This window comes from Olivibacter sp. SA151 (genome assembly GCF_054130995.1).
This window is the reverse complement of the sequence record NZ_CP096391.1, coordinates 3,862,923-4,093,608: the sequence shown is the minus strand read 5'-3', so window position 1 is coordinate 4,093,608 and position 230,686 is coordinate 3,862,923. Positions and strand designations below refer to the sequence as shown.

Genomic DNA, 230,686 nt, shown 5'->3' with positions numbered 1-230,686 from the left:
AATGGCATAACCACCGGCCCCGCCGATAGCAGCGCCAATTGCCGCGCCTCGTAGGCGTTTATCCTTATCTATTAGCGCTCCCATAACGGCTCCTGCTCCTGCGCCAATTGCAGTCCCTTTGGCGGCGTCACTCCACCCTTTCTTTTGGGTACTGGCTGCCACAGGAGCCGTATTTGATTCACTAGCTTCGTAATACTGGCTCCCCTGTTCCGGCTCGCTATAACTTGTATTCCTCGCTGCCTGGGTCTCCATCTCTTGTGCTTGCAATTTCTCTTGCTCTAGTTGTTCTTTTTCAGCGATTTCTGCTCTTCGAAAGCTGTCCAATGCCAAACTGTCTTTCACTTGTTTAAGAGCCGCCGCTTTCGCTAAGGCTTCTTCCTTCGCACTATTATTGTTACATGCTGTAAAGCCGATACTGGCCATTAAGCATAAAGCGATGATCTTATTCATAATACTTTATTTGTTCAGTGTTTCTTATAACATGAATAGCATAGAAAAAATTATGCCAAAACTTTATGTAAGCATAATAATTTACGCTAAATAACATTAAATCAATAGTATATCTTATTAGGATAATGAAGGTGTTTATACGGTTTGTATAGTTTAACAAGCAAATCTTGGGGTACTTGTTTTCCAATTTAATTTTATACCTTTACCCCTCACTAAACCCGAATTGTTTTGACACTGGAAGCTTTTAAAGATACATTGATTTTGGATTATCCACCAAAAGAGCTTTCTGTTCACCTTCAAGCATTATGGTACGATGCAAAAGGAGAATGGAACTTAGCTCATGGTTTAATTGACCATCTGAATGACGCCAACTCCGCCCACGTACATGCTTATCTCCATCGAAAAGAGGGAGACTTATGGAACGCTGCGTATTGGTACAATCGTGCGAAACAAGTAATGCCCCAAAAAAGCTTAGATGAGGAATGGGAAGATCTTTTTTATCGATTGAACTAACAGTTGACCCTACTTAATTGCACCATAGGCGGCAAAGCATAAGTTTTTGTGAAGAACCTCAACATGGCGAAATCCCACTTTTTTCAAGAGATCAAGTTGAAAATTGAGAGAACGGGGACTGTCTTCTTTTTCAATATAGTCGAGTACGTTATCCCTATAGTTTTCACCGCCCATATTAACCAAGTAATTACCAAAACGTTCATTGTATACAAGTTGTTGAATGGCGGTTGTTTCCTGAACAACAAGATCCGAAATCCACAAGCTACCACCTGGTTTCAATAGTTGATATAACTTTGTAAATACCTTTTCCCAATCTTTATCGTCACGTAAATGATGGAGTACAGCGGCAGCTATTATTGTACAATAATGGTTCTCTTCTAGTGCAACAGTGCGGACATCACCCTGAACGAGCGTTGTATTTCCTGTGTTAATTGCTGTAACACGCGCATATGCTCGGTCTAGCATCGGACGACTTAAATCCAACAAAGTGCAATCGAGAGGCGTCTTTTTAGATAAAAGCTTTAAGGTGTAGTTTCCGGCACCACAACCAATATCTAAAACTGTTTTTAAATTGGGAGAATGGGCGATTATGCTATCAACAATAAGCTCCATGCTAAAGGTAGCGTCAATGGTAGTGGCTTGACCAGTCTCTAAATTGGAAAAGCGTTCAACGTCTTGGTCGAAACGTGCTTTGATTTCTTGTACCGTGGATTTGCCTGAGAAGTTATTCATATAATGTTGTTTAGTAAGGCAAATCTATCAATCTGTTTTATGCTTTAAAAATACTATTTTTTATAATTATTGATACCTTTGAGGTATTATGGAGCTAAGGCATCTTGTATACTTTAAAACAGTCGCTGAACTTTTACATTTCAGTAAAGCAGCGGAACGTTTACACATTTCTCAACCACCGCTAACGAGGCAAATAAAAGAACTAGAGACAGAATTGGGTGTGCTACTGTTTCATCGAAATAATAAACGAGTTACTTTAACTGAAGCGGGACGTTACTTTTTAAATGAATGTGGAGAACTTATGCAGCGGCTTGAGCGAAGTAAGCAGCTGGTGAAACAAATACACGAATCGGTAAGCGGCGAGTTTCAGATCGGTTATATCAGTTCAACCCCATTAAGCGGCCTTGCTAAAATACTGCAACAATTACGAGTCGAATATCCATTGTTAAAAACGCGTCTATACGAACTTTCTACGGCAAAACAGATAAAGGCACTAGAAGAAGGGAAGCTGGACGTCGGAATTCTTCGTGCACCCATTGACTCCATTCATCTAGCGGTAAAATCATTGTGGCAAGATCCCTTTGTACTTGTATGTGCTGATGATCATTTTGGTACACAAACGGAAGATTTAGCAAAGATTGATTTCATCTCTTATAATAGTCGTTATGCTCCGCACTATCATCAACAGTTTGTAGCTTGTTGCCACCGGATGGGCTTCGAACCGCAAGTCGTTCATGAATGTAATAATATGCACTCCATGCTGAGACTGGTGGAGCATGGACTTGGTATCGCTTTAGTTCCTGCGTCCATTAGAGGTCAGTACCCTTTTCTTCATGTAAAGTTTATTGAGTTAAAAGGTATCGCTGTGTATACAGAAATTGTTATGGCTTATCATCGCCGAACGGAACACCCCGCGTTGGAGAGCTTTAAAGAGTGCAGTAAGTTTTTAGCGGTCACTTAGCTGTTCATGAAGTTGTTGGACGAGAAACGTGGTAACAGTAGCACTAACAAGTCATTGAATGACTCGGTGAATGTTAACGGTACGACTTTCCTGTCTTAACGAATCCCAGCGGCATGAGGGTTTGCTTTATAGCGGAATTTATAATATGTTTACGGCTGCTAAGCGATATAGAACAAAGGCAGAATCGGTTCGAAGCCGATTTACGGTTGAATAGAAGCGTAATATTCAGCAAATGTGTGGATCGAAATAATTTATAAATTCTATCATATACAATGGAAAGAAGAAGTTTTATCAAAAGTACCATGGCCCTTGGTGCTGGTTACTACTTAAGTAATAACCTTGCTTTTGCGCAGTCCGAGAATTTTCCGGAAGTAAGGGTGGCAGAAAATATGCGCAATTTTACCAGTGAAGCTGTTGAAAAGGTGATAAAAACTTTTCAGAATAAAGTGAAAAACAAGGAGCTTGCTTGGCTTTTCGGAAACTGTTTTCCTAACACCTTGGATACCACAGTGTTTTTTCAGTCGATCGACGGAATACCTGATACATACGTTATAACCGGGGATATCGACGCGATGTGGCTTAGGGATAGCAGTGCCCAAGTATGGCCATATTTAGCACTGGTGAAAGATGATAAGCCATTGGCTGATCTTATCGCCGGCGTGATCAACAGACAAAGTCACTACATTTTAAAAGATCCATACGCTAATGCGTTTTACGACGATCCCGAAAAAGTTGGCGAGTGGGCAAAGGATAAAACTGATATGAAGCCAGGGGTACATGAACGTAAGTGGGAAATCGATTCGCTTTGCTATCCCATTCGTTTAGCGTATCACTACTGGAAAGCTACAAAAGACACCAAACCGTTTAATGATACGTGGAAACAGGCTATACAGAATATTCTAAAAACCTTTAAAGAACAACAACGAAAAGATGGAACAAGTCCTTATCATTTTGAAAGGGTAACCGGCCGTGCTACAGACACCCTACCTATGGACGGCTATGGATATCCGGTAAATCCTGTTGGACTAATCTGTTCATCGTTTCGTCCGAGTGACGATGCAACTGTACTTTCCTTTTTAATCCCGTCTAATTTCTTCGCTGTGGTCTCTTTGCGTCAGGCGGCAGAGATGTTAAAGGCGATTCATAACGATAACATTTTAGCCAAAGAGCTGACAACGCTTGCACAGGAAGTAGAAGACGCTTTAGCTAAACATGCAACTACGAAGCATCCAAAATATGGCGAAATATTCGTGTTTGAAACAGATGGTTACGGAGGGCATTTATTAATGGATGATTCTAATATTCCGAGCCTTTTGTCCTTACCTTATTTGGGTGCGGTGAAAGCGGATGACCCACGTTATGTGAATACGCGTAAGTTTATTCTGTCTTCTGATAACCCTTTCTTTTATAAAGGAAGTGCAGGAGAAGGAGTGGGAGGACCACACATCGGTAAAGATATGATCTGGCCAATGAGTATTGTGATGCGTGCGTTGACGAGCTCTGATGACAAAGAGATTAAAGCCTGCATCCAAACACTACAAAAGTGCCATGGGGGAACTGGTTTCATGCACGAGTCATACCACAAAGATGACCCTAAAAAATTCACCCGCTCGTGGTTCGCTTGGACAAACACTTTGTTTGGCGAATTGTTATGGGAAACCTTTGAGCGTAAAAAAAGCTTGTTGAGCTAAGGTTCAACTCTCTTTTTTTGTTGTAACTAAAATGTTTTAGTTGTTTCTGTAACAACTAAAACATTTTTAGTATACAATTAAATTACTTATTTTGGCATATCCCATTGTTAACTGTAATGTTCGATTTTAATAAAAAAAATGATTGGAAGGACGTAGGAGACGGAATCTTCCGGAAAATTCTGTCCTATAATAGCAAAATGATGATGGTTCGCGTACGTTTTGCAAAAGGAGCTATTGGTACCGTTCACCAGCATATCCACACACAATCTACTTTTGTTATCAGCGGGAAATTTGAGTTTAATATCGGAAATGAAAAGAAAGTCATCGAAGCAGGTGATACTTGTCTAATGCCATCAAATGTTTTACACGGCTGCAAATGTTTGGAAGAAGGTGAGTTACTGGATGTCTTTACGCCATTGAGGGAAGATTTTCTTTAAAAAGTTTCGTTATCCCCCTTTAATTTTTTGCTCATGATTTTGTCTTCCATTAAATATCCGGAACCGATGTCTATGTCTTCCGTCCCAATTAGTTCAAAACCTAATCGTGCATAAAATTTTTCCGCTTCATTGTGTTTGTTGACATTAAGTAATAATCTTTTATCGCCCTTGTTTAACGCTATTTCTTCTACAGCCCTCATTAGTTTTTTTCCAGCACCTTTGCCTTGTGCTTCCGGTAAGATGTAGATCTTATGGATTTTGGTTTGTAGCGCATTTTTGTAAGCTGATTCATAAGAAATAAAACCTAGACACTCGTTTTCTTCAGCTGCTAATAAAAAATGATGATTCAGTTCAGTCATTTGCCGTAATAACGATGTTGTACTATACATCATTTCGAGCATGTAACTTATTTGCTCAAAAGAAAGAATGCTACCGAAGGTTATCGGCCAAGTTTTATGAGCGATCTCTTGAATTATATGGATATCGTCGATTTTTGCTTTCGTAATATGTAACATGTGAGTCTTTTTCGCCCCGCAAAAATAAGTAAAATGCGGTTAATAGTCATATCTTAAAGAAACACCTGGTCGAAAGTAATCCGAATGTTAAATGCACGTTATCATTTCATTATGTTTTGTACTTTAACCGTTTTTCTTAATACTTTTTAATCCATAATTCTTTCTTTTATAAGATAATAAGATGTGGAAAGTTACAAAGTTTGCCATAGCAGGTGGTGTTGGGTTCACTATAGACTTTTTGTTTACTTGGTTCTTTAGAGAACAGATCGGATTGAATCAGTATGCGGCCAACGGTATTGGTTTTTCGATGGCTGTGCTGAATAATTTTTACCTTAATAAATTTTGGACATTTAATAATAAAAGCAGTGTGAGCTTGCAATTCGGCTATTTTATTTTTTTCAGCTTGGTGGGATTAGCTTTAAACACGTTTCTTCTATTCTGTTTTGTTCATTACTGCAAGCTCAACTTCTATCTCAGCAAGTGCCTAGCTATCGGGTTGGTATTTATATGGAATTTTTTGGTAAATAATTTCATAACATTCAAAGATCAATAGACTTTTAAATAGTGTCAATGATGCATATATATCAGCGTGGATCGACTAATCTGGAAGAAAAAGCCTACTATATTGTAATATGGATTATCGCATTTATAAGCATTTTTAGTTTATTTGGAGGTGTGATGGAGCCGGATGGAGCGCTTTATGCATCCATTGCCAAAAATATGCTTCTTTATAATGATTGGCTGAATTTATATGTTAGGGGACAGGATTGGCTCGATAAACCACATCTTACTTTTTGGCTAGCTGCCAGCTCTTTTAAACTGCTGGGAATAAGTGGATTTGCTTATAAGCTTCCTTCTTTGCTCTTCGGGTGGCTTGGTTCTTATTACCTATATTTACTGGGGTCAAAACTTTATAAGAGAAGGATTGCCCTAATTGCAGTCGTTATGTTCATGACCGCCTTTCACGTTGTCATATCAAATTTTGATGTAAGAGCAGAGATTTACTTAACTACGTTTACCTTAGCGGCAGTTTTTCATTATTACATAGCTTATCGCTCGTTATCTTATCATGTCATTCCCGGTTCGTTCTTTTTGGCTTGCGGTATTATGGTAAAGGGCATTTTTGTAATCATTCCTGTTTTATCAGGTTTTATATGTTATTGGATAATTACCAAACAATATCGAGAATTCATCAAACTAAAATGGTGGCTCGCGCTTCTTTTAGTTGGCATTTTCATCCTACCCGAACTATACGCGCTGTACATTCAATTCGACATGCATCCTGAGAAAGTGATCTTTAATCAACAAAATGTTTCAGGTATCCGCTTTTTCTTTTGGGATAGTCAGTTTGGACGGTTTTTTAATACAGGGCCTATAAAAGGGAAGGGGGATGTCAGTTTTTTTCTCCATACTACTTTATGGGCCTTTTTACCTTGGAGCGTGATCTTTTATATAGCGGTGTTTAATAAGCTGAAGAAGCGGTCAATTATAGGAAAAAAGAAAGCGACTACTTTAATAATTAACAGCAATGCGCTCGTAGCTTTTCTTCTTTTTTCTTTTTCTGAGTTTCAATTGCCGCATTATATCATTATTGTTTTTCCTCATTTCGCACTCTTTACTGCTTCTTATTTATCTTCCTTGAAGCACAAGAAACTGAAAGCAATTTCTATCGTACAACAGGTCATTTTTGTCTTAGTATTAGTGCTTTTAATCATGATTGCATTCGTGTTCGACGTGCCATTTAAGTTCTTATTTGTTGTTTTAGCTCTGCTTACCGGAACGATTGCCTATATCCTGTTTTTTCGGGTTAGTGTACGGAACTTAGTTTGTCTAAGTGCCGTGTCAGCGGTCATCTTTATGCTATTTGCTTATGCTTTTTTTTATCCAACTTTATTGCGTTATCAGGCGGGTATGGTCGCTGGTAGATGGTTGCAAAATCATCATCCAAATGGGCCAGTGAAAAGTTACCTTGGACATCGCTTTTCCTTCGATTTTTATGCACCTACTAAAGTGGAATATGTAGACGATATTTCCCAGCTTAAATCGAAAAGCGACAATAAGCAAATCGTTTTTCTTCCTACTACTAATGTACCCGATTTGACATCAAAATACCAGGTTAAGATACTCAAGAATTTCAGCGATTATCATATCACGAAATTGAAATGGGGTTTTCTCAATCACAAAACAAGGGAAAAGACGTTAACGAGCTTTTCCTTGGTGGAACTTCGCAAGATTCAGTAAGTTTGCTTTATGGATACCAATATGTTTGTAGAATTGACTGTTGTAAATGGCAATTATCCTTGGGACCTGCTAATGCTGGCAGATCCAAGTAAGTCAGCAATTGAAAAGTATCTATACGACAGCGATTGTTATATTGCCCGGTGTAATGAAGTTGTCATAGGTGTAGCGGTCATAAAATCACAAGATTTGGAAGTTTATGAACTTATGAATATAGCAGTTTTTCCTGCGTACCAAAATAGGGGATATGGGAGCCAAATTTTAAACTCGCTTATAGAAATTTTAAAAAATAAGCAGGCCAATGTATTGGAAGTAGGGACAGGGTCTTTTGGATATCAACTGAAATTCTATCAAAAATTTGGTTTTAGGGTAGACCAAATTAAAACAAACTTTTTCTTAGATAACTATAGTGAACCAATTTTTGAAGATGGGCTACAACATAAGGATATGTTAATACTGCGTTTAACGCTATAAAGGATGCCTACAATAGCGTAGGCATCCTTTATCTAAACAACCTTATCAATTGCTGCGGCCAATTTTCGATCTTTTTCAGTTATAACATTTCCTTGATCATGTGTTGAAAGCCAAATTTCAACTTTATTCCATTCGTTGGTCCATTTCGGATGATGGTTGGACGATTCTGCAAGCAAAGCTACCTTTGTCATAAAAGCAAAGGCATCCGAAAAGTCTTTAAACTCGAATCGTTTATATAAACTATTGTTTTCTTCTTTCCACATAATCAACGTTTTAGCAGATAAACAATCCGAATTGATGTTTTGTTTGGCTAATTACCATCCACCACCTAAAGATCGATATAGCTCTACCATCGCAACTAATTGAGCCTTTTTTATTTGTGCTAGTTCAAGTTCGCTTTGTAGCACATTACTTTGAGCGGTAATAACCTCAAGATAGTTTGCCATGCCTGTATTGAATAATAAGTCTGCATTGTGAATGGCGCTTTGTAGTTTATTAGTACGATTCAAGGCAATGGATTGCTTTTCTTGCAGCTTGTTGAGTGCAATCAGTGCATCGGAAACTTCTCCTACTGCGGTAATCACTGATTGTCTAAACTGGATAACGCTTTTCTCATGATTAATAGCGGCCAACTCGTAATTTGTTTTTAGCTGTCGCCGTTGTAAGATTGGTTGCGCAATTCCACCGGCAACTGTTCCAAAAACAGATGCTGGAATATTAAACCAATTACTCGCTTTAAAGGAGTTAACACCCGCTTGTGCACTAATCGTTAACGAGGGATACATACTTGCTCTTGCATACCGTTGGTTGGCACGTGCGGCCATAACGGCCAATTCTGCTTGCTTCACATCCGGCCGTCTACTTAGCAATAGGGAAGGGACGCCGGTATTGATTTTTTCCGGAATTCGGATATCGTCCAAGGTACTTTGCGTAGCTATACCTTCCGGTAGTTTACCACTTAAAATGCTCAGCGCGTTTTCCTGTATATTAATCTGTTGTTCAAAATCGGGAATCAATGACGCTGCCGCTAAGCGCTGTGCTTCTGCCTGTTCTAAGCCTAAAAGCGTAATCTCGCCTACATCGTATTGCTGTTTGATAATATTTAAGGTACTATCGTTCAAGGCAAGATTTTGCTGTGCAATTTTTAATTGTTCCTGCAACATAAGCAAGTTATAATAGCCCTGTGCTACATAAGAAACAATTTGTGTTTGAACCGCTTTTTTCGCCTCCTCTGTTTGCAGATAAGATGCAAGGGCTTCCGCTTTTTGGTTCTTTATTTTGCCCCATATATCAGCTTCCCATGAGAGTGCTAGCGTCGCATTATAATCCTCTATATGGTTAGTTTTCAGAAACTGATTCAAGCTGACGCCATTTAAGCTGTTGTTAGATGGATTGGTACTGTTGGCACCCACCTGTAGATTAACATTCGGTATATATCCAGCTTTTGCTTGCTTCAACGTAGCCTGCGCGGCATCGATATTTTTTATGGCCAACTGCAAGTCCATATTGTGGGCGATAGCCGTATCAATTAACGTCTGCAAAGTCACATCATTAAAAAAATCACGCCATGGAATGAAAGCTATACTGGTTGAATCATCCGATAGCACTTCGGCATTTCGGAAGTTGGCAGGGACGGGGGCTTCGGTTTGAATGGCCTTGTCCGTTGTTTTGCAGGCGAAGAAGAATGCCTGCAAAACAAGAATTATAAGGAGATTTGATTTACTGTTCATTGTTTAGAATATTGTTATCCTTTATGATTATTAACTTAAAGGAATGGTATCGGCTACTGCTTCCTTATTCTGCTGATCATTCGAGTCACGTGGTATGACGCTTGGCTTGCCCGATACTCGCTCTTGCAAAGCTTGGAAGACAATGAAGAGGACGGGAATAATAAAGAGTCCCAAGATAACGCCTGACAACATCCCGCCGGCCGCGCCAATACTGATTGAGTGATTTCCCTGAGCTGAAGGCCCATTCGCACTCATCATCGGTATCATACCGACTACGAAGGCTAGCGAGGTCATGATAATAGGCCTCAACCTTAATTGAGCAGCTTCTAAAGCTGCCTGGCCGATTGGTTTACCTGTTTTACGGCCTTGTACGGCGAACTCCACAATCAATATGGCGTTTTTGGCCAATAAACCGATAAGCATTACCAAAGCTACCTGTACATAAATATTGTTAGCGATACCAGTCATACCAATCGCTGCAAATACACCAAAAATACCTGTAGGAATCGATAAAATAACAGCTAGAGGAAGGATATAACTTTCATATTGGGCGGCAAGTAAGAAATATACAAACACCAAACATAAAAGGAAAATAATGGTAGACTGTCCTCCGGATGTTATTTCCTCTTTGGTCATCCCTGAAAACTCATAGGAAAAACCGGAAGGAAGATACTGTTTAGCCACTTCTTCTACTGCTCTAATAGCATCACCGGAACTGAAGCCGGGATTCGGCATAGCATTAATACCGATGGAATTAAATAAGTTGTAACGAGAAGCAGTTTCCGGTCCGTATACCCTGTTCAATTTAACCAAGGTATTAATCGGCACCATTTCACCCATTCTGTTCTTTACAAAAATTCCGTCCATAGATGAAGGTTCTGCTCTTTCAGTTTTATCGGCCTGAACCATAACACGGTAATATTTTCCAAATCGATTGAAGTCGGATGCCTGTGAGCTTCCGAAATAGGCCTGCATGGTTTGCAAGATATCTCGCGTGCTCACGCTTAACTGTTCGGCCTTTACATCGTCCACTTGCAGTTCATATTGTGGGTAATCGGCGCGGAAAGTAGTAAAGGCAACCATGATTTCCGGACGTTTCATCAACTCTCCGATAAAGGTTTGTCCTACTTGACCGAATTTGTCTAATTTGCCTCCTGTCCGGTCTTGTAGTACCATGTCCAAACCGTCAACATTACTGAAACCGGGAACGGTAGGAAAAGTAAATACGAAGAAGTTAGCACCTTTTATAGCAGCTAATTTTTGACTAACTACGCCCATAATGTCATTGATATCCTTTACTTCTCCGCGCTCTTCATGGGGCTTTAACAAAATAAAAGCAACTCCTGAAGACGGACTTGTTGCTTGGGTTAAGATATTAAATCCTGAAATGATATTAAGCGTCTTTGTAAAGGGTGTATTTTGCAAGTGCTGCTCAGCTTCTTTCAAAGCATTTGTAGTACGTTCTAAAGAAGCACCTACAGGCATAGAAAGGGAGATGGCTATAAATCCTTGATCTTCTGAAGGTATAAATCCTGTAGGTGTTCTTCTAATCATGAAAATGGTTACTACCAAAAGCGCTGCTAAACCCGCCATACTGAACCATTTATAACGCACCAAAAAACGTAAACTACCAACGTAATTTTTCGTTAGCCTGTCAAAGCTAGTATTGAAGCCTACAAAGAATTTATCTTTGAAGCTTAGTTGTTGTTTCTTCTCTCCGTGATGAGGTGTATCCTTCAAGAAAAGCGCACATAAAGCAGGGCTAAGTGTCAAGGCATTAATTGCGGATAGCACGATAGCAATCGCTAATGTGAAGGCAAATTGCCTATAGAATACGCCGGTTGACCCCTCCATAAAACCAATAGGTAAAAATACCGCAGACATTACTAATGTAATCGATATGATGGCTCCCGTAATCTCACTCATCGCGGAGGTGGTGGCTATTTTGGGTGGTAAATGCTGGTGCTCCATTTTCGCATGGACAGCTTCTACCACTACAATCGCATCATCCACCACAATCCCGATTGCAAGCACCAGCGCAAAGAGTGTCAGTAGATTAATGGAGAAGCCGAATAACTGCATGAAGAAGAACGTTCCGATAATAGCTACCGGTACTGCAATAGCAGGAATAAGCGTCGATCTAAAATCCTGTAAGAAGATAAAAACCACTAAGAACACCAAAACAAACGCTTCGATCAGTGTATGTTTCACCTGATCGATGGATTGATCCAATGAATCCTTTGTGTTGTACAGTACCAAATACTTCACGCCTTTAGGAAAATCTTTTGCCGCTTTCTCCATAAATTCTTGAATGGCGATCTGTATTTCGTTGGCATTAGAGCCTGCCAATTGCATCACACCGATATTGAGGCCTGCTTTTCCGTTAATACGTGTATGGCTGGCATAAGTATATGCACCTAGTTCAATTCGTGCTACATCTTTAAGTCTGAGCACAGAACCATCTGCATTAGCGCGTATAATGATATTCTCATAATCGCTAGGTTGATTGAGCTTACCTTTATATTTTATAACGAATTCAAAGGCTTCGCTGCTACTTTCACCAAATTTTCCCGGTGCAGCTTCCACGTTCTTATCCTGTATAGCAGCCATCACTTCAGCGGGCGTCAGCTTGTAACTGGCCATTTGATTTGGATTCAGCCAAACACGCATCGAATAATCTTTACTACCACCGAATACTAAGGCCTGACCTACGCCAGGTATACGTTTTAATTCCGGGATAATATTGATCTGCGCATAGTTCGTCATAAACGTTTGGTCATAGGTCCCTTCATCCTCTGTATAAAGGTCTAACACCATGATTAAACTGTTCTGCTGCTTCGCCGTGGTAATACCTGCTTGAACAACTTCAGCCGGTAATTGACTGGTGGCCTGTGCAACCCTGTTTTGAACATTGACGGCTGCTTGATCCGGATCAGTACCTAGTTTAAAATATACGGTAATCATTAACGATCCGTCATTGCTGGCAGTTGAGCTCATGTAGCTCATATTTTCGACACCATTGATCGATTCTTCCAACGAAGGGGCCACTGCCCGAAGAACTGTTTCGGCATTGGCGCCGGGATAAAGGGCCGTTACCTGTACGGCAGGTGGAGCAATATCGGGAAACTGTTGCAAAGGGAGTTTCACAATCCCGATTATTCCAAGAATTACGAGTAGTATGGATATAACCGTAGCTAATACCGGTCTTTCAATAAATCTCTTTAACATGATTATTTGTTATATGCTGTTAACTTAAGACTGTCTGCACTCAATTTCTGAGGGGCGATCACTTGTCCCTCCTGTAATAAGTCCATGCCTTTGTATACAATGTTTTGGCCGTTTTTAAGGCCGCTTTTTACGAGATAGTTGGCACCGCTCTTACCTACCACCTGAATGGCCTGTTTGTTCACTTTGTTACTATCGTTCACGGTGTAGACGAAAATTTTATCCTGCATTTCCAAGGTCGCCATTTGTGGCACCAGCAATACTTTGGAATGCTGTTTACCTAATCGAATTTTACCGGTATTTCCTGAACGAAGTAATCCTTCTTTATTTGGGAAGGTCGCCCTTAAGGTAATAGCTCCCGTGTTTTTATCGAACTGGCCGTCTACCATATCGATTTTTCCTGGCTGCCCATAGGCTGTCTGATCAGATAATACAAGGGTTACAGGAGGCAAGTTCTTTATCTTTTCTTCCAATGTAACACCTTCGAAATTGTTTTTAAAGTCTACAAAATCGTTCTCGCCTAAAGCGAAATATACATGAAGCTCGTGGATATCGGATAATTCAGTAAGCGCCTGTGCATCCGCCGGACTTACCAAGCTTCCTTGTTTTTTTAACAAACGTCCGATGTAACCTTCAACAGGAGCGGTAATAAGCGTATATCCCAAATTAATTTTTGCGCTTTCTACCCCGGCCTTTGCTTGCTGTAAATTGGCTTTAGCACCATTTCTGGCAGCAATGGCTGTTTTCAATTGAAAATCTGCTAATACTTTGTTGTTGACTAATCTGGTTTTTTTCTCAACCTCGAGTTCTGCATTTTCCAAAGCGGCTTCTGCGGCATGAAGATTAGCTATGGCCTGATTCAATTGTTCACGATAAGGGCGATCGTTGATCTTAAATAGCGGTTGCCCCTTTTTCACTTTTGCACCTTCATCTACATAAATCGCGTCAAGCGTTCCTTCTACTTGAGGCCGTACCTCTACGTTGACGGTTCCTTCAATAGAAGCAGGATATTCCTGAAAAACGGTCTCTTCACCAGAATTAATAGTAATTACAGGCAACGATGGAGGAGGCGGAGCCCCTTGTTGTTGCTGTCCGGAAGAACAACTATATAAAAAAATAGATGATGCTATGATGGCAAGTCTATTTACGTTATTAAATAACTTAACAACGTTAAATAACGGGTTAAAGGTTTCAAACGTCATGGTGGAAAATAGATGTTTCATTTTATTTATATATGTATAATATTTACAAATGTCCAGAGAGTGCTTTCCTTTTTAACAGTGTTAAATGATTTACGATTGTTATTTAATGAGTAAAAAAATTAATCGACTAACGATCGGGTTATGCCATATATGGCATCTTTAAGAACTTGTTGATTTGTTTCTTCTCCATTTCCTTTATTTACCATATTAATAGAAATCAAACCATGTATAATAGACCAATAGGTAAAATATTTTCTGCAAACCATGTCGTCATCAGGTTGTTTCGCTTTCATGATCTCTTTGATAACATCACTGATGAGAACCGCATGTGAGTCGAAACATCGAAACGTCTTTTCCATTTCGCAACATTGGGTTCCAACCCCGTACATAAGCTGATAAAGCTCTTTCTCCTCAAAAGCAAAATCCCAGTATGTTAGCCACATGGCTTCAATCTGTTTCTCTAAGTCAACTTCTTGATCCCTTGCTTCTCTTACCCTTTTTGCTAACATAAAATACCCTCTACCGGCAAGTTCTGTTAAGATAGCTTCTTTATTAGCAAAATATTCATATATCATTGGGGCTGTATACTCTATTATATCAGCGATTTTACGCATACTCAACGCTTGCCATCCTTCTTCTTTAACTATTTGGAGCGATGCGTCAAGAATTTTTACTCTATTTTCATCTTTCAACCGCTGAATACGCTCTTTACTTCCCATATCTTAACCCCCTAAAGTTATTTAACAGTGTTAGGCAAACTTCGATATTATTTGTGAATTTTAATGACATGAAATTGTCATTAATTATAACGTGTTGATTTGTAGAGTATTTTAGCATATTTTTATAATATTAAACGAACAATTTTACAAATCGTTTTTGATATCGATTATCAAGTAGTGTTTCCGTTACACAACGTATCTTGCCTGAAGAGGCATGAATAAAACGTAGAGGTTCCCCTTTATCGGATATGACAATACCTATGTGACCTATTGACTTTACCTTTGGATTAGTACCTCTAAATAAAATGACATCACCGGCTTGCGCTTCAGTGAGTGGTACTTGTCTTCCCTTGCTGTTAAAAGCAGCTGAGCTACGAGGAACAAGAAAGTGGAAATTACTAAAAACATAATTGACAAAACCTGAACAATCAAAACCATTTTGTGGGCTGCTACCGCCAAATCTATAAGGCACGCCCAAAAACTGTTTGGCAAAAGCTACGATAGCTGCGGGTGTTATTTCTTGGCGTGTGGTGTAAAAGGAGTAGACCGATTGTTTTTTATCACCTCGCCTTGCTTCAGAAGGAAGGCACAAAGAGAAACTTAGCAATATGGTTAGACAAAGAGGCTTGTTCATAATAACTAGCTAAATTGTAGCCTGTCATAAAAAACCTGTCTGTTATTTGTCAACACGTGCTGTATTTCTTCGCTAGTTCCCATAAAAGGTCCTGAACCTTGAATTTTGATTGTCGACATAGCCGCAGCAAATTTTCCGGATTCTTCCAACGTGCCTCCCTTAATTTTCTTGGATAAATAACCGGCCATATAGGTGTCTCCACATCCGGTAGCATCCGTTACTTGAGAAGGAACATATGCAGGAATGGTATAAAATGTATTTTCTTTGTAAAGAACCGATCCCAAACTGCCTAAGGTAATAACCACCTCTTTTACACCATGGTCGGCCAAAATTTTTGTGCCACTATAGATATCTGAGGTACCTGTAAGCGCTTCCATTTCAAATTCATTGGCTTTTAAAATATCTATGTATGGAAGAGCTTCTTTCTTATCACGCCAGTCGGAATAGTAAACTTGGTAATTTCTTACGATGCGCAGATAACCCTGAACGTCCAGGGAAACCATTCCCTTTTTTGAAAGAAATTTGATGACTTCTACAGGGATATCATTCGTTAGTAAGGGGCCTAGGTGGAAAATCTTAGCCTCTACATCTACTAAGTGCTCAACCGTGAATGGATCGGCCTCCTGTAAGACTCGTTGCGTACGATGATCCTGATTTTCATTGTATATATTTTCAAAGTAAACAGTCTTTTTCGTCGGAACGGTTTTTATCGACAAACCTTTGTCTTGCAGCGCATCGACGATATACTTCTCTGAATCAGCCACGGCAGTAACCAATGAAAAGGCAATATCCATGTTCCTAATGGCATTTGAAAAGTAAAAGGAAGTTCCTCCTGGCATATTTTTGGCAGCATTGCTCGTAACAACCTTGTCTAAAGTAATATGCCCTATACAACAAATATCAAACATGTTTACACTCAAATTATTCGTATGGAATAGCATTCGACAAATTCCAAATGCTGACAAAGGTAATTATTCGCTAAAATAATCAGCTATTTTTTTGGTAAATAAGTTGACACGTAAATACAGCGGATGGGTGTAGCCATAAAGGAACGACCGATTTCCGGTTTGTTTATTGGAAAAAAAACATTAGTTTCGTCCTAGATAAAGCCAAGGTTATAAACCATTTTGATGGTCTTCCTTAAATCCAAGCCTAACGAATCAAATTTGATGGAAGCAAAAAGTGACATGCAGCTGCTTGTTGGGATTCGAAATCGGAATTCAACGGCATTTGACGAATTGTTCCATAAGTATTACAAACTACTTTGTGGCTATGCTTATTTGTACCTGAAGGAAGAAGAGGAGTCGAAGGATATTGTACAGAATTTATTTATAGAACTATGGGAAAAGAAGCGTTTTGATAAGCTTAATGGCGATGTTAAAAGCTATCTCTATCGTGCAGTACATAATAGGTGTTTGAACTATTTACGGAATACAAAAACAAGAGCTCGAAAACAATCAGACTATGAGAAACTGAGTGAAGATAATTACCAGATGCAAGATAAGGAAATGTTCGAGCAGATTTATAAAAAATTGGAAGCTAATCTGAACGACTTACCAAGGCAAAGAAAAGAGGCCATCAGCTTGGTTTATTTGCACGATAAGAAATACCAAGATGTTGCCGAAACAATGGGAATAAGTATTAATTCGTTGAAAACTCATTTAAAAATCGGCTTAAAAAATTTGCGTGAAAAACTAAAAAAAACTACTAAATATTAACCTGAATTTGTTTTATCCGTGTATTAGTAAAAAATGGTAAGCGAAGAATATATACGAAGGCTCTATGTGGAGAAAACAATGGGAGTAATCAGTGATGATGACGACCGTTGGTTACAGGAGGAGCTATTGCAACATCCGGAGAGCCTGGAATTATGGAAAAAGCTAGAAAATGATTTGGATACGAATGGCCTGAGGCTATTTACGGATAAAATAGATATTTCGAAAGACTTAGCTACAGTAAGAAGTCATTTAAGTGAGCAATCAATCTCGATTTCAAAAAGAAGAAGGTTGTCGTATGCCGCGACTGCCATTTTACTGCTGGCTGGTGGTATTTTTTTCTCTTTATATCTAGTTAATAAGGACAAGATGGATGCCGCTTTGTTAGTAAATGGCGGACAACAGAAAGCGGACACGAATCAGGTACAGTTATTGGTGGGCGACCAAGAAGAAGTGGTAACGTTGGATGATGGTCACACCATCTTGAATGTAGCTGGGCAACAAGTGCGGAAAGAAGGCGAAATGTTGATTTACAATAAAGATATCGCAGGCAGTAAAACAAATACTTTAGTGGTACCACCAACAAAAGACTATAAACTTGTACTGGCTGATGGTACAAAAGTTTGGCTAAATTCTTCATCCGAGTTAAAGTTTCCAATGACGTTCTCCGGAAATTCCAGGGAAGTCTATTTAAAAGGTGAGGCTTACTTCGAAATCGCCGAAAAGGCCGATCAGCCGTTTATTGTGCATACAGATAAAGCAAAGGTGAATGTGTTGGGCACCAAATTCAATTTAAATGCCTATGCTGAAGATCATGTCATAACGGCTCTTCTCCAGGGTAAAGTGCAAATGGAAAGCCCAAATGGTACTAGTTTATTACTTTCTCCCGGACTGAGCGGACGCTATAGTAAGAAGAGCGGTTTTTCACAGGAAAAATTTGATCCCCTTACTGTACTGAGTTGGAAAGAAGGTGTTTATTGTTTTCATGGAACCACCTTGTTGGAAATCAGTGAAATGATCAATCGTTGGTTTGATTTGCCGGTAAATTTTGAGAATGGTGAACTGAAACATATTCGTATTAGTGGTTTACTTGATAAGAAAGATCTAAAGGGCTTTTTGCATGATTTGAATACGACAGCGGGTGTGCGTGCTATGGTAATAGATGGTACCTTACATTTTAGACTTTAAACAATAGGCTTTACGCGATAAGCAGTAGGATAGATTACTTTATTACATTCAACTACTTCGCTACTTAATGATCTCCGATGAGAAACGGGAGTTTGTTAATAGAGAATAGCTCTTATTTTCTGATCACTATTCCTACTGCCTATTCCCCATTAACACAAAAAATTAATTTTCTTTCACCCATTTTAAAATGCTTGGTGTGTTTATAGTGAATTAGCTAAAAACCATTATAGACATCAAACCATGTATCAAAAGAAAAATCAATTTAACCGATTTTGTCGATCTATAGCAAAAGGCTTGTTGATTGCAGGCCTGCTATTTCAGATGGAACTATTTGCGACTCCTTTATTGGCTCAATACAGGGTAAGCATTAAAAAGGAGAGCATCAGTCTAACCGATCTCTTTAACACGATCAGAAAACAGACGGGTTTAACCGTATTTTACAGTGAGGAAGTACTCAACGACAAAGAACGAGTATCGGTTAATTTTAACAATCTACCATTAGATGCGGTGTTAGAGAACCTTTTTAAAGACAGAGGAATTCAATATGAGATCAGAAGGAATAAGGTGATTGTATTGGAAAAGCAAAGTTCAGCAAATGGGCTTATGGCCACTTCCAAACAAGAACAGAATACCGTAAAAGGAAAAGTGCTTGATGAAAAAGGACAAGCTTTACCAGGTGTTTCTGTCCGAACAAAAGGTAGCCCGTCGACAGGTACTTCTACGGATAGTGATGGCAACTTTGTGATCAGCGCTGCTTCGAACGCGACCCTGATTTTTTCGTATACGGGTTACGCCACACAGGAAATCAACGTCGCCGGTAAATCAACTATACGGGTTACCATGACACCGCGAGAGGCAGCTTTGGATGAGGTAGTGGTAGTCGGATATGGCACTGTTCGTAAAGGCGATTTAACCGGATCCGTTTCATCGGTAAAGTCAGAAGACATTACCGCCTTACCGTCAACCAATGCCATGCAAAGCTTAACGGGAAGAAGTGCAGGTGTGCAAGTAGTGCAAAGTTCAGGAGCACCTGGTGCCAGTATGAATATACGCATCCGTGGAGGCAATTCCTTATTGGGTAGTAATGAACCGCTTTACGTGGTGGACGGTTTTGCACTTTCAGGTAGTCCTACTATTCTTGATCCATCGGATATTGAATCGATGGAAGTATTGAAAGATGCGTCTGCAACGGCCATTTATGGTTCTCGAGGAGCAAATGGGGTGGTTATTATTACAACTAAAAGTGGAAAGAGAGATGTTAATCAGGTTACACTCAACAGTTATGTCGGATTTCAAAATGTGGTAAAAAAAATAGACCTTTTAAATGCCCGACAGTTTGCCGAAATCGCTAACGAACGGGCCCGTAATGATAATGCTGCTCCATATTTTACACAAGAGCAAATCAATAGTTTTGGTGAAGGGACCGATTGGCAGGATGCCATCTTTCGTACGGCTCCAATTCAAAATCACAGTCTCAATATCGCGGGCGGAAATGATAGGACCCGCTATTCAGTATCGGGAAGTTATTTCGGTCAGGATGGTATTGTTATCAACTCAGGATATAAAAGAGGGTCGCTGCGTTCCAATTTAGAGCAGGAGGTGTCTGACAAATTTAAAGTAAACTTAAGTACCATATTGAGTCGTACCATTAACAATGCCATCACAAATGATAATCAATCAAGAGGGTCCGGAGTAGTTTCCGCTGCTTTGGTCGCGCCACCTACTGTGCCTGTTTATGACGAAAATGGCAATTATTCCAACGTGGTGCCTTATTCATTTAGCTCTAATGCGGCGGAGAATCCGGTAGCTTTAGCCAAAGAACGCGTAGACAGAACAACGGGAAGCGGCGTGTTAGCCAATCTCGGGCTACAATATACCTTTATAGAAGGGTTGACACTAAAAGTTTCTGCTGGTGTAGATTATGCCAATTCCAAAAGAGACTATTACTCTTCCCGCTTAATCAGGTCAACACCGGCAGGTAATGCTTCTACCAATTATTTCACAAGGACAAACTTCTTAAATGAGAATATTTTGAATTATGCAAAGACATTTAACGATCATTCCTTGGATTTAATGGCGGGTGTTACTTATCAATCAGAGGTGGCAAGTACGAACTCATCGGGAGCTAGTGGCTTTATTTCCGATATATTGCAAAATAATAACCTTGGATCAGGGACAGTCATTGCTACCCCAACATCCGGTATTGACGAATGGAAGTTGATTTCCGGTTTATTTCGGGCAAATTATGTTTATAAAAATAAGTATCTTTTAACTGCGAGTATAAGGGCAGACGGATCCTCTCGTTTTGGGGCCGGTAGTCAATGGGGTTATTTTCCTTCAGCGGCTTTTGGATGGCGATTGAAAGAAGAGGAATTTCTTAGCGATGTCAACAGTATTTCCAACTTAAAACTACGGGCCAGCTGGGGACAGTCGGGAAATACCGCAATCTCTCCCTATGGCTCGTTGAATGTGCTTTCCGGTTTTAATATTATTCTTGAAGATGCGTTGAACACAGGCTTTGCACCAGGAAATACCCGGCCGAATCCGGATTTAAAATGGGAAACTACCACACAAAGTAATATTGGCTTTGATTTGGGCTTATTTGACGAGCGTTTGCGCCTAACGGTTGATTACTATATAAAAAACACAAAAGACTTGTTAGCCAACGTCCCACAAGCAACCTCCACGGGTTATCAAAATCAAATGCAAAACATTGGTCGTATTCGAAACAAGGGTCTTGAATTCGAGTTGGGAGGCGATATATCCCGAGGAACCTTTAAATGGGACGCCTCTGTTAATTTTTCAGCTAATCGAAATAAGGTAATCGAACTAGCTAATCATGCGGATGTATTTGGATCCGGTTTATCTATTCCACTTAGTATTAGTCCCAATCTTATCCGGGAAGGTTATCCGGTGGGTGTTTTTTATGGGTTCTTGGAAGATGGCTTGAATGAACAGGGGCGTATACAATATAAGGACTTGGATGGCAATGGTGTAATTAACAATGAGGATAGAACAATCCTAGGCGATCCCAATCCCGATTTTATTTTTGGCTTCAATAACAACCTAAGCTATAAAAATTTTTCATTGAATATCTTTATTCAGGGAGTGCAAGGAGCCGATTTGTTCAACTTTAATCTGTCAAACCAGGCCAATTCTTTCAATTTCGGAGAAAACCAGATCGCGGATATATTAAATCGCTGGACACCTGAAAATCCAAATCCAAATGCACCATATCCAGCTATTAGCGTTGGTTCCAGCTTCCGGGAGTCAAACCGCTTTATAGAAGATGGTTCCTTTATTCGGTTTAAAAATATCCGGTTGGCTTATGATGTCCCGTTGAAAAGTAGCAAGATTAAATCTTTACAATTATATGTAAGCGGACAAAACTTAATTACCATCACCGACTATTCCTGGTATGATCCTGAAGTAAGTAGCCGAACAGCTAATTCGCCCACTACATTGGGGATAGACCAAACCAGTTACCCTGTGGCAAAAACCTATACCATGGGGGTGAAAGTAAGTTTTTAAATAACAAAATATTAAGGTTCCAACAAAAATTATGGAAAAAATGAAAAAGCTCTTATATATATTTTCGATCATTTTATTTGCTGCCTGCAGTAAAACTTTGGAAGAAGTTCCGATAGATCGACTTTCAGAAGAAAATTTTTATCAGACGGCCCAAGATGCTGAAACTGCCGTTAATGCAATTTATGCGCCATTTCGAGAATTGGGCTATTATGGAGGCTTTTATATGTTACTAACCGAAGCTTGCTCGGATTACGCGAACGGAAGAGGTTCTTTTGGACCTGTCAGTGAGTACAATGGTTTGGACGGTGCCAATATCGGTCGTGCAGAGACTATTTGGCGATTTGCTTATCAATCCATCTTAAGAGCAAATATTGTATTGGAAAGAGTGCCGGCTATTAATATGGATGAAAACAAGAAAAATCAGATACTGGCAGAAGCGCGATTCCTTCGGGCCTTGGCTTATTTTGATTTAGTTAGGAATTGGGGCGGTGTACCGTTAAGGCAATCTTCCAATGACCCAACAGATCTGCCTCGGAGTACCGAACAAGAAGTCTACGACTTCATTATAGCAGATTTAAATACAGGAATTGCGAATCTGCCTGCTGTAGCAACAATTCCTGGAAGACCGACCGTAGGGGCGGCAAAAACGCTGTTGGCCTATGTCTATTTAACGTTAGCGAATTGGGAACAGGCACGTAACCTTGCTAAGGAAGTAATGGATGAGGGAACATACCAATTGGTGCCGGTTTCTACAGTCAACGACTTTGAAAAAGTTTTCGGTGCTGATGTAGTAACGAGTGCTGAAGACATCTTTTCTTTCAAATACTCTTCTTCCGGAGGCCTGGGTTTCCAATACCTCGTGTATATACATGGTGAGAACACACTTTACGCGCCATTTGGTTTCCGCACCATCTATGCGCGCGAAACCTTTCCGCTGATTGCCAATTGGTCGGATCGTGATTTGCGAAAAGAATTTAATCTGTATGATTCGTATATTCACCGGTCAACAGGAGCATTAGTCCAGTTGCCTGGCAATGAGCCCTATCAGTTTAGAAAGTTTAAGGACTTAGCTTCGGTGGCCGTTGACGCTAGTGCAAACGATATGCCCGTGCTACGCTATGCCGATGTACTATTAATTTATGCCGAAGCCGCAAATCAATTGGAGGGAGGTCCCTCTGCTGAAGCTTATGAAGCGTTGAATAAAGTTAAAAGACGTGCGTATGGGGTAGACGTCAATACACCCAATCCGCAGGTTGATTGGGCAGGATTAAATCAACAATCTTTCCGCGATGCTGTTTTTCAGGAAAGGGCATATGAATTTATGGTAGAAGGCAAGCGATGGAACGACTTAAAACGCTTGGGTAGAGACCAGGTTCGTGCAGTAATCCAATCGGCAAAAGGAAAAGCGGTTAGCGACAGCCACTTTTTATGGCCAATTCCTAAAGTGGAAATGGATAATAATAATGCCCTAAATCCGAGTGACCAAAATCCCGGTTATTGATAGTAATAAATTATATGAAAATGATAAGAAATAGAAGTTCTTACTACCTCTCGGTATTGCTGATTGCTTGCATTCAATTGCAGGCGCAAGCTAAGGATTATGATATTTGCATTTACGGCGGCACTTCTGCCGGTGTCGTCGCAGCCTACACAGCAGCTAAAGCCGGGAAATCGGTGGTGCTCGTTGAACCGGGAACGCGACTGGGCGGAATGAGTTCCGGTGGTTTAGGTTATACCGATATCGGTAATAAATATGTTGTAAAAGGTTTAGCGCTCGATTTTTATCGCAAGATCGGACAACACTATGGGAAATTCGAGCAGTGGATTTTTGAACCCAAAGTAGCTGATAGTATTTTTAGGGATTACATGCGAAAGGCTTCAATTGACATTGTTTACGAGCACGTTTTATCAGCGGTCGAAAAGAAAGGAACCCATATCGCGCAAATTTTGGTAGCACCAATAAAAGGCACTGATGGTCAGGAGCGCGCTATAAGCGCCCATGTGTTTATTGATTGTTCCTACGAAGGTGATTTAATGGCAAAATCCGGAGTTTCTTATCATGTAGGTCGAGAAGATAACCAGGTTTATGGCGAAACGCTTAATGGAGTACAGCTGATGGACGGCCATCAGTTTCCCGATGGGATTGATCCTTATCAAATTCCCGGTGATAAAAGTAGTGGACTCCTGTGGGGAATCAATGACGAAGTATTAAAAGCGAATGGAACCGGTGATAGAAAAGTACAAGCCTATAATTTTCGAATTTGTTTAACTAACAATCCTGCCAATCGGATAACCATTGAAAAACCACGTAATTATGATCCCAAACGATATGAATTATTGAAAAGGTGGAAAGAGAAATATCCTTGGAAGTCTTTAAATGACGTATTTATTTGGAGTAGAATGCCTAATAACAAAACCGATATAAATAATCGGAACGGTTTTTCTACAGACATGATCGGGATGAATTGGGATTATCCGGAAGCCGATTACGCGAGACGGCAGGAAATCATTCAGGCCCATGAAGATTATACCAAAGGGCTTCTGTATTTTGTCGGGCATGACCCATCGGTTCCTGAATTCATTCGGAATGAAATGCTAGCTTGGGGCTATCCGAAAGACGAGTATACGGAGCACGGGAACTGGAGTCCGCAACTTTATATACGGGAAGCAAGAAGAATGATCGGTGAAGTAGTGATGACACAACATCACTGCCAGGGGAGGGAGGTGGTAAAGGATGATATCGGCTATGCGGCTTACACGATGGATTCTCATAACTGTGATCGACTGGTGGTTAATGGTATGGTTAAAAACGAGGGAAATGTAGAAGTAGGTGGTTTTCCCCCCTTCCCAATTTCCTATCGCTCAATTGTTCCGAAAAAGACAGAAGTATCTAACCTCCTGGTACCTGTTTGCCTTTCTGCTAGCCATATCGCCTACGGGTCCATCCGAATGGAACCTGTTTTTATGGTACTAAGTCAGTCAGCCGCTTTTGCCGCCTGCTTGGCAATCGACGGAAAAAAAGCTATACAGGACGTTTCTGCTCACGAAATAAAGGCCTTATGGAAGAATAATCCTAAGGGTGATGGCCGTAAACCGGACATCTGGATCAATAGCATGGAGCGGAAAGATGTGCAGCTAACCGGCAAATGGGAAGAGGAAAAGCGAGGTGGTTTTGGATCGAGCTATTTGATTTCGACAGATCATAGTCAACGAAGTACAGCTCGCTTTAAGTCTTCCGACCTTAGCCCCGGAAACTACGACATTTATACTTATTTTCCGAAAATCGAAAATTCCAGTGCACAGCTCTTGTATACCGTGTTTGATGGTAAGCAAAAAACAGCGAAAACACTGAATTTAGCGGATATCAAAATTGAAGGACAGACTTCCGGCGAGTGGGTTTGGCTGGGTAATTATTCAATAAAAAACAGCGAAGCCAGCTACGTGGAGATCAGCAATGAAAAAGCCAGTGGAAAAATAGCAGCCAATAGTGTCCTGTTTGTTCCAAAGGAATAAATTTAGTCTTTGGCGGGCAGTATGATATGCTTGATTGTATTTATTTAAGTTCTATCTTTATCTTGAGTAAATATGATTGTCTATTTCCCATATGAACAAAGCTAATCAATTAGCTATTAATGGTTTCCATGAGGCCTTTAAAGCTTGTTTTTTTATACTATTTATCTTCTTAGCGGTTACGGTAAGTGCGCAGAGCAGTTTGAGAACCGAGCGTTCCAGAAACGACTCGTCGTTGTTAGCAGATACTAATATGCTTTCTACCGGCGATTATTTGGAGGGCTTGGAACGTGTGTATGAAACCTTAAACAAGGTGCCTACCGTAACCGCTTCTTTTGGTCGTATTCCGGAAATAAAAAGTAAGCTGGCTGCGGATGACTCCACCATCAGTTTATTGAAACAACGTTTGTCTTTAAATGTTAGAACATTCAATCTGCAAAATTTGCAGATGTTCAGAACGCTATTGGATGAGATGACCGATAATGCAAACGGATACAATGACATTATCCTTTCGTATGATAAAGATTTAGATGGCATTAAAAAAGAAATAGCGGCGCTTAGAAAAGATACAGTCATTCGACAGATTTTTAGAACGAAGGCGCTTCGCGATTCTTTTAGCGTTCAAATAAAGGCGCTAAGATTAAAAAGGGTCGGAACTGATAGCATCATTCGAGCGGCCACAAACACGCTAAACGGCCTGCGCGCGCATGTAGCCACCAACGAACTGGCAATCCAAGAGCTCTTATACCAAACCAATGTGCAACTAAAGTCAATTGGTCCAAAGGCCTTTCTCAAAGAGAAACGTTATTTGTGGGAAAAGCGATCGAGTACAACGGATGCGAAGTATCCGGAGTTTAATCAAATGTTTGATAGTGAAAAGAAAATAAATACGTATTATTTCAAAAACACAAGAAGTAACCGGGTGCTCCTACTCTTTACGGGTTTATTATTCTTTGTATGGGTGTTTTATAACTTCAAAAGCGTTAAAAATCATGGGAAAATGGATATTTTGGAAGATCTTAATTTAAGGTTATTAACCCCAATTCCTATATTGTCTGCCTTTACCTTGATATTTGCCCTTGCACCTGTTTTTGATTTACAGGCACCGGCCTTGTATTTAGAATTTACCCAATTTTTATTACTGATTATACTTACAACAGTATTTTTAAAAAGATTACCTCGAGAGACTTTGCTATCATGGGGCATATTTGTCATCTTGTTCATTGCGCTGTCTTTAGTGAGGTTATTGGGTGTTTCTTCTCAGGCACAACGATGGATGATTTTATTGATCAACTTAATGTCTACTGCCTTTGGTGTGATAGCGTTGCGTAAATTAAAGCCTATTGCGGGGAATTATCGCATATTGGTTATAGCCGGAACATTGTATATGCTATTTAATGGCTTAGCTATTATAGCCAATATGTTCGGAAGAACCACCCTTATGCAGATTTTTTATACAACCGGTGTATATGCGCTATTACATACGGTTGCCCTCATTGTAGTCGTACGTCTAATTACCGAAGCCTTTCTTTTGCAAATTAAAGCAAGTAGGATGCGTAAACGTTACGCCGATCACTTCGAATGGGAGGGGATTGCCAAAGAGTTTTCAACCATTATATCTTACCTTGCGGTTTTCATTTGGTTTGTATTGCTGACAGCTCACTTAGATATTCTGGAATTCTTTAGCGAAGTTATTGGTTCGTTTTTAAGCACACCACGCAAAATAGGGAGCTTCTCTTTTACCTTTGGCGGTGTTTTACTATTTCTTGGAATTATTTGGACGGCTAACTTTTTGCAGAAATATGTTGCCTACTTTTTTGGCGAAACAGGGGATGATACCATCGAAAATGCCAACGCAGAACACTCCAGGTTGCTGATTACCAGATTGGTATTGCTTATTGCCGGTTTTTTATTAGCAGTTGCAGCATCGGGTTTGCCAGTCGATAAAATCACCGTAGTGTTAGGTGCTTTAGGTGTGGGTATCGGCTTAGGCTTACAGAGCATAGTAAGCAATTTTGTTTCCGGGATTATTTTGATTTTTGATCGTACGATCCGCATTGGCGACGTTGTTGAATTAGGAAATCGAAAAGGAAAGGTAAAAGAAATAGGTATTCGTTCAAGCACTTTGTTAAGCGATGATGGCGCCGAAATTATCATACCAAACGGTGATATACTTTCTAATAATATCATCAACTGGACCCTAAGTAATAATAATATTCGCGTTAGCCTAACGGTAACTATTGCCAAACCATTTAATAAAGAGGAAATTGTAGAGATGATCAAAACCATCATTCTGGATAATGAACACGTGTTTAAGCGGAAAGCACCGAGCGTTATTATTAATCCGTTGAATGGAAAATGGTCAACAGTCAAAATATTCTTTTGGTGTAATCTCAATAATACAGACGCTCCCAAGAGTACGATCAGTGAGGCTATCTATCAGCAACTGGCAGAGAAGGAGATTGAAACACTTTAAATAAAAGTTAGTATGGGATAGGTTGCTTTTAGACGATACAACGTAAGTGGCGCCGGCATTTCTTTATTAAATACAGCCAGATAATTTGTTTTAATTTTAATAAAAAGATACTTTCGTTGATACTATGAGCAAATCGTTAGAAAATAAAGAATTTGGTGTCAAGCAGATTGCACGTTTGGCTAATGTTTCAATCGCTACTGTTGATCGTGTTTTGCACAATCGCAAGGGTGTATCGGAAGCAACCAAGAAGCGGATAAACGATATCATTAAAGAGTTCGATTATAAGCCAAATATTATTGCAAGTCGATTAGCATCAAAGAAAGTTTCAAAATATGCCGTGTTAATTCCTAGTTCTACAGAAACGGATTTCTGGGAGGCCCCGCTATCCGGTATTGATAGAGCCGCCAAAGCATTGAAACAATACGGCATTGTGGTATTGAAATTTTTTTTTGACCTTAATGATAAACAATCGTTCCTAAAGCAGGTCGATTTAATTCTCGAGGAAGCTGTCGACGGGCTATTAGTGGCACCATCATTTGTCGAAGAAGCAATACAATTAACCACACGCTGCAATGAACGCAAAATTCCCTATGTTTTTATCAATTCGGATGTACCCGGGCAGAACAGTGTCTGTTATATCGGGCCGCATCTCTTTTGTAGTGGCTATCAGGCAGCGCAATTGATGGATTTTGCCGTCAAAACGGGCAAAGTATTATTGATAAACGTATCAAAGGAACTCGATCAATACCACCACCTCCTTCGGAAAGAGGAGGGATTCCGCGCTTATTTTGAAAAAAATAACAAAAAGCTTCAAATCTTAAAGCTGGATATTAAACAAACAGATTCTTCTTCCATAGAAGATGCTTTAGATAAAGTTTTTAGCGAGCAGAAGGGGATAGAAGGCGTTTTTGTAACAAACTCCAGAGTCTCTGCTGTTGCCCATTATTTCGAACGGAAGAGCATTGTTAAGGTGCTCATCGGATATGATTTCTTAAAAGAAAATATTAAATACCTCGAATTAGGTATCATTCAATTTTTAATCTGTCAGAAGCCTGAGGAACAAGGTTATAGAGGTATTATGACACTCCATCGCTATACAGATCTGCACGAACGGCGAATTGAAGATCAATTTATGCCCATTGATATTGTAACCAAAGAGAATTATCGCTTCTACCATAATTAATAACCTTGAAATTTTTAAAAACAATTTGCATTTGAAATATCTTTTCGTAAATTGCGGTAACGTAACCGTTATTATAAACTTTAGCTGAGTGTATTTACTGGGAATAGAATAGAAGTTATAAGACAGCTTATTTTATCATTAAAAGTATTCGTGTACGTACACGTTGTATAAAAATAAATTATGAATAGTATTCCAAGAAGAGACTTCATCAAAAAGGCAACTATTTCGAGCTTGTCAATCAGCCTGCTCAATCTTCCGCTGACTGGCAAAGCAAGTTTCAAAAATGTGAATGGAAAACGGGTAGGAATCATTGGTTTAGATACATCGCATAGTATTGCCTTTGCCAAAGCCTTAAATGCGGCTACACCAGATGCAGCATTAAAGGGCTATCGAATTATTGCTGCCTATCCTTATGGTAGTAGAGATATTGAAAGTAGCACCAAAAGAATAGCCGGTTATACGCAAGAGATCAGCACATTAGGAATAGAAATTGTAGATTCTATTGCTGATTTATTGACGAAGGTTGACCACGTATTATTGGAAACTAATGATGGTCGCCTGCATCTCGAGCAAGCTATTCCCGTCATCGATGCCGGAAAAACTCTTTTTATTGATAAACCCATGGCCGCTTCCTATCGTGATGCAAAGAAAATATTCGAATACGCGAGGAAAAAGCGAATTCCGGTATTTTCCGCTTCTTCTTTGCGTTATGCCGAGCATATTAAAGAAATAACGGAAGTGAAGTCGATTGGCGATGTCACGGGCGCAGATACCTATAGCCCTGCTACCTTGGAAGCCACACATCCTGACCTGTTTTGGTATGGCATACATGGCGTGGAAACGCTTTATGCCGTGATGGGAAGGGGATGTAAATCAGTTACCAGAACTTCTACACCGGACACTGACATCGTGGTAGGTACTTGGAGCGATGGACGTTTGGGAACTTTCAGAGGGATCCGAAAGGGAAAACGTGATTTTGGGGGGACTGCTTTTGGCACAACCGGAATCCAGTTAATTGGCCCATACAAAGGTTATCAACCCTTATTGGAAGAAATCGTGCAGTTCTTTGAAACAAAACGGCCCCCTGTTCAAGAAGAAGAGACACTGGAAATATTGGCCTTTATGGAAGCTGCTGATCTAAGTAAAAGCAGGGCAGGGGCCGCCGTCTTTCTGCATGAGATTATGCAATAAAATGAAGGCAATGGTAAAACGTGACTATAAGAGATGGATACTGGTGGGACTATATCTAGGCTTCGCATTTTCGTTAAATGCGCAGGAAACAACATTGTTTAATAGCCAAAAAGAAAAGATATGGAAAAAAATTGCTCCCTATTTTAGCCCACCACAAGAGTTTAAGGATAAACAAGATTCACTTCGACCACTCAACATCTTTTACAATGGCGATAGTGTATCCACCGTGCAAGACTTCTCAAAGCGCCAACTGGAAATAAAAAAGCGCTGGGATAGTCTGATGGGAAATTGGCCGGCCTTACTCAAGAAGCAACAACTGTCAATTATCGATACCAATGAAAAAGAAAGCTACTTTGAGTGTGAAGTGAAATTTTACTGGACGCCAACGGAGGAAACAACCGGCTATTTATTGGTGCCAAAAACCAAGGGAAAGAAGCCGGCAGTTATCACCGTATTTTATGAACCGGAAACGGCTATAGGTAAAGGAAAACCAAATCGTGATTTCGCTCTGCAGTTAACAAAAAGAGGCTTTATAACGTTATCTATTGGAACTTCAGCCACTTCAGAAAGAAAAGAATTTTCCCTGTTTTATCCGAATATAAAGCATGCGCAGGTACAACCTTTATCCATGTTGGCTTACGCAGCCGCTAATGCCTATTATGCATTGGCAAACTTTCCGGAGGTTTCATCCGATAAGATAGGTATTATGGGACATTCCTTTGGTGGTAAATGGGCCATGTTCGCTTCTTGCTTGTTCGATCGTTTTGCTTGCGCCGTATGGTCAGATCCGGGAATTTTATTTCAGCATGATCGTGAATCGATCAATTATTGGGAGCCGTGGTACCTGGGTTATCATCCAAAACCATGGCGAAAACGCGGCTTGATAAGTAAGGAAAATTCGGCTTTTGGATTATATCCCTGGCTTATTAAGAATGGATATAATCTGCATGAGTTGCATGCACTTATGGTACCGAGACCTTTCTTAGTACTAGGAGGTGCCGAGGATCCGCCGGACCGATGGCACACATTAAATCGGATCATAGCACTAAACCACAGGTTTGGCTATGATAATCGTGTCGCTATGCACAATAGGCCTACACATGAGCCGAATAACGAGGCAAATGAAATTGCTTACTTGTTCTTTGAATATTTCTTGAAATAAATAAAATCTTATATGTAAACCACAAACTCACAAACTTAACCTTAAAACTTATGAGAAGAAAAAATTACGCTCTCTTTCTTAGCGTGGTATGGATGTTACTTCTTGGAGAAGAAGTAATGGCACGTACTCAGCAAACCAACAGGTTGAATAGGCAAGATTTTATTGATGTAGTCGGTAACGTAACCGCTTCCGATGGATCTCCGCTACCCGGGGTCAGTGTCAAGGTTAAAGGTGGGGTGGCAGGTACTTCAACCGATTTAGACGGCAAATTCCAACTCAGGCGTTTGACAGGGAAGGAGACACTCCTATTTACTTTTGTAGGATATAAGCCACAAGAAGTTAGTTTGCTGGGACGGCGATCTTTACAAGTTCGTTTGGAAGAGGACTTTACCAGCTTAGAGGAGATCGTAGTGATTGGTTATGGTACGCAATCGCGGAAAGAACTTACCGGTTCCGTATCTTCTGTTAAGGCTACTGAATTGCAGAAAGTGGCATCTGCTTCTTTTACAGGCGCTATCCAAGGCAAAGTCCCCGGGGTTACGATTAGTCAAACAACGGGTGCCCCGGGTGGTGCAACTTCCGTCCGCATTCGTGGTGTTGGTACGACTGGTGGGAATGAACCTTTATACGTAATTGATGGATTCCCAGTTGGCGGTGGCGGTATGACCGTCGGTGGAAGTACCGATCGAGTTGATGGAATGTCAATCGTAAATCCAAACGATATCGAATCGATTGAGATTTTAAAAGACGCGGCGGCTGCTTCTATATATGGCGCTAGAGCGGCAAATGGAGTAATATTAATTACGACCAAAAGAGGAAAGGAAGGGGTAACGACAGCTGAACTAAATGCATATGGTGGTTTGCAGCAACTGTGGAAGAAGCCACGGTTTTTAAATGCGGAAGAATTTGCCACCTTGGCTAACGAATTATATAGTAACTCGAATATGACCCCTAATCCCGAATGGGCTAATCCTGCTTCGTTCGGTAAGGGAACCGATTGGATTGAAGAGGTGTTCCGCACTGCTCCTTTACAGAACTACGATGTGAATGTAAGTGGTGGATCTCAAAAAGTGCAGGCGGCTCTTTCTTTAGGCTATCGGGATCAACAAGGGACTTTAATCGAAACATGGAATGAGCGATATACGGGTAGAGCCAATGTGGATGTCAATGTGAGCAATAAACTAAAATTTGGAGGAACCTTGGCTTTTGCTTATACCCATAGTAAAGGGCAGCGCAATGAAGATTTTCGGCTGGGTATCTTTAACCTTGCACAACAATTTTACCCCACACTGGGTTTAAGAGACGTCGTTAACGGTTCTTCAGCCTATTATTCTACCCAAGGTGACAACCCCATTCTCCGCGCAGAGTCGATGGAAAACTTTCTGAAAAATATGCGGATGTATGGAAATGCCTATGGAGAATATGAAATCGTCAATGGCCTGAAATGGCGGACGAGCATTGGCATTGACGCCAATAATAATAGAAGCACCACTTGGGAACCTAAAGTTGAAAGAGGTCATTATCGCAACTTACAAGCTATTTTGGGAGAAACGTATACGCAGGGATTGAATTGGTTGATAGAAAATACCTTGTCATTTAATAAGGCCTTTAATGAGCATAATATTTCAGCGGTTATTGGTCAAACGGCACAAAAAAACACGAACGACTGGATCGGTGTAACGGCTAGAGATTTCCAGAACGAGAATCTTCAGATTATCAATGGTAGTGCCGAATTAGAACGCAGAGCCAATGGCACGGGATCCGTATATTCCTTGGCCTCTTACCTGGGCCGCATTAATTATACTTACCGAAATAAATATCTCTTCTCGGCAAGTATTCGCCGGGATGGCTCTTCTAATTTTGGTCCGAATCATAAATGGGGAAACTTTCCTTCTTTCTCGGCAGGATGGAATATTTCGGAAGAAACGTTCTTTAAGCAGATCAAAGCGATCAACTCATTGAAATTAAGGGCCAGTTGGGGACAGTTAGGAAACGACGCTATTGGCGCCTTTAGCTATGCGAGTACAATCGGATTGGGAAGAGTGGGCGATAATTATGTGCTAGGTCCGGATCAAGGCTTAGCGATTGGCGCAAGTATGATCCGCCCGGGAAATCAAAACCTAAAATGGGAAACGAGTGAGCAGATTAATATCGGACTTGATGCCTCCTTTTTAAATGATCACGCGTATCTGACCGCAGAGTATTATATTAAAGATACGAAGGATATGCTGGTAAGTTTACCGGTGTCGATGGAGGCAGGTTTTGAGAGCGCACCATCCGTAAATGGTGGAAAGGTTAGGAATAAGGGATTGGAATTACTACTGGGATATAATGGTAACAGCGGCGAATTTAAATACGATGTGAGCTTCAATTTGGCAACACTGAAAAATGAAGTATTATCATTGGGGACGGGTCGTCCTATCACTGGACCAACAGTCGGTTTTACGAGTATGAGCTCATCATACACCGAAGTTGGCGAGCCTATCGGATATTTTAGAGGATATATAGTAGATGGAATCTATCAACAGGATGAGGAAGTGAATAAAGCACTGCAGCCGAATGCACAGGCAGGCGATTTTAGATTTAGAGATGTAAATGGGGATGGTGTATTGTCTGATGCGGATCGTGTCAAGCTTGGAAGTCCTTGGCCGTCGTTAACATATGGTGCAAATATGGATTTTTCTTATAAAGGATTCGATTTGAATATTTTGTTACAGGGAGTTGCAGGGAATGAGATTTTTCATGTAAACAAATTTTCGACCTACCCGATTAAATACTTTGGAGGGAGTGGTGTCATTAATGCATCGGCGGAGGTTCTAAATCGATGGACACCCGAGAATGGCGGTAATACGGTTCCAAGATTGACTTATACCGATGCCAACGGAAATTATGCCAATGTTTCTTCTTTTTACATTGAAAAAGGAGATTTTCTTCGCCTACGCAATGTGACCTTGGGTTACAGCTTGCCTAGCGGTTTATTCGCCGATGAGGGTTTGATCAAACGGATTCGCGTTTATGTGAGCGCTCAAAACCTACTAACCTTTACACAATATTCCGGCTTCGACCCGGAAATCGGTAGTACGAGTCCATTGGCTTCGGGTGTTGACGACGGGGTATATCCTATACCAAGAACGTATATGTTAGGACTAAGAGTCGGACTTTAATGAATGACATGGAGTTACATACTAAAAATAAAAAAATGAAAACAACCTATATACTCGGTTTTTTAACCTTTTTCATTTTGATGTCTTGTGGCGATAAATTTCTATCCCTATCACCAAAAGATACATTAACAGAGGAAAACTTTTACCTTAACGAATCGGATGCACAGGCCGGTTTAAATGGCGCATATGGTATGTTACAGCGAGAGGAAACCTTTAGCAATGTAAGAGATGCAGCGGATGTTGAATGGGCAATTGCAGGTGATATGTACGAGATGGATGGAAGTGCTAACCGAATCGAACTACACACCTTGGCTTTTCCCGCAACCAATACAATTCTAAGAGATATGTATATGGGCGCTTACCTTGGTGTAAGTAGAGCAAATATAGTAATTAATAAGGTTAGCGCTATGGAAAATATCGCTGAAGAGTCCAAACAACTTATCTTGGGGCAAGCAAAGTTTTTACGAGCTTTATTTTATTATCGGCTGGTTACTTATTGGGGAGGTGTACCGCTAATTACTGAAATCCTAGATGCTTCTTCTAATTTGGAAGTATCTCGTGCAAGTGCCGAAGAGGTTTGGGCATTAATTGAATCGGATCTTTTGGCGGCAAAGACCGCTTTGCCGAAGACCTGGACAGGTAATAATGTTGGAAAAGCAACAACAGGATCGGCCCTGGCTTTGCTTATTAAAGCCGCTTTGTGGCAAGAAAAGTATGAAGATGCGGTTGGCTATGGGGAAGAGCTGATACAGTTAGGTGTTCACGGCTTGGTACCCAAGTTTAGAGATGTATTCAGCGAGGAAAACGAAAATAATGAAGAGATCCTATTTTCTACGCAGTTCAGACCTTCGCAAGATAGTGAAGGGAACAATTTAGTGAAGAGAACAGCACCCCGCGGTGCGCCTTCTGAATTTACCGGAGGAGCTGCCTGGAGCAATTTTGTACCACAGCAACACTGGGTAAATACATTTGAAAAGGATGATCAAGGCAAGATAAAAGATAAACGGTATTGGGACGTAATTATCGGTCCGGGAGAACCTCATCAAAATATGCCTGCTTTTGTGATGCCAAATGAAGTGCCGACAGGTTGGTCGAAAACGGGATATATTGTAACGAAGTATTGGGAAAAACCTACTATCAACAATTCGGGGATTAACGCACCGATCATGCGTTTTTCGGAAGCTTTATTGAATTATGCCGAGGCTCTCAACGAAATTGGAAGAACGTCGGATGCCATAGTACAAATTAATAAAGTCCGCGAACGAGCGGGGTTGGACCAACTTTCGGCTGGTCTAGGAAAGGAAGAAACCCTAGATGCAATCTTTAAAGAAAGACGGGTGGAATTTATATGGGAACCGACGGGTGGATTTTCAGATCTCAATCGAAGAGGTCGTTTCATCGACTTTATAAGGAAGGAAAGACCGAATATTAACGACTTAAATGTTGATCAGAAACCTTGGTTACATACCCGACCCATTGTATTCCCGATTCCCAGAGAAGCATGGGATCGCAATAAAGCATTAGAACAAAACCCAAATTATACATTTTGAGTTAATCAATAACGGAGAGCGAAATTATGATGAATCAATTCAACAAATCCCGCCGATCTTTCCTGAAGTCGGCCGCAATCGGAACCTCGGCTATTACCTTTGGCGGCATCTTGCCCGGCTTTTCTGCGAAGAGTTATGCGAATATCGTAGGTGCAAATGAGAAGGTCCATGTCGCGATGATGGGGGTAAATGCAAGAGGGCTGGCATTAGCAAACAATTTTTCTAGTCAACCAAATTGTGAAGTAGTTTACATCTGCGATGTTGATCGAAGGGCAGCGGCTAAGTGTATCAGTCAAGTAGCTAAAAACCAATCCCGAGAGCCGAAAAGCCAAGAAGATTTCCGAAAGGTTTTAGATCGGAAAGAGGTAGATGCGATGGTCATTGCAACACCCGATCATTGGCATGCGCCCGCTGCTATTTTAGCTTCTAAAGCAGGAAAACATGTGTATTTGGAAAAGCCATGTAGCCATAATCCGTACGAGGGTGAATTATTGGTGAAAGTAGCAGAAAAGTATAAAAATGTGGTTCAGATGGGAAATCAACGCCGATCGTGGCCAAATGTAGCTGCGGGAATTGCAGACTTACATAACGGCATTATCGGAAAACCTTATTTTGCAAAAACTTGGTATACCAATAATCGACCCTCGATTGGTATCGGTAAGAAAGTTGCCGTACCCGAATGGCTGAATTTTGATCTTTGGCAGGGCCCGGCACCTCGGAAAGAATATAAGGACAATATATTGCACTATAATTGGCATTGGTTTTGGCACTGGGGTACCGGAGAAGCACTAAATAATGGTACGCATATGGTTGATTTGGCGCGTTGGGGACTGAAAGTTGATTATCCAACCAAAGTGACTTCCGCTGGAGGAAGATATCGTTATCAAGACGATTGGGAAACGCCTGACACGCAAGTGATAGCCTTGGAGTTTGGCGAACAAGGTACCATTACATGGGAGGGAAGGAGCTGTAATGGACGCACCATAGAAGGAGCAAGCGTGGGTGTCATTTTTTATGGTGAAAATGGTGCTTTACAAATCAATGGTGATAATGGTTATGCCGTTTATGATCTTCAGAATAAGTTAGTAAAGGAAGTAAAAAACAGCAAGGAAATCGATACGAGAAATCTTACAAATCCTTCGCAGGCTCTCGATGCACTGCACATTCAGAATTTTTTTGATGCAATAAAGAAGGGAACGGATTTAAATGCAGATATAGTAAGTGGACACAAAAGTACCCTGCTGGTGCAACTGGGAAATATCGCGCAACGTGCTGGTGGCCTGTTAAAAACGGACCCTACCAATGGGCATATTTTAGCGAATGAAGAAGCGCTTCAATTCTGGAAACGAAGCTATGAAGCAGGCTGGGAGCCTACGCTGGATTAAATATTTAAGGACCGGCAGATATATTGCCTATTGCAGAAAGATTATAAAGACAAACAATGAAAACAGTAACTGTAAGTACGTTGACCAAGAAAGATACCACGATTTCCATTCTGATTATTGGTTTAATGTTTTTTATATTTGGTTTCGTTTCCTGGGTAAATGCGATCCTTATTCCTTATTTTAAGATTGCCTGCGAGCTTACGCATTTTCAATCATATTTAGTAGCCTTCGCGTTTTACATCGCCTATTTTGTCATGTCGGTACCCGCTTCCTATTTATTGAAAGCCCTGGGTTTCAAAAAAGGCATGATGGTCGGCTTTTTTGCGATGGCTTTGGGAGCGCTGATATTTGTGCCTGCAGCCCTCAGTAGAACCTATGGCATCTTCTTGTTAGGCCTATTTACGATCGGTATCGGCCTGGCCATTTTGCAAACGGCAGCGAATCCTTACATCACGATCTTGGGGCCAAAAGAACGGGCCGCTCAACGCATCAGTATCATGGGGATTTGTAACAAAGGCGCCGGAATATTAGCGCCGATTTTATTTGCTGCCGTTATTTTGAAACCAACAGATCAGGCCTTATTTGAACAGTTAACACATATGGGAGTTGCCGAACGAGCGCAAGAGCTGGATGAGCTGATACGAAGGGTTATTGCCCCGTACACGGTCCTTGGAATAACGCTTGTTTTAATAGGTTTGGGCGTGCGGTACTCGCCACTTCCTGAAATCAATACGGAAGAAGAGGATGAGCAGGTAGCAGCGGCGAATAGTGATAAACATAGCATTTTTCAATTTCCGCATCTAATTTTGGGCGCTGTGGCTATATTTATCCATGTCGGCACGCAGGTAATTGCAATAGATACGATCATTAATTATGCAGGCTCTATGGATATTCCCTTGTTGGAGGCGAAAGTTTTCCCATCTTATACCTTATTTGTCACCATCTGTGGTTATTGCTTAGGCATCATCTGTATTCCCCGGTGGATCAGCCAGGTGAATGCATTACGCATTTGCACCCTTCTTGGAGCTGCCTTAACACTCTTAATAATTTTTGCTCGAGGAAATGTGTCTATATTAGGCCATCATACCGACATATCGATATGGTTTGTCGTGCTATTAGGCTTCGGCAATTCCTTGATATGGGCCGGGATATGGCCATTGGCACTCGATGGATTAGGGCGATTCACTAAATTAGGCGGTTCTTTATTGATTATGGGCCTCTGTGGTAACGCTATTTTGCCCTTAGCTTACGGTTATTTTGCCGATGCTTTTAATCTTCGAATGGCTTATTGGGTCTTATTTCCTTGTTATTTATATCTTATTTATTACGCAGCATATGGCCATAAAATTAGAAAGTGGTTTTAACTTAAAGGCCGGTGTATCGGCATAATTTTATATGACAGAAAAAACAATAAAAATTTATAATGCAAAATTGATTAGCCCGCAACGAGTGATAGACCAAGCGATTGTGCTTATTAAAAATGGGAAAATTGCGGATATATTGGAGGAAGATATAGAAATACTGAATGCGATTCAAATAGATGCAAAAGGCAAATATCTTTCGCCAGGGTTTATCGACTTGCATATTCATGGTGGTGGTGGGGCAGATTTTATGGACGGTGAAGTAGAAGCCTTTCTCAAAGTAGCAGAAACGCACGTGAAATTTGGTACGACGGCGATGGTTGCGACAAGCTTGACAAGTGATAAGGCAAATCTCCTGAATACATTGAAGGTTTATGAAGAAGCACATCTCAAAAATAAACGTGGTGCGGCATTTTTAGGTTTACATATTGAAGGCCCTTATTTTTCGATGAATCAGCGAGGAGCCCAAGATCCGCGGTACATTCGAGATCCTGATCCCGATGAGTATCGCGAAATTGTGCAATCATCTAATGCGATCGTCCGCTGGAGTGCCGCACCTGAAAGAAAAGGAGCCATCGAATTCGGCCGTTATCTTCGGCAACATAATATTATTCCATCGGTAGCCCATACAGATGCGATTTATGAAGAGGTAGTGGAAGCCTTTGAAAATGGATACACCTTGGCGACCCATCTATACTCTGCAATGTCAAGTGTGACACGGAAGAATGCCTTTCGCTATGCAGGTGTAATAGAAGCTGCCTTTCTGATTGATGAAATGGATGTCGAGATCATCGCCGACGGTGTACATCTTCCCGCACCTTTGTTGAAATTAGTTTACAAGATTAAGGGTCCCGACAGGATTGCTTTGATCACGGATGCAATGCGTGGAGCTGCTATGCCTCCCGGCCCTAGTATTTTAGGTAGTAAAGAAAATGGTTTAGCGGTTATTGTTGAAGATGATGTGGCTAAGTTGCCGGATAGAAGTTCATTCGCAGGTAGCGTCGCAACTGCTGATCGCTTACTCCGAACCATGGTGAACGTAGCGGAGGTGCCTTTAGTGGAAGCGGTAAAAATGCTCAGCTATACACCTGCACGCATTATGAATGTGTTGGATCGAAAGGGATCGATCAGCGTAGGGAAAGATGCAGACCTGGTAATTTTTGATGCCGATTTTAATATTCATTGTACCCTTGTTAACGGCGTGGTTCTTTATGAAAGAACCTAATCTATCTTGTTTAGCAAAAAGGCGATCAAAGATTGCCTTTTTGCCATTCTTCAACAGCATAATTAGCGGCACGTGCGGTAAGCGCCATATAAGTCAATGATGGATTTTGATTGCCTGTGGAAGTCATACAGGCACCGTCCGTAACGAATACGTTTTTGCAATGATGTAATTGATTCCATTTATTTAACAAGGATGTGTCCGGGTCGCTCCCCATGCGTACACCTCCCATTTCATGCACTTCAAGTCCCGGATTGCGATTACCAACCTCTTTTTGGTCTGCTGTCTTTATATTTTTACAGCCAGCTTTTTCTAACATAGCAGCACCCTCTCGCAGAAAGTCGCGCATCAACTTTTCATCATTTTCTGTATAATCAATGGAAGTGATTAACAATGGTACACCCCACTGATCTTTCGTTGTTGTACTTAATCGAATATGATTGTCGTAAATCGGCACCGTTTCTCCCTGCATCATCATAGATATCGTCCATTGGCCAGCTTCGGTGAGGCTATCTTTTAAGTGCTGACCAATCCCATTTGCCGACTTATTCCAACTTGATCGACTGGCATTGAAGGCAATCATATAGCCTCTTAAAAAATCAGTTTCCTGTTGGTAAACGTTTCTAAAAGAGGGCATAAAAACCTGTGTTGGCCTTCTACCATAATAATAACGGTCTTCAAAGCCCTCCATCGTCGCCGTTATTCTTCCTCGGTAGTTATGGAAGGCGATATACCTACCCATGAGACTATTAAGATTTCCTAAACCTTTCGGGAATTTACTTGATTTGGAATTCAATAAAATAAGATTGCTGTTCAAGGTAGATCCATTCACAAATATTATATGGGCATTATAGATCGTTTCCTTCTTCGTAATCGTATCAACGGTTCTTACGCCGGTAGCTCTTCCCAGCTTTTCGTCGTAAATAATGGAATGGACAACGGTATTTGGCTGGATGGTCAAATTTCCCGTTTTCTCAGCCCAGGGAAGGGTAGAGGCATTGGAGCTGAAATAGGCACCGAATGGACACCCCCTTTGACAAAGTGATCGGGCCATACAGGTTGCTCTTCCCTGTCGTAGATGGATGTCTTCCGGTTTTGTAATATGGGCACATCGTCCTATAATTACGGGTCGATCCGGAAATTCTTGTTTAATTTTATCCTTAATATGCAGTTCCACTGCATTCATTTCGAAAGGCGGAAGGACCTCGCTGTCAGGCAAGTTCTCCAAGCCGTCTCTATTGCCCGAAACGCCAATAAATTTTTCGACATAACTGTACCAAGGCGCAAGGTCAGCGTACCGAATAGGCCAATCCGTTGCAAAACCATCCCGTTTGGGCGCCTCAAATTCGTAATCGCTCCAGCGCTGCGTTTGCCTTGCCCATAACAAAGATTTACCGCCCACCTGATAACCTCTAATCCAATCAAATGGCTTTTCTTGAATGTAAGGGTGGAGGTAGTCACGAATGTAAAAATGTTCGGTCGACTCATCAAAAGCATAATGTTTGCTGATAATCGGATTATCTTCAACCATTTGTCGCGTTTTGTTATTATGGTGCTTAAATTGCCACGGATCCAGCATAGCCGTTGGATAATCCTTTACGTGTTTAACCATCCGCCCCCTTTCTATTACCAATGTCTTTAGTCCTTTTTCACAAAGTTCCTTGGCTGCCCAGCCTCCGCTTATACCGGAGCCTATTACGATGGCATCGAATGTGTATTCTCCTGTATCCATACGTGTATCCATGTTAACGGTTCACTCTCTCCTTTTTAATATCATCTTTGCTTATTTGCCTTCCTTTAGACGCAAACTTCTTTCGTACATAACTTAATACAATCGCTAAATCCTTGTCATTAAGAAAGGAAAAGCTCGGCATTTCATTTTTTCCGTGTAATATCAAGCGAATGAATTCGGCTGTTTCTCCTTCAACTATTTTGTTATGCAGAAGCGAAGGGTAGGTCCCCGTAAGACCACGACCATTGGGTTTATGGCATGATGCGCAGTAATTCGTATAGAGTATTTCTCCCTCACTTCGCATCTCTTTAGTATTACTTGCGATTTTTGCTTTTAATACAAGGTTGGCAGTTGATATGCTTTTGTCTACTTTCTTGATTTGTAAAATGCGATCATCATTTTCTTCGGCAAATCCATTGGGATTCCAATCACGATTACTGGTGGCCATATACACTGTTCCGTCAGGGGACGCGTATACGGCGCGGATGCGACCGAAGGTGCGTTCAAAAAAATGATAAACCGTATCGGCCTTCGTCCCTTCTTTGTTTAACGGAAGCGCATATAGGCTATTACCCTTTAGGGTTGCCAATAGCAATGTATTTTTCCATTCGGGAATTTCAGCTGATGCGTAATAAGCTAAACCTGCGGGTGCGATGGTCGGTGTCCAAGCATGTAAGGGCGGTGCTAATATAGAATCCTGGGCAAATAATCGTTCTTCTTGGCTGTCGACGTATCCGGCTATTTTAGGCCAGCCATAGTTGCCACCCCTTTGGATGATATTGACCTCATCGTCTGTGGCATCACCATGGTCGGAATTATATAAGATCCCCTTGGGACTAAAAACAAGTCCCTGTGGGTTTCGTAAACCCCAAGCCCATACTGCGTTGTTTGGAAAGGGATTATCTGAAGGAATGCTTCCATCTATATTAAAGCGCAGTATCTTCCCATTTGGAGAGGCTAAATTTTGCGCATTCTCATTTTGTGCGCCGTCGCCCGTGGCTATGATCAATTTACCGTCCGGAGCTATAGCTACTCGGGCCCCAAAATGGCCTTTCCATGCCGGATATTCCAATATCGTTAAGGGGTGAACCAATGTATCTGCTTCATAGGTGTAGCGAACCACCCTTGAAACATGAACTTGATCACTTTTACGCGCAGAATAGGCAATAAAAACATAAGGAGTTTCGGACATATTTGGATGTGTTACCATTCCCAATAATCCAGCGGTCCGTTCACGGTAAAGGTTAGGTAGCGTAAGAAGTGTTTTGATATGACCTGATTTAGCATCTATCTTGTTCACTTTTCCTGATTGCTCTGTAAACCAAATTTCATCGTCGGGTCCGCTGGTAATTTCCCACGGTACATCTAAGTGACTCGCTACAATATTTACACGCACATAGGTTGAATCCAGCAGGAAAATAGGTGCTTCTTCCTCTTGTTTATCTGTATGCTTACAGGTAAAAAAAAGAAATATACCGTAAATAATGAGTAGCCACGCAATGCATTTTTTTTTCATCTTATCTGTTCATAATTTAAATTTCGATAGCTTTTTGCCAGGAATGCGCAATTAACCAGGCACCTGCTGCCGTCGGATGAACACCATCCCATGACCAATGATTATCAGGAGCAATCTTACGCGCCTCATTAAATATCGCTTGATAGGGTATAAAAGCAGCCTTAAATTGTTGTGCTAATTCTTTGACAATTGATTGGTAGCTGGCAAACTCAGGATGCAGTGCCTCATACGGACTTCCTTTGAAGCCAGGCTGATACCATGGCTCGCCGATAATTAACTTGACTTGCGGTAAGCGGGCTTTAGTTGCTTTCAAAAGTTGCTCATAGGATTGGCGGAAGTCGCGAGTGGTTCCTTGGTAGCCCTTGGTTTTTGTATGCCAGAAATCATTAACACCAACCAATATGCTTAATACGTTTGGTTTTAATTTTAGGCAGTCTTCTTCCCACCTTTCAGCTAACTGATACACCTTATTGCCACTTATACCGCGGTTGTAAAAGACCATTGGTTTATCAGGATGATCAAATTGAAGTTGAGAAGTAACCAAGAATGCATATCCCGAACCGAGTGCCAGGGGATTATTCATCGAATGATCATTTCTTTTTCTTCCGGCATCGGTAATCGAATCTCCCTGAAAAAGTATGATATCATCTCTTTGAAGCTGAATGCTGGAGGAATTATCGATTAATTGGTTAGCTTTGCATAAGGCATCGGCTATCGGCAGTGTCGTAAGTAAACTAAGTGATGCTTTCTTTAGGAATGAACGTCGGGAAGCTGTAATTTCTTTTTTCATGATCGCGATGGTTGATGAGTATAAACTTAAAGATGATAGGGTTTCCTATAAGCGTAGTGCAGGTGTTTATTCGCTTCTTCGTGATTCGTGAAGACTTCCTTTTGCGGATCCCAGGTTAATTGTTGCTTCTTTTCCAATGCGATATTAGCCAAATGTGCAAATACCGTAGAGTAGTGCCCTTCCTGTAGTGGACAACAAGGCTCCTTTCTTGTTTGTACACTATGTAGAAAATCGCTTACCATGTTTTCGGTAATATCTAATGAATACCCTTTCGGAAGATTTGCTTGTGTTAAGTCAAATGACTCATCTTCTAGGTAATGATCCCATTTCTGAAATTGTCCTTCGGTAGTATGGTAAATTCGATAACCCCGATCACTAACGTACATCGTTCCATTCGTACCTCTGAATTCCAGTTCGCCATAAGGAAAAGGTTTGCCACTTGATCCTTCGTAAATACCTAAGACAGCTAATGTGCCTTTTGATAACTCAAAGCAGATTTGCATGGTATCCGGAATGGTACGGTCGTCATCAACAACAAAATTACCTCCCATGGCTGAGACGGCGATGGGGGCGGTTTCCCCTAACATCCAACGCATCAAGTCTGCATAATGCACACCCCAATTGGCCATTTGACTCGAATAGTCGCTCCACCACCTAAATTTATAGGGTGCAATATTATATTGGTAAGGCCGATAGGCCCGGGGACCAAGCCATAAATCCCAGTCAAAATCGGATGGTGGGATTTCCGGTTTTTGCTTCCCGATGCCTCGGGGGAATAAATTATTAAAGGTGTAGGAACGTGTTAAGGTAATTTTTCCCAAGCGACCCGATTGCACAATCTCAGCCGCTTTTTGATGTACGATAGAGGCTCTCCGATGCAGACCAACACTGACAATACGATCGCTCTGTCTTTGGGCCTCCAGCATTTTCTGTCCTTCATAAACCGTCATACCTAAGGGCTTTTCAATATAAACATCTTTTCCTGCTTTGATCGCGTCGATGGTTTGCAGGGCATGCCAATGATCCGGTGTAGCAATACATACAGCATCCACATTTTTGTCTGCCAATAGATCCTTATAATTTTTATAGCGTTTCACCTGCGTAGGGAATTGTTCGCCCATTTGCGGTATTCTTGCCCCATTCTCTTCTTTAAATCGCTGATTAACTCGACTATCATCTCGGGTTAAGTAGGGTTCATAAATATCGCACAGGGCTACAACTTCACAATTTGCTTGCTTCATAAAGCTACGCAGTAATTGTGTCCCTCTATTTCCAACGCCAATAAAGCCCATTTTTACTTTTTTGGTATTAGCCAGCGAGGGGATTGATAGATTCATCAACCCGGCTACGGTTGCTAAGGTAGCTGTGTCTTTTAGGAAAGATCTTCTGGATGTTTGCTTTTCCATATGTCAAGTTGTTATTTGAACGTTTAGTGAGATGTATACATAAAGCGTGCGTTTAAAGCAGAGAACTATAATGTTCAGCGCTTTCAAAAATACCACCACTTGTTGCATAGAAATCTTCATTTAAATAAAACACGCCCTGCTTGATTTTCGTCCAGTTCGCGTTATTCTTAGGATGATAAGTGCACATCTTTTCCCAATTAATATAATTCACATCACCATTGGTCTCGATCAGCCCCATGCCGATATCAGGGAAAGGAAGCACCCTACACGCTAGATTTTTATGCCAGTCTACCAGAATAGGATTAACCGTTAAATCAGAACAAGCACAGGGGATTCCTTTTTCCCAAGCAGCTTTTGCAATTTTTATCGACATGCTAAGCGTTTTTGCAATTCCTTTTAGTATAATAGCCCGATATCCTTTCTGTATAGCAACAATTGCCCCCTGTTCATCATGAACGCTTTCGTCAGCACCAATCCGTATGGGCACATCGGAAATGTCTTCTTCATTTGATTCCATAAGCGGTTCTTCGTACAATAATATTTGCTTGGCAGCGCCAATAGATTCAGCATGTTGCAAATACTTTAAAAACGTTTCTTTTTTTTCATATCGTCCATTGGCATCCATGGTATAAAGTACTTTACCGTCCTTGGTATGGGGAGTTCGATAAGCTTGAAGTGCCTGATGAATTTGTGTTAACCGTTCTTGATCATGTTGTAACATCGTTTGTTGATCGCCTGGATAACCGGTTTTGATTTTGAAAACAAAATAACCCGATTGGGCGGCTTCTTTAATCTGTTCCAAGGGCATACCATAAGGAATTTGGAACATGACTGCCAGCCGATCACTTTTACTGGATAGTGCCGACTGATACGGTGCCGGAATAAGCGCATCGAAAGTTTCTAGACCATGTTCGGCAGCAAATAATAGCCAAGCTGCATGGTCAATGCCCACATAAGAGTTTAGTATAAAATTAATATGCAGATCGGCTTTGTTCGTGATGGATTTTCCACTTGAAATCAAATCAGGGAATATTTTCTCCTGTAAAGAAATGGGATGTGTAAAAGGCGTTTCCTTAATCAGATTTAAAGTGCTATTAGTCAATGCATACATCAAAGCATTACCTTTTGTTTCGCCATACTTAACAAATAAATCGGCGTCTCCATATAAAATACTTTGATTAGACAGGCCGATACTTTCTAAACTGGAAGAAGCTCTTAGTTTGGTGACAATTTGCCATAATTCGGTGAGGTAGGCCCCCTTAAAGCCAAAGGGACGAATCAGCTTCTCAATTTCAAAAGCACTATCGGTTTCAATAATTTGTATCGTTCTATCTTTTTCCATTTGACAAATCTTTAATTAAGAAATCTTGGAGAAATGTGTGATCCACTAAATCCGGATAGGCATTAAAAATGCGATCAATTTCTTCCATTTGTCCGGCTGAAAGGTCTTCTTCAGGATCCAAGCACCAACGACCGGGTAAAAGGCCCTGTCTTCGTAGTACTTCGTGTATTCCCGGGATACAACCTTTAAATTGATGGGCTGAATCGAATATTACCGCATTCATGTCTGTTACTTGCACACCTTTGGTAAGTAATGCCTGAACACCGGTAAAGTTGGTTCGTTTACACGTTTTTATTTCTTCCAGTAGAGCCACCGCTTTGCTTGTAAAAACGGCCCAGTGTCCCAGCAATCCGCCAACAAATTCTTTGGTAACTAGCTTGCCATTGATGGGAAAAGCGTAGGTGGTTAATAAATCGGCGACAATATTATCGTCGTTACCCGTGTATAACGCAATGTCATCTTTACGGCTTGAATGACATAGCGCGCGCACGACATCCAGGGTCTGATAACGATTGAATGGGGCAACCTTAATGGCCTCGAGGTGCTTTATTTCAGCAAATTTTGCCCAAAAATCATAGCTAAATATGCGGCCACCCACGCTTGGTTGCAAATAAAAGCCGATAATAGGAATTATTTCCGCCACCTCTTTTGCATGCAACAGGATTTGATCTTCACTCCATTCGTTTAGTCCGCCAAGACTCAATAAGCCTAAATCGTAACCATATTGATTGGCTAACTGCGCTTCTTTAATGGCCTGTTCGGTGCGGCCACAGATCCCGGCAATTTTTAAAAAAGGATAAGGGGGACGATTACGCTCAATTTCGTCCGCAGCAATAGCTAGCACTTTTTCATATAAATTGACATGGGGTGATCGTATTGCAAATTGCGTGCTATGGACGGCTATGGCTATTCCACCTGCGCCGGATGCTATATAATAGCGCGTCAATTGACGTTGATAGAATTCATTTAGAGTCCTATCGGCGTTCAGCGCTAGTGGATGCGCAGGAATAACGGTACCCGTTTGTAAAAGCGATTTCTTCTCAGCTGATAAATATTGAAAGCTCATGTGATAATGTTGTTTGGTCTTAAAATCGGCCTTGTCTTTCTTGAAAATGCGTCGGCTTTTCGATGGTTTTTCCGCCATGACTTAACCAATTAGCGGTGATCTCGATCATTTGCCTTAAGGTTACTTTCGGATAACCGAATAACTGATGGGCCGCTGATGCATTGCTAAGAAGGGCAGTCGGCTGAGTTTCGTTAATAAAACGGGGAGTTTTGTTTAATAAATTACCGAATTGGTTCGCTAACCATTGAATAGAAACAGTTTCCGGCCCCGTGACGTTTAAAATTTTAGCGGGTACGGTACAGTGGAGCAAAGATCTCAACGCAATCTCATTGGCATCTCCTTGCCAGATGACATTTACATTTCCCATACGAAGATCAATAGGTTTGTCTTCCATCACTGCTTTGGCAATTTCCAGTAGAACACCGTATCGTAAATCAATAGCATAATTGAGGCGATAAATCAAGGTGGGAATTTGATATTTCTCAGCAAAGAATTGGAAGATCCGCTCCCGTCCGAGGCACGATTGTCCATATTCCCCAATAGGTTCGGGACTTTGCTCTTCTGAGCATCCTCCTGCAGTTACCAACGATAAGGGGTAGACATTTCCGGTAGAGAATATAACCATTCGCGAATTTTTGAAGCGCTCGGCTATTCTACCTGGTAAATAGGTGTTCATGATCCAGGTAAACGGTTCTTTGCCTGTCGTTCCGAATTTCTGTCCTACGAGGTAAATAATATGCTCAACGTCCGGAAGTGACTGTAAGTGATCTTCGTTTAAGAGGTCCACCGTAATGGTTTCGACGCCGCTTGCTTGAAGCAAATCCCTGCTTTCCCCATCTGAAAATCGGGATACTGCAATCACTCGTCGGTCTTTACCGGCAAGTTTGGAGGCTACATGCGCCGCTTTTGCCATACTTGGTCCCATTTTTCCACCAGCACCCAAGATCATAATGTCACCATCTATTTGAGACATATCTGCGATTAAGGAAGCTGAAGGCTCGTATAGCTTTTGTTCTAATAATTCTAAATTCTGCATCATCATTTTATTTTAAGAATAATTCATTGGCATTGCTGATAGCTAGCATAATTAAGACAATCAAACCTATAGAGGCGAAAAAATTGGTAGGTTTTGTATTGACAAGCGTCCCCATAATGTGGGTATCATTCGATATAACAAACATAGCGATGCCAATGAAGGGCACGAGGAATATGGTTACACTTTGAGCAAATACAATAAGCTCCAAAGGAAGCTTCCCAAAAACAATGGCAATGGCACTTCCAAAAAGCATAACCAAGGCGATAAAAAAACGTACTGCTTTGGCATCCAACTGATAATCAAAGCCAAATGCGTCTGCTATCAGAGTGCCACCAAGCGTCGCGTTTCCAATTAAGGAGGAGAAGGAAGCGCCAAAAAGTCCCATCAAAAATAAGCTGGATGCGTATCTTCCAAATAACGGCTCAAGTGCCCGCGCCATGTCCGAAGCATTATTCACGGGTAATTTTTCCGCATGCAAAACGGCCGCTGCACAGATCATGACCATAGCGCTCATTAGTCCTAGCATAATAATGCCTGTCATACTTCCATTTCGATGGCCGTCCGTAGCCAATGTGTTTTTTTTACGTTCCTGCACTAAATAAGATTGGTAAAATGCACCAACAATAGAGAAGCACGAAGCAAAAAATGCGATAACGAGACCGATTGATCCCGCGGGGAGGGAAGGAACGAATCCCGTAATAATGTCCTCAACAGAAGGCTTAACAAAGAACAAAGTGACGATAAACGAAAAGAGCATTAACGCAATCAATAGAATCATCAACCTTTCCAATATTTTATAAAAACCGCGAAAAAATAACAGCACGATTCCAATGATGTTAAAAAGTATAATCCACATAGGAATAGAACTATTATTGATTTCAGCAATGGAAATCCCTACGCCTATGGCATTTCCGGCTTGGAAGGACGTCGCTACTAAAAATAGCCCTAAACCGATAATTATAGCGGAAATTTTACCCCATTTTTTACGGATCACACCCAATAGCGATTCCTGTGCAGCGATGCCGATCCGCGCACCCATATGAGTGAAGATCGCCATAAAAAAAATGGCTAAAACCACAATCCATAATAAAGAGAAACCATAGTCTGCACCTAGTTTAGAGGTAATTGTCATTTTGCTCGGACCGAATACAAGCGCTGCTGTAATAACTCCGGGACCTAAAGAGGCAAACCAATGCTTGAAATATTGGGTACGTGGCTTGTGGTAAGATGTAGAATTGGAGATTATTTCTTGATTTGGCATTTTATTATGTTTATAATTAATATCCTTCGTTTTGTGCCAAAATACCTGCTGCCGATTGATCAATCTGACGTTGAGGAATGGGAAAACGCTTCATATAGGCTTGTGGCTTAAGTGTAACTTTTACGGGTGTTTGGTTTGCGTGATTAAATAATCGCTCTTCTTGTTTCATAACTTCTTCAAATTTTCCAGATCGAACCAGGTCAAACCATCGCTCATTTTCGTACGCAAATTCGAGCTGCCGTTCCAGAAATAACACATGGAAAAAGTCTTGCTCATTTGTAATTGATGCAGTTGTGTAGTTGTGATCGCTATTTCCAAAGGCCCGTTCTCGTATTTTATTAAGTGCATTCAATGCTTCTTGTTGTTGCCCGAGATGATATAGCACTTCGGCCTGCAGGAGTAGAATATCGGCATAACGCAAAATCGGTAAATCGAGTCCTGATTGCCCTTGGGTATGTGGCACGGCGTATTTATTGACATAAGGATACCAAATAGGAGGTACATTAGGTGTGTTTGGCGGAATCCACCATTCCGTAATGGTTGGGCTTTTGCGCCTATCGCCCTCCACATAATTCTTGTGTAGGCTCCAGGAAGGCAATGCAATTTCATTTCCGCGCGAGGCAATACCAATAACGCCTGAATTCGGCAGAAATGCCGTGGATAAATTATGGCCATTCGAGCCGTCAATGTAGTTCAATGAAAATAGTACTTCCGTATTGTTTTCTGATGCAATTTTCCATAAGGAGCTAAAATCACTTACCAAGCTAAAAGAAGAGCCTGCTTCGTTAAAGAAACGATCCAATTGCGCTTTAGCAAGATCCCAATTTTGTTGGTAAACATGAACCTTTATCAGTAAAGCGATGGCCGCCGCTTTATTTGCTCTTCCATTCTCAATAGCGTTTTTCAGGGGAAGTATTTCAATCGCTCGTTCAAGGTCTTCTATAATCAAGGCGAAAATTTCGTCTTCGGCACTTCTACCGATACTAGCTGCTTCTTCAACAGACAGTATGCCGGTAACTTTGGGCACGTCGCCAAATAGCCTCACCAGATCAAAATAAAATAGCGCACGCATAAATTTGGCTTCTCCTTCAAATTGTTCTTTTTCACCTGAAGCATAGTCCGTCGGTTTATCCAAGTTAGTTAGTACTGCATTTGTACGGAAAATACCGTTATAGGTTGTTTCCCAAAAAGCAGCGATTAAAGGATTCGTAGCATTCACAGATAACATATCCATTTCGGGAGTCCCTTCGATTAAGGTATTCGCCGATAGGTATAAGTTATCAGTTGGTACTTCTAAAATTTGATAATCGGTTGGTTTTCTTGTTTGTAATCTATTATAGATACCTAATACAGCTAGATCAATATCATTGGCGGTATTGTAATAGTTTTTTTCAGTTAACACCGATTCAGGAACAGGGTTTAGTAGACTGTCGTGGCATCCGCTTAGCAAAAATGCAAGAGAACATAGCGTATAGAAAATCTTCTTCATGTGACTAGAAATTAACATTTAGGCCTAATGTGAAAATTCGATTAACAGGTTCTGAACCACTATTATAACCAGGAGTACTATTGATTCCGTCGATTTCCCCAGCTGTATAACCTTCCGGGTTATAGCCGTGAAAATTTTTATCGGTAACCATAAAAAGGTTGTTGATGGAAGTGTAGAGCCGAAATTTTTTCATTTTTAGTTTGTTCGCAAGGTGTTCGGGAAAAGTATAACCGAAGTTTACGTTGCGAACGGCAAGAAAAGAGGCATTTTCGATATAGATACTGGAATTCGCCTGAAATTCCAATTGACTTAACGCCGCTGCAGGCATCTTTCCGTCGCCAGGCTCCTGTTCCGACCACCACTGCCCTTCTACTAAGGAGCGGCGCATTGCACCTAAGACATTGCCTTGGTAATATTGGTTCTCGAAGTTATAGATCTTAGCACCCAATGAAGCTTGAATGGCAATGCTGAGATCAAAATTTTTCCACGAGAAATCGTTCACCAAACCCAAAATAGTTTTCGGCATATAACTGCCTAATATCACCCGGTCTTCGGGGTTAATGCGCCCGTCACCATTGACATCTTGATATTTCGGATTTCCGGGTTTGGATCCTGAAAGAACAGGGGTATTAGCTACTTCTTCCTGATTTTGTAAAACACCTATGGCTTGATAACCATAATAAGAAAACATGGGTTCTCCCAGTCGCAGCAGCCAGCTCATACCAAAACGATCCGTATATAAGCGCTCGGAAAGCCCACCCAGATCAATAACCTTGTTCTTATTATGAGCAAGATTGAAGGAGGTCGACCACGAAAAAGATCCTCCTTGAAAATTTCGAGAAGTCAATTCCAGTTCGATCCCTTGATTGCGGATTTTTCCAATATTCGTAAGCCAGCTTGTAAAGCCGGTAATCGCAGGAATGGATACATTGTACAACAAATTAGAGGTGGTTTTTTGGTAATAATCCACGGTAAGATTAAGTCGGTTTGCCCATAAGCCCAAATCAATACCGAAATCATATTCCTGCGTTTTTTCCCAGCTGAGTGACGGATTACCCAGGGTAGTTTGTACCTGTGCATTGGAAAGCTCATTGTTTGGCGAATAATAAGTGTTCCCGATTTGGCCCAGATAGTCAAAATTGCCAATATTAAAATTTCCGGTCGAACCGTAACTTGCACGTAGCTTTAAATCACTTATGGCAGAGAGACTTTTCATAAATTCCTCTTGCGAAACTCGCCAAGCAAGGGATGCCGAAGGAAACCATCCCCATTTATTATTTGGTCCAAAACGCGATGAAGCGTCCGTTCGCATGGAAGCGGATAATAGGTATTTGTCTTTATAAGCATAATGAACCCGAGAGAAATAGGAAACGAGTCCCCATTCTGTTTTAGACGTCCTGGTTTGGGCGGGATCGATAATCGCATTGTTTAAGGTATGGATAATGTCATTATTGAATGACCCGGGTACGGCCCCCATAGCCGATGATCTGGAGGTTGCTCTTTGATAAGATGCTCCCAGAATCGCATCGAAGTGATGATTATTAAAATCCTTATTATAACTTAATACGTTTTCATTCAGTAAGTTAATGGTTCTGGAGTCACTAGCTGTACCAATGGATATGCCATTGGTTGAACCCCAAGTGCTTCGGAACCGATCGGAAGAAGAATAACTTATGGTGGTTCCTATGGAAGATTTTATTTTGAGCCCTTTGGCAAGATCGATACTGGCATACATTTCGCCTATGGTGGTCATGGCATCGTCAAAGTAGAAAGAACCTTCCATAAATGCCATGGGATTCGTTTGGCCGGATACGACGAGCCCCCAATAATCACGCGCTTTTGGATAGGAGCCATCCGGGTTTTGAACCGGCACAAATGGCGGATATTTGACCAAGTCGATCATCGCATGGGGGGATAAGCGATTACGTGTATAATTGGGATTAAGCATCAGCCCCATATTCACGCGATCGTTTACCTTTACATCCACATTTGCTCGCGCACCGTAACTTTTAAACCAGGTGTTTTTCAATGTTCCTTGCACATCTTTTATAATGGCTGATGCATAGTATTTTACGTTTTCGGTACCGCCACTTACTGATAGATCGTAATTCTGGAAAGGGGCAGGGGATAAGAGGGCATCTTGCCAATTGGTATTGGCGTTGTTTCTGAGCGCATCGCTAACCTGATATTGAGGAGGGCGTCGATTGTCTCCCCAAACGGGAATACTGGTATCTCCACCAACATAATTAAATTCCCGGTTTTGGTATCTAACAGCGTAAGCGTAATATTCATCTTTATCCAGCCAATCATCGTGTCCCATGGCTGTCGAAACACCGCCATTTGCATTGATGTTAAGCACCGGCTTTCCCGTTTTTCCACGTTTCGTAGTAATAATAATTACTCCTCCCGCACCTCTCGATCCATAAATGGCAGCAGAAGAGGCATCTTTAAGTACTTCGATCGACTCCACATCATTCATATTGACATTGGCAAAAGAGCCTCCGGGGAAACCGTCGACTACCACTAAAGGACTATTGCCTGCATCAATGGACCCTGAACCACCACGAATACGTATCAGCGGCGCCGAACCGGGAGCACTGCGCGTTTGCGATACGTTAACGCCCGCTAGCCTACCCTGGAGAGCGGCTTCGGGTCTAGCTAAGGGAATCTGGTCGAGATTTTTATTTTCCAGTTTTGACACGGCCGCTGTGACCGAGGATTTTTTCATCGTTCCGTAACCGATAACCACCACTTCGTCCAATGCGGAAATGTCTTCTTTTAACGTAATGGTTAAGTGTTGCCTTCCATTCACTTTATGGTTTTGACTGAGGTAACCTATCAACGAGAAGGTTAACGTAGATCCACTATTCGTCATGATACTGAAATGGCCGTCAAGGTCGGTAGTAACGCCCGTACGGTTAACGGTATCCCGAACGGATACACCGGCCAAGGGTGCATTTTTTTCATCGACTACTTTTCCCTGCATACGAATGGTCTGGGCAGCCAGTTCGCCGATGGTGGAACAGGCCATTAACAAAAAAGCCAAGATTTTTGATGTTAGGTGATTTGTCTTTTTCTCCATAATTTAAGTTTTAATAAGCACCACTTTCGACCTATACCTACAGGTTTAAATCTGTAATGTGTACGTACACGTTAATATCGTAAGCAATTATTCATAAGTAATAGTCTAATGAGCAATATAGTCCCGCAGAAAGAGTTTATAATTTCGGTTACGTACCCGAAGATAGAAATTTAAAATTTACTTATCAAAATATTTTGTAAATTTTTAAAGTAACAAAGCTCATGAGGATAACGGATACTTTACGGAGTCGGTCTACAATAATCTATTTAGAATAGAATTCTTTGAAACTTTCCATTTTTCTACTTGTTTTTTTATTGACTTGCATAAGGTTAACGAGTATACTATAAAAAAGGAGGTTGTGATGTCACTTATTAGAAGAAGTAGAAGTGGTTTTCCTTCCCTGTTTGACGACTTTTTTAACAGGGATTTAATGAATTGGGACAGCGGCAATTTTTCACCGAACGCTACCGTCCCTTCGGTAAATATCAAAGAAACGGCGGACAATTATGAGGTGGAAATGGCAGCGCCGGGAATGAATAAGGATGATTTTAAAATTGAGCTCGATGGTAATCTGTTAACCATCTCTTCTACCAAGGAATATGAAGATGAAAAAAGGGATGACGGATATGCTCGTAAAGAGTTTAGTTATCGATCGTTCCAACGGAGCTTCAATTTTCCTAAAGATGTGGTGGATGAGGATAAAATTGAAGCAAAATACGAAAATGGCCTATTGAAATTAACGATTCCCAAAAAAGAGGAGGCTAAACGAAAGGGACCCAGATTAATTAATATTTCTTGATTTCTATAGCCACCGACAGGTGGCTTTTTTATACCTTGTGGTATTTAACCAATTTTTACCCATAATCGATCATAAATTCCTCTTTTTTTTCTTTTTTTAAGTGTTTATTTGCTTCAATTGTAAACTTTTAATCCCCTATTAAACATCTTTAAAGGCTTTTGATTCCATTTTAATAGCGAATATATCAGTTTGATAAACTCCGCTTTGGCAGACCGGTTGAACAAAATATTGAAGCGGTATAATTGGAAGAGGTGTCCTTTATTTTTAAAGTAAATAAACATGATAAATAGGATTGTTGCGGCTCACATTTGGTTTGTTTTGTTCGTTCATACGGATTTAGTTAAAGCGCAGTCCCCCTCCAAAATAGCGAATGAGCCGTTAATACAAATGGATTATGAACGTTTGGTGACGAGGGCAGACCTACACTATACGCAGCCAGTGGAAAAAAGTGAAGAAGGCCAACCGATTGGAAACGGCCGTATGGGTAGCTTAGTATGGACAACACCTTCTCAAGTGAAGTTGCAAATCAACAGAGCAGATGTATTTGGTAACAACTCCGCTTCCAATAATTTTTTTGAACGAAATACGGAATATATTGGAGCTACGGCCAAAGTCGATATAGATTTTGGAGAACAGGTTTTTGTTGCGCCTACATACCGTCAACATCTTTCATGCTATACGGGAATTTCAACGGTGAAGGGAAAAGGAATAGATGCTCAAGTGATGGCATTGGCTGAAGAGGATGTTATTATCCTGCATGTAAAAGATGAGCGTACACTTCCACGTCCTATTATGACGAACTTGGGTATGCTACGTAAACCTGTTACAAAACGGGGAAACCATACTGCAATATCCAAATTGGAACAGGAAGGCGATTATATGATACTAACGCAAGAGTTTCGTGAAGATGAGTATTACTGCGCATCTGCAGTAGTTATCAGTTTATCAGATCATCCGGGTTCAATTGAACTTACCAATGAGTCCACTATGCGCATATCAAACGCGCAAGATGCGTCCGAATTTACAGTTTTTATAGCGAGTGCTGCGACATTTGATCCAACAGAAAATGTAAAGGCAACTGCTGTAGCTAGCATGAAATCGGTAAGAAAACAGCATTACTTGAAACTGCTCAAAGCTCATCAGGCGTGGTGGGCTGATTTTTGGCAAAAATCTTTCATCCATCTTTCCAGCGCCGATAGGGAAGCTGATTATGTTGAGCAAAACTATACCTATTATTTATATGTCATGGCTTCGAGTTCAAGAGGTAAATACCCCACCAAATTCAACGGAATGTTATGGTCTACCGGCGGCGATCTGAGACAGTGGGGAAATGCGTTTTGGGGCGCCAATCAAAGCTGCTTATATAATGCGTTATTTCCAACAAACCATATGGAACTAATGGATCCCCTGTTCAATTTGTATTATAACAATTACAAAACGTTTGAAGTCGCTGCTCAGCAACAGTGGCGATCGAAGGGCATATATATACCGGAGACGATGGGATTCGATGGGGTGCCTTCTATGCCGGATGATATTGCTCGAGAGATGCAAGCATTATATCTATTGGAAAAACCTTGGACGCAACGTTCAGGTCGATTTATGGCTTACGCCGAAACAAAGATCCCCTTTTTGAGTCGATGGAATTGGAAACATGCAGGTGAATGGAGGGAAGGAAAATGGACCTATCAAGAGCGGGGTGATGGCCCATATGGCCCTGTAAACCATTTATTTTCGAGAGGAGCAAAAATAGCTTACCAATTCTGGCAAAAATACGAATATACAAAAGATGAAAAGTGGTTAAGAGAGAAAGCTTATCCCATGCTGAAAGGAGTGGGAGAATTTTATCGGAATTTCCCAAATGTAAAGAAAGAGCCGGATGGCAAATATCATATTTACCATGTAAATGACAATGAATCGATTTGGGGAGGGCATAATACAGTAGAAGAAATCGCTTCGATGAGGGGTGTTTTTCCTGTACTGATAAAAGCTTCTGAGGTATTACAGGTCGATGCGGAAATGCGACCGATATGGCAAGAGTTTCTCAAACATTTAGCACCCTTAACCACCAATTTTGACTATGCAGAAAGTTTCCATGAAAAGGAAGTATGGGTGGGTTCGCTTCCTCCTACAAGTGCGGTTCGCGGAAACGGGAAAAGACTGCCGGATGGGAATACGATGCCCGTATGGTTTTTTGACCTATGTAACCCCGGAGGTAATAAGAAGTATTGGGAAATAGCAAATAATACCCTTGACGCTTATTTTAAAACGGAAGACAAAAAGAATAGTTCCCTCCATGTATTATCCAAGCTACCCGTCTCGGGAGCGATTTTAGGTAGGGAAGATGCGATACGTTATTTGTTGCTAAATCAATTACGAAGGAATTCGAAACACGAGGTGATGGCCAATAGAATGGATCTGAGTGAAGGTTTCTATACCACTAATATCCAACGCTTAGGACGCTGCGCCGAAGCGCTTCATGCTGCTTTGTGCTTTAACGGCCCCCCTCTTCCCGGTGAAGAGCCTATAATACGCGTTTTCCATGCCTGGCCGAAGGAATGGAATGGTGCTTTTAAGCTGCTGGCAAGAAATAATTTTCTGGTAAGTGCATCAATGAATAAGGGTATTATTCGCTTCGTGGAAATCAAGGCGCAAGATAAACAGACCTGTCGTATCCAGAACCCTTGGCCGGGAGAGGCGATTGTTATCTATCGAAATGGTAAAAAGGAAAAAATTAAACGGGGCGATTTATTGATTTTTGCTGCTGAAAAAGATGACTGGATTGTTATGGTCAAAGATGGTACGAATCCCACATTATTTAACGCGAAGAAGTGGCCAACTGAATAGCCGGTTGCTTTATTTATTTACATTTATTTACGAAAAATTCGTATTTTAATGAGAAATTATAAATTATAAGTTAATAAATTCATTTAAAAATGAAAAATTGGACTACACTATATAGTCGCAAATATCAACGGTGTATAGTAATTTGTGTATTCCTGTTCGGAATGACCGCACATGCACAAACCATGGATGAAATATGGGAAAGCCGTTCGAGCGGTAAAGAGCACGCCAACATCCAGTGGTTTAAAGATGCTAAATTCGGTTTATTTATCCATTGGGGGCTTTACTCGCATTTAGGAGGAGAGTGGAAAGGGAAACGATATTATGGGAGTGGCGAGTGGATTATGAATCAAGCAAAGATTCCTGTGAGGGAGTATGAAGCCACTGCTGCAACTTTTAATCCCTCCCGATTTAATGCGGATGAGTGGGCACAACTAGCTAAAGATGCAGGAATCAAATATGTGGTTATTACGGCAAAACACCATGAAGGCTTTGCCATGTATGATTCTAAGGTCAGTACCTTTGATATTGTAGATGCAACGCCTTTTAAACAAGATCCAATGAAATTATTGGCTGATGCGGTTCGTAAACGGGGCATGCATTTTGGCTTTTACTACTCGCAATTTCAGGATTGGCATAATCCAAATGGGGGTAAAAATACCTGGGATTTTGATGAATCTAAAAAGGACTACCAAAAGTATTATCGGCAAAAGGCGATTCCGCAGCTAAAAGAGCTGATGTCTAATTATGGGGATTTAAGTATCGTTTGGTTTGACACGCCGGGTGGTTTGAGTAAAGAGCAAACGCAGCAGTTTATCGATAGTTTACGGTTGCTGCAACCGAAAAGTTTATTCAGTAGCCGAGTCGGACATGGTTTGGGTGATTATCGGGATTATGGCGACTCTGAAATGCCTGCCATGCCCATTAATGGTGCTTGGGAATCAATTTATACCCATAACGACTCCTGGGGTTACATGAAGCATGATATGAATTTTAAGACACCCGAAACGATTATTCGATTATTGGCCGAAGCTGCATCTAAAGGGGGGAATCTCATGCTGAACGTGGGTCCTGATGGTTCAGGTCGTATTCCAGCTTATTCAGCTCAGTTTTTACGGGAAACAGGGCGATGGTTACAGGTTAATGGCGAAAGTATTTATGGCACTACACAGGGCTTGATTCCTCAACAACCCTGGGGTGTAACGACATCAAAACCGGGAAAGCAATACTTACATGTTTGGACCCGACCCCGTAGCGGGAAGCTGCTGATTCCAAATGCCAATATGCAGGTGCAAAAGGTATACGCTTTGGCTGATGGGCAGCCTGTAAAATGGCATAAAAGGGGAGACGCTATTTGGATCGACTTACCCATAACTTTATCTGATGCGAAAAATACCGTATTTGTATTGGAATATGCGGGAGAAGCGCCTACCTATAATAAGAACGCGCCCATCACCATTTCCAACCAGTTTGACGAAAATGAGATAAAAGCAGCCTTTGCAAAAACGACGGGCAATGCCCGTATCGAAAGCTTAACCTACAGTCATTACTATGGTGATTGGAAACATACCAACTGTGTGGTTGGAATGGCTGATAGGGAAAAAGATATAATCGAATTTGACACGCAATTAATGGAATCCGGCAACTACCGGATTACGCTCGAATATGCCTGTGAGCCCGAAAGCGCTAATCAGGAGGGAACATTATCAATCAATGGACAAAACTTTTACTTTAGAACTTTACACACGGGGAGTTTTGATAAAAAAGCACCATTGCTCTTCGTTCGGCATGACGTGGCGACGATTTCAATAAATAAACCGGGACGGTATACTTTGGATATAAGGCCCTTAAGCGGTAAAAGCGAATTATTTAAACTAAAGGCTGTGATAATAAAACCGATAGATTAAAGAAGATGACAAAAACCATTTTGTACCCCTAAATAGAACGAAAATTACCCTTAGAGATTGGAGCGAATTGAGACTTTTGTGCACAAACCTAATGATGGCTAACCGCATAAACTAAAAAAGATGAAGGGTAAATTTACAAGAGGACTATTTATAGTACTATTATTATTTCAAACTTGTGCTTTGAGCTTCTGTGCGCTGGCACAGGGAAATAGCACGGTATCTGGTAAAGTGACAACGCCTGATGGACAAACTGCTCCGGGAGTAAGTGTCAGGGTTAAAGGAAAAAATAAAGGTACAACAACAGATGCTAACGGGCTTTACCAATTACAGGTGGAGTCTCAAGATGTGCTGATTTTTAGTCAGGTTGGTATGGCAACGAAGGAGGCGACCGTCAACGGACAAAAGCAAGTTAATATTATATTACAGGAGCTCAGCAATCAAATGGACGAGGTAGTCGTTGTGGGTTATGGAACGCAAAAGAAGGTAAACTTAACGGGTGCCATTGCTTCTGTAGATGGCGATGTGGTGAATAAGCGAATTGCTACTAATCCGACACAGTTGCTTCAAGGCCGAATGCCCGGTTTGCGCGTTACGCAAGCCTCCGGCGAAGCTGGAAATGAGAACGTGAATCTGCAAGTGAGAGGCTTGGGTTCCTATGGGGCCTCCGCTTCGCCACTGATTATTGTAGATGGTATTCCGGGAAGCCTAACAAATCTGAACCCGCAGGCCATCGAAAATGTTACGGTACTAAAAGATGCGGCTTCAGCTGCTATTTACGGAGCTAGGGCCGCAAATGGGGTGATACTGGTTACTACTAAGCAGGGGAAGGCAGGTAAAGCCAAGCTGACCTACGATTACAATATCGGCATTACCAAGGCGTCGTCGCTGCCGGATTTTGTATATAATTCAGTCGATTACATGAAGTTATATAATCAGGCTGCTATAAACTCGGGCATCACGAATTCCAATGCGATGTTCAGTCAGGAAATGATTGACGCTTATGCAAATGCCACGGATAAAAATTTATATCCTGATTTTAACTGGTTAGATGCGGTGTTTAAAACAGTACCGGTACAAACGCATAACCTATCACTTAGTGGGGGAGGAAGTGGAACAACTTATAACGTTATTCTTGGCTACGTTGATCAACCGGATATTATGGTTGGGACTTCTTTCAAAAAGTACAATTTACAGATAAACCTGAACGCGAAGATCAATGAACGAATTAATTTCGGATCCAGCATCACCTTGAACTATGGAGACCGAAAATATCCGAGGAATGGAAGCGAAGATCAATTTCTATCCACCATTAGTCAGTCACCACTCTATGGCCCTTACCTGCCGGATGGCAGTGGTCGTTATACCTCCCGAGCCTATCCTTTCCAGTCACCTAACAAAAATCCGGTAGCTGTGGCGGAAAATGCCTTAACCAAGTTAAACAACTATTATATGCAGGGCAATCTTTTTCTGAATGTTAAATTGCTGGAAGGATTAGAGTGGAGAACAAGTGGTGGCTTGAATTATAGCTTTTCTAAAAACTATACTTTTAAGCCGGTCATTGAACAATATCTCTGGTTTGCGGGGCCGAATGATGCACCAAGTAGACTTCTCGATGTTGGCGGACAAGGTCTGACGGTTACGGACGATAATAATGTATATCCCGTAGGTTATACCCAACTTACTTATGATAAATCTTTTGGTAATCATCATTTAAAAGTGCTAGCCGGCACGCAAGTAGAATATAATAAAACCCAGATGCTTTTAGGTAGTCGTTTGCAATTCCCCGGCAATGAAGTACCTGAGCTAAATGCCGGTGGTGCAGGACAGCAAACAAATGAAGGTGTCACAGAAGAATGGTCGCTCAGATCTTATTATGGAAGAATAAATTACGATTACAAAGGGAAGTATTTATTAGAAGGAAATGCGCGTTACGATGCTTCTTCCCGCTTCCCTAAAGATTTGAAGTGGGCGTTTTTTCCTTCTGTATCAGGAGGTTGGCGTATAGCTGAAGAGGCTTTTTACGGAGATGGATTAAAAGCTGTTATGAGTGACCTCAAGTTGCGGGCATCTATTGGTACCTTGGGGAATCAGAACATCGGTAATTATCCTTATCAAACGGTGTTGAATTCGTCTTACGCTTATCCATTTGAAGAATCGTTACAGCAGGCTGCTCGTCAGGAAGCCATGGCAAATAATCGCATTAAGTGGGAAAGCACCACTGTTGTCGATTTCGGTGTTGACCTTGGTTTCTTTAACAATAAATTAATTGCCAATTTTGATTGGTACAATAAGGTTACTTCTGATATCTTATCTTCTTCAACCGCTTTCCCCGCTTATATTGGCTTGGCGGCGCCAACGGTTAATTACGGAGAATTGAGGAACCGAGGCGTAGAGCTTGGTTTACAATATAGGGAGACCTTTGGAGAAGTTGCGTTGAGCATGAGTGGAAATATTCAAGCCAATCGTAATAAAGTGATTAAATATGGGGCCGAACGCATTCAGGGAAACACGATTATCCGTGAAGGGTTGCCCTATGGAAGCTTCTACTTGCTGCAAAACATCGGTATCTTTCGCTCGCAGGATGATATTACTAATGCTCCTGTTCAACAAATTCCTGCAAAACCAGGCTACTTGCAATTTGCTGATGTCAATGGTGATCATCAAGTGGATAATAATGATCGGGTATTGGTTCCAGGTGCGTTTCCAAATTTTGACTATTCTTTTAACGCCTCGGCTACCTGGAAAAATTTTGATTTGACCGTGTTTCTTTTTGGGTCACAAGGACAGAAGATATTCGTAAGTGAGTGGGGGATTGTTCCATTTCGGCAAGGCGGTGTATTCACCCGCGATTGGATGGAGGATTCCTGGACGCCTGAAAACCCGAATGCAAGCTTACCAATAGTGGGAGCCGAGGGCACGCCAGCCGCCAATAATGTTAGAACTGCTTCGACCTTTTTTCTTAAGGATGCATCTTTCTTACGATTGAAGAATGTCCAGCTCGGATACAACTTACCGGCAAGCATGCTAAGTAAAATCGGAATCAGTGGTCTACGAATCTATTTTGCAGGAGATAATTTGTTGACTTTTTCAAAATTCCCTGGTTTGGATCCTGAGCGTGGTGTATCTTCCGGCGGGGGAGCTACTTCAGGAAGATATGTAACGCACCCGCAGAATAAAGTATTTGCATTCGGTACTAGTATAACCTTTTAAAACCTGATGTTATGAAGCTTACATTAAAAACAATATATATTACTTTGGCTACGCTTGCAGCACTTAGTCTAAATAGTTGTACAAAAGACTTGTTGGAGAAGGATCCAACCGATAAGATTTCGGAGCAGAATTTTTGGAAAACAAAAAGCGATGCGGATTTAGCGTTGGCAGGTTGTTATGAGTTCCTCAGTAGAGGATACAATGCAACATCCTCCACTGCAGCTCGTGGTGGTTGGGGTGGCGCTTCCATGCTCTGGGATGGGCTTTCTGACGATGCCTTCGTCCCCAGCAGTTCCAATAGCTTTAATGTGATTTCCCGGTCGGGAATAACGCCTACAACCGGCGGAATGCAAACGGAAGGGTATGAGATATCCTATCAAGCGATCGGTGCTTGTAACCGCTTACTTGCCAATATCGATAAGATCGCTACACTGAGTGAAGAGCAACGCAATATATATAAAGGCGAAGCAAGGTTTATCAGAGCGCACTACTATTTTTTACTTACTCGTTTGTATGGCGACGTTCCTTTAACGCTGCAACCATTAGGATTAGATGAAGCAAGTGCTATGTTGGCTCGAACGCCAAAAGCAGCGATCATTTCTGCCATTTTGGAAGACCTTGATTTTGCGATTGAACACCTACCTAACACTTCTTATAGTGGACATGCGGTGCGGGGATCTGCTTTAGGGTATAAGGTCAAAGTACTGCTCACCAATAAACAATGGGACGCTGCTGCCAACACGGCGCAAATAATTATCGACGAAAAAGTATTTTCTATTTATCAGGGAGGTTATCGGAATCTCTTTAGAAAACCCGGCCAAAATAATAATCCCGAGATTATGTTTTCAGCAAAATTTCTACCACCTAATATGTACAGTCCTGCTGACATGATGTATTCTTACTTGAAGGCCGTGCAACCTTTATACTATTTGGTAGACAGTTACACATGCACGGACGGTAAGCCTATTACGGAATCTCCTTTGTATGATCCGAATAATCCTTATGAAAATCGAGATCCGCGTTTGAAAGCATCCATTATTTATGAAGGCGTTTGGCGCGGGACAGATGCTTCCTCGGCCTTTGATCCCGTCTTTGAGAATGTGTTGAGCGGTTACCTGCCGCGTAAATATATTAACGAATCAAAATGGCCAACCAGCTATGCTACGCAAAGTGATCAAGATTGGGTATTTTTACGTTATGCCGATGTATTGCTTATGTACGCTGAGGCGAAAAATGAAAGCAGTGGACCCGATCAGACGATTATCGACGCACTGAATCAGGTCCGTTCTCGTTCCGATGTGAACATGCCCTTGTTTAACCTGAATGATAGTTATAGTCGGGAAGAACTTCGAGAAGTAATCAGGCAGGAACGGAGGGTTGAACTTGCTTTAGAGGGGCAACGTTATTTCGATTTAAAACGTTGGGGGGTTATCAAAGAAGTTATGGATACGATCCAAGATCCCGATGGTGCCGCAAGATTATTCCAAGCGCGTGACACGTTATGGCCGGTTCCGCAGTCTGAGGTCGATATCGCCCGAAGTTTAGGGAACGAGGGCTATAAGCAAACACCCGGTTTTTAACTGTTAACCTTATGTAAGATGAACAAGTTCGGACAATTGGCACGGATAATTTTACTCTCCATGAGCTTGGTACTTCCACTACAGCTTTTAAATGCACAAATACCGGTTGAGAAGGGTAAAGAGCGAATGAAATGGTGGACAGAAGCCCGATTTGGCATGTTTATCCATTGGGGCGTGTATGCCCAATTTGCTGGTGTTTATAAAGGCCACGAACAGGCAAGAGGTGGCGCTGAGTGGATTATGAACCGTTGTAAAATTCCGGTAGCCGAATACCAGGCTGCTGCTAAAAAGTTCAATCCGGTGCACTACAACCCGGATGAATGGGTAAGAATGGCGAAAGAAGCCGGTATGAAATATTTGATTATTACCGCTAAACACCATGATGGATTTGCCTTATTTAGAACTGCTGCCAGTAAATGGAATGTAGTGGATGCAAGCCCTTATGGCCGCGATCTGTTAAAGCCTTTGGCAGAGGCCTGTAGAAAATATGGGATTAAGTTAGGCTTTTATTATTCCCAGGCCCAAGATTGGAATAATCCCGGCGGATCGGCAGCCAGAAAATTAATGCGAGAAGGATGGCCAAACCCTGATTCGGCTCGGATAGATGCATATACCTTAACTCATAAAGGGCATTGGGATCCTGCTCAGGAAACGGTTTCGTTTGATGAGTATATCAATAAGGTTTCTGTGCCGCAGGTAAAAGAACTGCTTAGTAATTACGGCGATATTGCGATACTGTGGTGGGATACACCAACGAATATGACGGATGAAGCGGCGCTTAAATTACAGGAACAACTTAAACTGCAACCCCATATTATCACGAACGATCGGTTGAAAAGACCCAACTTTCCGGGAGATACGAAAACCCCCGAGCAAAAGATTCCGGACTTCAGTGAACTGGATGGAAAGTATTGGGAAACCTGTATGACCATGAATGGGACTTGGGGATATCGAACTTCTGACAATAACTGGAAATCAAGCGAAACCCTTATCCAAAACTTAATCGATATTGCCTCTAAGGGAGGAAACTACTTGCTGAATATCGGCCCTAAGCCCGACGGTACTTTCCCCAAAGAAAGCATCGATCGGTTGAAAGCAATCGGTGATTGGATGAAAGTAAATGGGGAAGCTATTTACGCAACTAAGGCTAGTCCACTTGCTCCATTGAATTGGGGTAGATGCACCATGAAAGAGACCGGAAATAATACCATTCTTTATTTATCTGTATTTGACTGGCCCTCGGACGGGAAATTGGTTGTCCCAAAATTGAGAAACAAGGTGCTATCTGCGATGCTTTTGGCCAACGGGCAAATCATAAAGGCGGGTAACAAAGGGGATACGGTCTCAATAGCTCTTCCTTTAGAAGCACCTGATAAGGTGGCGACTGTTGTTAAACTGGAGCTAAAAGGTCATGTGGAGGCTGTAAAACACGGATTACCTGCAAAAATGATGAAAAGTGGTGCATTGGATTAAGTGGTTGATCGTTGAGTAGTGAAATGGTCGAGTAGTTAAGTGGTTAAATGGTCGAGTAGTTAAGTGGTTAAATGGTTGAGTAGTTGAGTAGTTAAGTGGTGAAATGGTCGAGTAGTTAAGTGGTTAAATGGTTGAGTAGTTAATACATTATGTTTAGGTTAAAATATTGTTTATTATATACACTTTTTTTTATAGGTTTCTTTTTAACCGCTCGTAGTCAAGAAACCCGTCGTATCGATAAAAGCTGGGAGTTTCTAAAAAGTGATTTAGGCGGTATTTGGGAAGCCGTAAGACCCGTTGGGAAAGGCAATCCGGAAGCGGTGCCGATTTGGCAGCAGGTTGACTTACCGCACTGCTTCAATGCAACTGACGGGGTCGATCCGGATGTAAATTATTACCAAGGTCCTGGATGGTATCGGAAAAACATAAAGGTTGATAATCCTTATCAAAATGGGCGGACGCGTTTGCATTTTGAAGGCGTCGGACAAAAAACGGAGGTTTATGTTTATACAACAAAGGTAGCTGAACATATCGGTGGCTACGACGAATGGGTGGTGGATATTACGGATGCGGTAAAAACCTTTACCGCAAACCCCATCTGTGAAAAACAATTTCACGGACAGGTTCCTATCATTATTCGAGCAGATAATTCCCGTGACCTGGAAATGATTCCCTCCGATCTATCCGATTTTAATCTATATGGGGGTATCTATCGGCATCTTAACCTGCAATATATACCACAAGCTTCCATTGATAGGGTTTTTACTAAAGTGAGTGTGGATCCTCAAGGTAAGGAGGGTTCGTTGCACATCAGCGCACGGTTCTTGCGTGATGGCGGTAGCCGAAATTTAAAAGTAGATATCCGTCTTTTAGATCCACAAGGGGAACAGGTGGCACAATTTGAAAAAGAGGTATCGACACAAATAAAAGAAATTGATTTAGCTTGCCTGAACGTTAAGAAGCCGATTTTATGGAGTCCTGCCCAGCCGTCATTATACAAGTTAATCGTGACTGCAAAAACAGGAATGGATAGCTGTACGGTAGAAGAAAAAATAGGATTTCGACATTTCGAGTTTAAAAAGAAGGGGCCATTTTATCTGAATGGAGAGCGTTTGTTACTACGCGGTAGCCATCGGCATGAAGATCATGCCGGTGTTGGGGCAGCCATGACGGATTCCATGATCCTTAAAGAAATGCAACTCATGAAAGAGATGGGGGTTAACTTCATCCGATTGGGACATTATCAACAGTCGAGGGTTGTTCTGAATGCCTGCGATAGCCTCGGTATGCTGGTTTGGGAAGAAATTCCATGGTGCAGGGGTGGCCTGGGAGGAGAACAGTATCAAGCGCAGGCGCGACAAATGTTGACTAATATGATCGAGCAGCATTATAATCATCCGTCCATTATTATCTGGGGATTGGGAAATGAAAATGACTGGCCAGGCGATTTCTCAGTGTTTGATAAGGAGAAAATTAGAGCCTTTATGAAGGAGCTGAACGATCTGTCTCACCGCTTAGATCCATCAAGAAAAACAGCTATTCGGCGCTGCGACTTTTGTAAAGATATCGTAGATGTTTATTCGCCGTCTATCTGGGCTGGTTGGTACCGAGGTTTGTACACTGATTATAAACAGGCTTCGGAAGAGGAAATGAAAAAAGTCAACCATTTCCTTCATGTGGAATGGGGAGGTGATAGTCATGCACGCCGACATGCCGAAAATCCGGACAAAGCCTTAGCGAAGATTACAACAGGAGATGGGGTGGATGAAAGAGCGGGGGATGCGTCGCTGTATGGTGGGGCAGCGAGGGTTTCAAAAGATGGTGACTGGAGTGAAAGTTATATCTGCAATCTGATTGATTGGCACTTGAAAGAACAGGAAAATATGCCTTGGTTAACGGGAACAGCTTATTGGCCTTTTAAGGACTTTTCTACACCGGTGAGGCCGGATAATCCAGTACCGTATGTGAATCAAAAGGGTGTTGTAGAACGTAATTTAAATAAAAAGGAAGCCTATTATGTGTTCCAATCTTATTGGGTTAAAAAGCCAATGGTACATATTTACGGGCACACTTGGCCAACGCGCTGGGGTGAACCGAATGAAGAAAAAATGATCAAGGTCTATTCCAATGCAGAAGAGGTGGAGCTTTTTGTTAATGGAAAAAGTATGGGAATTAAAAAAAGAAATGTACAAGATTTTCCTGCCGCCGGTTTACGATGGATGGTGCGGCTTCGTGAAGGTGAAAACCATTTTAAAGCCGTAGCAAAAAATGGAAAAGAGATGGTGAGCGATGAACTTAGGCAAAACTATCTAACAGCAAAATGGGATAAACCCGTACGAATGAACCTACAGGAAGTCGACCGTGAGGGCGACATTGTCACCCTTCAGGCTGATTTGCTGGATGCGAAAGGTGTCCTGTGTTTGGATGCCCAAAATTGGTTACACTTTTCAGCTGTGGGTGATGGAAGTTTGATCGACAATCAGGGAACCTCCGATGGCTCGCGGAAGGTGCAAGCTTACAATGGTCGGGCGATGATTAAAGTGCGCCTAGCAAAGGGGAAATGCGTAGCTAGCGTGCAGTCGGAGGGGATGGAAACGACTTTTGTGAACGTGCAATAGTTAAATCGTAAAGGAGTAGGGTCGTTAAATGCTTGAGTAGTAAAGTAGTTAAATGGTTGAGTAGTTTAGTGGTTGAATAGTGGGTGTCTACATTTTAGCATGGAGCGATCGAACACTTAATAAATACAAAGGAATGTCGATGACGATTTGAATCCAAGTTTGAGCGTGGGATAATAACCAAATAGAAAATGAATAAACCTAAGATCTCTCTTTTTGTGTTCGCAAGCTGTGTCTTTGCCACATTAATGGGTAATACGCAAGAGCAAGAAAAGTTACTAAAATTATGGTATACGAAACCGGCATCGGTTTGGGAAGAGGCCTTGCCGTTGGGCAACGCCAAAACAGGGGCTATGGTATTTGGGGGTGTTCAAGTAGAACGCTATCAACTGAACGACAATACCCTTTGGTCGGGCTTTCCTAATCCAGGGAATAATCCAAATGGCTCCAAAATACTCCCACGGGTACGAAGGGCCATTTTTGACGGCGACTATGAAAAAGCGGCAAGTTTATGGAAGCAAATGCAGGGTCCCTACTCGGCTCGCTATTTACCGCTTGGCGACTTATTACTCGATTTTCATCGTCCCGATTCATTGACTACTTCGTATCAACGCGATTTGGATCTTGATAAGGCCCTGTCTACGATAAAATATACTTATCGTGGGGTAATGTATACACGTGAGACCTTCATCAGCCGACCTGATAAGACGATGGCTATACGAATAACAGCGAATAAACCGGGTGCAGTCGCCTTTGATGTCGCGTTAACAAGTAAATTGAAACATCAAACAAAGGCCGCTCGTCATGATTATCTGATACTTCAAGGGAAAGCGCCCAAATTTGTCGCAAACCGTGAATATGAGCCACAACAGATTGTTTATGACGACAGGGATGGCGAAGGTATGAACTTCGAAATACATGTGAAAGTGCAAGCAATAGGCGGTGAAGTAAAAACGGACGACAATAGATTGTGTGTTTCAGGAGCCGATTCGGTAATACTTTGGCTAACAGAAGCAACGAGCTTTAACGGTTTTGATAAATCGCCGGGTTTGAACGGGAAGGACCCCGCCGTAGAAGCGGCAGCTTGTATGGAACGAGCTTCAAAATCAAGCTATCAGGAAGTGAAGTCGCGGCATATAGCGGACCATGCGGCACTCTTTCGCCGAGTGTCTATCGACTTAGGGAAAGATCCGGAAGCTGTGCGATTACCCATTGATGAAAGGATGTTACGTTTAGCAGAAGGGAAATCGGATAATGCGCTACAGGCTTTATATTATCAGTATGGCCGCTATCTATTGATCGCTAGTTCTAGGCCGGGAGGGAGGCCGGCAAACTTACAGGGAATATGGAATGATATGGTTCAACCGCCTTGGGGGAGTAATTATACCACCAATATCAACACCGAAATGAATTATTGGTTAGCAGAAAATACCAATCTCTCCGAATGCCATCAACCCTTGTTTGATTTTATGAAAGAATTGGCAGTTAATGGAGCGGTGACAGCTAAAGTGAATTATAACATTGACGATGGATGGGTGACACATCATAACTCCGATTTATGGGCAAAAACATCGCCTCCCGGCGGTTACGACTGGGACCCCAAAGGCATGCCTCGGTGGTCGGCATGGCCTATGGCAGGTGCTTGGTTTTGTACGCATTTGTGGGAACATTATCTCTATACCGGCGATAAAAAGTTTCTCAAAGAGGAAGCTTATCCTTTGATGAAGGGAGCCGCTTCTTTTATGCTACATTGGCTTATTGAAGATCCCGGTAGCCATTATCTTATTACTAACCCGTCAACTTCACCTGAAAATACGGTTAAAATCGCCGGAAAGGAGTATCAGTTGTCAATGGCTTCTACCATGGATATGGCAATCATAAGGGAATTGTTTAATGCCTGTATTCGTTCTGCCGATATTTTGGGAAGTGATAAAGATTTTAAAGAAAAATTGATAATGGCTAAAGCAAAGCTTTATCCGTATCATATCGGCCAATACGGACAATTACAGGAGTGGTACCAAGATTGGGATGATCCAGCAGATAAACATCGGCATATCTCTCATCTATTTGGTCTTTATCCAGGTAATCAAATAACCGTACTCGGCTCTCCGGAATTGGCAGCAGCAACCAAACAGTCGTTGATTCACCGAGGCGATGTGAGTACTGGCTGGTCAATGGCTTGGAAAACCAACTGGTGGGCTCGCTTACAGGACGGAAATCATGCTTACAAGATTTTGAAGGATGCGTTGCGTTATATCGACCCGAATGAAGAAAAGGAACAGATGAGCGGAGGTGGTGCATATCCGAACCTCTTCGATGCACATCCACCGTTTCAAATTGACGGGAATTTTGGCGCAACCGCCGGCATGACCGAGATGTTATTGCAAAGCCATGCCGGAGAAGTTCAATTGCTGCCTGCCTTGCCAGACGCTTGGCCAGCAGGCAGTATTAAGGGCATAAAGGCACGCGGAAATTTTACAGTTGAAATCAATTGGGCAAACAGGAATTTAACACGTGCGCTTATTCGTTCGGAATTGGGGGGGAATTGTAGATTAAGAACACCTATTCCGGTTAAAGTGTTGGAAACTACCGGTCAATCTTTGAGAAATGCTTCCCAAAATGAATTATTAATGAAGCCTGAAAAACCACGCTTTGAGCAAAGTGGGCAGGCTTCTTTGCAATCCCTGAACTTAAAAGAAACCTATGTAATAGATTTTCCAACGGAAAAAGGGCGAATATATACGATTGTGCCCTTGTAAAACTCATTTGAATGAATAATATACGTTATTATAGACTTTTATTTTTTCTGCTCATAACATGCTTTAAAAGTTACGGACAGGAAATTAATTGGACGGAAGTATTGCCAGGTGTTTGGAAAGGTGTCGTAGGGAAGCCTGAATCTTATAACTTATTAACTGCCGCTGGTGTGACGCCCCGGTCGGAAGCAATTCGAAAGTTGAGTAATACTTCATTTCCGTTCGTAATGGCTGATGTTTATGGAGGTACGGTGGATGGAAAAACCTACCTGCGTTTTCCTTTGGATTCGTTGGAACAACTATTTGGTTTCGGTCTTCACTTTCAGTCCGTGCATCAGCGAGGGAAAATTTTGCGATTACATGTCGACCATTATGGAGGGGTAGATAATGGCCGAACGCATGCACCTACCCCTTTTTATGTTTCTTCAAATGGTTATGGCGTTTTTATCAATAGCGCACGTTACTTGGATGTATACGCTGGTTCTGCAGTGCGAAAGGATAGTAAACACCCCCCTCAAGCAAAGGATCGCAACGTTGATAAAACCTGGACAGCACGACCTTATAGCGATGCGGTTGAAATATTGGTCCCTGCTGCGGGTGTGGAGTTTTATGTCTTCGGTGGACCGACGCCCTTGGATGCCGTTCGTCGATTCAATTTATTTAATGGGGGTGGTGTATTGCCGCCTCGCTGGGGATTAGGTTTTACCCAGCGCGTCCAACGACTGTACAATGCTGAAGAGGTGGAAGAGGAGGTGAAAGCTTTTGAACAAAGGGGATATCCTCTGGATTTTGTAGGCTTGGAGCCCGGGTGGCAAAGCAAATCATACCCTTGTACTTTTGAATGGGATCCAAAGCGCTTTCCCAATCCAGAAGCTTTGGTGCAAAGATTGCTAAAAAAAGGTGTCCGAATTAATTTGTGGACGAACCCCTATGTTTCTCCCGCGTCGCCGATTTTTAAAGAAATTAAACCTTTTACCTCCTCCCATACGGTATGGGTAGGCTTGGTGCCCGACTTAATGATGGCGCAAGCTAGAAACACCCTCTTTTCTCAATGGCAACGAAGCCAAGTCGATATTGGCATTAGCGGTTATAAGATAGATGAAGTTGATGGAGGCGATCACTATTTGTGGCCTGATGTGGCATCCTTTCCTTCCGGTTATGCTGCCGAACAGATGCGGCAGACCTATGGCGTGCTTATGCAGCGATATAGTACGGGCTTATATAGAAAGGAGAATAAGCGCACTTATGGTTTAATACGAGGATCCAATGCGGGTGCGGTATCATTCCCCTATGTTATTTATAACGACTATTACAAGCATGAAGATTTTATTACCGCATTGGTAAATAGTGGTTTCGCCGGCGTGCTGTGGACACCGGAAGTTCGTGCTTCCAAGAGTGAAGAGGAATGGTTGCGGCGTTTCCAGTCGACTATTTTTTCTCCGATGGCCATGATTAATGCCTGGGCAAGCGGCACAAAACCCTGGTCTTTTCCCGATGTGGAGGCGCATGTAAAAGAAGCAGCACTTTTGAGAATGCGCATGATGCCTTATTGGTACAGCGAATTTGCTAAATATCATTTTGAAGGAACGCCGCCATTTCGCGCTATGAATTTAGAAGAGGGTTTTACGCTAGGGGAATCAAAAAAGGTAGTGACAAACGATCTGGAAAAGAATCCTTACGCAGAAGCATCTCATCGAGAAATTAAGGATCAATATATGGCGGGTGAATATCTTCTGGTGGCACCCATGTTTACGGGGCAGACGAGCAGAGAAGTGCTATTGCCGAAAGGCAACTGGTACGACTTTTACACGGGAGCATATGTAGGCAATGGCGAAACCATCACCGCCACGCCGGGCTTAGATAAAATACCGGTATATGTGAAAGATGGAGGAATAATACCATTCATGCCTCCTTTGCTACATGCACCTAAAGCTGGTGAACAAGTCGCTATTGAGGTTAGGCACTATGGTAAAAAAAACGGTGAATATGATTTATACGACGATGACGGCGAAAGTTATGATTATGAAAATGGAGAATATAGTTTTAGAAAGATAAAGGTTGAACGTGGGAAGGAGGGCAATTGGGAGGGTTGGATAGCACCGCCCGAAAAAGGGAAGCCAAATACGATCGAAAAGGTAACGTTTAAATTCATGACGCTATGAGGTATTTAGACTACATGATCTATGTATGCTTGCTGGTGGGTAGCTTGTGCGTATCGTGGGTAGACCTGGCGATTGATACGTCTTATGAAAAAGAGGCGGAACAAATTCTAGGCAAGCAGATTTTACGGCGAGCAGCATGGGCTATGCAACAGCAACCGGTAACGATTACAGCGGAGCAATCGTCAAGAAGCAGCGGGGGAAAGCACGATTTCTTTTCTGAAGGTGATTATTGGTGGCCTAATCCCGCGGATCCAAATGGTCCTTATATACAACGTGATGGTATGACAAATCCGGATAACTTTGTCGCTCACCGCAAGGCAATGATCCGCTTTAGTCAGATAGTAGGTGCCTTGGCTTCCGCTTATCGGCTAACTAATGACGAAAAATATGTTATGCATGCCTTGAAGCATCTGGAAGCATGGTTTGTGAATCCTGAAACGCGGATGAATCCTAATCTTTTGTACGCACAGGCAATTAAAGGACGCTTTACGGGGAGGGGCATTGGTATCATTGATACTATCCATCTCATGGAAGTTGCGCAGGGAATTTTAGTCATGAAGGATGCTGCGGTTTTTTCTAATGGACGGCTAAAACAATTTAAAGCATGGTTTTCGGCTTATTTAGCCTGGCTGATCAATCATCCCTATGGTAAGGATGAAATGAGAGCAGAGAATAACCATGGGACCTGTTGGACAATGCAAGTGGCTTCCTTTGCGAAGCTCGTGGGTGATGAGCAATTGCTGGATTTTTGTCGCGAACGATACAAGACGGTTTTGTTACCTAATCAAATGGCACAGGATGGTAGCTTTCCCCGTGAACTTAAACGTACCAAACCTTATGGTTATTCGCTTTTCAATCTGGACGCCATGGTTATGTTATGTCAAATAGCTTCCATACCGACGGATAATTTATGGGATTTTCAATTGGCAGATGGGCGTTCGATAAAAAAGGGAATGGCCTTCATGTTTCCATACATAAAAGAAAAGGACACTTGGCCCTATGCAAAAGATGTGATGTATTGGGATTATTGGCCGGTTGCACAGCCCGCTTTATTGTTCTGCGCGAAAGCCTTCGAAGAGAGGCTTTGGTTAGCCACGTGGAAAAAGCTCGATCATGAGCCAAAGGTGGAAGAAGTAATTCGAAATCTACCAATTCGAAACCCTATTATTTGGTTTAGGTAGTTGAGTCGTTAACTGGTTAATAGTTGAATAGTTGAGTGGTTAAATAGTTGGGTTGTTAAATGGTAGAATAGTAAAATAGTTAGTGTGGGTCGAAGACGATTGCAGAAATCTGATAACGGATAAAATAATGAGAAAACGAAATTACCTTTTATACTTTCAAGTCTTTAGTATTGCTTGTATGCTGAACACTGCGCTGTATGCACAGGACGTGGGTGACGAGGGAACAAAAATGTACAATGATCCAAAGATGCGGGATATCACAGCTATTGAAGAGGCGAAAGCGGGGTGGTGGACCGCCGCCATGCGTAAACACAACCAACGGATTGCTTGGTGGCGGGAAGCCAAATTTGGTATGTTTATTCATTGGGGAGTTTATTCGCATGCAGGTGGCGAATGGAACGGCAAGGAAGTGGGCGGTTATGCGGAGCATTTGATGCGTAAGGAGAAGATCAGCCGACGTGATTACTTAGCTTTGGCAAAGCAATTCAATCCGGTACATTTTAATGCAGAACAGTGGGTACTGGCAGCAAAAAAAGCCGGGATGAACTACTTTATCGTTACAGCCAAGCATCATGACGGCTTTGCAATGTATAATACGCAATATTCCGATTTTAATAGTATAAAGCAAACGCCTTTTCATCGTGACCCCGTGGCCGAAATAGCACAGGCTTGCCGCAAATATGGTATGAAATTCGGCTTTTACTATTCGCACGCTTTTGATTGGGAACATCCGGATGCGCCCGGTAATGATTGGGAGTACCATAATCCCGGTGGTGATAAATTGATTGGAGGTGCCGATTGGTATGATAAGCATCCGGGATGGCTTCCGAAAGCCCAACGATATGTAAATGAAAAGGCCATTCCACAAATTCGGGAGCTATTGCTTAATTACCACCCGGATATATTATGGTTCGATACGCCGCACAAATTACCTTTCTCGGAAAATCTGCGTATTTTGAAAGCAATACGAGAAACTGATCCTGAGGTCGTCGTTAACGGCCGCCTCGCGCGTAGTACGGCCGGAAATTTTGGCGATTACTTGAACACGGCCGACAGACCCGCGGAATTTTATCCGGTAAAGGGCGACTGGGAGGCCATTCCTACTACCAATGAATCCTACGGATACTCCAAATATGATCATAGTCATAAACCTGCCTCGTTCTTTATCCGTTTATTGGCAAAAGCCGCTTCAAGAGGAGGTAACCTACTCATGAACGTCGGACCAATGGGGGATGGAGCCTTTGATCCAAAGGATACGCGGATATTGGATAGCATTGGAATTTGGATTAACAAGAATAAAGAAAGTATCTATGGATCAACTCCCACAACTCTACCTGTTCAATCCTGGGGCGTAGTTACGCAGCGCGAAGATAAATTATACTTACATGTGTTCAATTGGCCAAAGGACGGAAGGTTACTGGTTGGAGGTCTGAAAAACGAAATCCGGCGAGCATATTGCTTAAATAATCAGAAAAAAAACCTCGCTACAGCGCGGATCACCTTAGAAGATCTCGCTATTGAGCTTCCTGCTCAGGCGCCGGATCCAGTTAATAGTGTAATCGTTATTGAATTGAAAAATAAGGTGTTGTCGGTAGATAACGCCCGACTTTTGAATGATCATATTCCAAATCGTTTACTTGCCTTTGATGCTATATTGATCGGTAAGGAATTTAAGTATGGCGATGGGAAGTCGAACCGATACTATGTTGATGGATGGAAAACTTGCAAACAAAAAATGTACTGGCCAATTCGTGTCATCAAACCTGCACCTTACCGGTTAAGGATAAAATATAGTGCTAACACCCTAGGTAGTTTATACGAAATCAGTATAGGTGAAAAGATGTTAAAAGGCGAAACCAAAAAGAATAAACCGAACGAAGATTTTGTAATAGATGACTTAGGGGAAATCGCACTTACTGATTCACGGTCTATGCTTGAGCTCAAAGCTGATCGAATAGTGGGAGATGAACTTATGAAACTGTTTGAAATTCAGTTAATACCTATTAATCCTTAAAAAACTAGTTATGATTTTTATATTCGTCAATACCCGTCAGTCAGACCTGAAACAACCGAAGCGAATTGCATCCCAATGCAGTGTTGCAATTGCATGCCAACTATTGTTTTACTATTTGTTCCTTCCGCACTTGTCTTATAGCCAAGTAATCCCAAAAGAAAAAGAAATATGGCAATTGGCTGAAAGACAATCCAAATTAATGATCAAGGAGTTAGCGACTGTTCACCAATCAGATACCTCCTTGGTTTCTCCCCGGTCGCTGTCAGAAAAGGGGGATTTAATTGTGGTAAAGCGAAGCGATTGGACAAGCGGTTTTTTCCCGGGTGTGCTATGGTATCTTTACGAGTATACGGGTAACCAAGATTGGAAACGGGAAGCCCGTAGGCTTACGACTATGATAGAAGACGAACAATACAATGGCAGAACGCACGATATGGGCTTTAAAATCTATTGTAGCGTCGGTAATGGTTATCGCTTAACAGATGATCCGCATGATCGGGAAGTACTTATTCAAGCCGCAAAAACCTTGGCAACCCGTTTTAATCCAAAAGTGGGTTGTATACGCTCTTGGGATCATAACAACGATAAGTGGGATTTTCCTGTTATTATTGACAATATGCTCAACCTAGAGTTGCTGTTTGCAGCTACCAAGCTCACGGGCGATTCTTCTTTTTATAAAATTGCGGTCAGCCATGCAAATACAACCATGAAGAACCATTTTCGCGCCGACTATAGCACCTACCATGTTGTTGATTACAATCCTGAAACGGGTAATGTGCGAAAAAAGAATACCCATCAGGGATATCGCGATGAATCGACTTGGGCAAGAGGTCAGGCTTGGGCTTTGTATGGATATACAATGTGTTACCGCGAAACAAGAGATCGCCGTTATTTGAAACAAGCTGATCATATAGCTAAATGGCTTTTCAGCCAGCCTAATATGCCAAATGATTTGGTACCCTATTGGGACTTCAACGCTCCACAAATACCAAATGAACCCAGAGATGTGTCAGCCGCTGCAGTTATGGCTTCTGCATTATTGGAACTAAGTGGTTTTAGTCAGGAACGCAATGCATACCGAGAAAAAGCTACACGCCTTCTAAACAGTTTGATAGACCACTATACCACTAACATAGGTGGGAACCGCGGCTTTATTCTCATGCATAGCACGGGTTCTAAACCGGCAGGAATGGAGGTGGATAAGCCTTTAAGCTATGCTGATTACTATTTTTTGGAAGCGCTATTAAGAGCGAGAAAGCTAAAGTAATAACGCATCCAATTTGTTTTGGCTAGATCACGAAACAAGCTCATTGTTTCTAATATATTCCGTACTTTTACGCTAACCAAATAGTGTTAACCTAGTATTCAATCAATGAAATGTTTTTTTGCGAAGCCTTTGTTGGTAGTGATTAGTCTTTTAACAAGCTTCTATATTTTGGAGGCAAAAGATATCCGATTTTTACATCTCGACGTAACTGAAGGGTTATCTCAAGGAAGTGTATTTGCGATCGTACAAGACTACAAGGGTTTCATATGGATCGGTACACGAGATGGTTTGAATAAATATAATGCACGCAAATTTATTGTTTATAGAAACAATCCAAAAGATACTACTTCATTAGGTGATAATTTCATCCAGTCGATTGCAGAAGATAGCAAGAAACGATTGTGGATCGGTACAGGAAATGGCCTTAATCTGTACGATCGTGCACTTGATAATTTCAGAAGGATTCCTTTAGCTAATGTTGAAACAGCAAGTTCTCCAAGCGAACCCGCGGTCCATTTTATTATGGAAGATCACTACCATCAGGTGTGGGTGGGAACCAATCAAGGGCTCTACCGGATTAAGGAGGATACGCAAATTGTTGCGGAACTGGTTTTTAATAATATCTCTGTAGACATCGGTGACGAAAAAAGATATTTTAAGAATATTCGATCAATTTATGAAGATAGTGAACATAAACTATGGTTTTGTACTGATGAAGGTGTAGTTTCCACAAGCTATGTGCCCCCTTATAAGAAGCTTAGGATTAACCGCGCTTATCCAACTTATGCAAGGTTAACGGAAGCGCGTGACCAGCGTGCCGTAGCCATTTTGGAAATAAGTCCTCATGTTTTCTGGATTGCAACAAAAACCAACGGTATAGCTGTGCTGAATGAAAAAACAGGCGAGATTAGCTACCACAAACATATCGAAGGCGATCCATATAGTCTGCCTAGCAATGATATCCGATCTATTACCAAAGATCGGAAGGGAAGACTGTGGATAGGAACATTTAACGGCTTAAGCTTATATGAACACGGTCGGTTTAAGAGTTTTCACGCTAATGACAATGACGAGTACAGCTTAAGCAACAATTCTATCAGGCCGATATATCAGGATAAAAGGGGATCCATATGGATTGGAACCTACTTTGGTGGCCTGAATGTGATTGATAATGATATACCGGCTTTTAAAAATTTTGCCCATCAACCTCATAACAGTAGCCTAAGTTATAATGTAGTAAGCTCTTTCGCCGAAGATGGTATGGGCAATCTAATAATCGGAACGGAAGGTGGCGGGATAAATTACTTAGATAATCGTCAACTTAAATTCAAACATGCTAAATACCAAGCAGGGGAAGCGGGAAGCCTGAGTCACAATAACGTGAAATCGCTATGCATTGATCGTGAAGGTAACTTATGGGTTGGAACATACGATGGAGGCCTCAACTTAAAGCGGAAGGGTGCAACGAATTTTGAACATATTAAGCATAACCCAAACAATGATCGTTCACTTTCCAATGACAATATATATGCTTTAGCTGAAGATAGTAAAGGAGAGTTATGGGTAGGGACTTACGGTGGCGGTTTAAACGTTAAGCGTAGAGGTGACCGAACGCTTTCTTTTGACAAATATAATCTAGAAAATAAAAAGCTTTCCTCTAACATGGTTCGATCCATTTATGAAGACTCACAGGGAAATCTATGGGTAGGAACACAAAACGGATTAAATCTAAAGCGACGAGGCAGTGACTATTTTCAGACTTTTGTTTGCGATCCCAATAATCCTAAGTCTATTAGCGGAAACGACATCATCAGTATACACGAAGACGGGTTGCATCGCATTTGGGTAGGAACTTATATGAATGGACTGAATTTATACCATCCCAATGATAACAGCTTTACGCACTTTAATGCAAATATGGGACTGCCCGGAAATAATATTTTCGGAATCTTGAGTGATGACCATCACAATTTATGGTTAAGCACCAATGCGGGCATATCTTGTTTTAATCCGAATACAGAGAGCGTTCGAAATTACAATACCATCGACGGATTAATTGGTGATGAATTTATTTACGGGGCGTATCATAAGCTGGCCAATGGTACCTTAGCTTTCGGAAGTTCGGCAGGGTTTACATTGTTCGATCCGGACAGTATCAGTATCAATTATTTTGAACCGCCTGTAGTTTTTACGGATTTACGCCTGTTTAATAAGAAAATAGTGCCGGAAAGCCAAAGTGTCATCGACAAAGATATTTCTTTATTGGATGAGTTGGTCCTTAATCACAAGCAATATGTCTTCAGCGTTGAATTTAGTGTTTTGAATTATATACATGCTGATAAAAATAAATATGCTTATTTGTTAAAAGGATTTGATAATGACTGGAACTTTGTAAATACACCCATTGCCACCTATACTAATTTAGATCCCGGGACTTACGAGTTGATGGTTAAAGGAACCAATAATGATGGGATTTGGAGCAAACCAACAAGCCTTATAATTCATATTTTGCCGCCACCTTGGAAAACTTGGTGGGCCTATGGTCTATACCTATTACTCGTAAGTATGGTCGCCTATTTTGTAATCCAGTTCCTTAAAGGAAGAAATCAATTAAAACACGAATTACTACTGGAGCACCTCGCTTTGGAAAAACAGAAAGAAATACACGAGGCAAAGCTTAACTTTTTCACGAACATATCGCATGAATTTAGAACGCCGCTTTCTTTAATTGTAGGGCCTATTGAGCGTTTGCAGGAAGAAGATTTGCCAACAAATGCGAAGCCGCTTTTGCATAATGCTTATAAGAATGCAAATAGATTGCTGAATTTAGTAAATCAATTACTCGATTTTAGAAAGCAGGAGAGTGGCCATCTTGATTTACAGATACAGAAAACTAACCTTGTGCGGTTTGTGAAAGAAATTGTAAGTAATTTTCTATTCCTTGCGGCAAAAAAAAATGTTCAGATTACTATTGAAAATAAAATAAATGATGGCGTCGATGTTTGGATAGATCATGAGCAGATGGAGAAGGTGCTCACCAATTTACTTTATAACGCCTTTAAGTTTACCGATAGTGAAGGGCGGATCAAGGTACAGATCGAAAAAAAAATAGAAACGCCGACATACCCATCCGGAAACTGTATTATCGAGGTTTGGGATACCGGTTGCGGTATTCCGGAAAAACATCTTCCTTATATATTTGCTCAATTTTATCAGTCGAAATCCTATGAGGATCAAACCCACACCGGTTCTGGAGTAGGTTTAGCATTGGCTCAGGGTTTGGTGAAAATGCATCATGGAAATCTTTCCGTGCGAAGTAATCTCGCAAAGGAGTTGAATGATTTTAACACGGTATTCCGAATTGAATTGCCGCTAGGGAAATCACACTTCAAAGCAACGCAATTATTAGCAAATGAAAACAAAATGGAGTTACACAAGGTGAACGATTTAAACGACGCGCTCTCTTGCGACGCAAAAGAGGAGGAAGTAGTTGATAACTCAACTAACCAGTCGGTCGTGCTGATTGTAGAAGATAATGTAGAATTGCGACGATTTATTGTGGGAAGCTTGCAGGATAAATTTAAAGTACTCGAAGCTGGAGATGGCTTGGAAGCTTGGCCGATTGTTGAATCAATACAGCCGGATATTGTGGTAACAGATGTAATGATGCCTACATGCGATGGAATCAGCTTACTTCGTAAGATCAAAGGAGAAAAAAATACGAATCATATTCCCGTCATCTTATTAACGGCGAGAACCGCAGACCCCTATATGATGGAGGCTTTTAAGGAAGGTGGAGATGATTACATTACGAAGCCTTTTAGCTTTAAATTGTTGGCGTGGAAAATTGCCAATATGTTGGAAAGCAGAAAACGACTTAAAGAGAAGTTTGTTCAGGAGTATTTATTGCAACCACATAAGACTGATGTTGTGGAAACAAATAGCTTTATGGACGATGTGATCACAATTGTAGAGGAGAATTTAAACGATGATAACTTCAGTGTGCACGCATTGGCAAGCGAAGTGGGAGTCAGCCGCACGGTGCTGTATCGTAAAATAAGGCAACTATCGGGCTTGAATTTAGTGGAATTTATTAAGGTTGTACGTCTTAAGAAAGCAGCACAGTTGCTTGAGACGAATAGCGGGTTAACTATTAGTGAGATCGCCTATAAAGTCGGATTTTCTGATCCGAAATATTTCAGTAAATCGTTTAAAGCTTTTTATCATAAATCGCCAAAAAGGTATATAGAAGACGTGATGGAACAAAAGAGCAAACTAAACATGATCTAAATGTAAGGTGTTCTATAAGCAAGTTATTAGACTTTCCCGAACACCTTACATCTTCATCTGATCAATTTAATTATTTACTAACTTTAAAGCCCCTTCACTGTAACGTTGGCCCGTATTTGGATATTTATCCATGAGTTTCTGTATCTCGTCTAAATCAGACTGACTAAGATGAACGTCTACGGCTTTTGCATTCTCTTCCAAGTACTTTCTTTTTTTTGTGCCTGGAATAGGGATCATGTCTTTTCCTTGTGCAAGCACCCAAGCTAAAGCCAATTGAGCAGGTGTAATTTGCTTGTCGTTGGCCATTGCAGCAAATTCGGCTGCTAACGACTGATTATTGGCGAGGTTTTCACCGCTGTATCGAGGTAAGGTTTTTCTGAAATCGCTTTCGTCTAAACTGTTGACATCCAGTGTATTGGTTACCAAACCTCTGGCGAGCGGTGAATAGGGAATCAAACTAATATTCAGTGCGCGTGCTGTGTCTAAAATTTCACCTTCTACATCCCTGGTCAATAGCGAATACTCACTCTGTAAAGCCGTGATCGGGTGTACAGCATGGGCTTTTTTCAAGGAACTTGCCGAAGCCTCGCTTAAGCCAAGGTAGCGTACCTTTCCTTCTTTCACCAATTCAGCCATGGCGCCGACGGTTTCCTCTACGGGAATGTTTGGATCGACACGATGCGCGTAATAGAGATCGATGGTATCGATCTTAAGCCTACGAAGACTATTTTCTACTGCTACTTTTAACCAAGCTGGAGAGCCGTCAAAATAGGTGCCCGAGGCAGCGCTAGGGCCTGCTTTACCATCTTTAAAGCGGAAACCAAACTTGGTAGCGATAAAAACTTTGTCGCGATTTGGAACAAGCACCTTTGAAATAAGCTCTTCGTTTGCGCCGTTTCCATACATATCAGCTGTATCCCAGAAGTTGATACCTAAATCAAGCGCTTTATGTAAGGTTGCTATACTTTCGTTATCGTCGGTTGGGCCATAAGCAAAACTCATCCCCATGCAACCAAGTCCTATAGCAGACAATTGCGCTGTTGTGTTACTTAAATTTCTGTATTCCATATGTTATGTTTTTTTAACAAATTTAGGATGAATAAGATAGGCTGTCCTATACTAATCAAACGACTTATTATAAAATTCACACATGCACATACTGTTCTCTGAAAATGCCCGGTGTCATCCGCGTTTGTTTTCTGAAAAAGTTGTTGAAGTACGGTGGATAGGAAAAACCTAAACTATAGGCGATTTCCGAAATGGTCCAATCTGAATGAATGAGAAGTGCCTTTGCTTCTTTAACTAACCGTTCGGCAATATGCTGCGTGGTTGTTTTGCCGGTGATTTCTTTCACTGAACGATTTAAGTGATTTACATGCACTGAAAGAATGTTCGCGTAATCTTGTGCAGAGCGGAGCCCCAATGTCCTTTCTTGACTATCGATTGGAAACTGCCGTTCTAAAAGATCCAAAAATAAATCGCATACGCGTGAAGCGGAAGAATGTGGTAAGTAACTTCGTACAGGTTGCATTTTCATCGCTTCATGAATAATCAATTGGAGATAATTACGCAGCAGATCATATTTATGCACGTAGTTAGTGGTAATCTCCTCCATCATCTTTTCGAAAAGCTCACTCACAGCCCGACATTGTGCCTCGTTTACAAAGAAAACGAAGTCGCCACCCACCTTAAACAGCGAGAGCTGATTTAAAAGAAAATGTGGGCTGTCAGTTTGTAAAAAAGACGCCGTAAAGAGGCAAAAATAACCTTCCTGTTTATCACTGATTGCTTCCCATGAATAGGGAACGGTAGGATTTGAAAACAGCAAGGCAGGGCGATCGATATCTACCCACTTATCTGCATAGTAAAGTCGTCCGGAACCAATGATTAGTGAGATTTTATAAAAGTCCCGCCGATTGTATGGTGTAGATCGAAAACAATTCTCCCGTGTAAATACATTAAAGTGGCCCAAACCATTGGCATTATTGGTTGAAAGGCCAAATGGATTAGCCCGTGGGTTTCTATTATAAAAGTCTTGTAAGCTCTCTGCTTTATTGATCATATTTGTTCTCCGTTCCTCATTACTAACGAAAATACGAAGATTATAGTCTTTTGTCAATTAGGCAATAACACGCCCAACCCATCTTTATGAAAGTCCTACAAAGCCTACGGCTTACAGCTAATTACCAGCTAGTTCCTTCTGCTCAATAGCTTTTCCAATCGAAGTTAGACTGGCTTGGTCCAGTTCACCCCAAAGCTGTACCCACTCGTTGCTTTCTTCCTTTCGAATTTCTGCTAGCTGCTGGTCTTTATCAAAACAGCTATAATAAGGTGCACCATCACTTGTTTCCAGTTGATCCACGCGTAGTGTTTTTTCCGTTCCTTGAATATGAGCCTTTATATTAAAGGAGATGTCCGCTGTATCTGCCATAACAATCGTTTTCTATCCTATTTGAAAAACAGTTAATATATTATATTGTTTGTATATTAGTATAACCGTGCTGCGGATTTGAAAGACCAAACATGATATACTAATTTGCATGAACGTAATAATCCACGAAAAAAAGTGGCTCCATATAGGCCTATTCTTACTTATCGGTATATTGGGTTTAGGGGCGCTGAAGGCTTTGATACCGGCTGCCTTTCTAAAAAAAGTGACCGGGACGGTACAAGAAATACAGCAAAAGTATAGTGCTGAGGGAGATAAAAAGTTAATCCTAATTTCATTTAAACAACAACCACTGCTTAAACATAGCTATGTAAATAAAGACTATCTTCCAAGCCCGCAAGTGAGTGAAATTAAAGAGCAATCGCAACTGGTAACTTACATATCGAGGAATGGAGGGGATCGTTTTTATGGGCTTGAATTAACTGATGGTACGCCTATACAGTCGAAGCGATGGGATTTATTGTCAGCCTATTTAAATCATTCTTTCGTGATTTTTACTTTAATGGCAATTCCCATTGGACTTTACCTGATTTACGGAAAGAAATTATTACAGTATAAACGTGATTGGATAGGATTTGCTATCTATGCCCTTACGCTGGCCTTTGTTTGGGGAAAACTGCATATTTTCTTGATGATATTACTGGTAATTGGCTTAATTCAAATAGGAAAAAGACTTTCAAAGCAAAAGGATGAGCAGGTGACAAACGACATCGATCTACCTGCTCAAACCTAAATTAATTGTTTTGCCATGCCTTCCTTAAGAACCGTAGCCAATTGCCATGACATATCTTCACAATATCGTCGGCTGTATAGCCCCGGTCAGCCAGCTTTTCATTGAATGATTGTAGGTCGGCAATCGTCTCCAAATCATACGGGCATTGCTCTTTCCCAAAGGCACCATCCAAATCTGATCCAATACCGACGTGGTTGCAATTTCCGGCTATTTGACAAATGTGATCGAGATGATCTATCAATACGTCCAGATTGCACTGCATCTCTTTCGGTGTGGAAATGCCACGCTGCCAATTGGGAACCATCATCCAAGCATCTAAAGCGCCACCTATAACGGCCCCTCGTTCAATCAGCACTTTTATTTGTTCATCGCTAAATTGCCGATTGTGATTAACCAACGCTCGGCAATTATTATGGCTCGCCCAAACAGGTCCATTGAAATGATCCAATGCCTCCCAAAAGCTATCATCACAAAGGTGTGTTGCGTCCAATATGATGTTGAGCTTCTCCATTTCTTCCAATAATTTACGCCCTTCGGGTCCCATAAAGCCTGTTGCATCCGTCCCTTGGGCATAACGACCAGGTCCGTAATGTGCCGGGCCTACCGCACGAAGCCCACTTTGCCAAGCTAGGTGCAAATGCTCAGTGGTGATTAGAGAGTCCGCTCCCTCTAAACTTAAGATGTAGCCAATCGCTTTCTTTTCGGATGGAGTGCCTTCATCCTTCCATAAACTGACATGCGCTTCCAATGACGTTAAATTGTTTATTTGACGCATCTCACCTTTGGCCTCCATGGCCTTGTACCACGCCAATTGCCCTTGCGTTTGTGCCCAGGCCTGTTCAGGCGAATGCCATCCGGGTAATGGATTATCGGGTGCAACATATCGGGCAATTTGAGTGGCTACTACAAGGCCTATACGGCCTTTCCGCAATTCAGGTAAAGATACCACCGCCTTCCCGCGGTCGGGTTTATCAGTCAACCCTTCTTCTCGTTGGTTGATTTCCTTAACAGATTTGGTTAAATCTCGGTTCCATTCCAAGGCATTCATGCTCAAATCAAGATGGGCATCTATAATAAACATAGTATGTCTTTAAATTGTAAGTTTTCGTTTCCTGGCAATGATCTGCCACTCGCCGTTCCACTGATTATCTGTAACCGCAAATGCGGTATCGTATAAAGCAACTGTCGGACAAATGTGATACGGCATTCCGTACAGAACATCGCCAACTGTATAATCGCCGGTATCGGAAACTTCTATAACAAGATGTTCCTCACTATGCGATATAGCACGGGCTTCCGACGCGTTTATAAAAAACACTCGTTTACCCAACTCATTTTCGGAAGCAATAGCTTTATGCCCTAAGTCTAAACAGAGCCTTTTATCATCTATAATTGAGATAACCCTACTAAGGACAAGGGCTGCTATTTGAAAGGGTTGCTCCGTGAAGAGATTTTGATAACCCTTATCCCAAAAGATAAAGGTTCCGGGACTACATTCTACGTCGTCTCGCTCGCTCGCAGCATGAATCGGAAAGGTTGGTGTCCCGCCTGCAACAATGATGAGACGCCGTTGGTAAAGCGCATTTAATTGTACAATAAGTTGCTCGATTTCCGTGAAGTAGCGATGGCATTGATTTTGACGTGCCTCTAGTGATGCTTCATGAATATGGCCATCATAACAGTGTAAACCTAAAAGTATCAAATTCGATAGCGATGAACATTGTTCGGCAAGAGCAGAAACTTTATCGGTTTTAATACCGGTACGGTTCATGCCTACATTGATGTCGAAATAAATATTTAGGTTGAAGCTTTCAGCAAAGGCCACCTGATTTAATTGGCTGGCAATATCAAATTGATCAACCAGGCAGGCGAAAGACGTATTGGGAAATCGCTTTACAAGCGCGATAAAGCGATTAATATTAGGTCCGACAGGTTGGTATGCCAGTAATACATCCTGAACGCCACAATCGCCTAACAGCTCTGCTTCCGCAATTGTGGCGCATTTGAATTTGTTGATACCTGCTAGTTGCAAAAGCTGTATGGCGTCAGCCGATTTGGATGTTTTGATATGCGGGCGAAGCTTGTCGACTGATTTAACCATCGACATCAGCAGCTGAATATTATTTTTTACAAGCTCCGGGAAAACAACAAGTGCAGGTGTCGATATATCTTCTACATTACTAATTCTATATGTAGAGGCTATTTCAGTTTCCATATTATCAAATTAGTAGATTGGCCGATTCTTATTCTATTTCAAACAGTGCTTCTACTTCCACCGGAATATTGTCAGGTAAACTTCCCATACCGACGGCACTCCGTACGCCGATACCGTTTTCTTCGCCCCATACTTTTGCAAATAATTCACTGCAACCGTTAATAATATAAGGATGTTTCTCAAAATTACCGGTACAGTTTACCATGCCCAATACTTTAATAACACGTTTTACTTTATTAAGGCTTCCTAAGTTCGTTTTGATCGTCGAGAGCATCGTTAACCCTACCTGTCGCGCCGCTAGTTTACCGTCTTCCATATTGATGGTTTCCCCGATGCGGCCTATAATGAGACTTTTATCGTCTCGGACAGGGCCATGTCCCGAAAGATAAAGATACTTTCCATCAATTAAATAAGGCTTATATACACCTAAAGGTGCCGGTGCAGGAGGTAAACTTAACCCAAGTGCTTCAAAATTCTTATCAGCGTCTATAAATTCCATGTTTTTATTCTTTTGTTATTTAGTACGTCTATAAATGTAGGATATTGTTTCTATTTGGCAAAACCTTTCAAAGCGATATGCTCTAAGCCGTAAGCCATATGCCTCTTAAATAGCAAAATAAGAATAAAAATACGTGTCGCGTACGATTCTATAGGAACTTTTTTCAAGTAAATGACAACTTCGTCATAAAAGCTTAGTGCTTACTGCCAGTTGCTTACCGCCAACATCAACTTGATTTTACCATAAATAAGTGTAAATTAGACGAGCTAAATTATCCTATAACACTTGAATATGGTATCTAGAAGAAAATTTATAAAGCAATCCGGCCTAGCCGTTGCTTCTGCTATGGTAAGTAGCCAGGTATTAGCCGCATGTGGTAACAAGCGTCCTCAGGAAGCGGAAATAGGCTTGCAATTATACACAATGCGTGATGAGCTTGCGAAAGACGCGAAGCAAACGATCATGAAAATAGCTAATATCGGTTATGGACATGTCGAAACTTTTTATGATTACGGTACAGAAAAAGGCTCCGGCAAATATTGGGGCTTAAGTACCGAAGAGCTAAAAAATGTGTTGGCAGACAATAATCTGCAGACCTATAGCGGGCACTATCAGCTGAATAATTTTCTAACAATGGGGAAGGGGCAAGAGGACGAGTTGAAAGCACAAGCAGATATTGCCGTTAAGCTTGGTCAACGTTATCTAATTGTTCCGGTACCACCCTTTAATCTTATCGATAAGTTAACGCTTGAAGACTTTAAATTTATGGCAGAACAGCTGAATAAAGGTGGTGAATATTGTAAAAGCTTGGGACTTAAAATTGGATACCATAATCATTTTTGGGAATTTAGAAGCTATGGACCAGACAAAAGAACAGGATATGACGTACTTGTTAGCGAAACGCAACCTGACTTGGTTGCTTTTGAATTGGATATGTTTTGGGCAATAAAGTCCGGCGCTCATCCAATAGAACTATTTGCCAAGTATCCTAAGCGTTTTGAAATGTGGCATGTAAAGGATATCGATAAATCAAAACCGGATGTTATTGTTGGCGAGGGAAAAGACTCACTCCCTTCGATGGATATCTTAAAGGACATCAAATTTGCAGAAGTTGGAACAGGAGCAGTAGATTACAAGGCGATCTTCAAAAAGTCGGAGGAAGCAGGTTTAAAACACTTCTTCGTTGAGCAGGATGGTATTTACATGGAGAACCATTTTGAAAGCATCCGATTGAGTTTTAATTATATTAAAGATAATTTGATTGGGAAATAGTTAAATAGTTGAGTGGTAGGGTAGTTGAGTCGTTAAGTGGTAAAGTAGTAGAGCTGTTTAGTGATTCGGCAATAAATAATAGAAAAGTAGTAGGAGCCGTAGCACCAACTATAACTTTGCTAAGTGATATAAATGAGGCTGACAGCTGATTTCCGATTGTCTAAAGCCTACAGCAGTTTACCCGGAATCCGTTCGATCAACTCCGTTCCTAATACGATGGATTCGTGCTCATAGACGGGATATTTACTTTCAATGAGCTGAATTAAACGATCAGTCGCCACCCTGCCCATTTCAAAGGCAGGTTGGCGTATACTCGAGAAATCGGTGCTGAATAAATCCAGTACGTCACTGTTTGAAAAACCGGCTATAGCTGGCATATAAGCCTTGTCGCCATATTTTTTGATTGCCGTTAAGCAACCAATACTGAGGCGATCGCTCGCCACGAAAATCGAATCGGGTTTTTCATCCATCGATAAAAAATATTGAACGGCAGCATCCACCTCTTTTTGATTACTGCCTCCATGATGACAATACGTAATGTTAGCCTCCTCAATAGGAATACCATTTTCTGTTAGCGCCTCTCTATATCCCGCTAACCGTTCCTTTGTAATAGAAAGATGGGGCGCATTCGCTAAATGAGCGATCTTTCTGTAACCTTTTTCTATCAGGTGTTGAGTCGCCATTTTTGCACCATTTCGATTATCGGAAGACACTTTGTGCGTGGCTAGCCCATCATAGATGCGATCAAAAAAGACAATTGGTAAACCGGCATCATGGAGTTTCTTAATATGATCAAAATTGGTGGTTTCAGCGGATAGAGAGATGAGAATACCATCTACTGATCGGTTTGCTAAATATTTGATATTCATCACTTCTCGGTCGTACGAGTCATGCGTTTGCGTAATAATGATATTATAGCCATTTTTATACGCAATGGATTCGATACCGTCAATTGCCTGCGAAAAAAAGCTGTTTGCTACCTCGCAAACCACCACCCCGATGGAATAACTCTTACGTTGTTTTAAGCTTAAAGCAATCGGATTTCGTTTATAGTTGTTTTGTTCGGCATAGGCCAATACCCTCTTTTTTGTTTCCGGATTGATCTCATAACTATCACTTAAAGCCCGGGAAACGGTAGAAGCGGATAGATTGAGTGCTTGAGCAATGTCTTTTATTGTTATTGGTTTAAACACATTTAGCTTTTTTGAATATCAAACTTAGCTAAAAATGACTTTAAATGCAACGATTTCCAATAGCTTGGTCGCGATTTTTGTTAATTGGAAGATATCGTGACGGTTAGGTGCAAACGATACCGGTATCGTTTGCGCTAATTTTCTTGTTTGGCTTTTCCATCTTTGTTTAACAATTATGTAAACTTGCCGGTAAACGCTTACAACCAAATTAGAAATCTTAACGTACCAACTGAGAAATGGAAAAGAAAAAATTACTGCTTCTGCTGTTTTGTAGCCTGTTGTTGTGCGCTTTCACCAAAAGACAACCTACTACCCTATGGATGATGGGCGATTCAACGATGGCTATAAAAGATGCCGATAAGTACCCTGAGACGGGCTGGGGCGTCCCTTTTGCCACTCTATTTAAACCAAGCGTGCGGGTGAGAAATATGGCAAAAAATGGGAGAAGCACGCGCTCGTTTATTGATGAAGGTCGGTGGCAGGAAATCTACAATCAACTCAAATCGGGCGATTATCTTTTTATTCAATTCGGACATAACGACGAAAAGGTGAATAAGCCAAAGGTAGGTACGGATATAGCCACATTTAAAGCCAACCTAAGTATGTTTGTCGAAAAAGCCCGCGAAAAAGGGGCTGAGCCGGTGTTGTTGACTTCTATTGCACGACGCAATTTTGAACAGGGAGTTTTGGTTGATACACATAAAGGTTATCCGGCGGCAACTCGGGAGGTGGCGGATAGTTTACAAGTGCCCCTAATTGATCTTACCGAGAAAACAAATCGCTTGTTAACTAAATTGGGTGAACGGAAGTCCGAAAAACTCTTCCTCCACTTAAAACCGGGACATAAAAACTATCCGGAAGGGGTTGTCGATAATACACATTTGAATAAGGAAGGAGCGATGGCTGTTGCCAAATTAGCTGTGGAGGGGATAAAAGAGCTAAAGCTCAGCCTTGTCAAAGAGTTTAAATAAGATACATCATGGGAAGAGCTTTAAGCAGTATTGTTTTCTTAATTATCAGTATGGTTTATGGGTTAGCATCGGTAAAGCAATCGACAATCGTTGTAGCACAGGATGGTTCGGGAGACTTTAAAAGCATTCAGGAGGCTTTCAATGCTGTTCCGGATTACAGCAAAAATGTTACCACTATTTTGATAAGACCCGGTGTCTACAAAGAACGTCTCCTTTTAAAGTCCTCAAAGCGGCGTGTCAAATTACTGGGAGAAGATCCTCATAAGACCTTGTTGACCTACGATAATTTTGCTGCCAAACTTAATCCGGAAACAGGAAAGAACTATGGCACTACCGGATCTTCTTCTTTTTTTATAGAGGCGGATGATTTCATCGCTGAAAATCTAACATTTGCGAATTCCTCCGGACCCGTGGGACAAGCGGTTGCTGTTAACATAACCGGTAATCGTGTAGCATTTAAAAACTGTCGATTCTTAGGCTTCCAAGATACACTTTATACAAAAGGGCCCCAAGATGATAAAAGCAAGGAAAGTTTGCAATACTTTGAAAATTGCTATATCGAAGGAACGGTAGATTTTGTTTTTGGCGCAGCAACCGCTCTTTTCATGGAATGTGAATTGCACAGCAAAGGTGATGGCTATGTGACGGCAGCTTCTACTCCACAAGACAAATCCTATGGTTATGTATTTATCAACTGCAAACTAACAGCGGCAAATGCTGCCATTTCTGCGGCTTTAGGACGACCTTGGCGTCCTTATTCGAAAGTGGTTTATATTAACTGTGATATGGGCGAACATATTCGTCCTGAAGGTTGGGACAATTGGGGAAAAGAAGAAAATGAAAGGACCGTTTTTTATGCGGAGTACAATAGTCAGGGCGCTGGCGCAAATTCCGACAAACGGGTCGATTGGGCTAAGATGCTGAATAAGGAAGACGTTGAGGAATATACTAAAGAAAAGATATTAGGTGATTGGGCTCCTTTTAACCGTTAATGTTGACATGGTCCTATAAGCGTAAACCGTGCTGTATACGGCCGTATCAATCAGGGAAATAATAATTTTGCATACATCCGAATGCCAACGTTGGAAAAATGGAAGGTTTTTAGTAATATTGAACCTGATAACCGATTATGCCATTAAGTTATATCCTATGATGCAAACAACCTTTCTACAGAAACGTGCATATATCCTTCTTTTATTAGTTGTGTTCATTTACTCAGCAGTTAATGCGACCGGATCGGATTCATACAAACTTTGGTATGATAAGCCCGCGGCCCATTGGAACGAGGCCTTGCCTATCGGTAACGGTCGGTTGGGAGCGATGCTATTTGGTGGTGTAAAGCAAGATCATCTGCAGCTGAACGAAGAGACCATTTGGTCGGGCGGACCGGGAAATAATAGTAGCAAAGATTTGTATTCGACTATGCAGGAAATACGGCGTCTGTTATTTGCAGGGAAATACAAAGAGGCTCAAGACCTTTCGAATAAAGAAATGCCAAGGGAACCGGAAGCAAACAATAATTACGGTATGTCCTATCAACCTGCGGGTGATTTATGGATTGATTTTTTACATGAGGGTGAAACAGTGGCATATCGGCGCGAATTAGATATTGCTGATGCGTTGTCTACGGTGACTTATAGAGTAGGTGAGGTAACCTATAAAAGAGAGTACTTAGCCACAGCTCATGATCAGGTAATAATGATGCGCGTGACCGCTGATAGAGCAGGAAGTATAAGCTGCAATTTGAAATTGAATACGCCGCATCTCATACATCAACAACATTTTATTGGCAATCGAATCTATGTAAACGGCACCTCGGGAGATAAGCAGAACAAAAAAGGTCAGGTTAAATTCTCGATTGCTGTAGAACCGAAAGTAAAAGGGGGGGCGCTACAAGCAGAAGGAGAAATGTTGCGTGTACGTCAAGCGGATGAATTGACGGTGTATATAGCTATCGGAACAAATTTCAATAATTATCATGATTTGGGTGGGGATGCTCGCGAACGGGCTGATGATTACCTAAACACCGCGTTGAAAAAAAGCTACAGAAAAATCAAATCAAAGCATGTAGAGGATTATAGGCGATACTTTGATCGTGTATCGTTAGACCTGGGCCAAACAGTTGCTATGAATAAACCCACTGATCAACGAGTGGCGGATTTTCATTTAGGTAATGATCCGCAATTGGTGTCGCTTTATTTTCAATTTGGCAGGTACCTGTTGATCTCTTCTTCCCGTCCAGGCACGCAGCCTGCCAATTTGCAGGGAATCTGGAATGATAAATTATCACCTCCTTGGAGTAGTAAGTATACCGTTAATATTAATACCGAGATGAATTACTGGCCTGCCGAGGTAACCAATCTGAGCGAGATGCATGAACCTTTGTTTGCTATGCTCGAAGATTTATCGGTTACAGGAAAGGAAAGCGCCTGGAACTATTACCGTGCTCGGGGTTGGAACATGCATCACAATACCGACATATGGCGTGTTACGGGGATTATCGATGGTGGTTTTTATGGTATGTGGCCAATGGGTGGAGCGTGGCTTTCGCAACATATTTGGCAACACTACTTGTTTAACGGAGACAATGCCTTCTTGGCTAAATATTATCCGATACTGAAAGGAGTAACGCAGTTTTATGTAGATGTGCTGCAGGAAGAGCCGAAGCATAAATGGTTAGTCGTAGCGCCATCGATGTCACCCGAAAATTCTTACCAATCGGGTGTAGGTATCTCAGCCGGGACTACTATGGATAATCAACTGGTTTTTGATGTCTTTTCAAATTTTCTGGAAGCAGCACATGTTTTGCAGGTAGACGAAGATTTTATGGACACTGTAGCTAGCAAACTAAAACGATTGCCCCCAATGCAGATCGGTAAACTCGGACAGTTACAGGAATGGATGGAAGATTGGGATCGCGCAGATGACCATCATCGGCACATATCTCATCTCTATGGATTATACCCCGCTGCACAGATATCACCTATTCGGCACCCTACTCTTTTTGAAGCCGCTAAGAAGTCACTTGTTTTCCGGGGCGACAAATCAACAGGTTGGTCTATGGGTTGGAAAGTAAACTGGTGGGCAAGGTTACTAGATGGCAATCGTGCTTATAAATTAATAGCTGATCAACTGAGTCCTGCTGCTAATGATGGCAACGGCGAAGCAGGCGGTACTTACGCTAATCTGTTAGACGCACATCCACCTTTTCAAATTGATGGAAATTTTGGTTGTACCGCGGGAATAGCTGAAATGCTGATCCAATCGCATGATGGTTGTTTACACATTTTGCCAGCTTTGCCCGATCAGTGGCAGAATGGTGAGGTGAAAGGATTGAAAGCCCGAGGTGGCTTTATTGTGGACATAGCATGGAAAGATGGTAAGCTACAAAAGCTGAAGGTACATTCTCGACTTGGAGGCAATTGCAGAATCCGGATTGCTAGCGCGAAGATGGTCGATAAACTTGCTGTAGAGAAAGCAATAGGCGAAAATTCGAATCTCTTATATAAGGTACCCGAAATTAAAGAACCAATTAGTCACATAGGTCAATTAGCGGCAAATTATACGGAAGAATTCGAGGAATATGATTTACCAACTAAAAAGGGAAAGACTTATTTTCTCTTAAAGTAAGATACTTGTGAAAGCCCATTTACATTCTTGTTCCATTCGAGCTATATCCGATATAGGTACGCACTATAGAAACCGAAGGAATACCCAATGGGTAGCGGAGATATACCGAATGACAGGTGGATATAACGTGGACTAAAGGTGGACTTGATGTGGACTTAACGTGGATTTAGACAACTTGATATCTTTTAAAAAAATGAGATACTAATTGTGGATGAGAAAGGATTTACAAAGATACGAATAATTACCCCATTAAAATTGGTTCAACTTCCATTTTTTATAGGTCTTCCTTACTTTATCTCCCCAATTTCCATACCAAGCATAGCCTATGCGGCGCTCGTTTTCAATAGCTGAAAGTGTCTGACGAGGTACACCATCGCGTCCGACAAACAAAGGTTCTTGCTGCTTTAAATCATAAAAGCGAGCCCAGCAGTCGGTTCCTGGTTGGTGAACCAGTACACGATCTTTTCCACTAGGTTGCGTTGAATCTTCAATAATTACAGCTTCTTTATTCTCAATTTTATGATCGGCAAACCATTTCACACCAGTTTCGATTGCTTCTATTAATAGAGGTGATTTTGGCTGGTCCATTAGGAAAAGCAAAACATCACTAGACTCAGCAGCAGCAAGCGAAGGTAATTCATAAACCCTCGCTTTTGCCGGTTGTAGCCTATCTTTATCATATTGTGCTGCCCAGATTGTTTTTTGTCCGTTTATTATAACCTGCGTTTTCAATATACAATCGACACCCAAATAAAGTGCCTTTTTTGCCTTTTGCTTATAGTCTTCTCCAAGAATACCAAAGCTGTTTGTTGCTGCCACAATGTCTTGCATGATCCGCAAGACATTGATCATTGCGCGATCATTATACGTGATTTGCGATCGATAAAGATGGGTGTCGGGATAATACTGCGGCCACCCGCCATTGGGATATTGAGCTTCTATAAGATAATTAATGCCTTTTTTTGCCGCACTTAAATATAATTTATTCTGCGTTTTCTCATACGCCTTGATCAGGTAGCGGATTTCGCTACTGGTTGCATTATTATCTATCGTAGCATCCGTTAAATCTTTTTGTTCCTCAGCAAGCGCAATTTCTGATGTCGTAAATACATGCTGATAGTCCACTTTTTGTTTGTTGAAAAATTTGGACCAGCCACCGCAGCTTCTTTGTAATAACAACATGTTTTCAGCCGTTGGATCCGTTTTTTCCTGCTCCTGTACAAAACCAAAGGAGCAGAGTAAAAAAATTAAACTAAGCCACCGAAAACATTTCAACCCAAGCATACTTATTTTTCTATTCTAAACCAGTCGTAATCGCCCCATCCGGAATCGTTGATTTGGGTTGAACGGGTACTAAAAAGGCCAACTTTTGCGCCAATCCATTGCCCGGGAGTGGCCTTAAATAAGGCATCAATTTCTATAAATGTCTTGCCATCTTCGCTATAGCTAAACTGACATTGCGCGCCGGCATTTACACGGACACGAAGGTAAAGCGTATTTGTTTTTATTTTCGAGATAATTCTCTCCTTTTCTGTTGCACCTTTATGTGCATCTTTCGCTTCTCCGTATACCAGCGCTATGCCGTCTTGCCCGTTTTTTAGACTTAAATGGGCATAACTTTGCCCCATGATAATTAAACCGGTTTTTTCATCCTTTATTTTCTTATTCGGTGAGAAAGTGACCTTTGTGGTTGCTGTAAATACTTCCGTGGGAAATTTTTGTAATAATATATTTGGAACATCCCATAGATTGCGGGCGCTGTCCGGAGCCTGCTGTGTATAAAGTCGCAGTACGCCCTTTTCAGGATAAAAGAACGACCAAGTGGCCTTCGGATTGGCTTGCCATTGCCATTGTTTGCCCATGGCTCGATCATTGAACTCATCACTTTCGACAGGTGTTTGTATAGGATAGTTTTTTCCCACATTCGGTTTTTGATGGGATAAAACCGGTTCACCCGTTCCTTTTCCTTCCACATCTTTCCCTATAACAGGCCAGTCCTTTACCCATTTCATGGGTTGAAGATGCACCACTCTTCCATAAGCATCTTTATCCTGAAAATGAAGGAACCAATCTTCACCTTTCTGTGTGTCTACCCATCCACCTTGATGAGGCCCATTAATGCTTGTATTCCCTTGTTCCATGGCTACATGCCTTTCGTAAGGGCCGTAGATGTTTTTTGAACGTAGTATGAGCTGCCAGCCCGTGGCTACTCCGCCAGCTGGCGCCATGATATAATAATATCCGTTCCGCTTATAAAATTTAGGTCCTTCAATCGTAGGATCTAAAGCATGCCCATCATAAACAATCGTACCCTCGTCTAGGGTTTTTGTGCCATCAGCACTCAACCTCTTGATGGCTATGATACTTTTAATACCGGCGCGACTACCGGCATATGCATATGCAATGTAAGCTTGGCCATCGTCATCCCACAAAGGGCAAACATCAATCATTCCTTTACCTGCTTCAACAAGCACCGGCTCCTCCCAATCACCGCACGGGTCTTTTGTTTTGATCATATAGATGCCAAAATCAGGATCACCATAGTAGATATAGAACTCACCATTATGATGACGGATGGATGGTGCCCAAACCCCGTTGCCATGTTGCGTTTTTGAGAAGTGATCAAAGGGCGGCTGCCTTTTTAAGGCATGTCCAATAAGCTGCCAGTTTACCAAGTCCTTCGAATGTAAGATTGGTAAACCGGGAACGGCATCAAAGCTGGAAGCTGTCATGTAAAAATCATCACCTACCCGAATGACGTCGGGATCGGAATAATCGGCGTCAAGCACGGGATTCTTATAGGTACCGTTGCCCTGATCGGCCACCCAAACCTGCGAGACATAAGGCTTGTCTTGCGCTGTCGATTTTATGAGGGAACAAACTATTAACAATAAGGATAATAAGCCTGTGTTTCGTAGCATTTTCATGTTTACTTGTTAGTTGTCGGATTCCAAGGATCCTGGTAATTGAATATCTGCTTAAGCGTATAAGATTCTATGTCTTTTTCTGTCAGCTGTTTACTCCATTTCACGCGAGCTGCTGCATGAGCTCCCGGTCCTTCACTGTGGAATTCTGCATAATAAGCAGTTGATTCGTTTGCCGGGTTACGCCAGTTGTCCCATCCTTGCGGAAGGATATGTGGACCCATATGGCAGCGTATAAAGACTGTCTTGGCATAAGGGCGCCAAGGTCGGCCAAGATACACCTTCGTTGCTTCTTTATCTGCAGTAAGCTTGCAATCTAAAAAGACAAAGCCGAAGGCTTGCCGTGGTGTTGTGGATGCTGCTGTAATATACGAGTTACTTAAACTATGAATAGTACACCGTTGAAAAACTGCAGTAGCCTGTCCAAATATAAAATCGGTGGTTCCTTCAATATAACAATTGACGTAGTATTGTCGACTGTTTTCCGTGGCTGTATAGAGTGTGTCTTGATTCCCCAAGAGCCTGCAGTTTTTTATGACAACCCGATCCGCTTCCACATGCAAAGCCACTGCTTGGCCAACGCGACCCGCTGTATTTTGTATTGTCAGTCCTTCAGCGGTAAAATCATTTCCCTGCACCAAAACCGTATATGAATTATAGGTTGTAAAGGCTTTTTTTCCAAAGGCATCAACCGTATCCGTATAGGGCTTCCCGGAATAGTCTGCGTTAGTAATGATTGTTTGCCCGGTACCGTCTCCAATGAAAGAAATATTCGTTTTCCATGACGGGATAACTATCTTTTCTCTATAAACACCTTTTCGGATATAAATCCGAACCTGTTGCTGTGATAAGTCGCGCACGGCATTGACTGCTTCTTGAATCGTACGGAAGTCGCCATCGCCCTCTTGGCTAACAATAAAGCGATCCGGATAAACGGTTTGGGAAAAAATCGGATGATGAAATATACAGCCGAATATAATAATCAATAGTGCGATCCTCTTCATAATATATAGGAAGGTCATGGATTTTCTGATTGGTCCGTAGAACAAGAATAGGGAGAATTTTTATAATGCTAGCAGGGCAGAACGATAATTTTTACGCAATCGTTTCCGGGATCGATTGCGTAAATTTCAAGTGATGCCAACGTTGGAAATACACTGGGATAATTCTATACTTGCGAATCAGATGCTAAGCAATTAAAATCACAAGCCAAAATTAATACTAGCTAATCAAAATGATGCAATTACCTAAAAGGATCAGCAGTTTTTTTATTATGTTTTTTTGTCTGACGGGGATTAACTTATCCTTTGCGGTTGGACAAAATGGGACCGTTACAGGAAAGGTGGTCGATAAAGAAGGGTTACCCCTAATTGCTGTCAGCGTGTTGGTGAAAGGAACCACCACTGGCACCAGTACAAATAATCAAGGAGAATTCAGCTTAACACTGCCTGCGATGCCAGCTACCTTGGTTTTTAATTATGTGGGATACAAAACCCGGGAGATACCAATTGATGCACCAAAGAGATTATCAAATGTCGTGTTAGAAGAAGACGCAACTAACTTGGATGAGGTAGTAGTAATCGGCTATGGCACGGTTAAAAAAAGGGATCTCACAGGAGCAGTCACTTCAGTCGCGCGTGAAGAGCTAACAAAATTACCTACTACGAATGTAATGGAGTCAGTACAAGGAAAAGCGCCTGGAGTAGATATTGTGCGACAAAGCGGTTCTGCCACATCCGGTGTAAGCATTACTGTGAGAGGTAATCGCTCCATTACCGCTGGCAATGGACCACTCTTTATTGTTGACGGGATGCAATATTCCAGCATTCAGGATATCAACCCCAATGACATTGAAAGTATGGAAGTGTTAAAGGATGCCTCTTCCACAGCCATATATGGTTCAAGAGGAGCGAATGGTGTGATCATTGTCACCACCAAGCGAGGTGTATCCGGTGCTCCTAAGGTTTCCTTTAATGCTTATTACGGCGTACAAAACGTGGCGGGATATCCGCGCGTAATGAACGGACAGGAATATGTGGCTTTACGTAGGGAAGCTTATCGTACTACGGGTGTTTGGAGCAGTCCGGCCGACGATGCCAAAATATTCAGTAATGAGCAACTCAGTTTTATCGAAAACAATGTTTCTACCGATTATGCGGATATGTTATTAGGAACAGGACATCAACAGGATTATCAGCTAAACATTTCCGGGGGTACGGAGAAACTGAAATCTTACTTCTCGGTTAATTTTTTCAATGAAAAGGGACTATTCGAAATGGATGATGCCACGCGCTATACCGCTCGGTTAAATCTTGATTACCAAGTGGCCGGTACACTTAAAGTGGGAACGCAAACCCAGTTAACTTATTACGATCAAAACAAGCGTGCCGATCCGCTTAATCAGCCAATAAAATTAGTCCGCTGAATACACCCTTTGACACAGAAGGTAATTATATTATTTACCCCGGACAGGGTGGAGCCATCAACCCCTTGGCGGATGAGCAACCAGGCAATTACAAAAACAATGTAAAAACACTCCGTGTATTCCCAACCGTTTTTGCGGAGTTTAAACCCGTTGAAGGATTGAGTATTCGCGGTAACTTTGCAGTAAATCTTTCTAATTTACGCGATGGTTTATATGAGGGTTCCTACTCAATTCGTCGTAACGGAGCGAATTCACGCGCTACCTATGTGACAAACAATGGGTTAGGCTATAACTGGCAAGCAATTGTGAATTACCAGAAGACTTTCGGTGAACATGATTTCAGTATAACAGGTATCAGTGAATACCTTTATAATGATACCGAGAATGCGACAGCGCAAGGGGAAAATCAATTATTAGACAATAATTTCTTTTATAACCTTGGTTCGAATACGCAAAACCTCGCTATAACCAGCGCTTATACCGAAACAAAACTACTATCGTATGCCGCTCGGGTAAATTATGGTTATAAAGGAAAATACCTGTTGACACTAACGGCACGGACGGATGGTGCTAGTCAGCTGGCTGTAGGGAACAAATGGGACTTTTTTCCTTCTGTAGCGGGCGCTTGGCGTATCGTAGATGAGGGATTTATGAAGGAGCAATCGTTGTTTAGCGATCTTAAATTGCGAGCAAGTTATGGTGTTTCCGGCAACTCTTCAGTCGTTGCTTATTCATCGCAGAGTACGCTCACCAGAATCCCTTTTGCTTATGGTGACGCGTCTGCTCCTGGATACGGTTTTCCAAACAATTCACGAAACCCCCAGTTAGGTTGGGAAAAATCGGCTAACACCAATATCGGGTTGGACTTCGGATTGTTCAAAGGAAGACTAAACGGTACCTTAGAACTCTATCACACCAGTACGAGCGACTTATTGCTCGATAGAATCCTGCCACCTACTTCCGGCTATTCTTTCGTTACACAAAATATTGGTAAAACAGAAAATAAAGGTATTGAGTTTATGTTAAATGCGGCTCCAATAAGCAACAACCAATTTAAATGGAACAGTACGGTATCATTTACCAAAAATATTGAAAAGGTGAAAGAGCTGATCGATAACCAAGATGTGATCAGCTTGGATGCTCGTTACGTAGTTGTTGGCTATCCCGTTAATTCTTATTTCGATTATGAAAAGCTCGGTATCTGGCAACTAGGAGAAGAAGAACTAGCGGGTCAATATGGTCAAAGACCCGGTGACATACGAGTAAAAGATCAGAACGGCGATAACGTGATTACCGCAGATGGTGATCGCGTAGTAGTAGGCTCGCAAGTGCCTAAATGGAGCTTGGGTTGGAACAACGATTTTAGCTATAAAAATTTCGATTTAAACATTAATGTTTTTGCGCGCATTGGACAAATGATCAACGCCAATTACCTGACCCGATACGATCCCCAAGCCGTTGAAAATAGCACAGCTGATATTAGTTACTGGACACCCGAAAATCCCAGTAATCAATGGCCGCGGCCTAATGCCAATTTAAGTAGAACAAGTATGCTCTATACTTCTACCTTGGGTTATACGGACGGCTCTTTTGTGAAATTGAGAAATGTAACCCTAGGGTATACTTTACCCACTTCCGTGACGGATAAATGGGGCTTAGCTAAATTGAAGGTATATGTGTCGGGTAGAAACTTGGCGATGTGGACCAAAACCATTAACGGATACGATCCGGAGCGTGGAGGCGGTGAGTCAGCTCCCTTAACGCGCTTAATTGTGGCAGGTATTAATGTTAACTTTTAAAGGCTATTATAATGATTATACATACTAGATATAAAACAGTTTTAATCGCTGCTTTTTTATTGGCAGCTGGACTAACTTCATGCAAAAAAATGCTTGATGAGGAGAACCTCAGTGGTATTACCGACGAGACTTTGTATACAACACCTAAAGGTTTTGAGACCTTGGTTAATGCCGCTTATAGTTATCAACGTTGGTGGTATGGTAAGGAGCGTGGCTATAATATAGGAGAAACTGGTACCGACTTATGGACCAATGGTGCCGGTGATGTATATCCGGATCTTACGACCTATCAAAATCTTCAAGCAACCAACGGCGCCTTACAGGAAGTATGGTCTAATTTTTACAAGGCCATTAATGTATGTAATGCCGGTATCGCAAGAGTCGGAAATTCGGGGATGGATCAGGCACTGCAAATACAGCGGACAGCGGAATTTCGATTTCTGCGCGCCTTCTATTACTATCACATTGTAGAAACCTGGGGAGGCGTCCATTTGACAACCGAGGAAACAGTAGGTGTCGTTACAGAAGCAAGGAAATCGAGTGTCGATGACTTTTACAACTTAATTATCGAAGATTTACGTTTTGCTGTTGATCATTTAGCGCCTACTACCGCTGATTATGGGCGCGTAACAAAGCCAGCTGCGGAGGCGTTTTTGGCACGTGTATACTTAACCAGAGGGTTGAATGCCGAAGCGAGTGCTTTAGCTAAAAAGGTAATTAGTGATTATGGTTTTGCTTTACTGCCTAATTATGCTGACTTATGGAGAATGAACAATCTCCAAAATAGTGAAATTGTTTATGCCGTTAATTATTCTTCTAATCTGAACGATAATGACAAACAGGACGATAATGTTTATCCGGATGGAGATAATAGAGGGTCAAATAGTGCCCATATGCTTTTCCTGATGAAGTATGATGATCAACCGGGAGTGATTAGAAGCTTGGAATATGGTCGGCCTTTTAACCGTTATCAGCCATCAAGATATTTATTATATCTTTTTAATGAAAACATCGATAGCCGATTTGAAGCCTCTTTTCAGAACGTATGGTATTGTAATCAACCGAATGCGTCGGGAAGACCTGCAGGGATGAATGTTGGCGACACAGCCGTATTTATTTCAAAGTATACGGTTCCGGCCTCGGTACGTGCAACAAAAAATTACACCATCTATGATGATGGCGATATTTATAATACAGATGGCTCATCGAAGAATCGGCTACGTTATATTTCACTTAAAAAGTTCATGGATAACACCCGAGGAAGTATAAACGAAGCGCAGAGTGTTCGGGATGCTTTTGTTATTCGCTTAGCCGAAATGTACTTGATCGTAGCCGAAGCTGCCTTTAAAACCGGCAATAACGAGGAGGCCGTGACTTATTTGAATATTATTCGTGAACGTGCTGCAAAAGAAGGATATAAAGAAGAAATGGATGTTAACGCTGCTGATGTAACGCTGGATTTTATATTAGAGGAACGGGCAAGAGAGTTCGCGGGAGAGCAGATGCGATGGTTTGATTTAAAACGTACCGGAAAATTAAAAGAAAGTCTGCAAAAATACAACCCACATGCGATTACTTATTTCAGAGATTATCATATGCTTCGTCCAATCCCTCAAAACCAATTAGACGCTGTAACCAATAAAAGTGAATTTACTCAAAATCCGGGATATCAGTAGCAGGTGGTTGAGTAGTTGAATAGTTGAGTAGTCAAGTAGTTAAGTAGGAAAATAGTGAATTAGCCAATGTGATGATTAGCCAATGTGATGATTAGTCTTTATATTTACCTGCCTACCGTCAGGCAGGTGTCCTGATACTTATATCTTGATTACTCAGATTAGCCTCCAGCATATTGCCTATTGCTTAAGGCTTAAAACTACGCAATCGTTGCCGGCAACGATTGCGTAGTTTTTTACGAGATCTCTTGAGGGGATTTCTTTTTTATCCATGTATCTTGTAGCTATCAACGAGCCAATCATAGCTTTTTGATTAACCAATAAATCCACAATTTCTATTAACTTATTAGAACCATTATGACTAAAAAATTATGGACGCTTTTTGGGCTCTTATTTTTCAGTTATTGCTCTTCGTTTGCCCAAACAAGATCAATTACCGGAAAGGTCGTCAATACAGCGCAAGAGCCGCTACCTGGTGTAACGGTAGCCGTAAAAGGAACAAGTACAACTACAAGTACAAATGATGTCGGAGCGTTTAACATTCAGCTGCCAAATACGCAGAACCCCGTGTTAACCGTTACCTACCTGGGTTACAAAATGCAGGAAATTCCTATTAACGGACAAGAAACCCTCACAATTACTCTAGAAGAAGATGCAACAGGTTTAGACGAGGTGGTCGTAGTCGGCTACGGGACGATGAAAAAAGGAGACCTTACAGGTGCCGTCGGTTCGGTCACTTCCGAGACTTTAAAAGCTCGTGGAACTACCTCTGCTATGGCTGCCTTACAAGGCTCTGTTCCGGGGGTCGATATCAGCTCCACCTCAACAAAACCCGGAGGTGGATTTAATATCCAGATCCGGGGACAAAACTCGTTAGCGGGTGGAAGCCCTTTGTATGTTGTGGATGGCGTAGTGATGGGCGATATCAATTTTTTAAATCCAGCCGATATTGAGCAAATTGACGTTTTGCGTGATGCCTCTTCGACAGCCATCTACGGTTCGCGCGGCTCGAACGGCGTTGTTATTGTGCGAACAAAGAATGCTGGCAGTAATCATGGTTCGCGAATGTCAGTGACTTACGATGGTTTCTACGGTATTCGTAAAATTGCAAGATTACCGGATTTTATGAGCGGACGAGAATGGGTAGACTTCCGCACGTCGGCCTACTATACTTATAACACCAATTTAGGTCAGTATGAATTAACGCCCGCTAATAGAAATTCTGTTTTACAGCGAAGCCCGCTATTGGAACAACGTCTATTTGATGAAGATTATGAAGATTGGCTTGCTTTGGGTACACAAGATGGGCATCAGCAAAATCATTATGTAAATATTGGTGGAAGCTCAAGTGATCTAGCTTATAATCTCGGTTTAGGTTATCAAGATGAAGAAGGTAATTTTATCAACGAAAACCTAAAGCGATACAATATGAAATTGAGTATCGACCACCGGGGATCCAAGTTTTTTTCGGCAGGAGGTACCATTAATTTATCCCATACCGTTACTAATCAAGGAAGCCAGTATGGCTATCGCGATATTATGCGAATGCCCGTTATCTTGCGTGCGTATGATGATCAAGGTAATCTTATTCAACAACCCGGTATTGCCGCATCTATTCAAGGTAGTGGAAACTTTACGAGCTCACCCAATCCACTGCAAGAGATTAATAGCGGTAATCAAGAGACTAGACGGTATGACGTGTTAGCAAGCGCCTACGCGCAAGTAAACCTGTTTGATGGATTCTCTATAAAAAGTACCATCATGCCGCGATTTACCCGTGAGCGAGTGGGACAATACTATGACGTTGTGCCAGGTAATAGGAACCAGAATGAGGCCTATCAACAAAATGATGAAAGTCTGGAATATACCTGGGATAATCAAATAACCTATAATAAGACCTTTAATGATAATCATCACTTAAATGCCACCCTTATAAACAGTTTTTATAAAACTCGATTTGAAAGAATACAGGCCGCTACCCAGAATTTACCTTACGATTCTCAGTGGTATAATTTATTCACAGGTAACTTAATGCGGGACAATTCACTAACTTCATATAACGAGTCTGGTTTGATTTCTTATGCAGCACGTGTTAACTATGATTATAAAGGAAAGTACTTAGTTACCGGAACAATCCGTTATGACGGAAGCTCTAAATTGGCCGACAAATGGGCCTCTTTTCCCTCCTTTGCACTAGGTTGGCGCTTATCAGAAGAAGAATTTATGAAGGCCGATTGGCTCTCCGATTTAAAGGCTCGATTTAGTTTTGGTTACTCGGGAAACAATAACGGAATTAGCCCTTACGGATCAATGCAAACACCGATTTCGGATGAATTGATATGGTATGATTTTGGCGATGGTAATGCAGTTTCCGGCCTCCGACCAGGCTATCCCGTCAATCCTGCAATTACGTGGGAGAAGACACGGGAGCTGAACTTCGGACTGGACTTTGGTTTTTTCAATCAACGACTTTATGGATCACTTGATGTCTATGATAAGTTGTCCGATGGCTTGTTAATGAGTAGATCGTTGGCTATTGAATCGGGTGTTGCTACCATGACAGATAATATTGGTTCAGTAAGCAATCGCGGAATTGAAATTTCCCTAAACTCAACCAATATCCGTACGCCTAATTTCCAATGGACTACCTCTCTGAATTTCGCTCATAATAAAAATGCCATCGAATCTCTTTATGGTAAAAAGGAAGATGTAATGGGCGAAAAAAGGTTTATCGGACACCCTATTGAGGTAATTTACGACTATCGTGTTGTAGGAATTTGGAAATCGGATGAAGTGGAGGAAGCTGCGCGATGGGGGCAACAGCCAGGTCAGGCACGAGTAGAGGATATTAACGGAGACGGTATTATTACAGCGGCTAACGACCGGGTAATTTTGGGTAGTCCTAATCCTAAATGGACTGCCAATCTTCGCTCAACTTTTAATTACAAAAGCTGGGATTTATCAGTTGATTTGTTTACTCGTCAAGGGATTTTTGTACAGGATCGATTTTTGGAAGAATTTGGCCCAGGTAATACGCAGCGTGGAAGACCTAAAATTCGCTTCGATTATTTCGTGCCTCAAGGGATCGATAGATACGATTGGAATAATTGGGGTACAAAAGAAGACGGATCTCCCTCGGCTACTTGGTCGCCTACAGCTGGAAACGAAAACGGGAAATATCCGGCTATTAATAACGCCGGACCATATTATGGCAGTAACGGACAATATACCGATGCCTCTTTTGTAAAAATAAGAAACATTATCTTGGGTTACACGCTTCCAAGCAAAATGTTGTCGAAAGCGAAAATAAGTCAGTTACGCGTATACCTTAACATACTTAACCCATTCACTTTTACCAAATACGAAGGTTGGGATCCGGAATATGCAACTACCTCCTTACAGAACGGTAATGGTCCAAGTACAGTTACTTATCAATTGGGTGTAAATCTTAAGTTCTAATTTGATTATTGACGATTTAATATAACGATCATGAAGCGTATTTTAATATATATAGTTCTTACATTGTTACTCAGTGGCTGTAAGAAATTTTTAGAGGAAGATAATAAAGGAGGGATCACGAACGAAGAGTTCTATCGAACCGAGGCGGGTTATGAAACTTTAGTAACAGCCTCTTATTCATCCTTGCGTGAGACGTTCCGACTAACTCCCTGGTTGTTGGTAGCGGGTACTGATATGTATCAACGAGCGAGAGGTACGGGTGATCGATCTATTCAGGAATACGAACAACTTTATGCCACGGATTCCTATGTAAAGGACTATTACCAACTCTGTTATAAAGCTATTCAAACTGTTAATATGGCTATTTTTTATAATGATATAGCCGAAATTGACGCGGAGAAAAAAGCAACTTACCTAGCTGAATTGCGCTTTTTGCGCGCTTTTTATCACTTTCTTTTGGTGGAGCAGTTTGGCGGGATCTATATTAATACAGAAGCCACTTTTGAACCGCGATTAAATATGCCGAGAAACAGCTTGGAGGAATGCTATACCTTTATCATTGGCGAAATGGAAGCAGCCCTTCCCCTTGTCGGAACAGCTAAGGCGCGAGTAAATAAAACAGTCATTAACCATTACTTAGCGAAGGTATGCCTTACCCGGGCGTGGGATCTGAAACAAGCGGCTGATTTTGAAAAAGCAAAGACTTATGCCTTGGCTGCGATAAATGGCAAAACAATTAGTATTCCATTTGAGCAATTATGGAGCCCTTATAATGAAAATAATGATGAGATTATTTTTGCGATACAATATGATTTGGAATCCATTGCTTCCAGTACGGACGGAAACAATCAACAGGGTATTTTCGGTCCCTACTTAGGTGGATCCGAGCTAAATCATAAATACATGAGTGCTCAATTATACCCTTCCTGGAATTTACATACTTTTTATGGAGAGAATGACGCTCGATACGATGCAACTTTTATGCTAACCATTTATGATCAATATTTTGATTATTATGATGCCAGCAAAGATAAATCCAGCATCTTGATCAGAGCCTATTATCCGCGCGTTTGGGGTAGAGAATATACAAGCGCCGATTCTTTAGCGTGGGCAAATCAACACCAGGGACAAATAGCAAGTAATTTCCGGTATTACCCGTTTAAGTACGATGAAGAGGCTTATAGAGCCTTCTATGACGCGGATATGAGTACACCGGTTATTAAAAAGTTTGATAGTCCGCAAACTCGTACCATATTTCAGCAAACAGCCAGTGTGCGAGATATTGTATTGGCACGTTTGGCCGAAACCTACTTCCTTTATGCAGAAGCTTGTATTGGATTGAATGATTTCGCCAGTGCAGCAACTTATGTACAGGCGGTGTTGGATAGACCGGGTAATGCAAAAGACGGCGGACGGTTAAGTCCGAATATAGATATCGCCACAGCCGCTGGCCAAAGTCAGGCACTTGATGCTTATCTGATTGAAAGTGCGAAAGAGTTTGCGGGCGAATATTTAAGGTGGCCGGAGTTGAGAAGAACAGGGAAATTGAAAGAATTTTGTGCCAAATATAACTATGATATCAAACGCATTGGAGTCGATCGCGCCTTTAGAGGACCAGACGGTCAAGATAAGATTTTGCGACCGATTCCACAGGACGCTATTGATCTCAATGAAGCGGAAATCCAACAAAACCCAGGATACGAAGCCAGATAAAAAAACAGCGCAATCGTTATCGGTAACGATTGCGCAAATAAAGACCTTTAAATGTTTGAAAAGATTAGCGGATAGCCTTAGAATTGTAGGGGCATAACCGATTGATACCTTGATAATGCTTTATGAATAAGATACTGAAAACTGTTATACTCTTAATTTTTACCCATGGGGCATTCGCCCAAAAACTTGCTGAACCAACTGTCTCATTACCTACTTTTAAAAAGGATACGGTATCAATCACTGCTTTCGGAGCGATTTCCGGTGGACGTCATTTAAATACGGAATCGATTAATCAAGCTATTGATCAAACACATAAGAAGGGGGGAGGCGTGGTCTTAATTCCTGCAGGTGTATGGCTATCGGGGCCTATTACCTTAAAGAGCAATATAAACTTGCATTTGGCCGCTAACGCGTTGCTGCAGTTTACAAAAGATTTTTCGCAATATTCCTTGGTACAGACCAGCTGGGAAGGGATCCCGCAGATGCGGAACCAATCGCCTATATGGGCCTTAAATCAGCAAAATATAGCGATTACCGGGAAAGGGGTTATTGACGGAAATGGTGATGCTTGGCGAATGGTGAAAAAGGCGAAAATGACAGAAACGCAATGGAAGAAGCTTATAAGCTCCGGAGGCGTTCTTAACGAAAAAGGAGATATTTGGTATCCTTCTCAGAGTTCTTTGAAAGGAGCTTCTTATAAGGATCCCGGACTTGTGGAGAAGGGGAAAAATGCACAGTTCTATGAGGAAATAAAGGACTATTTGAGACCGAATATGATTTTGCTCGAGAAATGTGAGCGTATTTTGCTGGAGGGTGTAACATTTCAAAATTCAGCTGCTTGGAATATCCATCCCTTAATGAGCGCCGATTTAACCATACGGAATATTAATGTACGCAATCCTTGGTATTCCCAAAATGGAGATGGCTTGGATATTGAGTCTTGTAAAAACGTACTGGTGGAACAAAGCACCTTTGATGTAGGTGATGATGCTATCTGTATTAAAAGCGGCAGAAATGAAGCGGGTAGGGAACGTGGTATGCCAACGGAAAATCTGTGGGTACGGAATTGTACGGTTTATCATGCGCATGGTGGTTTTGTTGTGGGAAGCGAAATGAGCGGCGGTGCGAAAAATTTATATGTTGACAATTGTACGTTTATCGGAACCGATATCGGTTTACGATTTAAAACGACACGTGGAAGGGGAGGCGTAGTAGAAAATGTATATATCAATAACATTTTCATGAAAGATATTCCCGGAGAGGCTATTCTGTTCGATATGTATTATGAAGCAAAGGATCCGATCGTGTTAAGTGGAGAACATCGGGAACCTCCTAAAGTGGAATTTTTGCCTGTTACTGAAGCAACACCGCAATTTAAGGATTTTTATATTAATAATGTGGTTTGCGATGGGGCAGCTAAAGCGCTCTTTATCCGAGGCTTACCTGAAATGCACATAAAGAATATTCAATTGACCAGGCTTGACATGGTTGCTAAAGAGGGCATCGATATACAGGAAGCATCCAATATAAGCCTGCGCGACGTAAAGTTGCAGGTTGAAGATGCTTCTAAGCAAATTGCCTATATTTTAAACAGCAATGATATAAAGCTGCATCAGCTAGAAGTGAAAAATGCAAATATCTTTCATCTTCAGGGCGAACGTACTTCTACAGTTGATGTGCAAGGCTTGACGGGAGCTCAACCGGTTATTAAAGCCGATTTTGGTGCCAATAAAAACGTTATAAACATTAATTAAGATAAGGAATGGATTGGATTTTTAAGCGGCTCTTGTTGCTATCGCTCATGATAAGCTATTTTAATGTACGAGCACAGGAAGTAAAATATAGTGAGTTGATGACGCAAACGGCTATGCGACTTTGGCCTGATGTTTTTACACTGGAAAAAAATCAGCCGGCTAAATGGAGTTATGACTTGGGGGTAATTCTAAAAGGAGTAGAAGGGGTTTGGAAGAATACAGCGAATAAGCGCTATTTCGATTATATCCAGCATAAAATGGACCATTATGTGCAGGAAGACGGTACCATCAATGCTTATAAAATGGAGGATTATAATATCGACTTCATTAATAACGGAAAAATCCTCTTATTTCTATATCAGGTAACTGGAAAAGAAAAGTACTTAAAAGCAGTCCGGCATTTAAGAAAACAACTTGATACACATCCACGAACCAAACAGGGTAGTTTCTGGCATAAGAAGATCTATACACATCAAGTCTGGTTAGACGGCTTGTACATGGGACAACCTTTTTATGCGGAATATGCAAAGCTGTTTAACGAGCCGAAAGCTTTCGACGACATTAGCCGTCAATTTGCTTTAATTGAAAAGAATACGCGTGACGAAAAAACGGGTTTATTATACCATGGTTGGGACGAATCGAAAGAACAACAGTGGGCTAATAAGGAAACGGGTCGGTCACCAAATTTTTGGAGCCGTGCGTTAGGATGGTACGGCATGGCCTTGGTAGATGTACTGGATTATTTTCCTAAAAATCATTCCGGTAGAGATACGATTGTAGCTATTTTGAATCGTTACGCAGATGCAGTTGCCAGGTTTCAGCAAGCGAATGGTCTTTGGTACCAGGTGACCGATATGCCCAGTAGAAAAGGAAACTACCCGGAGGCTTCTGCTTCATCGATGATTGTCTATACTTTAGCAAAAGGTGTGCGTTTAGGATATTTACCTGCTAAATTTTTGAAAAATGCTGAAAAGGGTTATACGGGTATTTTGAAAGAGTTCATTGAAAAAGATGAACAAGGCAATGTCAACTTAAACGGCACGGTGAAAGTTTCCGGTTTAGGAGGAAAACCCTATCGTGACGGCTCCTTTGAATATTACATGAGCGAACCGGTCATTCAAAACGACCCAAAGGGGATCGGTGCTTTCATACAATGTGCAGTTGAAATGGAAGTGGTCCCTAATTTGAAATTCGCTAAAGGAAAAAAGGTGCTGTTGGATTATTATTACAACCATGAAACAAGGAAAAGCTTACTAGGGCAGCAAGAACGTTATCATTATACCTGGGAAGAGCAGGATAACGGTGGTTATTCCCTGTTAGGGTACATTTTCCGTTCCTACGGTGCAGTTACTGATTCATTGGGAGCAAAACCTACAGAAGAAAATCTTCGAAAGGCCGATGTATATATCATCGTAGATCCTGACACCGAAAAGGAATCTGCCCATCCAAATTATTTGGCTACTCCTGAAATCGATGTAATTGTTAAATGGGTTAAAAATGGAGGAACACTTGTATTGCTTGGAAATGATGCCGGCAATGCTGAGTTTACGCATTTTAATGAGCTTGCAGGCCATTTTGGTGTTCAATTCAATGAAGACAACCATTTGATGGTGAAAAACAATCAATTTGAACAGGGAGCCGTTCAAGTCGATAAAAGTAACCCTATATTTAAAAGGCCCTATAAATTGTATATCAAGGAAATCAGTTCACTTCGCGTTTTTGCTCCTGCCACACCAATCGTTGGAACAAAAGGGTTAAATATCATGGCCATTAGCAAATACGGCAAGGGAAAAGTGTTTGTGTTAGGAGACCCATGGATATACAATGAATATTTAGATGGAAGGAAGTTACCTGCAGAATACCAAAATTTTCAAGCAACACATGATTGGGTGAAATGGTTACTTAAGTAATTAGCTAATAAGTCAATTAGCCAATTAGCTAATCATCACATTGGCTAATTAACTATTTAATGAGAAATAAAAGAAATGGAACGTTTAAACAATAAGTTTTTGCAAAAGGGTACGTTACCTGTCGAGGTTGAAGTGCCCGCGGCCAATTGGAAGGAATTGCCGGTAAAGGTAATACAGTTTGGTACGGGCGTATTATTAAGAGGTCTGCCTGAATATTTTATTGACAAGGCAAACAGAAAGCAGGTATTTAATGGAAGAATCGTTGTGGTGAAATCTACGGCAAGTGGCAGAACAGATAGCTTTGAGGAGCAGGATGGCTTATATACCCTTTGTGTAAAAGGAATTGAAAACGGAAAAGAAATCGAAGAGATCAGTATTAATTCTTCCATTAAGGAAGTATTAACCGCTTCGGAAAATTGGGGAGAAATATTACGTTATGCAGAAGAACCGCAATTGCGGGTAGTAATATCGAATACAACGGAAGTAGGTATAATGTATGATAAAGATGATAAGATTACATTGAACCCACCGCATAGCTATCCAGCTAAATTATTGGCTTTCTTGTATAAACGTTTTCAGTACTTCGGTGGTGATAAGGAGGCGGGAATGGTTATATTGCCAACAGAATTAATCTCAGACAATGGAAAAAAACTGAAAGAAATTATAGTGAAATTAGCTGAGCAACATCGGTTGGAGGCGGCATTTTTACATTGGCTTGAAGATGCCAATTATTTTTGCAATACATTGGTGGACCGGATCGTACCAGGAAAGCTTCCCTTCGAAGAACATCAAAAAATGCAGGAGCGTGTAGGATATCAAGACGACTTAATGATCATGGCGGAGCCTTTTCGACTTTGGGCAATAGAGGCGAAGGATCCGAAAGTTGCGGAAATTTTATCATTCAGTACCGTGGACGATGGAATGGTCATCACTTCAGACATAAGTAAATTTAAAGAGTTAAAGTTACGGCTGTTAAATGGTACGCATACCTTTTCGTGTGGACTAGCTGTTTTAGCTGGTTGCGAAACTGTAAAAGCAGCCATGGCTGATCCTCTTTTAGAAGGCTTTATAAAAAAACTACTAATGGAGGAAATTGTTCCAACCGTTGTGTCTCGCGGTGGTATCGAAAACGAGGAAGCCAAGCTTTTTGCCGAAAAAGTGCTGGATCGTTTTAGAAATCAGTCACTCGACCATAAGTGGATTAACATTACATTGAATTACACGTCTAAAATGGAAATGCGTAACGTAGCGCTTATAAAAGGATTTTATGATGCAGTAGGTGAGGCACCGGAGTTTATGGCCATGGGCTTTGCAGCTTATATACTTTTTATGAAGGCGAAGCGCAGTATTGACAATACCTATAAAGGTTATACTAACGAGAAGGGGTATTATACCATTAATGATGAATATGTCGCCTTATTTGAGGGACTGTGGAGTAAAGAACCGGAACAAGTGGTTGAAGCAGTTTTGAATGATCAACGCATATGGAAACAGAAGCTGACACTCCCCGGTTTTCAGGAGAAGGTACTGCATTATTTACGTTTATTAATGGATAATAAGGTTAAAGAAGTAATAAAAGAGGCTGTTAATAACAAAAAATACAATCAGCTTAATTAGGTTATGGGAGCAAGGGTTTTAAAGATACATCCGAAAGACAATGTATTGGTCGCGCTGCAAGATTTACAGCAAGGAGAACAAATCGTATATCAGTCGGAAACATATCTGCTGAAGGAAGATATTCCGGCAAAGCATAAGTTTTATACGCAGGATTTGGAAAAAGGAGCGGAGGTTCTCATGTACGGAACGCTCGTTGGGAAAACACAATATCCCGTGAAGGTGGGGGAACGTATGAGTACGGATAATCTAAAGCATGCGGCTGCAGCTTACGCATTCCGACCCTACAATTACCATTGGGAAGCCCCGGATGTATCCAAGTTTGCTAATAGAACTTTCAATGGATATCACCGGTCTAATGGCGAAGTTGGAACGGCAAATTACTGGTTATTTATACCTACCGTTTTCTGTGAAAACAGAAACCTAGACGTCATAAGAGAGGCATTGCATAATGAATTAGGGTATGCCGTGACAGATAAATACAAGAGGAAGGCGCGCTTACTGAAGGAATGGTACCGACAAGGTAAGGACCTTGCTTCAGTTGATTTAGATTTGCAGGAAGCATGGGTCCCAACCGATCGGGTTTTCAAAAATGTAGACGGCATTAAATTTCTGAACCATCAAGGTGGTTGTGGTGGTATTCGACAGGATGCGGCGGTATTAAGTAAGCTTTTGGCAGCTTATGCCGATCATCCGAACGTGGCCGGTGTAACCGTACTCAGTTTAGGATGTCAAAATTTACAGGTGCAGGACTTTTTAAATGACTTAAAAGACCGTAATCCAAACTTTGACAAGCCGCTTTACATTTTCGAACAGCAGCAGTCTAAAAGCGAAGAACAAATGGTTACGGAAGCGATTAGACAAACGTTCATAGGTTTAGCCGAAGCTGATAAATTGGAACGGAAACCTGCACCGCTCAGCAAGCTTACACTCGGTGTGAAATGCGGAGGCAGTGATGGTTTCAGTGGTATCTCTGCCAACCCTGCTGTAGGCTACTGTGCTGACCTACTAGTAGCACTGGGGGGGAAAGTTTTATTAGCTGAATTTCCGGAACTATGTGGGGCCGAGCAAAATTTGATAGACCGCACAAAGAATGAAGAGGCTGCAAAAAAATTTATAACCCTTATGGGGGCCTATAGCCAAGCGGCCGAAAATGCAGGTTCGGGATTTCATATGAATCCTTCTCCCGGAAATATTAAGGATGGCTTGATTACGGATGCCATTAAAAGTAATGGTGCCGCTAAAAAGGGTGGGACGGCGCCGGTAGAGGATGTGTTAGACTACACGGAACCAGCTATTAAACCGGGTTTAAACTTGGTTTGCACCCCTGGTAATGACGTAGAAGCAACCACGGGTAAAGCAGCAAGCGGAGCAACACTGATTTTATTTACAACAGGTTTAGGAACGCCCACAGGAAATCCCGTATGTCCGGTAATTAAAGTCGCCACCAATTCTTCGCTCGCTTCTCGTATGGCAGATATTATTGATATTGATTGCGGTCCGATTATTTCCGGTGAAAAAACCATCGAAGAAATGGGTGAGGATATTCTGGAATATTGTATTCTGGCAGCAAGCGGTGAGGTGATTCCCAAAGCAGTGCAATTGAATCAAGATGACTTTATTCCTTGGAAGAGAGGGGTGTCTTTGTAGTTGCTGGTTATTAGTTATTAGTTGTTAGTTATTGGTTGTTAGTTATTAGTTGTTAGTTATTGGTTATTAGTTGTTAGTTATTGGTTGTTAGTTATTGGTTGTTAGTTATTAGTTGTTAGTTATTAGTAGAAGCAGGCATAAAGCGTACGCCTACTGCCTAAAGCTCACGAGTATGAAAAAATTCTTAGATAAAAATTTCTTATTAGAAAGTAATACAGCGCAAACATTATATCATGAATATGCGGCGAAAATGCCCATTATCGATTACCATTGTCATTTGTCCCCTCAACAGATAGCCGAGGATGCCCGATTTGAAAATATTACACAAGTATGGTTATATGGCGATCATTATAAATGGCGGGCAATGCGTACGAATGGTGTAGATGAACGCTATTGTACCGGCGATGCCAGTGATCGGGATAAGTTTTTAAAGTGGGCTGAAACTGTACCATATACCCTAAGGAACCCCCTTTACCATTGGACGCATTTAGAATTGCAGCGGTATTTTGGCATTGATAAAATACTGGACGCCAGTACTGCTGAAGAAATATACGATGAAGCGAGCGATTTACTTAAGAAGCCGGAATATAGTGTCAGGAATCTATTAAGGAAGATGAATGTAAAGATTGTGTGTACAACAGACGATCCGACAGACAGTTTAATATATCATCAACAGCTAAAAAAAGAGGGCTTTGAAATTCGGGTACTACCTGCCTTCCGGCCAGATAATGCGATGAACCTTTCTGTACTGTCGAAATTCCAGCAGTATGTAGAAAAATTGAGCCGCGTTTCGGGGGTAACTGTTCAAAATTTTGATGACTATTTGCAAGCGCTGAAAGTTAGACACGATTATTTTGCTGAAAATGGATGCTGTGTGTCAGATCATGGGTTAGAGGAAATTTATAACGAATCCTACAGATTAGAAGATATTAGAACCATCTTCTCCAACGCATTGCAGGGTAAAGTTATTTCTGATGAACAGCATAATCAATTTCGATCGGCCATGCTAACCTATTTCGCTGAATGGGACCACGAAAAGGGATGGGTGCAACAGTATCATTTGGGTGCACTTCGAAATAATAATTCAAGAATGATGCAAAAATTAGGTCCTGATACGGGTTGGGATTCTATCGGTGATTTTTCGCAGGGAAGGGCTCTAGCGGGTTTCCTTGACAAACTGGATAGTCAGGATAAATTAGCTAAAACCATCCTGTATAATCTTAACCCGGCAGATAATGAATTAATAGCGACCATGATTGGCAACTTCAACGACGGTTCTTCGGCCGGAAAGATTCAATTCGGCTCCGGTTGGTGGTTCCTTGATCAGAAAGACGGTATGATCAAACAGATGAATGCGTTGTCGAATATGGGACTGATCAGTAAATTTGTCGGCATGCTGACTGACTCGCGAAGCTTTCTGTCTTATCCTCGTCACGAATACTTTAGACGAATCCTTTGTAACTTGTTCGGCGAAGAAGTCGAAAACGGTGAGTTACCTGAGAATTTACCTTGGATTGGCAAAGTTATCGAAGATATTTGCTATCATAATGCCGCTAGTTACTTCAATTGGCCTACAGAGGGGTGAGGGATAAGGTGTAGGGTGTGAGGGATAAGCTATAGGCTTTAGGCTTTAGGCTTTAGGCTATAAGCGTTAGCTTAAGGTATAGGGTGTAAGGTATAGGGTGTAAGGTGTAAGGTATAGGGTGTAAGGTATAGGGTGTAAGGTATAAGGTGTAGGGTATAAATATACGGTTTTAGGTATATTAGGGGATAAGGTTTAAGAGATGAGGTGTCAGAGTAAGATTTTTTCTTGATACTTACCTGCCTGCCGGTAGGCAGGTGTCTTGACGCCTATATCCTGATACCTTTATCCTAACCACAGAAAGCCGACTCTACGCTAGGATTATTAGCCAAAATTTAATATCATTGTAGCTGAATAACTAACGTAAGGAAAACGTATGAATGTGCAAACGTTTTCTTTTAACCTAATTAACATTTATTGCCATAAATCATGAATTCTAAAGAGACAATAGGTAAGTACAGATGGACAATTTGTACACTGCTATTTTTTGCTACTACGATCAACTATATGGACCGTCAGGTGCTTTCCTTAACATGGAAAGATTTCATTGCACCTGAATTCAAATGGACCAATAATGATTATGGTAACATAACAGCTTTGTTCTCTATATTTTACGCGATATCTCTTTTGTTCGCTGGTAGATTCGTAGATTGGTTAGATACAAAAAAAGGTTTTCTATGGGCAATAGGAATTTGGTCGATCGGTGCCTGTCTTCACGCATTTTGTGGTATTGCAACGTCAGGGTTGTTAACCGGCAAATGGTTCGTAGGGTTTGAAGGCGCGAAAGAGGCACTAGCCCTCGTTGGCGATTCTGCAAAAATTATATCAATCAGTGTCACGCTTTTTATCTTTGCTAGACTTGTATTAGCGATAGGGGAAGCGGGTAATTTTCCGGCGGCAATTAAGGCGACGGCTGAATATTTTCCGAAAAAAGATAGAGCCTTTGCTACCAGTATTTTTAATGCGGGTGCAACGGTAGGTGCACTTGCGGCTCCTGTTACCATACCGTTTATAGCCGAAGCCTATGGATGGGAGATGTCCTTTATCATCATAGGCGCTTTAGGGTTCATATGGATGGGATTTTGGGTGTTTATGTACCATAAACCAGAGGTACACCCACGCGTTGGAAAAGCGGAACTCGACTATATTCAGCAAGATTTAATAAACGATAGGAAGTTGGTTGACTATGTAGAAGAAACAACCGATAAAGCTTCTTTCGTTAAATGTTTGAAATATAATCAGACATGGGCATTTGCCTTTGGTAAGTTTATGACTGATGGAGTTTGGTGGTTTTTCCTCTTTTGGACACCTGCTTATTTAAGTTCCGTATACGGTATGGATTCTACACAAAGTGCCTTACCTCTTTTTGTTTTATACCTTATTACCCTGCTTTCTATAATTGGCGGTTGGCTTCCAACTTACTTCGTCGATAAAAAAGGGATGAATCCGTATGAGGGCCGTATGCGATCGATGTTGATTTTTGCCTTTTTCCCTTTGTTAGCGCTGTTTGCTCAACCTTTAGGACATATAAGTTATTGGCTTCCTGTAATTATTATCGGTATAGCTGGTGCAGCACATCAGGCTTGGTCTGCCAATATTTTCACCACCGTAGGTGATATGTTTCCCAAAAAAGCTATTGCTACGATTACGGGCATCGGCGGTATGGCTGGAGGCGTGGGTTCTTTCTTTATTAATAAATGCTCGGGAATGCTCTTCGATTACAGCAAAGAAACGGAGATGTCCTTCATGGGTTTTCATGGTATTGAAGCTGGTTATTTTATTATATTTTCCGTTTGCGCGGTTTGCTATATCATTGGCTGGGTAGTTATGAAATCGCTAGTACCTCGATATTCGCCTATTACGGATTTATAGTTATTGGTTGCTAGGTTGAATAGTTGAGTTGTCGAGCAGTTCTTAAATGTGATCGCCACTCAACTACTTAACTAGTATAAAACTCTACTAATCCCAAAAAAAATTTATGTAATCTATGTTCTTTTTATGAACTTTGCGTAAGAATTGGATATTGAAAAGAGAGCCAAACTACACCTGCTCTTATCGTCTTTGGCTCAATTTGAACCGATTCGTTAAGTTTATTAAATAAACGTGGAAACTCATATACTTCCTGCTACTGCGTATAATCGCAACCGTGTCCGTTTGGCTGTATCTCTTTTTTATTTTTGTCAAGGCTTGGCTTTTGCCTCTTGGGCAAGTCGTATTCCGGATATTAAAACTAAACTTCATCTTTCTGACGGGCAATTAGGTAGCTTACTATTTGCACTACCGCTAGGCCAATTGGCTACAATGGCGCTCTCCGGTACCTTAGTAACTAAGTTTGGCAGTAAAAAAGTGTTAACCGTAGCTGCCGCTTTATATGTGGTTGCACTTACTAATTTAGGTTTAGCTTCTCAGGGTTGGCATTTAGGTGTTTCCTTATTTATATTTGGAATCATCGGTAACATGTGTAATATAGCAGTAAATACACAAGGGGTTGCCGCAGAGAATCTTTTCGACAAACCAATCATGTCCTCTTTTCATGGGGCTTGGAGTATTGCAGGGTTTACAGGTGCTTTGGTAGGCCTACTGATGATCAATCTACATATTGCTCCTTATCTACATTTTTGGATTATCGCGGGCCTGGTATGGATAAGTATCCTAATCAATAATAAGTTTCTTGTAGCAGGGGTAGGACCGGCCAGTACTACTAAAAAGAAATTATTCTCCAAACCTGAGGGGGCTTTGCTACAATTGGGTGTGATAGGCTTCTGCAGTATGGCTACTGAAGGGGCGATGTTTGATTGGAGTGGCGTATATTTCAAAGATATCGTAAAAGCGCCGCAGGCATTGGTACCCCTTGGCTACGCGTCCTTCATGGTGATGATGGCTTCAGGGCGTTTTATTGGAGATCGGCTCATTGCTCGATTGGGTAGAAAAAGGGTTTTGCAAGTGAGTGGCGTATTGATATCATCGGGTATGTTCTTGGCGGTGTTGTTTCCCTATATTATTACGGCAGTAATTGCTTTTATGCTGGTAGGACTAGGAGTCGCAACCGTTGTTCCTACGGTCTATAGTGTTGCCGGGAGAAATGCTAAAGTATCACCGGGAATTGCCTTAGCAATGGTATCGAGCGTGAGTTATCTTGGTTTTCTTATGGGACCACCGCTCATTGGTTATATCGCTGAATTAGCCAGTTTAAGGTATTCTTATGCAGTTATTGGCGTGTTTGGATTGGTGATCACGTTGTTGGTTGCTAAAATAAGGGCTATTAATCAGTAGTCGCACCTTAATTCCGTTTCTTTTAATCTCACGGGCTTAAGTCTAATCGGGGGAGGGTGTTAAAGGAAGGATTTTTTTTATCAACTTTTTCTTGGCAAAAAGTTGAGCAAAACCCAAGGCTTTGTAGACTATCTCGCAACTGATGGCAAAGCATTCATGGCGCGTATTGGAGCCGTTTCACTTCCTCAATCCGCTTGAGTATTGCAGGACGAACATGTGTGCAAATGCTTTGCTGCTCGTTGCATCGATATCCTCCAAGGCCGTTTTTCCCACACACAGGGCTATATTTAGGACTGAAGAAATAATACGTCCGGTTAAAAGTAAAGTCCCTTCGTTCTACTAAAATATCGCCTAGGAAATTTGCGGTTTGCACGTTGATGCACTACCGTTTTAGCAAAATTCCAAGCGATGAGTCTTTGGTTACTTTCTGCGGAAGAAAGTGACAAATTAAACCTTCGTTTAATCTAAACAATCTATTGAACATAAAAGTGGTTGCCGTAAGGAGAACCACTTCTTGGCAATAGTTTTTTGCAATACATCTGCATTTTATGTTCTCTATTTTTAGTGTTTGAAAACACTTACCGCAAACTTGTTAACTTAATATAAAATTAAAATGAAACTAAGTTGCTATTAATATTATTCGTTTAAATTTGTCATTTACTAACGCTGCCCATAGGAGTACGTTTGGGAGCTAATGATATAAAAACAAAAATAAATGAAACGTAGAGATTTCTTTAGAAATACCGCATTTACCGCATTAGGGGCTTCCGTATTATCCCCGTTTCAATCAATTGCCGGCAATCGGCCAATGAAAAACCCGTCGGTAAGGAAAGCCAAGAATATTATTTTTATGGTGAGCGATGGGATGAGTACCGGAACCTTAAATATGGCTAACTTACTGTTGCAAAGAAAGGAAGGTAGACAAAGTAATTGGTTATCACTATATGAAAGAAATGAGGCGGTTCGAGCGTTAATGGACACAGCGTCCGCGAGTTCTTTGGTGACTGACTCAGCTGCCGCGAGCTCTTCTTGGGGAGGAGGGGTACGTGTTCCGAATGGTTCATTAAATGTGAATGCTGATGGTTCTTTTAATAAACCTATCCTACAAAAATTTAAGGCTGCAGGTAAATCGGTTGGTTGTGTTACTTCTGTCCCCATCACCCATGCTACGCCTGCCGGTTTCTGCGTAAATAGCAATAAGCGCTCAGATCAACCCGGTATTGCACTTCAATATTTAGACTTGCGTTTTGACGTCATGATGGGCGGCGGGCTTGAATTTTTCAGTGCCGATAAAAGGGAAGATAAGCAAGACCTTTTCGCTAAATATAGACAAGCTGGATTTATGGTATTTCAAAATCGGGATGAAATGAATACCCTTTCGGATAAGGAAGATCGTCCGATATTGGGTGTCTTTTATGCCGACGGTTTACCATATGCGTTGGATCGAGCGAATGATCCCACACTAGCATCAACAACGCCAAGTTTGGCCGAGATGACTAAGGCAGCGATTAAGAAGTTAAAGAATAATAAGAATGGTTTCGTATTACAGATAGAAGGAGGAAAAGTAGATTGGGCTGCTCATGCGAATGATGCAGGAGCACTTATTTATGACCAATTGGCCTTTGATGAAGCAATAGGAGAAGCAATGGCTTTTGCTTTAGCTGATAAGGAAACCTTAGTGGTTTTGACCACTGATCACGGTAACGCGAATCCAGGTCTGTTTTATGGGGAACAAGCGAATAGGAATTTCGACCGCATTCAGTCGTTCAAACATACAAATGACTGGATTCTAAACGGAACGGATAAAAGTTATACGCCATCGAGGTTGATTGAGCGTATCGAATTTGCGCAAGGCTATTCGATCACGATCGACGAAGCAAAGGAACTGTTGAGCCATTATGAGACGCTTGATGGAGATGGCCTTTATAATCCACGCAAACTTCCATTTAGAAAGCTAGCTCAAATTCAGGAGAAACACCTTTCCGTCGGTTGGGGTTCAATGGATCATTCTGCCGACTATGTCGAACTTGCTATGTATGGCCCCGGAAGTGAACAGCTTAAACCCTTTGTTAAAAATATAGAGTTGCACAACTTTATGCTACAAACTACGGGAATCTTTGTTTAGCAGGTAACCTAACTGCGTTTTATTTTTGTTATATAAAGGAGATCGTTTATCTTGTATCGATAAATATATACACGAGATGAGGATCGCTTTTTATAGTGCACAACCATACGATAAGTCTTCTTTTGAAGAAATGGACAAGGAGAAGGCTTATCGTTTTCTTTTTTTTGATATCGACCTCAATGAGCAAACGGTAAAACTTGCGGAAGGTTGTGATGCGGTCTGCATTTTTGTAAATGACCATGCAAATGCCAAAGTGCTTGAAAGGCTCGCCGGCTTAAACATTAAAATCGTGGTTTTACGTTGTGCAGGATTTAATCAAGTCGATTTAGAGGCCGCTCAGCGCTTTGAAATCAGCGTATATCGCGTCCCCGCCTATTCGCCGGAAGCAGTCGCTGAACATGCGGTAGCTATGATCTTGACGCTAAATCGAAAAACACATAAAGCTTATAATCGAGTGCGGGAAGGTAATTTCTCCTTAAATCGTTTAACCGGCTTTAATCTGCATGGAAAGAAAGTAGGTGTGGTAGGTTTAGGAAAAATAGGACTGGCATTTTGTAAAATTATGCATGGTTTTGGATGTGAGCTCTTAGGGTATGATCCGGTCGAGTCGACTCATCCCGACTATATTATAAATGTGAATTTTGAGGAACTCCTGTCAAAAAGCGATATTATTTCACTCCATTGCCCATTAGTGCCGAGTACTAAACATATGATTAAGGAAGAGAGCCTTGCTTTAATGAAAAATGGTGTTATGCTTATTAACACCAGCAGAGGGGCCTTAATTCATACTACAGATATTATTAATTCTTTGAAAACCGGAAAAGTGGGACATTTAGGTATTGATGTATACGAACAGGAAGAAAAATTGTTTTTCAGGGATTTTTCGGAACATATTATTGACGATGATGATATTTTGCGATTAATGAGCTTCCCCAACGTACTTATTACCTCACATCAGGGTTTCTTTACAACGGAAGCGCTAGCCGAAATAGCGTCGATTACCTTGAAAAATCTAAGGGACGCAAAAAATGGTCTAAAAACGAACAATTCATTAACCTAATAATGAATTGACATAGATGTTTTTGACAAGATGACCTTCGGTAACGAATAATGTCTTTTTTTATGTTAAACGAAGGTTTTTTAATCAGATTCTTTTATTTTTTAATTTATCTCAATTTACCTTTATGCAAAGTGAGTCAAACATCAAGGCTGTCCGGTTCGCGCTAAAAATTCATTTCTCAACCCACCGTTCTGCGGAGTCGCCCCAATTCACAATTCCTTCCCTTCGCTTTTTCACATAACGTCTTTTCCACACTTCTAACCGAATTTTCTTTACGCCCACCCTGGAAGAATTAATATATAGTCCATTTTGTTAAAATTTGTTAAAATTTTAACAGCGAATGTAACCATTTGACTTTTCCATAGTCTTATAGTTGGTTTTTGTTTATATTGGGTTTGTCAAGCCCTGTGGTTCCCAAATCACAGGGCTTGTTTTTTAAACTGACAATCATTGTCATCAAAATGTTAAACAGCAAAAAAAGATTTGTCAAAGTGTATTTTGTACACTATCTTTGTATCATTCATAATTTAGGTTTATAATTGGTTAGTTAGGAAGCCTTCAATCTCCCCGGTTGAAGGCTTTTCTTTTCTGATTTAATCCAGTTCAAACGAAAATTCATCGTAGTCTTTTGTGCGCCAAGCTAAATGTTGTGTCGACGGCGAAATGGCAAATAAAGGAGAGAAGGTTTTTACTTTGATGGTCTTTCCATCCGGTAAAAATTCCAATATACGTAACCATCCGTCACCACCGTTGCCATGCCAACCACCTCCCAAGGCCTGCGCGTTAAAGGTCATTTGCTGTACTTTTTTCCCACCGGCATTGGTATCTGTTCGGAAGCCGATATGGGCTCTTTCATCATCAGGTGCACCAATATGGCCGGAAAAAACTAAGACAATATTTTTTGAAGGTTTTACTAACTTTTCCCACACAGCCTTTCCATAATTTGGATTTTGCAATTTGTAACCTTCTGATTCTATGTGTTCGTTTTTCGCATTTAGATAGGAGTGTGTAAGCAAGACAACCCGATGTTGTGCATAAGCGGGTTTATTGACTATTTCTTTCGCCCAAGCTAGGGTACCATCGTGCGGTGCAAATTCAAGCACTAAAAATAAGTATTTGATGCCTTTTGGGTCGCTAAATTCATAAGCCGCGTTTGTTAAACTTGGTTTACCGTCAATATCGTAACCAACTTCCTTCAATAAAGCTTTTGACAATGGATTTTTATCGAGTGGGAAATACTGATTATAGTTGGTTTCGCGATTTTCTGCACTTTTAATGCCGTAATCATGATTACCTGTAGCTGCAATATAAGGCACTTTGCCATCTAGTTTATTAAAGCCCTTCGCTACCGAGCGCCATTGTTCAATACTTACTTGATTACCATTTTTGCCTTCGGGGATCCATATATTATTCTGTTCAACCAAGTCGCCCGTGCACAGAACCATTTTAATATGTAAGGGATCTATTTGTTCGCCTATCCAACTGGTCATCAGGTCAAAAATAGCTTGATTACGACTAAATTTTACATACGTTTGCGGGTCTGGTAATAAGATTATTGACCATGAATTGCTATCCGTTAGCGCAGGGGGTTGATAGGAGCTGTTTTGTCCGTAAGTCTCCGTTCCAAGGTGGAATAGAATAAAGCTAAATACCCAAATTTTTAAAATAGATTTCATAAGTAACCTCCATCTTTTAAGATTTTTGCCCATAATTGATAACCTTCCATACGTAAATGTAAACCATCGTGCGTCAAGGAGGCCTTCAAACGATTGTCTCCATCAAGAAAATGCGGATATAAATCGATTAATTGAATGCCCTTTTCCGTGGTTAGCTTTCGGATGCCTTCGTTTATGTAAAGAATATGTTCGTCTTTACCATAGTGGTTTTTGAACTTCTCAAAAGTGCTGTTTACCGGTAACAGAGTTTGGAAGTAGATGTGGGTTTTAGGTGAACCTTTTTGTATTCGGTCGATTATTTTTTCGTAATTATTGAGAATAACGTCGTCCGGTATATTTCTGGATATGTCGTTAATACCGATGAGCACGAATATCTTTTTCGGTTTACCGGCAATCACATCATCTAGTCGTTCAAGGACGCCAAACGTTATGTCCCCGGAAATACCTCTATTACGCGCTTGCGGGATTTGCAATAATTCATTCCAGTCTGTTCCTGCAGTAATGCTATTGCCAAGGAAAATGATGTCTGACTTAGCTTTTGGAAAGGATTTAAATTGATCAACGAGCAGGGGGTAAATGGCCGGGCGATAAGTGCTATCCCAACCTTGCTGAGCTTGTGATTCTAAAAAGCCCATGAACAGCAAATAAGCTATTAAAAGTGATTTCAGCTTGTACATAGTTATATTTAATGCTTAATCTTTGGATGACTTTTATTAGGGGGGATACCCCATTCTTTTGTGATATAGGTAGATTTTGTGTCGTCGGCATCATGGCAATAAACGGTTAAGGCATCATGCGCTTCCCAGTATTGTTTAACCGTATACCCATCCATGTCACCCGCGTGTATGCCTTTTTCTATTTTCTCATCATCGGGATTTACAATAAGTTTGATACCCACCGATTCGTTCATCATTTCCAGATCCCCGCGACTGTTGCCACCTACTAATAGGGGGCGAGCCTTGATAAATGTTTGAATGGCTTCCGCTTTACCCCCGTCTTGCGGAATGGGGCAAACCAACTGATTAGTTACTCTGCCGTGACTAACTACCGACTTTACACCTAGTATGCGTTCTTCCGGGATGCCAAGGTTTTCCTTTACAAATTGCTGATAGAGTAGTTCCGGCGATGCCGAAAGCACCCAGATTTCGAATCCATAGTGTTGTAGATTTGCGAGCAATTCACGCATTTCCGGGTAAAATTTCGACCGATATTTTTCATAGAAACAGTTTTTTCCAATTGCCTTTACTGCATCTGGCGTTAAGCCCGCTAAAAAAGCAATGCGATTTTTGACATAGTTGACGCCTACATTGTCTCCATGCAACATTGCATCGATAATGGCCATTTTCGCTTTAGATAAACTGTCTACCTTTTTTGCATAATTCTCCTTGGCAAACGCGTAAATTGCTTCGTCAGCTAAGTAATAAGGAGATTGTCCAAAGAGTGTTCCATCACAATCGAAAACAGCAACTTTTCGCTCCTTGATAATTAAGGTCGAGTTAAGGAAACTTTCCAACTTTTGATTAACCTGGTCTGTCCAACCGTGGATTGGCCGATAGGTTTGCGCAAAAGAAAAGGTAAATAAGAAAGAAAAGCCCCAGATAAACAGGGCTTTCTTGATTTTGTTTACTACTAACATCATCGGGCTTACTTTTTGCTGAGAATGTCAAAAAGCAGCTCAGGTTCATTGGTGGTAATGTATTCTACTTTTTGATCGAGCAAACTTTTCATTTCCTCTGCGTCGTTTACAGTCCAAACGTTAACTGTTAAGCCGATCTTGTGGGCATCCTTAATCCATGATGGATTTTTTTTGAAAACATTGTAATGGTAATCGATACCTTTAAACCCATCAGCTTTTGCTTCGGCCGGACTTAAGTCGCCGTTAAGATAGGCCACTTCAGCTTTTGGGGCCAGTTTTGCTAGGTGTTTGCCTGCGTCGCGGTCGAAGGTAATATAGTCTACCCATTTTTCGGCACCTAATTTTTTAACAAGGGCAACAGACATTTCCGCAGCCTTCAATACACGTTCCTTACCTAATTTGGAAGGTTTCAACTCAAAGATCAGTTTTGTCTTTTTCTGTTTCATACCCTCTTTAAGATAGGCCTCAACGGTTGGAATAGATTCGCCGTTCGGATGCTTTTTGGCTAGTAATTCTTGATATGTTGCAGTCTCTATATCGATACCGTAAAAATCCCTGTCGTGATTTACCACCAGGATATCATCTTTAGTTAAGTACACATCGAATTCGGAACCGTAGCAACCGAGTTCAACCGCATGATTTAATGAAGCAAGGGAGTTTTCCGGTAAACCGGCCTGTTTCCAAGCCCCTCGGTGCGCAATAACTACGTTTTTATTAAATTGAGCATAAGTGCTTTGCATAAAAGTAAATAAACAAATTGCAGTGATTAAAAAAGATTGTTTTTTCATTGTTTTTGTGTTGTTAAATATGCTTGCGAACAATTGAGCAAATTACAAATTATCCATGATAATAGGCGATTTTGCTCGGATTGCTTTGTGTTATATAAATGCTATCTTTATGTTAATTCAATAATTTGGATTTTGTTCAAGTTTCGAATTCAGATCCAACTCTTTTTGCGCAATAGGCCACCAATAATCTCTTGCCGGATTGAATTTTCTCGTCTCAATAATGTTGTTTTGCCACGTTTTTATAGGGGCATTCATAACAACTTCGGCAATTTTCCAACGTCTTATGTCGTTATAATAAAGCGCTTCTCCTGCAAACTCAATCCGTCTTTCTTTCCTGATGAGTTCGCGCATTTCTGATTGACTTTTATTGGATGGAATTTCCGGCATACCGACACGTTTTCGAATTTTGTTTAGGCTTTCGAGAATGGCAGGATTGCCTGGATCTATTTCATTGAGTGCCTCTGCATACATCATCAATATATCCGCATATCGTAGGACAATGAAGTTCGTTTCTGATTGCCCGGACTTTAAATCAGATTTATCTTTTGGTGGTTTTTCTGCGTCATAAATGGAATATTTTTTCATCGCGTAGCCGGTCTGTTTATAATAGTCGGCACTTGCAACTTCTCCCTTAAAAAGGGCCCCAGGGTATACGACTGTTGCGGCTAGTCGGGGATCACGATTTTCATAAGGCTTTGCAGGATCATAGCCGGCGCCAGGGTCGGTAATAGGCAATCCGTTCTTCATGTCGTAAGTATCCACCAAATCTTGAAGTGGTGCATTCGAATTATATTGTGTATTGATCAGATCAAATGAGTGTCCTTCGTCAGGAAATAGAAATTGTACATCGAAAATAACTTCTTTATTGTTTTCGTTTTCGGGAAGGAATAATTTCCTATAGTCTTCAAACAAATCATAGCCTGCCGCAGGAGCGAGGTCTAATACAGCTTTTGCTGCATCTGCAGCAGCCTGCCATTTTTCGGAACTATTGCTCGGATTCAAAAGAGGGCTTGCTTCGTAGAGGAGCACACGCGCTTTTAGTGCCATGGCGGCGCCTTTTGTAGCTCTTCCTAAATCTCCACCTGCATGTTTTACCGGAAGTTTCTCAACGGCCGTATTTAGATCAGCTATAACCTGTGCAATCACCTCTTCTCGGGAATTCCGAGGCATGCTTACTTGTGTGTCCGGATTTGGTGCTTCCAAAATAAGGGGCACTCCACCATAATAGGTAGCCAGTTCAAAATAATAAAGCGCTCTTAAGAAATAAACTTGCCCCTCCATGAGGTTCTGTTTTTCAGCATCGAGCCCAACATCGCCCACTCGTGCGAAGAATGTATTAGCACGTCCTATACCTTGATAGCATTGTGCCCAACGATTGGCAATAATTCCTTCTGTACTGGCGGATTGCTGGCTACGTCCAATCGCATCGTAGCCTAAGGTACCGCCACTATAACAATAAGCGTTAGGAGTTGCGCCTTCTTCCCATAAAGGAGTGGCATCTCCTCCGAACAAACCATTACCGGTTAATACGGCGTAAATGCCGGTTAATGCTGCGTTTGCAGTAGCTTCTGTTTGCCAAAAATTGCTTTCGGTATACTTGAAATCGGGTTCCCTGTCTAGAAGATCCGGGTTACATCCCGCCAAAACAAGCATCGTGTAAATGGCGGCTATTTTATATTTTTTACTTTTCATTTTTTTGTCTTAAGATGATTTTAGAACGTTACATTTATGCCGCCACTAAAGGTTTTTAACATCGGATAATGATATAAGGAGCTATAATTGATAATCGTTTCCGGATCGAAATCTTTGTATTTAGAAAAAGTCAGGAAATTTTCTGCATTTACAAAGACGCTAACCTTAGCGATATTGATTTTTGATGTCCATTTCTGAGGAATCAAGTAGGCCAACTGTACGTTTTTTAAACGCAAATACGAGCCACTTTTTAGCCAAAAATCAGATTGGAGAAAATTGTCCTTATTGCCCGTACTTTCCGTCACAATGGGTAATCGGGCTTGCGTGTTTTCAGGCGTCCAGGCATCAGTGAGCCATTCGGTTGTGGCACCTGCTCCGTTGTTGAAAGGATAAGCTAGGTTTGCCATCGGGTAAATTCTAAGACCGGCTATGCCTTGAAAAAATGCGCGAAATGATAAACCTTTATAATCGATGTTAAAACCGAATCCGTAAGTATACTTCGGAATAGCAGACGATTCATCCAAAGCTACTCGATCTTCACCGTTTATAATATTGTCGCCATTGATGTCTTTGTATTTGATGTAGCCTGGCCTAGTTGCGTTGCTTTGAAAGGCATGGTTGTCAATTTCCTCCTGATTTTGGAAAAAGCCGTCCGCTTGCAATAGATAGTGAGCGCTAATGGGTAATCCTTCTTTTGTTATGGTTGATAAATTAGTGTCGAAATCGTAAAGAATTTGGCCGTCCAAATCGATCACTTTATTTTTATTGTATGCTACATTACCCTGTATTCCATAGCTCACTGCGCCTATTTGATCGCGATATTGCGCCGTTAGTTCGTATCCCGTGTTATCTACGGTGCCAACATTTCTCTTAGGTCCTGTTAAGCCTACTTGAGAGGGGAAGTTAACTGTTCTTAAAATACCAGTCGTATGCTTTTTATAAACATCTGCGGTTAGATTTAACTTGCTTTGCATAAGTTCGATATCAAGGCCCCCATTGTAGGTCGTTGTTGTTTCCCAAGTTGTCCTTGGATCTGCATAAGCCAAAGCCGCGGCACCCGGAGCTAATAATCCACTCGGCCCTCCGAAACTATAATCTTGCTTAAGTTCAATGTTGTTTTCATAACTATATAGCTCGACAGCCTGATTTCCTAAGCGGCCAACCGAGGCGCGTAACTTTAATAAATTGATGGTGTTTGAGTTAAAGAAATTTTCCTGATCAATACGCCACCCGGCTAAAATGGAAGGGAAGAAACCCCATCGGTTTTCTTTGGAGAACCTGGAAGAACCATCGTAACGAAAAGTCGCTTCCAGTAGGTATTTGTTTTTATAATCGTAGTTCGCTCTTCCAAAATAGGATATCAAAACATCTTCGGTAGTTTTTCCGGAGATTGCGTTCCGAATGCTTCCTACACTCAGTGCCGTTAAGGTTTCGTCCAAGTATCCCGTCATTTCAGCAGCAAACTGTCCATTGCTGAAGTAATCATAAGCAGAGCCTACCATGATCGCTACATTGTGCTTCTGCTTAAACTGTTGTTTCCAGTCTAATGTGTTGTAGAAGTGGAGATTTAAGTCATTGTCGTCCGTTTTATTAGATCTTGGCGCCGTAGCGGGGCTGTTCCAATTGGTTGGTTTCAATGTCTTTGGATTGAAGCTTTGCACTTGCGGGGTAAATTGAGAAAGGAGACCATCATATTTGTCTGCACCAAACTTGATGTTGTAGGTGATGTTCCAGGGCAATTTGTATTCTCCGAAAACGGAGGCTAAAAAGCGCTGAACGATTTTTTTGGAATAACCGGTTTCGGCAATCATTCGCGGATTCTCCCAATTGTTTCTGCCAGGCGTAGATAACCAGGAATTGCCGTAACGACCATCTGCAAGTCGATCTGTCAAAATGGGTAGTGTGCGACTTAAATATTGGAAAAAGTTATTTCCATAAAAGGGTTGCTCATAGTTTCGATAATATCCGTCAATGGATGCGCCCACTTTTAAACGTTGCGAAATATTGATGGAAGCATTGAAACCGAGCGAATAACGCTTTTCGTTATCAGAGGGCCCGATAATGATACCATCTCTGTCTAAATACCCCAATGACAAGCGGTATTGATAGGTGTCCGAACTTCCACCAAAGCTCAGGTTGTGCTTTTGTATGTTGCCGTCTTTTAAAGCGATGTCAAACCAATTGTTGGCTGGGTAGGTATGAGGATCTGATGCCATTCCAGCCTGGTATTCTTCAATTTGACTGTCCGAATAAACGGGGGCCTGTCCTTGGTTGGCGAGTGCTTGGTTTTTTAAACGCATGTATTGAATCGGATCCCAGATGACGTCGGGCATTCGTGTAGGATTTTGAATACCGTTGTAATAATTATAATTCACTTGTGATACCCCAGTTCCCTTTTTGGTCGTAATTAAGATAACACCGTTGGCAGCTCTTGATCCATATATTGCCGCTGATGCATCTTTCAGTACCGTTACGGTTTGAATATCATCGGGATTTAGTTCGTCCATCGAGTATTCGATGCCATTAACCAGAACGAGGGGGTTATTATTGCTAAGTGTACCCATGCCTCGAATCCTAATTTCCGATCGATCAATTCCCGGTTGACTTTGGCCAAGTCGAACGAACATTCCAGGCATCCCTGCTAATGCATTACTGATGTTTGTAGTTGGCGATCCTTCTTTTTCCTTCATATCTAAGGTACTGACGGAACCTGTTACATTTTCCTTTTTTTGCGTACCATATCCAACGACGACAACATCTTCTAACAAAGTGTTCGCTGATTCTAAGCTGATTGAAAGCTTTGTTAAATTACTTGTCACATTCAATGTATAGGGTCGATAACCGACATATTTGAAAATTATGCTGGTATTAGCATTAACTTTAACAGCAAAATTTCCATTGGCGTCGGAAATGGCAATAGCTTTATTGTTGGCAACGATAGATACACCTGGTAACGACTCTTTCGTGTCTGTGGCTTTTACAGTACCTTGAATAGTAAAGGTTTGTTGACTATAAGCCGTGGCCGCGTATAATAGGAATGCTAATAGGCACCGAAACCTATAATCGGCAAAGATCAAACTTCTTTGTTTTAGTGGTCTGGTTTTAATTTTTTTCATTTGTTTTTTCTTTTATTATGAACAGGCTCTACCCTAAGCGAGAGGCATGACTAATGATTTCTTCTTTTGTTTTCTGAAAATTACGTAGGTTTCATAATGTTTCATTTGATATAAAATATTTATTGAATGAAAGGTGTGTCCTTGAAACGAAAGCAAATGATTAAGGATGTTCCCGAAATCATATAATAGTTGAATAATTAAAAAAGGCTTCGAGCGGTCTATTACCGCCGATCAAAAACCGTAGCGAATACCTATTTGTATTTGATAAGGATTTCCGGACGGATTAATGACGCCTACATTGGTATTCACATTATAGTTGTAAACATTTAATGTCGGATCAAAGCCTCTGATGTTATAAATATTCTGCTTTCCCAAGGTTTTTTGTACGCCCCAGTCCTTATGGAGTAAGTTCGCTAAATTGAAGATATCTCCGGAAAGCTCGATATACTGCGATTTGTAAGTCGTAAATCTCTTGGTTATCCGCAAATCCCAGGTTCCGTAGAATCCATTGGTACCACCATTCCGCTCGGCGATCTGTCCGATGCTCTGTTTAATGTATTCCTTTAAACCGGCATCTGCCTCCGGATTATCCAAAATCTGTTGAATGGCATTCCGATAGGCTTCGGGCACGTTGTTATTATTCGGATCGAAAATATAAGCTAAGTCGTTTGAGTTAACAAAATCACCATTTACGTTTCCGTTAACGGCCAATGAATAGCGTGTTCCGCCTATTCCCGAATAGCGCAAACCGATACTGATGCCATAGAAGGTGGGTAACGCGCCATATATTACTAACTTGTGGCGGAACTGCGTATTAGAATAAGCCATTCTACTTAAATCACGTGGATCGCCTGGCGTCATTAATTCTAAAGTAGCAGTATTGGCAACATCACCATTAAAGGAGGTGTTATCTTTGCTATCGTTCCAGGTGTAGCTGAACGATAGGACGCCGTCTTTATAGTATTGATAAGTTCCATCGAGAACAACGGCATATTGGTTGATCTTTCCTTCGCTATTCAGTTCCAACACCCTTCCTAGTTTAGTTGATTTACGCCCATTCTGCCAGTCGGCCGATCCATTCGCGGTGTTAATTGTTGATGCCGGAACGTATACGCCTCTATTCGCTTCATTGGCAATGCGAAAAAATGGTTCGTCGACCATATTTTTATCGACATACATATAATTGTTTCTCGCTAAACTGGCATATAGACTTAATCCTAGTTTTAAACGATTGGTAATAAGTCGATTGTATGAAATGTTTCCTTTATAAACGGTAGGTATCTTGGCATCGCTTCCGTTCATGTTAATAGTAGAAGTAGGACTTATGCCTAATTGCTCAAATAACTCATATCCTGGTGCGGTACTTGGATCTTGTCTATATTGTGGAAAGTTGGGCGTAATGCCAAGAGGCGCACCGGGAGCGTTACGCTGAACATCAATGGTTGCCACCTTTGTCCCGTCGAAAACCATGTTATTGATCATGGCATAATTGTTAATGTCGGATCCGAAAATGCCGGCGCCAAACTTAAGGATATCCCGTTGTTGCTCGTTAATGTCCCAGGTAAATTGAATCCGTGGCTGAAGGATAAAACTATTTAAGGCATTGGATGTATTTAATCCCAGCTCATCATAAACCAGTTGATTGAAATTCGGTTTATTGATGTAAGATGTGTAGTCTGCCCGGATACCGGCCATCATGTCTAAGCCCTTTCCGAGCTTGGTTTGCATCTGGGCATAAAGTGCGGCAGTCAAAATATTTTGCTTAACGCTGGGATCGTCTTCCAAAGCAATTTCGCGAGCATAACGATAAGGATCTAAATTATTAAACTCTTCCAGTCCTGTGAAATAGAAGCGGCCGTTCATTTCACTGCCGTATAGCGACTTCATATGGGTATACATGATGTCTGTTCCAAAAGTGTAGTTTATCTTTTCGGTATTGTAGTATAAATTGTCAGATAACTGAAATACGTTGTTGTAAAAATATTCCGGTATATAGCGCTGTCCGCCTAATTGTATATCGGTTAAAACTTCTTTTCCATCAATGGTTGAACTGATATTTTGAATGATTGCTCTCGGGATACTTTTGCCGGGAAGCTGTTCATTGGGAACAGAGGATTCGGAAGTGTACAAATGCTGTGCTTTGAGTTCATTGGTGATCTTGGGACTTAACACAGATCTCAGCGTTGCTAAGAAACTGTTATCGGATGTTTTGACGGAGCCATACACTTCATATAGGTTGATTTTGGAATTATCACCCAAACTGTGATTGTTCTTGTCATAGACAAAATTTTCTCGTAGGGTGAGCAAGTGTTTGTTGTTAAGTTGCCAGTCTACACGCGCAAAGATGGCATCGGTGCTCCGCTTTCGATCGAAAGATCCAAATTGCGGCGAACTGGCAACACCATATTTAGTTCTGGCAATATCTAAGAACTGATCAAGCGTTGATTGGGTTACATTATACCGCTTTTCATCTTCGGGTGAACGGATGTCGGCAACTTGGAAGGGTCTGGCATCCGCTTGATGATCCCAGGTGACATAAAAATGTGCTTTGTCCTTTACAATAGGTCCTCCCAATGAAAAACCATATTGGTAAGTAGAGAATTCATTATCTTGCTTATTACCACGGATATCGTAGGGACTGGATAACCAGTCGGCCCGTGCAAAGCCAAATGCGCTTCCCGTAAAGGTGTTGGTTCCGGATTTGGTCACCGTATTAATGGTACCACCGCCACTACGACCATAAGTTACATCATATTGATTGGTTACAATCTTAAATTCGCGTATCGCCTCCATGGAAATAGCATAGGAGCCGCCACGGCGATTGGCGGTACCGCCTGAAGTTGGGTTACGAGACGTCATGCCATCCAATGTAAAGTTGGTGGAAGATGCTAATTGTCCGGCCATACTGTTACCATTACTCATAGGGGAGAGGTCTATCAGGGAGGTGAAATTTCGGCCATTTACCGGTAGTTTTTGTATATCATTCCCCGTAACGGAAGTTGCAGCACCGAAGTTCCCTACGGTATTCTTAATATTAGATGCACTGATTTCGACTTCATCCATTTGGACGGATTTACTGGCTAAAGAAATATCGAGACGTAAAATATCTCCCTGATTGAGGGCATAACCGGTTTGTTCATAGGCAGAATAGCCAATATAAGTAACTCTAATGGTATAAGGTTTACCTAAGGGCAGCTGCTTAAAGTTGAACTGGCCGTTGCTGTTCGTTGTTGTTGTGTTGGTAAACCCCGTAGATTCATTTTTTACGATTACAGAAGCGCCGGCGATTGGACTTTGGTTTTCTCCTTTTACCGTACCGGTGATAGCCCCTTGTGTTGTTTGCGCCATCAGGTGCCCAAAACTTACTGTACTTACAATAAATGCAAATAACAGTAGACAAATGTTGCTTTTCATAATTTTCATTAATAATTTGTTCTTAATGGCCATGAAACTTACCCCTCCGCCAAAGCAAAGGCATAAACTATTACACCGTTGGTCATGGCAGTCTAAGTAAATTGATTTAAATACGTGTGTCTAAAAGCTAGACACTTTATGAAGCTGTGGTACAGCCGGTTTATAATGTTATATATATGTTATTAAATTGTTAGCTAACATTGAAAAAGGCACGCGTATATCTTCTATCTGGCATACGAACAAAATATTACGTGACGATTATATAAACAACATAGGCCAGGGCAGCGCCAATCAGCGGACCGATAACGGGCACCCAAGCATAGCTTGCATTAAATCCTGCTTTATTTTTTATAGGCAGAATGGCATGCATAATCCGAGGGCCTAAGTCGCGGGCCGGATTAATCGCATAACCGGTTGTTCCTCCAAGTGACAAGCCGATCACCCACACAACAAAAGCTACAGGTATTGCGCCGATGGATCCTAAACCTATTGGTGTTTTGGTATCATCAATGGCGATCTCACCATCTTTAAAGAAAAACACAGCGATAATAAGGACAAATGTTCCGATAATTTCGCTGATTAAGTTGATAGGTAGATTTCTGAGAGCAGGCGAGGTACAGAATACGGCTTGCTTGGCACCTGCATCTTCGGTTTCATCAAAATGGTCCTTATACATGAGCCATACTAAAAAAGCGCCGGTCATTGCGCCGATAAATTGTGCCAGCACATAAGAGCAGGCGGTAGCCCAACTTAGATTATCGCTTAAAATCATTGCTAATGTAACTGCTGGATTTAAATGTGCCCCACTATAGGGGCCTGCGATAACTACGCCTGTGAAAACCGCTAATGCCCAGCCGGTTGTGATTACGATCCAGCCGCTACTGTGTCCATTGGTGCCTTTGAGTACCACATTAGCGACGACGCCTCCACCTAATAAGATCAGTATCATCGTGCCTAATAGTTCAGCTATAAAAGGTGTCATAATTTAGTTGTTAACTTCTAGTTATTGGTTATTAGTTATTTGTTGTTCGTTATTGGGTTAGTAGTTATTAGTTGCTGGTTATTAGTTATTTGTCGTCAATTATTTGTAACCGATTGCGAGTTCCTTTTTCGGCCAACAAGCTAATTCCGAAGGTATCGAAAGCAGGATAAACTCACCTCTTTGGTTGTCACGCCGGCTCATTTATCGACTAATTATCACATTGGCTAATTGGCCGATTGATTTTCCAATCTTGCCCAGGCTTTCGCCGCTTCGACAGCGCGATGCCAAGCTTGCATACGATTTTCAATATCGATTTTAACATCTGGTTTAAAGGTTTTGTCGATTTGCCATTGATCTTTCAAATCATCCATGTCTTTCCAATAGCCAACCGCTAAGCCTGCAAGATAAGCTGCTCCGATAGCCGTAATCTCGGTGATTTTCGGTCGTACGACCGCTGCTTGCAAAATATCTGCCTGGAATTGCATAAGCAGATTGTTGTTAGTAGCGCCACCGTCTACACGTAATTCGTGGATTTCTTTTCCTGCATCTGCTTCCATAGCCTTTAATATGTCAACTGTTTGGAAAGCGATTCCTTCCAACGCGGCGCGAGCAATGTGGGACGCATTGCTACCTCTTGTCAATCCAACCATTGTCCCTCTAGCGTAGGAATCCCAATGCGGAGCACCGAGACCCGCAAAGGCAGGAACTAGATATACACCGTCCGTATCTTCCACCTTACTGGCTAAGGCCTCCACTTCTTCAGACGATTTAATAATGCCCAGACCATCACGAAGCCACTGTACGATGGCCCCGGCAATAAAAATGCTACCTTCTAAGGCGTAAGTCACCTGGCTGCCGATTTTCCATGCTATGGTAGTCACCAAATTATTCTTTGAAACGATTGGTTTATTGCCGATATTCATTAGCATAAAGCAACCTGTCCCATAAGTGTTTTTTACCATTCCTTCGCTTGTACATAATTGTCCGAAGAGTGCAGCCTGTTGGTCGCCTGCAATGCCGGCTATCGGAATGCGATCAGTCAGTATTTTTCCTGCGGTTTGTCCATAGATTTCGCTCGATGACTTAACTTCTGGAAGCATGCTTGCGGGTATTTCAAAAAGATCCAACAGTTCTTTATCCCATTGCATGGTTGAAATATTATATAGCATCGTACGGGATGCATTTGTTACATCAGTAACATGCTTTTCTCCATCCGTCAAATTATATATAAGCCAGCTATCAACGGTACCGAAGAGTAGCTTTCCGTTTTCGGCCTTTTCTCTCGCTCCATCTACGTTATTCAAGATCCAACGGATCTTTGTTGCGGAGAAGTAAGAGTCTATTAATAATCCGGTTTTCTTTCTGATAAGCTCCTCATAACCTTGTTCTTTAAGTTCGTCGCAATAGGGAGCGGTTCGTCTGTCTTGCCAGACAATGGCGTTATAAATAGGCTTGCCGGTTTCACGATCCCAAACAATTGTTGTTTCGCGTTGGTTAGTAATCCCGATGGCCGCTATATCTACTGATTTAACTTCTGCCTTTACCAAGGCCTCGGCGATAACGGCTATTTGCGAAGACCAAATTTCTCGCGGATCATGTTCTACCCACCCGGATTTAGGATAAAACTGTGTAAACTCTTTTTGCGCGATGGATACAATCTCTCCCTGGTGGTTAAAAATAATAGCACGAGAACTTGTTGTGCCTTGATCAAGTGAAAGTATATATTTGCTTTGGCTCATATTTTATTTTATAATGTTAGTTTGTATCGACTTATTATTGTAAACCAATAAGGTAACCTTTGGCAAGCGTGTCAAATTCCATAAGTTGTTCCTTTATCCAATTTGCATCTTTCCCTAGCTCACTGGCCATTATTTGGGCAACGGTTGGGGCCATTTCTATAGCAGCTTTTGCATCGAGAAAAAGCATGCGTATTCGCCTAGCCAGCACATCTTCAATCGTACGTGCCATTTCTTCGCGGATAGCCCATACTACTTCTGCTTTAACATGCGGATAGTTGACATGCAGCTTTTCTCCCAATCCATTTTCTTCTGATATCAGGCTTTTGATTTTTTCGGCATCTGAGCCATAAACGGTCCAATGACCTTGTTCGTGATTGTTTATGTCTGCACCATGAATTCGGATGTCGACTGTTTTACATGGCTGAAAAGCGATATTGGCGGTTTTAATGGCTTGATTTACGGTGTCTTCCGCCATTTTTCGATAAGTGGTCCACTTACCGCCTGTAATGGTAATTAGTCCGGAATCGCTGACTAGCAATTTATGGTCACGTGAGATTTCCTTTGTGCTTTCTTTGCCGTCTTTAGGAGCCGCCAATGGTCTTAAGCCAGCAAATATACTTAATGCATCCTTTCTGGTTGGCCTGTTGTCAAGATATTCCCCCGCAGTCTTTAAGATAAAATCTATTTCTTGTTCAAGTGCTCTTGGTTCTAGGCTGTGTTGATTAAGTGGGGTATCCGTTGTACCCAGTACTAGTTTGTCATGCCAAGGGACGCCAAAAAGAACCCTGCCATCACTCGTTTCAGGAATCATTAAGGCGCTCTTTCCCTGAAGAAAAGAACGTTCTATTACAATATGAACACCTTGGCTGGGCCTAACTAGCGCTTGATGTTTTGGCTGTTCAAGCGTTAAGATTTCGTCTACAAAAACACCGGTGGCATTGATAACCACCTTAGCTTTTACTTTATAGGCTTCCCCACTTTCTTGATCGAGAACCGTAAAACCATTTGTCTTTCCTTTGTCGTCTTTATTTAAGCTGACTACTTTGGCATAATTCAGCAGCGTGGCTCCAAACTGTGAAGCCGTTTGTGCAAGATTGATCGCTAAACGAGCATCGTCGAATTGTCCATCGTAATATTCTATACCACCTTTCAGGTGCTTGACTTTTACGCCTTGTATACGAGTGGTAACTTCTTTTTTGGACAGAAGGGACGACCTCCCGATGCGATATTTGCCTGCCATCCAATCGTAAATCTTGAGTCCTATTAAAAATTTCAGTTGCGCAAACCAGGTGTAGCATGGTATGACGAAACTTTGCGCATGTGCCAAATGAGGCGCATTTTTGAAAATAATTCCCCTTTCCCGGAGCGCACCGTAAACAAGCTTGATATCACCTTGTGCAAGATATCGTACACCCCCATGAACCAACTTGGTGCTTCGACTGGAAGTGCCTTTAGCGAAGTCTGCCTGTTCTACCAGTAGCGTCTTATAACCTCGGCTAGCCGCATCGACTGCTATGCCAAGGCCAGTTGCTCCACCTCCAATGATGGCGATATCCCAAAGACTGTTTTGACTTAGCTGCCCTAAACTAACGTTACGGCTGAATGTGTGTTGGAGAATGGTGTTTTCTTGCATGTGGGTGCCCAATTTAGCTATTCTTTCTTTTTTTATCAATTGGTTTGTATAGCAAAGTTAAATCATCCTTTTAAGAAATCAAAAATAATCTTTCGAAATAATTTCGAAATAAAATGAAACGACTTGCTATTCTTGTGTATTCAGGCAAAAAAGTTAAATTAGCGCAAAATAAATGCTATGAATAGTGTAGAGCGTCATCAGATTATTCTTAAACGACTGCAGGAAAAAGGGTCTATCAATGTGTTGGATCTAGGAAAGGAACTCGACGTGTCGACTGTAACGATCCGAAAGGATTTAAAATTGCTGGAAGAAAGACAGATGCTTTTTCGTACCCACGGAGGTGCTACCCTGAATAATCCCTATACAATTGACCGATCCGTGGTTGAAAAAGAGAAGTTGCAGTCGGAAGAGAAGGCGCTCATAGCAGAGATGGCAGCATCCCTGGTGGTACCCAACGATTCTATTATTATTGCATCGGGGACGACTGTGTTAGCAATGGCGAGGCATATTCACCCGCAGGGAAATCTAACCGTCGTAACATCAGCTCTTCAGGTTGCAATAGAATTAAACAGGCATTCGAACGTAGAAATTCTTCAACTAGGGGGCATGATGCGATCGAGTTCAGCTTCCGTAGCAGGACCGTATGCCGAAAAAATATTGGAAGATTTTTTCTGTAGTAAACTATTTCTGGGAGTAGATGGTATCGATCCTGACTTTGGGTTGACTACTACCAGTGGATTGGAAGCGCATTTGAATCGTAAAATGATTGAGGTGTCCCAAAAGACAATTGTATTGGCCGATTCCACCAAATTTGGCCGACGCGGTTTTGGTAGAATCTGCGGTTTTGATGAAATTGACGAAATCATTACAGATAAAAACATCCCATCCCATATGCTGAAGGAACTCGAAGGCAGGGGGGTGAAGGTGACGATTGTAGAATAGTTAAATAGTTGAGTAGGGAAGTGGTTGAGTAGGGAATTAGCCAATGTGGCAATGTGATGATTAGCCAATGTGATGCTTAGCCGATGAGCCAATGTCATGGACCATGCAAGCTTAAAGCTTACTGCTTATGGCCTAAAGCCTTACTGCAAATTAGCCGATGAGCCAATGTCATGGACCATGCAAGCTTAAAGCTTACTGCTTATGGCCTAAAGCCTAACAACTAATAACATCCATCCCTCAAAATAAAAATCATACCAATTTTCTTCAAATAAAGAAATGTGGATTAATCCACCCTGTGTTGAAAATTATTTACACTGATTCTAAATGTTAAGGTGCACCTTTGCACTTACCCTCTATTTACAACAAAAAATAATAAGGCTATGATAAGAGTTATAAAATTCGAAAAAGATAATTGCGCGCCTTGCAATATGGTGTCAGAATTTCTAGATAATAAGGGTATTAACTACGAAAAAGTAAACCCTTTTGAGAATCCCGAAGTAGCCATGCGATTCAGGGTGCGAACGGTGCCAACCGTTATCGTAACCAAAGAGAACGAGGAAGTGAAGCGTGTCATCGGTTTCAAGCCTGAGGAATTATTAGCCATTAGCAGTCTGCAGCAAGCGTAGATAAAGATCTTCGGTTATGCAACATTGGATCTATTACGATAGTAAAACCGGAAATGTAGATCGATTTGTGCATAAGCTAGAGGCCAGAACAGGTTGGTCCATCCGACGAATTTCTGAAAACCTGTCGATTTCTCAGCCGGGCCATCTCATCACATTTACTACCGGAAGGGGTGAGGTGCCCGTGGTAACAGATAAGTTCATGCAGCAAAACCATGATTTGATAAAGACGGTTTCTGCCAGTGGAAATAAAAATTGGGGACTCAACTATGGCAGAGCGGCAGATACCGTTGCAGCGATCTACCAACTCCCCGTATTATTTAAGTTTGAACTCTCGGGCAGTACCGATGATGTTCAACAATTTATTAACAAGATAAACGAATACCATGAATACCACAGTAACAAAGAATGCGAACATAGCTAAAAAGTGGATACTCCTGAATAACGAGATCATGACGAAAGATGACGACGATTTTCGCCTTTATAAGGATAAGGAAGCGGTAAGGTCATACTTTTTGGATTATGTAAATAAGAATACGGTATTCTTTTATACCTTGAAGGAAAAGATAGATTATTTGATTGAAAACAAATATTATATCAATTTCTATGCGCATTATTCTTTCGAGCAAATGAAGGAGGTATACGACTTTGTGTATGCGAAAAAGTTTAGGTTTCCTTCTTTCATGAGTGCTTTTAAGTTTTTTCAAAGCTATGCTTTACGAGATGATAGCGGTGAAAAATTCTTAGAGCGTTATGAAGACCGCGTGGTATGTGTTTCCCTTTATCTGGCATCGGGCGATTTGAATCGCGCGTTGGAGTATGCTGAGATATTGATTAATCAGGAATACCAGCCCGCGACACCTACTTTCCTCAATGCCGGCAAGCTACGTTCCGGTGAACTGGTTTCTTGTTTTTTGGATGAGATAGGCGATAGTTTGAGTGGTATCAGTTATGCCATTGACGAAGCGATGAAGCTGTCTTCTATTGGAGGAGGAGTCTCTTTTAATATTTCTAAAGTGAGAGCCCGCGGTGAAGCCATAAAAGGCGTGGAAGGACGTTCGAGTGGTGTTTTGCCGGTGATGAAAATAATGGAAGACACATTTTCTTATGCCAACCAATTGGGGCAAAGACCGGGAGCAGGGGCTGTTTATCTGAACGTTTTCCATAGCGATATTGAAGAATTTTTGGATTGCAAGAAAATCAACGTGGATGAGAAGTCGCGCATCAAATCCTTGTCAATCGGTGTTATCATTCCGGACAAGTTCATGCAAATTGCAGAACACGATGAGGTTTGCTATCTTTTCTACCCGCATACGGTCTATCAGGAATATGGTCAATACCTAGATGAAATGGACATGACCAAAATGTATGATGAACTGGTGAGCAATCCGAAAGTGAAGAAACGCAAAATCAATGCACGTCATTTACTGATTAAAGTTGCTCAAACACAAAAAGAAAGTGGCTATCCCTACCTCTTCTTTAAAGATAATGCCAATCGGGGGCATGCACTGAATGGGATTGGATCAGTGAAGTTCTCAAACTTGTGTACGGAAATTATGCAACTGTCAGAGGTTTCGGATATCAACCCATACCATGAAGAAGATACCATTCGTTACGGTATTTCCTGCAATCTAGGCTCGCTTAACATTGCTACCACAATGGAAAACCGCCGCATAAAAGAAGTCGTAAAAACAGCAATGCGGTCGTTGACAGTCGTATCCGATATGACAGATATTAAAATGGTCCCGACGATACAAAAAGCCAATCGCGAACTACATAGCGTAGGTTTGGGAGCCATGAATTTACACGGTTTCCTTGCTAAGAACTTTATTACCTACGAAAGCAAAGAGGCGCTCGATTTCTGTAACGTATTCTTTATGATGGTAAATTTCTATTCGTTGGAGTGTTCCATGGAAATCGCCAAAGAGCGGGGCGTGACATTTAAAGGTTTTGAGAATTCGGATTATGCCAATGGCGCTTATTTCGACAAATACATAAATAATGATTATTTCCCGGTAAGTGATCGCGTTAAAGAATTATTTGAAGGAATAACAATCCCGGACCGTGCTGCATGGGAGAAACTAAAGCAGGATGTTATGCAACATGGCGTATACCATGCTTACCGCATGGCCATTGCTCCTAATCAATCTACTTCCTACATTATGAACGCAACAGCTTCTGTTATGCCGGTAGTAGATACAATAGAGGTTCGGGAATACGGTGATAGCACGACCTATTATCCTATGCCTTATCTAAATAACGACAACTATTTTTATTATAAATCGGCCTACGATATGGATCAAAATAATGTGTTGCGTTTGATATCTGTTATACAAAGGCATGTGGATCAAGGTATTTCAACTATTTTGCATACCAATTCGAAAGATACAACGAGAGATTTAGCTAAGTACTATATATATGCTCATAAAATGGGATTGAAGTCACTATATTATACGCGTACGAGAAAAGCTTCTATCGATGAGTGTATCTCTTGTTCGGTTTAGTTTTTAGTATCAAGTAGCGAGTAATAGGTATCAAGTATCAAGTAGCGAGTATCAAGTAATAGGTATCAAGTAGCAGATAGCAACATAATAAAAGCGTCAGCTAGGAGTCCTGATACCTGTATCTTATGTCCTTATACTTGCATCTTACGTCTAAATAAAAAATAATGAATCAATATAAAGCAGTCAATTGGAACACGCCTGAAAATGAATATGTTGGCATGTTTTGGGAGCAAAATATAAGGCAATTTTGGATCGATACGGAATATATTCCCTCGAAAGATATCGATGTGTGGAAGAAGCTCACCCCCGAAATGCAGGAAACCTATAAAAAAGCGCTTGGAGGTTTAACTTTGTTGGATACCTTGCAAAGCCATACAGGGATGCCGAAGATATTGGATCATATCGATGGACTGCAGAGTAAGGCTGTTTTGTCTTATATGTGTATGATGGAGGCGATCCATGCGAAATCTTATTCGACGATCTTCACTACAGTAGCGAGTACACCTGAAATCAATGAATTATTTGAGTGGGTGCAAGACAATAAGTATCTCCAGTTTAAGGCTGCTACCATTGATCAATATTACCGATCATTAGATAAGAAAAAGGTAAGTAACGAGGAATTGTATATGTCACTTGCCGCTTCTGTTTTGCTTGAATCGTTTTTGTTCTATAGTGGCTTTTTTATCCCACTATGGTTAGCGGGGCAGGGACAAATGGTGGCAAGTGCGGATATTATTAAAAAGATTGTTGCGGATGAATCCATTCACGGTGTTTTTGTAGGGCTTTTGGCACAAGACATCTTCCGAAAATTATCGAATCAGGAAGAAGTAAAGAAAAAGGTTGTCGACTTATTGATGTTGCTCTACGAGAATGAGTTAAAATATACCGAAGAGATTTACACCGACGTCGGACTTACTGCTGAGGTAAAAGAATATGTACGCTATAATGCCAACAAAGCGTTAATGAACTTAGGCTTTGAAGAGCTTTTTGAAGTGAAGGAAGTCAATCCAATTGTGTTGAACGGATTGAACTTGGAAACAACGCAGCACGATTTCTTTTCAAAAAAATCTACAAATTACGAAAAGGCTACGCAGATCAGCCACCTGCACGATGAAGATTTTGCGCCGGATTTAACTTTACCTGTTTAGAGAATTGGAGGGAGTAGTTACTATTCCCAACTAACCGGTCTCTATTAACTATGGAAAAACCGAATGGCCAAACATTTGTTATAAGATAAAAAATAAACATCATGGCACATAGAGAATATCTTTTAACAGAGAGTGATTGCACGAATATTGAATTTTCCGAGCGTGTGATATCGATAGGAACAGGTACTTATATGATTTATAAAGGCGTTCGTGAACTTTTTAAGAGACCGTTGTTAGCTCTTGGTCAGGTAGCGATCGGCAGTGCATTATTATACCGAGGCGCAACAGGTACATGTGACGTGAAGCGATTGATCGAAAGGGAATATGAACATCCCGAAAAAGCAGAGTTTGTTTAACGAAAATTTTATAATGAAAGCAAAGGCCCTATCTGTGTCTATCAGCAGGGCCTTTATTATTTTGCACACACCTCGCTGCTACAGCAGGTTTCTTTTTTGAATGATGGATCCTTTATTTCAGAAGCGTCATGAGCTCGTTTTGATCAGGTTTTTACTTTTTACTTTTGAATTTTTACTTTTGAATTTAATTATTACATACTAACGCCGGCTTTTGGCGTGAGTGGCTCGGGAAGTGGGGATTCTCCTAATATTTCCTTTAAATCAATCTCAATATTTTTTGCAATGGTGGTCATGGGTGTATCATTGGGCTGCCCTTCAAAGGGATCCTGTATTTGAATTGCGATTTGCTCAATGATTAAAAAGATAAAAGAGATAATGATGGCTAGAATAAGGGTAGCGTAACCTAGCTCTTTAACCATAGCAAAGGGTATCAAACAAGCAAAAGTGTGCACCAGCAACCACGAAAAATAACCGTAAGGTACAGGAAAGGGGGTGTTTTTTATCCTCTCTGCTTTTCCTAACTCGTCGGTCAAATTTTGCAGAATGGTTTCCAACTGGACGAGTAAGTAAGTATTAAGCCTTCCCGACTCATTCAGTTCAGTTAGTTGTTTTAGATTCATCATTAAAAGCGTATTCGGCACATGTCTTTTGCTCTTGATCGTGTCATAATCTTCGGGTGATAACAATCGATTTAAATGTTCCGCACCCCCTTGCCTCCTTAGGTGTTTACCCATGGATTCGACAAAACCAATTTGTCTATAAATCAATGTGCGCGCAATATCGGTATTTTCCTTACCTAAAAAGCCCACCACTTCACGGGCAAAGGTTCGGGAGTTGTTGACGACAGCCCCCCAGATGATTCTTGCTTCCCACCACCTTTTATACGCAGCGTCGACACGGAAACCCATCAGAATCGAAAGGGCAGTACCCATGATGGCTATTTCAGTTTCCGGAATGGCGATTCGCCATCCGAATTCTATATAGCCAATGCATACAATAATTGATAACAATAAGTAAATAATGATCCATTTAGCAATAAGCCGAAACATATGGGCGGCTCGGATGTTGGTTTCTACAATCATATATTATGTATAAATACTATGCGCTTTGAAGGTGTGGCCATATCGAATAGGGTAACACTGGAAACGGACTATTGTTTTTTAGACGTCGCAGTTTCTTGCTAAGATAATAAATGAAAATAAGTAGGGTAATTGGGATAGAAAAACCTTCGTTTAATACAAATACCCCATCATGCGCTAAATAGATTGCCGTAGAAAATTAGCGTGTGAAATTAGGCTAATAAAAAAAATTTATATTAGGTTTGTACTGATATAAAAAATTTATGATTCAGTTTCTGAAAGATAGTACCTTTGCCGTAAATGACGTCATCAACCGGTCGTGGGATGTGTTAAGAAAACACTATTTCTCTATTGCCGGACTTTGTTTACTGCTTTTTTTAACTTCCAATGCCTCCGGAATCTTGGCTTTCTACTTTCGCGATGTTAGTCGCGTATTGAGCTCGTTTATGGCATTTGTTTTTGTGGTATTGTATTTCGGTATCCAACTTACATTATTCAAGTATATCTTTCATGTAGTGGACGATGCAAGGGAACATGTTTCATTACAGGATACGATTCCAACAACAAAAGAAATTAGCTATTTTTTTATCGCGATGATAAGCTTAGTGGCAATGATATTGATCGCTTTCGCCATATTAGCGGTTATTATACTGCCGGTTATTTATATTTTTAATAGTACGGAACATGCGGTCGATTTATTTACAATCTTATCTGTAATCTTTCTTATCAGCTTTATGATGCGGGTTGCTTTTTACCCCTTTTTTATTATCGACCGCCACGAACGTCCGTTTAAGGCTATTCGCTTAAGTTTTGCCATTACGCGGGGTAATTTCCTGAAATTATTGCTTCTATTAACTTTTTTAACCATTTTGCATTTGTTGTCGATTTATTTCAACTATCGGTCGTATCCCATGTTGTCGGCAGCTTTGAGTTTAGTGAACTCCTTTTTAGTTGTTCCGCTTTCCAGTGTTGCTATCGCATTGGCGTATCGGCAGATGATGAGAGAATACAAAGGGGAAGACGACCCAACGTTTATTAAAAATATTATTTGATTGGAATCAACCGTTAACTGAAAGTATGGGATTAAAAGCTGCTCTAAGTAAGCCTTTCGCTGCACTTGTGACTAAGAAAATTGATCGATGGAAATATCAAGCGGCGACCGTACAAGAAAAAGTTCGGGAGCAATTGGTATCGGCAGCGAAGAACACGATATTCGGAAGAGACCATCATTTTTCAACGATTCATTCATACGAAGATTTTAAAGAACAGGTGCCTGTTCGGGATTACGAAGGTTTACGACCCTATATAGAACGGGTGGTGGCGGGAGAGTCTGCCGTATTGTGGCCAGGGAAACCACTGTATTTGGCAAAAACCTCAGGAACTACCTCTGGAACAAAGTATATTCCGCTTACACGCGAGTCGATGCCGGAACACATAACAGCGGCTCGAAATGCCTTGCTAACTTATATCCATGAAACAGGAAATACATCGTTTGTTGATGGAAAAATGATCTTTCTTCAGGGAAGTCCGGAGTTGAAAGAAAAGAACGGTATAAAAATCGGACGTCTTTCGGGCATTGTTGCCAATTATGTACCTACTTATCTTCAAAAGAATAGATTACCCACTTACGAAACTAACTGTATAGATGATTGGGAAACAAAAGTGGATGCAATTGTTGATGAAACGTTAAAGCAGGACATGCGGTTGATCTCGGGCATTCCACCCTGGGTTCAAATGTATTTCGAACGAATTTCCGATAAAACAGGAGGAAAGAAAATTAAGGATGTATTTCCAAACTACAGCCTTTTCGTATATGGAGGGGTTAATTTTGAGCCCTACCGCGCCCGATTGGAGGACATGGTAGGTAAAGGTATCGACTCTATTGAAACCTATCCCGCTTCTGAGGGGTTTATTGCCTACCAAGATTCTCAAACAGAAAAAGGTTTATTGCTCCTTTGTAATGCCGGAATTTTTTACGAATTTATTCCTGTGGAAGAAATATTCCATGAAAAACCGACACGGCTTAGTCTTGGACAAGTCAAGTTAAATGAGAACTATGCCTTGATATTAAGCACGAATGCAGGCTTATGGGCTTACAATATAGGGGACACAGTAAAATTTGTTTCATTGAATCCTTATCGTATTGTCGTTACCGGGCGTATCAAACATTTTATTTCAGCCTTTGGAGAGCACGTGATTGGCGAGGAGGTTGAGTTTGCACTCATGCAGGTAGCCAAAGAAGAAGGCGTTGAAATCATCGAGTTTACGGTCGCTCCGCAGGTGAATCCACCGGCAGGTGAATTACCTTATCATGAGTGGTTCATCGAATTTGGAAAGCCACCGGTTGATATGGAGCGCTTTAGATTAAAGGTAGATCAGGCATTACAGCAAAAGAACACCTATTATTTCGATCTTATTGAGGGAAAGGTTTTGCAACCACTGGTCATTAGGATCATGAAAAAAAATACTTTTGTAGACTACATGCGATCTTTGGGGAAATTGGGTGGACAAAATAAACTGCCTCGTTTGGCAAACGACCGATCGATAGCGGAAAAAATAGAAGGCTATATTGTTTGATACAAATAATAATAACGCACAAAATGTAACATTTGGTTTCTTCAGAGAAGCTTGTAATTTAATAACAGATCCCTGATTTAAGGGGAGCAAATTACTTACAGATGAAAAGAATAGCAATATTGGGTGCGACGGGAAGTATAGGAACGCAAGCTTTGGAAGTAGCTCGGGAGCATTCGAGTCTTGTTAAAATAGAAGTACTTACTGCTGCAAACAATGCCGAATTGCTGATCAAGCAGGCACTGGAGTTCTTGCCAAAAACAGTCGTAATAACGGAAGAAAGCAAATACCAGCACGTTAAGGAAGCATTATCTGCAACAACAATTGAGGTGTTGACAGGTTGTAATGCGTTAAATGATGTGGTGAAAGGCACTTCTATAGACATGGTTTTAACGGCTTTAGTTGGGTTTGCCGGTTTAGAACCAACTGTGTCGGCAATTCAAGCAGGAAAGGACGTCGCATTAGCCAATAAGGAGACATTGGTTGTTGCGGGGGAGCACATTATGTCATTGGCCAATCAATATGGAACCAAAATATTGCCTGTAGATTCGGAACACTCAGCTATTTTTCAATGTTTATCCGGTGAGTCACTTGCTTCAGTTGAAAAAATCTATCTGACTGCATCCGGTGGCCCGTTTAGAGGAAAAGATCGAAGCTTTTTAGCCCATATTACAAAACGGGAAGCACTGAAACATCCAAATTGGATAATGGGGCAGAAAATAACGATTGATTCTGCATCCCTAATGAATAAAGGTCTGGAAGTGATTGAAGCCAAATGGCTGTTCAATCTTTCTATCGAGCAGATTGAGGTTATTGTCCATCCCCAATCCATCATACACTCTCTCGTACAGTTTAACGATGGATCATTGAAAGCGCAATTGGGATTACCGGATATGAAGTTGCCGATTCAATATGCGCTTTTACATCCTGGCCGGCCCACCAATTCTTTTCAGCGATTTGATTTTATGGACTATCCGCAGTTGAGTTTTGAGAAACCGGATTTAGAAACTTTCGCAAATCTTCGACTTGCCTACCATGCAATACAACAGGGGGGTAATATGCCATGTATTCTAAATGCTGCCAATGAAGTGGCTGTGGCAGCATTTTTGAGCGACGAAATTGGATTTTTGGAAATGAGTGCGATTATTGAAGAGACGATGACACTAATACCTTTTATTCTTTCTCCGTCCTTAGTAGACTATGTAAGCATAGATAGGGAAGCCCGTAAAATTGCGAGTGATTTAGTAACAAAAAAGAAAAAAGTATATCAAATAGAAAAATAAAGAATGAGTGGATTAGTTATGGCGGGCCAACTATTGCTTGGCTTGTCAATTTTGATTGTTTTACATGAGCTGGGGCATTTTTTAGCGGCCCGAGCTTTCGGAATAAAGGTTGAAAAATTTTATCTATTTTTTGATGCTTGGGGCGTTAAACTTTTTAAGTTCAATTATAAGGGTTGCGAGTATGGTATAGGTTGGTTGCCTTTGGGTGGTTATGTGAAAATTGCCGGAATGATCGATGAATCGATGGATACGGAACAACTTAAAGGTGAGCCGCAACCTTGGGAATTCCGATCCAAACCGGCGTGGCAGCGACTTATTGTCATGCTGGCAGGTATTATTGTCAATATCATCTTAGGCATTTTCATTTTCTGGATGTTAACGCTTCGTTATGGGGAGACTTTCATCCCAAATGATAAACTGACAGATGGTTTGGCGCCCGGTATTATCGGAAAGCAAGTAGGCTTAAAGGCCGGAGATTTAATTACGGCAATTGATGGAGAAAAGGTCGTGCGATTTGAAGATGTTAGGAGCCCAAAGGTGTTGTTAGGTAATACCAAATTATCGGTATTAAGAGATGGACAGACAGTTGACCTTATTGTTCCCGGCGATATCTTAAATGAAGTTTCAGATTTAGGTATAGACGAATTTGTTATACCTCGGTTTAGAGTCACGCATATCGAAAGTTTGCAAAAAGGTGGAACCGCCGAAAAAGCAGGGTTGAAACCGGGCGATAGTCTAATCGCTATCAATAATCAGCCGATCGTGTTTTGGGATCAGATGTCAGACGCCTTATTGGCAAACAAAAATAAAGAAACCAGTATAGTGTTTTGGAGAGCTGGTAAAATTGATACCGTGCAGGCAACGATAGATCCGGAAGGTAAGTTGGGTATTGCCGCGGGTCGTGATATTAGTCGGATCCCGCAAGAGCAGATTAAATACGGATTTTTAGAAGCACTGCCGATTGGTGCCGGTAAAGCATGGGGGTCTTTGACAGACAATGCAAAAGCTTTGGGCAAGGTGGTAACGGGGCAGGTGAAAGCGAATAAGGCCCTATCCGGGCCCGTTGGTATTGCCCGCATGTTTGGCGGAGAGGTGGATTGGGTGAAATTCTGGAGTTTGGTGGGCTTGCTATCGATGGCCCTGGCCTTAATGAATATTTTACCAATTCCAGCTTTGGATGGTGGCCATGCTTTATTCTTAATCGTAGAGATGATTAAGGGTAAGCCGCTAAGTGATAAATTCATGGAGCGAGCGCAAATTGTAGGATTCGTAATTATCGTTGCCTTAATGATTTTTGCGTTAGGAAACGATATTATGAAGGCAATGGGGGATAAACTTCCTTGATAATCTGAACGATACATAAATTTTTAAAATTTATTTGGTGATTGTTCTATTTAGCAATATATTTGCATCCCGTTCACGAGGGAATGCCCAGGTGGCGGAATTGGTAGACGCGCTAGTCTCAAACACTAGTGGGAAACCGTGCCGGTTCGATCCCGGCCCTGGGTACTAAAACCGAAAGGCAGCAAGTTTTTAACTTGCTGCCTTTTTCATATCCCCAAATAGCTGTTTCGGACGATTCGTTAATTCATGGTAAACTTCAAAAGAATTCTTTTCAGCCAGTTATGAGCTAACTTACCTCATTTAAATGACACCATTTATTGAGATCCTTTAATTGGTTAAGGAGACAAGTCCTACGACAAGTTATTAAAGATTATTATTTTTATTCCACGCACATATCCGCAAGACAATTGTTTGGAACTGTATAAGGCATCATGTAAAATTGATAATAAGCGAGCCTTCTGTTTAGTCAATTAACGGATAAAAGCGGAGAAGACGTTTTATAACATAGAAAAAATGAAACCAAGAATTTCTGTATTAACCATTGGTGTGGACGATCTCGAGAGATCGTACCAATTTTATCATGAAGGCCTGGGCTTACCTTCGGACGGAATTATAGGGCAAGAGTTTGAGCATGGCGCAGTAGCGTTCTTTGATCTTCAAAGCGGTGTAAAGCTGGCAATTTGGCCAAGGAAGAGTATAGCGCATGACACGGGTATCCGGTTGCAACATTCTTCCGCTACCGAATTTACAATCGGACATAATGTTAGCAGTAAAGAAGAAGTGGATTTCATTATGGAGCATGCTGATAATGCGGGTGCAAGAGTCATTAAGCCTGCTTCCGATACTTTTTGGGGCGGTTATGCAGGATATTTCCAAGACCCTGACGGTCATCTTTGGGAGATTGTTTATAACCCCGCTTTTCTCCCTGAGGTTTAATATGAAGCCGTATTGGTCGACATTATCGGGCATAAAAAAACCTCACTTTGGGGAAGTGAGGTAAAACTACTGTTTTTTTAATCAACCTAACCTAATGTGTAAAATGAAAGTAAGTGCCTTTTGATATAAAAACTGATACGAAGTAAATCGTTTTTTTTCAGGATAAAGAAATTTTTACACAGAAAGGTGTTTTTCTTACACTAAAAGGTTTTTTGGTGGTACGAAATGTCTATTTCCCGATATTTTTTGGCGTGAAGCCGTATTTTTTCTTGAAAGCTTTACTGAAATGATGAACATACTTGTAACCCATTAAATAGGAGGCATCCGTTACATTATGCTCGCCCTTTTGCAATCAGGTGTAATAGTCTACAACGCCAGAAAAGTTGATTAAGAAAAACCTTCATTTTTAATGTAGGATCCTTGAGAATTTACCTATTTTGACTAACTATTTTTATTTTTACCGTGGGGTATGCAAAATAAAGACGTTAGCATTGAATTGTTAATCATCGCTTGTTCAGCGGGAGGAATGATGCTTTTAATGGATTTGTTGTCTAGCTTGAAGGAAGATGTCGGCTTTGCGGTGTTGGTCATTGTTCACCGAAACGAAAAGTATGCAAGCTCGTTGGAACAAATGGCACAGCATAAATGTGTACTTCGGGTGAAATCGGCAGAAGAAAAGGAAACAATACAAGCAGGGACAGTTTATTTTGCGCCGGCAGGATATCACCTATTAATTGAAAAAGATCGCAGTATATCTTTAGACGCATCAGAACCGGTCCATTACTGTAGGCCGTCTATTGATGTCAGTATGCAAAGTGCCGCCGAAGTTTATAAAAAATCACTGGTGGCAATCCTATTGTCAGGAGCCAATAGGGACGGTGCCGAAGGCCTACGAGCTGTTTACAAGTATGGCGGCAAGACCCTTGTACAGGATCCGAGTGCTGCATTGGTTGATGTAATGCCGCGGGCGGCCATTGAAACAGGTGCTGTTACCGCAGTTCTTTTGGACGAACAATTGAAAGCATATTGTAAGAGCTTAGTTGAAGAAAATTAATGCTCCTATTATCAATGTGTTAACTTTTTTTGAATATTTTGTTTAAAAAATATTTGGAGGGAATGCCTTAATGTGTTAGTTTTGCAGTCCAAAATAACACTAAGTACTGCGGAAGTGGCGTAATTGGTAGCCGCACCAGACTTAGGATCTGGCGCCGAGAGGCGTGGGGGTTCGAGTCCCTTCTTCCGCACTTGATTCCTCCCGACAATATCGGGAGGAATTTTTGTATTAAGCATATTAAAACGCAACTAATGAACATTTCACAGGAGAGAGTAGACGACCTGAATGCAGTTATCAATGTAGAAATTACCCCTGCAGATTACACGGATCGTGTAAACAAAGCAATAAAGGAACAAGCAAAAAAGGCTAAGCTCCCGGGGTTCCGTCCTGGCATGGTGCCGGCTTCCCACATCAAAAAGACTTATGGTAAAGCGATTCTTTTTGATGAAATTAACCGGCTGGTAAGCGATAGTTTAAATAACTATCTTACAGAGAATAAAGTAGAGGTGCTTGGTCAACCGCTTCCAAAAGAGGGCTCTGAGTCTTCTTATAATTGGGATTTCAATGATGAGTTTAAATTTCAATACGAAATTGGTTTGGCACCGGCTTTTGAAGTGCCATTTAGTGAAAAAGACAAGGTGACCCAATATGATATTAAGGTAGATGATGAAACCTTGGCTTCGCGTATCAAAAATCTTCGTAAGAGCTATGGAAAAATGACGAATCCGGAAGTGTCAGAAGATGGAGATGTTTTATATAGCACATTAACGCAATTAGATGCTAGCGGAAATGCTTTAGAAGGCGGAATATCGAATACAGCTTCCGTGCGTACGGATCTTGTAGATGATAAAAAGATAAAAAAGTCTTTGATCGGGCTTAAAAAAGACGATGAGGTTAAAATCGACTTAAAAAAAGCATTCAAAGACGATACGATAGCGCGCATCTTGAATATAACGGAAGAGGAGGCAGCAGCTTTAACCGAAGGAACTTTCAAGTTGGTTGTGAAAAATGTAAACCGTTTGGAAGAAGCTGATTTAAACCAAGAGCTTTTTGATAAACTTTTTGGTAAAGATGAAGTGAAAACCGAAGAAGAGTTTAAGGCTCGTGTCACTTCAGAGGTTGAGTCGATGCTTGTTCAAAATTCTGATCAACGTTTACAACAAGACCTTTACAACTTGGGAATGGAAAAAGTGAATGTACAATTTCCTGATGAGTTCCTGAGAAAATGGTTAAAAGCGACTAACGAGAAATTGACCGATGAAGAACTTTCAGAAGGCTACGACGATTTTGTTAAAAATTTAAAGTGGACCTTGATTGAAAATAAAATCATTACGGAAAATAAGCTTGAAATCAAATACGAAGAAGTTTTTAAATTAGCTAAGGAGCGTATCGCGGCCCAATTTAAAATGTACAGTCCCGAGCCAATCAGCGAAGAACAACTAGCGCAGTATACGGTTCAATTTCTGCAGGATAAGGAACAGGCGAACAGACTGTTCGAAGAGGTAAAAGCCTTGAAGGTTTTTGATTTCTTAAAAGGTGTCGTGAAGCTGAATAAAAAAGAAATAGACTATAATAAGTTCCTGGAATTAAAGTAAGTCGCATAATTTTTTAGAAAGCCATCCGTTTGAAAAATGGGTGGCTTTTTCTATTGTCGCTAAGTTATATTTTGTCAGTTTTTTATTTTCGGATAAGGCATTCTGTCAGTTTTGATCGTTCAATGTCGTGTTAAGAATGCTTGGCGCATTCTTTGATACCTGAAAGTAAAAAAATAGTATTCACGCAAGCTATCATTCGAGATTCTAGAATTAATCTTATATATTAGCTAGGCAAAAGGCAAAAATCATGAGTATAGATAAAAATGAATTTAGAAAATATGCTGTTAAACACCACGGTATAGGAAGTCAACATGTGGATAGTTTTATCAATCGGGTAGAGCAACAAATGCCGGTGTCGCTGACTCCTTATATTATTGAAGAACGCCAGCTAAACGTCGCCCAAATGGACGTCTTCTCGCGTTTGATGATGGATAGAATTATCTTTTTAGGTGATGCTGTAACCGACCAGGTGGCTAATATAATTCAAGCTCAGTTATTGTTTTTACAATCTGCTGATGCACATAGGGACATACAAATCTATATCAACTCACCAGGTGGTAGCGTTTATGCAGGTTTGGGTATCTATGATACCATGCAATATATTTCACCGGATGTAGCTACTATCTGTACCGGCATGGCTGCTTCTATGGGTGCTGTATTGCTAGTTGCAGGTGCAAAAGGAAAACGCGCTGCGCTAAAACATTCACGTGTAATGATTCATCAACCTTCAGGTGGTGCACAAGGTGTTGCTGCTGATATGGAAATCAATCTACGTGAGATGTTAAAGCTTAAAAAAGAATTATATCAGATAATTGCTGATCATTCCGGACAGTCTTATGATTGGGTAGAAAAGGCATCAGACCGCGACTTTTGGATGACGTCGGGCGAGGCAAAGGAAAACGGAATGATCGATGAAGTGTTATTAGGAAAGAAAGATAAATAAAATGGCAAAGAACCCGAGAGAAGTTACTTGTTCATTCTGTGGTTTACGCAAGTCAGAGACCTTGATGCTTATTGCGGGCAATGATGCACACATCTGTGATCGGTGTGTCGCCCAAGCGAACGAGATCTTAGCTGAGGAGCTGACATTGCGTAAAAATAAGAGTGTGCAGGCCGCACTTAAGTTATTAAAGCCAGCAGAAATAAAGTCGCATCTCGATCAATACGTTATCGGCCAGGATGATGCCAAGAAAGTGCTATCAGTTGCGGTCTATAACCACTATAAACGATTGAATCAGAAGGTGGAAAAGGATGAAATTGAGATTGAAAAATCCAATATCATTATGGTTGGCGAAACAGGTACCGGCAAAACACTTTTAGCAAAGACAATTGCAAAAGTATTAAATGTGCCTTTTTGTATTTGTGATGCGACCGTTCTAACAGAAGCTGGCTATGTGGGTGAGGACGTTGAGAGCATTCTGACCCGACTTCTTCAAGCTGCTGATTACGATGTAGCTTCCGCTGAACGAGGGATTATCTATATAGACGAAATTGATAAAATTGCCCGTAAAAGTGATAATCCGTCGATTACGCGAGACGTGTCGGGCGAAGGAGTTCAGCAAGCTCTTCTGAAAATCTTGGAAGGAACGGTTGTAAATGTACCCCCACAAGGTGGTCGTAAACATCCGGATCAAAAAATGATCGCCGTGAATACTAGCAATATTTTGTTTATTTGTGGCGGTGCCTTTGATGGAATTCAGAAAAAAATTGCTAACCGTATGCGTACGCAAACAGTTGGCTATAAAATGAATAGCGAGCATGCTGAGATTGATCTAAATAATCTTTATAAATACATTACACCTCAAGATTTAAAGGCTTTTGGATTAATACCGGAGCTAATCGGTCGTTTACCGGTAATTACCTATTTGAATCCGTTGGATCGGGAAGCGTTGTTGAATATTCTCACTGAACCAAAGAATGCCCTGGTCAAGCAGTACAAGAAATTGTTTGACTATGAACATATCGATCTTCAATTTGATACGGAGGTATTCGAGTTCATTGTTGATAAAGCCAACGAATTCAAACTGGGGGCTAGAGGACTTCGAGCGATATGCGAAGCCATTATGCTAGACGCGATGTTTGAAATCCCTTCGCGGGAAAAAGATGACGGTGGAGAGCTTTATATTAATCTCGATTACGCAAAACAAAAATTCGAGAAGTCAGATTTGAAAAAGCTGCACGTAGCTTAAAAAAATCCCCCGCACAAAACGGGGGATTTTTTGTATATTGTTATGAGGGTTGAGTCGTTAAGTTGTTGAGTCGTTAAGTTACCACTCAACTATCACCCTACTCAACTGGTTCCTAAAAAGAAAACGATGACTAAAACAGTAAAAGAAGTTGAATCGGCGGTAAAACCCGGTTTAAAGAATAAAGAAGATATCGTAAAGAATTGGTTGCCACGGTACACGGGGCGCCCCTTAAATGAATTTGGAGAATATATCTTATTGACGAATTTCTCACATTATGTAAAATTGTTTTCGGAATGGCATGATAACGCACCGATTTATGGCCTGGATAAGCCTATGCAGAGTGTCTCGGCCGCTGGTATCACAATTATCAATTTCGGTATGGGAAGTCCGGTTGCAGCCACCATTATGGACTTACTCTCCGCTATACAACCGAAAGCAGCCTTGTTTTTAGGAAAGGCCGGTGGCTTGAAAAAGAAGAATAGTATTGGAGATTTGATTTTGCCGATCGCCGCGATTCGTGGAGAGGGGACTTCTAATGATTACTTACCTCCGGAAGTGCCCGCTCTACCTGCTTTCGCACTTCAGAAAGCGATATCCACTACTATTCGGGATAATAGTTTAGACTATTGGACCGGCACTGTCTATACAACCAATAGGAGAGTTTGGGAACATGACAAGGATTTTAAGAAATACCTAAAATCTTTAAGGGCAATGGCGGTAGATATGGAAACTGCTACCATATTTACAGTTGGATTCGCTAATAAAATACCGACGGGTGCATTGTTGTTGGTGTCTGATCAACCAATGATTCCGGAAGGTGTAAAGACGCAGGAAAGTGACTCGTCCGTAACGGCAAACTTTGTTGAAACCCACTTAAAAATTGGTATCGATTCTTTAAAACAGTTGATCAATAACGGGTTGACAGTGAAACATTTGAAGTTTTAGTCCCGTTGCCAGCGCGCAGCAAGCGTCGGCATTAATCCGATAGCTGAAAGCCGATTTCTGTTAGCTATTATAAATTGCTATGTTTGTATATAATCTATTAAACTTGTAGAGAATGTGGTACAATAATATTCTGGAGACAATCGGTAATACACCCTTGGTAAAGTTAAACAAGCTAACCAAAGATGTTAAGGCAACTGTATTAGCTAAGATAGAGACAACTAATCCAGGTAATTCGATCAAAGATCGAATGGCTATCAAAATGATTGAGGATGCGGAACGCGCCGGGTTGTTAAAGCCAGGTGGAACGATTATCGAAGGCACATCGGGTAATACCGGAATGGGTTTGGCAATTGCCGCAGTTATTAAGGGTTATAAGTGTGTTTTTACGACGACCGATAAGCAGTCGAAGGAAAAAATAGATGCACTGCGTGCTTTTGGGGCAGAGGTGATTGTGTGTCCGACCAATGTCGAGCCTGAAGATCCCCGTTCTTATTATTCCGTTTCGAGCAGACTTGAGAGAGAAATCCCCAATGCATGGAAACCAAACCAATATGACAATCTTTCCAACAGCCAGGCGCATTATGAGCAGACCGGCCCTGAAATATGGGAACAGACAGACGGAAAAATTACCCATCTATTGGTTGGTGTTGGAACAGGCGGTACAATAAGTGGCGCAGGGAAATATCTAAAGGAGAAAAATCCAGCCGTCAAGATATGGGGCATTGATACCTATGGATCGGTGTTTAAGAAATATAAGGAAACAGGCGTCTTCGATAAGAGCGAGATCTATCCCTACATTACCGAAGGGATAGGGGAAGATTTTTTACCTCGAAATGTTGATTTCGATGTTATCGATCATTTTGAAAAAGTGACGGATAAGGATGCAGCGTTGATGACGCGCGAAATTGCACGGCAGGAAGGTATTTTCGTTGGAAATTCCGCCGGTGCGGCCATTGCTGGCTTATTGCAGTTAAAAGATAGCTTAAAGGAAGGGGATTTAGTAGTTGTCATTTTTCATGATCATGGCTCCCGTTATATGGGAAAAATGTTTAATGAAGATTGGCTGCGGGAGCGAGGATTCCTTAAAGACAAGAAATTGACAGCGGAACGCATTTTAAAGAAAAGGGGACAACAGGAGATTATAACAGTAGATGGAGAACAGTCTGTAATCGAGACGTTTAATACAATGAAGACGCTCAATATATCACAAATCCCTATTACGCAACAAGGAATGGTGGTCGGCAAAGTCACTGAATCGGATATATTGAACGCACTCTTGGAAAATCCAAGTGTGAAATCAGGAAAGGTACAACAGATTATGACGGCACCTTTTCCTTTTGTTGATCTCAATACCTCAATTGACCGACTTTCATCACTTATCAATAAAGATAATAACGCCGTATTGGTGGAAGATGAGGGCGGTAAGCTCGAGATCATAACCCAATATGATATTATCAATGCTATTTCGGCTGGTTAGATGAGAGGAGGTGTAAGGCTTAAGCGGGTATAAGGTAGAGGGTATAAGTTCACCTTAAGCCCTACACCTTATACCTTACATCGCTCAATGCAGTGGTTTTCCTTCAATTCGTTTGATTTGAGCGCCGAGCGCCAGGAGCCGTTTATCAATGTGTTGATAACCTCGTTCAATTTGCTCAATATTATAAATAACGGATCTTCCTTGAGCGGATAGGGCGGCGATCAGTAAGGAAACTCCCGCACGTATATCGGGTGAAGTCATTTCGATTCCCCGTAATTTGAATGCTTTATTCAAGCCGATGACCGTTGCGCGATGAGGATCACATAAAATAATCTGTGCGCCCATGTCAATTAACTTATCGACAAAGAACAAGCGGCTTTCAAACATTTTCTGGTGAATTAACACATTCCCTTTGGCTTGTGTAGCTACGACAAGTACAATGCTTAACAAATCAGGCGTAAAACCTGGCCAAGGTGCATCTGCGATGGTGAGGATGGAACCGTCTATGAAGGTCTCAATTTCGTACGAATCTTGGGCCGGAATATAGATGTCGTCGCCCCGTCTTTCCAGTTTTATCCCTAGTCGACCGAAAACCGTCGGAATAATCCCTAGCTCATCAAAATGAACATCCTTAATGGTGATTTCTGACCCGGTCATCGCGGCTAAACCAATAAAGGAACCTATTTCAATCATATCGGGAAGCATACGGTGTTCCGTTCCTGTCAAATAGTCGACCCCCTCAATATTCAACAGATTGGAGCCTATACCGGAAATCTTAGCGCCCATACGATTGAGCATTTTGCACAGCTGTTGCAAATAGGGCTCACAGGCGGCATTATAAATCGTAGTTGTACCTTTTGCCAAAACAGCGGCCATCACAATATTTGCCGTGCCGGTTACGGATGCCTCATCCAAGAGGATATAAGTTCCGTGCAAATTAGTAGCATCGATATTAAAAAAATGGTTGTCCTGATCATAATGAAACCGAGCTCCGAGTTTTTCAAAACCTAAAAAATGCGTGTCCAACCGCCTTCGTCCTATTTTGTCTCCACCTGGTTTAGGAATGGCAGCTTTGCCGAAACGAGCGAGTAGAGGGCCAACGATCATAATAGAACCGCGCAGGCTTCCTCCCTTAGTTTTAAACTCTTCTGACTGGAAGTAATCAATATTAATGTTCTTTGCTTCAAATGTATAGGTGTCATCACTGATCCGTTCGATAGCTACTCCAAGATCACCTAAAAGCTCGATGAGTTTGTTAACATCTTTAATGTCAGGTATATTGCTGATCGTCATTTTCTCGGGCGTAAGCAATACAGCTGATAATATTTGGAGCGCCTCATTTTTTGCTCCCTGCGGGGTGATTTCTCCTTTCAGCGGTTTTCCACCGTAAATTTCAAATGCATTCATTCAACTATCCTAAATCGGTAAAAATTAAACCGGCCTTTATCTTGACATCGTTAGATACAGGCCGGTTGTTAAAAATATGTGGATAGCGATTTAGAAACGTTTACGCTTCTTGTTACCGCCATTATTCTGATTTTTATGCTGCTGCTGCCGATTTTTCTGGCCGCCACCACTTTGCTGGTTACTGCTAGTATTACTTTTTGTGCGATTACCTGGAGGCGGTGTTTTGAATTCCAGTTTAGTTAAGTTCACATCTTCATCGAGCACTAATTGACCATTTGACATTTCTTTCAAATCGTCAACGATGTGGTCGTCACTGACAGAATCTTTATTCCAAGTTACATAGGCCATTTTCATGAAATTGGCCATTGCCTGTACCATTGTTTTTTTACGTTCCGGATCTTCAATCTTCTTGGCCTTTTCAATCATTAACTCAATGATATAACCATAATGCTTGTATTTAATGCGATGCTGCGGATAATTCAACGTTTCCGGCTTTGCATGTATAGCACCTGGCGTAGGCTTGGGGTAAGGCGAATCTACGTCAATTTGGAAATCGGAGATAATGTGCAAGTGATCCCAAAGTTTATGTTTAAAATCCGATACATCCCTTAAATGCGGATTTAAAAAGCCCATTAGGTCGATGACAACCTGCGCGTGCCGGTTGCGTTCTTCCTTCGTGGGGAGGGTGCAGATATAAGCCACCATGTTTTGAACATTACGGCCATATTCTGCCAATATTAATCTCTTTCGTGTGCTATTATAGTCAAATTCCATATTTCAATTAGCTAATGAGCTAATTAGCCAATTGGCTAATTAACAATTCTAAGTTTTGCAAATTTAAGCAACAATTGCTTTTGTCCTAATTCTTTAAAAAAAATAGTTGCTTTTATGTCCGGTTTATTACCTTCTAAATTAATTACCTTCCCAAATCCAAAGCGTTCATGTTCTACTTCCATCCCCACTTGCAAATTACTGGTATCAGACGGTGCGAAACCGGCACTAGGTTGATGCGCTTTTGGTAAAATGGAAGTGGTTTTAGGCACTACTTTCGGTTTGGGTTTGGTAAAGATGTCTTGTGATTGCGGTTGCGACCAAGCTGTCCTTGCTTTACCAAAAACATCATCACCGCTGGATTTAGAGGCTGTAGGAGCACTGAAATCCAGTGCCAGGTATCTGGGGTCTATTTCATCTATAAACCGACTTGGTTCACAATTATTGAGTGTTCCCCAACGATAACGCGATGTTGCATAGGATAAGGTCAGCTTCTTCTCAGCACGTGTAATCGCCACATAGAATAGCCGACGCTCCTCTTCCAATTCCGTACGTGAATTCAGGGCAAGTTGCGAAGGGAAGAGGTTCTCTTCAAGTCCAACGATAAAAACCTGCGGAAATTCCAGCCCTTTCGAAGAGTGAATCGTCATCAGTGATACCGTATCAGCATTCGGATTCTTATCATTGTCGTCATTTGTCAATAACGCAATATCCTGCATAAATACATCTAGGCCTTTTTCTGCTATATCTTCACGCTCACTGAATTCTTTAATACCATTTAATAATTCCTGAATGTTTTCATACCGGTTTAGGCCTTCAACGGATTTATCCTCATAGAGATCTTTCAATATACCGGAATGTTGTGCGATATGTAGAGCGGTATCATAGGCACTGTTGTTCTTCGCCAGCACTTGGAAACTTTGGATGAGGGAACCAAACGGATATACAACAGCTGCCGTACGTCCGTCCAAATACTGTTGTGGGGTGGTAATGACTTCCCAAATACTTTTTTGATGTTGATCTGCAGCAATAAAGATGCGTTCTACCGAGGTGTCACCTATGCCCCGTCTGGGATAATTAATGACACGCTTAAGTGCTTCTTCATCGTTGGGGTTAAAAGTAAGTCGAAAGTAGGCTATTAAATCTTTGATCTCTTTCCTTTGATAGAAGGAGGTGCCTCCGTATATCTTGTACGGTATATTAAGTTTTCGTAAGGCCTCTTCCATGGCGCGCGACTGTGCGTTGGTACGGTAGAGAATGGCGAAATCCTTAAAACGCAGCGATTGCAAGGAACGGTCTTGCAAAATATTTTCCGCTACCATTTTTCCTTCTTCATTGTCGCTGAAAGCCCGTACAACTTTTATCTTGTCGCCCGTTTCGTTTTCAGAGAAAACGTTCTTTTTTAACTGATTTTTATTATTCGAGATAATACTATTGGCGGCATTTACAATATTTTGGGTAGAACGATAATTCTGCTCCAACTTAAAAACTTTTAAGTCCGGATAGTCTTTTTCAAAATTTAAAATATTCTGGATATTCGCGCCCCGGAAAGCATAAATACTTTGAGCATCATCACCCACTACGCAGATGTTCTCGTTGATTGCCGCTAGCCTTTTAACAATCAGATATTGTGAGAAGTTGGTGTCTTGGTACTCATCAACCATTAAATACTTGAACTTTGTTTGATATTTATAAAGTACTTCCGGATGTTGGTTCAGCAGGACATTGGTTTTAAAAAGCAAATCGTCAAAATCCATTGCACCTGCTTTGTAGCAGCGTTGACTATAGGTTTGATAAATTTGACCTAGATTACCCCTTCCGCCCGATTGATCCTCAGCCTGTATTTGTGCATTCTTTTGATACTCTGCAGCGGATATCAGGTTGTTTTTCGCCGCGGATATCCGATTATATACAAAGTTTGCATTGTACAGTTTATCATCTAACTGCATTTCCTTGAGAATCGATCGGATCAAGCTCTTACTGTCGTCCGTGTCATAAATAGTGAAATTGGCAGGATAGCCAATATGATGAGCCTCCACACGAAGGATTTTAGCGAATACGGAGTGAAAAGTACCCATCCAAATGTTTTTAGCTTCATTTCCAACTACTTTCATGATCCGCTCGCGCATTTCCTTGGCGGCTTTATTGGTAAATGTTAATACTAAAATGTTAAATGGATCAATGCCTTTTTGTATTAGATGGGCTACTCGATAGGTTATGACTCTCGTTTTACCCGATCCAGCTCCTGCTACAATCATAACAGGGCCATCTGTTTGTTCTACTGCTGCCCGTTGTGAAGGGTTCAATCCTTGTAAGTAATCCAAAATCTCCTCGCTATTTTTTTATTGGATAATGTGCTATTCAATAGTGCTTTACCAGATTGCAAGCTATCATAGGTTTAATATATAAAATCCCATGAATATCTATGATTGCCAAATACAAACACAGATGAAATAACCTGGATATTCCATATGGCCTTTAAAGGACAAATTATTTGCACATGAAATATTTAAGGGCATAAAGATACGAAATAGATATGAGCTTCATAAGGTGAGGGATGATTTTGTATTAAAATAATTTGGTTGCTTTTGATGTTCAATTAATACGGCAATTGGAGAATTGGGATTAGCATACTATAGAATATTTTAAATTTCGTATTTTCAGCCCATCAAATTTGAATTATGAGCTCATCATAGTTTATTCAAACCACATAGGGGATGAATAAATCTGATAGCTTCATCACTTTTAAAAAGAAAATTATATACAGATGAAACCGAGATGTAAATAATAATGGACACACAGGGCAATTGACAAGTATTTACATTTTTAGGTGTCAATGAGCTTCGCTGTCGCTTCGGTTATTTACCCGAGCTCTCATCAACCATCAAAAAGAAAATAACAGGATGAAAAAAATAATTGCTCCATTGCTTTTTTTGGGGATTTTGGTAACAGCGGGATGCAGATCGAATACGGCAACCGAAAGCGAAGATGAACAAAAAAAAGAAGAATGGGTCTCCCTTTTCAACGGAAAGGATATCAATGATTGGATGGTGAAAATTCATCATCATGAGTTCGGCGAAAATTATGGGAATACATTTCGGGTAAGGGATAGTACCATACAAGTACGATATGATCAATATGGCGATTTCAATGATCAATTCGGGCATTTATATTATAAAATCCCTTATGCCTACTACCACCTTAAATTAGCATATCGTTTTGTTGGTGAGTTACAAAAAGGGGCTCCGTCTTATACGCTACGTAATAGTGGAGTAATGTTCCATTCGCAAGACCCTCGTACTATGCCAAAAGAGCAAGACTGGCCTATTTCAGTAGAGATGCAGTTCCTGGGGGGCTTGGGGGATGGAAAGCCCAGGCCAACCGGTAATATGTGCTCGCCGGGAACTCATGTCGTATATAAAGGGAAAATCGCCGATTCGCATTGTCTTAATTCAACTTCAAAAACGTACGATGGGGATCAGTGGGTTCATGCTGAGCTAATCGTTTTAGGCGATTCTTTAGTGACCCATATTATTGAAGGGGATACCGTACTACAATATGCTAAACCACAGATTGGAGGTGATGTAGCACATGGTTATGACCCAACGATTAAAGTCGATGGCAAACTGTTGAAAAGTGGCTATATTGCACTCCAAAGCGAGGGACAGCCCGTCGATTTTAAGCATATTGAAATTAAAGATCTTTCTTCGGTTTATAAGAAATAATAATAGAACATGCAGGCATTGTATCCATTTAACGTGCGGGTGTACGGTATCCTTGTCACAGAGCAGGGCGAAATCCTGATCAGTGATGAACAAGAGTATGGTAAACGTTTTAGTAAATTTCCGGGAGGTGGACTGGAATATGGAGAAGGATTGCGAGACGCTTTACGCAGGGAGTATATGGAAGAATGTTTGGTAGAGGTGGAGGTATTAGATCATATTTATACAACCGACTTTTATGAACATTCTTACTTTAATGATAGTCAGATTATCTCCGTTTACTATCGTGTACGCAATAAAATGCCTTTTAATCTAACTTTTAAAACATGTGCTTTTGATTTTGATGAGACAGAAGGGGATGTTTTTCAGGCCTTTCGACTTATTAAGTTGGAAGACATTAAAATAGAGGATTTGACGTTCAAAACGGATCGCATTGCCCTTGAAGAGTTTTTTAAACAGGAGAAACATTTTATCAAATAATTTTGTTCAGTTTATTCATTATCAGAGGTTAACTACGTTAAAATATTCGGTTTAAGTATCTTTAAGGTGCTATGTTTGGTACCTTCTTAAACCTAATTTTATTACTAACCGCTATCAACCTCTCAGCCCAGGTTTACCCGGCTGCCCGATATTGTGCTATGGGTGGTACGGGAAATGCATTGCAAGGTGTTGAAGGGCTGACATCCAATGTGGCCGGCATTGGTTCAATGACTGCATCTAGAGCAGGCATTTATAACCAAGAACATTTTTTAAACACAGATATACGCACGCAGGGGCTGCTATTGGCAGTGCCCACAAAATTGGGTGTATTTGGTTCTCATATTTCAAATTATGGGATTAAGGATGCTTATAGCGAGTTGAAGGCAAATCTTAGCTACGCTAAACGTTTTGGCCCACAGCTGTCCATCGGCCTTGCTTTAAATTACCATCAACTGCAGCTGAGGGAATATGGCAGAAATCAAGCTTTTTCGGCGGATGTTGGTTTACAATTTCAAGTAAAACCATTCTGGGTCATCGGTGCTCGCGTTGCAAACCCTGGATATGCTTCTTATGATTATTCCGCTTATTCCGTTATTCCGGTGATAATCGGCGTAGGTACCAGCTATCAATTTCATCCGAATTTACTTATAACTGCCGATTCGGAGAAGGTTCTTTATCGAGATAAGGTAGATTTCCGAACAGGCCTTGAATATAAACCCATTTCCTGGATGAGCTTTCGAGGTGGAATCGGATTAAATGAGTTTAGTCAATTTTGTGGGTTTGGCTTTGTATATCATAAAATGATTTTGGATTTAGCCACGGTGATTCACCATCGACTAGGGTTATCCCCTCAATTATTGCTTGCCTATGCTTTCTAAATCGGTCTTTTTTGTATTCTTATTTCTGTTATCCCATCTGGCCACTTTTTGCCAAACGGAAAATACCGATCTTATCGAACAGCTTGTTGAATCCATGGCCGATGATCTCACAGAAGATTATGATTATATGGAGCTTACAGAGAGATGGAACTACTATTTGAAACATCCGATCGATCTTAATAAAACAAGCAACGAGGAATTAAGCGAACTTCGTTTTTTGTCACCCTTGCAGGTAGCTGCTATTATCAACCATCGTAAACTAGCGGGTCCTTATCTGACGGTATATGAACTGCAAGCGGTGGACGGGCTGGATGTGGAGACGGTACGGCTCCTGCTACCTTTTGTTCGGGTAGAGCCATCGTCGAATTGGAACATGCCGGCAAAAGAGTTTCTAAGCAGCGGAAGACATGATTTGATGTTTCGATATGGACGCATCCTAGAGAAGCAAAACGGCTATGCCATAAAGGATCTAAACAGGTCGAGATATCTGGGTAGTGCCGATCGTTTATTTGGCCGATATCGTTACACGGTTCCGCAAAAACTTCAACTATCGTTAAACATGAAAAAGGACGCAGGTGAACAGTTCTTTAACGGGGCACAGCGCCTTGGCTTTGACTTTTATTCGGGAAGCCTTTATCTACAGAGCGTAAAACGATGGAAACATGTTGTTATTGGCGACTATTCTCTACAGTTTGGACAAGGACTTGCTTTATGGACAGGGGTTAGTTTCGGAAAGGGAGCACTGGTTCAACATGTGGCGCGACAAGGCATCGGTTTACGTCCCTATACATCAGCTAACGAGTTTTCTTTTTTTCGCGGGATCGCAGCCACCTATTCAGTCAAAAAGTGGAGCATTACGCCTTTTATATCTTATAAAAGATTGAGCGCTACCTTCGTGGATAGTCTTGCCGGTAAAGCTAATTATAGCGCTATTATTGAAAACGGCTTACATAGAACACCTAACGAGGTATCGAACAGGCACAATTTAAAGCAGTTGCTATTTGGTACCAATGTTCAGTATCAACGAAATTCACTTACTATTGGTGGCAATGTGTTTTATACCAAGCTGTCAGGTATAATAAGACCTCGGACACTTTTATACAATCAATATGCGTTTGCCGGAAACGATTTATCAAATGCCAGTATATACTACCATACCTATATTCATAATATGTACCTCTTTGGAGAAGTAGCGCATAGTTTTGGTAGCGGTTTAGCGTATACAAATGGTATTATCGCGTCCTTATCACACGACCTATCGTTGGTTTTGCAGTACAGAGATTACCAAAAGAGCTATCATGCATTCTATAACCAAGGATTATCGGAAGGGAGCCGTGCAGTAAATGAAAAAGGATTCTATACCGGACTTATCTTTCAACCCAATAAGAAAGTACTATGGGTAGCTTATGCAGATGCTTTTAAATTTCCTTGGATACGGTACCGAGTAGACGCACCATCGGATGGTCAGGATCTGTTTACACAATTGACTCTTACTCCCAATAAAAAGCTAAGATATCTGCTTCGTTACCGTTTTCGGAATAAAGCTGAAAATGGCGATTCGATACACCCCACTGCCGTGCTAGACCGGGTTCGGCGACAACAAATTAGGGCTGAAGCACAGTATCAGGTTAGCTCGACCATCGTTTTCCGTAACCGGTTTGAATATGGGTTTTATAAAAAAGCCGCACATGCCGAGAAAGGCTACCTGTTTTATCAGGATGTGATTTATAAGTCTCAAGGTATGTTTTCAGGTAATGCCCGTATCGCTTTATTTAAAACAGATGGTTACAATTCGCGCATATACGCCTTTGAGAATGATGTTTTATATGCATCATCGTTTCCATTCTACAGCAATAAAGGGATACGGTATTATCTCAATCTGCGCTGTCGAATCAAGAGGGGTATGGATTTTTGGTGCCGTTATGCGGCTAGCCACTATCCGACGCTCCAAGAGCTGGGTTCGGGCTTGGATAAGATTGAAGGCAATCGCAAATCAGAAATCAAAATGCAGCTACGCTTTCAATTTTAAACTGAGATGTCTAGATTCATCAATTACCATACACAGGCGCCATTCGTATCTTTTTTGCTTGCCCTCATCCTCGGAATTGGAATAACCTATCTCATACCCCTGTCAATTCTTACGTATCGGTTCATACTAATTGCTTGTCTATTGTTAATTGCTTGTTTTTTTGGTCTTGCCATTGGAACAAAGTGGAAGGTTCGATACTTATATGGACCTGCTTTTATAATTTTTTTTTCAATACTTATTTGCTTCGGAGTTTTGCTAAACTGGGAAAGCAATCCGGTTATCGACCATAGACATTTCAGTCATTATCAGAGTGATCATTTGCTTGGTTTTGTATCCGGTGAACCTAAGGTGAAAGGGGAAATTATAAGCACCGAAATGACAATCAATTATGTGAAGATAAAAGATGAATATAAGCCGGTAAGAGGGAAGCTTTTACTGAAAATTAAAACAAAGGAGAGAGACTTACTACTCCATTATGGTGATGAGCTTTGTATTCTTAGCAACTTTAAACGACTCAGGCAACCTTATAATCCCCATGAATTTGATTACGCAGTTTATATGTCTCATCGGGGAATTTGGCACGAAACGTTTCTTACTTCAGATGCGTTGAGCAAGACCGGTCGTAAAACGGGAAACCAGTTAATCGGTTACGCGCTCGAAACCAGAAAAAAAATGGTCGAGAAGTTTAATCGGTATTTTAAGAGTAAGGAGTCTGCGGCACTTCTCGCTACGCTAGTTTTAGGGTACCGTGCTTCCTTGGAGAAGGAACTGATAAAGGTCTTCTCCGCTACCGGCACAATACACATATTGGCCGTTTCCGGTATGCATGTTGGAATTGTCTTCGCTTTGTTTGCTTTTTGTTTACAATGGATGAATAAAGGCGGATGGTTGCGATATATACGTCTTCTTTTATTATTACTCTTTATATGGGCTTACGCATTACTAACAGGTTTTGCGCCATCTGTTCTCCGAGCGGCATTTATGATCAGTATCTTCATTATTGGCAATACGCTGAGACGTGCCGGTAATGGATATAACAACCTAGCCGCCTCTGCCTTTTTCTTATTATTGTACAACCCGGGATTTCTTAGAGATGTAGGTTTCCAATTGTCTTATTTGGCGGTTCTTGGCATCATTTGGTTGATGCCTCTTTTATCAGAGCTAGTAAGGTTTAAATATGAACTAGCGAATAAAGGCTGGTCATATGTATCGATGTCTTGCGCAGCACAATTAGCGAATTTCCCACTGGTGCTCTATTATTTTCATCTCTTTCCTGTTTATTTTTTGCCGGCAAACTTGTTTATCACCTTGCCGGTTAGCCTCATTATTTACGCTGGTTTCTTATTATTAATGCTGCCGCTAAACAAATTCACCTATGGTATGGCTGATATATTAGAGCAATTCGTTCTTTTTGTTAACCGGGTATTGGTTCGTATAGAACAATGGCCTTTAGCTACCGTGAAGTCGATTTGGTTAACAAGCTATGAATACCTGATGCTTTACCTGGTTATGATAACGCTGGTACTAGCTTTTCAATTTTCCCGGAAGCAGTTGTTTTATGTATCAATTATAAGTATTCTTGTTTTAGGACTGATTGTCAATCAGCAATTATGGTCTAAGCATAACAGTAACCGACTCATCATCTTCAATGTCAATGATCAAATGGCTATAGGGCTTATAAATGGTGCAAAACCAATTCTTTACAGTAATGCCGATTCGATACAACAAGCGTTTATCCAATATTCCGTAATACCGGCACTTGAAGCTTATTCATCGATTCAATATTTATCCTTTATCAAAGAACCAGTGAAGTTCCATCTTAACGATATTTCCATCACGAACAATCATCTTCAATTTATGGAGAAACAGTTGCTGATTTTAGACGGTCGAAAGAACCATCCAATCGCTACCGCACCTGACTGGTTGTTGGTACGAAACAATCCGAAAAGACCGTTAGACAGCTTGTTGGACACCTTGAAAAAAAGCACGCTTCTTATACTAGATGGGTCTAATAGTCGGCATACCATTGATAGGTGGCGGGCAGATGCAGAGCGATTGAATATCGAATTCTACTGTCTAAAGGATAATTTTGCTTATGTTTGGAGCGCTAAATAGCTTAAACGCTATGTCTATACACGAAATTCTAGAACGGTATTGGGGTTATTCGCGTTTTAGACCTCTTCAGGAAGAGGTTATAAACCATGTTTTGGCTGGCCATGATGCCTTAGCGTTGATGCCTACAGGCGGAGGTAAGTCGCTCTGCTTTCAAGTTCCTGCACTGGCAATGAAAGGGATTTGCATTGTTGTAACTCCTTTGATAGCCTTAATGAAAGATCAAGTCGAGAATTTAAAAGCAAGAAACATAAAAGCGGTAGCAATATTTGCGGGTATGACCAAACGTGAAGTAGATATTGCATTGGACAACTGCGTGTATGGAGATATAAAATTTTTATACCTGTCGCCTGAACGCCTAATGAACGAGCTCGTGAAAGAACGGCTACGGTATATGCCTGTCAATTTATTCGCCATTGATGAGGCTCATTGTATTTCACAATGGGGATATGATTTTAGACCCCCTTATCTTCATTTATCTGAACTACGTGAGCTACATCCACAGGTGCCGTTTTTAGCATTAACGGCTACTGCCACACCTAAAGTAGTAAATGACATCCAGGAGAAACTTAAATTTAGAAAAACGACCGACCAAGCCGTATTCGTCAAAAGTTTCTCACGGGAAAATTTGGCCTATATGGTGATTGCTGAAAACCATAAGACCGGCCGCTTAGTCAAAATCATAAAAAAAATAAAAGGAAGTGGTATCGTTTATGTCCGAAACAGAAGGGAAACGCAGGAAATTACCCGTTTCCTGTTGATGGAAAACATAAAAGCCAATTTTTATCACGCCGGGTTGTCGACCCCGGAACGATCGAAAAAGCAAGAGGCATGGAAACAAAACCAGACACAGGTAATTGTAGCAACCAATGCTTTTGGTATGGGTATTGACAAACCTGATGTTCGTTTCGTAATCCATATGGATATTCCGGATACATTGGAAGCTTATTTTCAGGAGGCTGGGCGAGCCGGACGGGATGGAAAGAAAGCCTACGCGGTGTTGTTGTATAATGAAGAAGACAAGGAGCGACTAATAAGAAATTTTGAGTTAAGCTTTCCCACAACCAAGGAAATCACCCAAATTTATTATCACTTGGGAAATTATTTTCAATTGGCGTATGGTGCGGGACAATACCTGTGCTTTGATTTTGATATAGGCACTTTTTGCAAAAGGTACCAGTTAGAACCTTTAAAAGTAATTAGTGCGCTGAAGTTTTTGGAACGCGATGAATGGCTCGCAGTAACAGAAAATGTATACTTACCTTCCCGGTTTCGCTTCGAAGTGGGATCGCAAGATCTATACAGTTTTCAAGTAGCCCATGCCAACCTGGATGGATTTATCAAAGTCATGTTGCGTGCTTATGGCGGGGCCTTTGATTATTATGTTTCATTCCGTGAGGCGGACTTAGCCCGTAAAGCGGGACTCTCACTCCATGAGACGCTTAACCATTTAAAGCAGCTGGAACAGTATCAGATTATCAGTTATTTATCGCAGACAGATAAACCACAGATCCAGTTCTTGCAACCAAGAAGCGATTCACAGCATTTACATATTGACAAAAAGCACATTGATGAACGAAAGAAAATAGGCGAGGAGCAATTGCAGTCTGTACTCAACTTTTTACAGCTTGATGCTTGCCGATCACAACAACTGCTAGCTTATTTCGGAGAGAAAAACATGGAGCTTTGTGGGATATGCGATTATTGCCTGAAGAGGCAGAAGAAAGCAAAGGAAGAAGAAATAGAAGACCTAATCGTTGCCGAGATCATAGACCTGCTATCAACTAATCATTTGACCTTAGATGCTTTGGTTGATGGATTGAAAACGGGAGATGAAAGTGATCGGATCACCTGTATCCGTAATTTAGTTGATGGCGGAAAAATAAAATTTAATAGCGGTAAGTATTATCTCTAATGGAATAAATAAAGAGTACAGTCCCCTTTACACAGAAACACACTGTTACAAAATAAGTGTGAAATAATCACATTAGCATACAATTGACCGAGTTTGTTTGCTTAATTGAATGTTGTTTATATATTTGTGCTAACCACTTTATAAACGATATGGAATACTGCGACTCTACGGATGCTGAATTACTAACGAAAATAAAGGAAAATGACCACCGAGCATTCAAAGAGATTTATAAGAGATATTGGAAAGTGTGTTTTTTACAATTATTCAAAAAATCAAGCAGTAAAGAGTTAGCAGAGGAATTAACCCAAAATATTTTCATATCCCTGTGGGAGCGCAGGCAAATAGTTGAAATAAACAATTTATCTGCTTACTTGATGTCGGCTGTTCGATTCAGCTTCATTAATTATCTAAAAAACGTTTTGCAATTTGATCAATATGCGGAATACAAAAAGACGCATAGTGAGATCGGTGCGAATAGCTTGGAAGAGCAGTTAGCGGTTCGGGAGCTTTCTATCTCGATAGAAAAAGGAATTAATATGCTGCCTCGTAAAACCCGGGAAGTGTTTGTGCTAAGTCGCCTGGAATATAACTCGGTGAAGGAGATCGCACAGAAATTAAAAATTTCCGAAAAGGCAGTAGAATACCATATTACCCAATCGTTAAAAGCCATGCGACTAGCCCTGAAGGATTATATGATTATTATAACTTTTATTGTTTCTGCTTTATTTTGCTGCTAGAACGACTTCCGGAAATCGGCTATCAGCTTTTATTGCATATCCCTGGCTTTAGGCAATAAGCTTACACAAATTCCATTACCACATCATTATATTGGCTAATTATCACATTGGCTAATTCGTTAAGTAGTCAAATAGTTGAGTAGGGAAATAGTTGCTCTACAATTCACCACTTAACGACTCAACCAGTCAACGTTTCAACAACTCAACCACACCACGTCTCAACCAAATCAAAAAAAAAATTAAAAAAATTTAGGGGTATGGCTTAGTTGTATTACTATAGATATGTAAAGCCTTTATAAGGCCTATACTAACCAGCATCATTATGAGCCGTAAAGCCTTTCAAAGTTTATTGGAGCGCTATTTAAAAGGTAACTGCACACAGGAGGAGCAGGAAACCGTTCGTCGTTGGTATGATTTGTTAGATAGCGATGTCGATTTAAATTTAAGCGAAGTCGAATTTGCAGAACTGGAAGATCGGCTATGGGACAAGATTAACAAGGAAACGCAACCAAGTGAGGGCAAAAAAAAAGGTCAATCGACGGTGATTAGGCCATTCGGTAGATTTTATATATCAATAGCCGCAGCCGTGGTGCTATTAATTATAGGTTCCGCTTGGGTTTACAATCGATTAAAATGCAATCCTGTTGAACCCGATTTTGTGAGTAAAAAGGAAAGCTTCATTACGAAAATTGTAAATCCGAATGATGAACCGTTGGAAGTTTCCTTGCCGGATTCAACGCGGATTAAGCTTTTTAAAGGCGCCCAGTTAACTTATGCTACGCGTTTTAATAAACGAGAAGTTTCATTAGTCGGTGATGCACTATTTAATGTGAAGGGAGATCCCGCTAATCCTTTTCAGGTATTTCATGAGGAGATGATTACCAGGGTATTAGGTACTTGCTTTAAAATCCAGTCGGGCAAGGGAGCGGGTAAAGACGAAGTAATTGTGTACACCGGTAAGGTACAAGTAATACGAAGTGCTAAAAATAATTTGGTACGACGAATAATAGAGACACCGAAGACCTTGAATTTAACGATGAATCAACGAGCGATATTGGACGAGCAAAAAGGAAGCTTTAGTGAAACGTTGGTAGAAAGGCCCATTCCTGTTGAGACGAAAAGAACGCTACTTGATGAGGTCGTATTTAAAGAAATCAGTTTAGCAGACTTAGCCAATAAATTACGTGATGTTTATCATATCGATATCCGTGTAAGACCAGCTGTCAGGAAGATTACATTTCGAGGAGATTTGAGTGGTATGGAGTTGTTTGATCAGCTAAATCTCGTTTGCAATGTTACAGAAACCAATTACCATATAATCGGTAAAACAATTGAAATCCAATAAATCCAATCAATAAAACGAAAACCAAACATGAATCGCTTATGAACACAACGTAGACTAAACCAAACAAAGACCGGCAATATGGGGGTATTGCCGGTCGGAGATTAAATCATGATTCAGGGTCGGTGCTTAAAACCGGCCCTTCACAAACCAAAATTTTTCGAATTTATGAAAAAAGAACGAATTATTGCTTTAACAAAAACGGCGATGAGAATATCCTTTATTCAAGCGCTTCTTATTTCGGTGGGAACCTTAAGTGCCTACGCCCATACAGCCGAAGCACAGGGAGCTTTGAAAAAAACGATTAGCATAACGAAGAAGAGGATGACCTTGAAGAACTTTTTAGAGAATTTGGAAACCCAATCTCAAGTAAAGTTCGTGTACAGTCCTTCTATATTAAAAAGCCATCGAATAGTGGAGGTGGGAAGCTTACAAAGTAACTTAGCGGATGTGTTGGAGGAGGTGTTGGCCCCGATGGATATTAATTATAAGGTGGAAAATGAAAAGATCTTACTCATTCAGAATCGACAAGAACTGAAAATTGTAGGTAAAGTAACCGATGCAACGGATAATGCGCCTTTGCCGGGAGTCAGTGTCTTAGTAAAAGGGTCAACCAATGGTATTTTAACAGACAATCAAGGGCAGTATAGCTTAACCGTGAAGGCAAACGACATATTAGTTGTCTCCTATGTAGGTTATACGAGTCAAGAAGTTCGTGTTAGCAGTGGGAAGACAACTTATAACATCAGTTTGCAATCAACTACGAGCGATTTGGACGAAGTGGTGGTTACCGGTTATTCCGCACAACGTAAGAAAGACTTGACAGGTGCCGTTGCGGTGGTTGATATTGGACAATTGAAAAGCCAGCCTGCTGCGAGCCCAGTTGAAGCCTTACAAGGTAAAGCCACTGGCGTGCAAATCGTTTCTGATGGAGCGCCGGGAGCAACACCTCAGATACGCATCCGCGGTTATAGTACAATCAATAATAACGACCCTTTATATGTAATTGATGGGGTTCCTTATGAAGGAAAATTAGGTTGGTTGAACTCGAATGATATCGAAAGTATGCAGGTATTGAAAGACGCTTCGGCGGCTTCCATATATGGGGCACGTGCAAATAATGGAGTTGTTATTGTCACTACAAGAAAGGGTACTAAAGGAAAAGCGACAATAGGTTTAGATGCATATTACGGTGTTCAACAAGCTAGAAGTAGCGCTTTTCCAGATATGTTAAATCCACAACAGTGGGCAGAAAATCTTTATCAAGGTTATCGTAATGCAGGCCTAGATCCAGTCAGTGCCTGGGGTAGGATGTATGGTTCTGGAGATAACCCAGTATTACCGGATTATTTATTAGCTGGAGGAAAAGTTGGCGCCCAAATTACTGCTGCAGATGTGGATCCTGCTCTATATAATTATTCGCGTGATAACTCCACCTTTTACCAGATTACTCAAGCAAATAAGGTGGGAACCAATTGGTTCAAAGAACTGACGCAGTCTGCTCCTATGCAAAGTTATCAACTTAGTGCTAGCGGTGGGTCGGATGATGCAACCTACGCAATGTCCGGCGGGTATTTTAAACAAGAAGGCGTGGTGATTAATACCGGTTTCCAACGTTTTAATTTTAGATCCAACACCCAATTTAGTGCATTTAATAAAAAATTACGCATCGGAGAAAACGCGCAATATTCTTATACAGAGAATTATGGCATAGGATCTAATGTTAATGTCTCTGGTGATTATCAGGGAGAAGGAAGCGTGCTCGGATTTGCCTACAGGATACAAAATATTATTCCTGTATATGATATTATGGGGAATTTTGCCGGGTCTCGAGGTGGTGCTTTGGGAAATGGAGAGAATCCTGTGGCCATATCTTATCGAGCTAAGGATGACAAATCGAAAAGTAATACATTTTTTGGTAATGCATTTGCTGAATACGACATTATTGAGGGTTTGATGTTGCGCACCAGTTTTGGTATTCGCTATGAAAACTGGGGCAATATTGACATTGTCTATCCTAATCCGGAATTTCAGGAAGGAAGTTTTAACAACGCCTTGACAGAAAACCAAGGATATAATACCGAGTGGACTTGGACAAACACTTTGAATTATAAACCGAAACTTGGTGATAACCACAGTTTGAATGTATTGTTGGGTACAGAGGCTTTTAAAAGCCGCAGTCGACAATTAACTGGAGGTAGGAATAACTTCTTTATCTTAAATAGCCTGGATTATCTTTATCTAAGTCAAGGAAGCTCTAATATTAGCAATAACAGTTTAGGTAACGTAGGTTCCCTATTCTCTTTATTTGGTAAGGCCGACTATGCTTTTAAAGACCGTTATTTATTAAGTTTAACTGTACGTCGTGATGGTTCGTCTAACTTCGGTCCAGATAATCTTTATGGGGTATTTCCTGCAGCTAGTGCAGCTTGGCGGCTATCTGAAGAGGAATTTTTGAAAGATGCTACTTGGTTGTCTGATTTGAAAATCCGTGCAGGGTATGGAGTTACAGGTAACCAGCGGATTCCAACCTTTCAATACCTCAATCGCTTTTCTTCCACTATTGCGCAATCTTCTTATCCGATGGGAGGAAGCTCATTTGTAACGGGTATTTACCAAAATGCTTACAGTAATCAAGGTATCAAATGGGAAGAGGTGAAATCGCTCAATTTAGGACTTGATTTTACTTTATTGAATGGTGATTTTGACGGGTCGTTTGATTGGTATAACCGTAAAACGAGCGACATGCTTTATCAATTGCCTTTGCCTGCTATTGCGATCGGTTTAGGAACTTCTCCTTATGTGAATGTGGGTGATATGCAAAACAAAGGAGTAGAATTGTCGCTAGGATATCATTATGGCAGAAGTCAACAAAAACCATTTACGTTGGATGTTACAGCAAATATATCGCGAAACGTAAACGAGGTGGTTTCTTTAGCGCCATCCGTAACGCAGCAGGTATATGGGAATTTTAGAAGCTTGCAAACCACTATTTTGAAAGACGGCGCGCCTTTTGGTTCCTTTTATGGTTACAATATGATCGGTATTTATCAAGACGAAGAGGATCTTGCGAATAGCCCGACTTATTCTGGTGCACGTGTGGGGGGACCAAAGTATGCAGATATTAGTGGAAACGGAACCATCGGTCCAGAAGACCGTGATGTCATTGGTAACCCACATCCTGATTTTGTTTATTCACTAGGTATTAATGCTGCCTACAAAAATTTTGATGTTCAAATGTTCTTTAATGGTTCACAAGGAAATGACTTATATGAAGCGACGCGTTATTTTACGGATTTCGGGACTTTCGCTGGGCAAACCAGTACTCGTTTGTTAAACGCTTGGAGTCCAACAAATACCGGCAGCATGACACCTTCGCCTTATCAAGGGGCTTCAGATTTTGAATATGCTTCCTCTAGTTATTATGTACAGGATGGAAGTTTTTTCCGAATGAAGAATTTTCAGATAGGCTATAACTTTCCTGTGAAGACGCTTTTTGGAGCCAATACTGAAATCAGTAGATTCCGCGTTTATCTCGGTGCAACGAATTTATTTACCATCACAAATTATACTGGCCTTGATCCGGAAGTCTCACAAACCAATAGCACCTTTCAAGCTTTGGGAGTTGACTTTGGTGTTTATCCGGTACCACGTCAATATATGATAGGGTTAAATATTGGCTTCTAATAATTAATGTTTCTGATGAGGCCTATAAGTTATCAGATTAATAACAAAAAACGTATCCGATGAAAAAGAATAAAATTGCAATATTGATAAGTATTTCTCTCTTAGCACTAGGCTCTTGTAGTAAGTCGTTTTTGGAGAAGGTTCCCCAGGGGCAGCTGTCAGACCCGCAGGTGATAAGTAGTGAAGGGGTGGAAGGCTTACTAGTTGGGGCCTACGCACTTTTGAATGGTAATCAGGATGGGACTTGGGGAAATTATGCTTCTGCACCAAGCCAATGGTTATTTGGGGAGGTAGCCTCTGATAACGCGCATAAGGGAAGTGATGGTACTGACCAGCCTAACATGAATCTTATTGAGGTATATCAGCCTACAAGTACCAACGATAACCTTTCTGTTATGTGGACCCGTTATTATGAGGGAATTGCTAGATGTAACAATACATTGCGGGTGCTAGCGGCTGATCAAGCTGGAAATAAGACAATTAGCGCCGATCGTGCTGCTCAAATTCAAGGCGAAGCACGTATGTTAAGGGCTCATTATTATTTTTTCCTAGTAAGAGTATTTAAAAACATCCCGTATGTGGATGAAAATACGCCGCCGGATGAGGCGAAGACTAAACCAAATGATACCGATGTATACCCAATGATTGTTGCTGATCTTGAGTTTGCGGTGGAAAACCTACCCGTGGAAAAAATAAACGGACAGGTTGGTCGGGTAGATAAAATGGCGGCTGAAGCCTATTTGGGGAAAGTATTGTTGTACCAAAAACAATATGCAGAAGCTCTGCAGCACTTTACAAATGTAATGGCAGGAAAAGATATTACGTCCATGCCTTATGAGAATAATTTTGATGTAACAACAGAAAATGGTCCAGAATCTATTTTTGCTGTCCAACATGCTATTAGTCCAGACGGAACCGGAGATAACGCCAATGTAGGTGATATGCTGAGTGGCCTGTATGGCACTTCACCGGTAGGTTGCTGCGGATTCTTCCAGCCAACCTTCGACTTGGTTAATGCCTTTAAAGTGAATGAACAAGGCTTGCCGTATTTAGACGGATCTTATCGCAGCAATCCCTACAAGTCGGACTTTGGTTTGAGCGGGGCCGCAAAGGATAATTACCAATTAGACGTTAATTTACGTTTTGACCCTCGTCTGGATTATACGGTTGGTAGGCGAGGAGTTCCTTATTTGGATTATGGTACCATGCCTGGTGATGCTTGGATTCGTTTGGCTAGTTATGCAGGTCCCTTTGTGGGCAAGAAGAATCAGGTTCCGGTCGCGCAGTTCCCTTCACATACGGTTTCCGGTGCAGCCTACATTAATGATCTGAACGTGAACCTAATTCGACTGGCTGACGTTGTTTTAATGGCGGCCGAATGTCAAATTGAATTGGGAAATTTAAGTGAAGCACTTCGCTTAGTAAATTCAGTTAGAGCAAGGGCGGCTACCATAGCGCCGATTTCGATAGGAGATACACCAGCTGCTCAATACGATGTAAAACCTTATCCTTCCTTTCCAAGTGTAGAATACGCTCGCAACGCGGTGCGGTTTGAACGTCGATTGGAATTAGCTATGGAGGGACATCGGTTCTTTGACTTAGTTCGATGGGGCGTTGCCAAGGATGTGCTTGAAAGCTATTCGGGATTTGAAGGTGGATTTTTACAATCTTACCGTAATCTTACCTTTAGTTCACGGAACGAATATTTCCCAATACCGCAAGATCAGATCGATCAAAGTAGCGGAACTTTAAAGCAAAATGAAGGTTACTAATTCATACTTCGCTTGAACAAGAGGGCCGTTTCTATCTATGAAACGGCTCTTCTTGTTTAAATGGGACTAGTGCTTGCCTTTAATTTGGAAAAGAAATATTAGGTTTGTGGTAAAGGAAACGACTTGAATGAAACTAAACGATAAATCAACCATTAGGGCCTGGGCCATGTTCGATTGGTCGAACTCCGCTTATAATTTGGTAATCACTTCTACTATTTTTCCAGCCTATTACACGGCGATTACTACTACGCAGGATAAGGGTGATCAAGTTAATTTTTTTGGCTTTCAATTTATTAATACCGCATTAGCCAATTACTCGCTTGCCTGTGCTTATTTGATCATGGCCATCGTACTGCCCGTTCTTTCTGCGATTGCCGACAATAGAGGAAACAAAAAGTCATTCATGAAAGTCTTTACTTATTTGGGAGGCTTTTCCTGTATTGGGCTGTTCTTCTTTAAACTAGATACTTTAGAGTGGGGAATTATCTGTAGTACGCTTGCTGCGATGGGTTATATCGGGGGTGTGCTTTTCAATAACTCCTACCTGCCGGAAATAGCAGGCATTGACGAACAGGATCGGGTAAGTGCCCAGGGATTTGCTTATGGTTATATAGGGAGTGTTTTATTACAGATCATTTGTTTCGTATTTGTTCTTAAACCGGAATGGTTCGGTATTCAGGATGCTACTTTTGCCCCACGTCTTTCATTTTTATTGGTTGGGCTCTGGTGGATGGGTTTTTCTCAAATACCGTTCAAGAAGCTACCATCAGGAAAAGCGAAGCCAAACAAAATAAATACACATATTTTAAGGAGCGGTTTTAGGGAGCTGAACGCGGTGTGGATCAAAATTAAGGGATTGCAAAATCTTAAAAAGTTTCTAGGCGCTTTCTTTTTTTACGCAATGGGCGTGCAAACAACCATGTTGGTAGCGGCTGCTTTTGGCGAGAAAGTTTTGCATTTGGGAGCATCGAAATTAATTGTCACAATCCTGATTATTCAACTAGTAGCTATCGTAGGCGCTTTTTTTATGTCTACTTTGGCCAAAAGAATGGGTAATGTACGGGTCTTGATTATAGCCGTGTTGTTGTGGATCGTTGTCTGTTTTAGCGCTTATTTGATACAAACAGAGATGCAATTTTACATCTTAGCAGCATTAGTAGGACTTATAATGGGAGGAATCCAGTCGTTGTCTAGGTCCACCTATTCCAAATTAATACCCCGTGAAGAAGAGGATACAACGGCTTTTTTTAGTTTTTATGATGTAACGGAAAAACTCGCCATTGTCATTGGGCTTTTCTTTTTTGCTTTTATCGAAGAACAAACAAAAAACATTCGATATTCTGCATTATCGTTAGCATTGTTCTTCGGCATAGGTATGTTCTTTTTGATTCGACTTCTCCGTCAGAATAATAAAGAGAATGTTTCGTTGAATTAGGGTGTATTAAGATTAAAGGAACGTTTATTTTAACTTCTTTCTTTCTCCGCGAAAGAAAGAAGCAAAGAGCCGACCGTAGGGAGTCCATGAACACCTTTGAAAATAATGAATTAGTGAATAAAATCGCCGCTGCCTGCCTACCGCAGGCAGGCAAAATTTACAGGAGTGTTAGTGCCTCCCAGTGCTAGTTGTAAATTTTGGAGGCGGCATTTTAGTAGAACGGAGAGCTTTTGCGAGCAGCCAATAAGGGCTGGAGAAAATGGCCTTGGAGGACACCAGCTTTGACAACCGGAATAGAACCTATCAAAAACAATTATTACCTTTGAAACAAATGGAATACCTATGGAAGTAAGCTTATTTATACCCTGTTTTATTGATCAACTATATCCAACAACCGCTTTTAATACAATTAAAGTGTTGGAGAAGGCAGGGTGTAAAGTACAATACAACCCTGAACAGACTTGTTGCGGGCAGCCGGCCTACAATGCGGGGTTTTGGGATGAGGCTAAGGTTATTGGCAATAAATTTCTCGACGATTTCGGGGAAGCTAAATATATAATATCCCCTTCGGCGTCTTGCACAGGTATGGTGAAAAATGCTTATAATGATCTTTTTACCAATTCAATGGTGCATAATAAGTGCCGTAGCATTCAATCAAGTATACACGAACTATCAGACTTCCTAATAAATATAGTAAAAAAGGACTATTTTGGAGCAGAATTGGAAGGGCGAGCGGTCTATCACGACTCATGCTCAGCCTTGAGGGAGTGTAGAATAAAAGAAGAACCGCGTCAGCTATTGGCAAAAGTAGATGGGTTGGAGCTTGTTGAGATGCGCGACCAAGATACTTGTTGTGGTTTTGGCGGAACCTTCGCGGTTAAATTTAGTGGAATATCTTCTGCCATGGCTGAACAAAAAGTAAATAATGCGCTTGCTATGGATGTTGAGTATATCATCTCAACAGACGCTTCATGCTTATTGCATATTCAGGCCTATATTGATAAGCAAAATCTTCCCATAAAAACGATGCACTTAGCGGATGTGTTGGCTAATGGATGGGGAAACGTATAAATAGTTTGTAAAAATGATTTGACAATTAGGCGTTCCATATTATTTTTGTCTTACAAAAGCCGACGTAGCTCAGCTGGTAGAGCAACGCATTCGTAATGCGTAGGTCGCAGGTTCGATCCCCGTCGTCGGCTCTCTTTAATAGAAAAGTCTCCCTATCAGTTTTTTGTGCTTTTTATGGGGCAAGTAATCTGTAAAAATTAACGTACATTATTTCTGAATAAAAGATTGTAAACGTAAGCCTAAGGTTCGTAATTGGCATTAAATATTCTTCGGCAATAGAAATCTTTCCTCTTTTTTTTCTAAATTGCCTGCCTATACAAACCAAAAAATCATGAGTAACAGAAGAGAATTCTTAAAGCAAATGGGGGCAGGAGCTTTAGGCCTTACCGCTTTATCTAATTTACCACTAGACCTTTTCGCATCTACCAACGGGAAGTATTTTTTTGATATATCCTTGGCACAATGGTCGTTGCATAAGACGTTATTTGGTAAACAAATGGATAATTTAGATTTTGCGGAAACTGCGGCAAAGAAATATGGCATTTTTGCTGTAGAATATGTAAATCAGTTCTTTAAAGACAAAGCGAAAGACCAAGCCTACCTTAAAGACATGTTAAAACGATCGAAAGATAATGGCGTGAAGAATGTATTGATCATGGTTGATGGAGAAGGAAGCCTGGGGGCGCCTGACGATGCGGAACGTAAGACGGCCGTAGAGAATCATTATAAATGGGTGGAAGCGGCTAAGTTTTTAGGCTGCCATGCAATACGAGTAAATGCTGCCGGGAAAGGCTCTGCAGAAGAGGTGAAAGGCGCTGCCATTGATGGTTTAGGAAGGCTAAGCGAGTTTGCGGCTAAACATAAAATTAATGTGATCGTAGAGAATCATGGTGGTATGTCTTCAGATGGACAATGGCTGAGCGCTGTTTTGAAACAAGTGGGTAAAAAGAACTGCGGAAGTCTTCCGGACTTTGGTAATTTTTACGAATATGATCGTTATCAGGGCGTTACAGACTTAATGCCATTTGCCAAAGGCGTAAGCGCTAAAACTCATGATTTCGATAACGAAGGTAATGAAACGCAGATTGACTACCTGCGTATGATGAAAATTGTGAAAGATGCCGGATATAAAGGGCATGTAGGCATAGAGTACGAAGGAAGTAAATTGAGTGAAGACGAAGGGATAAAGAAAACCAAGCTTCTATTGGAAAAAGTGGGAGCTGCTCTAAGTTAGTTGAAAGATTGCATAAATTACAAAGATACTTTCTGTTGTCAAATCAGAAAGTATCTTTAGCTTTAAACGGCGCGCTATAAGGGCTCAAAATGAGATTGAGCGTTTTATGAAGACCGATAGATAACCAGTTAATAAAAACATAACCTTAACGTAATATCTGAGGATTTTTTGTTTGCTATTTTGGCCGAATATTTTTTTCAACCTGTTTGATGAATAGTCGAATTTCGATCTAGAGATGGATAATCTAAACGAGCGTGCATTTTGGAAAGCATTTATCAAAGGCAACGACCGGGCTTTTGAAAATATTTACAAGCTTTATGCCGATCGGCTTTTTGCATTCGGCATGAAATATCATGCTGACCGCGATGTTATCAAAGACTGCCTACATGATCTATTTGTTAATCTTTTTCATTATCGAAGCAAGCTAAATCCAGACGTTAATCCGCTTTCTTATCTTTTCACTTCTTTGCGGAATAATGTTTTAGCTCGATTAAGAAAGGATAATAGAAGTCAAGCGCTCGTGGAACGGATCGACTATTCCTTTGATCTGGAATGGAGCCCCGAAACGGTGTGGATCAAAAAGGAAGAAGATAGGCAGCTTGTTGTTAAGCTTCAGCAGCTGATCAAACGACTGCCGGCACGTCAAAGGGAAGTCATCTACCTGAAATTTAATGAAGAGCTGTCATATGAGGAAATAGCAAGTATGCTTGATATTTCTATCGCGAGCTGTCGCACGTTAATATATCGTGCAATCAAGCAATTGCGAGAGCATGTAGAAGACATACCACTAGTGCAGGTATTTTGCCTTCTGTTATCTAATGTTCGTTATTAGCTGCTTCTTGATTTTAGTTATATTGATCCAGCAATAAATTTGTTTACATTTGTCTAAGTGTTTTTAATCGCTTCTGAGATCTCTTCTCCCCTCTGTAATCTATCCCAACACCATAATTGTACTTTTCAGGTAGTTGCTTCGAGTTTACTACAAATACTATCTATGTGCTATCCAGGGTGAGTCCAGGTTTTTACCTTAAAAACCTGGACTCACCCTGGACCCAATGTGGACTCACCCTGGACTCACCCCGAAGAAAGTACCTGGCATGTCTTGTTAAAATAGGCTGGTGGTTGTTTAATTCAAAAGAAATTCTTGACTTTAAAGTTCGATGAAAGGACGCAAACAAGATAACGATTTACAAGCTAAACTTGAAATTTTTATGATAGTATGCGTCTCATTATTTGTCAAATATTAAATCGTTTTTTTGAAAAAAAATTAAAAATTTAGTCTATAAAAATTAACTGCTTTACTCTTACCTATAAAAGACAATCTTAAATGGGAAAGAAAAAGGCCGAAGATATTTTGAATGAGGATAAACCAGACGTGAACATGCCTAGCGATGATAAGCAGGCATCTTTGGCCAACGCGATTGTCGATACAGTAAAAAACGTCAAGAATGCATCTTTTTCGGAAGAGGAAAATGCAGCGCTTTGGCATGAAATTCACCATACGATCGAGCCTCGGAAAAATACAACTCCCTATCTACGAAAGGGTTTGGTGGCCGCTATCGTGCTTTTTCTGATCGGTGCTGCTCTTTACTTATATCATGTCAATACACAAGAGGTTGATATTCAAAAGGTTGCGATTATTAATAAAGGATACCTTTCGAAATCAGATGATGTGCAATTTATCAACGCTGATAAAAAAACACGGGTGCTCCATGATACATTGGTTGTTTACAAACAATTTGTAAAACAAGAGCATGTTTCACAAAACGAGCAGGTGGGTTATAATTCAATTGGCGTACCTTACGGAAAACGGAGTGAAATCGTTTTGGAAGACGGAACAAAAGTTTGGCTGAATGCCGGCTCCATATTGACGTTTCCTGAAAAATTTAACGAAAAAGACCGAGCCGTTTATCTGGAAGGTGAGGGTTATTTTGAGATTGCTAAAGATGCCAACAGACCTTTCTTTGTCTTATCAGAGGTGATGAAAATACAGGTACTTGGTACGAGTTTCAATCTTAGTGCTTATGCCGATGATGATTATGTGTCGGTGCTTTTATTGACGGGGAATATCGCGTTGTTACCAAATGGAAATCAGTCTTTTGAACGCCGGATGCTAAAACCGGGGACAGAAGCTCGCTTCGGAAAAAGCCGACAAAAGCTGTTGATTCAACCGGCCTCTGAAAGCTCGATTTCATGGACTAATAGGAGATTGCTTTTGAATAGCATGAACTTAGAGGAGATGCTAAAAAAATTAGAGCGTTTCTATAATGCGGAAATTGAGCTGCCCAAGCCAGCCATCGAGGATGAAACCTTTTCAGGGAGCCTGGATCTGACTCAAACATTGCCTGAAGTGTTGCAAAATGTATTTGATGTTTCAAAATATACTGTCAATCAAATAGGAAGGAGGGTATACATCCAGACGAAGTAGAATAATCAACCAAAAATTCAAATAGGGAAGGTGCTGCAACACCCCCCCGTTTACAAAAAATTAACTGGAATAATTAATTAATCGATCTACTAAAGTATGAATTTTTTTTACACCTGCCAATCACCACCCAAGCAGGTTAATACTGTCATTAAAATTTTTCGAATGTTAAAATTGGCTGCATTTTTAGTTTGCATTAACGTCATGGTAGTGCACGCTAATTCTTACTCCCAAGGTAAAATCAGTGTTCGAATCAAAAACGGTGCATTAAGCGATTTTTTTAAAGAAATTCAAACACAGACTAAATACGCTGTTTTTTACAGCGATAAGCTTGTCGCTGGTAAAAAAATCAATATTGATGCAAAGAACAAAGATTTACTACAAACACTGGATCAGGTGTTGAAAGACGCCGGCCTAAGTTATATGGTCTCAGGTAATCAGATCAGAATTCAGGCTCGAGCCATCGTACCGCTCCGGACTGGTGCTACACAAGATTCCGTACTTACTGTGAATGGGCGTGTATTTGATACGAACGAACCTGCAAATCCGCTGATTGGGGTTTACGTCCGTAATAAACATCGCCAAGGAGGAACGACGACGGACGAAAATGGAAATTTCTCGTTGTCCGTTAACCAGGGCGATATTTTGGTGTTTACTTCTATGGGGTACCAAGCAGTAGAACGGAGGATTACGGGAAATGATGCAAATTTCAATGTCTTCTTAGAAGAAGATGTAGCATCGCTCGAAGAGGTTGTTGTTGTGGGGTATGGCACCCAGAAGAAAATCAATCTAACGGGAGCGGTAACTGCTATGACTGCTAAAGACTTAGAAAGTAGGCCAATTACTAATGTTGGTCGCGGTATGCAGGGCATCCTACCCGGAGTTACCGTTAGGAATACAAACACAGTTCCAGGGGGAAACGCACCGTCCATTCGAGTAAGAGGCATTGGTACTTGGGGAGATGCATCACCCTTAGTGGTCATAGATGGGATTCCCGGAGGCGATCTTAATATTTTGAATCCGGATGACATCGAAAGCATTTCGGTATTGAAAGATGCTGCCTCGTCTTCGATATATGGTGTTAGAGGAGCAAACGGCGTGATATTAGTCACAACCAAAACCGGAAAGAAAGGTACGCCACCCAATATTTCCTTAAATAGTTACTATGGCATACAGACGCCAACGGCTTTACCGGAGTTTTTAGGCTCTCCTGAATTTATGGAACTCCATAACGAAGCTACGCAAAATGCAGGGCAAACACCCGTTTACTCAGCTGAGCAAATTGAAATTGCCCGCAATGGATCCGATCCGAATTATTTCGCCAATACCAATTGGATAGAAGAAATTTACAAAGACAATGCGCCACAACAGAGCCATAATGTCAATATTAACGGTGGAGGCAACGATATGAGCTATTTCTTGTCTTATGGTTACCTAGGTGAAGGAGGTCTTGTGGTTGGCGATCAATTTAAAGCAAATAGGCATAATGTTCGCGCCCGTATTAATACGACGTTACTTGACCGATTGAAGCTAGATGCTAATGTGGGCTACATTGATCGCGATGTACAAAGCAACGCCGGAGGTGATGGAGGACGCGCTCTACTGGCTTCAGCAACAAGTATCACACCCCTTGTACCGGTTCGTTTTACAAATGGTAGCTGGGGCTATCATGGCGGTCAGGCTAACCCAGTGGCGATAGCAAATGATGGAGGATACAATGACTTCGGTTCGCAGGAAGTGACAGCCAATTTAAGCGCGACGTTAACGATTGCTGATGGTTTGGATATTAAGGGACAATATGGATTGGTTCGTTCGAATTCCAAACGAACTGTATTAAGTTCGACTATAAACTATTATAGTCCGGATGATAATGAGCTTATTTATCAAACGAACTATCCAAACTCCATTAATGTGACTGATTATACGAATCTCTATCAGACCTTTATTGGTACGGCGAATTATACGAAAACTTTTAACGAAAAACATGAAGTAAACGGTTTACTGGGAGTTTCACAGGAAGAGAATATCAATAATAGCTTTACAGCAAGTAGACAGAATCTCCCGGTAGATATTCCGTCTTTGAATCTAGGCGTTGATAATCCATTGAATAACAGCAGTGGTTATCAATATGCATTGCAGTCTTTTTTTGGAAGGGCAAACTATGCATATGACAGCAAATATCTATTTGAAGGAAATTTTCGATATGACGGATCTTCTCGTTTTGCGCCGGAAGTACGTTGGAATTGGTTTGGATCAGTTTCAGCAGGATGGGTGTTCTCTGAGGAGGATTTTTTTGATAAATGGCGAACGACCTTTCAAACTGCCAAACTGCGGATTTCTTATGGTACGCAAGGGAATGATCGTATAAGAAGAGGGGATACCGATCTCTATTATCCCTATATGTCTATTCTGGAACCTGCACAAGTTGGATCCAATAATCCTATCGGAAATCAACCGCGTATTGGTTATCGTCAAACGGAGTTTGCTAACCGTATTGTCACCTGGGAACAGGCCGAAAAATTCAATGTGGGTCTGGATTTAACCATGCTGAAGGGACGTTTCGACGTGACTGCGGATTACTTTATAAATAATACGAACGATATTCTGTTAAATCCGCCATTGCCGGATGTTATTGGTATGGGGACAAACTATCCTTCCCAAAATGCCGGCGCAGTACAAAATAAGGGTTGGGAAATTAACCTTGCTTGGCACGATCAAATAGGTGAAGTCAAGTATGGCGTTAATCTCAATTTATCGGATGTTCGGAACAAGATTACGCGCTTAGACGATTATGCGCAAAACCTAAGTGACCGCGTGCGTTTAGTGGGATATCCTATCGATGCGTTATATGGCTTTATTGCAGAACGTATCGCTCAAATCGACGATTTCGACTTGATTGATGGAGAATATGTGCCGAAATTTCCGTTTCAGGCAGGAGATTTGGTAGCTCCCGGAGATCTGATCTATCGTCCAGCTAGCCCGGAAGATGAAGCCATTACGGTCGGTAAGGATCGACATGTATTAGGCAGTGATATTCCACGATATACGTACGGCTTTAGGGGAGATCTAGCTTGGAAAGGATTTGATTTCAGTTTTTTCTTACAAGGAGTGGGCAAGGCCGATGGTTGGTTAACCGGTTCCGCTAGGCATCCTTTCATTAACAATAGCGCCATGCCTCAGCGAGTGCATTTAGACCGGTGGACGCCTGAAAATCCAGATGCAAGTTATCCTCGTTTTGTATTCAATCGACAACATAACACCCGGTTGTCATCTTATTGGATAGAGAATGCAGCTTATCTGCGACTAAAAAATATCCAGTTGGGCTATACCTTACCGAGTCGGATTACCGAAAAATTTAGAGCCAGTAAACTGCGCTTCTATGTGTCGGCGGAAAATCTTTTCACTTTGACCGATTTTTTTTACGGGTACGATCCTGAAGCACCGGTAGCGCAAGGGGCTAATTTTTATCCACAACTAAAAACGTTTGTTGTAGGCTTGAACGTAAATTTTCGATAGCAAAAAAATAGTTAAAAAATGAAGAGCTTAATGATCAGGCAGTGCGTATACTATACAGGGATACTGGTATGTTTTTTCAGTATAACCGGATGTAAAGATTATTTAGACCGTGAACCTTTGGATGCAATACCGAATGAGCGCTACTGGAAAAATACAGAGCAGCTCGAAATGGCAATGACGGCTATTTTTTCACGGGTAAAAGCAAAGAATACTGTTGATATGGAGAATATGGGCGAGAACACCATGTGGCCTTCTACAAATCAATATAAGGATATCGGTTCGGGAGTGTTTCCGGTTACACAACCGACAGTAAATGATGAATGGCGTAATATGTATCGAGACATTCGTGAGTCTAATACTTTTCTGGCAAATTATCGAACTGCAGCAGAGACAAGCCCTGGCGCGAACGAACTGCTGGCAGCGGAGGTCAGGGTACTAAGAGCGCTTGCCTATAGTTTCGTCGTTTCTTTCTGGGGCGATGTTCCATTAGTTTTGAGGCCTTTGGAGCTTGGTGATGAAGAGGTGTATGGAGAACGTACGCCTCGTGAGGAAGTCGTGGATTTTATATTGGCAGATTTAGATAGCGCGGCAGCCATTCTGTCACCGACAATTCCGACAGGTAATCGCTTAGGAAGAATAAATAAAGGAGCCGCACTTGCTTTAAAGGCACGTATTGCCTTGGCGGAAGGGCGATACGATGTAGCTGAAGAGGCGGCGAAAGCTGTAATGGATTTGGGTGTGTATCGCTTGTATAGCAATGGTAATCCAGCCACATCTTATTGGGAATTGTTCACCAAAGCCGGTAAATTGGCCAACGGCCGTAACCAAGAGACCATCCTTGCGCGGCTACATCTTATGGATATCATTATGCATAACCTTAGTAGGGAGATCCAAGTACCCGATCAGTCGGCACGTTTTGTACCAACACGCTCGTTGGTGGATTCTTACCTATGTACTGACGGTTTGCCAATCAATAAATCGCCTATGTACCAAGATAGTACCTACGAAAGTGTTTTTCGAAATCGCGATCCTCGAATGACGCAAACGATTTTGGTCCCAGGCGATACCTGGGGAGGGCGTTATGACGGCAGACCGATTAATGAGAACGATAATCCAAGTGTTTTCATGCGACCGAAATTCAATCAAGATGGTCGTGGTTGTATGACTACGACAGGTTATTATTATAAGAAATATGTGACACCTTCAGCTGTTGGACTGGTTGGAAGGGACGACAATGACATTCATTTAATACGATATGCTGAGGTTCTGTTGACGTATGCGGAAGCCCGCTTTGAGCAGGGGAAATTGACCCAGGAAGATTTAGATAGGTCTATAAATCTTCTTCGAGACAGGGTAGGTATGGTTCATATGGATTTAGGCTTTATGGCCGCTAACGGCCTGGATGTTCGCACAGAAATCCGGCGCGAACGGCGTGTGGAGTTGGCATTGGAAGGACAGCGCTATTTTGATGTAAGAAGGTGGAAAGAGGGTGAACGATTGGCTGCACCCATTGAAGGAGTAAAAGCCGCATGGTTTCCTGAATTGTCACGCGGTTCTTTCCGTATCAGTCCAGAAGGGTATTTGCAAGCGCAATGGAATAGGCGCTTTGAAGATCCTAAAAACTATTTATGGCCGATTCCGCAGCCACAACTCGATCGGAATCCCAAGTTGGGGCAGAATCCTGGATGGTAATAATTTAAAAACAGGTCGGAGCAGCGCTAAAACGCCCCGACCTGTTTTTTTTCTGCGGTAGACTTTATGTTTTTAAGTTTCCACCAATAAACATATAGGAAAAGATAACCGTATGTTGGATAAAAGCGATTTGTCTTGCATGCGATGATAAAATCGCTATATTTGTTTTCGTCAGATTCTACTGATATAACCAATTATGCCTGGTATTAACTACGGGATAAAGCAATAGTAAAATGTCGTCTTCGAAGTTTTGCTGATTGTTCAACAAGGATTTTATGATATGGGTTAAAAGGAAATAACTTTTCCAATGAACAGCTATGTCCATAAAAACCATTTGAGTGAGTTTGAATCGTGTAAATTAACACAAATACATTGTTATTTATTGATTTTAAGAAAGGAGGTTAATTAAGCAACAAGAAAGTTCGGTACTAAAACTCAATTCAAACATTTTATCACTTATAAGCTCAAACCGTATGAACAAAACACATTTTAGATCCCCTAGCGTTAAATGGACCTACATGGGAACTTTATTTCTCTTTTGTCTATTTAACTTTTCATTCGTGGTTGCGAGTAATTACTCGCTCCATCAACAGCAAGATTTTGTGATCAAAGGAATTGTAAATGATAATGCGGAACCGCCTAATCCCATCCCGGGAGTCAGCATTCGCGTAAAAGGAAGCAGTAAGGCAACTGCAACCGATGTAAATGGTACCTTTACCTTGTCTGTAAAAAAAGGTGATGTGCTTGTATTTACCTCGGTTGGTTATCAGGCCCGTGAACTTGTCGTTAGTAATCAATCTAGCTTAAATGTAACCCTTAATCAAGATTTAAACACTTTGGAAGAAGTGGTTTTAACCGGGTATTCAACCCAGGTTAAAAAAGATATTACGGGTGCCGTTTCGGTCGTTAATGTTAAAGAACTCACTAAAGTTCAGGCGCCTAACGTAGCACAACAATTGCAGGGTAGGGCGGCAGGTGTTACCGTAACAAGCAATAACACACCTGGTGGTGAAGCTACTGTTCGGGTACGTGGCTTTAGCACCATCAATAATAATGATCCCCTTTATATTATTGACGGTGTGCCAACGAAAGGTGGATTGAATAGCATTAATCCAAATAATATCGAATCGATGCAAGTACTGAAGGATGCTTCCTCTACCTCCATCTACGGGTCGCGTGCAGCCAACGGTGTCATTATCATTACCACCAAAAAGGGGAGTGCCGGTGATTCCAGAATAACTTTTGACACACGGGTAGGGGTACAAACCGGTCATGTAAATTTAGGCCTAATTAAAGATCCCTTGCAATTTGGCCAATTGCTATGGACGCAACGTCGAAATGCAGGCATCCTGACCAATGGCAATCCATCGCATCAACAGTATGGTAACGGCCCCAATCCGGTTGTACCGGATTATATCCTGGCAGGCTCCAGTTATGGCTTATTCGAGGGAGATCCCCGTGTTGATCCTTCCTTGTACAGTTATAACGCGGATAATTTTTATCAAATTGTCCGGGCTAATAAGGAAGGCACCGACTGGCATAAAGAAATATTAAGACCAGCCATTGTTCAAGAATATAACCTAGGAGCTACAGGAGGATCCGATAAGGGTCGCTATGCCTTATCACTCAATTACTTAAACCAAGAAGGGGTGTTGGAACATACATCATTCGATCGGTATTCACTTCGTTCCAATACCGAATTTAATATTAAGAAAATCATTCGCTTGGGAGAAAATCTGGAAGTAAGTTATACCCAGAATAAAGGGTATTATTACAATAATGGAACAGCAAGTTCAACCAACAATCAAGATGGCAATCCCATTGGAAACGGTTATCGGATTCCATCTATTATACCTGTTTACGATATCATGGGGAATTTTGCAGCAACGCGAGCTGCAGGCTTGGGACCAGCGACTAATCCACTTGCTCAGTTATATCGCACAAAAGACAATCAAGCCAAAACGTTGAGAGCATTTGGCAATGTTTTCGCGGAAGTGGATATTATCGAGGGTTTGACCGGTCGTACAAGCTTAGGGTTTGACTATACGAACACCAACCGAGTGAATTATGTATTGATGGATCGGGAAGAGGCGGAAATTGAGGCGGCAAACTCCATGACTAAAGCGAATATCAATGATATTAATTTAACGTGGACGAATACATTAAATTACAAAAAAGTATTTAATGATATACACAGCCTAAATATTCTGGCGGGTACCGAAGCGATAAAAGGATTCGGTGAAGACTTCTCAGCAGTCAGGACAACCTATTTTTCGGAGGATCCGGATTTTATGGATCTTAATTCGGGAACAGCGGGGATCAACAATAGTGGTAGCCGATACGAATGGGCGCTGTTTTCAATATTTGGAAAAGTGAATTACAGCCTTAAGGATAAATATTTGCTGGAAGCGACTGTAAGAAGAGATGGCTCGAGTCGATTCGGTAGTAATAACCGCTATGGTACGTTCCCCGCATTTAGCGGCGGTTGGCGGATTTCTCAAGAAAGCTTCTTGTCGGAATTAAAATGGTTGGATAATTTGATGATTCGCGCAGGCTGGGGACAAACCGGTAACCAAGAAATCGGGAACTATAACGGGTTTAATACTTATCGCTCCTCGCTTAATTTATCTTCTTATGCCATTAACGGATCAAACAATGCAGTTAAGCCCGGATTTGATACGGATGCTTTCGGAAATCCTGATGCAAAATGGGAAACCACTACACAAACCAATATTGGTTTAGACATGACGATCTTAAAAGGAATGCTTGGGTTTAATTTGGATGTCTATAATCGAACCACATCCGATATGCTTTACCAATTAGCATTACCGGCAACGCAAGGGACTGCTACGGTGCCCTTTGTTAATGTAGGCGAAATGAACAACAAGGGGATTGATTTCGCAGTGAACTTCCAGAATAATACAAGCAAAGATTTCACCTATGGTATTAGTGCTAATATTTCGGCTTATAAAAATAAGGTCGTTAAGTTGAACAACAATGAATCTGCTATCTTGCTAGGTCCGAATATCAGAAGTTATGTTTGGACACGGTCAACCGTGGATCAACCCTTGTATTCCTTTTATGGTCACGTAATCGATGGGATTTATCAAAATGAGGAAGATTTAGCGAATGGCCCTGCGTATCCCGGTTACGCTGCAGTGGGAAAATACAAATATAGAGATTTAGATGGAGATAACGTAATTACCGATAATGACCGCACTTTTATTGGAAATCCGCATCCCGACTTTACGTATGGATTGAACATTAATTTAGGTTATAAGAATTTTGATCTTTCTGCATTTTTTCAAGGGGTTCAGGGAAATGATATTCTAAACATGGTAAAACGATGGGTTGATTTCAATAACCAAGCCGGTAATCGCAGTTTACGCATGCTTAATGATTCATGGACTCCTGAAAATCCTGACGCCGTATTACCGATATTGGATGCCAATGATAGTAGAAGTCAACAACCATCATCCTATTTTATTGAAAATGGTTCTTACTTCCGCTTAAAAAATCTAACCCTGGGCTACACGTTGCCGGCTGATCTTTTACAGAAATTAGGATTGCAAAGTGCTAGGATATATGTGCAAGGGCAGAACCTATTTACTATCACTGATTACTCCGGTATTGATCCTGAAATCACATCGGTGGGTTCAACGCCAGGTACCACTACATTGGGTGTTGACCAAGGGAATTATCCATTAGCTAAAATGTATCAGTTAGGAATAAATGTTGGATTCTAAGGAATAAAAAGCATATTATGAAAAGATCAAATTTATCGATATATATACTGTTGGCCTTTTGCGTTATGCAGGGCTGTGGTAAAAGTTTTCTGGAAAAGAAACCATTAGGTTTAGCAAATGAAGAATTGCTGGCTACGAAGTCGGGCGTTGATGCCGTCTTAATTGGCGCATATAGTTTGTTGGACGGAGTAGGTTCCGGTTATACATTCACGTCGTCAGCTAGCAATTGGATTTATGGATCGGTGGCATCTGATGACGCCTATAAAGGAAGCGATGTGGGCGATCAGGCGCAGATAACAACCATTGAACGCTATGTTAGTCAACCGGATATCGCTGCCTTTAATGAAAAATGGATTACAGTATATGATGGCGTCTCTCGCGCCAATGATGTGCTTAAGTTAATCAAGAAAACGACCGATATGACAGAGGCTGAGGTCGCACAGGCAACAGCGGAAGCACGCTTCTTACGTGCATGGTATCATTTTGAAGCAAAGAAGATGTGGAATATGGTGCCTTACGTTGACGATAACGTCACGGACTTTATCAACTTGCCAAATGACAAAGATATTTGGCCTATGATTGAAGCTGATCTACAATTCGCCGTAGATAATTTATCGGCTACAAAGAAAGATGTAGGGCGGGCAAGTCAATGGACGGCAAAGGCAGTGCTTGCTAAAGTACATATGTTTCAGCAAGATTATGAAGCGGCTCGACCGCTATTGGATGATATCATCAATAACGGCCCTTTTGAATTAGTAAGTAATTTTCATGATAATTTTAAAGTGGCAACCGAAAATAATATTGAATCGATTTTGGAAGTCCAAATGTCTGTTGGCGACGGAGGAAGTGGACAAAACGGCTTTTGGGGCGATAATTTGAATTTTCCCTATGGCTCTGGACCAGGGGGGTGTTGCGGTTTCTTTCAGCCTTCTCAAAACTTAGTAAATGCTTTCAAAACCGATGAAAGTGGCTTGCCGTTATTGGACAATTTTAATGATGTCGATGTTAAGAATGATGAGGGCTTAGCTTCTTCTGATCCATTTGAACCCTACACAGGTAATTTGGACCCTCGTTTAGATTGGACCGTTGGTAGACGTGGTATTCCTTTCCTTAACTGGGGGATTCATCCGGGAAGAAATTGGATCCGCGATCAAAGTTTTGCCGGTCCGTATACTTTCAAAAAATTCTTTGCGGCCAATGGCGATAATGCCGGAGCGGAATCACCCAGGGCAAATTCAAATAATTATCGGGCCTTACGATATGCCGACGTCCTGTTAATGCGTGCAGAAATTGCGGTGGAGGATGGCGACCTCACTAGCGCGTTGGATCTGGTGAATCAAATCAGGCGAAGAGCAGCAAATGAAGTGGTAACAAAAGATGATGGCACACCGGCAGCCACTTATGTCATAAGAGAGTATCCATCATTTCCAAGTCAGGATTACGCACGAAAAGCCGTTCGATTTGAAAGAAGGCTTGAATTAGCGTTGGAAGGACATCGCTTTTTCGATTTAGTACGTTGGCATGTTGCTGCTGAAACATTAAATACTTATCTTGAAAAAGAGAAGCAAAAACGAACCTATCTACAGGGTGCTAGTTTTACGGCTGGAAAGAATGAGTATTTTCCGATTCCGCAAGCGCAGATTGATATTATGGGTGCAGATGTGTTGAAACAGAATCAGTAGATTATTTTTAACCGATAAGGGTGTCTCCTACAGGTGCTTACAACAAACATAGGAGACACCTCATTTTTAAACTAAAAGATCATGATAAAAAGCATGCATGAACATCGAAGAAGTTTTCTGAAGAAAGCTTCGATGGCTGGATTGGGAGCCCTGATTAGCCCATACAATCAAGTTGAATCAACTATCGGGGAGTCGACAAATGTTAAGCGCAATCCGATCAGTGTTTCCACGTATTCGTATTGGCATTTTAAAAAGGAAAAGTTTCCCATTGAGCAGGTAATTGAACAGGCAGCGACGTTGGGTTTTGATGGTGTAGAAATACTACATCGTCAAATGGAAAACGAAACTACCGGATATATGAATAAATTAAAGCGTCTTGCTTTCGAAAGTGGTTTGGCCTTACCTATGCTATCGATTCATCAGGATTTTGTATCACCTGATAAAGAAGACAGAAAAAAGAACATCGCACATACCAAGCACTGCATCGATCTGGCTGTGCAGATGGGAATCCCTTGTGTCCGGTTGAACTCAGGTCGATGGAACACAGCAGGAACCTTTGACGAGTTGATGGCCGTAAAAGGAAAGGAAACGCCTTTAGCGGGATATACCGATGATGACGCCTTTAAATGGGTAATAGATGCGACGGGAGAATGCCTGATAAAGGCAGAGCAAGAGGGTGTGATTTTGGCCATCGAAAACCATTGGGGACTTACGACACAGGTTGAGGGTTTATTACGAATATACGAAGCCTTAAAAAGCTCACCGGCCATGGGACTAAATCTGGATACCGGTAATTTTGCCGGCGACCCGTATAGTCAGTTCGAACAGTTAGCACCTTATGCTACCATTGTTCAAGCGAAGACCTATTACGGAGGTGGAGAATGGTATACGTTAGATTTAGATTATCAACGGATCGCCGGCATATTGCGTAAAGTGAATTTTAAAGGCTATATTTCATTAGAGATGGAAGGAAAAGAAGACCCATTAACAGCAGTTCCTAAGAGCTTAGCCGTTTTGCGGAAAGCTTTTTACTAACGCAACCGTTTGCGTGATGAATAAATTGGCAATCCTATTATTTTATTATTAAATTAACAGCCATTTTGGTCGAACATCATCATTTTATCGATCTTAAACTGCAATATTTAGCTAAATCAAACTTGGTATTATGAGCCATCTGGTTATTTATTGGTGCCACTGATCATGTCCTTCATTTATCGGATAAACGATAGTATATCCGAAAAAAAAGGTCATTTTGTCTGTCCGGTTAATTAAATAGAGAATAATAAAGAGACTTTTAATTGCAGAGAAAACATCAAGAATAGTCAATACTTAAAACAACAAATCGAATGGATTTTTCTTAAATCGAACTTATTTTTTGAGAGAGGATCCTGAAACCAAAAATTAAAGCACAAATGAAAGAAAAAAGTACCTCGAGAAGGGATTTTATCAAGAAGTCTGCCCTAGCAGCGGCAGCATTTAGCATCGTCCCGCGGTTTGTACTGGGAGGACAGGGATATTTGGCTCCGAGTGACCACCTAACAAAAGGTATTATTGGTGTTGGAGCTATGGGACGCGGTCATTTTTCCTATGCCGGCACCAAAACCGTTGCTATTTGTGATGTTGATACCAGACATTTAGCGATAGCTATGAAACAGCTGAATGATAGTGGTGTTAAGCAACTGTCAGATTTCCGTGAATTGATCCAACTTCCGGAAGTGGATATCGTTCATGTCGCCACACCGCCTCATTGGCATGGTATCATGGCCGCTGAAGCTGCACGTGCCGGAAAAGATATATGGTGTGAAAAACCCATGACGCGTACAATAGGAGAAGGTAAACGTGTAAAAGAGGCTGTGCAACAACATGGGCGGATTTTTAGATTAAACACCTGGTTTAGATTTAAGGATAATTTCTACGGAATGGCCGTTCCGGTAAAGAAGATCAAGAAATTAGTGGATTCCGGTATGCTCGGTTGGCCACTGAAAGTTACTGTAAGTAGGCATACGGGATTTGATTGGAAATTTTATTGGGTCGGAAAAGAGAATTTGACGCCTGAACAAGTGCCCAGTGAATTGAATTACGATATGTGGCTGGGGCCTGCTCAATACAAACCTTATAATGCACATCGTGTTCATCAAACCTTCCGGGGCTATTGGGACTATGATGGAGGCGGTTTAGGTGATATGGGACAACATTACCTGGATCCAATACAGTATTTCCTAGGGAAGGACAATGAAAGCCCGATTTCGGTTGAAGTAGACGCTCCACAGCAACACAGCGACGCAGTTGGTACGTGGCGACGAATTGAATATACCTATGCTGACGGATGTAAAATTATCCTCGACGGTGAAGGGAAAGATAAAGATGTGCCTTATATCGATGGGCCTAATGGTAAATTATATCCCGGTTTTAAATCGGATATTCCGGACATGGAACGTAAACTAGCGACATTCCCCGAACCGGAAGAGCAAGTGGTCGACTTTGTTGAAGCAGTGAAAATGAGACAGAAATTTGCATTAAACGAGGATAATGGTTATCGTTCTTGCACCTTGGTAAATATGGGTTTAGCATCTGTAAGGTTAGGTAGATCCTTAAAATTTGATCCAGATAAGCAGTTATTTGTTGATGATGAAGCGGCCAATCGTTTAATTGACCAACCGATGCGTGGCCCATGGACTATCTAATGTATTTAATTATCACGAACTATTAAAACCAATATGAAGAATTATATATATGCTTCTATCCTTGCTTTTATGCTCGCCAACCCACCGGCTTTTGCGCAGCAAGATGATAGGCGTACAGCGACGACCAAAATAGCAGACTTGTTAGCCACACAGCCCGCTCAGAATGCCGATAAGCTGAATGCTGCAATGGCCCAACTAGATCTATTTACGGCTGAAGATATCAGTGCATTGCTTTTATCTTTAAAGCCACAAGGCGGGGACAACGCAAAAATCGAATATGCAACCAACAGCTATTCCTATTTTGTTATGCAGAATGGAAAAGAGCCAATGCGTTCCAAATTTGTCCAGGGCGCTTTGGATGCCTTGGGGAAAATGCAGGATAAAAATAATAAAGGATACGTGCTGAATCTACTCACTAATGCAGGAAAAGACGATGCCGTGTCTGCCGTTTCTACGTATTTACAAGATGAATATTTAGGGGATCGTGCTGCACGGACTTTGGCACGAATTCGTTCCGATGAGGCGGGAAAAGCTCTTGTGGCTGCGTTACCGTCTGCAAAAGGAAGAAATATAACCTACATACTGGAAGCTATTGGCGATGCCGATTATGTGCCTGCAGCACCCACCATTGTTTCATTTGCCACCGCAGAGGAATTAACGGTTAGAAAAACAGCGCTCTATGCATTAGCAAAATTGGCTGATCCATCTTCTGAGGAAGTTTTAAGGGTGGCAGCTGAAAAGGTTAACTTCGGTTATGATGAATCAAAAGCGACCGCTTCTTATATTAATTACGCAAATAATCTACTCCTCAAAGGGAATAAGGAGCTAGCTGAAAAAGTAGCAAAAACTTTGTTGAAAGTAGATGATGAACATACACCTACGCGCATTGCAGGGCTTAATATTTTAACGCACATTTACGGAGCCGAATATGTTCCGGATTTGGTGAAAGCGTCTAGAGATAAGGATAAAGCATACAGCATTGCCGCTTTAAAATTAGCGCAGCCTTATTTAAATGGCGCTGCTGTCGAAAAATGGGGGAAAGCAGTAAAGAAAGCGAATCCGGAAACGCAAGCAGCTATCATAAAAGCTTTATCAAATACAAAAGACGATAGTGCACTTCCTTTTGTTGAAAAAGCCCTAAAGAGTGATGATACCCTTGTGAAAGTTACGGCTATTAAAGCCTATGGAAAACTAAAAGGGGTAGAGGGTACGCCTGAATTGTTGAAGTTATTATCAGAATCCAACCAAGAAGAGCGAGAAGCAGTAAAGGAAGCCTTTTTTACATTGAAAGGCGAAGGTTTAACAGGTAAGTTAGTGACTTCCTTAGCTGCAGCAGTACCTGCAGATCAGGTGACAATTATGCAAGTACTAGCTAATAGAGGCGCAAATGAAAGTTTCACCGCAGTTACTGCCTTGCTGAAAAGCAGTGATCCGACGGTAAGAGATGCTGCATATAATACATTGCCCGCCATTTCGAAATCCGAAAATCTTGCCTCATTAACCTCTTTATTATCTACAGCAGGTAACGAAAACGAGATAAAATTAGTACAGCAAGCTATAGTTGCGGCCGTTCAGGGGAGTCCACAAAAGGAGCAGGATATCCAATCATTATTGGCCAGTTATCAATCGGCAAATCCGAACGGAAAAACGCTTTATTTGAACGTTTTTTCAGGAATAGGTGAAGGTAAAGCTCTACAGCCGGTTGTTGAAGTACTTGATGGAAATGATGCGAACTTAAAAGCTGCGGCAGTTGAAGCTCTCGCTAATTGGAATGATCACGACGCGTTGCCTGAATTAATCAAGTTGAGTCGGACGACAAGCGACTCAAAGCAATTGAATCAGATCTTAAACGGTATTGTACGATTGACCGCACAAAGCGACTTCCCGGCAGAGCAAAAAGTATTACTCCTAAGGGATGCTATGGGAGTTGCACAAAATACGCAGCAAAAAAGAATGATATTGGGTGCATTGAGCAATAATTTTACTTATAATGCACTCATCTTTGCCGGAAAATATTTAGACGACCCGGAGTTGAAATCCGCTGCAGCCATGGCGGTGTTAAACATCGCATTATCAAATCCGAGCCTCTATGGTGAAGAAGTGAGCGCCATCTTGAATAAGACGGTAGACGCGTTAAGCGGACAAGATAGCGATTATTTAAAGCAAGCCTTAATTAAACATATCAATGAATTACCCAAGGGTCGTGGTTTTGTGTCACTTTTCAATGGCAAAGATTTAACAGGTTGGAAAGGTTTAGTAGAAAATCCCATTAAGCGAGCCAAAATGAGTGCGAAGGAACTATCTGTCGCTCAACAAAAGGCTGATGAATTGATGCGGCGTGGCTGGTATGTAAAGGATGGCGTGCTTTACTTTAATGGAAAAGGTGATAATATTGCAACCATTAAACAATATGGTGACTTCGAAATGCTGGTAGATTGGAAGTTGAGTACCGTTGGTAAGGAAGGTGATGCAGGTATTTATCTTCGGGGAACACCTCAGGTCCAGATTTGGGATACCTCCCGCGTAAACGTTGGAGCCCAAGTAGGTTCCGGTGGTCTTTATAATAACCAACAGAACGAAAGCAAACCTCTTAAAGTAGCGGATAATGCACTGGGAGAATGGAATACCTTTCGTATTATTATGAAAGGCGATAAGGTGACAGTATATCTTAATGGGCAGCTAGTAACTGATAACGTTACCTTAGAAAATTACTGGGATCGAAGTCAACCCATTTTTCCTATTGAACAGATAGAACTACAAGCTCATGGAACTGAAGTCGCCTATCGGGACATCTATATTAAGGAAATACCTAGAAAAGAGATTTTCACTTTAGGCAATGAAGAAAAGGCTGCTGGTTTCAAAGTGCTGTTTGACGGTTCGAACTTAGATAGCTGGACAGGGAATACAACTGCTTACACAATCAGTGACGAAGGAACGCTGGCTTGTTATCCCGTTAAGGACTCGGGAGGTAATTTGTATTCAAAAGAAGAGTTTGGTGATTTTATCTATCGCTTTAGCTTTCGTCTAACTCCCGGAGCGAATAATGGCATTGGTATCAGGGCCCCTTTAGAAGGCAACGCGGCGTATGAAGGAATGGAAATTCAGGTATTGGATAATGAAGCGGACATTTATAAAGATCTTAAGAAATATCAATACCACGGATCGGTTTATGGGGTAATTCCTGCTAAAAGAGGCTTTCTTAAACCGGTGGGAGAATGGAATGAAGAAGAGATTTACGTAAAAGGAAATAAGATTAAAGTCACGCTAAATGGCACCGTTATTTTAGAAGGTGACATTGCCGAGGCATCAAAAAATGGTACGTTAGATAAACTCGATCATCCGGGACTTAAACGAAAATCCGGTCATATAGGGTTTTTGGGTCATGGATCAGAGGTACATTTTAAAAATATCCGTGTTAAGCGGTTGTAGTTATCTGGTTATTAATTGTTAGTTATTAGTTACTGGTTATTAGTTGTTAGTTATTTGTTTCTGGTTATTAGTGTTGTGTGTTACTATTAACCTCTGTGACATATAAATAACGATTCGTAAAACAAATTCTTCAACTTATTGTTCTACCAACAAGGTTTAGGTTGGATAAAAGCAGAAAGCCCGGCGTTCCCAAGCGCTTTGGGCTTTCTGCATTTTTTGTATTGCCAGATCAGGGAGTAGTATCTTCTGTCATTAATGACTCGCAAAAAAATGTAGAATTATTTATCTAGCTACAGGGAATTCGCCTTTGGCCTATAGATGAAGGTGTATATATTAAAAGAGATTTCCCTAATCTAGCTAAAGTAATTTGCATTTAAAAAGCAATTTATCTAAGTTTGTTTAACTCATTTTATAGTCTTCCAAAAATAATACGCTGACCAATTATTTATCATATAAGCGTTGCGGGACCTTCGTGTTTGGTTAAAAATAATAATGCAAATAATATCATTGACTTCATAAGGAAGCATGGTGACGTAACGAATTTTTTATGGTTTAAAGCTTGATTATGAAAGATTTAACAAAGTTTTCTGATGAAGAACTTTTCCATGCCTGTGTAGACGGGAGCGAATTATCCTTTGAAGAGCTATACAATCGTTATTGGTATAAATTATATGCCGAGGCGCTGAGACGATTAAGAAAGGCTGAGTTAGCAGAGGAAATTGTACAGGATCTGTTCACTAGTATATGGCTGAACCGCAAACGAATACAGATTCATAGTTCCGTTGCTGCTTATCTTTTTACATCTGTTAGGTACTTGGTAATAAGTGCTATACAAAAGGAAATAGTTAGAAAGAATTACAAAGAATTCTACAAAGGCAATTTTAGGGATTACGATAATTCTACCGAAACACGGCTAGCCTTTAACGAGTTACAAAATCAAATTGAAAATCATGTTCGATTACTACCCGACCGCTGTCGTTATATTTATGAGCTAAGCAGAAAAGAGTTTAAAAGTAATAAGGAAATAGCTGATTTGCTTGGCATATCGGAAAAAACGGTTGAAAACCAGTTGACCAAAGCATTAAGTAGGCTGAAAGTAGCGATGAAGCTTTATTCTTTTCATCTTTTATTGCTGTATTATTTATGTTAGATATATTTAGAATTTCGTTGTTAAACGACTCTTCACCTTTTGTTTCGATCCTAAGGGTGACCAAAACCTAAGAGCGAAGCGATGAGCTCCCTACAGTCGACGTTGGTTTTGTGGAAGAAGTAACACGAATTTTTAAAGAAAATTGACCAAAGAAAGCCTTTCCTTAATTCTAATATCGCAACCATTTTGGCTTGTAGCTTAAAAAGATAATTTTTTTTACAACGGCGTAGGGGATAAAGGGCTTTGGGCCGACTATACAAATGGAAGCTATTATAAATAAAAGATATACTATAAAATGAAGAGCGAAATTTCCGAGGCTTTAATAGAAAAATACCTTAATAAGCAATGTAATGCAGAGGAAGTGAAACTAGTGGAGGCGTGGTACGATGCGATGGGTAACTCGTTATCAGCCGAAGAATTCGATCAAATACGGAAAAATAGCCTTTTGAAAGCACGGATGTTGTATAATATCAAAAGGAGAAGTGGTCTGTCTCTCCATAATGGCAGTGAGGGCGCGCCTTTTAAGAAAGTACATCGTAAAATTCGCTCTACCGGCGTTTGGGCCGCCGCTGCAGCAATTGTGTTAATCGCCTTCATATGGCTACTGTTGGGTGGGCAATTGGACAAAATTTTTAAAACAGATCCGGTGGTACTGGTTAAAAATGAAAGTAAAACCATACTGAAGCATCATTTGCCGGATGGAAGTGTGATTTGGCTAGCGCCACATTCGTCGCTGCAGTATAGCGGCACTTTTCAACAAGAGGTAAGGGAAGTAACGATGCGGGGTGACGTTTTTTTTGAAGTAGCCAAAGATCCGAACAAACCTTTTCTTATCAATAGTGGATCGTTGTTGACCAAAGTTCTTGGAACAAGTTTTCGCATAAGGAGCGCAGGCGATGCAGAAGAAGAGGTCTCTGTGATAACAGGTATGGTAGCTGTCAGTCGCGTCGATGAAAATATAAGTGTCGCTGAAAAGATGCAAGGTAACCGAGAGGTTCTGCTTGTAGCTGATCAGAAAGTACACTTTAATAAACACAAAGCCCATTTGGTTAAAACAAAAGAAACATCGCGTTCGTCAGTGAAAATGTGGAAAAAGAGGAGTATGTCTTTTGAAGATAAGCCACTTAAAGATATTGCTCACTTGCTTGACAGTACTTTCAATGTCCAAATTGATTTTCAGGATAAAAAACTTGAAAGTTATACACTGACTGCCGACTTTAATCAGCTAAACTTAATTTCCATTATGGAAATAATCAGTCAATCACTCAACCTGCAATATGAGATTTCCGGAGATCGCATCAGGTTAATAAAAAAGTAAATCATTCATGACCCTAATTACTATCCATATGAAGACTTAACAACTTATTATTAACTAATAATTAATACATAGTTACATAACGACAGTTGTGATATTTTAAATTATTAAAATATCGATATATGCAATTGTCATGGGCGTTATTTGCCTACATTTTAACCATCAAACAGCATTTATATGAGAATCAACCCGAGGACATCCACAACCATTCGATCCTGTCTGCTTGGACTAATAATTATACTTACAGCCATCCACGTCCAAACATTTGCAAAGCAACCTGAGAGCACATTGGATCTTTCTAAACGTATCAATTTAAGCGTAAAAGGGCAGGCTTTATTACAGGCGTTAAAGCTTATTGAAGAGAAAGCAGCCATTAAATTTATTTACAGTAAACAAATTATAGATTTATCGCAGCGCGTATTCATCGAAGTGCAGCAAGAGTCTTTGCAGCGAGTGCTTGATCAGCTTCTTACAGCCAAAAACATTCAGTACAAAGTTATCGAGAATCGGATTGTTTTAGGTAAATCCACCCCTGGTCTGAATCAAGAAATAGAAGTAAAGGGACTCGTAACCGATGCGCAAGGGCAAGGGATCCCGGGCGTGAGTGTACGCCTAAAGGGTAGTACCAAGGGTACAGTAACAGGGGCTGACGGTGCTTACCAATTAAAAGTGGGAGGAACAGGTGAATTAGAATTTAGCTATATGGGCTATGTGGGGCAAACCGTAGCTATTGGCGGTCGTAATGTAGTAAATGTACAATTAGTAGAAGATAATCAAGCCTTAAGTGAAGTAGTTGTTACCGCATTAGGGATTTCACGTGAAAAAAAGGCGTTGGCCTATTCGGTAGCCGAAGTTGGCGGTGATCAATTAACGCAGGCAAAAGAAGTGAATGTCGCTAATGCTTTGGTAGGTAAAGTGGCAGGTGTTGATGTTTCGGGTATGGCTACCGGCCCAGGTGGTTCGAGTAGGGTGATTATAAGGGGTAACGGATCATTGAGCGGAAACAATCAACCGCTGTATGTGATCAATGGAATGCCGATGGATAATTCGACACCGGGAGGTAGCACAAGTTCGACAGGAATGGGTTGGAATATTGACCGTGGCGATGGAATAGCGGGTATCAATCCAGATGATATTGAAAGTATCAGCGTTTTAAAAGGCGGTCCGGCATCTGCTTTATATGGATCGAGAGCCGCAAATGGCGTAATTTTGATTACTACAAAAAAAGGAGTAGCACAAAAAGGTTTAGGTATTGAGTTTAATAGTACCTCTACTTTTGAGCGTCCTTCCATGTACCCTGAATGGCAGTATGAATACGGACAGGGGATTGATGGACGAAAGCCTACCACACAGGACGAGGCGATTGCAACCGGCCGTTTATCCTATGGTGCGAGGATGGACGGGCAGCCCTATGTGCAATTTGATGGCGTAGAACGACCCTATTCGCCTGAAAAAAACAATCCACAACAATTTTATGAAACCGGGCAGACTTATATAAACTCGTTAGCACTATACGGAGGGAGTGAAGACCTGCGGTATCGTGCGAGTGTTTCGAACACGGATGCGCAAGCGATTGTACCGAACTCTACTTACAAACGACTAACTACCAACTTATCGGTCAATGCCAATATCGGCAAGAAGCTTCATTTGGAAGCCGTTTCACAATATAATTATGATCAAGGGAAAAACCGTCCTAAAGTTGGTTATGCAAATGATAATCCCGCTTGGGCTGTATATATGTTAGCAAATACAGTTGACATCATGTCGCTGGCACCGGGTTACGATGCTGAGGGAAATGAAGTCAGGTGGAATCCGGTGGCTGAAGCACCAAACTCTTGGTTTGTCGTAAATCGTTACCGGAATCACGATAAAAAGAACCGATATATTATGCAGGGAAGTCTTCAATACGATATTCTCGACAATCTTTTTATCAAGGGAAGCGCGAGTAGAGACTATTATAATTCAGAATTCGAAGCTATACAGCCCACAGGAACCGCTTTTAGACCCCTAGGTGCTTATCAAAGCTTAAGAGCGACCTCATCCGAAACAAATTACATGTTTACCTTGAATTACAATACAAGTTTCCGTGATTTCAGCTTGTCCGCGATGGTCGGAGGAAATATACAAAGGAATGAGTACGATCTGACAACGATTGAGGGAAGTGAATTCAGGGTGCCTAATTTCTACAGCTATACGAATTTAAATATTTTAACAACCACCCCTTTATATCAAAAAACGGGTATTAACTCAATTTTTGGATCAGCGGACATTGGTTATAAAGGCTTAGCGTATTTAACTTTCACGGGTCGACAAGATTGGTTCTCTACATTAAGTCCGCAAAACAATAGTATTTTTTATCCATCGGTAGGAGGAACCTTTGTTCTATCAGAAGCACTGAGCTTTCCCAAATCCATAAGTGGTTTGAAATTACGGGGCTCATGGGCACAGGTAGGTGGTGCGACACCGACCGCTTATATATTGAACGAATCCTATTCCATGGTACAGGGAGGACATAATGGAAGGCCGGTACAGGAATTGACGTCCGATTTAGTTAACAATCCAGGCTTAAGACCTTTGACCTCTACCACTTACGAATTTGGTCTTGATGCGCAGTTTTTCAATGGGCGTCTAGGGGCTGATCTTACTTTTTATAATCGAAAAACAACCGATGATATTGTTGAATCCAACATTTCTCAAGCTTCCGGTTATAATCGAGCCTTATTAAATGTAGGCGAGTTAAATAATCGGGGTATTGAAGTACTCTTAAGTGGTGCACCTATCAAAAAGGAAAATTTCAGTTGGGATGCCACCTATAACATTTCTTATAACAAAAGTGAAATTCAACAATTAGCGGAGGGGTTAGATGCTATAGTAGTAGGCGATGGTGTTGGCGGAGGAAGTATACGCAATGTGGTAGGTAGGCCTTATGGCGCTTTGTGGGGTTATCGGAAACTAACAGACGAAAATGGTCAAGTGGTATATAATCCGGAAAGTGGGTATGCGGTAAGAGGCCCGCTCGAAGAGATTGGTCAGGGTGTTCCTCCTTTAATTATGGGATTGAACAATACGTTTCGCTATAAGGACTTTTCGCTGAATGTATTGATCGACGGGAAGTTTGGTGGTATGATGTACTCCAATATGTATCAGTATGCCTACCGTTTTGGATTGCCGGAAGAAACCTTACCGGGACGTGAAACCGGTTTAACAGTGACCGGTGTTGACCCCGAAGGTAATCCATTCAGTAAAACGTGGGCCCCTCAAGACATTGATACCTATTATGATAATGACAAGTTCTATACCTCCATGTTTATGTTTGACAACGACTTCGTAAAGCTCAGACAGGTTATTTTATCCTACAATCTTCCGATAGAAAAATTCCGATGGGCGAAATTACAGGGTGCCACTATTTCCTTGGTCGGACGGAACCTATTGACTTTATATCACGATAAGCGAAATAAGTATTTCGACCCTGAGTCTAGCTATACTAACAGTAATGCACAGGGATTAGAGGCATTTGGCGTTCCCAGAACGAGGAGCTTCGGTATCAACCTAATTGTTAAATTTTAATCAATAGACCAAAAGATATGAAAAAGCTATTTCTACATGTGTTAGCGGTTTCGTTGTTCTGCTTCTTTTCTGCCTGCGATAAAGGTTTTGAAGAGATGAATGTTAACCCAAACGCTTCAACCACGGTGGTGCCTGAATACATGTTTACGAAGGCGCTATTAGATGGTGTGAGTTTCAATTATGTCGGTGCTGCTTATTTAACAATTGGCGGATCGATGCAGCAGACGGCTACCTATAAAGAAGTACCCGCCGCAGGCGATAAATATTTTAATGAAACCTATTCATACAATAGTTGGGAGGCTTATTCTACAGCCGTTATTGAAATAAAAAAAGTGATCGATGCAGTAAGCGCCAATCCCGAAGACATTAATAAATTGGCTATTGCACGTATTTGGAAGGTTTTAATATTTCACAGGCTTACTGACTTATATGGCGACGTTCCATATACCGAAGCAGGTTTTGGTGCTAGTAACCAAAATTACACACCGAAATATGATGTGCAAGCCACGATTTATAACGATTTATTGAAAGAATTGGAAGAGTCGGCCAATACGTTGGATCCGGATTTACCAACTTTTGGCAATGGCGATTTGATTTATGCCGGAAACGTTACGAAATGGAGGCAATTTGCATATTCATTGATGTTACGCCTGGGCATGCGTTTGACAAAGATAGATGCGACGCTTGCAGAAAGTTGGGTAAGAAAGGCAATCGCGGGAGGGGTAGTTATGAATGATAACGATTTGGCACGCATTCAATATGTAGATGGATCGCAAGTAGCACAGCGTAATTTCATTGCAACAGCTCTTTTGAATACGGATTATCTCAATCCGCAAGCGGTGGATAATATAGAAGGGGGTAAACTGGCCAAAACCTTTATTGATCATATGAAAGAGACGCAGGATCCGCGATTAAATGCAATTGCTGTCGTCTGGGTACGTAACGCAACAGGTACCTATGTAGCGGACACCAGTTCAGCGATTCAAAAGGGGATGCCCAATGCTGCTTTTAATTCATTTCCCGCCGATTTTGCAAGTTATTCGGAACCGAATCCAAACACGATTCTACGTTACGATGCCCCTCATTTGGTTTTAACAAATGCCGAAACGAATTTATTACTCACGGAAGCCGCTCTCCGCGGATGGTATGATGGTAATCCCGCGCAAACTTATGAAGCTGCGGTACGCGCAGCAATGCATCAATGGAGTTTATTTGGTCAACATGGGGAAATCAGTGAAGCTCGGATTAATTTCTACTTATCACAACACCCATTTAATAATCAGGGCACTTTTGAAGAAAAGCTTGAACAGATTTATACCCAATTATGGGTGTCCTTATTCTTACAAGATGAATATGAAATTTTTGCTAATTGGCGCCGGACGGGTTACCCCAGCCTGACTCCGACTAACTATCCGGGAAACCTGACAGGAGGAACCATCCCCCGACGTTTTGTGGTGCCACTAACTGAAGAAAGTTACAATCGCGATAATTTTAATGAAGCAAAACAACGGCAAGGAGGAACAAATGCCTTAACCAGTCGTGTATGGTGGGATCCCGCGAACTAATCAGCAGAAGCATTATGTATAAAAAGATCATATTTTTTATTACGCTAACCGTTCTTAGCGCAACATTATGCGCGCAAGACTACGCGATACTTATTAAAGGTGGGCACGTCATCGATCCGAAGAATGGTATCGATGAAGTAATGGACATTGCCATTAAGGACGGGAAAATTGTCCAGGTGGCTAAAAATATTCAAGGAAAGGCTACACAAGTTGTCCTCGCGGAAAAACTGTATGTAACACCTGGTTTAATCGATATTCACGCGCATCATTTTTTCGGGACCGAACCGCATAGTTACCTGAGAAATAGTTATACGGCTATTCCACCGGACGGCTTTACTTTTCGCAATGGCGTTACCACGGTCGTGGATGCCGGAAGTCCCGGTTGGAGAAATTTTCAGCTTTATAAGGATCAGACAATAGATCACTCAAAAACCCGCGTACTTGCTTTCTTAAACATTATTGGTGAAGGAATGCGCGGTGGTGCTTATGAGCAGGACTTAAAGGATACCGATCCAAAAATGGCCGCTTTGGTTGCTCGGCAATTCCACCCTTATATCGTAGGCTTCAAAGTAGCTCATTTTGAAGGCCCGGATTGGACAATAGTTGATCATGCCGTAGAAGCGGGGAAGCAAGCGGGTAATTTGCCGGTTATGGTGGACTTCGGTGGTAGTATACCCCCACTACCTTTGGAAGACCTGCTCCTGAACCATTTAAGAAAAGGTGACATTTTAACCCATTGTTTTGCACAGATCAAAGGGCGCGAATCAATTGTCGATCCCACTGAAAAGAAAGTGAAGCCTTTTGCATGGAAAGCGCGAAAGGAGGGGCGGTATTTTGATGTGGGCTACGGAGGGATTAGCTTTTCCTTTAGCCAGGCAATTCCAGCTATCAAAGAAGGCTTCTATCCGGACGCTATTAGTACCGATATCCATACAGGCAGTATGAATAATGCGATGAAGGATATGCTGAGCGTGATGTCTAAGTGTTTGGTAATGGGAATGAGCTTGCAGCAGGTAGTTGCCGCCAGTACTTGGCAACCCGCTCAAATAATAAAACGACCGGAACTAGGTAGTCTGAGTGTAGGGGCAGAGGCTGATATTGCTATTCTGAATGTACTTAATGGAAATTTCGGATACTTTGATTATACAGGATACAAGATCAACGGAAAGCAGAAGTTAGCCTGTGAAATGACCGTGCGAGGTGGAGAGATTGTATACGATCTCAATGGGATCGCTAACCCTATAGTCGTTGCTAAAAAGCAAACGGAACATTAACAAAAACCATATAACAGTTTAACAATCAAATTTATTCATTATGAAAACAGAAAGAAGATCAGTCATTAAAAGATTGTTTGCCTCCATGGTAGGTCTATTAGGAGCTAATGCCATGCTTCGAGCTGAAAGCAAGTCGGCCACAAAAGAAACCTTCAATATAACTAAGCAGGACAATGTGCCTTTATTCTCGGGATCCACCAAATATAACGGATTAGTGTTCGTGGCCGGTAAAGGGGCACATTTCGATGGTGATATAAAAGCACATACAGATCATGTATTAAAAGAATTGGAAGCGGAACTAAAAAAGGCAGGATCATCGATGGAAAAGGTGCTGAAAGTCAACGTCTATCTGGCAGATCTTGGAGATTACAAGGCCATGAATGAGGTGTATCAAGGACGATTTGGCAGTAAACCGCCCGTACGCACTACCGTGGCGACTTATGGCGGGGTGCCCGGTGATTCGCTCGTGGAAATGGATTGCATAGCCTATGTTTAACATGAACAGAATGTACGTTAGGAAAAGTTTTTTTATGCTTATGATGCTGCTCTTTTTTGTTACTACCGGCGCAGCTCAGCAAATAACAAAAGAAGAACTTCGTTTTCTAACTTCCTCCTGGAAAGGGGAGCGTTACCGAGATGGGCGCCCGAAGATTCCTGATTCACTCCTTTTAAGAGCCGAGCGTATTGGTTTTGATGATGCTTGGACCATTCTGAGAAATGCGGGCTATTATAATCAATTTGAGGATGGGTGGAAAGCGATTCGTGAAAATGAGGTCTTTGCAGGGCGCGCTGTAACGGCCGCGTATATGCCAAGGAGGCCCGATATAGAAGATGCCATATTAGAGCGGGGGCATGAAAAAGGCCTTAAAGGAAGCACCAATGCGTGGCCCATTGAGCTACTGCAAAAAGGAGATGTGTACGTCGCTGACGGCTTCGGGAAAGTAGCGGGTGGAACCTTGATTGGACAAACCCTGGGAACCACCATCTTTCAGCGTACCGGTAAGGGCGTAGTTTTTGATGCCGGAGCACGTGATTTTGATGGTTTAGCCGACATAAAAGGTTTCAATGCTTTTGTACGTGATTTCCATCCGTCTTTTTTAGAGGAATCAATGTTAATGGGACTTAATACACCGATACGTATCGGCAAAGCGATTGTGTTACCTGGAGATTTAGTGTTGTGTAATAAAGAGGGGGTGCTTTTTATACCGGCCCACCTGGCAGAAGAGGTCATCGTCACTGCCGAATTTATCCAATTGAGGGATGCCTTTGGAAAAGATCGAATTCAAGCGGGGAAATACAGTGTAGGACAGATCGATAACCAGTGGGATGATCCGATAAAACTTGATTTTCTGAACTGGTTAAAGGAACAAGAAGATCGGGTGAGGCTTACCAAGAAACAGCTGGATCAACTAATGGAAAAAAGAACCTGGTAAACATAATGAACCTAAATATTTGATATGAGGCAATTTTCATTTCACAAAGTCACTTTGTTGATTGCAATGGTGACGGCAATCCTGGGCATATGGGCTTACTGGACCCAGAAGCAATCAGTATGGGGCCCGAGCCTTATTATATGTTTGCTAGCAACGGCCTTATCTTTTCGGACCATTAAGTCGTTACAAGGGTATGCTTATTCAATGATGATATTTGCAATGGTTGCGGCGGCGCTGTGCTATCCCCAACACTTTGTAAGTGTTAACGGTTTTCCATTGGCTGAGCTGATCACTCCTTTGATACAGCTGATCATGTTCGGCATGGGGACTTCCATGAGCGTACACGATTTTGTGGGGGTGATTAAGCATCCAAAGGGCGTTTTTATTGGTGTAGTAAGTCATTTCATCATTATGCCCTGTGTTGGCTTTTTCCTGGCCAATGTAAGCGGCTTTTCTCCGGAAATAGCAGCTGGAATTATTCTGATTGGCTGTTCGCCCAATGGAATGGCCTCCAATGTGATGTCTTATATGGCTAAGGCCAATTTACCATTATCGATTACGATCACAGCGGTATCAACATTACTATCACCTTTGGTAACTCCGACGCTGATGAAGCTATTAGCCGGTGCATTTGTAGAAATCCACCTATTAGACATGATGTGGGATATTTTGAAGATGGTTATACTACCCATAGGTGCCGGTTTGTTATTCAATAGACTATTTCATGGCAAAGTAAAGTGGTTAGACGCATTTATGCCTAAAATCTCGATGGCAGGTATTGCTATTATCATTGCCATCATTACAGCTGCCGGTAGAGATAGTTTACTCCATATTGGTCCGCAATTGATCCTGCTCGTTTTAATACACAATTTAACAGGTTATTTCTTAGGCTATAGTTGCGGTAGACTTTTCCGTATGTCTGAGCGCGACTGCCGAACCATGGCAATTGAAGTGGGAATGCAGAATGGAGGCCTAGCCTCCGGTATTGCAAAGGAAATGGGTAAGCTAGCTACAGTGGGACTAGCACCTGCCATCTTTGGGCCTTTAATGAATATCACAGGATCATTGTTAGCTTCCTATTGGCAAAATAAACCACTAGCTACTCCTGACGCTGCGCTTAAAACGGTTAGCGAGCTTAAAAATTAAAAAGAATTTATCATGAGAAGAAGAGAACTATTAAAATATTTGTCGATGCTGCCTGCCGGTGGATTCATCACCCCTTATGTAGACGGGAATAGATTATTATGGCTGGATAAGGGGCGGCGGGGTCGAGAGCTATTCAAAGAATTGGGCGTACGTACTTTTATCAACGCTGCCGGAACCTATACCGCTATGACGGGATCCCTTATGCGACCGGAAGTACTGGAAGCGATAAACTACAGTGCAGCGGATTTTTGCATGCTGGATGAATTGCAAGATAAAGTAGGTGAAAAAATTGCGAGTTTGGTACATGCGGAATCTGCCGTCGTAACAGCAGGATGTTTTTCCGCTATGACTTTGGGATTGGCCGGAATATTAACGGGCCTTGACGAAGAAAAAGCAATTCAGTTACCCCACCTAATGGGAACCGATATGAAGTCGGAGGTGATCTGTCAAAAAGGGCATGAAATTGTTTATACCCATGCGCTTAAAAATACGGGTTGTAAAATTGTGATGGTAGAAACGAGGGAAGAGCTTGAGCAAACCATTAATGAACGAACGGCGTTGATGTTCTTTCTTAACGTACAGGCTGACAAAGGTAGCATCATGCACGAGGAGTGGGTCTCGATTGCAAAAAAACATGGTGTTCCTACCATGATTGATATCGCGGCTGACGTACCACCTGTTTCCAACTTGTGGAAATTTCATGAAATGGGCTTTGATTTAGTGTGCGTATCCGGAGGAAAGGCGATCCGCGGACCGCAGAGTGCCGGTTTATTGATGGGTAAAAAGAAATTTATACAAGCAGCTAGATTACATATGCCTCCACGTGGGTTTAATATTGGCAGAGGGATGAAAGTGAATAAGGAAGAAATTTTAGGTATGTATGTTGCCTTAGAGAAGTTTATCAACCTTGATCATCAACAAGAGTGGAACTTACAACAGGCTCAAATTGATCTGATCGCAACGGCAGCGCAAGCGGTTGAAGGTGTTACGACGGAGGTGAAGGTGCCTCCTTTGGGAAATGTGACACCAACGCTACATATCCATTGGAATGCAGAAAAGGTGAAAATATCGGGCAAGGAATTACAACAACGTTTACGGAATGGAACACCTTCTATAGAAGTAGGTGGAGCTGAGGATACTTCTTTGATTTTAACTGCTTGGATGCTAAAGCCGGGACAGGAAAAAGTGGTAGCCAAGCGGCTGCGTGAAGAACTTTCGACAGTGGTTTAGTCGAAAGAGGTTGCTTAAAGGGCATAAGCAACAGGATAATTTGGTTGAAAGTCCGGTATTTAAATGCCGGACTTTTTTTATTAAGCGTATTTTTGACTGTGCATTAAACTGCTGGCAGAAACCACAAGAATGAACCAACTCGCTCTTTTGACTTTTTACTTTTTAATTTTTACTTTTTAGTTTTTACTTTTTAATATCTTTGTCGTCACAAAAATCACATTGTAGGTGATTTAGAAAACAATATTTTTTAGAACATTAAAATCATAGTTGTAGATGATTAAAATCACACTTCCTGATGGTTCCATTCGCGAGTACGAGAAGGGAATCACTTCTTTGCAAATTGCCCAATCAATTTCTGAGGGCTTAGCCCGTAACGTTTTAGCTGCCGAAGTTGACGGACAAGTATGGGATGCGACCAGACCTATTGAAAAGGATGCATCTGTAAGATTGCTGACTTGGAATGACAAAGACGGCAAATCGACATTTTGGCATTCTTCTGCCCACTTAATGGCAGAAGCGTTGGAGGCGCTATATCCCGGGACTAAATTTGGTATTGGACCAGCTATCGAAACCGGCTTTTATTACGATGTCGATTTTGGTGATCGGCCTTTTTCTTCGGACGATTTTAAAAAAATTGAGGATAAGATGTTGGAATTGGCACGTACGAAATCTGATTACGTGCGGCAGCAAGTATCCAAATCAGATGCGCTAGCGTATTTTACCGAAAAAGGCGATGAATATAAGTTGGATTTGATAAAGGATTTAGCGGACGGATCCATAACCTTTTATACCCAGGGCAATTTTACAGACCTCTGTAGAGGGCCACATATCCCAAATACAGGTTTTATAAAAGCCATCAAACTAACCAATGTGGCAGGAGCCTATTGGCGTGGTGATGAAAGCAGAAAACAGTTAACTAGGATTTACGGCGTTACTTTCCCTAAGGCAAGCGAATTAGCCGATTATCTTCATATGATTGAAGAAGCTAAGAAAAGGGACCACCGGAAATTGGGCAAAGAATTGGAATTGTTCGCGTTCTCAGAAAGAGTAGGCATGGGCTTACCTCTGTGGCTTCCCAAGGGAGCCGCATTGCGCCAGAAACTGGTTGACTTTCTGCAACGTGCACAAATGAAGGCAGGATATGAACCGGTTGTAACACCGCACATTGGCCATAAAAACCTGTATGTTACCTCTGGCCACTACGAAAAGTATGGAGCAGATTCTTTTCAGCCGATTCGTACACCGCAAGAAGGAGAGGAGTTTCTACTGAAACCCATGAACTGTCCACACCATTGCGAGATTTACAAAACAAAACCCCGATCATACAAAGATCTTCCGGTACGTTTTGCTGAATTTGGTACCGTATATCGTTATGAGCAGAGCGGAGAATTACATGGGTTAACTCGTGTAAGAGGTTTTACGCAGGATGATGCGCACCTGTTTTGTCGTCCGGATCAAGTAAAAGACGAATTCAAAAAAGTTATTGATCTTGTCCTTTATGTATTCAAAGCTTTAGGCTTTGATGATTATACCGCACAGATATCACTAAGAGATCCTGAAAATAAGGGAAAATACATTGGCAGTGAAGAAAATTGGCTACTTGCTGAAGCGGCTATCGTAGAAGCTGCTGAAGAGAAAGGGCTTAAAACCGTGACCGAGTTAGGGGAAGCGGCCTTTTACGGCCCGAAATTGGATTTTATGGTCAAAGACGCATTGGGGCGTAAATGGCAACTTGGTACAATCCAGGTCGATTATAATTTGCCGGAACGGTTCGAGTTAGAATACACAGGCAGTGATAATCAGAAACATCGGCCGGTAATGATTCATCGCGCACCCTTTGGCTCGCTAGAACGTTTTGTCGCCGTTTTAATCGAGCATTGCGCCGGTGAGTTTCCGCTATGGCTTACCCCGGAACAGTTTATCATATTGCCTGTTTCTGAAAAATATGAAGAATATGCAAAAAAACTTTTGGAATCGTTAAATAATACCGATATTCGCGGGTTGATTGATTTGCGAGACGAAAAAGTAGGCAGAAAGATACGGGATGCGGAAGTCAAGAAAATACCTTACATGCTCATCGTAGGCGAAAAAGAGGTTGAAAATGGCACGATTTCTGTTCGAAAACATGGCGAAGGCGATCTTGGTAGCATGACTATAGAAGCCTTTAGTAAGCAATTAATTGAAGAAATAACAGTTTAAATTAAGGAAAAAATTTGTCATTAGGAAAACCAGGAATGAGGGGGCCGCGTCCTCCTTTTAAAAAGAAAGAACCCGACCATAGAATTAATCAGCACATTAGAGCTGCGGAAGTACGCTTAGTTGGCGAAAATGTGGAGCAAGGGGTTTACCCGATTAAACAGGCTTTAGCCATAGCAGACGAGTTGGAGCTTGATTTGGTGGAGATTTCCCCAAATGCAAATCCTCCTGTATGTAAGGTTGTCGATTATAGTAAATTTGTTTACGAACAAAAGAAGAAGCTGAAGGAAATTAAGGCCAATGCTAAACAGACGGTCATTAAGGAAATCCGTTTCGGCCCGAATACGAATGAGCACGATTTCGAGTTCAAACTTAAGCATGCCATTAAGTTCTTGGAAGCTGGAGAAAAGGTACGCGCTTACGTACATTTTAAAGGTAGAGCTATTGTATATAAGGACCGTGGTGAAATTCTTTTGCTGAAATTTGCACAGGCTTTGGAGGAAATTGGCAAAGTGGAATTACTGCCTAAACTAGAGGGAAAGCGGATGTTTATCACTGTTGCCCCAAAAAATCCGAAAACAAAATAACCCCAAGGGTAGAGAGTCGCCGGGCTTTGCGCCGGGAGACCTATTAACAAGAGACTAATAGATAGATAATAACAGATAAGATTATGCCAAAAGTGAAAACCAATTCCAGCGCTAAGAAACGTTTTAGCCTGACTGGAACCGGTAAGATTAAGAGAAAACATGCATACAAAAGCCATATCTTAACCAAGATGAGCACTAAACGTAAACGTAATTTAACACGTTCCGGTTTAGTATCAGATGCAGATTTAGGCAATGTAAAACGTATGCTTGGGATCGGTAAATAGTAATTATTTTAACAAAATTTTTAACCGGGTATTGGGTTGTAAGTCTATTGACTGAATACTTAAGAAAACATAGCGCCTTATACCAAACTAAATTTATTTATTATGCCACGTTCGGTTAACGCAGTAGCTTCGAGAAGAAGAAGAAAGAAGATCCTTAAATTAGCAAAAGGCTATTATGGATCACGTAGCAAGGTGTATACCATTGCTAAAAATACGGTAGAAAAAGGTTTGCAATATGCTTATCGCGACCGTAAAACCAAAAAAAGAGAATTTAGAGCATTATGGATTCAACGTATCAATGCAGGTGCTCGTCAACATGGGATTTCTTATTCTCAGTTGATAGGTAAGTTAAGTGCTAAGAATATCGGTTTAAATCGTAAGGTTTTAGCGGATTTAGCGTTAAACAATCCTGATGCTTTCAAAGCAGTAGTTGATGCAGTTAAATAAATATTAACTTATCACAATCTATTAGTTAAAAGGAGGTCTTGACCTCCTTTTTTATTGATTTATTATTTCAATTACTACGGCCGTGAAAGATTTGACTGCTATAGTGTTGAGCTTTTAAAAGTGCTGTTTGATCAACCTGGCTGTTGATATTTCGCTCTTGTAAAAAGGATAACAATACCTCCGTTGCAATATTTCCTGTCAATTTGTCACTTGCCATCGGACATCCGCCATAACCTCCTATAGCCGTATCAAAACGTTGGCACCCACTATTATAAGCAGCCTGTATTTTCGCTAACATAGTTTGGGGCGTGCTATGTAAGTGAACTCCCAGATCAATATGAGGAAAATGCTTATTTAGATTTTGATAAAGCATTTGAATACTTTCCGGAGTAGACACACCAATAGTATCGGCAAGCATTAAATGTTTGACTCCCTTTTTTACTAATAACTCTGCATAAATAGCAACGATTTCGGGAGACCAAGGATCACCGTATGGATTGCCGAATGCCATTGATAAGTAAATCAATGGTTCTTTGCCAAACTCTTTACAGATCGTTATTATCTCTTCCACATTTGCGAGAGACTGTTGAATACTCGTGTTGGTGTTGCGTTGCTGAAAAGTTTCAGAAACAGAAAATGGAAAGCCAAGAAAGCTTATCTGAGAAAAGGCACTGGCTTCCTTGGCTCCTCTAACATTCGCAACAATGGCGAGTAATTTAGTGCTGCTATCTGAAAGGTTTAATTGTGATAAAACGGCCGCGGTGTCCTGTAGTTGAGGTATTGCTTTTGGAGAGACAAAGCTACCGAAATCCAGGCGGTCAAACCCTACTTTTAACAATAGATTTAAATAGGCGACTTTATGGAGTGTTGGGATAAATTCTTTAATTCCTTGCATCGCGTCTCGTGGACATTCGGTGATTTTGACCATAATTTAGCTCGTTTAGTTATACAAAAATACTAAACATATGTCGAGGTGAAGTTTTTGAGACTTATTTCCATGGATTCTTAGTCCAACGACCCCTTGATTTTTATGTGAAGGCCGTCCAATTGCTCATTTAATCGAATTTGGCAGGCTAGTCTACTGTTTTCATCAGCATCAGGAAGTGTATCCAACATGTTCAATTCATCATCAGATGCTTCATGAAGTCGTTCCATTCCGGACAATACTTCTACGTGGCAGGTAGCACACAATGCCATGCCTCCACAGGTGGCTAGTATATTGTATTCTGAGGCCTTTAGCACTTCCATTAGGCTCAAATTAATATCCTCGGGAATTTCTATAGTTTCCACCGAACCAGTTCTATCTTCTACAGTTATATGAATCATTGTTAATTGTTTGTTTTAGTTGTTTGTTATTCCCTATTGGTTATTGGTTATTGGTTATTAGTTATTAGTTATTAGTTATTAGTTATTAGTTATTAGTTATTGTTATTAGTTGTTGTTATTCGCTTTGTTTTTTTGCTGTGGTACTATTCGAGTTAACCCATTAACCAAAACTAAAATGCGTGAATACCGTTGACCGTCGTATATTTAAAGCTCAGCTTTTGATCAGGGTACACGTATTTGAAAGCACTTTGCGCCATTAAAGCAGCTTCATGATAACCGCATAGGATCAGTTTTAGTTTGCCCGGATACGTGTTAATATCGCCAATAGCATATATGCGTTCTATACTGGTAGAATAATCAGTCGTATTCACTTCTATGGCCGACCTATCGATTGCCAAGCCCCATTGAGCGATTGGTCCTAATTTTGGACTTAAACCAAAAAGTGGTATAAGTGCATCTGTTTCTAAAGAAATCTCTTCCTTTTGTTTGTTAATCATGGCAACTTTTGTTAAGTGGCCCCTTCCTTCTACCCGAATTAAATTGTGTGATAATAACAAGTTGATCTTACCACTGTTAGCAAGATTGAAAACCTTTTCCGCTGAATCGGGTGCACCTCTAAAACTTTCGCTCCGATGCACGAGGGTGACTTTTTCTGCAATTTCACTTAAAAATATAGTCCAATCCAAAGCTGAATCACCTCCGCCGGCAATAACAACCTTTCTATTTCTAAATTGCTCCGGATTTTTAATCATATAATAGATGCCTTTGCCTTCAAAGTCGGCCAAACCTTCTATTTCAGGTTTACGCGGTTCAAAAGAACCCAACCCTCCCGCAATTACTACCACTTGCGCATGGATGTCCGTCCCCTCATTGCCTTTGATAATATAGGAGCCATCGTGTTGTTTTTCCAAAGTTTCCACACGTTCCCCCAAAGTAAAACCTGGATGAAAAGGAGCGATTTGTTCCATCTGTTTATCGATAAGCTCTTGCGCATTGATGGCGGGATAACCGGGAATGTCGTAAATGGGTTTATGTGGATAAATTTCAGCCAGCTGCCCACCAACCTGAGGTAAGGCATCTATCAGGTGGCAACGCATTTTCAATAAACCTGCCTCAAAAACGGCAAACAAACCAACAGGTCCTGCACCTATTATACATATATCTGTAGTAATCATATCTGTTAATTTTAAGGGCTACTTGAGCTCTAAGTTATTATAAATGCTATTTAATATCCGCTCTAGCTGTCGAAAATCATCTTCGTTAAGGTTTTCCCATGCTTTAGTTCGTATTTCTTTAATTTGCGGCGATAATTCTTCCACCTTCGAAATCCCTTTATCTGTTAGATGCACGATAAAACTTCTTCTGTCATTTGGATGAACTTTACGTTCTGCCAATTCCTTCTTTGCTAAGAGATCAACGATGCGGGTCAAAGTGGGTTGATCTTTACCACAACGTTCTGCCAGTTCTTTCTGTGTCAAATCTGCATATTCATAGAGATTTTTTAATACCATCCATTGATCTAAGGTTATATCGAAGCCTTTATTGCTGAACGTTGCCTGTGCATATTGCTTTACCCGGCGCGCTGTACGATCGAGTAAAAATGAATACATGTTGTATGGTTCTTTTTGCATAACAATATTTAGTATGACAAATATATTGTGTTAAATTAAAAATTAAAAAGTAAAAAATCGAAAATGACTTAGGAGTGAGAGAGGTAGGGATGGTAGCAAAAAAAAGGGAGGTGTTTTTATTAAACACCTCCCTTTTTTTTATAATACAGCTGGTTTATGCTTTCGCTGGCTTTAAGTTCCCTCGCTCTGTCGAAGCGATTTCTTTTGTGTTTTTTTCTTCACCGTCTCCCTGCAAATCGGCAAAGACCGGAGATGCTATAAAGATAGACGAATAAGTTCCAAAAATAATACCAATCAAGATAGCAAAGGAGAAACCGCGAATTACTTCACCGCCGAACACAAATAGCACTGCCAAAACAAATATTACCGTTAAAGAAGTAATGATGGTGCGGCTAAGCGTTTTATTAATCGCCGTATTTACTACATGATAGATCGGCTCGTTTTTAGCACGATGCTCACGCAAGTATTCGCGGATACGGTCGAACACGACTACTGTGTCGTTGATAGAATAAGCGAGCACCGTTAGAACAGCAGCAATAAAGTGTTGATCCAAGTCCAACGAAAATGGAAGAATACCATCAAAGAGCGAAAAGATTCCCAAAAGGATAATCGCATCATGAGCAAGCGAAATGGCGGCAGCTATACTGTATTGCCACTTGCGGAATCGAATAAGAATGTATAGCGCAATTACGATAATTGAGAAAATCACCGAATAAATAGCGGATACCTTAATGTCATTCGCTATTGTAGGACCGACCTTTTGCGAACTCACAATTTGGTAAGGGTTATTCTGCACTTTTGCAAGTCCTTCGTTCAACTTATCTAAAACCTGCTTATCGGCGGCATCATCTGTCTGGTCAATCAGGTAAGGTGTTGTTACGCGTAATTGATTATCACCACCGAATGTTTTTACCTCGCTTGTTACATTGAAGGTACCGTTTACATGATCACGAACTTCTTCTAAGTTTACCGCCTTCTCGTATTTAACGGTATAGGTCCGTCCACCGGAGAAATCAACACCTAAACTAAAGCCTTTAGTGAAAATTGAAATTAAGCTGATAATTGTTAAGGCAATTGAAATTGCATAGAATTTCTTGCGGTTCTTTATAAAGCCGAAGTTAACGTTTTTCAATGTGTGATCACTCCATGGATAAGAAACGGAAATTTTCATATCCTTCTTGATCATCCATTCGAAAATGATACGCGTAATGAAGATGGCTGTAAATAAAGAAGTGATAATACCGATCAATAAAGTGGTCGCAAAGCCTAAGATTGGACCGGTTCCAAAGATATATAGAATAAGACCGACTAGGAAAGTAGTTATCTGTGAGTCTAAGATAGAAGGCATTGCGTGTTTATAACCATCGGAAATTGCCTGTCTAACGCCCTTACCTAATGCATACTCTTCACGGATACGCTCGTAGATAAGAACGTTCGCGTCTACGGCAGTTCCCATAGTCAATACGATACCTGCGATACCGGGAAGCGTTAGTACTGCCCCCAACGAGGCAAGGATTCCCATGATGAAAAATACGTTGAAGATTACGGCAATGTTAGCAACTAAGCCAGCGCGGTTGTAATAGAAAATCATAAAGATAAGTACTACTACTAAGCCGATAACAGATGAATTGATACCAGCATCAATTGCCGCTTGTCCTAAGGTAGGGCCAACAATAGCTTCTTCCACGATTTTAGCTGGAGCCGGTAAACGTCCTGCTTTCAAAACATTGGCTAAGTCCTGTGTGTCTTCGAAGGTGAAGTTTCCGGTAATGGAAGAAACACCATTAGGAATTTCATCCTGTACGGTAGGTGCCGAATAAACTGTATTGTCTAATACAATTGCGATTGCTTTTTTTGGATTTGCTGCGGCTGCTGCTGCACTGATTTTTCTCCACTCACGAGCGCCCTCGCTGTTCATCACCATTTCTACTTGCGGATTATTGGTGCGCTGATCAACATCGGCGCGTGCATCTGCAATCACGTTTCCGGTAAGTACCGGACCGGCATTCAGCCCCGTTGGTTTCACTGCAAAAAGCTGAAACATTTTTGTTTCTTTAGAAACGGGTTTCACACTCCACAATAATTTTACATTACCTGGTATAATCGCTTTTATTTCAGCACTATTAAAATAAGAATTAACCAAAGCGGTGTCTTTCTGTAACACATAGCCAATTACAGGTCCTTGACCCAACATTTGTTGCCCTTGTGGGCCCTGGCCGATATTTGGACTCAATACAGCGAATAAAGGGTTTTGGTTTTTCGCTTGCTCTAAAGCTACTGTACTGCTGTCTTTTTTGGTCGAATCGCTTCCTGCTGCCTTATTGCCGCCTAATGAAGCCAAACGACCCCCTGTAGTATCCTTCGCACTTGTGTCAGCCGCAGTCACCGAAGAATTAGACTTAGTGTCTGCTTTTAATGTTGACGCCAATGTTCGGTTAATGTTCTCCAATAATGGGAAAATTTCGGAGTTGTCATAAGTTTCCCAGAATTCCAATTTCGCAGATCCTTGTAAAAGTTTACGTACGCGATCTTCATCACTTACACCTGGGAGCTCGATTAAAATTCTATTCGTGCCTTGCTGCCTTTGAATATTAGGAGAAGTAACCCCAAACTTATCAATACGTGTACGTAAAATATTAAAAGAACGGTCAATTGCGCTACCGGACTCTTTTTGTAGGAAAGCCAAGATGTCGCCGTCACTTGAATTGGAGGTGATGTTATTAACGGCATTGTCTTTATTAGCAAAAAAAGTAGCTAATTTTCCATTTGGATTTAACTTCTTAAACTCTTCTCCAAATAAGCTGACAAAGTCTTTTTGACTGTCTTTGCTCCGAGCTTCGGCGTTGTCCAAAGCCTTTTTAAAATTCTCGTCTTTTGGATTGTCCGCTAAATTACTGATCAACTCCTTCAGAGAGATTTCCATTGTAACATTCATCCCGCCCTTTAAATCCAATCCCAATGCCAATTCACGCTCTTTGCAGTATTGGTAAGAGAACTTGGCAAAACCGAGGTTATATACATCTACGGTAGCCATTGAATCTAAATAAGCCCGTTCCTTTACGGGGTCACCTTTTGCATAAGCAACTGCGTCGCGCTCAACCTTGCGGGTTACAAAAGTAAATGAAAGTGAATACAGGCACGCAATCGATATCAGTATTACAAAAAAGTTAATTAGGCCTTTACCTTGCATCTTTGTTTAGTGTTGTAATTTATGTAATAATTGTTGTATACATTCCCATCTGTTAACCCTGATCCTCATTGACTGATGAAAGACCGGTAAACACCTTTTTAATATGCTATTCTTTTTTGCATATAATAAGGCAATTTATCTAAGTTTTCTTAAGAACGGCAAAGCTATGAAATTTTTAAATAAACAAAGGGTTTATTGCGAGAAAATTGTTTGCTGCTTAACTCTTAGCATTTAGCTATTAGGAGTTAGAGAAAAAGGGCGGTAATCTCTTCTTGAAAGAGGGCTAAAACTAGTTTTTGACTTTAGAATATAGATAAAAACTGTAATCGTATGGATTCTTTTCATCACTTTCATGATGTTCGACTTCCTCCAATTGCCATTCTTCATCATTTATTTCGGGAAAAAAAGTGTCCGCGTCTTGAAAGTCGTGGTTAATCCGAGTAAGGTAAATCCTATCGGTTAGCGACATCGCCTGCTCATATATTTGAGCGCCACCTACGATGAATACCTCTTCCTTTTCATGTTTGCATGCAGCCAAGGCTTCTTCAAGTGAGTTTACTACTTCGATATTGTCAGCCTGGAAGTTTGCTTGACGAGTAATAACAATATTACGGCGCTTGGGAAGGGCTTCCCCGACAGATTCGAAGGTTTTTCTTCCCATGATGACGGTATGGCCCGACGTAGTTTTACGGAAAAACTTTAAATCAGCGGGCATGTGCCAAAGAAGCTCATTATTTTTTCCGATTGCGTTATTTTTTGATGCTGCAACAATAATGGATGTAATCATGGTTCAATTGGTTAAACCGCCACTTCTGCCTTAATATGCGGATGGGGGTCATAATCTACTAATGTAAAATCTTCATACCTAAAGTCAAAGATACTTTTTATCTCAGGATTAATCTTCAACTTGGGTAGACTTTTAGGGGTACGGGTTAATTGTAGTGTTGCTTGCTCTAGGTGGTTACTATAAAGGTGTGCGTCACCTAAAGTATGTATAAAGTCGGCCGCTTCCATATCACAAACTTGTGCTACCATCATAGTCAATAAGGCATAGGAGGCGATATTAAAAGGTACACCCAAAAATATATCTGCGCTGCGTTGATAAAGCTGACAGGATAACTGTGCTTTGGTTTGACCCTTTTCCTTATTAGGTGGAGCAACATAGAATTGAAAAAATGCATGGCAAGGAGGCAATGCCATTTTTTCAATTTCTGCAACATTCCAGGCTGAAACAATGATTCGACGCGAATCGGGGTTATTTTTCAGTTGATGAATAACTTGCGCAATTTGATCAATATGCTTGCCGTCAGGAGTAGGCCAAGAGCGCCATTGTGAGCCGTACACCGGGCCGAGGTTGCCATTTTCATCTGCCCATTCATCCCAGATGCTCACTTTATTTTCTTTCAAATAGGAAATATTAGTCTCGCCTTTCAAAAACCAAATCAGCTCATGAATAATGGACCGAAGATGAAGTTTTTTGGTGGTAACCAAAGGAAAGCCTTCTTGCAGATTGAAACGCATTTGATAACCAAATACACTTCGTGTTCCCGTTCCCGTACGATCCTGTTTATCGACACCATGCTCATATACATGGCGCATCAAATCGAGATATTGCTGCATTGTTTTATATGAAATGTTATGGCGGTAAAGATAGGGATTTTTTGTTTCAATTAGCTATTGGCTGTCAGCTTTCAGCAATCGGCCAGTGTGCCATTGTTGCTTAAGGCTTTAGGCTATAAGGAATAAGGAATAAGCTTTAAGCTTGCCTCCCTAACCCACTGCCTAGAACTCCGCTCAGTGTGCCCCTGCTGCTGTCACTGCCACTATTTCCCTATTTAACTATTTCCCTACTCAACTATTCAACTAAATCACAAATCCTGCACAAACTGAACGACCTAAGTGAAAAGTCTTTTTACGTCTTTTGTCACACGTAGGAGACATTACCTTAACGAAACTTAAACCGATTTTTAGAATTTTCAACTTAAACAAACGCCTATAGCCCACATGTACTCAATCCTTTTCCGTTCCTCGATTTTTAAAGCACTTGCTTTGTGTTTACTCTTGTTATTTGGAGTAAGAGGGGAGGGGTATGGGCAAAGGGTGTATGCGGATGCTCAAAGGAATGGAACTACTGGAACGGTTGGAAGCGGATCCGTCACAAATCCTACATTTTCGATTGATGCAAGTAACTTGTCAAATTTCACACGATTGTCGGCTTCGTCAGCAGTACTTGCTTCTGGTGGAGCTTGGCAACAATTGATTTTTGATAGGACGTTTGCAGGGAACACGACTATTTATATTAAACTTAACGTAGCGAGCTCATTATTAGGAGGAACTGTTACTCTTAAAACTTACAGTGGAAGTACAGCAAACACTGATGGAAATGAAGTTGCGTCATCATCAAATTCTTTTACTGCTATTGACGGAACAACTTATTTGGCGGTTACAGGAAATATATCGTTTAACGCTGTTCGCGTTACCTTGAGCGCACCTGCACTTCTTGGGTCCAGCACCGCAGATATTTACTATGCGTTTTATGAACCTGTTAATAAACGTTGCGCTGATGTTTTGGGTGTTTCAGTAGGAGGTACTGGAATTTCTTTAGGGGGAGGGGTAAGTAACCCACTTAACGCAGTTGACAACAACTTAACAACATATTCTTCATTGACTGGAGGGCTCTTGGGGCTGGGTTATACAATTACACAAACTGCCTACTTTTCGAATTTATCAAACCCAGGGGATGCCGCGACCATCACATTCTCTCTTCCATCCTCCCTTTTACAATTGAGTCTTTTTAACAATGTAACAATTAATCTATATAGCGGAAACACACTTGTCAATACAGGAACGATTGGTAGTCTGTTGTCGCTAGATCTTTTGGGGTTGCTTCGTTCCGGACAGCGATATACAGTGTCTTTATCGTCAACTTCTGTTTTCGATAGAATTGAAATCGCTGT

Annotated in this window: 157 protein-coding genes and 3 tRNA genes (2 of these 160 only partly in view); 109 read left to right on the top strand and 51 right to left on the bottom strand. The window is 41.2% G+C overall.

All coding sequences use genetic code 11. The features are described from left to right. Positions 1-450: the 5' portion of a YMGG-like glycine zipper-containing protein gene (locus M1D52_RS16880; RefSeq protein ID WP_013666083.1), read on the bottom strand. It extends 39 nt beyond the left edge of the window; 450 of the gene's 489 nt are visible here — the first part of the coding sequence; it begins with the start codon at positions 448-450; its stop codon lies off the left edge, out of view. A gap of 228 nt (positions 451-678) precedes the next feature. On the opposite strand from M1D52_RS16880, the gene M1D52_RS16875 reads away from it, so the two are divergent. Further along, a complete protein-coding gene (locus M1D52_RS16875; RefSeq protein ID WP_013666084.1) occupies positions 679-963 on the top strand; it encodes a hypothetical protein in 285 nt (94 codons plus the stop codon). Positions 964-972: 9 nt separating this feature from the next. Here the strand turns inward: M1D52_RS16875 and M1D52_RS16870 are convergent, their stop codons facing one another. Next, positions 973-1,695 (bottom strand): class I SAM-dependent methyltransferase, encoded by a 723-nt coding sequence (locus M1D52_RS16870; RefSeq protein WP_149105535.1) that lies wholly within the window; start codon positions 1,693-1,695, stop codon positions 973-975. Between the two features lie 88 nt (positions 1,696-1,783). Between M1D52_RS16870 and M1D52_RS16865 the strand changes: the two genes are divergently transcribed. The 3 genes from M1D52_RS16865 to M1D52_RS16855 all read left to right on the top strand — a co-directional run bounded on the left by M1D52_RS16865 (position 1,784) and on the right by M1D52_RS16855 (position 4,784). Continuing rightward, on the top strand, positions 1,784-2,656 hold the full coding sequence (locus M1D52_RS16865; RefSeq protein ID WP_013666086.1) for a LysR family transcriptional regulator: 873 nt from the start codon (positions 1,784-1,786) through the stop codon (positions 2,654-2,656). Between the two features lie 272 nt (positions 2,657-2,928). Continuing rightward, positions 2,929-4,347 carry a glycoside hydrolase family 125 protein gene (locus M1D52_RS16860; protein WP_013666087.1) on the top strand — a complete coding sequence of 473 codons (1,419 nt, stop codon included), beginning with the start codon at positions 2,929-2,931 and terminating at the stop codon, positions 4,345-4,347. A gap of 116 nt (positions 4,348-4,463) precedes the next feature. Next, positions 4,464-4,784: a cupin domain-containing protein gene (locus tag M1D52_RS16855; protein ID WP_149105537.1), complete on the top strand. Its 321-nt coding sequence runs from the start codon at positions 4,464-4,466 to the stop codon at positions 4,782-4,784. Here the strand turns inward: M1D52_RS16855 and M1D52_RS16850 are convergent. Beyond that, complete coding sequence (locus M1D52_RS16850; RefSeq protein ID WP_437393093.1) at positions 4,781-5,299, bottom strand: GNAT family N-acetyltransferase; 519 nt, start codon at positions 5,297-5,299, stop codon at positions 4,781-4,783. The two genes, M1D52_RS16855 and M1D52_RS16850, sit on opposite strands and share 4 nt — an antisense overlap. Positions 5,300-5,480: 181 nt before the next feature. On the opposite strand from M1D52_RS16850, the gene M1D52_RS16845 reads away from it, so the two are divergent. The 3 genes from M1D52_RS16845 to M1D52_RS16835 are packed head-to-tail and all read left to right on the top strand — an operon-like array spanning position 5,481 to position 8,011. Continuing rightward, entirely contained in the window at positions 5,481-5,852 is a 372-nt protein-coding gene (locus M1D52_RS16845; RefSeq protein ID WP_013666090.1) for a GtrA family protein, read from the top strand. Between the two features lie 17 nt (positions 5,853-5,869). After that, a complete protein-coding gene (locus M1D52_RS16840; RefSeq protein ID WP_377609681.1) occupies positions 5,870-7,540 on the top strand; it encodes an ArnT family glycosyltransferase in 1,671 nt (556 codons plus the stop codon). Positions 7,541-7,549: 9 nt separating this feature from the next. Beyond that, on the top strand, positions 7,550-8,011 hold the full coding sequence (locus M1D52_RS16835) for a GNAT family N-acetyltransferase (protein ID WP_013666092.1): 462 nt from the start codon (positions 7,550-7,552) through the stop codon (positions 8,009-8,011). 32 nt (positions 8,012-8,043) lie between these two features. Here M1D52_RS16835 and M1D52_RS16830 read toward each other — a convergent pair whose 3' ends face one another. From M1D52_RS16830 to M1D52_RS16800, 7 genes are all read right to left on the bottom strand, one after another. Next, positions 8,044-8,274 carry a 4a-hydroxytetrahydrobiopterin dehydratase gene (locus M1D52_RS16830; protein WP_130857610.1) on the bottom strand — a complete coding sequence of 77 codons (231 nt, stop codon included), beginning with the start codon at positions 8,272-8,274 and terminating at the stop codon, positions 8,044-8,046. Positions 8,275-8,325: 51 nt separating this feature from the next. Beyond that, positions 8,326-9,741, bottom strand: a complete 1,416-nt coding sequence (locus tag M1D52_RS16825; protein WP_437393091.1) for an efflux transporter outer membrane subunit — start codon at positions 9,739-9,741, stop codon at positions 8,326-8,328. A gap of 30 nt (positions 9,742-9,771) precedes the next feature. Next, a complete protein-coding gene (locus M1D52_RS16820) occupies positions 9,772-12,969 on the bottom strand; it encodes an efflux RND transporter permease subunit (RefSeq protein ID WP_377609676.1) in 3,198 nt (1,065 codons plus the stop codon). A 2-nt stretch (positions 12,970-12,971) separates the two neighbouring features. After that, entirely contained in the window at positions 12,972-14,189 is a 1,218-nt protein-coding gene (locus tag M1D52_RS16815) for an efflux RND transporter periplasmic adaptor subunit (protein ID WP_130857607.1), read from the bottom strand. A 98-nt stretch (positions 14,190-14,287) separates the two neighbouring features. Next, positions 14,288-14,887: a TetR/AcrR family transcriptional regulator gene (locus tag M1D52_RS16810; RefSeq protein WP_013666097.1), complete on the bottom strand. Its 600-nt coding sequence runs from the start codon at positions 14,885-14,887 to the stop codon at positions 14,288-14,290. 130 nt (positions 14,888-15,017) lie between these two features. Beyond that, on the bottom strand, positions 15,018-15,521 hold the full coding sequence (locus M1D52_RS16805; protein WP_437393089.1) for a C40 family peptidase: 504 nt from the start codon (positions 15,519-15,521) through the stop codon (positions 15,018-15,020). 5 nt (positions 15,522-15,526) lie between these two features. Further along, entirely contained in the window at positions 15,527-16,429 is a 903-nt protein-coding gene (locus M1D52_RS16800; protein WP_437393087.1) for a PfkB family carbohydrate kinase, read from the bottom strand. A 261-nt stretch (positions 16,430-16,690) separates the two neighbouring features. Here M1D52_RS16800 and M1D52_RS16795 point away from each other — a divergent pair, with 261 nt between their 5' ends. The 14 genes from M1D52_RS16795 (at position 16,691) to nagA (ending at position 40,162) form a co-directional block, all read left to right on the top strand. Continuing rightward, positions 16,691-17,239 carry an RNA polymerase sigma-70 factor gene (locus M1D52_RS16795; RefSeq protein WP_377609671.1) on the top strand — a complete coding sequence of 183 codons (549 nt, stop codon included), beginning with the start codon at positions 16,691-16,693 and terminating at the stop codon, positions 17,237-17,239. A 33-nt stretch (positions 17,240-17,272) separates the two neighbouring features. After that, the gene (locus tag M1D52_RS16790) at positions 17,273-18,424 is read left to right on the top strand and encodes a FecR family protein (protein ID WP_437393085.1); all 1,152 of its coding nucleotides are present in this window, start codon (positions 17,273-17,275) and stop codon (positions 18,422-18,424) included. A 240-nt stretch (positions 18,425-18,664) separates the two neighbouring features. Continuing rightward, complete coding sequence (locus M1D52_RS16785; protein WP_437393083.1) at positions 18,665-21,955, top strand: TonB-dependent receptor; 3,291 nt, start codon at positions 18,665-18,667, stop codon at positions 21,953-21,955. Positions 21,956-21,995: 40 nt separating this feature from the next. Beyond that, complete coding sequence (locus M1D52_RS16780) at positions 21,996-23,456, top strand: RagB/SusD family nutrient uptake outer membrane protein (RefSeq protein ID WP_013666104.1); 1,461 nt, start codon at positions 21,996-21,998, stop codon at positions 23,454-23,456. Positions 23,457-23,476: 20 nt separating this feature from the next. Beyond that, on the top strand, positions 23,477-25,468 hold the full coding sequence (locus M1D52_RS16775) for an FAD-dependent oxidoreductase (RefSeq protein ID WP_437393081.1): 1,992 nt from the start codon (positions 23,477-23,479) through the stop codon (positions 25,466-25,468). A gap of 91 nt (positions 25,469-25,559) precedes the next feature. Then, positions 25,560-27,941, top strand: coding sequence for a mechanosensitive ion channel family protein (locus M1D52_RS16770; protein WP_013666106.1), 2,382 nt, complete (start codon positions 25,560-25,562; stop codon positions 27,939-27,941). Between the two features lie 124 nt (positions 27,942-28,065). Further along, positions 28,066-29,124, top strand: coding sequence for a LacI family DNA-binding transcriptional regulator (locus tag M1D52_RS16765; protein WP_013666107.1), 1,059 nt, complete (start codon positions 28,066-28,068; stop codon positions 29,122-29,124). A gap of 180 nt (positions 29,125-29,304) precedes the next feature. Then, the gene (locus M1D52_RS16760; protein ID WP_437393080.1) at positions 29,305-30,315 is read left to right on the top strand and encodes a Gfo/Idh/MocA family protein; all 1,011 of its coding nucleotides are present in this window, start codon (positions 29,305-29,307) and stop codon (positions 30,313-30,315) included. Positions 30,316-30,325: 10 nt separating this feature from the next. Further along, positions 30,326-31,477, top strand: a complete 1,152-nt coding sequence (locus M1D52_RS16755) for a prolyl oligopeptidase family serine peptidase (protein ID WP_437393078.1) — start codon at positions 30,326-30,328, stop codon at positions 31,475-31,477. A 50-nt stretch (positions 31,478-31,527) separates the two neighbouring features. Next, complete coding sequence (locus M1D52_RS16750) at positions 31,528-34,641, top strand: SusC/RagA family TonB-linked outer membrane protein (protein ID WP_437393077.1); 3,114 nt, start codon at positions 31,528-31,530, stop codon at positions 34,639-34,641. 35 nt (positions 34,642-34,676) lie between these two features. Beyond that, positions 34,677-36,191, top strand: coding sequence for a RagB/SusD family nutrient uptake outer membrane protein (locus M1D52_RS16745; protein WP_437393075.1), 1,515 nt, complete (start codon positions 34,677-34,679; stop codon positions 36,189-36,191). A 26-nt stretch (positions 36,192-36,217) separates the two neighbouring features. Further along, complete coding sequence (locus tag M1D52_RS16740) at positions 36,218-37,576, top strand: Gfo/Idh/MocA family protein (protein WP_013666112.1); 1,359 nt, start codon at positions 36,218-36,220, stop codon at positions 37,574-37,576. Between the two features lie 56 nt (positions 37,577-37,632). Continuing rightward, the gene (locus tag M1D52_RS16735) at positions 37,633-38,940 is read left to right on the top strand and encodes a sugar MFS transporter (RefSeq protein WP_013666113.1); all 1,308 of its coding nucleotides are present in this window, start codon (positions 37,633-37,635) and stop codon (positions 38,938-38,940) included. A gap of 31 nt (positions 38,941-38,971) precedes the next feature. Continuing rightward, complete coding sequence (gene nagA / locus M1D52_RS16730; protein WP_437393073.1) at positions 38,972-40,162, top strand: N-acetylglucosamine-6-phosphate deacetylase; 1,191 nt, start codon at positions 38,972-38,974, stop codon at positions 40,160-40,162. Between the two features lie 25 nt (positions 40,163-40,187). Here the strand turns inward: nagA and M1D52_RS16725 are convergent, their stop codons facing one another. Genes M1D52_RS16725 through M1D52_RS16680 form a run of 10 tightly spaced genes read right to left on the bottom strand, consistent with a single transcriptional unit; the run spans position 40,188 to position 54,879 of the window. Then, the gene (locus M1D52_RS16725) at positions 40,188-41,891 is read right to left on the bottom strand and encodes a GMC oxidoreductase (protein ID WP_377609652.1); all 1,704 of its coding nucleotides are present in this window, start codon (positions 41,889-41,891) and stop codon (positions 40,188-40,190) included. 13 nt (positions 41,892-41,904) lie between these two features. Then, on the bottom strand, positions 41,905-43,407 hold the full coding sequence (locus M1D52_RS16720; RefSeq protein ID WP_377609650.1) for a PQQ-dependent sugar dehydrogenase: 1,503 nt from the start codon (positions 43,405-43,407) through the stop codon (positions 41,905-41,907). Between the two features lie 16 nt (positions 43,408-43,423). Beyond that, entirely contained in the window at positions 43,424-44,197 is a 774-nt protein-coding gene (locus M1D52_RS16715) for an SGNH/GDSL hydrolase family protein (RefSeq protein ID WP_013666118.1), read from the bottom strand. Between the two features lie 26 nt (positions 44,198-44,223). Then, the gene (locus M1D52_RS16710; protein WP_013666119.1) at positions 44,224-45,603 is read right to left on the bottom strand and encodes a Gfo/Idh/MocA family protein; all 1,380 of its coding nucleotides are present in this window, start codon (positions 45,601-45,603) and stop codon (positions 44,224-44,226) included. Positions 45,604-45,655: 52 nt separating this feature from the next. Then, complete coding sequence (locus M1D52_RS16705; protein WP_437393071.1) at positions 45,656-46,945, bottom strand: enolase C-terminal domain-like protein; 1,290 nt, start codon at positions 46,943-46,945, stop codon at positions 45,656-45,658. After that, entirely contained in the window at positions 46,932-48,089 is a 1,158-nt protein-coding gene (locus tag M1D52_RS16700; RefSeq protein WP_457941573.1) for a dihydrodipicolinate synthase family protein, read from the bottom strand. Before M1D52_RS16700 ends, M1D52_RS16705 begins: the two co-directional genes overlap by 14 nt. Further along, the gene (locus M1D52_RS16695; RefSeq protein WP_437393068.1) at positions 48,031-49,053 is read right to left on the bottom strand and encodes an NAD-dependent epimerase/dehydratase family protein; all 1,023 of its coding nucleotides are present in this window, start codon (positions 49,051-49,053) and stop codon (positions 48,031-48,033) included. Before M1D52_RS16695 ends, M1D52_RS16700 begins: the two co-directional genes overlap by 59 nt. A 1-nt stretch (position 49,054) precedes the next feature. Then, on the bottom strand, positions 49,055-50,308 hold the full coding sequence (locus M1D52_RS16690; protein ID WP_013666123.1) for an Nramp family divalent metal transporter: 1,254 nt from the start codon (positions 50,306-50,308) through the stop codon (positions 49,055-49,057). 16 nt (positions 50,309-50,324) lie between these two features. Beyond that, on the bottom strand, positions 50,325-51,797 hold the full coding sequence (locus M1D52_RS16685) for a RagB/SusD family nutrient uptake outer membrane protein (protein ID WP_437393066.1): 1,473 nt from the start codon (positions 51,795-51,797) through the stop codon (positions 50,325-50,327). A gap of 4 nt (positions 51,798-51,801) precedes the next feature. Continuing rightward, positions 51,802-54,879 carry a SusC/RagA family TonB-linked outer membrane protein gene (locus M1D52_RS16680; RefSeq protein WP_437393065.1) on the bottom strand — a complete coding sequence of 1,026 codons (3,078 nt, stop codon included), beginning with the start codon at positions 54,877-54,879 and terminating at the stop codon, positions 51,802-51,804. 361 nt (positions 54,880-55,240) lie between these two features. Between M1D52_RS16680 and M1D52_RS16675 the strand changes: the two genes are divergently transcribed. From M1D52_RS16675 to M1D52_RS16615, 13 genes are all read left to right on the top strand, one after another. Next, positions 55,241-55,678 carry an Hsp20/alpha crystallin family protein gene (locus M1D52_RS16675; RefSeq protein WP_013666126.1) on the top strand — a complete coding sequence of 146 codons (438 nt, stop codon included), beginning with the start codon at positions 55,241-55,243 and terminating at the stop codon, positions 55,676-55,678. Positions 55,679-55,957: 279 nt separating this feature from the next. Then, complete coding sequence (locus M1D52_RS16670; RefSeq protein WP_437393063.1) at positions 55,958-58,522, top strand: glycosyl hydrolase family 95 catalytic domain-containing protein; 2,565 nt, start codon at positions 55,958-55,960, stop codon at positions 58,520-58,522. 89 nt (positions 58,523-58,611) lie between these two features. Next, positions 58,612-60,426: an alpha-L-fucosidase gene (locus tag M1D52_RS16665; protein WP_437393062.1), complete on the top strand. Its 1,815-nt coding sequence runs from the start codon at positions 58,612-58,614 to the stop codon at positions 60,424-60,426. A 120-nt stretch (positions 60,427-60,546) separates the two neighbouring features. After that, positions 60,547-63,636, top strand: a complete 3,090-nt coding sequence (locus M1D52_RS16660; protein ID WP_437393060.1) for a SusC/RagA family TonB-linked outer membrane protein — start codon at positions 60,547-60,549, stop codon at positions 63,634-63,636. Positions 63,637-63,647: 11 nt separating this feature from the next. Further along, on the top strand, positions 63,648-65,216 hold the full coding sequence (locus M1D52_RS16655) for a RagB/SusD family nutrient uptake outer membrane protein (RefSeq protein ID WP_013666130.1): 1,569 nt from the start codon (positions 63,648-63,650) through the stop codon (positions 65,214-65,216). 18 nt (positions 65,217-65,234) lie between these two features. After that, positions 65,235-66,689 (top strand): alpha-L-fucosidase, encoded by a 1,455-nt coding sequence (locus M1D52_RS16650; protein WP_130857581.1) that lies wholly within the window; start codon positions 65,235-65,237, stop codon positions 66,687-66,689. 149 nt (positions 66,690-66,838) lie between these two features. Further along, positions 66,839-69,307, top strand: coding sequence for a glycoside hydrolase family 2 TIM barrel-domain containing protein (locus tag M1D52_RS16645; protein WP_437393058.1), 2,469 nt, complete (start codon positions 66,839-66,841; stop codon positions 69,305-69,307). A gap of 188 nt (positions 69,308-69,495) precedes the next feature. Then, positions 69,496-72,063, top strand: coding sequence for a glycoside hydrolase family 95 protein (locus M1D52_RS16640; protein WP_437393056.1), 2,568 nt, complete (start codon positions 69,496-69,498; stop codon positions 72,061-72,063). Positions 72,064-72,074: 11 nt separating this feature from the next. Next, positions 72,075-74,222: a glycoside hydrolase family 31 protein gene (locus M1D52_RS16635; protein ID WP_437393054.1), complete on the top strand. Its 2,148-nt coding sequence runs from the start codon at positions 72,075-72,077 to the stop codon at positions 74,220-74,222. Next, on the top strand, positions 74,219-75,403 hold the full coding sequence (locus M1D52_RS16630) for an alginate lyase family protein (RefSeq protein WP_013666135.1): 1,185 nt from the start codon (positions 74,219-74,221) through the stop codon (positions 75,401-75,403). Before M1D52_RS16635 ends, M1D52_RS16630 begins: the two co-directional genes overlap by 4 nt. Before the next feature lie 127 nt (positions 75,404-75,530). After that, on the top strand, positions 75,531-77,417 hold the full coding sequence (locus tag M1D52_RS16625; protein ID WP_437393052.1) for an alpha-L-fucosidase: 1,887 nt from the start codon (positions 75,531-75,533) through the stop codon (positions 77,415-77,417). A 10-nt stretch (positions 77,418-77,427) separates the two neighbouring features. Then, positions 77,428-78,684 carry a glycoside hydrolase family 88 protein gene (locus M1D52_RS16620; RefSeq protein WP_437393050.1) on the top strand — a complete coding sequence of 419 codons (1,257 nt, stop codon included), beginning with the start codon at positions 77,428-77,430 and terminating at the stop codon, positions 78,682-78,684. 105 nt (positions 78,685-78,789) lie between these two features. Further along, the gene (locus M1D52_RS16615; protein ID WP_437393048.1) at positions 78,790-82,974 is read left to right on the top strand and encodes a two-component regulator propeller domain-containing protein; all 4,185 of its coding nucleotides are present in this window, start codon (positions 78,790-78,792) and stop codon (positions 82,972-82,974) included. Positions 82,975-83,040: 66 nt separating this feature from the next. Here the strand turns inward: M1D52_RS16615 and M1D52_RS16610 are convergent, their stop codons facing one another. From M1D52_RS16610 to M1D52_RS16600, 3 genes are all read right to left on the bottom strand, one after another. After that, entirely contained in the window at positions 83,041-84,042 is a 1,002-nt protein-coding gene (locus tag M1D52_RS16610; protein WP_013666139.1) for an aldo/keto reductase, read from the bottom strand. A gap of 76 nt (positions 84,043-84,118) precedes the next feature. Next, positions 84,119-85,036 carry a helix-turn-helix domain-containing protein gene (locus M1D52_RS16605; protein WP_013666140.1) on the bottom strand — a complete coding sequence of 306 codons (918 nt, stop codon included), beginning with the start codon at positions 85,034-85,036 and terminating at the stop codon, positions 84,119-84,121. A 117-nt stretch (positions 85,037-85,153) separates the two neighbouring features. Beyond that, positions 85,154-85,405, bottom strand: coding sequence for a hypothetical protein (locus M1D52_RS16600; protein WP_013666141.1), 252 nt, complete (start codon positions 85,403-85,405; stop codon positions 85,154-85,156). 109 nt (positions 85,406-85,514) lie between these two features. Here M1D52_RS16600 and M1D52_RS16595 point away from each other — a divergent pair, with 109 nt between their 5' ends. After that, positions 85,515-86,156: a hypothetical protein gene (locus tag M1D52_RS16595; RefSeq protein ID WP_437393046.1), complete on the top strand. Its 642-nt coding sequence runs from the start codon at positions 85,515-85,517 to the stop codon at positions 86,154-86,156. A gap of 1 nt (position 86,157) precedes the next feature. On the opposite strand, the gene M1D52_RS16590 is transcribed toward M1D52_RS16595, so the two are convergent. The 3 genes from M1D52_RS16590 to M1D52_RS16580 are packed head-to-tail and all read right to left on the bottom strand — an operon-like array spanning position 86,158 to position 88,870. Continuing rightward, positions 86,158-87,237, bottom strand: a complete 1,080-nt coding sequence (locus tag M1D52_RS16590) for a dipeptidase (protein WP_437393045.1) — start codon at positions 87,235-87,237, stop codon at positions 86,158-86,160. A gap of 9 nt (positions 87,238-87,246) precedes the next feature. Beyond that, positions 87,247-88,371 carry a D-TA family PLP-dependent enzyme gene (locus tag M1D52_RS16585; protein ID WP_437393043.1) on the bottom strand — a complete coding sequence of 375 codons (1,125 nt, stop codon included), beginning with the start codon at positions 88,369-88,371 and terminating at the stop codon, positions 87,247-87,249. 28 nt (positions 88,372-88,399) lie between these two features. Beyond that, positions 88,400-88,870, bottom strand: coding sequence for a RidA family protein (locus M1D52_RS16580; protein WP_013666145.1), 471 nt, complete (start codon positions 88,868-88,870; stop codon positions 88,400-88,402). A gap of 291 nt (positions 88,871-89,161) precedes the next feature. Between M1D52_RS16580 and M1D52_RS16575 the strand changes: the two genes are divergently transcribed. Continuing rightward, complete coding sequence (locus M1D52_RS16575; protein WP_013666146.1) at positions 89,162-90,142, top strand: sugar phosphate isomerase/epimerase family protein; 981 nt, start codon at positions 89,162-89,164, stop codon at positions 90,140-90,142. Between the two features lie 167 nt (positions 90,143-90,309). Here the strand turns inward: M1D52_RS16575 and M1D52_RS16570 are convergent, their stop codons facing one another. Beyond that, entirely contained in the window at positions 90,310-91,335 is a 1,026-nt protein-coding gene (locus tag M1D52_RS16570; protein WP_437393041.1) for a LacI family DNA-binding transcriptional regulator, read from the bottom strand. A 236-nt stretch (positions 91,336-91,571) separates the two neighbouring features. Between M1D52_RS16570 and M1D52_RS16565 the strand changes: the two genes are divergently transcribed. The 3 genes from M1D52_RS16565 (at position 91,572) to M1D52_RS16555 (ending at position 95,936) form a co-directional block, all read left to right on the top strand. Beyond that, the gene (locus M1D52_RS16565) at positions 91,572-92,306 is read left to right on the top strand and encodes a rhamnogalacturonan acetylesterase (RefSeq protein WP_437393040.1); all 735 of its coding nucleotides are present in this window, start codon (positions 91,572-91,574) and stop codon (positions 92,304-92,306) included. Between the two features lie 8 nt (positions 92,307-92,314). Further along, a complete protein-coding gene (locus M1D52_RS16560) occupies positions 92,315-93,298 on the top strand; it encodes a pectinesterase family protein (RefSeq protein WP_437393039.1) in 984 nt (327 codons plus the stop codon). 157 nt (positions 93,299-93,455) lie between these two features. Then, entirely contained in the window at positions 93,456-95,936 is a 2,481-nt protein-coding gene (locus tag M1D52_RS16555) for a glycoside hydrolase family 95 protein (protein ID WP_437393037.1), read from the top strand. A gap of 249 nt (positions 95,937-96,185) precedes the next feature. Here M1D52_RS16555 and pelA read toward each other — a convergent pair whose 3' ends face one another. The 3 genes from pelA to M1D52_RS16540 form a co-directional block, all read right to left on the bottom strand. Next, complete coding sequence (pelA, locus tag M1D52_RS16550; protein ID WP_437393035.1) at positions 96,186-97,118, bottom strand: pectate lyase; 933 nt, start codon at positions 97,116-97,118, stop codon at positions 96,186-96,188. Between the two features lie 104 nt (positions 97,119-97,222). Then, positions 97,223-98,863 (bottom strand): glycoside hydrolase family 43 protein, encoded by a 1,641-nt coding sequence (locus M1D52_RS16545; RefSeq protein WP_457941572.1) that lies wholly within the window; start codon positions 98,861-98,863, stop codon positions 97,223-97,225. 2 nt (positions 98,864-98,865) lie between these two features. Continuing rightward, positions 98,866-99,864 carry a pectinesterase family protein gene (locus tag M1D52_RS16540; protein ID WP_437393034.1) on the bottom strand — a complete coding sequence of 333 codons (999 nt, stop codon included), beginning with the start codon at positions 99,862-99,864 and terminating at the stop codon, positions 98,866-98,868. 230 nt (positions 99,865-100,094) lie between these two features. Between M1D52_RS16540 and M1D52_RS16535 the strand changes: the two genes are divergently transcribed. From M1D52_RS16535 to M1D52_RS16470, 14 genes are all read left to right on the top strand, one after another. Continuing rightward, positions 100,095-101,285 carry a SusC/RagA family TonB-linked outer membrane protein gene (locus tag M1D52_RS16535; protein WP_437393032.1) on the top strand — a complete coding sequence of 397 codons (1,191 nt, stop codon included), beginning with the start codon at positions 100,095-100,097 and terminating at the stop codon, positions 101,283-101,285. After that, positions 101,273-103,084 (top strand): SusC/RagA family TonB-linked outer membrane protein, encoded by a 1,812-nt coding sequence (locus tag M1D52_RS16530; protein WP_437393129.1) that lies wholly within the window; start codon positions 101,273-101,275, stop codon positions 103,082-103,084. Before M1D52_RS16535 ends, M1D52_RS16530 begins: the two co-directional genes overlap by 13 nt. Positions 103,085-103,095: 11 nt before the next feature. After that, entirely contained in the window at positions 103,096-104,760 is a 1,665-nt protein-coding gene (locus tag M1D52_RS16525) for a RagB/SusD family nutrient uptake outer membrane protein (RefSeq protein WP_437393031.1), read from the top strand. 354 nt (positions 104,761-105,114) lie between these two features. Further along, the gene (locus M1D52_RS16520) at positions 105,115-108,216 is read left to right on the top strand and encodes a SusC/RagA family TonB-linked outer membrane protein (RefSeq protein WP_437393029.1); all 3,102 of its coding nucleotides are present in this window, start codon (positions 105,115-105,117) and stop codon (positions 108,214-108,216) included. Positions 108,217-108,246: 30 nt separating this feature from the next. Beyond that, on the top strand, positions 108,247-109,929 hold the full coding sequence (locus M1D52_RS16515) for a RagB/SusD family nutrient uptake outer membrane protein (RefSeq protein WP_437393027.1): 1,683 nt from the start codon (positions 108,247-108,249) through the stop codon (positions 109,927-109,929). Positions 109,930-110,051: 122 nt separating this feature from the next. Next, positions 110,052-111,683, top strand: a complete 1,632-nt coding sequence (locus M1D52_RS16510; RefSeq protein WP_130857563.1) for a glycoside hydrolase family 28 protein — start codon at positions 110,052-110,054, stop codon at positions 111,681-111,683. Positions 111,684-111,691: 8 nt separating this feature from the next. Continuing rightward, positions 111,692-113,593 (top strand): glycoside hydrolase family 88 protein, encoded by a 1,902-nt coding sequence (locus tag M1D52_RS16505; protein ID WP_437393025.1) that lies wholly within the window; start codon positions 111,692-111,694, stop codon positions 113,591-113,593. A 75-nt stretch (positions 113,594-113,668) separates the two neighbouring features. Further along, complete coding sequence (locus tag M1D52_RS16500) at positions 113,669-115,210, top strand: tagaturonate reductase (protein ID WP_437393023.1); 1,542 nt, start codon at positions 113,669-113,671, stop codon at positions 115,208-115,210. Between the two features lie 3 nt (positions 115,211-115,213). Further along, positions 115,214-116,857: a UxaA family hydrolase gene (locus M1D52_RS16495; RefSeq protein WP_437363276.1), complete on the top strand. Its 1,644-nt coding sequence runs from the start codon at positions 115,214-115,216 to the stop codon at positions 116,855-116,857. A gap of 172 nt (positions 116,858-117,029) precedes the next feature. Then, positions 117,030-118,442 carry a glucuronate isomerase gene (uxaC, locus tag M1D52_RS16490; protein ID WP_013666162.1) on the top strand — a complete coding sequence of 471 codons (1,413 nt, stop codon included), beginning with the start codon at positions 117,030-117,032 and terminating at the stop codon, positions 118,440-118,442. 426 nt (positions 118,443-118,868) lie between these two features. Further along, positions 118,869-120,311: an MFS transporter gene (locus M1D52_RS16485; RefSeq protein ID WP_013666163.1), complete on the top strand. Its 1,443-nt coding sequence runs from the start codon at positions 118,869-118,871 to the stop codon at positions 120,309-120,311. A 231-nt stretch (positions 120,312-120,542) separates the two neighbouring features. Then, the gene (locus tag M1D52_RS16480; RefSeq protein ID WP_013666164.1) at positions 120,543-121,712 is read left to right on the top strand and encodes an MFS transporter; all 1,170 of its coding nucleotides are present in this window, start codon (positions 120,543-120,545) and stop codon (positions 121,710-121,712) included. 715 nt (positions 121,713-122,427) lie between these two features. Beyond that, positions 122,428-123,837: an alkaline phosphatase gene (locus M1D52_RS16475; protein WP_289552747.1), complete on the top strand. Its 1,410-nt coding sequence runs from the start codon at positions 122,428-122,430 to the stop codon at positions 123,835-123,837. 76 nt (positions 123,838-123,913) lie between these two features. Then, entirely contained in the window at positions 123,914-124,897 is a 984-nt protein-coding gene (locus M1D52_RS16470; RefSeq protein WP_437393022.1) for a 2-hydroxyacid dehydrogenase, read from the top strand. A 593-nt stretch (positions 124,898-125,490) separates the two neighbouring features. On the opposite strand, the gene M1D52_RS16465 is transcribed toward M1D52_RS16470, so the two are convergent. The 10 genes from M1D52_RS16465 to M1D52_RS16420 all read right to left on the bottom strand — a co-directional run bounded on the left by M1D52_RS16465 (position 125,491) and on the right by M1D52_RS16420 (position 141,573). After that, a complete protein-coding gene (locus M1D52_RS16465; RefSeq protein WP_437393020.1) occupies positions 125,491-126,573 on the bottom strand; it encodes a metallophosphoesterase in 1,083 nt (360 codons plus the stop codon). After that, positions 126,570-127,250 (bottom strand): GDSL-type esterase/lipase family protein, encoded by a 681-nt coding sequence (locus M1D52_RS16460; protein ID WP_437363282.1) that lies wholly within the window; start codon positions 127,248-127,250, stop codon positions 126,570-126,572. The genes M1D52_RS16465 and M1D52_RS16460 overlap by 4 nt, the downstream gene beginning before the upstream one ends. Before the next feature lie 8 nt (positions 127,251-127,258). After that, on the bottom strand, positions 127,259-128,212 hold the full coding sequence (locus M1D52_RS16455; protein ID WP_437393018.1) for an HAD family hydrolase: 954 nt from the start codon (positions 128,210-128,212) through the stop codon (positions 127,259-127,261). Positions 128,213-128,217: 5 nt separating this feature from the next. Beyond that, on the bottom strand, positions 128,218-128,997 hold the full coding sequence (locus tag M1D52_RS16450) for a glycerophosphodiester phosphodiesterase family protein (RefSeq protein WP_437393016.1): 780 nt from the start codon (positions 128,995-128,997) through the stop codon (positions 128,218-128,220). A gap of 117 nt (positions 128,998-129,114) precedes the next feature. Then, on the bottom strand, positions 129,115-130,689 hold the full coding sequence (locus M1D52_RS16445) for a RagB/SusD family nutrient uptake outer membrane protein (RefSeq protein ID WP_437393014.1): 1,575 nt from the start codon (positions 130,687-130,689) through the stop codon (positions 129,115-129,117). A gap of 20 nt (positions 130,690-130,709) precedes the next feature. Beyond that, entirely contained in the window at positions 130,710-133,805 is a 3,096-nt protein-coding gene (locus M1D52_RS16440; protein ID WP_437393012.1) for a SusC/RagA family TonB-linked outer membrane protein, read from the bottom strand. A 231-nt stretch (positions 133,806-134,036) separates the two neighbouring features. After that, positions 134,037-137,219 (bottom strand): TonB-dependent receptor, encoded by a 3,183-nt coding sequence (locus tag M1D52_RS16435; RefSeq protein ID WP_437393011.1) that lies wholly within the window; start codon positions 137,217-137,219, stop codon positions 134,037-134,039. Between the two features lie 247 nt (positions 137,220-137,466). Next, positions 137,467-138,201 carry an MIP/aquaporin family protein gene (locus tag M1D52_RS16430; RefSeq protein WP_377609587.1) on the bottom strand — a complete coding sequence of 245 codons (735 nt, stop codon included), beginning with the start codon at positions 138,199-138,201 and terminating at the stop codon, positions 137,467-137,469. A gap of 224 nt (positions 138,202-138,425) precedes the next feature. Further along, positions 138,426-139,940, bottom strand: coding sequence for a glycerol kinase GlpK (gene glpK, locus M1D52_RS16425; RefSeq protein WP_013666175.1), 1,515 nt, complete (start codon positions 139,938-139,940; stop codon positions 138,426-138,428). A gap of 34 nt (positions 139,941-139,974) precedes the next feature. After that, a complete protein-coding gene (locus M1D52_RS16420; protein ID WP_437393009.1) occupies positions 139,975-141,573 on the bottom strand; it encodes a glycerol-3-phosphate dehydrogenase/oxidase in 1,599 nt (532 codons plus the stop codon). A gap of 177 nt (positions 141,574-141,750) precedes the next feature. Here M1D52_RS16420 and M1D52_RS16415 point away from each other — a divergent pair, with 177 nt between their 5' ends. From M1D52_RS16415 to M1D52_RS16390, 6 genes are all read left to right on the top strand, one after another. Then, a complete protein-coding gene (locus tag M1D52_RS16415; protein ID WP_013666177.1) occupies positions 141,751-142,515 on the top strand; it encodes a DeoR/GlpR family DNA-binding transcription regulator in 765 nt (254 codons plus the stop codon). A 380-nt stretch (positions 142,516-142,895) separates the two neighbouring features. Then, a complete protein-coding gene (locus M1D52_RS16410) occupies positions 142,896-143,141 on the top strand; it encodes a thioredoxin family protein (protein ID WP_013666178.1) in 246 nt (81 codons plus the stop codon). 16 nt (positions 143,142-143,157) lie between these two features. Next, the gene (gene nrdI, locus M1D52_RS16405) at positions 143,158-143,562 is read left to right on the top strand and encodes a class Ib ribonucleoside-diphosphate reductase assembly flavoprotein NrdI (RefSeq protein WP_013666179.1); all 405 of its coding nucleotides are present in this window, start codon (positions 143,158-143,160) and stop codon (positions 143,560-143,562) included. Then, the gene (gene nrdE, locus M1D52_RS16400; RefSeq protein ID WP_013666180.1) at positions 143,525-145,642 is read left to right on the top strand and encodes a class 1b ribonucleoside-diphosphate reductase subunit alpha; all 2,118 of its coding nucleotides are present in this window, start codon (positions 143,525-143,527) and stop codon (positions 145,640-145,642) included. Before nrdI ends, nrdE begins: the two co-directional genes overlap by 38 nt. A gap of 164 nt (positions 145,643-145,806) precedes the next feature. After that, positions 145,807-146,790, top strand: a complete 984-nt coding sequence (gene nrdF, locus M1D52_RS16395; protein ID WP_013666181.1) for a class 1b ribonucleoside-diphosphate reductase subunit beta — start codon at positions 145,807-145,809, stop codon at positions 146,788-146,790. A gap of 101 nt (positions 146,791-146,891) precedes the next feature. Next, positions 146,892-147,146: a YgaP family membrane protein gene (locus M1D52_RS16390; RefSeq protein WP_013666182.1), complete on the top strand. Its 255-nt coding sequence runs from the start codon at positions 146,892-146,894 to the stop codon at positions 147,144-147,146. 191 nt (positions 147,147-147,337) lie between these two features. Here the strand turns inward: M1D52_RS16390 and M1D52_RS16385 are convergent, their stop codons facing one another. Continuing rightward, positions 147,338-148,228, bottom strand: coding sequence for a bestrophin family protein (locus M1D52_RS16385; protein ID WP_149105547.1), 891 nt, complete (start codon positions 148,226-148,228; stop codon positions 147,338-147,340). A 260-nt stretch (positions 148,229-148,488) separates the two neighbouring features. Here M1D52_RS16385 and M1D52_RS16380 point away from each other — a divergent pair, with 260 nt between their 5' ends. The 13 genes from M1D52_RS16380 (at position 148,489) to M1D52_RS16320 (ending at position 161,622) form a co-directional block, all read left to right on the top strand. Next, positions 148,489-149,277 carry a hypothetical protein gene (locus tag M1D52_RS16380; protein WP_013666184.1) on the top strand — a complete coding sequence of 263 codons (789 nt, stop codon included), beginning with the start codon at positions 148,489-148,491 and terminating at the stop codon, positions 149,275-149,277. A 25-nt stretch (positions 149,278-149,302) separates the two neighbouring features. Then, positions 149,303-150,802, top strand: coding sequence for a GH3 auxin-responsive promoter family protein (locus M1D52_RS16375; RefSeq protein WP_437393007.1), 1,500 nt, complete (start codon positions 149,303-149,305; stop codon positions 150,800-150,802). A gap of 101 nt (positions 150,803-150,903) precedes the next feature. After that, a complete protein-coding gene (locus tag M1D52_RS16370) occupies positions 150,904-152,082 on the top strand; it encodes a 1-deoxy-D-xylulose-5-phosphate reductoisomerase (RefSeq protein ID WP_437393005.1) in 1,179 nt (392 codons plus the stop codon). 3 nt (positions 152,083-152,085) lie between these two features. Next, positions 152,086-153,426, top strand: coding sequence for an RIP metalloprotease RseP (gene rseP, locus M1D52_RS16365; RefSeq protein WP_130857546.1), 1,341 nt, complete (start codon positions 152,086-152,088; stop codon positions 153,424-153,426). Between the two features lie 85 nt (positions 153,427-153,511). Next, positions 153,512-153,591: transfer RNA gene (locus M1D52_RS16360), tRNA-Leu, on the top strand. Positions 153,592-153,939: 348 nt separating this feature from the next. After that, complete coding sequence (locus tag M1D52_RS16355; RefSeq protein WP_013666188.1) at positions 153,940-154,362, top strand: VOC family protein; 423 nt, start codon at positions 153,940-153,942, stop codon at positions 154,360-154,362. Between the two features lie 469 nt (positions 154,363-154,831). Further along, positions 154,832-155,416, top strand: coding sequence for a chemotaxis protein CheB (locus M1D52_RS16350; protein ID WP_437393003.1), 585 nt, complete (start codon positions 154,832-154,834; stop codon positions 155,414-155,416). Positions 155,417-155,524: 108 nt separating this feature from the next. After that, positions 155,525-155,606: transfer RNA gene (locus tag M1D52_RS16345), tRNA-Leu, on the top strand. Positions 155,607-155,667: 61 nt separating this feature from the next. Continuing rightward, entirely contained in the window at positions 155,668-157,011 is a 1,344-nt protein-coding gene (gene tig / locus M1D52_RS16340) for a trigger factor (protein WP_130857300.1), read from the top strand. 247 nt (positions 157,012-157,258) lie between these two features. Continuing rightward, positions 157,259-157,954 carry an ATP-dependent Clp endopeptidase proteolytic subunit ClpP gene (gene clpP, locus M1D52_RS16335; RefSeq protein WP_013666191.1) on the top strand — a complete coding sequence of 232 codons (696 nt, stop codon included), beginning with the start codon at positions 157,259-157,261 and terminating at the stop codon, positions 157,952-157,954. Position 157,955: 1 nt separating this feature from the next. Next, the gene (clpX, locus tag M1D52_RS16330; RefSeq protein ID WP_013666192.1) at positions 157,956-159,200 is read left to right on the top strand and encodes an ATP-dependent Clp protease ATP-binding subunit ClpX; all 1,245 of its coding nucleotides are present in this window, start codon (positions 157,956-157,958) and stop codon (positions 159,198-159,200) included. Between the two features lie 126 nt (positions 159,201-159,326). Beyond that, positions 159,327-160,145 carry an AMP nucleosidase gene (locus M1D52_RS16325; protein WP_130857301.1) on the top strand — a complete coding sequence of 273 codons (819 nt, stop codon included), beginning with the start codon at positions 159,327-159,329 and terminating at the stop codon, positions 160,143-160,145. 112 nt (positions 160,146-160,257) lie between these two features. After that, the gene (locus M1D52_RS16320; RefSeq protein WP_437363312.1) at positions 160,258-161,622 is read left to right on the top strand and encodes a pyridoxal-phosphate dependent enzyme; all 1,365 of its coding nucleotides are present in this window, start codon (positions 160,258-160,260) and stop codon (positions 161,620-161,622) included. Positions 161,623-161,706: 84 nt separating this feature from the next. On the opposite strand, the gene murA is transcribed toward M1D52_RS16320, so the two are convergent. The 3 genes from murA to M1D52_RS16305 all read right to left on the bottom strand — a co-directional run bounded on the left by murA (position 161,707) and on the right by M1D52_RS16305 (position 166,124). After that, positions 161,707-163,029, bottom strand: a complete 1,323-nt coding sequence (gene murA / locus M1D52_RS16315; protein WP_437393001.1) for a UDP-N-acetylglucosamine 1-carboxyvinyltransferase — start codon at positions 163,027-163,029, stop codon at positions 161,707-161,709. Positions 163,030-163,119: 90 nt separating this feature from the next. Further along, positions 163,120-163,803, bottom strand: a complete 684-nt coding sequence (locus M1D52_RS16310; protein WP_013666196.1) for a DUF4290 domain-containing protein — start codon at positions 163,801-163,803, stop codon at positions 163,120-163,122. A 35-nt stretch (positions 163,804-163,838) separates the two neighbouring features. After that, positions 163,839-166,124, bottom strand: a complete 2,286-nt coding sequence (locus M1D52_RS16305) for an ATP-dependent helicase (protein ID WP_013666197.1) — start codon at positions 166,122-166,124, stop codon at positions 163,839-163,841. Between the two features lie 579 nt (positions 166,125-166,703). On the opposite strand from M1D52_RS16305, the gene M1D52_RS16300 reads away from it, so the two are divergent. From M1D52_RS16300 to rplT, 36 genes are all read left to right on the top strand, one after another. Beyond that, entirely contained in the window at positions 166,704-167,525 is an 822-nt protein-coding gene (locus M1D52_RS16300; protein WP_013666198.1) for a 3-keto-disaccharide hydrolase, read from the top strand. Between the two features lie 9 nt (positions 167,526-167,534). Continuing rightward, positions 167,535-168,002: an NUDIX domain-containing protein gene (locus M1D52_RS16295; protein ID WP_013666199.1), complete on the top strand. Its 468-nt coding sequence runs from the start codon at positions 167,535-167,537 to the stop codon at positions 168,000-168,002. A gap of 71 nt (positions 168,003-168,073) precedes the next feature. Further along, positions 168,074-168,880: a hypothetical protein gene (locus tag M1D52_RS16290; protein ID WP_437392999.1), complete on the top strand. Its 807-nt coding sequence runs from the start codon at positions 168,074-168,076 to the stop codon at positions 168,878-168,880. Further along, positions 168,870-170,909: a ComEA family DNA-binding protein gene (locus tag M1D52_RS16285; protein WP_437392997.1), complete on the top strand. Its 2,040-nt coding sequence runs from the start codon at positions 168,870-168,872 to the stop codon at positions 170,907-170,909. Before M1D52_RS16290 ends, M1D52_RS16285 begins: the two co-directional genes overlap by 11 nt. 6 nt (positions 170,910-170,915) lie before the next feature. Further along, positions 170,916-173,024, top strand: coding sequence for a ComEC/Rec2 family competence protein (locus M1D52_RS16280; protein WP_437392995.1), 2,109 nt, complete (start codon positions 170,916-170,918; stop codon positions 173,022-173,024). 10 nt (positions 173,025-173,034) lie between these two features. Next, the gene (locus M1D52_RS16275; protein WP_437392993.1) at positions 173,035-174,936 is read left to right on the top strand and encodes a RecQ family ATP-dependent DNA helicase; all 1,902 of its coding nucleotides are present in this window, start codon (positions 173,035-173,037) and stop codon (positions 174,934-174,936) included. 149 nt (positions 174,937-175,085) lie between these two features. Continuing rightward, positions 175,086-175,673, top strand: a complete 588-nt coding sequence (locus tag M1D52_RS16270; protein WP_013666204.1) for an RNA polymerase sigma factor — start codon at positions 175,086-175,088, stop codon at positions 175,671-175,673. A 322-nt stretch (positions 175,674-175,995) separates the two neighbouring features. Further along, complete coding sequence (locus M1D52_RS16265; protein ID WP_437392991.1) at positions 175,996-177,018, top strand: FecR family protein; 1,023 nt, start codon at positions 175,996-175,998, stop codon at positions 177,016-177,018. A 165-nt stretch (positions 177,019-177,183) separates the two neighbouring features. Then, entirely contained in the window at positions 177,184-180,702 is a 3,519-nt protein-coding gene (locus tag M1D52_RS16260) for a SusC/RagA family TonB-linked outer membrane protein (RefSeq protein WP_437392989.1), read from the top strand. A gap of 59 nt (positions 180,703-180,761) precedes the next feature. Further along, entirely contained in the window at positions 180,762-182,474 is a 1,713-nt protein-coding gene (locus M1D52_RS16255) for a RagB/SusD family nutrient uptake outer membrane protein (RefSeq protein ID WP_013666207.1), read from the top strand. A 127-nt stretch (positions 182,475-182,601) separates the two neighbouring features. Next, entirely contained in the window at positions 182,602-183,909 is a 1,308-nt protein-coding gene (locus M1D52_RS16250; RefSeq protein ID WP_437392987.1) for an MFS transporter, read from the top strand. 342 nt (positions 183,910-184,251) lie between these two features. After that, positions 184,252-184,980, top strand: a complete 729-nt coding sequence (locus M1D52_RS16245) for a (Fe-S)-binding protein (protein WP_437392985.1) — start codon at positions 184,252-184,254, stop codon at positions 184,978-184,980. Between the two features lie 58 nt (positions 184,981-185,038). Continuing rightward, positions 185,039-185,111: transfer RNA gene (locus tag M1D52_RS16240), tRNA-Thr, on the top strand. Positions 185,112-185,311: 200 nt separating this feature from the next. After that, on the top strand, positions 185,312-186,214 hold the full coding sequence (locus M1D52_RS16235; protein ID WP_013666210.1) for a sugar phosphate isomerase/epimerase family protein: 903 nt from the start codon (positions 185,312-185,314) through the stop codon (positions 186,212-186,214). A gap of 235 nt (positions 186,215-186,449) precedes the next feature. Then, entirely contained in the window at positions 186,450-187,046 is a 597-nt protein-coding gene (locus M1D52_RS16230; protein ID WP_013666211.1) for an RNA polymerase sigma factor, read from the top strand. Positions 187,047-187,541: 495 nt separating this feature from the next. Continuing rightward, positions 187,542-188,642, top strand: a complete 1,101-nt coding sequence (locus M1D52_RS16225; protein WP_437392983.1) for a FecR family protein — start codon at positions 187,542-187,544, stop codon at positions 188,640-188,642. A gap of 162 nt (positions 188,643-188,804) precedes the next feature. Next, a complete protein-coding gene (locus M1D52_RS16220; RefSeq protein ID WP_437392981.1) occupies positions 188,805-192,155 on the top strand; it encodes a SusC/RagA family TonB-linked outer membrane protein in 3,351 nt (1,116 codons plus the stop codon). 18 nt (positions 192,156-192,173) lie between these two features. After that, entirely contained in the window at positions 192,174-193,847 is a 1,674-nt protein-coding gene (locus M1D52_RS16215; protein WP_437392980.1) for a RagB/SusD family nutrient uptake outer membrane protein, read from the top strand. Between the two features lie 518 nt (positions 193,848-194,365). After that, complete coding sequence (locus M1D52_RS16210; RefSeq protein WP_437392979.1) at positions 194,366-197,593, top strand: SusC/RagA family TonB-linked outer membrane protein; 3,228 nt, start codon at positions 194,366-194,368, stop codon at positions 197,591-197,593. A gap of 17 nt (positions 197,594-197,610) precedes the next feature. Beyond that, entirely contained in the window at positions 197,611-199,275 is a 1,665-nt protein-coding gene (locus M1D52_RS16205) for a RagB/SusD family nutrient uptake outer membrane protein (protein WP_130857317.1), read from the top strand. Between the two features lie 81 nt (positions 199,276-199,356). Then, complete coding sequence (locus M1D52_RS16200; RefSeq protein WP_149105560.1) at positions 199,357-200,310, top strand: sugar phosphate isomerase/epimerase family protein; 954 nt, start codon at positions 199,357-199,359, stop codon at positions 200,308-200,310. 377 nt (positions 200,311-200,687) lie between these two features. Next, positions 200,688-201,959 carry a Gfo/Idh/MocA family oxidoreductase gene (locus M1D52_RS16195; RefSeq protein ID WP_437392978.1) on the top strand — a complete coding sequence of 424 codons (1,272 nt, stop codon included), beginning with the start codon at positions 200,688-200,690 and terminating at the stop codon, positions 201,957-201,959. 33 nt (positions 201,960-201,992) lie between these two features. Continuing rightward, the gene (locus tag M1D52_RS16190) at positions 201,993-205,388 is read left to right on the top strand and encodes a DUF1080 domain-containing protein (protein WP_437392977.1); all 3,396 of its coding nucleotides are present in this window, start codon (positions 201,993-201,995) and stop codon (positions 205,386-205,388) included. A gap of 565 nt (positions 205,389-205,953) precedes the next feature. Further along, positions 205,954-206,538 (top strand): RNA polymerase sigma-70 factor, encoded by a 585-nt coding sequence (locus M1D52_RS16185; protein WP_013666220.1) that lies wholly within the window; start codon positions 205,954-205,956, stop codon positions 206,536-206,538. A gap of 295 nt (positions 206,539-206,833) precedes the next feature. After that, positions 206,834-207,856 (top strand): FecR family protein, encoded by a 1,023-nt coding sequence (locus M1D52_RS16180; RefSeq protein WP_013666221.1) that lies wholly within the window; start codon positions 206,834-206,836, stop codon positions 207,854-207,856. A gap of 174 nt (positions 207,857-208,030) precedes the next feature. Next, complete coding sequence (locus M1D52_RS16175; RefSeq protein ID WP_437392976.1) at positions 208,031-211,420, top strand: SusC/RagA family TonB-linked outer membrane protein; 3,390 nt, start codon at positions 208,031-208,033, stop codon at positions 211,418-211,420. A 17-nt stretch (positions 211,421-211,437) separates the two neighbouring features. Further along, positions 211,438-212,985 (top strand): SusD/RagB family nutrient-binding outer membrane lipoprotein, encoded by a 1,548-nt coding sequence (locus M1D52_RS16170; RefSeq protein ID WP_437392975.1) that lies wholly within the window; start codon positions 211,438-211,440, stop codon positions 212,983-212,985. Between the two features lie 14 nt (positions 212,986-212,999). Continuing rightward, complete coding sequence (locus tag M1D52_RS16165; RefSeq protein WP_165447037.1) at positions 213,000-214,259, top strand: amidohydrolase/deacetylase family metallohydrolase; 1,260 nt, start codon at positions 213,000-213,002, stop codon at positions 214,257-214,259. A 40-nt stretch (positions 214,260-214,299) separates the two neighbouring features. Beyond that, positions 214,300-214,755, top strand: coding sequence for a RidA family protein (locus tag M1D52_RS16160; protein ID WP_130857324.1), 456 nt, complete (start codon positions 214,300-214,302; stop codon positions 214,753-214,755). Between the two features lie 10 nt (positions 214,756-214,765). Next, positions 214,766-215,692: an RraA family protein gene (locus tag M1D52_RS16155; protein WP_242627315.1), complete on the top strand. Its 927-nt coding sequence runs from the start codon at positions 214,766-214,768 to the stop codon at positions 215,690-215,692. A gap of 24 nt (positions 215,693-215,716) precedes the next feature. Continuing rightward, entirely contained in the window at positions 215,717-216,838 is a 1,122-nt protein-coding gene (locus tag M1D52_RS16150; RefSeq protein WP_437392974.1) for a bile acid:sodium symporter family protein, read from the top strand. A 12-nt stretch (positions 216,839-216,850) separates the two neighbouring features. Then, positions 216,851-218,068, top strand: a complete 1,218-nt coding sequence (locus tag M1D52_RS16145; RefSeq protein WP_437392973.1) for an aminotransferase class V-fold PLP-dependent enzyme — start codon at positions 216,851-216,853, stop codon at positions 218,066-218,068. 273 nt (positions 218,069-218,341) lie between these two features. Next, on the top strand, positions 218,342-220,267 hold the full coding sequence (thrS, locus tag M1D52_RS16140) for a threonine--tRNA ligase (protein WP_013666229.1): 1,926 nt from the start codon (positions 218,342-218,344) through the stop codon (positions 220,265-220,267). A gap of 14 nt (positions 220,268-220,281) precedes the next feature. Further along, positions 220,282-220,851 carry a translation initiation factor IF-3 gene (gene infC / locus M1D52_RS16135; RefSeq protein WP_013666230.1) on the top strand — a complete coding sequence of 190 codons (570 nt, stop codon included), beginning with the start codon at positions 220,282-220,284 and terminating at the stop codon, positions 220,849-220,851. Positions 220,852-220,934: 83 nt separating this feature from the next. Then, positions 220,935-221,135 (top strand): 50S ribosomal protein L35, encoded by a 201-nt coding sequence (gene rpmI, locus M1D52_RS16130; RefSeq protein WP_013666231.1) that lies wholly within the window; start codon positions 220,935-220,937, stop codon positions 221,133-221,135. A gap of 102 nt (positions 221,136-221,237) precedes the next feature. Beyond that, entirely contained in the window at positions 221,238-221,582 is a 345-nt protein-coding gene (gene rplT, locus M1D52_RS16125; protein ID WP_130857328.1) for a 50S ribosomal protein L20, read from the top strand. 67 nt (positions 221,583-221,649) lie between these two features. Here the strand turns inward: rplT and M1D52_RS16120 are convergent, their stop codons facing one another. The 7 genes from M1D52_RS16120 to M1D52_RS16090 all read right to left on the bottom strand — a co-directional run bounded on the left by M1D52_RS16120 (position 221,650) and on the right by M1D52_RS16090 (position 229,349). Beyond that, a complete protein-coding gene (locus M1D52_RS16120; protein WP_437392972.1) occupies positions 221,650-222,510 on the bottom strand; it encodes a hydroxymethylglutaryl-CoA lyase in 861 nt (286 codons plus the stop codon). Between the two features lie 77 nt (positions 222,511-222,587). Then, positions 222,588-222,908, bottom strand: coding sequence for a 2Fe-2S iron-sulfur cluster-binding protein (locus tag M1D52_RS16115; RefSeq protein ID WP_013666234.1), 321 nt, complete (start codon positions 222,906-222,908; stop codon positions 222,588-222,590). Between the two features lie 170 nt (positions 222,909-223,078). Beyond that, on the bottom strand, positions 223,079-224,083 hold the full coding sequence (locus M1D52_RS16110; RefSeq protein WP_437392971.1) for an NAD(P)/FAD-dependent oxidoreductase: 1,005 nt from the start codon (positions 224,081-224,083) through the stop codon (positions 223,079-223,081). A gap of 18 nt (positions 224,084-224,101) precedes the next feature. Beyond that, positions 224,102-224,518, bottom strand: a complete 417-nt coding sequence (locus M1D52_RS16105) for a MarR family winged helix-turn-helix transcriptional regulator (protein ID WP_246860279.1) — start codon at positions 224,516-224,518, stop codon at positions 224,102-224,104. A 175-nt stretch (positions 224,519-224,693) separates the two neighbouring features. Further along, the gene (gene secDF / locus M1D52_RS16100; protein ID WP_437392970.1) at positions 224,694-227,729 is read right to left on the bottom strand and encodes a protein translocase subunit SecDF; all 3,036 of its coding nucleotides are present in this window, start codon (positions 227,727-227,729) and stop codon (positions 224,694-224,696) included. A 289-nt stretch (positions 227,730-228,018) separates the two neighbouring features. Next, positions 228,019-228,516: a dihydrofolate reductase gene (locus M1D52_RS16095; RefSeq protein ID WP_013666238.1), complete on the bottom strand. Its 498-nt coding sequence runs from the start codon at positions 228,514-228,516 to the stop codon at positions 228,019-228,021. 11 nt (positions 228,517-228,527) lie between these two features. Further along, positions 228,528-229,349, bottom strand: a complete 822-nt coding sequence (locus M1D52_RS16090) for a thymidylate synthase (protein WP_013666239.1) — start codon at positions 229,347-229,349, stop codon at positions 228,528-228,530. Positions 229,350-229,733: 384 nt separating this feature from the next. Here M1D52_RS16090 and M1D52_RS16085 point away from each other — a divergent pair, with 384 nt between their 5' ends. After that, a protein-coding gene (locus M1D52_RS16085; RefSeq protein ID WP_437392969.1) for an immunoglobulin domain-containing protein crosses the window boundary here: on the top strand, positions 229,734-230,686 show its 5' portion. It continues 652 nt past the right edge of the window; only the first 953 of its 1,605 coding nucleotides appear in the window; its start codon is at positions 229,734-229,736; its stop codon lies beyond the right edge, outside the window.

Excerpts from the sequence above, each read along its gene's own strand:
- M1D52_RS16870 (WP_149105535.1), bottom strand. The coding sequence starts at position 1,695 with ATGAATAACTTCTCAGGCAAATCCACGGTACAAGAAATCAAAGCACGT.
- M1D52_RS16865 (WP_013666086.1), top strand. The coding sequence starts at position 1,784 with ATGGAGCTAAGGCATCTTGTATACTTTAAAACAGTCGCTGAACTTTTA.
- M1D52_RS16860 (WP_013666087.1), top strand. The coding sequence starts at position 2,929 with ATGGAAAGAAGAAGTTTTATCAAAAGTACCATGGCCCTTGGTGCTGGT.
- M1D52_RS16855 (WP_149105537.1), top strand. The coding sequence starts at position 4,464 with ATGTTCGATTTTAATAAAAAAAATGATTGGAAGGACGTAGGAGACGGA.
- M1D52_RS16850 (WP_437393093.1), bottom strand. The coding sequence starts at position 5,299 with ATGTTACATATTACGAAAGCAAAAATCGACGATATCCATATAATTCAA.
- M1D52_RS16845 (WP_013666090.1), top strand. The coding sequence starts at position 5,481 with ATGTGGAAAGTTACAAAGTTTGCCATAGCAGGTGGTGTTGGGTTCACT.
- M1D52_RS16840 (WP_377609681.1), top strand. The coding sequence starts at position 5,870 with ATGATGCATATATATCAGCGTGGATCGACTAATCTGGAAGAAAAAGCC.
- M1D52_RS16835 (WP_013666092.1), top strand. The coding sequence starts at position 7,550 with ATGGATACCAATATGTTTGTAGAATTGACTGTTGTAAATGGCAATTAT.
- M1D52_RS16830 (WP_130857610.1), bottom strand. The coding sequence starts at position 8,274 with ATGTGGAAAGAAGAAAACAATAGTTTATATAAACGATTCGAGTTTAAA.
- M1D52_RS16825 (WP_437393091.1), bottom strand. The coding sequence starts at position 9,741 with ATGAACAGTAAATCAAATCTCCTTATAATTCTTGTTTTGCAGGCATTC.
- M1D52_RS16820 (WP_377609676.1), bottom strand. The coding sequence starts at position 12,969 with ATGTTAAAGAGATTTATTGAAAGACCGGTATTAGCTACGGTTATATCC.
- M1D52_RS16815 (WP_130857607.1), bottom strand. The coding sequence starts at position 14,189 with ATGAAACATCTATTTTCCACCATGACGTTTGAAACCTTTAACCCGTTA.
- M1D52_RS16810 (WP_013666097.1), bottom strand. The coding sequence starts at position 14,887 with ATGGGAAGTAAAGAGCGTATTCAGCGGTTGAAAGATGAAAATAGAGTA.
- M1D52_RS16805 (WP_437393089.1), bottom strand. The coding sequence starts at position 15,521 with ATGAACAAGCCTCTTTGTCTAACCATATTGCTAAGTTTCTCTTTGTGC.
- M1D52_RS16800 (WP_437393087.1), bottom strand. The coding sequence starts at position 16,429 with ATGTTTGATATTTGTTGTATAGGGCATATTACTTTAGACAAGGTTGTT.
- M1D52_RS16795 (WP_377609671.1), top strand. The coding sequence starts at position 16,691 with ATGGAAGCAAAAAGTGACATGCAGCTGCTTGTTGGGATTCGAAATCGG.
- M1D52_RS16790 (WP_437393085.1), top strand. The coding sequence starts at position 17,273 with ATGGTAAGCGAAGAATATATACGAAGGCTCTATGTGGAGAAAACAATG.
- M1D52_RS16785 (WP_437393083.1), top strand. The coding sequence starts at position 18,665 with ATGTATCAAAAGAAAAATCAATTTAACCGATTTTGTCGATCTATAGCA.
- M1D52_RS16780 (WP_013666104.1), top strand. The coding sequence starts at position 21,996 with ATGAAAAAGCTCTTATATATATTTTCGATCATTTTATTTGCTGCCTGC.
- M1D52_RS16775 (WP_437393081.1), top strand. The coding sequence starts at position 23,477 with ATGATAAGAAATAGAAGTTCTTACTACCTCTCGGTATTGCTGATTGCT.
- M1D52_RS16770 (WP_013666106.1), top strand. The coding sequence starts at position 25,560 with ATGAACAAAGCTAATCAATTAGCTATTAATGGTTTCCATGAGGCCTTT.
- M1D52_RS16765 (WP_013666107.1), top strand. The coding sequence starts at position 28,066 with ATGAGCAAATCGTTAGAAAATAAAGAATTTGGTGTCAAGCAGATTGCA.
- M1D52_RS16760 (WP_437393080.1), top strand. The coding sequence starts at position 29,305 with ATGAATAGTATTCCAAGAAGAGACTTCATCAAAAAGGCAACTATTTCG.
- M1D52_RS16755 (WP_437393078.1), top strand. The coding sequence starts at position 30,326 with ATGGTAAAACGTGACTATAAGAGATGGATACTGGTGGGACTATATCTA.
- M1D52_RS16750 (WP_437393077.1), top strand. The coding sequence starts at position 31,528 with ATGAGAAGAAAAAATTACGCTCTCTTTCTTAGCGTGGTATGGATGTTA.
- M1D52_RS16745 (WP_437393075.1), top strand. The coding sequence starts at position 34,677 with ATGAAAACAACCTATATACTCGGTTTTTTAACCTTTTTCATTTTGATG.
- M1D52_RS16740 (WP_013666112.1), top strand. The coding sequence starts at position 36,218 with ATGATGAATCAATTCAACAAATCCCGCCGATCTTTCCTGAAGTCGGCC.
- M1D52_RS16735 (WP_013666113.1), top strand. The coding sequence starts at position 37,633 with ATGAAAACAGTAACTGTAAGTACGTTGACCAAGAAAGATACCACGATT.
- nagA (WP_437393073.1), top strand. The coding sequence starts at position 38,972 with ATGACAGAAAAAACAATAAAAATTTATAATGCAAAATTGATTAGCCCG.
- M1D52_RS16725 (WP_377609652.1), bottom strand. The coding sequence starts at position 41,891 with ATGGATACAGGAGAATACACATTCGATGCCATCGTAATAGGCTCCGGT.
- M1D52_RS16720 (WP_377609650.1), bottom strand. The coding sequence starts at position 43,407 with ATGAAAAAAAAATGCATTGCGTGGCTACTCATTATTTACGGTATATTT.
- M1D52_RS16715 (WP_013666118.1), bottom strand. The coding sequence starts at position 44,197 with ATGAAAAAAGAAATTACAGCTTCCCGACGTTCATTCCTAAAGAAAGCA.
- M1D52_RS16710 (WP_013666119.1), bottom strand. The coding sequence starts at position 45,603 with ATGGAAAAGCAAACATCCAGAAGATCTTTCCTAAAAGACACAGCTACC.
- M1D52_RS16705 (WP_437393071.1), bottom strand. The coding sequence starts at position 46,945 with ATGGAAAAAGATAGAACGATACAAATTATTGAAACCGATAGTGCTTTT.
- M1D52_RS16700 (WP_457941573.1), bottom strand. The coding sequence starts at position 48,089 with ATGGCGGAAAAACCATCGAAAAGCCGACGCATTTTCAAGAAAGACAAG.
- M1D52_RS16695 (WP_437393068.1), bottom strand. The coding sequence starts at position 49,053 with ATGATGATGCAGAATTTAGAATTATTAGAACAAAAGCTATACGAGCCT.
- M1D52_RS16690 (WP_013666123.1), bottom strand. The coding sequence starts at position 50,308 with ATGCCAAATCAAGAAATAATCTCCAATTCTACATCTTACCACAAGCCA.
- M1D52_RS16685 (WP_437393066.1), bottom strand. The coding sequence starts at position 51,797 with ATGAAGAAGATTTTCTATACGCTATGTTCTCTTGCATTTTTGCTAAGC.
- M1D52_RS16680 (WP_437393065.1), bottom strand. The coding sequence starts at position 54,879 with ATGGAGAAAAAGACAAATCACCTAACATCAAAAATCTTGGCTTTTTTG.
- M1D52_RS16675 (WP_013666126.1), top strand. The coding sequence starts at position 55,241 with ATGTCACTTATTAGAAGAAGTAGAAGTGGTTTTCCTTCCCTGTTTGAC.
- M1D52_RS16670 (WP_437393063.1), top strand. The coding sequence starts at position 55,958 with ATGATAAATAGGATTGTTGCGGCTCACATTTGGTTTGTTTTGTTCGTT.
- M1D52_RS16665 (WP_437393062.1), top strand. The coding sequence starts at position 58,612 with ATGAAAAATTGGACTACACTATATAGTCGCAAATATCAACGGTGTATA.
- M1D52_RS16660 (WP_437393060.1), top strand. The coding sequence starts at position 60,547 with ATGAAGGGTAAATTTACAAGAGGACTATTTATAGTACTATTATTATTT.
- M1D52_RS16655 (WP_013666130.1), top strand. The coding sequence starts at position 63,648 with ATGAAGCTTACATTAAAAACAATATATATTACTTTGGCTACGCTTGCA.
- M1D52_RS16650 (WP_130857581.1), top strand. The coding sequence starts at position 65,235 with ATGAACAAGTTCGGACAATTGGCACGGATAATTTTACTCTCCATGAGC.
- M1D52_RS16645 (WP_437393058.1), top strand. The coding sequence starts at position 66,839 with ATGTTTAGGTTAAAATATTGTTTATTATATACACTTTTTTTTATAGGT.
- M1D52_RS16640 (WP_437393056.1), top strand. The coding sequence starts at position 69,496 with ATGAATAAACCTAAGATCTCTCTTTTTGTGTTCGCAAGCTGTGTCTTT.
- M1D52_RS16635 (WP_437393054.1), top strand. The coding sequence starts at position 72,075 with ATGAATAATATACGTTATTATAGACTTTTATTTTTTCTGCTCATAACA.
- M1D52_RS16630 (WP_013666135.1), top strand. The coding sequence starts at position 74,219 with ATGAGGTATTTAGACTACATGATCTATGTATGCTTGCTGGTGGGTAGC.
- M1D52_RS16625 (WP_437393052.1), top strand. The coding sequence starts at position 75,531 with ATGAGAAAACGAAATTACCTTTTATACTTTCAAGTCTTTAGTATTGCT.
- M1D52_RS16620 (WP_437393050.1), top strand. The coding sequence starts at position 77,428 with ATGATTTTTATATTCGTCAATACCCGTCAGTCAGACCTGAAACAACCG.
- M1D52_RS16615 (WP_437393048.1), top strand. The coding sequence starts at position 78,790 with ATGAAATGTTTTTTTGCGAAGCCTTTGTTGGTAGTGATTAGTCTTTTA.
- M1D52_RS16610 (WP_013666139.1), bottom strand. The coding sequence starts at position 84,042 with ATGGAATACAGAAATTTAAGTAACACAACAGCGCAATTGTCTGCTATA.
- M1D52_RS16605 (WP_013666140.1), bottom strand. The coding sequence starts at position 85,036 with ATGATCAATAAAGCAGAGAGCTTACAAGACTTTTATAATAGAAACCCA.
- M1D52_RS16600 (WP_013666141.1), bottom strand. The coding sequence starts at position 85,405 with ATGGCAGATACAGCGGACATCTCCTTTAATATAAAGGCTCATATTCAA.
- M1D52_RS16595 (WP_437393046.1), top strand. The coding sequence starts at position 85,515 with ATGAACGTAATAATCCACGAAAAAAAGTGGCTCCATATAGGCCTATTC.
- M1D52_RS16590 (WP_437393045.1), bottom strand. The coding sequence starts at position 87,237 with ATGTTTATTATAGATGCCCATCTTGATTTGAGCATGAATGCCTTGGAA.
- M1D52_RS16585 (WP_437393043.1), bottom strand. The coding sequence starts at position 88,371 with ATGGAAACTGAAATAGCCTCTACATATAGAATTAGTAATGTAGAAGAT.
- M1D52_RS16580 (WP_013666145.1), bottom strand. The coding sequence starts at position 88,870 with ATGGAATTTATAGACGCTGATAAGAATTTTGAAGCACTTGGGTTAAGT.
- M1D52_RS16575 (WP_013666146.1), top strand. The coding sequence starts at position 89,162 with ATGGTATCTAGAAGAAAATTTATAAAGCAATCCGGCCTAGCCGTTGCT.
- M1D52_RS16565 (WP_437393040.1), top strand. The coding sequence starts at position 91,572 with ATGGAAAAGAAAAAATTACTGCTTCTGCTGTTTTGTAGCCTGTTGTTG.
- M1D52_RS16560 (WP_437393039.1), top strand. The coding sequence starts at position 92,315 with ATGGGAAGAGCTTTAAGCAGTATTGTTTTCTTAATTATCAGTATGGTT.
- M1D52_RS16555 (WP_437393037.1), top strand. The coding sequence starts at position 93,456 with ATGATGCAAACAACCTTTCTACAGAAACGTGCATATATCCTTCTTTTA.
- pelA (WP_437393035.1), bottom strand. The coding sequence starts at position 97,118 with ATGTTGTTATTACAAAGAAGCTGCGGTGGCTGGTCCAAATTTTTCAAC.
- M1D52_RS16545 (WP_457941572.1), bottom strand. The coding sequence starts at position 98,863 with ATGAAAATGCTACGAAACACAGGCTTATTATCCTTATTGTTAATAGTT.
- M1D52_RS16540 (WP_437393034.1), bottom strand. The coding sequence starts at position 99,864 with ATGAAGAGGATCGCACTATTGATTATTATATTCGGCTGTATATTTCAT.
- M1D52_RS16535 (WP_437393032.1), top strand. The coding sequence starts at position 100,095 with ATGATGCAATTACCTAAAAGGATCAGCAGTTTTTTTATTATGTTTTTT.
- M1D52_RS16525 (WP_437393031.1), top strand. The coding sequence starts at position 103,096 with ATGATTATACATACTAGATATAAAACAGTTTTAATCGCTGCTTTTTTA.
- M1D52_RS16520 (WP_437393029.1), top strand. The coding sequence starts at position 105,115 with ATGACTAAAAAATTATGGACGCTTTTTGGGCTCTTATTTTTCAGTTAT.
- M1D52_RS16515 (WP_437393027.1), top strand. The coding sequence starts at position 108,247 with ATGAAGCGTATTTTAATATATATAGTTCTTACATTGTTACTCAGTGGC.
- M1D52_RS16510 (WP_130857563.1), top strand. The coding sequence starts at position 110,052 with ATGAATAAGATACTGAAAACTGTTATACTCTTAATTTTTACCCATGGG.
- M1D52_RS16505 (WP_437393025.1), top strand. The coding sequence starts at position 111,692 with ATGGATTGGATTTTTAAGCGGCTCTTGTTGCTATCGCTCATGATAAGC.
- M1D52_RS16500 (WP_437393023.1), top strand. The coding sequence starts at position 113,669 with ATGGAACGTTTAAACAATAAGTTTTTGCAAAAGGGTACGTTACCTGTC.
- M1D52_RS16495 (WP_437363276.1), top strand. The coding sequence starts at position 115,214 with ATGGGAGCAAGGGTTTTAAAGATACATCCGAAAGACAATGTATTGGTC.
- uxaC (WP_013666162.1), top strand. The coding sequence starts at position 117,030 with ATGAAAAAATTCTTAGATAAAAATTTCTTATTAGAAAGTAATACAGCG.
- M1D52_RS16485 (WP_013666163.1), top strand. The coding sequence starts at position 118,869 with ATGAATTCTAAAGAGACAATAGGTAAGTACAGATGGACAATTTGTACA.
- M1D52_RS16475 (WP_289552747.1), top strand. The coding sequence starts at position 122,428 with ATGAAACGTAGAGATTTCTTTAGAAATACCGCATTTACCGCATTAGGG.
- M1D52_RS16470 (WP_437393022.1), top strand. The coding sequence starts at position 123,914 with ATGAGGATCGCTTTTTATAGTGCACAACCATACGATAAGTCTTCTTTT.
- M1D52_RS16465 (WP_437393020.1), bottom strand. The coding sequence starts at position 126,573 with ATGAAATCTATTTTAAAAATTTGGGTATTTAGCTTTATTCTATTCCAC.
- M1D52_RS16460 (WP_437363282.1), bottom strand. The coding sequence starts at position 127,250 with ATGTACAAGCTGAAATCACTTTTAATAGCTTATTTGCTGTTCATGGGC.
- M1D52_RS16455 (WP_437393018.1), bottom strand. The coding sequence starts at position 128,212 with ATGATGTTAGTAGTAAACAAAATCAAGAAAGCCCTGTTTATCTGGGGC.
- M1D52_RS16450 (WP_437393016.1), bottom strand. The coding sequence starts at position 128,997 with ATGAAAAAACAATCTTTTTTAATCACTGCAATTTGTTTATTTACTTTT.
- M1D52_RS16445 (WP_437393014.1), bottom strand. The coding sequence starts at position 130,689 with ATGAAAAGTAAAAAATATAAAATAGCCGCCATTTACACGATGCTTGTT.
- M1D52_RS16440 (WP_437393012.1), bottom strand. The coding sequence starts at position 133,805 with ATGAAAAAAATTAAAACCAGACCACTAAAACAAAGAAGTTTGATCTTT.
- M1D52_RS16435 (WP_437393011.1), bottom strand. The coding sequence starts at position 137,219 with ATGAAAAGCAACATTTGTCTACTGTTATTTGCATTTATTGTAAGTACA.
- M1D52_RS16430 (WP_377609587.1), bottom strand. The coding sequence starts at position 138,201 with ATGACACCTTTTATAGCTGAACTATTAGGCACGATGATACTGATCTTA.
- glpK (WP_013666175.1), bottom strand. The coding sequence starts at position 139,940 with ATGAGCCAAAGCAAATATATACTTTCACTTGATCAAGGCACAACAAGT.
- M1D52_RS16420 (WP_437393009.1), bottom strand. The coding sequence starts at position 141,573 with ATGCAAGAAAACACCATTCTCCAACACACATTCAGCCGTAACGTTAGT.
- M1D52_RS16415 (WP_013666177.1), top strand. The coding sequence starts at position 141,751 with ATGAATAGTGTAGAGCGTCATCAGATTATTCTTAAACGACTGCAGGAA.
- M1D52_RS16410 (WP_013666178.1), top strand. The coding sequence starts at position 142,896 with ATGATAAGAGTTATAAAATTCGAAAAAGATAATTGCGCGCCTTGCAAT.
- nrdI (WP_013666179.1), top strand. The coding sequence starts at position 143,158 with ATGCAACATTGGATCTATTACGATAGTAAAACCGGAAATGTAGATCGA.
- nrdE (WP_013666180.1), top strand. The coding sequence starts at position 143,525 with ATGAATACCACAGTAACAAAGAATGCGAACATAGCTAAAAAGTGGATA.
- nrdF (WP_013666181.1), top strand. The coding sequence starts at position 145,807 with ATGAATCAATATAAAGCAGTCAATTGGAACACGCCTGAAAATGAATAT.
- M1D52_RS16390 (WP_013666182.1), top strand. The coding sequence starts at position 146,892 with ATGGCACATAGAGAATATCTTTTAACAGAGAGTGATTGCACGAATATT.
- M1D52_RS16385 (WP_149105547.1), bottom strand. The coding sequence starts at position 148,228 with ATGATTGTAGAAACCAACATCCGAGCCGCCCATATGTTTCGGCTTATT.
- M1D52_RS16380 (WP_013666184.1), top strand. The coding sequence starts at position 148,489 with ATGATTCAGTTTCTGAAAGATAGTACCTTTGCCGTAAATGACGTCATC.
- M1D52_RS16375 (WP_437393007.1), top strand. The coding sequence starts at position 149,303 with ATGGGATTAAAAGCTGCTCTAAGTAAGCCTTTCGCTGCACTTGTGACT.
- M1D52_RS16370 (WP_437393005.1), top strand. The coding sequence starts at position 150,904 with ATGAAAAGAATAGCAATATTGGGTGCGACGGGAAGTATAGGAACGCAA.
- rseP (WP_130857546.1), top strand. The coding sequence starts at position 152,086 with ATGAGTGGATTAGTTATGGCGGGCCAACTATTGCTTGGCTTGTCAATT.
- M1D52_RS16355 (WP_013666188.1), top strand. The coding sequence starts at position 153,940 with ATGAAACCAAGAATTTCTGTATTAACCATTGGTGTGGACGATCTCGAG.
- M1D52_RS16350 (WP_437393003.1), top strand. The coding sequence starts at position 154,832 with ATGCAAAATAAAGACGTTAGCATTGAATTGTTAATCATCGCTTGTTCA.
- tig (WP_130857300.1), top strand. The coding sequence starts at position 155,668 with ATGAACATTTCACAGGAGAGAGTAGACGACCTGAATGCAGTTATCAAT.
- clpP (WP_013666191.1), top strand. The coding sequence starts at position 157,259 with ATGAGTATAGATAAAAATGAATTTAGAAAATATGCTGTTAAACACCAC.
- clpX (WP_013666192.1), top strand. The coding sequence starts at position 157,956 with ATGGCAAAGAACCCGAGAGAAGTTACTTGTTCATTCTGTGGTTTACGC.
- M1D52_RS16325 (WP_130857301.1), top strand. The coding sequence starts at position 159,327 with ATGACTAAAACAGTAAAAGAAGTTGAATCGGCGGTAAAACCCGGTTTA.
- M1D52_RS16320 (WP_437363312.1), top strand. The coding sequence starts at position 160,258 with ATGTGGTACAATAATATTCTGGAGACAATCGGTAATACACCCTTGGTA.
- murA (WP_437393001.1), bottom strand. The coding sequence starts at position 163,029 with ATGAATGCATTTGAAATTTACGGTGGAAAACCGCTGAAAGGAGAAATC.
- M1D52_RS16310 (WP_013666196.1), bottom strand. The coding sequence starts at position 163,803 with ATGGAATTTGACTATAATAGCACACGAAAGAGATTAATATTGGCAGAA.
- M1D52_RS16300 (WP_013666198.1), top strand. The coding sequence starts at position 166,704 with ATGAAAAAAATAATTGCTCCATTGCTTTTTTTGGGGATTTTGGTAACA.
- M1D52_RS16295 (WP_013666199.1), top strand. The coding sequence starts at position 167,535 with ATGCAGGCATTGTATCCATTTAACGTGCGGGTGTACGGTATCCTTGTC.
- M1D52_RS16290 (WP_437392999.1), top strand. The coding sequence starts at position 168,074 with ATGTTTGGTACCTTCTTAAACCTAATTTTATTACTAACCGCTATCAAC.
- M1D52_RS16285 (WP_437392997.1), top strand. The coding sequence starts at position 168,870 with ATGCTTTCTAAATCGGTCTTTTTTGTATTCTTATTTCTGTTATCCCAT.
- M1D52_RS16280 (WP_437392995.1), top strand. The coding sequence starts at position 170,916 with ATGTCTAGATTCATCAATTACCATACACAGGCGCCATTCGTATCTTTT.
- M1D52_RS16275 (WP_437392993.1), top strand. The coding sequence starts at position 173,035 with ATGTCTATACACGAAATTCTAGAACGGTATTGGGGTTATTCGCGTTTT.
- M1D52_RS16270 (WP_013666204.1), top strand. The coding sequence starts at position 175,086 with ATGGAATACTGCGACTCTACGGATGCTGAATTACTAACGAAAATAAAG.
- M1D52_RS16265 (WP_437392991.1), top strand. The coding sequence starts at position 175,996 with ATGAGCCGTAAAGCCTTTCAAAGTTTATTGGAGCGCTATTTAAAAGGT.
- M1D52_RS16260 (WP_437392989.1), top strand. The coding sequence starts at position 177,184 with ATGAAAAAAGAACGAATTATTGCTTTAACAAAAACGGCGATGAGAATA.
- M1D52_RS16255 (WP_013666207.1), top strand. The coding sequence starts at position 180,762 with ATGAAAAAGAATAAAATTGCAATATTGATAAGTATTTCTCTCTTAGCA.
- M1D52_RS16250 (WP_437392987.1), top strand. The coding sequence starts at position 182,602 with ATGAAACTAAACGATAAATCAACCATTAGGGCCTGGGCCATGTTCGAT.
- M1D52_RS16245 (WP_437392985.1), top strand. The coding sequence starts at position 184,252 with ATGGAAGTAAGCTTATTTATACCCTGTTTTATTGATCAACTATATCCA.
- M1D52_RS16235 (WP_013666210.1), top strand. The coding sequence starts at position 185,312 with ATGAGTAACAGAAGAGAATTCTTAAAGCAAATGGGGGCAGGAGCTTTA.
- M1D52_RS16230 (WP_013666211.1), top strand. The coding sequence starts at position 186,450 with ATGGATAATCTAAACGAGCGTGCATTTTGGAAAGCATTTATCAAAGGC.
- M1D52_RS16225 (WP_437392983.1), top strand. The coding sequence starts at position 187,542 with ATGGGAAAGAAAAAGGCCGAAGATATTTTGAATGAGGATAAACCAGAC.
- M1D52_RS16220 (WP_437392981.1), top strand. The coding sequence starts at position 188,805 with ATGTTAAAATTGGCTGCATTTTTAGTTTGCATTAACGTCATGGTAGTG.
- M1D52_RS16215 (WP_437392980.1), top strand. The coding sequence starts at position 192,174 with ATGAAGAGCTTAATGATCAGGCAGTGCGTATACTATACAGGGATACTG.
- M1D52_RS16210 (WP_437392979.1), top strand. The coding sequence starts at position 194,366 with ATGGGAACTTTATTTCTCTTTTGTCTATTTAACTTTTCATTCGTGGTT.
- M1D52_RS16205 (WP_130857317.1), top strand. The coding sequence starts at position 197,611 with ATGAAAAGATCAAATTTATCGATATATATACTGTTGGCCTTTTGCGTT.
- M1D52_RS16200 (WP_149105560.1), top strand. The coding sequence starts at position 199,357 with ATGATAAAAAGCATGCATGAACATCGAAGAAGTTTTCTGAAGAAAGCT.
- M1D52_RS16195 (WP_437392978.1), top strand. The coding sequence starts at position 200,688 with ATGAAAGAAAAAAGTACCTCGAGAAGGGATTTTATCAAGAAGTCTGCC.
- M1D52_RS16190 (WP_437392977.1), top strand. The coding sequence starts at position 201,993 with ATGAAGAATTATATATATGCTTCTATCCTTGCTTTTATGCTCGCCAAC.
- M1D52_RS16185 (WP_013666220.1), top strand. The coding sequence starts at position 205,954 with ATGAAAGATTTAACAAAGTTTTCTGATGAAGAACTTTTCCATGCCTGT.
- M1D52_RS16180 (WP_013666221.1), top strand. The coding sequence starts at position 206,834 with ATGAAGAGCGAAATTTCCGAGGCTTTAATAGAAAAATACCTTAATAAG.
- M1D52_RS16175 (WP_437392976.1), top strand. The coding sequence starts at position 208,031 with ATGAGAATCAACCCGAGGACATCCACAACCATTCGATCCTGTCTGCTT.
- M1D52_RS16170 (WP_437392975.1), top strand. The coding sequence starts at position 211,438 with ATGAAAAAGCTATTTCTACATGTGTTAGCGGTTTCGTTGTTCTGCTTC.
- M1D52_RS16165 (WP_165447037.1), top strand. The coding sequence starts at position 213,000 with ATGTATAAAAAGATCATATTTTTTATTACGCTAACCGTTCTTAGCGCA.
- M1D52_RS16160 (WP_130857324.1), top strand. The coding sequence starts at position 214,300 with ATGAAAACAGAAAGAAGATCAGTCATTAAAAGATTGTTTGCCTCCATG.
- M1D52_RS16155 (WP_242627315.1), top strand. The coding sequence starts at position 214,766 with ATGTACGTTAGGAAAAGTTTTTTTATGCTTATGATGCTGCTCTTTTTT.
- M1D52_RS16150 (WP_437392974.1), top strand. The coding sequence starts at position 215,717 with ATGAGGCAATTTTCATTTCACAAAGTCACTTTGTTGATTGCAATGGTG.
- M1D52_RS16145 (WP_437392973.1), top strand. The coding sequence starts at position 216,851 with ATGAGAAGAAGAGAACTATTAAAATATTTGTCGATGCTGCCTGCCGGT.
- thrS (WP_013666229.1), top strand. The coding sequence starts at position 218,342 with ATGATTAAAATCACACTTCCTGATGGTTCCATTCGCGAGTACGAGAAG.
- rpmI (WP_013666231.1), top strand. The coding sequence starts at position 220,935 with ATGCCAAAAGTGAAAACCAATTCCAGCGCTAAGAAACGTTTTAGCCTG.
- rplT (WP_130857328.1), top strand. The coding sequence starts at position 221,238 with ATGCCACGTTCGGTTAACGCAGTAGCTTCGAGAAGAAGAAGAAAGAAG.
- M1D52_RS16120 (WP_437392972.1), bottom strand. The coding sequence starts at position 222,510 with ATGGTCAAAATCACCGAATGTCCACGAGACGCGATGCAAGGAATTAAA.
- M1D52_RS16115 (WP_013666234.1), bottom strand. The coding sequence starts at position 222,908 with ATGATTCATATAACTGTAGAAGATAGAACTGGTTCGGTGGAAACTATA.
- M1D52_RS16110 (WP_437392971.1), bottom strand. The coding sequence starts at position 224,083 with ATGATTACTACAGATATATGTATAATAGGTGCAGGACCTGTTGGTTTG.
- M1D52_RS16105 (WP_246860279.1), bottom strand. The coding sequence starts at position 224,518 with ATGTATTCATTTTTACTCGATCGTACAGCGCGCCGGGTAAAGCAATAT.
- secDF (WP_437392970.1), bottom strand. The coding sequence starts at position 227,729 with ATGCAAGGTAAAGGCCTAATTAACTTTTTTGTAATACTGATATCGATT.
- M1D52_RS16095 (WP_013666238.1), bottom strand. The coding sequence starts at position 228,516 with ATGATTACATCCATTATTGTTGCAGCATCAAAAAATAACGCAATCGGA.
- M1D52_RS16090 (WP_013666239.1), bottom strand. The coding sequence starts at position 229,349 with ATGCAGCAATATCTCGATTTGATGCGCCATGTATATGAGCATGGTGTC.